Origin of the sequence: Enterococcus sp. AZ095b, assembly GCF_051714725.1 — a bacterium.
GTDB lineage: Bacteria > Bacillota > Bacilli > Lactobacillales > Enterococcaceae > Enterococcus_B > Enterococcus_B pernyi.
In genome coordinates this window covers 2,348,774-2,579,459 of sequence record NZ_JBIOSL010000001.1, presented here as the reverse complement: position 1 = coordinate 2,579,459, position 230,686 = coordinate 2,348,774, and the positions used below count along the sequence as shown (strand labels likewise).

The following is a 230,686-nucleotide window of genomic DNA, read 5'->3' as shown; positions in this document are numbered from 1 at the left end:
AGCTGGTGCAGACTTCGTTGGTGACGACGACATGGTTCAAAAAATCCAAAACGGATGGTTTGACTTTGACGTAGTTGTTGCAACACCTGACATGATGGCTACTGTTGGTCGTCTAGGACGTGTATTAGGACCTAAAGGCTTAATGCCAAACCCTAAAACTGGTACTGTAACAATGGACGTAACAAAAGCAATCAACGAAGTAAAAGCTGGTAAAGTAACTTACCGCGTTGACAAAGCTGGAAACATCCACGTACCAATCGGTAAAGTTTCTTTCGACAACGAAAAATTAGTTGAAAACTTTGCTGCGATCCATGATGTATTAGTGAAAGCTAAACCATCTGCAGCTAAAGGTCAATACATGAAAAACATTACTGTAACAACAACATTTGGACCTGGTATCCATGTAGACCAAGCTTCTTTCTAATCCAACGATTAGAACGTTGATTGATCCAACTGAAAAATAATTCTTGACTCAACTAGTTTAGCGTGCTAAGCTAGTTGAGGTTAATAATTAACTTGTACCGAAGACAGTAGGTGGCGTAGCCTTAATTTCCTACCGAGGACGTTTATTGAATATATTCAATAGTCCCTCTATGTCTACGGTGGCATAGAGTTTTTTGTTGTGAATCACTAAGAACGAAGAGATTAGATGATGAACAATACTCATTGAGTTGAGCGAAAGGAGTCTCCTTTCGAGCGCAAGCGAGTAGAATCACTAAGAACGCAGTGATTAGATGATGAACAAACGATTCAGTCGTAAAAAACTCTTCCATCAAAATTCAGGAGGTGAAACTCAAAAATGAGTGAAGCAATTATCGCAAAAAAAGCAGCAATCGTTGACGAAGTAAGTGCAAAATTTACTGAAGCAGCTTCTGTAGTCGTAGTTGACTACCGTGGATTAACTGTTGATGAAGTAACTCGCTTACGTAAACAACTTCGTGAAGCTAACGTTGAAATGAAAGTTATCAAAAACTCAATCCTTTCACGTGCAGCGAAAAAAGCCGGCCTAGAAGGCATGGACGAAGTTTTCACTGGCCCTACAGCCGTTGCATTCAGTAACGAAGATGTAGTAGCACCAGCGAAAATCATGGACGAATTTGCTAAAGAAGCAAAAGCATTAGAAATCAAAGGCGGTATTATCGAAGGTAAAGTATCTACATTGGAAGAAATCACAGCATTGGCAAAATTGCCAAACCGCGAAGGACTTCTATCTATGTTGCTATCTGTACTACAAGCGCCAGTCCGCAACGTGGCTTACGCTGTCAAAGCAGTCGCAGACAAAGAAGATGGAGATGCAGCTTAATCGCCGCATAGCATAAACAATAAATAAAAAAAGAACATTTAAAATGGAGGAAACAAAAATGGCATTGAACATTGAAAACATCGTTGCTGAGTTAAAAGAAGCAACTATCCTAGAACTTAACGACCTAGTTAAAGCTATTGAAGAAGAATTTGGCGTATCTGCTGCTGCTCCTGTAGCTGCAGTTGCTGCTGGTGGCGGTGCTGCTGCTGAAGAACAAACTGAATTCACTGTAGAATTAACTGCAGCTGGAGACCAAAAAGTTAAAGTTATCAAAGCAGTTCGTGAAGCAACTGGCTTAGGCTTGAAAGAAGCTAAAGCTGTAGTTGATGGCGCTCCTGCACCAGTTAAAGAAGGCGTTTCTAAAGAAGAAGCTGAAGAATTAAAAGCTAAACTTGAAGAAGTTGGCGCTTCTGTAACAGTTAAATAATTTTATTGATTTTTGATTGGCTAAAAACCTTATTGATTAAGGTTTTTAGCCTTTTTTTGTTTTTTGAAATGCTTTTTATTTCTAGTTCTAAACCGTAGCAACACAAGTAAAAACATAAAAACCATTTGACCATGAGGAGTTGCAGAAAAGAAAGGTGTTCATCAAGTATATTACTAAAACTTATTCGTAATTAGATATAGTTGGCGATAGATGATGGTAGCTAAAAGGAATTTGGGTACGTGTACAATCTTCTTGTAACTCAACTATTATCCAGACTCGTTCTGGTCGTTTTTTTGTATAAAAAAAACGACTCAAAATGAGTCGTTTAAACAGATTATTGTAATAGATCATTAATTTCTTTAAATTCTTTATCAAGTTCTTTTTCATCATATTTTTCGTATTTATCAGCTTCATGAAGAATTTTTTTGATTTCATGAATCGCCTTACGTTCAACTAACCATTTTTTTAGGTTGTGTTTTTTTTCTGGATTTTCAGATAACGTATCAAGTTCATTTAATTCTTTATCCAGTTTATTGACTGTAGCAACAATTTTGTCTAAAGCTTTTTCTTCTTTGTGTTCTAAATCTGACATTTATCTTCACGTCCTTTTTATTTGATAATTTAAGTATAGGACGTTGCCAAAAATTCTTCAAAATAAAACCCTTATATATGCTTATTTGCATAAAGGAGTAGAAGAACTCAACAATTGATAGTTTATCCCCTCCATAGGATTATTTGATTGAAAAAGTGGTGGGTTTTTGAGCTATACTTTGGTGGAGTAACTAAAAATGATAGTAATTTTCATTAAAGCACAGAAACTATTAGTAATATTAAAAGCTTGATATTAAAGCGGTTGAAGTGAATAGAAGTCATCAATAATTATAAAATTATAATACAGGTAAAAGCTTATGCGCTAACCATCTTCGGATGGCATTTTTTATAACATATATAATTAAAACGAATAGAAAGCCTTGTTTTTATAGACTATAATTATGTTGTGGTGCATGATCTTCTATCCAACTTTTAGGACAAAAGGCTTGTTGTTGCAACCCTCAATTAGTCTCACCAGAGCTTCTGTGTTTTCTGCCACTTTTTCTCAGCTGCTTGAAAGAGTAGCCTTTACATAAATAATTTAACAAAGAAGGTATAGTTATGTATTATGTAGAAGTCCAAACGCGAGGAGTAAAAAATAAACAGTATGTTAAAACGGTACGCCATAATTATCCATTATTAGGATCCTGGGAAGAGGCTGAACCATTTTCAAAAGAATGTGCATTGCAAATAAAGTCAATATTAGAACAAGAATTAACTTGTGGAAAAGCAAATGTCACTATCATAGAAAAGTGAAAATGATTGAAACTTTAATCAGACAAAGCAATAGAAGGACAACACATGCTTAATTTTATAAAGGTTATCAGTGAGAAAGTGTGGATAGATAGACTTTAAAAATATATGTAAGAAGGGATAGGCATGACATATGAAGTTAAAGTCAGTAAAGAAATTCTGAATATATTTTCTGAGAATCAATCAAAAAGGTATCAAGAAATAATCTTATATAAAGTGAATGAGTATTTGACACACAACTTTTATCGAATCAAACTTGTTGTTACACCTGTAAAACAATCAATTTATGAAATGAAAATCCGCTTAGGAAAAGAAAATTTTCGAATTGCTTTTATGATAGAGGATAAAAAGGTACAAGTTTTTTATATTAGTCGAACGTTAAAAAAAGAATTATTTGATAAAGAAGTAAATAGATTTGTCCATCGATTCAATAAAAATCACAGAATTACTAAGTCTATGAAGAAAGTAGAGGCATAGTAAAATGAACATGATTTGTAAAAAGCAATTAAAGCAATTTTTGAAAAGAAAATTTAAATCGAAGGATTGTTTTAAGTTAAAAATTCTTACGTTCAAAAAAGATCGCTATTTACTTATCAGTTATGATCAAGAACGATATACAATAGTTGAAGAGGGATTCGAAAAGAGTAAGTATGAATTCGACTCTTCAGATGAAGCAATAAAAGCAGTGATGAAAATGGCAAATATTGAATTTAAACGTAGCTATAGACTTCATGTACAATAAATCCTCTGATAGTAAAGTCTGATGAATCGAAAAAATCCTCTTACGATGTAGAAAGAAATAGGAAATATTAATAAATGAAAAATTAGAAAGCCAGATATTAAAGCCACCAAGGTAAACTAAAAGTAGTGAATTATTGCAAAATAAAAGTAATTAAATCTTTTCTATTCATGATTATGAACCGAAACTTTAACATGAGTAGTTCCGGTATTTTTTGAGCGAATTGTATTGCCTTCAGCATGTTTAGAATAATAGTGATTGAAAGTCTGGTATTTTAAGTATCACGTTTGTTCTGTTTCCTCATCTAATGATACACTAACAGTGAGTAAGTCTGAGGAGGAGAAGAAGTCGCTATGAAAAAGCAATATATACGTAATACACTGATTGGTTTAGGATTACTGCTGATTTTGTTTGTTGGCTATCAACTTTATTTAGAGTATCGACCAGATATCCACTTATTGCTAGATCCACGGGCAAGTCGCAAAGAATGGATGCGAGAAATTCGTTCACACGGAGTATCTGCTGCGTTTATTTTGACGTTATTGATCAGTTTGATGTGTGCGGTGCCAGGTATTCCTACTTCTGTGATCGGTGTGGTCGTCGGCCTAAGTTATGGTCCATTTCTAGGAACAGTTATCAATGTAACAGGCAATGCACTTGGAAATATCTTATCGATCGTTTTGATGCAACATTTATCCTTTATGGATCATAGTAAAAAAGAGAATCGTTGGGTCAAAGCAATACGTCGGATGAAGCATCCAAAAATAGGAGTCATGATCGGCTATATGGTACCGGTGATTCCGTCTTCTGTCGTGAACTTTGCCGCAACCTCCTTAAATCTTTCGGTTCGTGAGTTATTATTATCGATCCTTATCGGCGTAGTGCCATCTTCCCTTTTATATGCGTGTGGCGGAGAAGCATTGTTTCATGGGGAACATATAAAAGCACTTGTTTTGGTCGCTAGTGTGTTAGTTTTAACAGTATTGGTGGTCATTATCTATCGAGATCGAAGAAAACATTTAGTTAAATAACTTTATTTATTTTATTTGAGCCTCCCTGTTTTCAATTATTCTAAGAAGTTGTAAACTAAGAAAGGAAATGGGGGAATCCGATGGAAATGAATAAGCAAACACCGCTTTCGAAATCATTGATTTTATTATTAGCGATCACCTGTGGAGTAGTCGTCGCAAATATGTATTATATCCAACCAATTGGCACAAAAGTAGCGGCAAATTTATCAGTCAATACGAGTGCTGTGGGTTTGTTGACGATGCTGACTCAGTTAGGCTATGCATTAGGATTATTATTTTTAGTTCCATTAGGGGATGTTGTCGATCGACCTAAATTGATCATTCGCATGGCGGGATTATCTGCACTATCCTTATTAGCAGCCTTTTTCGCACCAAACTTTGCTCTATTTGCAGTTGCTTCTTTCTTGATTGGTCTACTATCGATCGTTCCGCAAATCATTATTCCTTACGGCGCCGTACTTGTAGGACCAGCAGCGCGAGGAAAAACCATGGGGATCTTATTGAGTGGTTTACTAATGGGCATCTTGCTCTCTCGAACTGTTTCAGGACTTCTTGCCAGTTGGTTTTCTTGGCGTAGTGTTTACCTATTTGCCCTTTGCCTAGTTGGAGCGCTCACTGTGCTACTCTATTTAAAATTACCGAGAACACAAGGAACGTTGGAAAAAGAGTCAACAGTCTCTTATCTTGCTTCACTAAAAAGCTTACCGAAACTCGTCAAAGAGCAACGATTGTTGCGTGAAGCTGCAATCAATGGCTTTTTTATGTTTGGAACGTTTTCGCTTTTTTGGTCAACGCTGATCTTTTATATCAGTAGTCCAGCCTATGGTTGGGGAACTTTTGAAGCAGGGATCTTGGCAATCTTTGGTTTGTCGGGAGCAGTAGCTGCGCCGATCGTGGGCCGCTTGGCGGATAGTTATTCAGAAAGAAGAATCGTTGGCATGGGCTTAGTGATGCAGACAATCAGTTTCCTAGCCTTATTCATTGCTGGTGATTATGTTGCTGTCCTATTAGTTGCAATCATTTTATTAGATGTTGGGAACCAGTTCGGGCAAGTAGCGAATCAAAGCAGAGTACAAGGTCTTGGCGAAGCAACAAGTAACCGCAACAACACGATTTTTATGTTTATGTACTTTATCGGTGGAGCAACAGGCTCTTTATTAGGCTCAATGATGTGGCAGCATTATGGTTGGGTAGGTGTGACTGTTACGGGACTGATTTTCCAATTGTGCGCGTTTATTTTTCAATACTATTTCTCTACTCGCAGAAAAAACATCCAACAATCACTAGATTCCTAAATAGGAATAAGGCTAGTACTATGAATTGACAAAAAAACTATGAAAGCCATTAGAGATGGATGACTTTTATAGTTTTTTTTGATTCTGGAACTTTTAGTTACGTTTTGATGAAATCAATAATATTTTGATAATTATGGCATATTTGGTCTATACAGATATTGTCATTTTGAAATAAAGGTGCTATAATTGGGCTATACCAAAACAAAAGGAGTAATCGTTATGGAAATCATTCGTGTGAAAAATGCTGAAGAAGGCGGAAAAAAAGCTTTTGAGATAATTAAAAATGGAATGGAAAATGGTGCGAAAGTTCTAGGTTTAGCAACAGGGAGTACGCCAATCACTTTATATAAAGAAATGACTTCAAGCGACATGGATTTCAGTAACATGACTTCTGTTAACTTGGATGAGTATGTTGGATTAGGTGGCTCAGATGATCAAAGCTACCGCCATTTTATGAATGTTGAATTATTTGACAAGAAACCATTTAAAGAAACATTCGTACCTGATGGAAAAGCAGCTGATTTAGATCAAGCTTGTCAATCCTACGACCAAATCATTGAAGAACATCCAATCGATATCCAAATTTTAGGGATCGGTCAAAACGGTCACATCGGTTTTAATGAGCCTGGTGCTCCATTTGATGGAAAAACAAGTGTTGTCGATTTAACTGAATCAACAATCAATGCCAATAAACGTTTCTTTGATAAAGTGGAAGACGTCCCAACGAAAGCAGTTTCTATGGGAATCGGCTCAATTCTAAACGGTAAAAAAATCGTCTTGATGGCTTATGGCGAAAGTAAAGCAGAAGCAATCAAAGGAATGATCAACGGACCTGTTACCACAGATATGCCAGCAAGTGCTTTGCAAAATCATGATGACGTGATAGTCATTGTTGATGAAGCAGCAGCAAGCAAATTATAATAGAAAAGATTTCAGTCACTGGAGATCATCTGGTTTTTATCAGATGGTCTGGCACAGTGGCTTTTTTTTAGGTCATAAAAAATAGTTATATTTTGTTTGTTTTTTTTAGTCGTGCTATATTTGATAGGAGGGGGGATATTCATGGAGGATATGGTTTTATCCATACCAGAAATTATTATACGATTGAGTATCGCATTGCTTTTTGGCGGAGCAATTGGTTTTGAGCGACAATATAAAAACCGTCCAGCAGGGATGCGTACACATATTTTGGTTTGTATGGGGGCTTGTATTATTGCCTTGATCCAAGTGGAAATTGCCAGTGGTGCGTTGAGAAATGCATTAGAGTATCCTGAATTAGTTGGGACCCTCCGTTCAGATGAAGCTCGCTTGATTGCACAAGTTGTCAGTGGCGTCGGCTTTTTAGGAGCAGGTACGATCATTGTTACGAAACAATCAGTGACTGGGTTAACGACCGCAGCCTCACTTTGGGCAATCGCAGGATTGGGTATTGCAATCGGAATGGGTTTTTATGCCATTGCACTCACTAGTTTCGTCGGTATTGTGTTTGCATTGACTGTAGTGAAGCGCATCATCCATGTACCAACAACGAAAAAATTAGTGATCCAATTTATTCATCGAAAAGAAACCAAGGATTTCTTGAATGATTATTTTGAAAAAAGAAACATTACGATCGAGGATGTCAATTTTGATGTAAAATTTGTGGATGATTACCGTATTTATAAAAATGTTTATACGATCGATTTACCAAAAGGATTGACGTATGCAGAAGTGATCGAAGAATTATCCACGTATAAAAATATTACTAACTTACATCTGGTTAGTTTATCTACCTAAGTAACCACTTTTTTTAAATAACAAGAAATAAAAGAAAAAATAGCGCTTTACCGATGAATAAATGATAAAATAAGAGTATCTGTAAGCATGAAATTTGGAGGATATCTATGTATTCAAGGTTCAAAGAGTCAAAATTGTTATTTTGGACAGTGGAATTAGTCTTAACGATTATTGGCGTTTTCTTTATTTTACGTATGCCAAATGTGTTTCACCCGATTTTAAGAATGGCATCTGCAATCATTATGCCGTTGATCATTGCTGGATTTTTCTATTACATGTTTAATCCAGTTGTCTTGTTTTTAGAAAAACATCGAGTACCACGCGTGTTGGGCTATCTATTGACATTGATCGTTTTATTAGTGATCGTCTTTTTGACCATCATGAACATCTTGCCTCAATTGGTTGATCAAGCAGTGCAATTAACCAGAAGTATCCCTGCATATGCAGACGAAACAAGTCGTTGGTTGACTGAGATCATGCAAAGAGAAGAGTTTCGTTCATTGAATCTAGAAGAACAGTTTGCGTCTGCCAACTTGTCGTTGAGCAACTTGTTCAATATCTTGTTGGTTAGTCTGACAGGGAGCGTTTCAAGAATTCTTTCTTTTATGATGCAATTCTTTATTTTATTGTTTACTGTCCCATTCATCTTATTATTTATGTTCAAAGATGGACATAAATTTATCGATGCGTTATCGCCTTTCTTTCCTCAAGCAATTCGAGGAGAATTACGCCAAACGGTCAGAGAGTTGAATGAAACACTATCTGCTTATATCAGTAGCACGATTGTGGATGCAGTGATCATTGGCGTGATGAGTTTTATTGCAATGACGATTTTCAAGCAGCCGTATAGTTTGTTGCTGGCAGTCGTTTGCGGAGTGACGAATATCATACCGTACGTTGGCCCTTTTATTGGTGCAGTACCAGCTATTATTGTCGGACTGTTTATTTCGCCATTTCAAGCACTCTACATGGCGTTATCCATTCTTGTTATCCAACAATTGGATGGCAATGTGATCAAGCCATTACTCTTCGGAAAAACAATGAACATTCATCCACTAACGATCATTTTAGTATTGATCGGTGCAGGAAGTGTTGCTGGCATCATGGGAATGTTGATCTGTATCCCTGTGTATGCGGTGATCAAAACATTAGTATTGAATATTCGTAAGATTTATTTATTGCGGAAGTTTGAACAAGTTCCAGCAGAAGAACAACCCAAGAAAATTGAATTAGAACATGAATAACTGTCAACGAAAAGAGACGAGGGTCATCAGATGATGACTCTCGTCTTTGTTTAGTTATCATTATCAAACACTTTGCTCAACTTTCGGTTCTGCGAGAAAATCTAAAGAGTGGATCTCGACGCCTTCTGTTTCGAAAATCACCACTTCATTTTCCCCTTTTTTAAGGAAATCTTTTGGACAATAAAGTGAATAGATCGGTCCACGATTCCAATAGCGGCCAAGGTTGATCCCATTGACAAAAATCACTCCTTTACCATAGTTGGAACAATCGATATACGTATCTATCGGCTCGGCTACATCAAATGATACGTGATAAAACGAAGGATGAGCTGGATTTTTGCCAGCTTGATAGTCGATCAGCTGAAGTTGCTCGGCTGATAGTGGCAAAGGATAATGTAGATAGCCTTGATGGAAATGGATATCTTGCATGATTCCGCCACGAATCCCTTTTGTTTGGGTCGGGTTATTCAATTTTGAGCCATAATTGACTCTTCCATGATTTTCTACTAGTACATCTAATTGGATTTCTTCATTTTCTGTCTTTCCTTGGATCATGAACTCTTCACCGATCGTTGTTTGGTCTTGCGTCAATTGATAGGTTTCGTCCACATAAACAGAAACTCGATCACTTGCTTCGATGATCCGCACTTTGTTTTCATGGTGATAGTTTTTCAATGCCAAAGAATATAAGACGTAACCATACCCATTACTGACTTGTTCCATCGTCATAGGATATGCGGTAGGTACCGCTTTTGCTAGTGTTTCTTTTGTGTTTAGTAAAGAAACGCTAGTATCAATTGGGTAACTACCAAGAGACTCTAATTGTTTTGTACGTGGTTCTGCTTGCCATACGTCGGGGCAAACTTCTTTGATTGCTTGTTGGACAGCATAATATTTTTCTGTAGGTTCACCCGTTTCAGTGAGTAACGCATCGTAGTCATAGCTTGTCAATTGTGGTAAATCGGTATTTCCACGTGCGGAACAGCCATTATAAAAACCAAAATTGGTGCCTCCATGGAACATGTACAGATTCAAAGAACCGACTTCTAACATATCTTTGACTTCATTCGCTAGGTCTTGAGCATCTCGTTTGATGATCGGCTCGCCCCAGCGATTAAACCAACCATCCCAATATTCCATACACATCAAGGGCCATTTTTTCCCATGTTTCTCAAAAAAGGTTTGCAAGACCGCACTATTCTCTTTAGAATGACTACCAAAATTACCAGTGACGAATACATCATCTTCAATCAGCGTTCCAGCATCCAATACTTCATTCCAAGCGCCATCGGAAGTAAATAGAGGAACAGTGATGCCGGCATTCTCTAGTAGTTGTTTCGTTTCACGTAGATACGCTTTTTCCATCCCATAAGAACCATATTCATTCTCGATTTGGATCATGATAACAGGGCCACCGTTTGAAATTTGTAAAGGGAGGATCTTGGGCAGTAAGACATCATAGTATTTTTTGACTTTTGTCATAAATCGTTCATCCGTCGAACGCAAACGAATACCTGGTTCTTTTAACAACCAAGCGGGTAGACCGCCAAACTCCCATTCTGCACAAATATATACAGAAGGGCGTAAAATGACCATCAAGCCAAGTTGTTGAGCAAGTGCAACAAAAGCAGTGAAATCATTCATTCCTTCGAAGTTGAATTGTCCTTCGTTGGGTTCATGGATATTCCAAGGGATATAGGTTTCGACAGTATTTGCGCCTAATGCTTTCAAGTTATATAAGCTATCTTCCCATTGCGATTGAGGAAGACGGAAATAGTGGATGGCGCCACTGATCAATTTGATCGGCTGCCCATCTAAAAGAAAGTCTTCTTTTATTTCAAAAGTTTGCATGTTGGTTTCTCCTTACCAATATTTTTTCCACGAGGGTTTTGCTAAACGCATCAGAGCTTCTAGATAGAAATAATCGCCCCAAAGATTAGGTTCATCGATTCCTTTACCTTCTGCATGGGCATATACGCCATGTAGTAATAGACCTTCATTATCAGGTTCGGACAAAGATGTGTAATGTTCGCCTAATTGGTAGAGCATTCCTTTCGCTAATTCTTCAGACTGAGGATACGCTTCCATATTTGCGGCTTCTAATAATCCACAGGCGGTGATCGCTAAGGCTGAACTATCTTTGTCAGAAGGATGTTCATCTGTGAAATCAAAATCCCAATAAGGAACAAGGTCTTCTGGCAAATGTGCCAAAAAGACATCCACGATTGCTTCATAATTTGTAGGTAAAGACGAAGTTTTTAAATAACTTTCATTTAAAGGAATCCCAAGAACAGCCCAACTTTGGCCACGTGCCCAAATCGACGCATCGCTATTTCCCTGATGTGTGGCACCGTGAGTTGGTGTACCGGTTGAAGGATCAAAATAATACGTATGGAAAGTTGTTGCGTTTTCTCTAACAACGGTACGTAACACTGTTTCGTAATGTTTCTTTGCTACTTCTCGATAATGATCATTACCTGAAATCTCAGAAGCTTGGAACAATAAAGGTAAGTTGATCAATGAATCGATGATCAAGCGATACTCTTTTGGATCGCCATACGCGCCCCAGGCTTGGATAAATTGTCCTTTTTCTTGAAAACGTGCAAGTAAGACATCTGCGGCTTGAAGCAATTCTTCTTTGCATAATAAGCTGTTGGTTAAACGATAGCCTGCACCAGCAGATAAACTATATAAGAAACCAATATCATGATGATCTAATACGTGATGTGTGGTTAAACGCTCTTTGAAACTATGGATATTTTCCATAGCACGTACGAGAAATTTCTCTTTGCCAGTCCATTCATAAGCCAACCATAACATGCCAGTCCAAAAGCCATTCGTCCAGTCATCATTAGGTTTGATCCGATAGATCCCATTTGTTGCGCAAGCCGACGGAAAATCTAGACCGTAGCGTGTCATATTATGTTCGATTTTTTGGCAACACCAATCAATTTGCTTCGCTAGCCAGGCGCTATTGACAGACTGACTTATGGAAATAAGGGAATCTTTTGTTTGTTGTAATCCCATCATACCACTCCTCTTAATTTGTTAACATATTAACTTTAAACTAGTATAACCTAAATAATCAGAAAAAGCGAATGGCAAAATAAAAAAACAGAAAGATCGGAAAATAAATAACTTTATTTATTTTTTAAAGTAGGTAACTCCGATCATGGATAGATATATATAGTTAAGAAGGAATCCACAAAACGTTCAAAGAACGGTCTGATGGATTCCTTCTGGTTTTGCTTATTTAATTCAATGGGTGCGAAATTACGGCTATTACCGTTCTACTTATTCTGCTTCTACTTCGATTTTTGTTTTGAAATATTTCCAGTGCTTATAACTAATGATATATTCGGCTACGCTTCGATCGGCAAGAAAAGAATGCTTGACTTGTTTGACGACTGGTTCGCGAAAGCTTAACTTTAACAAGTTCAATAATTCTGGATCATCGGGAAAGACAATTTCATTCGTCTCAACAGATGAAAGAGAGAAGAGGTCGATCCCAAAATCTTTTCTCACTCTCTCGTAGATACTGGAGTATTGAGATAAGTCTTTACTAATAGGTTCCTTGACCAAACGTTTTGGCAGATGAGTGATATGCACAAGGAAAGGGATATCCTCAAAATATCGCACTCGTTTGATGCGATAATAAGAACCATTTTTTGGTAGTCCAAGTTCTTCTAAAATTTCAGGTTCTTGCGCTTCTTCTATCGAAACGACCTTGACCTTCTCTTTATCTAATGAATGTAATTCGATATCTGAGAATTTGACTGATTGAGAGACTTTTGATTTAGAAACAAAGGTCCCTTTCCCTTGGACGCGATAGAGATAGCCAGCGGTTGTAAGCTCATTCAATGCTTTAACGGCTGTGATCGAGCTGACAGAATATTTTTTCTTGATATCTGCTTCTGAGTAAAACTTATCTCCAGGAACAAATAAATGATTTTTGATTTCAGCTAATAATTCTTGCTTAATTTGTTCATATTTGGGAATCACCACATGAGACCTCCTTTTTTTGCGGTATTCAATTAATCTTACCATAACATGTTAACTTGTTTGTGGCAATGGATTAATTTTGGATCTAAATTTTTTAAGAAAAAATATAATATGTTAAGATGTTAGGTTTACGTTTGAGTTGATATGTGATATAGTGTACGTAATCAATAGCTAACATGTTAAGTAGCTTAGATGTTTATTTAAGGGGGAAGAGAGATGAGAAATATCTTATTGGTCAGTCATGGTAGCATGGCCGATGGAGTCAAAGCCAGTTTAGAGATGATCGTTGGCGTGCAAGAACATGTCCACACACTTTCTTTAAGACCAGATGGCGATAATTTACAATTTGAACATGAATTAACTGAGAAAATGAAAGCCCTTAACGGTTCGACCTTGATTATTGTAGATCTGCTAGGTGGGACACCATGTAACACAGCGCTAAAAAATTACCTAGAAGATGAAGAAGTTACAATTATTGCTGGGATGTCTTTACCTTTAGTCATGGAAGCGACCCTTAATCCACAAGCAACGATCGAGGCGTTGATCGATTTGGCACGCGGGGGTATCGTAGATGTCAAAAACAAGATGATCGCAACGGAAGCGGAAGAAACGCAAGCCGCAGAGGGAGATCTAGCACAATATAAGGAATTTAAAGGCAAAGCGAATATTGTCAATGTAAGGATTGATGAACGCTTGATTCATGGTCAAGTTGCAGGAATTTGGTCCACAAGTTTGAATACACAACGGATCATCGTGATCAATGATGAGGCAGCAATGGATTCTTTACAAAAATCTTCATTAAGAATGGCAGCGCCTACATCTATGCGGCTATCCGTTTTAACTGTTGCTGCGGCGGCAAAAAATGTTCAATCTGGCAAATATGGCAAGCAACGTATTTTTTTACTTTTTAAAAATCCAACAGATGTCTTGCGGTATTTAGAAGCGGGCGGTGAGCTGGCTGCAATTAATGTAGGAAACATGAGTCATAAAGAAGGTGCGAGAGAAATCACGAAAAGCATCAAGGTCATGAAAGAAGAAGAAGCAGTGTTTGAAGCAATCGCAGCCAAAGACATAAAAGTGACCGCTCAACTGGTACCAAATGATCCAGTCATCGATTTTATGGAAAAACTAAGAAAGTGATTTAGGAGGAAATAATCATGCAACATTTAGCCATGTATCAAATTATTCTTATTACAGTTTATGCTTTTATTGCAATCAATGATTCACTTATTTCAAATACGTTGACACAACCAGCCATTGCGGGAATGATCTCCGGGATGATCATGGGAGATTTAGAAACTGGCTTGATGGTAGGGGGAACCCTTCAATTGATGCGTTTAGGGATTGCGGCTTTTGGAGGTGCATCTGTACCCGACTTCTTTACTGGCGCTGTATTAGGAACGGCGTTTGCTGTTATTTCTGGTAAAGGGGCGGAATATGGGATCGGTCTAGCTGTACCAGTATCATTACTGATGCTACAGCTTGATGTCGTTGCTCGCTTCTGTAATGTCTTTTTGCTTCACCGTGTCGATCGTGCGATTGAAGATATGCGTATCAACAGTATCCCACGGTTAGTATTATCTGGTTCATTCCTATGGGGGCTTTCTCGAGCAATCCCGATCTTATTGATGTTACTAGTCGGTGATGCGGCAGTTTCAACAATCACAGAAAATACACCTGAATGGTTGATGAATGGATTGCGTACAGCAGGTGGCGTACTACCAGTTGTCGGTGTGGCCATCCTTTTACATTATTTACCAGCAAAACAGTATATTCCTTACTTACTTTTAGGTTTCTTCTTATCAGCATATCTACAAGTACCAATGCTTGGTATTTCAATTGTTGGTGTTATTGCTGCATTGTTAGTATTCAAACGAGATAACGAAAAAGAAGCAACTGCTCAAACAGTGACAACCACTGGAACACTTGAAGGAGGTTTTGATGGCGATGAGTAATCAAAAGTTAACGAAAAAAGAATTGAATGTCATCAGTTGGCGCTATATCCTTGGTAGCCAATTGAATTGGAACTATGAGCGTATGATGAGTACCGGTTATCTCTATGGTATTTTACCTGTACTGAAAAAATTCTATGGGGAAGACAAATCACAATTACAAGATATGATGAATACTCATAATCAATTTTTCAATACGAATGCAATTTTTGGGAACTTGATCATGGGGATCGATGTGGCAATTGAAGAAGAAGATGGTTACAAAGCAAAAGATACGATTGTCGCGTTGAAAACAGCGTTGATGGGTTCATTGGCAGGGGTAGGCGATTCATTATTCCATGTCATCTGGGGAACGATTTTTGGTTCAATCGCAGGTACATTGGCACAAAGCGGATCAGTCGTTGGCTGTGTGATCTGGATCATTGCCAATATCGCTTTACTTTTTGGACGAGCAGCATTATTACCACTTGGCTATAAGCAAGGAGTTAAATTAGTTACGACTCTGAAAAATAAACTAACAGCATTCACCAACGCAGCAACTGTTTTAGGGATCACAGTTATTGGTGCCTTGATTCCGTCAGTTATCAAAGCAACGGTTCCTTTCGTTTACAAACAAAATGGGGTGGAGTTAGTTGTTCAAGATACATTAGATGCGATCTTACCTTCATTAGTACCGGTTTTATTAGTCTTATTGACTTACTGGATGTTAGGTCAGAAGAAATTGAATTCAACTCGCGTGATCTGGATCATTTTGATTCTTTCGATTGCATTAAGTGCTGCCGGGATCTTAGCTTAAATGATTCATAAAAAATGAATGAAGTGATCGCAAGGTCGTGATCCGATCTGCAAGAAAGAATCGTTCGAAATAAGAATGCGCCTTTCTTGCAGATTTTTTTAGTTCAAAAAATATCTATAATCAAAAAGGAGAACAAAATGAAGTGTTGGTCAACAAAATTAGTGGTGACATTAGGGTGTAGTTTATTCGTTGGTATTGGGTTAGGGTACAGTCAACAAGTCGGTGCAGAAGGAACACAGACTGACATGCAAAAAAATACGACATCAGGGAACTATGAGTCAGATTTTTCGCAGCATTTGGGTACTTGGCAAGACATTGTTGGAAAAGCAGATAAATATACCAACGAGAATGGGTTACAGATCGCAAACCAGAAAGTCAATCAACAATTTGAGTCTGTGTCGTTATTATTAGATGCAGGTGTCCGTAGCTCAGGTGATCTAGAATACACGTTTCTATATGAGGGACAGACCAATTTTGGACTAGTTTTTCGAGGAAACGATCAGACGACATCGAACTGGCAATCGTTTGCCTATATGCGCGATGGTGAATGGCAATTGGGGCAGCCTGGGGGGAAATGGTTGACAGCCATCAAAGGTCCTACACTGATTTCAGGACAAACCTATAAATTGTTACTAAGATATGAAGGAACATCGTTCCAAGCATATTTGAACGACCGTTTGTTGTATGAAAATCAAGAAGTTCTTTATTCTGATGGGACAACGATCAATGGGGACTGGTCAGGTTATTCAGGGATTCGGTTATTTGGGAATGAGAGTAAATTAACTATTTATTCCATGCGTAGTGGAGCGGTCAATAGTCTGCAAGTGGAAGAACCGACAGAAGAATTTCAAACAATGAAAGCAAACTGGAAAGATCAACTTGTGTCAACAACGACCGATTTAGCTAATCCAGCGATTGCCAATTATGTAAACGCTCTTTCTGACGAAGCAGAAAAACTTTACGAGACAATGAATCAAGATCCTGACCGCACGTATCTGTGGCCATTAGAATCTGGGAATACCGCTTCGGCAGATTTAACCACGCAATTTACAAAGTTGCAAAAACTAGCGTTAGCATATGGAACGAATGGGACAAGTTTTTATCAAGATGAAGTCATCAGTCAAGCGATTCAAAGTGGATTAGATTTTATGATCACAAAAAAAGGCTATGATGGAACAAAGTATCATGGCAATTGGTGGGATTGGCAAATCGGAGTAGCTCAAAAATTTGTGGCAATTTTGATGGTGCTGGATGAAGACGTACCAGAGGAGAAACTTCAAGAGTATACGGCTGTGTTGAGTAAATATGTACCCGATCCATTTAAACAACTCTACACAAAACCACAAGGAACTTTTGTCGCGCTTGATTTTATACCAAATTTTTCAACGACTGGTGCGAATCGCACAGATTTAGCGCAAACTGTTTTAGGACTAGGTCTCTTACAAAATGATCCAGCGAAAGTTACACAAGCAGTTGAGAGTATCACAGATGTCTTTAAATTGGTGACCCATGGAGATGGATTTTATCAAGATGGTTCATTTATCCAGCATGAAACGATCCCTTATACAGGCTCTTATGGCAATGTACTAGTCAAAGGCGTAGGCCAAATTTTATCGATCGTCAAAGAATCTCGCTATACGTTGACAGCTGATCAAATAAAGTCCTTTGTTGATAACGTACAATCGGCATTTATCCCATTAGTGTATCAAGGTGAAATGTTGCCTTTAGTCAATGGTCGCTCCATTTCTCGAGTACCAGCAGCGACAAAAACGGGTTACGGATCGACAACGATGTACAATTTAATGATCGTGGCGAAATTTGCACCTGAAACACAGCAAAAAGCTTTACAAGAAGCAGTGAAATATTGGATGTTGTCTAATCCTAACTATTATTTGACAAATACGAGAGATTACAATGATTTGATGATGACAACGGAGCTATTGGCTAATACCACGGTGATGGGTAAGCAACTACCGTTCATCGGAACAAAGATGTACCATGCAATGGATCGGTTTGTCCAACGAACAGAGAATTACCATTTAGGATTAAGCATGTATTCGAAGCGAATCTCTTCATTTGAAGCAGGAAATCTGGAAAATCAACGAGGCTGGCATACGTCTGACGGGATGATCTATCTTTACAATGATGACCAAGTCCAATTCGGTCCGAGTTATTGGCCAACAATCGATCCTTATCGTTTACCTGGTACGACCATCGATACAGTACCTTTAGCAGATGAAATTTCAGCATTTACTACAGTGACTTCAAATGAAACATGGGTAGGCGGTGCCGTTGCTGGAGATCAAGGTGTAGTAGGAATGGCTCTTAACAAAGAAGGAACAAAGAATAATGGAACGACCTTACCGATGAATGTACAAGGGAAGAAGTCATGGTTTACATTGGATGGGCAAATCATTGCCTTAGGTGCCGGTATTACAGGAGATACAACTGCTTCAATCGAAACAATTGTCGATAATCGTTTATTAAATGATTCGTATACGTATCAAGTACTTTCGGATACAGGAATGATTGATCAGTCACAACAAACGAAGGAGACATCTTGGTTATTGTTAGAATCAGATCATCAACATGCGTCGATCGGTTATTATTTCCCACAAAAGGAAACAGTCGATGTGATCAGTGAGACACGTACAGGTACTTATCGAGAAATCAATGAAGCATTTCCTAGTGATACACCCTATACAGGTGACTACCGCACCTTCTCAATCAATCATGGACAGCAACCAAAAGATGCAGAATATGCTTATGTGATGTTGCCCGGCAAGACTCAATCGGAATTAGCAGATTATGCAGCAAAACAGCCAGTTGCGATTTTGCAAAATACCAAAGAAATCCAAGCAGTCGAAGTGAAAACCTCTGGTTACTTAGGCATCAATTTTTGGCAAGAACAAGGCGGAGAAATGGCAGGGATCAAAACGAATAAACCAATTTCTTTACTAAAACAAACGAAGGCAGAACAAACAGTTTATACAATTACCAATCCAACGCAACAAACTGAACCAGTAACACTTACTTTACCAAGTGATTTTACTGACGTGGTGTCTACGAGTGAAGGGATTGTCTATGATAGTCAAACGCACACATTCACCATTGACTTCGCACAGTTTGAAAGTAAAACGATTGTTGTTAAATAGCTCTACCTTTCTAAGTCATAATTAAACACAGAACAATTGAAAAAAACAGAAGCTTCCCAATCGTTTTCGTATTGGAGGAGCTTCTGTTTTTTTATAAAGTACGCTCTTTCTTAAGCCCACTTGAGATCACCGATAAAGTTGATATTCAACCATAAAGAATAGTCAGAGAAACCTTCAGTTACTTTGTGGTTGAGTTTATCTCTTAGATGATCTTGCGCGCGGATACTATCTAATTCACTGTCGGGTAAAATCACGATATCTAGTTCAAGAATGACTTGATCCCCGACTTTTGCGATTCGTAAGACATAGGTTTCGATAGCGACATTTTGCAAGAGCTTATCAACTACTAACAATATTTTTTCGCGCAATTCATATTTTGGGGGTGCATAAGTAAGTTCTAATGTGGCACTTTTGATTTCAGTCACTGATAGATAAATATAGAAAATGGTGATTCCAATGGAAATCACAGGGTCGATCAATTGGGCGATTGCAAGATATGGCGTTTTTGCTAGTACACCAGAGACGATGATCGAGACCACGACTCCTAAACTGAACAGAAAACCGAAGCGCCATTGTTCCAGCTCCACCTTATAAAAGGAATGATTGATCGGATTTTTTTTCAAATAAAGATAAAAGACAAAACAAAAGAGTGTCCCAAACAAAGAAAAAGGCAAACCAATCGCTAAATCAACGTAGGTATCTGCATAAAGCAAACTGAAAAAAGACTCAATCAGGCCATAGGAAGAAATCAATAGGATGACACTGTATTGGATAAAAACAACCAAGGGCATCAGTGATTCCTTTCCAAATGGAAAACGTTCAAAATCTTGTGTCTGGATAAACTTAGCAATATATAATGCGATCAGAGACATCAGCGCACCGACCATCGTATAGACACCATCAAGCAAGAGGACATTGTAATTGATCATCAATCCTGTAAGTAGCGCTAAAAGACCATAAACGGTTCCTGCAATGATGGAGGCGGTTAATAATTTTTTTATTTTTTGCGTATTTTTCATATAACTAAAACCCTTTCTGGAATAGATGCTTTTTTGAGAATCATACTGATTGTAATAAAAGATGCGAATAAATACTTGCGGTTAGAGTCGTTCTAAGCCTTATACTTTACTCATCTTATCAAAGGAGGAGCGTTGTACAAGTAAAAAATCAAAACTAGAGGTGGAAATAGATTGAAAAAAAACGTATTGATCCTTGGTGCATCAGCACCAATTGCTAAATATAGCTATGAATTTTTAAAAAATGATCCTACTGTGAATGTCACTTTATTTTTGAGAAATCCGGATAAAGTCTTTGATAAGGAGCGAAGTATCATTGGTGATGCGATGAATCTAGATGATTTGGTTCATGCAATGAAAGGCATTGATATCGTTTATTCTTGCTTAGGTCCTTACAATATGGTGCCTTTAGCTAAACATGTGATCAAGGCGATGAACCAGAATAAGATCAAACGCGTATATTGGATGGCAACACTTGGGATCTACGGTGAAGTTGACTTCAATGACGAAGAAGCAGTTGCAGAGTTGGGCGACTATCGCGATCCTGATACTTATTTAGGGGACCAGCGTATTGCAGCAGATTTGATTGAGAACAGTCATCTAGACTTTACCATCATCCGTCCTAATTGGTTAACCGATAAAGAGATTGTTGAGGATATTCGTATCGAGAATAGAAACGGAAAAAGTTACATTGGTGAAATCAGCCGACAAACGGTAGGGAAATACCTAGCAACTTTGATCAACGAGCCAACTACTCATATGTATGACTCTATTGCATTAACAGCAAAGGAAAAAATACACGAGTAAAAAATAATTGAGGTTTGACAGAAATTTTCAGCTTTGAAATAAGGCAGGACCCCCAGAAAGCATTCTTTGATTTTCTGGGGATTCTGTCTTACTATTTTTTGTGATGATCGAAAGGAAAGTAGTTAAGACAAACGTAAGATTCACTTTTGTCTGTCACCATACAAACAAATCAACGGGAAGAATTAACGAAACCACTTCGAAAATAAGGCAACAGCTACAAAAATTGGAAGAGCAATTTTTATAGCTATCGCCTTATTTCATGAGGCTAAACACTTCGGTGCAATATCGGATCGCTGATTCTTTGATGGCGACTACCCAGCCTGAGTGGGAAGCGTGTTGGCACAGTCCAATTGATTGAACATTTTATAAAGATTGTCAAAACTTGTTTCGATCATATTAGATACTGCTTCGTCGGTGTTCGAACCAATATGTGGAGTAATGATCACTCGCGGATACATATCGATCAGCGCCTTAGCTGTTGCATCGATCAATAAGGGATCTTCATCAAAATTTTTGTTGAAAATCAGCGCTTCATTAGGCAAGACATCTGTACCAAATCCAGATAGTTTTTTGCTTGTCAACGCATCAAGGATTGCTTGATTATCCTGTAACTCCCCTCTAGCAGTGTTGATCAAAATCGCATCATCCTTCATTTTTTCGATAAAATCTTTATTAATGAAACGTTCATTTTTACCGGGGATGTAAGGAATATGGATACTGACGATATCACTTTCTGCCAGTAAGTCATCAAGCGACTTAAATTCGATGAATGCTTTTGCTTCTTCACTTGGATATAGGTCATTACCAATCACCGTTGCGCCTAATCCTTTGAAAAGTTTTGCTTCTGTTAGTCCGATGTTCCCCACGCCAACGATTCCAACTGTACAGTTTCGGACTTCTTTACTGAACATAAAGCGATCAATCGTAAAATTATAAGCAGCTGTTTTATTCGTTGTATGAGTTGTTCTACGTAAAAGCATCATTGCTAAAGTAACAGATAATTCAGCGATTGCATTTGGTGAATAAAATGGTACATACGCGACTTGCATTCCATGATCGTGAGCTGCCATTAAATCAATATGATTTGTCCCCACTGTACGCGTGAGGAGGAACCTGATCCCGAATTGGGCAAAGCGTTCGATATTCATGCGATTTGCTAAACAATTTCCTCGAACGATGATGGCATCCATTCCTTTTGCTTCTGCGTAATTTGTCTCATTTAATAAATCTTCTACTAGTTTCAAGTTGAATCCGTGGACATTCAACTGCTGAAAGAGAGATCTTTCAGCAGGGCGAACACCATAACATACAACATTTAAATTTTTCATAGTATAGTTTCCTTTCGTTAATTAATTATATAATGTGGGTTAATTTCCAATCAAGTTTAAGACGATGATCCAGATAGGGATTAAGACGATCGAGAAGAGTGTAGAAAGTAAAGAGGCGTTAGAGGCAAGTACTGCTTCTTTTTCAAAATTGATGGCATAAGCAACCGCAACTGTTGCAGCTGGAGTAGCCATCATAATGATCATCGTACCTAGACCAACTGAATTCACTGGTAAAATATTCATTGCGTTCAACAGTAAAATTGAAAGTAAAATCACAAGTGGGAAGACAATGACTTTGATGAATGAATAGTACCAAGAGGTGTGACTGCTGAGGGTTTTTCCGAATGGCAGATCGCCTAATGTGATCCCGATTGCCAACCAAGCGAGTGGGGAGGCTAAACTAGAGAGGAACGTCAAAGGTTTAAATAGCCATGGCAACGTCTGATCGATTCTTAAAAAAGCAACAGATTCAGAACTAGACTGAGCAATTTGAGGTAAGCTATCTTGGAAGAGCCAAATAAATAATCCGATAAACGTTGCCAATACGATTGGGTTCAAGATCATTTCTCTAATATTCTTGCGTGCCATTTTCAATCCGCTCATCTTTAGATAAGCATAAGAGTATAAAAAGATACGATAACCAATGTTAAAAATCGATGCGTACAAAATCCCTTCTGCGCCAAAAACTGCACCGACGACAGGAATACCGAAGAATGTTGTTGACCCGAAAATAGAGAGTACACGCAATGTGTCTTCTTTATTTGGTGCATATCTAAAAAAGAAGAATTTACTTAGAAAAATCAAGAAAACGTGGACTAAGATTCCGAGAATCAAAATGTTGATTCCTTGATTCAATACTTCATCATTCAATTCCTGCATAAACGAATTAAAAGCTAATGCAGGAATTGCGACAGTTAAGACGACCTTAGACAAAGTCTTTCCGACATCTGATGAGAAAACCTCACGCTTTCTTAAAAAGTAACCTAATAATATAATAAACAGTGTGGAAGTGATCGCACTGATAATTTCCATGTTGATGACATTGCTTAATGTTTCTGATAGTGACATTTAAATTTTCCTCCTCAATTCTTGTGAATGTTTTAATTTTTTTATTTAATCAGCTGTGCATGTGTACCACTCCTCCTCAATTACATCCTAGAGGTTAGAATCGTTATAAGGTCAATATGCTTTACAAATAAAATCACAAAAGTATTTTTTCTTCTATATAAGTGATTTTTTTACTTTTTTAATGTAAGCGATTTTATTAAAAGAATAAAAAAAAGATTGACCTTAGAGTTGTTCTACCCTTTAGTCTTAACATGTAAACAGGAAAGCAGATAAAGGAGAGAATAATATGAACAATCACAAGAAAAAGTATTTTTGGCATCCGATGACGGATACTCGAGCAAGTGAAGAAGAAACAATCGTTATCGAACGTGGAGATGGGAATTTTATCTATGATGATACGGGGAGAAAATTACTCGATGGTGTTGGTGGATTATGGTGTATGAACGTTGGTCATAATCGCCCTGAAATGAACCGAGCAATTGCTGATCAAATGGAAAAATTATCTTACTATCAATTGTTTACGAATATTGCCCATCCCAAGGCATATGACTTGGCAGAAAAAATCATTCAAATGACGCAAGAAGAAGAGATGGCGAAAGTATTCTTTACTTCTGGAGGAAGTGATTCAGTAGATACTGCTTTAAAAATCACAAGACAATACTGGCAAGCAGTAGGTAAACCGACAAAGAAAGTATTTCTGTCATTGGAAAAAGCCTATCATGGGATGCATTATGGTGGAACGTCGATAGGTGGCAACCCAATCTATCGGGAATTTATTGGTCCAGGTTTACAAGATTGTGTACGTGTCTCTTCCCCGCATTTGAAGAAAAATAATTGGAATTGCCAAGATCCAGAAGAATTGACAAAACACTGTATCGCTGAACTAGTTGAAACGATTGAACAGATTGGCGCAGATCATATTGCTGCATTTATTGCTGAACCGATCCAAGGTGCTGGCGGTATCATCGTTCCACCAACTTCTTATTGGCCAGCTTTAAGGGAGGTTTGTGATACTTATGATATTTTATTGATTGCAGATGAAGTGGTGACAGGTTTTGGCCGTTCAGGACATCTTTTTGGTAGTCGTGGCTGGGGCATCAAACCAGATGCTATGGTTCTAGCGAAAGGATTATCTTCTGGGTATGTTCCACTAGGGGCTACTGTTTTTAACAAACGCATCGTTGAAGGCATCGAATCAGCGACCAATGGAGCTAATGTCATTATCCATGGGCATACTTACGGTGGACATCCGCTCGGCTGTGTGGCAGCATTAGAAGCTTTACGTATTGTGGAAGAAGAAAATTTAGTTGAAAATGCCCGTGAAGTCGGTGCATATTTATTGGAACGTCTAAAAGGACTTGAAGGAACATATGACTGCATTAGTGATGTTCGTGGAAAAGGCTTGATGATCGCTATCGATTTTGAGAATACAGGGAAATATGATGTGGAACAAACAGCAAAGAATGTACAAGCCGTGGCTGATTATGCCATCAATGCAGGCGTCTTGCTACGTGATGAATTACAAACGATTATCATTTCACCATCGTTGACCTTTTCAAAGGAAAACGCAGATCAACTATTCGATGCGATTCATATGGGCTTTGAGAAGTGGCAAAAGCAACAATAATTCAAAGGAGGATATAATATGACAATCATTGGTGTACCAAAAGAAATCAAAAATTCAGAGAAACGTGTAGGCGTGACACCCGCAGGAGTCAAAGAGTTAGTAACAGCAGGTCATATCGTTTATGTAGAAGAACGTGCAGGGGAAGGATCAGGCTTTACAGATAGTCAATACCGTGAAGCTGGCGCTCAGATCAAAGCTGGTCCAGAGACAGTCTGGTCGGCAGAAATCGTCGTGAAAGTCAAAGAACCACTAGCATCAGAATATCAATACTTTAGAAACGATTTGATTTTGTTTACGTACTTGCATCTAGCCGCAAATCTTGAATTGACTGAAGCATTGATCAAGTCTGGAACAACAGCGATTGCCTATGAAATGGTTACGAAAAACGGAGCATTCCCATTACTCGCACCAATGAGTGAAGTCGCTGGCCGTTTAGGCGGTCTATTGGGTGCGGAGATTTTAGCGAAGCAAAGTGGAAAATTGATTTCAGGTGTAACAGGTGTTTTACCGGTTCAGGCAACTATTTTAGGTGGTGGGATCGCCGGAGTGAGTGCGGCACATTACTTGCACGGATTAGGAGCAGATGTGACGATCTTAGATATCAATGTCGACCGCTTACGTGAATTGTCAGAGATGTTTAATGGACAAGTAAAAACCCTCTACTCAAGCCCAGCGAATATTGAGAAAATGGCATTGACTAGTGATATCGTGATTGGTTCAGTCTTATTACCAGGTAAAAAAGCCCCACATCTTATCACAGAAGAATTAGTGAAGCAGATGAAAGAAGGAACGATCTTGGTGGATATTGCGATTGACCAAGGCGGCTGTTTTGAAACAAGCCAGCCAACCACCCATGAAGAACCGACTTTCGTTAAACATGGAGTGATCCACTACTCGGTTGCGAATATGCCAGGTTTAGTTCCTCAAACGTCTACGTTAGCTTTAACGAATGTCACGATGAGATATATCAAGGGCTTAGCCTCCCAATCACTGACAGAAGTCATCCAAACGTATCCAGAGATCCTACCAGGAATCGGTACCTATAAAGGAAAACTGACCTGTCCTGAAGTGGGGGAAGTCTTTGAGCGAACCGTTGACGATATTCGTGAGCTCGTTTAAAAATTTTCTAAAAAGTGAGGGAAATACAATGACTAAAAAAATTCGTATGGTCCAAGTCGGCTGTGGAAAAATGTCGAAAGAGATTATCAAATATGCCATGGCAAAAGATATTGAAATCGTTGGAGCTGTAGACAATCGTCCAGAGGCGATCGGTCAGGATCTGGGGCTATATTTAGGATATGACCAAGCTTTAGGAGTGAAAATCTCTAACGATCCCCATGAAGTATTTCAAAACTGTGATGCCGATGTGGCATTAGTCACGATAGCTAGTTATATCAAAGATTTCATGCCAAGTTTAGAGATACCCTTGACCTATGGAGTCAATGTTTTAACAATCAGTGAAGAAGCTTTATATTCTTGGACGACTTCGGTTGCAGAAACCAATCGTTTGGATAAAATCGCAAAAGCCAACAACGTTACGATTTCAGGAACAGGAATGCAAGATATTTACTGGGTGTTGTTTCCAACGCTGCTGGCTGCTGGCATGAATGATGTACAAAAAATCAGTGGGGAAGTTAGTTATGATGTCGAACACTATGGGAAAGCGTTAGCGGAAGCGCATGGTGTGAGCTATGATCAAGTAAAATTTGACAAAGAAATTGCCAATGCAACCGATTTGCCTTCCTATTCTTGGATGACCGCAGAAGCCATCTGTGCCAAAATGGGTTGGACGATCAAACGCATTGCTCAAAAGAACGTTCCAATCGTTTTAGATAAAGATATTCCATCGAAAACAATGGAACGGCCGATCAAAGCAGGCGAAGCGATCGGCATGTCTGCCGTTGCAACGATTGAAACGGTACAAGGTCCAGTGGTGGAAGTCGGTTGTACTGGGAAAGTCTATCAGACAGGTGAAGGCGATTTATGTACTTGGTCGATCGAAGGAACGCCAAGTATGCAATTTGAAGTGACCAAACCAGATACACCAAAGCATACGTGCGCTACGTTGATTAACCGGATACCTACGGTGATCAATTCAAACGCAGGCTATGTCACGATCGATCAATTGCAACCTGTCGAATATATGACGTATCCAGCACATCTTTATTTAGATAAAAAATAGGCAGAACTAAGGTTGGTAGTTGGTTAAAGAGAAACAAAAAAAGAGCGAGGATGCAATATCCAAGCTCTTTTTTTGTTTAGTCTAAACCAATCAAGTAATCTTCATCTTTCATCGCTTCTACGTTACCTAATAGGTAGCCGTTTCCGACTTGAGAGAAGAAATCGTGGTTACTTGTACCAGTAGAGATCCCATTCATCACGATTGGGTTGACATCGTTTGCTGTATCAGGGAATAGTGGGTCCATTCCTAGATTCATCAATGCTTTATTTGCATTGTAGCGTAAGAATGTTTTGACTTCTTCCGTCCAACCGATTGGATCATATAATTCTTCTGTGTAGCGCTCTTCGTTTTCGTATAATTCATATAACAAATTATACATCCAGTCTTTCAATGTTTCTTGTTCTTCTTCAGGTAATTCGTTGTAACCTAGTTGGAATTTATAGCCAATATACGTGCCATGGACAGATTCGTCACGAATGATCAACTTGATGATCTCTGCCACGTTGGCTAATTTATTATTTCCTAAATAATAAAGTGGTGTATAGAATCCTGAGTAAAATAAGAAGGTTTCTAAAAAGACACTCGCAATTTTTTTCTCTAACGGCGTACCGTTTTTGTAGATCTCATTGATACGCTCCGCTTTTTTCTGTAGATAAGGATTGGTATTCGTCCATTCAAAGATTTCTTCGATTTCTTTTTTCGTATTCAATGTACTGAAGATCGAAGAGTAACTTTTCGCATGGACAGACTCCATAAATTGGATATTGTTCAATACCGCTTCTTCATGGGGCGTGCGGACATCTTTACGTAATTGATCCATCCCGCTTTCTGATTGGACGGTATCAAGTAAAGTCAATCCACCAAATACGTGACCAACTGTATCTTTTTCTAATTGGGAAAGCGTACGCCAGTCGTCTAAGTCATTTGACAAAGGGATACGTGTGTCTAACCAAAATTGCTCAGTTAATTTCTCCCAAGTCGATTTATCAATGATATCTTCAATTTCATTCCAGTTTATCGCTGCATAATAAGTTTCTGACATGAGAATGCTCCTTTATTAAAATCCAGTAACGGGTTCTATCACTAAGTGAAATTAGATCACACAGCTTTCACATTGGTTGCTGCCGATTTCTTCTGCATCGTCTGTAAACGTACGTACATAATAAATCGATTTGATTCCTTTGTGGAAAGCGTAGTGTCTTAGAATATTTAGATCACGTGTGGATTGTTTTGTCGTTTCTTTCCATTCGTACAAACCTTCTGGGATTTCTGAACGCATAAACAACGTCATACTCATTCCTTGATCCACATGTTTTTGTGCTGTGGCATAAATATCGATCACTTTACGCATATCCATATCATAAGCAGAAGTGTAATACGGGATTGTTTCATTTGATAAATAAGGCGCTGGGTAATAGATTTTCCCAATTTTCTTTTCTTGGCGTTCTTCGATCATACGAGTGATCGGATGGATACTTGCACTAGTATCATTGATATAAGAAATAGAACCATTAGGTGCTACAGCTAAACGATTTTGGTGATACAAACCATCTTTCATGATTGCTTGCTTCAAGTTTTCCCAGTCTTGGGCAGTCGGAATAAAGATACCATCAAACAAAGCAGCAACTCGTTCAGATTTTGGTTGGAATTCGCCAGTGACATATTTATCAAAATAAGTGCCGTCTGCATAAGCTGATTTTTCAAAATTATGGAAGACTTGTTTTCTCTCACGTGCGATATTGTTACTTTCAACAAGTGTCCAGTAATTCAACAACATGAAATAAACATTGGTAAAATCAATTGATTCTTCGGAACCATATTCCATTTGCTCTTTGGCAAAATAAGTATGAAGTCCCATGGCACCAAGTCCGATCGTATGATTCAATTTGTTCCCGTTTTGGATCGGTGGAACCACGTCAATGTCTGAAGCATCTGTGATATACGTCAATGCACGAGTCATCGTGCGGACAGAGCGACCAAAGTCAGGGCTATCCATCAAATTGACGATGTTTGTAGAACCTAAGTTACATGAGATGTCTGTCCCTAACTCTTCATATTCTTGCTTGCCATTGATGACAGAAGGTGTCTGTACTTGTAAAATCTCAGAACATAAGTTACTCATGATAATTTTACCGTCTACAGGATTTTCACGATTTGCCGTATCAATATTGATGATATACGGATAACCAGACTCTTGTTGTAATTTAGAGATTTCATTTTCTAAATCACGGGCTTTGATTTTTTGTTTACGGATATTTGGATTTGCGACTAAATTGTCATATTCCGCAGTGATATCTACGTAAGAAAATGGCACACCATATTCTTTTTCCACACTATAAGGACTGAATAGATACATTTCTTGGTTTTTACGTGCTAATTCATAGAATTTATCTGGGACGATCACACCAAGTGATAAAGTCTTCACGCGAATCTTTTCGTCTGCATTTTCTTTTTTTGCTGAAAGGAACATCATGATGTCTGGGTGGAAGACGTTTAAATAAACGACACCCGCACCTTGACGTTGTCCTAATTGGTTCGAATAACTAAAGCTATCTTCAAACAATTTCATGACTGGAACAACACCGCTAGCTGCACCTTCGTATCCTTTGATCGGCGCTCCGGCTTCACGTAAGTTAGAAAGTGTGATCCCAACACCACCACCGATTCGTGAAAGTTGTAAGGCAGAGTTGATCGAACGACCGATTGAATTCATATCATCCGTTACTTGAGTCAAGAAACAAGAAACAAGTTCACCACGACGTTTACGTCCAGCATTCAAAAATGAAGGGGTTGCTGGTTGATAACGTTGGTGGATCATTTCATCAGCTAAAGCTAAGGCTAGTTCTTCGTCGCCATTCGCAAAGTACAACGCATTGAATGCGACACGATCTTCATAAGATTCCAAGTAGGCAGAACCATCATTTGTTTTTAACGCATATTGAGAGTAGAACTTATAGGCTGCCATGAATGATTTAAATGTAAAGTTTTGTTCGAATAGGAATTGATAAAGTTTTTCAATAAATTCACTACTATATAATTGAATGAACTCTGCTTCTAAATATTGGTTGTCGATCAAATACTGGATTTTGTCGATCACTGTTGGAAACGTCATCGTATTTGGTTTGACATTTTCTTCAAAAAAAGCAGCTAAAGCTTCTTTATCTTTATTTAAAGGGATTTGCCCGTTGACTGGTCGATTGATTTCATTGTTCAGCTTAAAGTAGCTGACATCTTTTAGATTTTTAAGACTCATACATACGCCCAACCTTCTTTTTGATTTTGATGATACGTGTTTGACCACAAGATATAGTGGTGTTCATTGCTGTAAAAAAGGATTTGGGGAGGTTACGGACAATATCCGTAAGTCCATCAAATCCATGGTGGCAGAGGATCAAGTAAATCCTCGATCTATTTGACAACTGTTTGAATGATTCTTAGCTAGCTAAGTGACGTAGTTGATCTGGTCTGAAACCAATGACAGTCGCTGCGTCTGAAGTGATGACCGGAACACTTTGGAATCCTTGGTCTTTTAACCATGAGATTGCTTCAGGTTGCTCGTCGATATTTACTTCTTCAAAGTCGATTTTATTTTCAGCTAAAAAACGTTTCACCATTTTACATTGCATACAATTATTTTTTGAAAAGATTTTTACGTTCATTATTATTTGCCTCCTTGCTCGTGTGTTTTCTCTATAATCAATAGTATAAATCTATTAGTAAAAAAGTCAATCAACAAACACTACATCTTGTGTTGTGGAAATTGTGGAATACTATGTTTTGTGGTTTTTGAAAAACAATGAAAACAAGTATCTCGTGCAGATTCGCTTGTATTAATACAGAAATGCTTGTGGAAAACTCCGTTAAAAAATATTTTTTTAACCTTTGCTTGCCAATAAATGAATGTTCGATCGAAAAATCACAAACGAAAAAGGTATGCAAAATGATGGAAAGAAGAAGAGAAATAAATGCAGATCAAAACCAGAAGAAAAAGGTATTTATACATTTTAGAGATAGAAATTTTTTCACAAAACGAAAAATGATCATGAAGTGTCTAAGGATCATCGAAAAGAGAAACCCGAATCAAAATAGCAAAAGTCAAAAGAGTACTCACTATATATAGTAGTAAGATGATAAATGTTGTAAAAATTGAACTAACAATATTTTTTTAATTTTTAATAACGATGTTATGTTTAAAAATTGGTTAATTGTCATGTTATCTGTTTTTTTATTCCTAGATTTTTGTTTAAATAGAGCCAACAGGACGTCTTGTTGATGCTTTGAAAATTCAATAAAAGGAAGCGATCCAAGATGCGTACAATGGTCAAATGGGTAGGTGTTATTTGTTTTACTTTACTAGTTTACGTTGGAGGAACAGCACAGGCAACTTCGATTCCAATCAAACCTACGATTACTGAAAAAAATCAACATGTGTTAGGTAGCAGCAACCAATTCTCAGAGTCATTCACTCGAAGTCTGACAGACGATTCAGGAATCTCCGCTGCAGAACCAGGCAGACCAGCTAAAGATTTTATTGACATATCTTCCAATAATGGCAAGATATCGAGTGAAGAATTTCAAACGATGAAAACCTACGGCATTAAAGGGGTAGTCATAAAATTGACTGAAGGAGACTCGTATAAAAATCCGCTTGCTCCTGAACAGATTGCTTCAGCCGTTGCGGCAGGCCTAAAAGTAAGTGTCTATCATTATGCGTGGTTCAATGAAGAAGCTGACACAAAAGGGGAAGCTCAGTTTTTATTGGATTATATGAAAGAGTTGAACCTGTCATCGTCAACTGTTGTTGTCAACGATAGCGAAAATCCAAAGATGAACGTGGACAAAGTGACAGATAATGCATTGGTTTTCCAAAAAGCGATCCAACAGGGAGGCTATCAAAACGTCGCCCACTATTCGAGTGCTTCTTGGTTCACCGAAAACAAATTGGATATGACACGTCTAGGAAAAGAAAATTGTTGGGTTGCACAGTGGCCCTACGATCCTTCTGATAAAAATCCTTTGCATACAGATACAGCAGCTTGGCAGTGGGCAAGTGATCTTTATTTCCCAGAATTTCCTAGCCGTCATTTTGATGTAAGTAGTGACTATTTGAAAAAATTTACAAGTTAAATGAAATTTATTTTTTAGCGCAAGAAACAAAAAGACAACCACGAAAATTTTTTGATTTTCGTGGTTGTCGCTTTATTCTCGAAGTGAGTGATACGAACTGTTTAGTTTGAGAAATCAACTGATAACTACCGGATTTCTTGTATAGAAGAAAAAAATAAAACCAGTTTACTTTTGCTTCTTTGAAGCGTCCATAGTAAGATGTTAGCTGACAAGTAGATGAAAGAGGAAGAATAAAATGAGTGAAAAAACCAAACTGGTTCGCCCACGTTATCAACAGATCGCTGTTGATTTGGCTGAACGAATCGTAGAAAATCGTTATCAAATCGGCGAGAAGATCCATGCAAGATCCACTTTAGCAAGCACGTATAACGCTTCGCCAGAGACGACTCGTAAAGCAATCAATGTTTTGGTCGATCTGGGGATCATGGAAGTTCGTCATGGCAGTGGCGCGTTTGTAGCATCTAAAGAAAAAGCAAAGGATTTCCTTTTACAATACCAAGATGTGCAATCGATCCAAGAAACAAAAGCAGAAATCATGGAAAGCGTGAAAAAACAACAAGAAGAATTGAACCATTTTTCACAACTATTGGATCAACTGGTGAGCCAAACGAAACGAATACATAAGATGAACCCACTTCTGCCTTTTGAACTTGCTTTGACAGAGGAAGCGGCTCACTTAAACCAATCCATCAGCGAATTGAATATTTGGCAAGCCACTGGTGCAACAGTGATTGCAATTTCCCACGATCAAGAACTGTTGGTCTCGCCTGGTCCATATGCTAAATTTTCAGCGGGGGATACTGTCCACTTTATTGGGAACGAGTATACGCTGCAACGAATGACAAACTTTTTTTATCCAGATGGGCAGTGAACGAGCGGATAAGAAAAATCTCATTTAATTCTAATTTTGGTCAATCCCTATACTGATAAGGGATTGACCATTTTTTTGTATAGTTTCACTAAGAATAGAGATGCTTGAATTTTGACAAAGTGACTACATGGTGTTATCGTAGTGTGGTCACTTTTTTCAGAAAGAAAAATGAATTTACATACAAAGGAGAATTTGTTTGGTAAAAGTAGAAGTCAAAAACTTAACGAAAATATTTGGTAAACGAACACAAACTGCTTTGGAAATGATGAAAAAGCACCAATCGAAAACAGAGATTTTACAAAAAACCGGCGCAACTGTCGGTGTATATGAAGCGAGTTTTGATGTACAAGAAGGTGAGATCTTCGTGATCATGGGACTTTCGGGGAGTGGGAAATCAACCTTGATCCGTCTATTGAATCGTTTGATTGAACCAACATCTGGCAATATCTTGATTGATGGAGAAGACATCTCAACACTTAGCAAAGAAGAACTTCGCGAAGTTCGTCGTCACAAAATCAACATGGTGTTCCAAAACTTCGGTCTATTCCCACATCGTACGATTTTAGAAAATACAGAATACGGTCTTGAAGTTCGCGGTGTTCCTAAAGAAGAACGTCAAGCTAAAGCAGAAAAAGCGTTAGAGAACTCAAGCTTGTTATCCTTTAAAGATCAATATCCTAGTCAATTATCTGGTGGGATGCAACAACGTGTTGGGTTAGCCCGAGCATTGGCAAATGATCCAGAGATCCTATTGATGGATGAAGCTTTCTCAGCACTTGATCCATTGATTCGTCGTGAAATGCAAGATGAGTTATTGGAACTACAATCCAATGTGCAAAAAACGATCATCTTTATCACACATGATTTAAATGAAGCATTGCGTATCGGGGATCGCATTGCGTTGATGAAAGACGGAGAAATCATGCAAATCGGTACTGGGGAAGAAATCTTGACTAATCCAGCCAATGATTACGTGAGAGAATTCGTTGAAGAAGTCGATCGCTCGAAAGTCTTGACGGCGCAAAACATCATGGTTCCTGCACTAACAACAAACATCGAATCAGATGGTCCAAACGTTGCGTTGACACGTATGCGTAATGAAGAAGTCAGCATGTTGATGGCTGTTGATAGAAAACGTAACTTAAAAGGGATCATTACAGCAGATCAAGCATTAGAAGCAAGACGTCAAAAACGTCCATTGATCGATTTCCTTGATGAAAATGTTACCGTGATCGGTAAAGATATGTTAGTTAGTGATATCTTCAATATTATTTATGATTCGCCGACTCCATTAGCCGTGGTTGATAACGGGAAATTAAAAGGCGTTATTATCCGAGGTAGCGTAATCGAAGCATTAGCAGCAACAAGTGAGGTGAGCGAACATGAATAATCTATTGAACTATCAAATACCCGTCGCTGACTGGGTCGAAACGATCACTGATTGGTTGACAACAACGTTCGCAGGACTGTTCTCATTCCTTCAAACGATTGGTCAAGCAGTGATGACAGCTATCACGAATCTTTTATTAGTGATACCAGCACCACTATTTATTCTTTTAATGGCAGTTGCAGCGTTCTTTATTTCAAAAAAACGTCCCGGATTGACATTATTTACTTTGATTGGCTTATGGTTCATTTATAATCAAGGGCTATGGACAGATTTGATGAATACTGTCACATTGGTTTTACTATCTAGTGTGATCTCGATCATCATTGGTGTACCTCTTGGTATTCTCATGGCAAAAAATGATAAAGCGCAAGGAATCATTAAACCGATCCTTGACTTTATGCAAACAATGCCTGGTTTTGTTTATTTGATTCCAGCGGTTGCCTTTTTCGGAATTGGTATGGTTCCAGGGGTGTTTGCCTCAGTGATTTTTGCCTTACCACCAACTGTTCGCTTTACGAACCTAGGTATTCGCCAAGTACCGAAAGAGTTAGTAGAAGCGTCTGATTCATTTGGTAGTACGAGTTGGCAAAAACTAGTGAAACTTGAATTACCACTAGCAAAAGGAACGATCATGGCAGGGATCAATCAAACAACTATGCTTTCTCTTTCAATGGTCGTGATTGCCTCAATGATCGGAGCGCCTGGTTTAGGTCGTGGTGTCCTTTCTGCTTTACAACGTGCACAAGTCGGAAATGGTTTTGTCAATGGGGTAGCATTGGTGATCTTAGCCATTATCATTGACCGTTTTACGCAACACTTGAATCAACCAAATGATCAAAAAGCAGCAGGTACTGCGAAACAAAAAAATAAAAAGCGCCAAGGAGTGATCATTGGTGCAGTAGTCGTTGTTTTATTAGGTGCGATCGGTGTTGGAAGTTTTAGTTCTTCAACAAAAGAAACAAACACGATCAATCTTTCTTATGTGGAATGGGATACAGAAGTTGCTTCAACAAATGTCGTAGCAGAAGTCTTAAAAGAGATGGGCTATGATGTGAAAGTGACACCTCTTGATAATTCGATCATGTGGGAATCCGTTGCAAAAGGAGAATCAGATGGAATGGTGGCTGCTTGGTTACCTAAGACTCATGGTTCTCAATATGAACAATACAAAGATCAAGTCGATGATCTAGGTGCAAACTTGAAAGGTGCCAAAGTCGGATTAGCTGTTCCAGCATACATGGATGTTAACTCGATTGCGGATCTAACCGATGAAGCAGGCAAAAAAATCACCGGTATCGAACCTGGTGCAGGTGTGGTGAATGCTGCAGAAAATACGATTGCCCAATATCCAAATCTGGAGGGGTGGACAGTTGAGACCTCTTCTTCAGGTGCAATGACGGTTGCATTAGGACAAGCAATCAAAAATCAAGAACCAATCGTCTTTACTGGTTGGACACCACACTGGATGTTTGCGAAGTATGACTTGAAATATCTAGAAGATCCAAAAAATGCGATGGGAGATGCGGAAGAAATCCACACTATCGTCCGCCAAGGCTTAAAAGAAGATCAACCAGAAGCATACGCTGTGTTGGATAAATTCAACTGGACAGAAAAAGACATGGAAGAAGTCATGTTGGAAATCAACAACGGCAAAGATCCACAACAAGCAGCAAGAGAATGGATCGATAAGAACCAAGAAAAAGTTGCTAGTTGGAAAAACTAAATAAATAAAAAAAAATCGACTTTACTGAAACAAAAACTGTTTCGGTAAAGTCATTTTTTTGGAAATCACCGTGTTTGATCCGAAAAAAAAACTGTTTTGAACATGTCAAACAATTGGAAAAATTAAAAAAAAAAGCCTATATCGTTGCTTCAGAAGCCGCTTGGATCGATATCTCAAATCTTAATGTCCATAAAGGAACAACAGTGACAGAATTGCAAAGAATTCTCCACGTCACACCAGAAGAAACCATGGTATTTGGCGATGGTCTAAATGATGTCGAGTTATTAGAATGTGCCGCTTACAGCTTTGCGATGAGCAATGCCTTTGAGCAAATCAAAGAAGTTGCACAATTTGTGACAAAGTCGAACGATGAAGATGCGGTACTCCATACCATCAAAAAAATGATTGCTTTACAAGCATGAAAACCCAGTGAGTTGATTTCAGAGAAAGAGCCTTCAACCATTTAATTGGCAGAAGACTCTTTTTTTGTCTGTAAATAATCAACGAATCCATCAAGTGATAAATCAGCTGCATGAGCTAATAAGATCATTGTGCCAAATTTAACACTGTTCCAGTCATCTGATTGATTTAGACGTGTAAAGCTACTAGCGGTGTTCCCAGTTTTTTATAATTGTTTCATACAACTCAAAAAGTGGTGATAATCACTTTTTTGCAAGATTGCTTGTTGAACATCTTCACGATCCATCAACTCTAATAAAAGACTATAGATTTCTTCTGTCTCTTCATATTCGTTTTTTTGTATCGCAAAGAGAAAGACAAATCTAACCAAGTCACCATTTCCCCAATCAACGCCATCTGGAATGATTGCCACTGAAACAACCGAGCGTTTCGCCATCAATGTCATGGGATGGGGGATAGCTAACCACTCGTTGATATTCGTCTGATTGATTGCTTCTCGTTTCTTCACACTGTCATAAAAATCTTTTGGCACAAAATCTTTTTGGTACAATTGCTGTGCCATTTTCTCTAACAGGGTCTCTTTATCTGCATGATTTTCATGAAGAAAAAATGCTTCTTGAAACAATGAATAGATGCCGTTTTTTGCTTCGCTTAGTGTTTCAATGAACGATTCGATTTTGCTGATTTCCTTGTCTAGTTGTGCCATGTTGATATAAATTGAAGGAACAGAAAACAGCTCTAATGGAACGGTTGTGATTACAAAATCAATTGCAGAAAGATCACATTGTTGTAGTTCAACATAAGAAAAGCGATCAACGACTTCGACCGTTTCTTGATAGTGCTTGATGATTTTCGCTTCAATAATACGGCTCATGGCTCGACCGGTTCCACAAACAAGGATGACGCGATGTTTATGATGATTTCTGATAGAACTCCTTTCCATAGCACCTGCGATGTGCAAAGCAATATAACCGATCTCATCAGAAGAAAAATAAAAACCATGTTTCATGCTTACCGTTTCTAAATGGGTCAAACATAAATCATAAGCCTGTGGAAAAGATTTTTTGATCGTTGCCAGTAATGGATTGCTGCGGCGTGCATCCATTAGATTCATATTGATAAAACCTTCTATATGAGAAGTCAGATCTTCTATTAGCATCTTATCTGTCTCTAATGCATAGTTTGACGTCTGTTTGATCGCAGTTAGTAATTCTTCGACGATAGCTTTAGCAGTTTCTGTGGAAGAATCGTTTGAATCGCCAGTTTCAACTAAACGTGGTGCATTCATCGCAAGATAGTAAATAAAGTATTGTTTTTCTCCTGCAGTCAATTGTATATCAAATGCATGATCGATTTCTTCTAAGAAATGACCAACTACTTTCTGGGCGTCTTTTTTGAGCGCAGGCACATGCAAGGGAAATTCGTTGATCTCATGGCCAGCTATAAAGCGGCTGATTGCTAAAGCAAAATGAGAAAGAATGTTTTTATGATAGTAGTCAGAGTCTAACAAGTCTAAGGATGCCAGATGATTTAATGCCAATTCTTGTAAGTGGACTAGATTGATCGTATCAAACAACTCAAGTTCCATTTCTGTAAAACCGATCAAGTACTCTTGTAGATCTTTTTCAATTAACAGATCACTGATAGCCTGACGCTTGGCGAATTCGTTACCCAAGACTTCAAAGCCAATATTTGGTCGATTTACTATTTTTAAGTGATAGGTGGCTAAATTGTCTCGAGCCGTTTTTAAGTATGAGTAAAATGTGTTTTTACTAATAAATAACCGATCGAGAAAATCATCCAAGGATAAAGGGTTTTCATTCTTGAATAATAGGAAAAGTAGGTAGGTTTGTCGTTCTTCACTAGTGGTTAGAAAGAACTCTGTGGTTGACATACTTTCTGTCCACCAGTCATGAAATTGTTCTTTTGAACCAATGGACAACAAATAGCCTTGCCCTCGAATCAACTTGATGGAGGCTCCCACGTTTGTTAATAAATCATTTAAATTCGCAATGTCTGTCCGAACCGTTCGTTCAGAAATCGAGAAGTTTTTCGTTAACTCCTTCATTGGTAGCGGCACCGTTTGTCTAGTTAATACTTCCAATAGATCATCTAATCGTTGATAAGCAAGTTTTGACAATTGTTTCACCTCCGTGCTCTTCCTCATCATACAATAGAAAGAATAAGAATGAAATGCTTCACTAGTACTGAAAATTTCCAGAAGAGTTGGCAATCATTTTGGAAAACGCTTTACTAATGATTGCCACTTGAATTGGAAATTTGGTGTGTTTACATCGTGTATCAGAAACCGTAAATTAAACGTGTACAGAAAATAAACCACACGAATTACTATGATGGTTTTAGAATAAAGGAAAGGAGCAGATGAGATGGATTTTCAGGAAAAAAATATTCTCTTGAATGTGGCTGTTAGATCAAAAGAAGAACTGTTTCACGTGATTGCGAATCATGCCTATGAATCCGGAATCGTTACCGATGCAACAGACACATATGCGGCATTCATTGAACGGGAAGCACAATATTCAACTGGCTTACAAGAAGGCTTTGCTATTCCGCATGCAAAAGCTGAACCGGTTTTGAAACCGACCGTTTTGTTTATTCGCTTAGAACAAGCCATCGAATGGGAAACCTTCGATGATTCTGCAGTCAAAAATGTGTTTGCTTTGATGGTTCCTAAAAAAGATGAAGGAACGGTGCATTTGCAAATGTTGAGTCGCCTAGCAACAGCGTTGCTTGAAGATACATTCATCCAGCAGATTCAACAATCGAAAGATAAAGCTTATTTAGCAGAATTGATCAAAAAGGAAATGATGGGAGAGAAAATCATATGAAAATAGTAGGGATTTCCGCCTGTCCAGCAGGATTGGCACATACACCGATGGCCGCAAAAGCTTTAGAAAAAGCTGGTGTGAAACTGGGCTATGAGGTCAAAATCGAACAGCAAGGTTCGTTAGGGCAAGTCAACGAGATCACTGCAGCAGAAGCAAAAGAAGCAGATTTCTTACTTTTAGCGACTGATCAAAAAGTTGTTGGGATGGAACGGTTTGAAGGAAAACCGCAAATTCGGGTAAATATTAATACGTGTATCAAAGCACCGGAAGCGGTGCTAAAGAAATGTGTCGCAGCTGTGGAACAAAGAAACGCAAACTAAAGGAAAGAGGCAAGGATGATGAAAAGAGTTCTAGCAGATGTAAAAGGCCACTTGATGAGTGGAATTAGTTTTGTACTGCCGTTGATTATTGGCGCTTCACTAGTTGTTGCCATTCCGAAAATGATTGCTCTTGGTATGGGGATAACAAGCTTAGATCCTTATGCTGGCACTGAAGGCTTTAAACATGCGCTTTATTTGATTGAACAAGTAGGGTGGACAGGAATCGGTTTGATCAATACTGTCTTAGCTGGGTTTATAGCGTATTCTGTTGGAGATAAAGCTGCTTTAGGGGCCGGCTTTATCGGCGGTGCGGTCGCTTCTAGCACAAATGCTGGTTTTTTAGGGGCAGTTATTGCTGGGTTCTTAGCAGGATACTTAGTGAAGTGGGCTAAAGAACATATCAAATTACCGGAGTCATTTGCTGGAGTGATGCCGCTGGTCATTTTACCCTTGATTGCTACATTATCCGTAGCGATCGTCATGGGCGCATTACTCTCTGAGCCATTGGCATGGATTAATACTAGCTTGGTTGAATGGATTCGAACCATGATTGAAAACGACGTCAACAAAATTTTGCTTGCAGTCATCATGGGGGCAATGATTGGCTCTGACTTAGGGGGGCCTGTAAACAAAGCTGCTTGGATGGCAGGAAATGTTTTACTAGCTGAAGGTGTGTATTTACCAGCAATTATCGTAAATGTTGCGATTTGTGCGGTGCCATTTGGATACGCCTTAGCAACTTTATTCCACAAAAATCGATTCAATAAAGAGCTATTGGATGCTGGCCGTAATAACTTTATTATGGGCTTTATCGGAATCACAGAAGGAGCAATTCCTTTTACATTAGTCAATCCATTACGGCTTGTACCGATCAACATGTTGGGAGGAGCAATCGCTTCAGGTTTGGGGATCGCGTTAGGAATGTATGACAAAATGCCGCCTGTTGGAGGGATTTATGGCTTCTTCACTGTTGGGAACGGTTGGGCGTATTTGATTGGACTATTTGCAGGAGCTGCTTTCATCGGTTTTGTCGCTCCTTTATTTGTGAATTTCAATAAGCAAGAAGAACAAAAAGAAGACATTACGCTTGATGATATTGAATTGAGCTTTGAAAATTGAGTAACAAAGCCGATTAGCTAAATAGTAGCGAAAGAAAAGGCACGAGCAGATGATTTTCTAAGAACGCTTTTAGCTTGTACGAAAATGGCAAAATTCGAAATATTTTACGTAAGGAACAAATTATGCGTACCAGATGGTAAAAAAATTGAGAAAAATTAATAGGCACTAACGACAACCATCGTTACGTGCCTTTTTTAATAACGGGAGAGGAATGATTGAATGAAAAAAACAGTACATGTCGTACCCCACAGTCATTGGGATCGCGAATGGTATTTTACTACAAGTCGCTCGAAAATCTATTTGATGCACAATTTAAGAAAAGTCATTGAACAACTAGAAAAGGATGATCCCTATGAGAGCTTCATTTTAGATGGACAGGCTTCGCTGTTAGATGATTACTTGAAGTGGCGTCCGCAGGACAAAGAAAGGATTCAACAACTTGTTCAACAAGGGAAGTTGATCATTGGCCCATGGTACACTCAAACCGATCAATTAGTGATCTCGGGAGAAAGCATTGTTCGGAATATGTTATACGGCATGAAAATTTGTGAAGATTTCGGGACATACATGAATGTTGGGTACGTCCCAGATTCTTTCGGCCAAGCAGCCAGTATGCCACAAATCTATCGTGAGTTTGGTATCAATGATACGATGTTTTGGCGTGGTGTCAGTGATGACGACGTTAAATATACAGAGTACAAATGGCGTGGAGAAGATGGTTCGGTGGTCAATGTCTACCAGATCCCAAGTGGGTACTACATTGGCGGTGCCATTCCAGAACGAGAAGCAGAATTAGCAGAGTTCTTACATCAAGAACCGTTTAAAACGACTTGGGGACGCAGTGCTACCGATCAAGTGTATTTTCCAAATGGTTTCGACCAAGCACCAGTCAGAGAAAATCTTCCAGAATTAGTTGATCGAATGAATCAACTTTATGAGGATGAGTATGAGTTACAATTTTCAACGATTGAAAAATACATTGCCGCAGTCAAAGAAGGCCATCCTGAGTTGGAAGAAATCGCCGGTGAACTGATCAATGGCAAATTGATGCGAATCCATAAAACGATTTTTTCTTCACGTCCTGATTTGAAGGCGATGAACACTCAGATCCAACATTACTTAGTCAATGTCATGGAGCCTATCTTAACGATGGCCATGCAATTAGGATTTGAGTACCCCGTGGAAACAGTCATAGAGATTTGGAAGTTAATGTTTGAAAATGCGGCGCATGATTCCATTGGTTCTTGTGTTTCTGATACGACCAATGAAGATATCTATATGCGCTATAAGCAGGCGCGAGATATTTCCATGAATCTTGTCGAATTGACTTTACGACAGATTTCTACTGCAATCAATAACCCACAAGCACAAGAAATTACTTTCACGCTCTTCAATACCTATGATACAAGGCGCAATGGAGTCATTGAAGCAGAGGTTTATTTGCCACAAAAAGAGTTTGCGATTCTTGATCAAGCTGGTCAGGCGTTGCCTTATACGATTTTAGAGCTTACCGACCAAACGGAGTATGTTTTGAATCAAGGAAATATTTTAAATCCAGTCAAGGAAATCTATTTGCCGGAGAAAGTCTATAAAGCGAAGATTGCCTTAGAAACGACGGATGTGCCGAGTATGGGGTATACCCAGCTGACGGTTGATTTGAAAGGTGATACAAGCGCACCATTGCAGGATGTTAAAACCAATACGGTTGAAAATGAGTACTATCAGATCACTGTCAATAACAATGGTTCTTTGGATATTCTTGATAAAACCAATCAAGTGCTTTACCAAAACCAAGGGATCATTGAAGAAAATGGCGACGATGGTGATTCATTCAATTATTCACCACCTGTGAAAGATTTTGTGATTTCATCAATTGATGCGCAACCAACGATCACCATTCAGCAATCAGAGATTTATCAGAAAATCCATGTAGCTTACACGTTGAAGGTTCCGAAGGATTTAGCTGAACGTGCAGAAAAGAAAGTCTCATCTCCACTGCCGATCCAATTGACGATGGTGTTGAAAAAACAATCACAACAAATTGATTTCAAATTAACGGTTGAAAACCAACAAGTGGACAGTCATCGGGTATGTGTGCTATTTAATACTGGGATTTCCTCGAAATTTTCGCTTGCTGACCAACAGTTTGGTACGTTGGAGCGCCCAGTTGTATTTGAAAAAGAAATGGCCCTTTGGGAAACCAATAAAGAGCAATGGAATGAGCAACCGATTGCCATAGAAACTTGTCAATCCTTTGTCGGTTTATTCGATGCGTCCCATGGCGTAGCAGTCATGCCCCAAGGGGTACGTGAATATGAGATTGTGGGAGAAGCGTTTGATACGATTCGCTTAACCATTTTCCGGACCTATGGCTTCATGGGGAAAGAGAATCTACTGTATCGCCCAGGGCGTGCTTCAGGAGAATCAGTGATTGAGACACCAGCTGCACAGTGCCACAAAACGATGCATTTTGATTTCTCCATTGCTTACTTTGCTCAGGGATTTGACCAAGCAAATGTCGCACAACGTGCCAAACAAGCAGTAACACCGATCACTCTTTATCAATACGCAGAATTCCTGAATTCCCGATTGATTTTTACTTTAGGATCGGTTGAGCCAACTTTGCCGACAAACTTTAGTCTTTTTGAGATCAATGGCAATCTAACCTTGAGTGTATTGAAAAAGGCGGAAGAGCGTTCAGGTTACATTTTGCGTCTATACAATGGGCTTTTAGATGAAGTGGGACATGCGACTATCACATTCAACCATCCAGTGAACGTAGTAGAAACAGTCAATCTAAAAGAAGCTAAGAAAGAAGCACTTCTGGTGGAAAATAATGCCGTCACTCTTGAAAAGATTGACCATGCAAAATTTGTGACATTGTATGTGGAATGATCGCTACTGAGAAAAAGTGACGCGAAGTAGTGAGTCCGCTTATGAGACAGAAAAGCGAAAAAGGTTCGTAAGTCTTATTAAAGTACTTACGAGCCTCTTTGTTTACTAATGCGAAACAAGCAAGAATCTGGCTCTTTGTCAATAAGGACTAATAAGTTGTGTAAAGTCAAATCTGGAAAGCGTAACTAGTTAACTTATGTCACGTGCCCATGACTTCAGCACAAAAATAACTGAAAAAAATGGATCGAACTCTAATAAGGGTAATTGGCGCTTGGATCAAAAAAAATAAGGGACCACTGATCCTCACCAATATGGTAAAAGATGGAGTTGAAGTTGAAGTGGTGAATAGTGCTATCGGATTGAAATTAATAGTGTTAAGCGAACATAAATGAATCGGAAATAGTAATAGAACTATTTACTGACTGTCACATAAGTATTATATACAGAATAAAAAGTAGCAATCGTTATTCAGGATGCTACTTTTTGTGGTTTAAAAGAATAATTGCTCTATTATTCATTGTATAGTAAGTCTTAGCCTGTTAAGTTATGATAATCAGATAAAGAGGATAAGGAGAACGACGATGAAAGAACAATTACTTGCTTACTTACAAAATCAAACAGCTTTTTTCTCTATCGAAAATGTAAGCGATATTTTTACTGCAAAGGATATCGCCGAGAAGTTTTCAGTCAAGAGAAACACGATCAGTCACTATTTAAATCAGTTAACGGAAGAAAGCCATCTAGTAAAAATTACTACCCGGCCAGTGTATTTTTTTCATAAACAGGCATTTGAAATCCAAAATTATCCCTTAACCCAAAACGTATATGATAGTCTAGCTGCTGTTGGAGCAGAAAAGCCCTTTTTTGATCGAAAAGAAGATTTTTTTTCCAGTGTAATCGGTAGCAAAGGTAGTCTGGCAGAAGTGATTGAACAGATCAAGATGGCAGCCTTCTATCCAAATGGTGGGCTTCCCTTCTTGCTGACGGGGGAAAGTGGAACTGGGAAGAGTTTTCTTGTAAAAATGTTCCATCATTATTGTGTGGAAAATGAATTATTAGAGAGCGATGCTCCGCTGATCACGATCAATTGTGCGCAGTATGCCAATAACCATGAGCTATTGACGAGTAATTTATTTGGACATGTGAAAGGAGCCTTCACTGGAGCAGAAGAAAATCGTAGAGGTGCATTTGAAGCAGCAGCCGGGGGGGTACTATTCCTAGATGAAGTTCATCGACTGAATGCCGAAGGACAGGAAAAATTATTCACTTTTATGGATCAGGGAGTTATCTATCGAATGGGGGATACGAGCCGGTCAACCCCAGTGGATTGTCGGCTGGTGTTTGCGACGACTGAAGATTTGAAACAAACATTTCTAACAACCTTTTTGCGACGAATCCCAATTCAAGCAACACTGCCTGCTTTGGTAGAACGGACGATTTCCGAACGGAAACAGCTGATTTTGCAAGCGTTCTATGAGGAACAAAAACGAATCGGCCTGCCTTTGGAAATCTCACCTCAAGTGATCGAAATCCTGACAACCGGTCATTTTTCGGGAAACGTCGGGGAATTGAAAAGCACGATAAAAATCATTACCGCCAAAAGCTACACCGCCAGTCTAAAACGGGGAGCCCTAAAAATAGCGGTCACGGTCTATCATTTACCAGAACATTTACTGCAATTAACAGATGAACCCAATGAACTAGCGACGATGGAACCAGTTCTGATTGATGGGCAAATGCAAATCCAGCAGTTGACTGTGGAAAGTGAACCCGCACAACAACAGATCATTCAAACGTATGAACAGATCCTACTCAATTATGTCCAGGCAGGGCAGGACTTTGCAGCTGCCGCTGATCCTATTTCTCAAGTAATCGAAAGGCTGTTCGAAAATTTATTGTTTGATCATAAGCAAGAACAAAAGCAACGGACAATGATTTTTGTGACCGAGCATGTCCAGCGAATGATGGAGCAGATCGAGCATTCCTTCCAAATCAGCTTTAACGGCAGCATGGTCTATACGATCAGTTATTATTTATGGCTGCGGAGAAATGTGGAATGGCTGCCAGATGATCAAGAAAAGTTTTTATTGACAGAAAACCTATTGAAAAGTGTTAAAAAGCATTATTCTACAAGTGACCGCTACACCGAAAATCTGTTAGGGCTAGTGCAAAAAGCATTGGATATTGAACTAACGAGTATGGACCGAATCATTTTTGCACTTTATATCAATGATATGGGATATTCCAAAGAAACGTTGCTTCCACGAAGCATCATAGTAGCCCATGGCTATGCAACTGCCAGCAGTATCGCAAATGTTGCGAACCGTTTACTGAATGAATCGTTTTTTCAATCTTTTGATATGCCATTAGAAGTTACTCCTAAGCAAATTGCGGAAAGGATCACTGCATATATTCAGAAAAACGATGTATCTAATGGACTCGTTGTCTTGTTCGACATGGGTTCTTTGAAAGAAGTCTATCAATATATCCCAGAATTGACGGTACCGATTGTCATGATGAACAATGTAACGACAAGTGTAGCCATCGCTGTCGGAGAATGCATTCAGCAGCACGTTTCGTTGAGAGAGATTCCTGAGCGGGTAAATGCTTACCACCAAAATGAATGGGAGATCATTCTTCCAAAAGTTAAAAAAGAGAAAGTTGTCATTACGACTTGTTCGACTGGAATTGGAACCGCTGTTCAAATCTCCACCTTATTAGAAAAAAGTATTCCTGATCATTTACAGATTCGGATCCTTCCTTATGAATTCAACCATTTGGAAAATAGTGAACATATGAAACAAATATTAACATCTTATGATGTTGTTGGTATTATAGGAACCACTAAACCTCACCAAGAGCTGGCTCCCTTTATTTCTTTAGAAGAACTGATTTCAGGCGCTGGGACAGAAGTGTTATTAAGTTGGCTAAAGGAAGAATTGGATGAAGAGATGATTGCCTACGTGAACAATCAATTAGTAAGAAACTTTTCATTGGATCGAGTGATTCAATCGGTCACGATTCTAGATACAGAAAAAGTAATTTCCCAAATGGAATTTTTCGCGGGAGATCTGGAACGCATGTGGCAGCAACGAATCACCAATGATCGCAAACTTGCGTTGTTTGTCCATACGAGTTGTTTGATTGAGCGCCTTATTCGAAACGAAGCTATTGATAATTATCATGCCAGCGACACATTACTCCAGTGTCATGAAAAACAGCTGAATGAAATCAAAAAAGCGTTTAGTGTCATTGAGAAGGTTTACAGTGTCGCGATACCGGAATCTGAAGTTTGCTACATTTATGATGTTTTATTTGGAAACACTGATTATTCAATGGGTGAAGCGGATTTTTAATCAATAAGAAAAGCGTGCCACTTTTTTTGGCACGCTTTTTGCGTTTAGTAAAGTGTAACTTGGAGCAAAGTGAGGTGAAAGCAGTGGAACAAATCGTTATTTTAGCATCACACGGACGATTTGCATCAGGAATCTTACATTCGTTAGAACTTATCTGCGGTAAAAAACAATCAGTCTTTGCGATTGACTGCTATGTGGAAGAAACATTTGATCTGACGACAACGGTGGATACCTTGATGCAAACATATAAACATTCTGAAGTGATCGTTATCACAGATATTTTCGGTGGTAGCGTGAACAATGAATTTTTGCGTTATATCCAACAACCAAATTTTTACTTGATTACAGGTTTGAATTTGCCATTGCTGATTGAATTGACGACACAATTTCAAAGAGGAGGTGCAATCTCAGAAACGATCCACCAAACGCTGGCCAATTCGAAAGAGATGATCCAGTTTTGCAATGATAGTATAGCAAAAGAAATCGAAGAAGAAGAATTTTAGGAGGGACGACATGATTATTTTGACACGAGTCGATCATCGGCTATTACATGGCCAAGTCGCATTTTCTTGGACCCAAAATTTAGGCGCCGATTGTATTTTGATTGCCAATGATGATGTACCGACAAATGATATTCGTAAGACAACGATCAAATTAGCAAAACCGCAAGGCGTAAAACTGGTGATCAAATCAATTGAGGATTCAATTCATGCCCTGCAAAGCGGTGTGACGGATAAATACAAATTATTCATCGTAGTTGATTCCATCAAAGATGCGTATAAGTTAGCAGAAAACTGTCCAGAGATCGACAAAATCAATTTAGGTGGGATCAAAGCCAAAGAAGGCTCTAAAAATATTGGCAAAGCAGTCAATGTTTTACCAGTAGAAGAAGAACTTTTGAAAAAAATGGTTGCAAAAGGAATCGCTATCGATATCCGTCAAGTACCTTCGGATAAAAAAGTCGCTGTCGAAGATGTTTTATAAAGAAAGGAGCAAAAGAGATGCTGCAAGCAATATTACTTGGAATTGTTGCATTTATTGCGCAGTCTGAATACGCATTAGGAACGTCATTACTGTCGCGTCCGATTGTCACTGGGTTGTTTACAGGAATCGTATTGGGGGACATAAACACTGGAATTATTATGGGTGCAACACTTGAATTAGCTTTTATTGGCTCGTTTTCTGTCGGTGCTTCTATTCCACCAGATGTCGTAACCGGAGGGATTCTGGGCACAGCTTTCGCAATTACGGCAGGAGCGGGAACCGAGACGGCTTTACTGTTGGGACTTCCAATCGCTACCTTGACCCTTATCTTGAAAAATGTTTACTTGGGGCTGCTTATCCCAATGATGAACCAAAAAGCCGATTTGTACGCGGCTGATGGAAACTACAAAGGTGTAGAACGAATGCACTTATTAGCAGGTTTTGGCTTATCCCTGATGTTAGCCCTTGTAGTGACGATCTCCTTTATGGTAGGCAGCAATACGATTAGTAAATTATTGGCTATGATTCCAGCCTTTGTACAGAACGGCCTATCTGCCGCAACTGGTTTGATTCCCGCCCTTGGATTTGCCATGTTGGCTAGGTTACTGATTAACAAACAAGTTGCACCGTACTTCTTTTTAGGTTTTGCATTAGCAGCTTATTTAGAGATTCCTGTTACAGGGATTGCAATCTTCGGAGCAATAACGGCTGTTGTAGTCGTGAATTTAAGAAACATTCGTGGACAAGGGCAATCTATTCAAATGACTTCAGGGGAGGTACTAGATGATGATGAAGACTTCTAATGAGAAATCCGAAATTACCAAAAAAGAGTTGAATCGTGTCTTCTGGCGTTCATTTCAAATGGAGTTCTCATGGAACTATGAGCGACAGATGAACCTAGCTTATGTCTATGCGATGATTCCGATTTTAAAGAAACTCTACAAAACAAAAGAATCGATGGCCGATGCGTTGAAACGTCACCTGGAATTTTTCAATACGACCCCGCATATCGTCACGCTTATTTTAGGAATCAATGCGGCGATGGAAGAAGAAAATGTCAATGATCCAAATTTTGATTCTTCAGCGATCGATAACATCAAGACCTCTTTGATGGGGCCTTTAGCGGGAATCGGTGATTCCTTCTTTTGGGGAACGTTGCGGCTAATTGCTACTGGGGTAGGAACTTCATTGGCATTACAAGGAAATATCCTAGGTCCGATTCTGTTTCTAGTGATTTTCAATGTTCCTCATCTACTATTTCGTTATTTTTCGACTGGTTGGGGATATAAACTTGGGACAGGATTTTTAAAGAAAATTCAGGAAAACGGTTTGATGGAAAGTTTAACCTATGGTGCTGCAATCATTGGTTTGATGGTCGTAGGAGGAATGACCGCTACGATGATCGATATCAACATTCCGTTGCAGATTGGTTCAGGAGAAAATGCAGTTACGGTTCAAAGCATCTTTGATGATATCGTTCCGAAAATATTGTCATTGGGTGCCTTTGGGGCTGTCTTCTATCTTTTGAAAAAAGAAGTCAAACCGCTAATTATTCTGCTGGGATTAGCAGTCGTAGGTATTTTAGGATCCTTGATTGGACTCTTTTAAGGAGGAATTGTTGTGGCAACGATGATGGACTATATACAAGAAGAGCAAGCAACACTAGTTGAGATCTTGCAGGGGTTTGTTCCTAAAAAAGAAGAAAAAAGAGCTGCAATCGAGAATTTACTGATTTTGGCAACGGGCTCTTCTGCCAATGCCTGTTTAGCAGCAAAGTACGCAATGGAGAAATTAGCGCAGATCACTGTCACGATTGAAGAGCCATACCACTTTAACCATTACGGAAATCTTTCTAAAGATATCGAAACAGTTTTGGCGGTTTCACAAAGCGGAAAAAGTGCTTCTACGATAGATGCAGTGGCGCAGTTGTCCAAGCAAGATATTTATACGATCGGTTTAAGCAGTGATCCCGAAAGTCCCCTTGCTCAAAAAGTTAACGAAAGCATTGATCTAGGAACTGGGATCGAGACCGTTGGATTCGTGACCAAAGGATATGTAGCAACAGTATTGCAACTCTATTTAATGGGGGTATCTATTGGCTACAGTAAAGGTATATTATCCGACGACCAAGTGTCGATGATCAAAAATCAGTTAGAGGAAATGATTGAAGCCATTCCTCAGGTCATTGCTAAGACAATTGATTTTTTTGAGAAAAACGCAAGTATTTTTAAACTAGCGAATCGGTTTGTGGCAGTCGGTTATGGGCCAAACTGGGGAACCGCTAAAGAATTTGAAACGAAATTTACGGAAACGATTCGAGTGCCTTCGCAAGGATTTGAATTGGAAGCGTATATGCACGGGCCGTATCTTGAAGCAAACCATAAACATGTGCTTTTCTTTATTGAAGCACCAAGCCCGAATCAATCAAGAGCCCAACTGTTGCATGATTATTTAGCATCCCATGTGGGAAAAGCTTATACGATCACCACAGCAGCGGCAAAGAATCCCGATACACTTGGGCTGGATGTTGCATGTGAAGAAACTTTTTCTTCTTTGCTCTTAGTGATTCCGTTCCAAATTTTCTCCTCTCTCGGGGCTGCTGCTAAAGGGATCGATTTGAGTAAACGTATTTTTGATGACTTTGATCAAGTGCTAAAAAGTAAAATTTAGAGGTGGAAAAGATGCTGAAATTTAATGAACAACAACAAATTGATGATATCCAAGGAATGTTAGCGTTACGTCCAGAAGTTGAAAAATTAGTCGACGCCATTGACGAAAAAGGCTTTGACGCCATCTATTATCTAGGAATTGGCGGTACCTATGCTTCTGCGATGCAAGCTGTCACTTACATTAATGGAAAAAGTGACTTACCGGTTTACGTCCAACATGCGGCAGAATATTATACAACCGGCAACCGTCGTTTGACCAAAGACTCGTTAGTCATCTTGTCCTCTGTTACTGGAACGACACAAGAAGTGGTTAAAGCAGTTGAAGAAATCAAAAAAGTAGGAGCGACATTACTAGGATTTATTGATTCAAAAGGCAGTATTTTGGCGGAACAATGTGATCATGTCATCACGTATCCTGCACCGGGAACCGAACAAATCAAATTCTTTATGGTTGCCGATCGATTGATGAAAAACCATGGGGATTTTCCTGATTACGACGCCTACTATCGAGAATTGGATCAATATTTAGCAAAAGGATTAGTAGAAGCTGAAAAGCAGGCGGATGAATTTGGGCGAGCATTTGCGGAGAAACATCGTCACGATGCGATGCATTATTTTATCGGTGCAGGAAATCAATGGGGTGCTGTCTATTCTTATGCTATGTGCTATTGGGAGGAGCAAAGCTGGTTGCGTTCAAAATCGATCCATGCTGCTGAGTTTCTTCACGGAACGTTGGAAATCGTTGATGAAACTACACCTGTCACCGTGTTTTTAGGAGAAGACGAACAACGCCCATTATCAGAAAGAGTTGCTAAATTGTTGCCAAGAATTTGTGCAAACTATACATTGATCGATACGAAGGATTATCCTGTTTCAGGAATAAGTGAGAAATATCGTGGCCGAGTGCTATCTCACTTATTGATGCATTGCGTAACACAGCGGATTGATGCCTATGTCGAACAAATGAATTGCCACCCGCTAGAAATTCGACGCTACTATCGCCAATTTGAGTACTGATAGAAAACAAAGAGGAATAGGATCGATAGAAAGATAACCCAAAAGAACACTGAAATATAATGTTTCTATGGAGTGGATAGGGAAGCTATCTTAATAAGAAAAAGTGATCTATTCTTGAACATCATAAATGAAGAACACCTGAATTCATAATTTAACAATGTATAGAGCGTTTCGTTAACCAAATGTTGATGGAACGCTTTTTTGGTATTTATTGGAGGAGCAAAAAGAAACGAAAAGAATAAGGGAAAGGATTTGAAGGGACTTAAACAGTTACTAAAATCTAATACCTCCTTGTTGATAAATAAACTAACGAAGTGCTATTAAGTTAGTTTAAAGTTAACGGGAAAAAGAGGGAGGCTGAATCAAAGGGTTTCTAATATTTATAAAAAATGGCAGCAATCTATCATTGAAAGACGTCTGAGAAGTGGGAGTTCTTCCTAAAAAGTTAGACCGAATTACTTTGATTCTTGAAAAGAGCATAGATTAACTACTTAGAGGCGAAATGTTTTGGGGAGTAAATAGATAAGTATGAAAGATAATGATAATCATGTAAGCATCTCAATGATCAACAGGGCATAATGACTCCCTTGTATGCCTTTTTCAAGGTAATCTAAAAAAGATTTAAAACAAAAAAATGTCACCACGCACACTCTTTTCCAAACTACCGAAGTAGCCAAGAGTGTACTGGTGACGTGGGTTTGGCACCCAATGGGCCGTGAGGGGCTCGAACCCGCGACCCGCTGATTAAGAGTCAGCTGCTCTACCAACTGAGCTAACGGCCCATATGAAAAACTACTTTATTATAGTAGCACTAAGCATTTTAAAATGCAAGGCACGTACAATAAAAAATCTACGAAAACTTTACTACTTCCTAGAAATTCATTCATAGTTTATTCATAAATGACCGTTATGATAAATGTATCCCAACCAACAAAGTTCTTGCAAAAGAACAACCCATAACACTTTTTCATTTTTTTACTCCTTTTCCCGTCATGAAAATGGCGGGTCTTTTTTTATTCCAAGAAGAATCTAGAACAAGCATCGTTTAAACGCTTGTTATCGATGTTTGATTTTGTTATTAATTTATCTAGTTTGAGTAACTAGATTGAATGTTTTTGAAAACTTTGATAAGATATTAATGAGAACATTAAAGGAGCTTTCATAATGGAAAAAATGCGTCAGCAATTAATTGATTGGGCTGTCAGTATCGAAACGTTTCGTTTACCACATTGGGAAGAACTTCCAGACTTGGAGCTATACATGGATCAAGTCAAGACACTAGTAGATCGTCATTTATCACCAGTTATCCAAGGAGAAAAACATCCTTTGTTAACTTCTTCAATGGTTAATAATTATGTGAAACTAGGTTTAGTACCGGCGCCAATCAAAAAGCGATACAACAAACAACATGTGGCATTTCTGATTGCTATCACAACGCTTAAACAAGTGTTGACGATTCCTGAAATCAAAGAAGGAATTTTGTTTCAAGGAAAAACAGTGGGCATCCGTGAAGCATACAATCTTTTTTGTGATGAACAAGAAAATGCGATACGAATGGTCAGTCAATTAGCCCAAGGAAAACAACATGAACAATTATTGAATCAAGAACTTCCATTAGAATATGTTGCTGTACGTTCAGCGACGATTTCTTTTGCAATGAAGCTACTAGCAGAAAAAACGATCAGTTTAGAAAGCGAATATTTACAAGAGGCAAAAAAGGAGAAAGAAAATGAAGAATAAGATTGCGATTTTAGTAGACTCAGGAACAGATGTGCCACAAGAAATCATCGATATGTACAATATTTATGTGATCCCTTTGAAAATCATTTATAAAGATAGAGAATATACAGATAAAGTCGATATTACTCCTGAAGAGATTTATAAGCGTTTACCTGAGGAAATTCCGGGTACCTCGTTACCTGATGGAGAATCAATCACTAAGATTTTTGATCAAATCAAAAATGATGGATATGATAAAGTTCTAGCAATCACTATTTCAAGTGGTTTGAGCGGGACGAATAATGTGGTTCGTCTTGTCGCACAAGAACAAGAAGGAATCCAAACACATGTATTAGATACTAAAAATATTGGTATTGGCGCCGGTTTTACAGCAATCCAAGCCGCAAAATGGATCGAAGATGGCATGGAATGGGACACGCTGATCGATGAATTAGTTGCATTAGCTGAACGAACGAAAGTCTTTTTCAATGTAGCAACACTTGAATACCTGCAAAAAGGCGGACGTATCGGTCTAGTTGCCTCAATTTTAGGAAATGCCTTAAAATTGAATCCTATCATCTCTTGTAATGAAGAGGGCATCTATTATACAGTAGGTAAAGCACGAGGCAGAAAGAAAAGTTTAGACAAGACAATGTCCTATGTGAAAGAAGCTGTCGGGGATGCAAAAGTCTTCAACTTGGCAGTCGCACATGGTGCGGCGGAAGAAGAAGCAATTGAAATGAAGGCTCGTTTTGAACGTGAATTCCCTAATGTCCAAGAGATTTATTTTGGACAAATCTCACCGGCATTGGTTGTCCATACTGGCCCAGGTTTATTAGGGATCGGTGTGCAAATACTTGAACCATAATATGATCGAAGCTAAGTGATCATCAAAGAACAGCATTATTTTTTATCTAAAATAATTAGAAAAAAATAGTGGACACTAAAAGAATCGCAAATAGAATTCCGCTCTGTAGAAGTTAGATATTCGTCTGACTTCTCTAGGGCGGGATTTTTTATGGGGAAATTTAATTTTTGAATTTAATGGAACATGCTTCAAGAGTTTTTGGAGAAGAAAAAACACAATTCCGGCATTTTTGATTTTGTATAAAAAATTAGGTTGACCTTAGAATCGCTCTAACCAATATCATTAAAGTAGGCATAGAAATGCGGATCATATCGATTGATCACTATGCCAGGTTATTTTTAGGTAGAAAGAAGGAGTTTAAAAATGAATTATTTAGAATTAAGTGCCCACAGAGAAAATCCAGCGGTAACGATCATGTTAGGGATGCCAAATGACGAGAAAAGTGCTGAAAAATATAAACTAGTGTTAAAAAATCTAGTAAAACAGATTATTTTAGAGTTGGAAGAAAGGGAAGGAACAGCGGCGAAAACAATGATTCGTAAAATCGATCAAGTGTTAAAAGACTTTCAACCTACGCATAAAAGAGGAAGCATTGTCTATTTTATTTCGCCAAGTGTCAATGAACAAATCGAAGTACCGTTTGTGTTGGAGAGTCAATTTGTTATTGATGCGTATTTCCATACAAAAGAAATCTTACGAAGTGAAAGTAAAATGAACCATTATTATGTGTTAACGATTGGGATGGATTGTTCACGTTTACTAGAATATGTAGATGATACGCTGATACAAGAAGTGAAAGACGCACATTTCCCAATCAGGAATAAAGGCTACTGGGCAAAAGACCGCGTATTGAATTCAATGGGAAGTGTTCAAACGAATTACAAAAAAGAGTTCTTCAAATGGATTGATTCTGAGTTACAACCTTATTTGAATCGTCATCCACACCCAATCATTTTAGCTGGAACAACAGAAAATATTGCGACATATAAACAGATTTCACATAAAGATGAACGGATTGTTGGAGAAATCTATGGGAACTTTACAGTTGATAGTGGCGAAAATGAGTTGGCAATAGGAGAGCAAGCAAATCAGGTGATTCACGAATACATTCGTCATCAAAAAGAGACGATACTACACACTATAGTAGGAATGGAAAACCAAGGGCGTGTAGAGCGTGATGTAGCCAACATCTACAGACAAGTAATTAAAGGAAAAGGGCAAAAATTGATTGTAGATCACGCTTACTATCAAGAGGCGGTGATTAGAGATCATCAAGTCAAATTAGTAGATATCTCACCGAGTGACGAAGGCTACGTCGAAGATATCGTCAATGAAATCATTTATGAAGTCATGCGTTACGGAGGAGAAGTTATCTTTGCCGAAACAGAAGTATTAGAAAATCAATCGCCGATCCTATTACAATTACGCTATTAAAAATCGATTCATACAAATGGGAAACTAGGAAGCTTAGAAGAATAAGGAGATAGCCCAAGCCCAACACTCGGATACATTCGGAGGTTGGGCTTTTTGATGAAAGATAAAGTCTAAAAAGTTTGGAATAGCTAAGAAAACACTCGTAATCTTAAAAGATAGTATAAGATTCTTTTCAAATCAGCCTTGAGGCGTAGGTTATCTTATAGACCTTATAGTACAATGTTTAAAACAGAAAACAGCTACATGGAGGTTATGTATGAAGAAAACAAAACTTATTGCCACTCTCTTGGTCTCAAGCCAAGTTTTACTAGCAACACCAATCGTATTAGCAGACGAGACAGCAACAACGCAAAGTATTGTCCCAATTTCAGGAACGGTCGACTCGACAGTTGCTACGCATTCTTCCGATTCAACAACGACAACCAGCTCTAGTGAACGATTACAGATCAATGCAGTAGCAATCGGTAATGCGTTAACGAAAGAACAAGAAACTTATACATTAGATAAATTAGGGATCAAAGGAGAAACACCGATCTATAAAACGTCCGGTACAGACTTGATGTCCTATATTCCTGACGGTGGATTTACCAAAGACTGGGCAGTTTATAGTTCTGTACGTATGCAGACGCTCGCTGAAGGCGAAGGGATCACTGTTGATATCGCGACACCAGAAAATATCACACGAATCACAGCCGCTCAGTATCAAAATGCAGCGTTAACAGCTGGGATTACCGATGCAAAATTGACGGTCGCATCTGCAGTACCGATCGATGGTTCAGGTGCTTTAGCTGGTGTGTACAAAATCGTTGAAGAGTCAGGGGGCATCATTAATCAAGACCGTGTCAGCGTGGCTCAAAATGAGATGGATGTTTTATCGTCTATCACAGAAGAAAACAAAGACAAAGATGGCTATTCCGATGAAGCATTAAATAAAGCACAGGAGCAAGCGAAAGAAGAGTTAGCAGCTAAGACTGCTGACGGCAAAGAGCTGACACAAGCGGATATTCAAACGACAGTAGAAAAAGCTCTGAAGGATAATGGACTAGAAGATGTAATGACAAGCGATCAAGTCACAGAAATAACTTCGTTGATGAGTGAAATGAAAGATAAAAATATTTTTGAAGACTTCGTGAAAGAATTAGACTTGACTGAGGCGAGCAAGCAAATTCAAGAAAAATCAAAAGGGCTTTGGGAAAATATCAAAGGGTTCTTTAGTGGCATATGGGATTCGATCACTGGCATGTTTTCTGGTGACTCTCAATAATCGAAATAGTTTTTTATGTATGAAATATTTGATTTGAGCTACCCTATACGGATCTTTAGTCAATGAAGCAAGAATAAACCGCTATAACTTTTCCGAGTTAGCGGTTTATTTTTATAATCATCTAATTGCATACTTTGATAAGCGACAAGTGAGATTCGTGGGGGGGTGTAGGAATCTGAATCCGCCTGTTCAATCATGCAATTTTTATCAATAACCTCCTATTTTTTTAGAAAGATGAAACCTGATAAGAAATGCGGTATAATAGAACAGAATGACAATACTAACTAAGAGGTGGCTCTTTATGAAAAAAATACTAGTTGTCGACGACGAAAAACCGATTTCGGATATCGTCAAATTTAACTTAGCAAAAGAAGGCTATGACGTCTATACAGCATATGATGGGGAAGAAGCTTTAGTAAAAGTAGCCGAAGTGGAACCTGATTTGATTTTACTAGATTTGATGTTACCAAAAATGGATGGCTTAGAAGTGGCTCGTGAAGTACGAAAAACGTTTGATATGCCGATCATCATGGTGACAGCTAAGGATTCTGAAATCGATAAAGTGTTAGGTTTGGAACTGGGAGCAGATGATTATGTGACCAAACCGTTCTCTAATCGTGAATTAGTGGCACGTGTGAAAGCAAATCTTCGACGTGGCGCTTCTGCTACCAAAGAAGTGGAAGAAGTCACACCTTCTGAACTGATCATTGGGGACTTAACGATCCATCCCGATGCGTATATGGTGACGAAACGTGGCGAAACGATTGAATTGACTCACCGTGAGTTTGAACTGCTCTTTTATTTAGCAAAACACATTGGTCAAGTCATGACACGGGAACATTTGTTACAAACCGTTTGGGGCTATGATTATTTTGGTGATGTTCGTACAGTAGACGTGACCGTTCGTCGTTTGCGTGAAAAAATCGAGGATAATCCAAGTCATCCTAGCTATTTAGTTACACGCCGAGGCGTAGGGTATTACTTGCGTAATCAAGAACAGGAGTAATTGGATGAAAGGAAAAGTCCGTTTTTTTCGATCAGTAAACTTCAAAATAGCTATTACATTTATTTTGATTTTACTGATCTCAATTGAAATTATAGGTGCTTATTTTATTAGAGGATTGGAACGTTCAACGATCAATACCTTTATCAAAGATATGAACCAAACAGTCGAAACATTAGCGACAACGATCAGTCCAGAACTGAATGGGAAAGGCAATGAAAGTGCGACTATCGATGATGTCAATGGGAATATCAAGCGTTTTATTGAGACCAGTGCTTCAAGTGATATCATTGAGATCCGTGTCGTGGATGAAAAAGGCATCATTCGAGCAACGACAGAGGTAAGCGAACAAGGTTCAGTCGGCAAAAAGAATGATTACGTCGATATGAATGATTTTACAACCAAACGATATGTCGCATTAGATGATGACGGAAAACGAGTAAATATCAATATTCAACCGATTTTGTCCCCGACCGGCGACGCCGTCATCGGGGCTCTTTACGTCAAAAGTGATATCGAACAAAAATATTCAGAAATCAATAATACAGCACTGATTTTCTTTACGGCTTCGTTAATTGCAGCATTTATCTCAATGGTTGTGTCTGTTCTGGTCGCACGTTCCATTACGCAACCGATCGGTGAGATGCGTGAGCAAGCGATCCGCATTGCGCGTGGTGATTATAGCCGTAAAGTAAAGGTCCATGGTCAAGATGAATTAGGTCAGTTGGCTGAAACGTTCAACCAACTAGCAGAACGGATCGAGGAAGCGCAAGATACGATGGAAGCTGAACGAAATCGGTTAGACAGCGTCTTGTCACATATGACAGATGGTGTTATTGCAACCGATCGTCGAGGGAAGATCATTACGATCAATGATATGGCTGTCTCATTATTAGACTTGAAAAAAGAAGAAGCAATCGGACAGTCAATCTTGACCCTTTTAGCAATTGAAGAAGAATACACGTTACGAAAACTGTTAGAAGATCCGAATGAAATGATTTTAGATCGATCAACTGGAGCGAGAGAAGCTGACCAGATGATTTTACGCGTCGATTTTTCGATGATCCGTCGAGAATCTGGCTTTATCAGTGGGTTGGTTGCAGTTTTACATGATGTAACGGAACAAGAGAAAACAGAACGGGAACGTCGTGAGTTCGTATCGAACGTTTCCCATGAGTTGCGTACGCCTTTAACAAGTATGCGTAGTTATATCGAAGCACTTAGTGAGGGTGCTTGGAAGGACGAAGAAGTCGCACCGAACTTTTTAAAAGTGACCTTAGATGAGACCGATCGTATGATCCGCATGATCAATGATCTACTGAACCTATCTCGCATGGATACGGGGAATACTCAATTACAATTAGAATATGTCAATTTTAATGAACTCGTTAATTTTGTGTTAGATCGTTTTGATATGATGGTTGGTAATCAAGAAAAAAATTATACGATCCGTCGAGAATTTACGCAACGAGATCTGTGGGTCGAGATCGACACAGATAAAATTATTCAAGTTATTGACAATATCATGAACAATGCAATCAAATATTCACCCGATGGGGGAGCAATCACCTGCCGGTTGCTTGAAACACATAACAATGTGATTTTAAGTATTACAGACCAAGGGCTAGGTATTCCTAAAAAAGATTTGAATCGTGTATTTGAACGTTTTTATCGAGTGGATAAAGCAAGAGCTAGAGCGCAAGGTGGAACAGGATTAGGCTTAGCAATCTCTCGCGAAGTAGTGAAAGCACATCGTGGCGCAATCTGGGCAGAAAGTAAGGAGGGACAAGGTTCAACCTTCTATATTTCTTTACCTTATGAACCGTATGAGGAGGAATGGTGGGAATGAAGATTTCTGAAAAATTTATACGAATTGGTTTGATCTTGATGGTTGCATTAAGCCTGTACTTCTCTTATGCAATTTGGTTGAGTCCAGCAGGGAAAACTTCAATCAACTTAGAAGAGAGCAATTCACAAGTGATTGAATCACAAAGCTATCGTAAAGCATCAGAAATTTATTTGCCTTTACACCTCACATGGTTTCAAACAGATACAGTGAAAGAAACGAATAGTGAGAACCTGATTTCTCAAATACATGGGTGGATCGAAGGTGCTCGTTTTGGCAAGCTGACAGAAGTCGTGGAAGCAGACCAAGAGAAGTTCAATCAAAAGAAGTCTCTCAATGAAGGAATCGAATTCTCTTATAACGCACCTTATCTACTCAGTGGCTATGTGAAAGCATTTGGTTTGAATATTGATCTAGGTTCAGTCCAAAATGAAGATGTCTATTTTACGAGTGTCCAATTTGATCTAAAAGACGAAAAAGTTAGTTTTATTGATTATGATCAGCGGACGATTTACGAAGCCAGTCTATCGATGGATTGGAAAGAAATAGAACATGATTTGAATTCTTCAGATGTCAACTGGACACCTGTATTCAGAACGCCAGAAAGTATTGAAACACAGCACAGTATCAAAGAACCAATGAAACTAAAAAAATACAGTTATATCTTATCTCAGCAACCATATACCGTCTTTCGGAATGCTTTTTTTTCCCAGCCAGATGCGGTTAAAAACAATGATGAAAGTACGGAATTGATTTTTTATGATGGCAATGAAACAATGACGATCCATTCAGAAAATCAGATCGTCGATTTTAGAGGAGATTTACCGACGATTGATGAACCAAACAATATTTTTACGGACAGTTTTCCTTATGTCAGCAAACTAGGTGGCGCGTTAGGCAATGTTCGATATTTTGATCGTAATAAGAATACAATCGATTATCGTATTTTTGTAGAAGGATTTCCCGTATTTGGTTCAGACAGTAAAGGAAAAGTTGCAATCGAAATCGGTAATGAGCAAGTCAATAATCAAGTAAGTATCCAAACGAGTTTAAATACCATCCAAGTCCCGATTCCTTCAGATGAAGAAGTCGAGTTGCCTAGCACCGACGATGTATATCAGGAATTAGTAGATAATGGGGCAGAAGAATCGAAAATCGAGTTGATTATTGTTGGCTATACATGGCAAAACATCGAAGAAACAAATCGGGTGGTTGATCTATTCCCAGAGTGGTATGTGAAATATCAAGGAGAATGGTATTCTGCAAATGAATTATTGACCAAACTACCTGAGAAGGAGGCGGAGTAACTATGGATTTCAAAAAAATTGAATGGATTTTCTTCGTCGCCTTTCTAGGATTGAATGTTTTTTTATTTAGTAGTTATCATGAATCGATCAACCAAGAGCATACGGTAATACGCTCAGATCAGACAGAATCAATCAAAAAACGGTTAGCAAATGATGATATTACTTATACGGGTGATTTCTCTTCTGAAAGTAAGCAAGGCTACTATTTAAGTGCGGAAGAAACGGAACTGAGTCAAACGTTGTTCAAGTATCGCCAAGATAATAATCGACGTGGTTTATTAGAAAGTGGAGTTTCGATCAATGATAATATATTGACTAAAACATTATCGGACTCTGAATCTGAAAGCAAAGTCCTTGATCCAAATCGCATAGCAAGTTCACTCAATGATTTTTTGGATAACGAGGAAGATGTTTTATTTGGTAATGAGTATATCTATATGAAAAATTTCTCTGTATTAGAAGGTGATTCTCCTGAAATCACAGCGAGCCAAACGTATGAAGGATTGCCATTCTATGATGATACAGCTAAACTTATTTTCTCCCTCGAAAAAAAGGGGGATGAGTATCGCATTTTGAAGTATACTCAAACCCACTTAACGAATATTGAACAGTTGCGAGAAAAAACAGAATTGCATACGGAAGAAGAAGCTATTAATACATTGTATGTAAATAATAAAATCTCTCGAGGATCGAATATCCTTTGGCGTCAGCTGGCTTACTCTCGTATTTTGAAAGTACGAGAGAAAAATGTGTATGTACCGGTGTGGTATGTTGCAATTGAAACGCCGGATAAGACTTATCAGATCGAAACGGTCAATGCATTTAGTAATACGATTATTACAAATAATTCGATCCCAAAGGTGGAAGATCATTAAAAAAGTAGGTATAATGAAAAAAGTTTACAAAGTAAGAAGGGAAGTAGTAGTAAAATGGCTGAAGGAAATACAGCTTTTAAAATCAGTATCCTTGCAAGTGGGAGTTCAGGAAACTCATTATATATCGAGAGTGACAAAAAGCGACTTCTGGTAGATGCAGGACTGAGTGGGAAAAAAATTACTTCCTTAATGGCACAAATCGGTCGGACGCCCGATCAATTAGACGGTATTCTTGTGACACATGAACATCGAGATCACATTCATGGGGTAGGTGTTTTGGCGCGTAAGTACCATTTAGATATCTATGCAAATGAAAAAACATGGGAAGCTATGGCTCCGATGATCGGAAATGTCCCAATTGAACAAAAACATTTATTTCAGATGGGGAAAGTCCAAACATTTGGCGATTTAGATATCGAGAGTTTTGGTGTTTCTCATGATGCAGCTGCACCACAATTTTATCGTTTCCATAAAGAGAATCGTTCATTTGTCATGCTGACGGATACGGGTTATTGTAGTGATCATATGCGAGGGATCATTGAAAATGCTGATGGGTACTTGATGGAAAGCAATCATGATCTAGAGATGTTGCGTATGGGGCCGTATCCTTGGAATTTGAAACAACGTATTTTAGGCGATCGTGGTCATTTATCGAATGAAGATGGTGCATTAGTGATGACTGATGTAATTGGCGATCGTACAAAACGAATCTATTTAGGCCATTTAAGTAAAGAAAACAATATGAAAGAATTGGCCCATTTGACTATGGAAAATGTTCTTAAGGAAAAAGATCTAGGTGTGGGATATGATTTCAATGTGTACGACACTGACCCGGATGCTGCAACAGAATTATTTTCAATTTGATCAATCAGTTGTGACGGAAGTGATCGGCTCATAAAAATAAGCGGTAAAGTCCGAAAATTTGAAGGAATTTTTGGGATTTACCGCTTTTTTCGTAAGGAGTTACCTCCTGAATGCTATTTATTTTATTATAGGGAGTGCCTGATGATGAAAGTCACAGGCTTTTTTTATTTTTTACAGTAAACCTTGTTGCAATGCCAATTGTACAATGACAACTAGAGTGTTCATACCAATATGGGTAATCATTGGTGCCCAGATTCGTCCAGTGGATCGGTATAGTAAACTAAAGAAAAATCCTAAAAAGAAGTAGACGAGTAAATGCCCATCATTGTGTGCTAATGCAAAGAGCAAGGAACTAACACTTGCACCTACCCAAAAGTTGGTATAGTGACCAACGATGCCAAGAATACTGCGACGAAATACAAATTCTTCCATGATTGGTCCGGCAATAGTTGTAGCAATAATAAAAGCAGGAGTATCTAAAATCAGTTGGATAATATTTTGCGTATTTTCAGATGGAGAGACTTCTCCAAAAAAGAAACTCTCGATCATAACCGCAATACTTTGTAAAATTAGAGCGATAAAGATACCAACTACTCCATATAAAATGATTTTTGAGCGAGAAGCAACTGGTACGTTTGCTTCGATTTCTATGGGTTCTTTATGCCTGAAGTACAAGAACCACAGAATGATTGCACCTAAGATATACGCAACTGTTGTAGCATTAATCAAACCTGACGTTGAATTTACAAGTCCGACAGATGTCAGAAGTAAAGGCGAGACAAATACTAGCCCGTAACAAAAAATGCTAAAAAAGCTATATTTTTTTAATGACATATGAAACCTCCTTGAGCTAAGTGAAAAGCCAAGTGTAACTTTCTTTCTTGCTCTAATAATATAGGAAAAGCAACCGTTCGTTGAACTTTAATTGAAGAAACTTAGTAGCTTAATCAACTTCTGTGTTACTAAACACTATCCATTGTTCATTATACCATATCAAGATGTTTCTCTGATCAGTTAGTATTGATCGGCTTTTTCATGACCTATGATAAACGGTGTTCAAGAAGCAACACTTCAATAATAAGTCAAAAAATCCAAAATGAAAAAGCCATTTTTGATTTTCTTGTCTTATTACTCAGTGCTGAGCGCTTCTTTCACAACCAAGATAAACGGTGTTCAAGAAGCTGACCTTCAACATTAAGCTAGAAAATCAAAAAATATGAGGAGCTATTTTCTGATTTTCCATCTTACTACTCAGGTCAAAACGCTTCTTTCACAACCTATGATAAACGGTGTTCAAAAGCCAGCTCCTTCAATATTAAGTCAAAACTTGAAAAAATATGAGAAGCTATTTTCTCAAATTTTGCCTTAATACTTGGAGCTGATCGGCTTTTTCACAATCTTCTTTAAAAATTTTTTTTCTATGATTTAAAAAGCTTGCAAAAGAATAGGAGAATGAGTATTATTAAAAATGTAGGTTAGCACTCGATGTGATAGAGTGCTAATGGATTCAAAAAAAGAGTTATCGGAGGGATTTATCGTGTTAAAACCATTAGGTGATCGCGTCATCATTGAAGTCGCGCAAGAAGAAGAAAAAACTGTTGGAGGAATCGTTTTAGCTTCATCAGCGAAAGAGAAACCTCAAACTGGAACAGTTGTAGCAGTGGGTGAGGGACGTTTGCTAGAAAACGGTGAAAAAGTTCCTGCAGCTATTAAAGTAGGCGACCAAGTAATGTTTGAAAAATATGCCGGTACAGAAGTGAAATTTGAAGGAACAGAATATTTGATCGTCTCTGGAAAAGATATCATGGCGATTGTTGAGTAAGTACAAAACAAAAATAATTGATGAGGTGACGAAAAAATGGCAAAAGAATTAAAATTTGCAGAAGATGCACGTGCAGCAATGTTACGTGGTGTAGATAAATTAGCAGATACAGTAAAAGTGACATTAGGACCAAAAGGCCGTAATGTTGTTTTAGAAAAATCATATGGTTCTCCATTGATCACAAATGACGGTGTGACGATTGCAAAAGAAATCGAATTAGAAGATCATTTTGAAAACATGGGTGCAAAATTAGTTTCAGAAGTTGCATCAAAAACAAATGATATCGCTGGAGATGGTACAACGACAGCGACTGTATTGACTCAAGCAATTGTCCGTGAAGGTTTGAAAAACGTCACAGCTGGTGCTAATCCATTAGGTATTCGTCGTGGGATCGAATTAGCCACTAAAACAGCAGTGGAAGAATTACACAACATCTCAACTGTTGTTGACTCAAAAGAGGCTATTGCACAAGTTGCGGCTGTTTCTTCTGGTTCAGAACAAGTGGGCCGTTTGATTGCGGATGCAATGGAAAAAGTCGGCAATGACGGTGTCATCACAATTGAAGAATCTAAAGGAATCGAAACAGAATTAGATGTCGTAGAAGGTATGCAATTTGACCGTGGTTACTTGTCACAATATATGGTAACAGACAACGACAAAATGGAAGCTGTTTTGGAAAATCCATACTTGTTGATCACTGACAAGAAAATTTCAAATATCCAAGATATCTTACCTTTATTAGAACAAATCTTACAACAATCACGTCCTTTATTGATCATTGCTGATGACGTGGATGGCGAAGCATTACCAACATTGGTATTGAATAAAATCCGTGGAACATTCAATGTTGTTGCTGTAAAAGCACCAGGTTTCGGCGACCGTCGTAAAGCAATGTTAGAAGATATTGCTGTCTTGACTGGTGGTACAGTGATCACAGATGACCTAGGATTAGAATTGAAAGATGCAACAATCGAAAACTTAGGAAATGCTTCAAAAGTTGTTGTGGATAAAGACAACACAACGATCGTTGAAGGTTCAGGCGATAAAACAGCTATTGATGCACGTGTTCAATTGATCAAAAACCAAATCGCTGAAACAACTTCAGACTTTGACCGTGAAAAATTACAAGAACGCTTAGCGAAACTTGCCGGCGGAGTAGCAGTCGTAAAAGTCGGAGCAGCAACTGAAACAGAATTAAAAGAATTGAAACTACGTATTGAAGATGCTTTGAACGCTACTCGTGCTGCTGTTGAAGAAGGCATGGTCTCTGGTGGTGGTACAGCATTAGTGAACGTGATCAACAAAGTAGCGATGATCGAAGCAGAAGGCGACGTAGCAACAGGTATCAAGATCGTTACTCGTGCATTAGAAGAACCAATTCGCCAAATTGCTGAAAATGCTGGTTATGAAGGATCAGTTATTGTTGATAAATTGAAAAATGTTGATTTAGGAACAGGATTCAATGCAGCAACTGGTGAATGGGTAAACATGGTGGAAGCCGGAATCGTTGACCCAACAAAAGTAACTCGTTCAGCATTACAAAATGCAGCATCTGTATCTGCATTACTATTAACAACTGAAGCAGTTGTGGCAGATAAACCAGAACCAGCAGCACCAGCTATGGATCCATCAATGATGGGCGGCATGATGTAATAACTCCAGAAGAACCTTGTTCAATCAAGGTTCTTCTTTTTTTTGTCTTCTTAGAAAAAAGCATAAACAGGGTAAAATTGAGTGTGACGTAATGAGATTGTGCATTCATATTGTAAATAAAAAATGGGCAAATCACTAAATTGACAAGCCAATCATCAAATTGTTGTATTATTATTTCATCGATTTAATCTATGGAAGAAAATTTATTTCCTTTAACATTTCTTTCACTCTTTCGCTAGCGAAGTTCACAAAGTTATGCTATATTTGTGATATCATTATAATGTATACGCATTCATAATGATGGAAGATCGAATTGTAGGAGGATGAAAATGAATAAATTGATGGAATGGATGGAGAGATATATCTTGCCAGTTGCCACGAAGATTGGTTCGGAAAAGCATCTGGTTGCTTTACGTGATGCGTTTATTGGAACCATGCCGGCAACGATGGCTGGGGCAATTGCGGTGCTATTGAATGCGTTTATGCGTGATTTTCCTAACACGTATCTAGGTGAAGGGAATGCCATTACGACTTTTTTTACACCAGTAATTGGTGTCAATGGCCTGATTTGGAATGGGACGTTAGCGATTATGGCAGTCGTATTCGCATTGTCACTAGGCGCAAATTTGGCAAAGGCATATGAAGTGGACCCTGTATCAGGAAGTATTGTATCTTTAGTTGCATTTATTATTGGATTACCTGATGCTGCCACAGCTGTTTTGACGTTGCCAGAAAAATTGTCACAAGATGCTATGGACATGATCACTACCGCAGGCGGCGTGATTGCTGATGGTACTGATGGTGGTGGACAGACGCTTTCGATGGGCGCATGGGGTTATTTCAACTTTGGGAAATACATGGGTGGTTCTGGTCTTTTTACAGCTATGATCTTTGGTTTTATTTCTGTTATCATTTTTGCACTATTGATGCGTAAAAAAATTATTATCAGAATGCCAGAATCAGTGCCACCAGCAGTTGCACGTGCTTTTGCCGCAATCATTCCTGCAGTTGTTTCTTTATATGTTGTGGGAACGATCAATTATATCTTCCGACAAACAGCAGGAGTACCATTGATTGACTGGATCTCTGAAGCGATTCAAAAACCTTTGATGAATTTATCGCAAGGGTATGGCGCAGTGTTTATTATCGTGTTACTTGTTCATGTGCTTTGGTTCTTTGGATTACATGGAACAAATATCATGTCACCAGTGTTACAGACACTTTATGGTACAGCGATGGTCGAAAATACCAATGCCTTTCAAAATAATGAGCCAATCCCCTTCAAATGGGTAGCAGGTTCATTTGAAGCATTCGTATGGCCTGGTGGTGCCGGCGTAACGTTGGTATTGATCGTCATGATTTTATTTTTATCAAAACGTGCCGATTATAAAACAGTTGGTAAGCTAGGGATTGCTCCTGGTTTGTTCAATATCAATGAACCAGTGATGTTTGGTCTACCAGTCGTATTGAATCCATTGTTGATGATCCCATTCATCGTCGCACCACTTGTAACGGCAACCATTGCTTACTTTGCGACAATGGCAGGCCTTGTTCGCCCAGTGGTGGTAAATGTGATTTGGGTCATGCCAACGATTATCAGTGGGTTCTTAGCAACCGCAGGTGACTGGCGTGCCATTGTCTTGACGATCGTCAATCTCTTAGTCGCTGCTTTGATTTGGGCACCATTTATCTTGGCTGCAAACCATTTAGATCCTAATCTAGGTGAACCAGAAGAATAAAAGAAGCAAACTCCTTGCTATGAGACGCGTTTCATACCGTATACTCAAAGCATAAATAAAGGAGGGCTTCTTATGAATACCTATATCAAAGCAACGCAAGGCACCAAGAATCAATGTTTTTACGCATTTGTTGAGTTTAAAGATTCCATGCTCGTGTTGTCTAGTTTTCAAGGCCTTAATCGATCGGTGATCAAAAAAATCAATTTAGCAGATATTTCTGGTTTGACCAAGGATAATTATTGGGGTGGTCAACGAATCAGTTTCTATGACCAAGGAACATTGTATCAATTTTTCGAATGTGGACCTGCTGTGGTAGACTATCTACAAGAAAATCTTTTTGTATAGGTGGCGAACAGTAGTCATGGCAAACATCCGAGATATAGCCAAACGAACAGGATATTCTGTTTCGACGGTATCCCGTGTCATCAATCAACATCCTTATGTCGATGAAGCGAAACGAACAGAGATCTTGAAAGTGATCAAAGAATTAAATTATGTACCGAATGCCAATGCCAGACAACTAAGTTCTGGAAAAACTAAAAATATTGGTGTCATTTTACCTTACACAAATCACCCATATTTTGATCAGTTGCTCAGTGGAATCATTGAAGTCGCTTTTAGTGAGGGCTATAAAGTGACGTTGTTGCCAACAAACTACCAAATAAAACGGGAACAACAATATTTAGAAGAGTTTGCGGCGAAAGCATTTGACGGATTGATCATTACATCAAGAGCAAATCCCTTAGAGTTGTTGCTTGATTATCAACGCTATGGCCCTATCGTCTTTTGCGAAAAGATCGAAGACTTGGAAGTAATGAGTGTCTATATTGATCGCAAACAATCGATTACTGATGGCTTATCCTTTTTAAAAGATCAAGGTGTCAAACGTTTAGGTGTCACCTTAGGAAGAACCGGTCGAATGAGTTACAATTCGAAAATCACATTAAAACTGTGTAAAGAGATTTTTCCTGACTTTAATGAAGCTGATGTCTACTGGCAGTGTATTGATACCGAGCATGGGGAAATGGCAGGGGAATTTTTTAAGGAACGAGGAATTGATGGCATTTTCACGAATTCAGACACAGTAGCAGCGGGAATCCTGCAAAGCTACAAAAAACAAAAAATACCAATTGTTGGTAGGGAAAATATGCTGATCAGTGAATTATTAAATTTTTCAACAATTGATCACCATTTGAAACAATGTGGTGAAACCGCTTTTCGTTTGTTTTTGAATGATACAGTCGAACAAGTAAAGATTCCGTATACTTTTATTCAACGTCCGTGAAATAAAAAAGACAAATCCTTTTTGTGGATTTGTCTTTTTTTATTTATGCATGAGCTTGAATGATCTCATTCAATGCTATAGCGGCGCCTTTACCACAGCGAGAATCATAGTATTCAGTAAAACGTTCATCTGAGATATACAGCATACCTAATCCTTTGTGGGCTTCTGCTTGATACGTGGGCCAACTAAATAATAGCCATTTTTTATGTGCATCAAAAATTTCTTTTGCAAGTGCCTGATTTGATTGGTCAGACAGATAAGACGTTAAATTCGTTAGTAATTGTTGCTCAACTTCTTGCATTTCTTGGTATTTTTCTTGGGAAAGGTTTTGCCATTGTTCGTTTGCTTTATCAATCGTTTCTTCTCCGTATTTTTCACGGATCTCTGTGCCATAGTTTGTTTCATTTTCAGTTATTTTTTGTTTTTTTAATCCTTCAAATTTTTCTTGGTCAGTCATCTTTTTTCCTCCTTTGAATTGTGCTAATGTTTGTTGGACGGTTGCCAGGAGAGTATCAATTTCTGCTCGTTTCTCTAGTAGTTTTCTCTGATGTTCGATGAGTGCATGTTGATGATCAAAGGTAGGATCATCTAATAATTCGCGAATTTGGTTCAGTGGAAAATCTAAGGATCGATAAAATAAAATTTGTTGTAGACGATCGATTTCTTGAGAACCATAGATACGATAACCAGCTGAATTGATCCGTTTGGGTTTGAGTAAATCAATTTCATCGTAAAAACGTAGTGTACGACTACTTACGCCTGAGAGCTGTGCCATTTTCTTAATTGTGTATTCCATTGTTTTCCCTCCTGACAAAACTAGCATAATCCTTGACGTAACGAGAAGGTCAAGTGAAAAATCATCTTTTTTATCTAATTGATTATATGTTATACTATTAAACGAAGAGAGGGAAATCAAATTGTTTTTTTATCGTCTTTATGAAAGCGATTTATTTTATTGAGTAAAAAAATTAAGAAAAGAGGAAAAGTATGAAACTGATTGAAACTCCGATTACGAGCAACTTGAATATCAAAACTTTTTATCCCAAAATCGTTGATTTCTTTTTTAGAAATTCTGCTATTCGATTTTATAAACTATTTTCTTTAGATCGTACACAGATTTTGTTGATCGATACCTATAATCAAGTCCAATTAGTGATGATCAATACAAAAAAGAAAATCACTAAACAGGAAATTGATTATGCAATCAAAAAAGTGTTGAAAACAGAACGATCAGCGGTCAATATCCATGTAGGTGTCAAGCAAGAATTAGAAGAAGCGGGTGTTCAGTTCAAACGGCCGAATAAGGATATCGTCATTGTAGAACAAGCCATCGCAACGATTGCATAGCTCGATCAATACAGCAAGAAAGTTATGGATGATCCTAAATTGAATAAGCGATAGGAAGTAAAGCGCCTAAATTCCAAGATAGTTTGATCTTTGGGATTTAGGCGTTTTTTTACAACCTAGATAAACGGTGTTCAAGAAGCAACACTTCAATAATAAGCCAAGAAAATCCAAAATGAAAAAGCCATTTTTGATTTTCCTGTCTTATTACTCAGTGCTGAGCGCTTCTTTCACAACCTGGATAAACGGTGTTCAAGAAGCTGACCTTCAACATTAAGCTGAAAAATCAAAAAATATGAGGAGCTATTTTTGCAAGTTCTACCTTACTACTCGGAGCTGCCCGGCTTTCTCACAATCTCCTATCTTATTTCTTTACTTTGTACAAAATAAAACAAGATTTCTTTTACTAGGGTATTTTTTTGTTATAATGGATAAGAAATGAAAATTGGCTAAGAGGAGCAATAAAAAAGATGACGACAACTTACTCAGATGACAGTTTGACGCTACATACGGATCTTTACCAGATCAACATGATGCAGACTTACTGGGAACTAGATAGAGCAGATAAACATGCAGTTTTTGAATGTTACTTCCGCGAGATGCCATTCAATCATGGTTATGCTGTTTTTGCAGGGTTAGAACGATTAGTGGATTATTTAGAAAACTTGACATTTACTGATACAGATATTGCGTATCTTCGCGAAATGGCTGTTTATCCGGAAGGCTTTTTGACGTATTTACGTGAATTCAAATTCAAAGCGACTGTCCGTTCCGCTCGTGAAGGAGAACTTGTTTTTGCGAATGAGCCATTGATCCAAGTGGAAGGCCCATTAGCCCATTGTCAATTAGTAGAAACAGCCTTATTGAATATGGTGAATTTTCAAACGTTGATCGCGACGAAAGCGGCTCGTATCAAATCAGTGATCGGTGACGATCCATTATTGGAGTTTGGTACACGCCGTGCGCAAGAATTGGATGCTGCGGTTTGGGGTACTCGTGCTGCTTATATTGGTGGAGCAGATGCAACGAGCAATGTTCGTGCAGGGAAAATTTTCGGGATTCCAGCAAGCGGTACCCACGCTCATTCACTTGTTCAAAGTTATGGGAATGACTATGAAGCATTTATGGCGTATGCAAAGACACATAAAGATTGTGTTTTTCTAGTGGATACTTACGATACCTTGAAATCGGGTGTTCCTAGTGCGATCCGTGTGGCAAAAGAACTTGGCAACAAGATCAATTTCCAAGGCGTACGTATCGATAGTGGTGATATGGCGTATATTTCGAAACGGGTCAGAGAACAATTAGATTCCGCTGGTTTTACAGAAGCAAAAATCTATGCCTCAAATGATTTAGATGAAGCGACGATTTTAAACTTAAAAATGCAAAAAGCAAAAATCGATGTTTGGGGCGTGGGAACAAAGTTGATCACCGCCTATGACCAACCGGCTTTAGGTGCAGTCTTCAAACTGGTATCCATCGAAAATGAACAAGGTGAAATGATCGATACGATCAAATTGTCTAGCAATGCAGAAAAAGTTACTACACCAGGTAAAAAACAAGTATGGCGTATCACTCGTAACTTTGATGGGAAATCAGAAGGCGATTATGTGACACTATGGGACGAAGATCCTCGACAAGAAGAAGAGATCTTCATGTTCCACCCGACACATACCTTTATCAATAAAACTGTTCGTGATTTTACAGCTCGGCCAATTTTACAAGATATTTTTGTTGAAGGAACGAGAGTCTATGACTTACCGACATTAGAAGAAATCAAAGAGTATACCAGAGGAAACTTAGATTCTCTTTGGGAAGAATACAAACGTGATTTGAATCCGCAAAAATATCCTGTGGATCTATCAACAGATTGCTGGAATCATAAGATGGCAATCATGGAACGAATGAAAAAAAGCGTCACACAATTAACGAGTGAACTATAGGAGGAATGGAAGATGAATCATTTACAACAAGCAATCATCGAAGAATTAGGCGTGAAATCAGTCATCGATCCTCAAAATGAAATTCGTGTGAGTATCGATTTCATGAAAGAATATTTGAAAAAGAATCCCTTCTTAAAAACCTTGGTTTTAGGTATCAGTGGAGGACAAGATTCTACTTTAGCCGGACGTTTAGCACAATTGGCAATGGAAGAAATGCGGGAAGAAACGAAAGATGATAGTTACCAGTTTATCGGTGTACGTTTGCCATATGGAGAACAGGCAGATGAAGAAGATGCCAAAGCGGCGTTAGACTTTATCCAACCAGACGTCCAATTACGTGTAAATATCAAACCCGCTGTCGATGCGCAAACGCAAGCATTGATTGAAGCAGGTGTGGAAATCAGTGATTTCAATAAAGGAAATATCAAAGCGCGCCAACGAATGATCACACAATATGCGGTTGCTGGACAACGCGCAGGGGCTGTGATCGGAACCGACCACGCAGCTGAAAATATTACTGGTTTCTTTACAAAATATGGAGACGGTGGGGCAGATATTTTGCCATTGTTCCGCTTGAATAAACGCCAAGGAAAAGCATTGTTGAAGGCTTTAGACGCGCCAGAACATCTCTATACCAAAGTGCCAACAGCTGACCTTGAAGAAGGCAAGCCGATGATTGCCGATGAAGTCGCATTAGGTGTCACATATGATGAGATCGACGACTATTTGGAAGGGAAAGAAATTCCAGTAGATGCACAACAAAAAATCGAGCAATGGTGGAATAAAACACAGCATAAACGTCATTTGCCAATTTCGATCTTTGATGATTTTTGGAAATAAAGTGAAATAAACGAATCAAATGAACCGTTAATCCTTTGTTGATCAAGGGATTAACGGTTTATTTTTGTTTGTATTCGCGTTTTGTTCTCCAGTGTATTTTTAAGGTGAAGATTTTTATTGCTTTGCTTCATTCTCATAGAAAAGAAGGCTTAAAAAATAAGTTTTCCACATTGGAAGAGTCAGTATTGAAAGAAACAAAATAGGATCGGCTATACTTGATTGACACTCTTTGACAGTCTGAAACAAATCGATGTTCCTTAAGAAAATCATTTGATAGCGACAATAGCATCTATTTCTACTTTGAATCTTGGATCAATCAATCCAGCTACTATTACTACTGTCATTGCTGGTTTATTTTCTCCATATAGTTTTATAAGTGTCGTCCTAAGTGATCCTAAAAAGGAAGCATCAGTTAAATACACGTTCATTTTGACAATATTTTGGGTACTCGCTTCGTTATCCATAATGATGGAATTTATTTTTTCAACAACGATTTGTATTTGCTCATCGATACCATCGGGAATGTAATCCTCTTTTTGAGGTGTCTGTCCGGAAATAAATAATAAAGGTGAATCTGTCATAACACTATTTGAATAGATAGCCATAAAATTACTCCTTTTCATTGATATTATTATTCGGTGCTGACCGCTTCTTTCACAACCTAGATAAACAGTGTTCGAAAGCCAGCTCCTTCAATAGTAAGTCAAAACTTGAAAAAATATGAGAAGCTATTTTCTCAAGTTCTGCCTTACTACTTGGAGCTAAACGGCTTTCTCACAACTTAGATAAACGGTGTTCAAAAAGCTGACCTTCAACATTAAGCTGAAAAATCAAAAAATATGGAAAGCTATTTTCTGATTTCTCATCTTACTGCTCAGGTCAAACCGCTTTTTTCACAACCTATGATAAACGGTGTTCAAAAAGCTGACCTTCAACATTAAGCTGAAAAATCAAAAAATATGGAAAGCTATTTTCTGATTTCTCATCTTACTGCTCAGGTCAAACCGCTTTTTTCACAACCTATGATAAACGGTGTTCAAAAAGCTGACCTTCAACATTAAGCTGAAAAATCAAAAAATATGGAAAGCTATTTTCTGATTTCTCATCTTACTGCTCAGGTCAAACCGCTTTTTTCACAACCTAGATAAACGGTGTTCAAGAAGCAACACTTCAATAATAAGTCAAAACCATCAAAAATGAAAAAGCCATTTTCGATGATTCTGTCTTATTACTCAGTGCTGACCGCTTCTTTCACAACCTTAACTATAATACACCTTCATCTTGATATCTTGGTCGTAGTTGCCGAAGCCTTTGCCGAATAGGGTGCAGCCACCGACGTTTTTGGCGTCTTCTTTGACTTCGATGCGGAAGGTCCAGACGTCTTCGTTTCTTGGGATGTCATTGATCGTGATTTCAGATAATGGTTCGCCGTTGATATTGGTCAAATGTTTAGTGATACGGATTGTTTTCAATAGTCCGTATTGGTTTAGATTATCTGGATACCAGTCCGGGGTATGTTTTCCACGAATGTCTGCGAAATCTCCTGGGCTTGTCCAGTTACCTAATTCCACACCGTTTAGGCTGAAAGTGATATCCGATGGCCAATTGTCGTTCGAAAAGGGAAACTCGGAAGATAGTTCAACGGACAATTCCAACATTTCCAAGGTATCTTCTTCGTTTAAAAAGTTTGGTGTTTGATATTCAACAAATCCGCTTGTAAACCACAGAATCCGAGCATCCATTCGTCGTGGATCGGCAAAATAACGTGGTTCATCGACTTTGCCGATAAAGTCATGGATCGTTGCCAGACCGCATGTCGGCTCGATCGAATAGCGGGTATAATGACCGATAGGGATCGATGTTTCTTTCGTATCAAAGGCATTGAAGATTTTTTCTGGAAACGTGATGTTGATTTTATCGACACGTAAGCTGGAAATTTTTTTTTGGCCTATTTTTTCAGATTTGATGATATTTGCTTCTTCAAGTTTTTTTACATGCATTGTTGTAATCGCGCTACTGATACCGAGTGCTTGGGCAAGCTCTTTGATATTCATTTTGTTTTTTGAAAGTAACTGGATGATTTTTATCCTTGTTTTACTAGCTAAAGCTTCATAAACAGGTAACGATTCTTCATTGATTTGGAGTTGCATGATTTTTCACCTCTTATTTAGGTTTTTGTTTAACTATATATTAACATAAATATTAATTTATAGGTTAATATCATAAAACTAATATATATAATTAACATTTATGTTAATTATAATGTAAAAATATTTTTATATTTAATAATATTATTATTGACAACGCTTTCAAAGAAAGATATGATTCATGTATAAATTAAAGGAGGGGACATATGGAAGCTGTAATGTCAGTTAGTCGTGTGCAAAAGATAGGGGAAATCGATCGTCGTTTGTATGGCTCGTTTATTGAGCATATGGGACGTGCAGTGTATGGAGGGATCTATCAACCAGATCATCCGACTGCAAATGATAAGGGATTTCGCCAAGACGTTATGGAGCTAGTCAAAGAATTATCGGTACCATTGATCCGGTATCCAGGTGGGAATTTTGTTTCTGGGTTCAATTGGGAAGATAGTGTGGGGCCTATAACGGAGCGGCCGAAAAGATTAGACCTTGCTTGGCGATCTTTAGAAACAAATCAAGTGGGTGTGCATGAATTTGCTGCGTGGTGTCAAGAAGTGGGCGCTGAGATCAATATGGCTGTCAATCTTGGAACACGTGGCTTAGATGCTGCAAGAAATCTAGTAGAATATTGCAATTATCCTAGTGGTACTTATTGGAGTGATCAAAGAATAGCAAATGGACAAACCGAACCTTTTGCGATCAAGACGTGGTGTTTAGGCAATGAAATGGATGGTCCTTGGCAAATCGGTCATAAGACAGCAGCGGAGTATGGACGGCTGGCAGAAGAAACAGCAAAAGCAATGAAACTTGTCGATGAATCGATCGAAGTCGTTTTATGTGGTAGCTCGAATAGTAAAATGCCGACGTTCGGTGAGTGGGAATTGACTGTATTGGATCAAGCCTATGAACAAATCGATTATCTTTCATTGCATCAGTATTATGGCAATCAAACAAATGATTTGAAAAATTATTTAGCTCGTTCAGTCGATATGGATCAGTTCATCTCTGGTGTTGTTGCGATGTGTGATGCAATCAAGGCGAAAAAACACAGCAAGAAACAAATCAATCTATCTTTTGATGAATGGAATATTTGGTATCATTCGACAGAACATGATCAAACAGTCAAGCCATGGCAAGTGGCCCCACCTTTATTAGAAGATCACTATAATTTTGAGGATGCTTTAGTATTGGGCTGTTTATTGATCACTTTGTTAAAACATTCTGATCGAGTAAAAATTGCTTGTCTGGCGCAGCTAGTCAACGTAATTGCTCCGATCATGACAGAAGAAGACGGTGAAGCATGGCGTCAAACAATCTATTATCCATTTATGCAAGTCGCGACTTTAGGGCAAGGTATTGCTTTACGACCTGAAATCACTGTCGATACGTATGCAACGAGTGAATTTGATACAGTTCCATATTTAGAAAGTATCGCGGTGCTGAATGAAGAAAAAAATGAGTTGGTGATCTTTGCAGTGAATCGTGGAGAAGAAGAGATGAGTTTAGATCTACAATTTTCTGACTTAAAGATTAAGGAAGTCATTGATTTTTCAGAGATGTCTGGCTATGAAATCAAAGCGGTCAATCAAGCAGGAAATGAGCAAATCAAACCTGTGTCTTCAAAAGCCTACGAACATAAAGAAAATCAGTTGAATTGCAAATTGAAACCGTTATCTTGGAATGTGATCCGTACAAGCTTGACCCCGAACAAATAAGGAGGAGATAGAGATGCGAGGAAAAAAATTGATGATTGGTTCATTGTTGTTAGCTGCGACTGGAATATTAGGTGCTTGTGGCGGTGGTGCTTCTTCTCAAAGTAAAAATGACGGAGAAGTCACACTCTCTTTTTGGAATGGGTTTACAGCTTCTGACGGAGAGATCTTACAAGAGATCGTCAATGATTTTAATAAGAATAATGACAAAAACATCACGATTGAGATGGATGTGATGACATGGGCTAATTTGAATGAAAAATTACCAACGGCTATTTCTTCGAGAAAAGCGCCAGATTTTGTTGCACTGAACTACGCTGATTTTGCTCAATATGTGGAGAATGGGGCTGTGCAGCCTGTAGATGATTTCTGGGAATATGACGGTGTGGATAAAGGAGATTTCAAAGATACTGCGGTAGATCTAGGAATGGTGGATGATCAGCAATACTTTATTCCGATGCAAGTACAAGGGATGTATATGTATTGGAACAAAGAATTATTCAAACAAGCTGGCTTGGATGAAACAACACCACCAACTACTTGGACAGAATTAACAGAGATGGCTCCACAACTGACCGATAGTAGTAAAAATGTCTCAGGTTTTGTCTTCAATAAAGACGGTACTGCACCACTTTATAACTGGATGAAGGCAAATGGAGGAAAACTTGTCAGCGATGACTATACAAAATCTGAGTTTGCTTCACCAGAAAATCTTGAAACACTAACAGCCATCCAAAAAATGATCCATGTCGATAAAGCAGGACCAGAATCGATTTCAGGAGCAGAAATGGATAATTTGATGAACGCTGGACAATTATCGATCATCATCAACGGACCGTGGTTGAATAACGGCTTGAAAGCAAACGAAATCGATTATGGTGTAACGACATTACCGCAAGCAAGTGCGGACGGTGAAAAAACAGCGATTTTAGATGGTGTTGGTTATGCAATCCCAGCAAGTACAGATAGTGACAAAAAAGAGGCAATCTATGAATTCCTAAAATACTGGAACACAAGTGAAATCGGTAAAAAATGGAGTATTGAAAATGGCTTCCCTGCCTACTTATCATCTGTCGCAGAAGATGAAGAAGTGAAGAATGATCCTATCGTATCGGAACTATCCAAACAAATGGAATATGCTGAACCTTATCTACCAGGATTCACGAAAATCGCAGCAATCAATAATGACATCATTAATCCATTGATCGAAAAATTGTTGGCTGGTGAAGATCCAGAGCAACTCATGAATGATGCAGATGATCAGATCAATGATCTATTGAAGGAATAATCGAGTAACAGTTCACAATGAAATCAAAACAACGAAAGAAATAGAAGGAATCTCCTAGAGGATAAGGCGAAAGTCCTATAAATTGCAAAAACATATTTATTGCTTTCGCTTTCCTTTTTCGAGAAAAACTTCTTTCCTTTCTTGGGCTGATTTTTCATCGCTTGAACTGTTCATCAAGGAATCCATCGAATAAGAAAGAGGGGAAATAGACGAAATGAAAGCATTCACCAGATACTGGAACCGACCGGATCGAGCGGCTTATTTGTTTTTAGTGCCATCCTTTTTGATTCTACTGTTATTCACAGTGGTGCCACTGATTGGTACATTTGCGATCAGTTTTACTGATTTGAACATCTTTTTTACTTCAAGAGAGTTCGTAGGCATGGATAATTTTTTGCGGATCTTTGGGGATGAACGTGCGGTCAATTCACTTTTCCATACGTTGTATTTTACCTTACTTGAAACACCAACACAGATTATCGTTGGTTTATTAGCTGCGGTGATCTTGTCAAAGAATACTCGTTTCAATCGCTTTTGTCGCTCAACTTTTTATATCCCTGTTATTTGTTCCTTAACATCCATTGCAATCATCTTTTCAATGTTGCTTGACCCAAACGTTGGGGCTATCCCTTACCTTTTCTCACAAGTAGGTTTGCCGATTCCACAATTTTTCCGTGATCCAACATTAGCAATGCCAACAGTTGCGCTGATGACGGTTTGGAAAAATTTCGGTGTCACGATGACGATCCTGATCACTGCTATTCAAGGAATCTCCCCTTCGCTTTACGAATCAGCGCAAATGGATGGAGCAACCAATCGTCAACAATTCTTTAATATCACGTTACCGCAGATCGTCCCATCTCTTGGTTTTTGTATCTTGACCAACCTGATTGGTTCCATGCAAGTGTTTGACCAAGTATATGTGGCAACGAACGGCGGACCACAATTCAAAACGGAAACAGCTGTCCAATACATTTATAGTCGCGGCTTCACCGCTCCATATGAGTTAGGCTATGCTTCCGCATTATCTTCAGTACTGTTTGTCATTGTAGCTGTGCTGGCAATTTCGACCAATTTATATATGTCAAGAAAAGAAAAACAGATGAAATAGGGGGGAGTAATAATATGCTTTCGGAAAGTTATACAGCAGTTTCAACGAATCGTCGGAAAAAGTTTGATGGAAAGAAATGGTTGCGTGTCGTCGGAATGTTACTCGTATTATTGATTATCGCTTTTCCTTTTCTATGGTTGATCATTTCCTCGTTCAAATATGAAAAAGACATTATTTCTTTTCCCCCGAGAATTTTTGCAGATGAATATACCTTTGAGAATTATATCAAGGTTTGGACGACTATTCCGTTGTTAGATTACATCAAAAACACAGTGATCTTTGCAGGTGGGACAGTGATCACTTCTGTTTTCTTTGATTCTCTTGCAGGGTATGCTTTTGCTCGGATGCGCTTCAAAGGGAAATCGGTGTTGTTTTACTTTGTTTTGTTAACGATGATGATCCCATTTCAAGTCTTCATGATCCCACTGTTCATCCAAGCAAACTTTTTAGGTATGTTAGATACGTATGCCGGATTGATCATTCCTCGGATGACTACTGCTTTTGGGATATTTATGATGCGGTCGTTTTTTGTGACTTTACCAGATTCATTGGAAGAAGCCGCACGTATTGACGGGTTAGGTGAGTTCAAGATTTTCTTGAAGATCATGTTGCCTTTGAGCAAGCCAACACTTCTATCACTAGCAATCTTTACGTTGATGAACAGTTGGAATGATTTATTGTATCCACTGATTTTGACAACAAGTTCGAAAATGCGGACGTTACCTGCAGGATTAGCTTTATTCACCGGACAAAATATATCATTTTATGGACCGGTGATGGCAGGAACAGTTATTTCGATGTTGCCATTGTTGATCATTTATATTTTTGCTCAAAAATACTTTGTACAAGGAACTGCAATGTCTGGCATGAAAGAGTGAGAAGATGAAATTAGTCGAAACAAAATGGTATGGTCAATTGATCCAAATTTCCGATCATATCTTATTAGGGATTTTATGGGTCGTCGTTTCTTTGCCTTTAGTCACAGTAGTACCAGCCACAACAGGGGTCTTTACAGCGTTGAATAAATGGAAGAATGGCGAATCAGGGCATGTTTGCTATTCCTTTTTTCAGGGCTTTAAGCGTAAGTTTTTCCTTCAATTAGTGATGAGTTGCGTGACCATCATCAGTTATTTTGCGATGAATCTTATTTTGCAAGAATCTGCTATTTGGTTAGTGATTTGTGGGTATGTAACAATGTTGGTTTTTACGATGTTTTTACTTTCTTGGTGTAGTTCTCTTGCCCAAAATGACGCTCTTTCCGGAAAGGAACTTTTTCAAGAAAGTACGTTGTGGGTGTTGACCAACTTTTTGAAGAATCTTGTATGTTGTGGCATATTATTAGTTTTTCTTGTGCTTGTGTTTATGTTTCCGCCGATTATTTTTGTATTAGCAGGTGGGGTTTGGTGGTTGATCAATCATTTAGTGGGAAACATAAATAGGAAAGGAGTGTGGCAATGAAAAAAGTTGAATTAAAGGTACGTCAAGGATTTTCTAAAGGAGCTATCAGTCCACGACTCTTCGGTTCTTTTGTTGAACATATGGGAAGTGTCGTGTATAACGGAATATTTGAACCAGAACATCCGACCGCGGATAAGAATGGCTTTCGACAGGACGTGCTTTCTTATGTAAAAGAACTGTCTTTAGGGGTGATCCGTTATCCTGGAGGGAATTTTACTTCAGGATATGACTGGCAAGATACGATTGGTCCAGTCACCGAGCGTCCAAAAAAAATCGATCTTGCATGGCAAGGAATCGAACCAAATACATTCGGGCTACATGAATTTTTCAAATGGTTAGACATGGTAGAAGCGGAGCCAATCATGACGGTGAATCTAGGCACAAAAGGAATCGATGATGCGCGTAATCTAGTAGAGTATTGTAATTTTCCTCAAGGAACCTCTTGGAGTGAGTTACGCAAACAAAACGGACAAGAGCAACCTTTTAACGTGAAACTTTGGTGCTTAGGAAATGAGTTAGACGGTCCTTGGCAAATTGGCGCAAAAAGTGCCTATGAGTATGGCAGGTTAGCCAATGAATCTGCCAAAGCGATGAAATTAGTCGATGAATCGATCGAAACGATTTTAGTCGGTAGTTCGACGCCACGCTTAGCGTCTTATCCTGAATGGGACCGAATCGCTTTAGAAGAAGCATATGAAAACGTTGATTATATTGCTTTGCATAATTACATCGATAAATATGACGAAGAAGATTTGACTAAACCTCCAAAAAATGAGCGAGCAGATACCAAAACTTACTTAGCTAAAGCGGAACGGTTTGATCGACAAATCGAAGAGATCATTGCGACGTGTGACTATGTGAAAGGCTATCTACGCAGTGACAAGACGATGTACTTAGCTTTTGATGAATGGAATGTTCATAGCCAACCAGAACAAACCTATCAAAAATTCCAAGAGGGGTCACCAATCGATTGGTGCCAGTTCACCATGGAAGATACATTACTGTTCGGCACGTTAGGTCTTGCGATTTTACGGCATGCAGATCGTGTCAAAATTGCTTGCCAATCGCTTTTAGTCAATACCATCCCGCTTATCCTAACAGAGAAAAATGGGATCGCATGGGTAAATCCGACCTATTATGTGATGCAACATCTGGCAAAATATGCGAAAGGCACTGTATTAGATCAACAAACGTTTTGTCCCACATATGAATGTGATACTGGAAAAGAAGTGCCGATCATTGATAGCGTAGTTGTCGAAAATGAGCAAGAAATCGTACTGTTTCTAGTGAATCGCACAGAAGAGAAAGTGTCCATTACGACAACGCATGATTTTGAGCTGGAGACTAAAGCAGTCCAACTAGTCGTAAAAAGTGATCATTTACTAGATAAAAATACGAAAGACGCTCCGAATACGATCCAGCCGATAGAACAAGTAATCGATGTAAATGAAAAGAACACGATCCATATGGTGCTTGAAGCATATTCTTGGAATGTCATCAGACTAAAAAAATGTGAGGAACCTTTATGAAAAAAACAACTTATGCTAATCCAATCGTCCTTGAACGAGCCGATCCTTGGATCTACAAACATACGGACGGCTACTATTATTTTACGGGTTCTCTACCTGGTTATCAGTCCATCGAATTGAGACGTGCGAAAACGATCGATGGCTTGAAGCATGCAGAAAAGTTACTGGTTTGGCATGCACCTAAAACTGGACCCATGAGTCAGTTGATCTGGGCACCAGAAATCCATTATATCCAAGGAAAGTGGTATATCTATTTTGCAGCCAGTGATCATGCAGAGATTCGTGATCGGGATCATCACCATCGGATGTTCGTTCTTGAAAACACGTCCATTGACCCAATGAATACTGATTGGGAAGAAAAAGGGCAAATCATCACTGCTACAGACACGTTTAGTTTAGACGGCACGACTTTTACACATCAAGGAAAGTTGTATTATGTTTGGGCGCAATTAGACCCGCGTATTCCGGGAAACTCCAATCTCTATTTATCAGAAATGGCAAATCCTTGGACACTGACCGGAAAACAACTATTATTAGCCATCCCAGAATTTTCTTGGGAAAAGCAAGGATTTGCAGTCAATGAAGGACCAGCCGTACTGGTTCGTAACGGGAAAATATTCATCACTTACTCAGGGAGTGCCACGGATGAAAATTATGCAATGGGTTTGCTGTGGGCAGAAGAGTCAGCGGATCTACTTGACGGTTATTCTTGGCATAAAAATCCTGAACCTGTCTTTGTCTCTTCGGAGAAAAATAAGCAGTTTGGACCGGGACATAACTCCTTTACTCTCTCAGAAGATGGCAAAGAAGATGTATTAGTTTACCATGCACGACCAGAAAAAAATGAAGGAATCGATCCTCTGAACAATCCCAATCGTCATGCCAACGCACAAGTATTTTCGTGGGACACAGAGGGATTCCCAGTTTTTGGTGAACCAGTTGCGTATTCGGCTGATATTTGAGCATCATTTCAATAAAGCCCTTCAAGAAATAAGCGGTAATAGCCACAATTTGTTGTTCAAAATTGGCTCTTTGTCAATAAGGACTGATGAGTTGTGCAAAATCAAATCTGGGTCAGAATGAACCTCATTCTGGCTCAGATTTTTTGTTATCTTACTTTGATTAATTGATTGATCAAAAAGATTCTAATTCTCATGTTCTCGAATGATTTAAATCCGTAGGATACTCGTTTCATTGTCTTTATGTGGGTATTCTTCGCTTCTATTTTTCCATTGGAATAAGGATAGATCATTGCGTTGGTGATGCCTTCTTCATAGGTCAGAAGGTTTTGAAGCTTTTCCCGAAAGCTGTCATCCAACGTTTCGGGAAGTTCTGCTAATAAGGAGAAAAATAAGTCAGGGTCTTTGTCTCGAAAGGCTTCAACTAATTCATGAAAAAAGGGATACGCCTCCTTTAGGGGCGTAGAAAACTCAAGCAATCGATCAATCATCATTGCTTCAGTAAGAAATGGGTATTTTGGTGCTCGGAAACTTTTCCATGTTTTGTATTCATAATGGTTGATGTTTGCACGATTTTTTAGCAAAAAGCGCCAGTTCTTTTTCAGTTTTTCTGCCTGGCTTTTCTGTCCTGCTTTACGAAGTTCATTCATTTCACGGATACGCAACTCATTGAACGCTTGATTCATGTGTTTGACAATATGAAACCGATCAATCACTATTTTCGCATTTGGCAGAACACGTTTGGTGAGCTGGAAGTAGGCGGCGTTCATGTCTGTCACCAAGAATTCTACTTCTTCTGGATTGGTACACTTTAAGAAATAGCTTGTTAATCGAGGTAATTTACGCGTAGGCAAAACATCTATTAATTTTCCTGTTTCGCCATCTGCGCAAATAAAGCTCATTTTATCTTCTATGGAAGCATGCGAACGAAATTCATCAACCATCAATACTCTTGGGAGAATCTTCTTAGATTGCTTTGGTAAATAGCTTTTAAACTCTTTCAATGTACGAATAACAGTGGTCAAAGATACCTGACAGCTTTTCGCAATAAAAGATAAAGATACTTTTTCAGTCAGTAAAGAAGCAATTTTATATCTAACATGATTTGCGATTGAATGTCTGGATTGGACAAAATAACTTTGAGCAGTCCAATGGGTTCGGCAGTTTTTACAGGTATAGCGCTGCTTTTTTAGGCGCATAACCAAAGGCATATGATTGTATTGTTCAAAACGGACAATCGTTTCTTTTTTTCCATTTTTCACTATAATTGCTTTCCCGTTTCCATCTACCACAGTAGAACCACAACTTCTACAAGCACGAGGAGTAGGCGAGAGAACAGCATCGACGACCAACGTCTTTTTCTTCTGAAGGGTCTCGTAAGAGACCTCTGTAATCATCAAATCTTTCTCTATTATTCTCAGCATTTTTTTGATAGAATCATTCATATAGCATATCGTCCTCTCAGTTGTTTATTTTGTGGTGATTTAATCATACTAGAGAACGATATGTTTTTTAATACCTAAAATGAAAATGGGACTGAAGAATCAATTCTGATTCATCAGTCCCATAAATTATAGAGCCTCAAAATTGTGGCTATTACCGCTTATTCTTTGCGAGCTGGAGAGACTAAGACACAGTTTCATTCCTTTTGTTTTCTATTTATTTTTTTATAAAATTGGTCGTTCAGACTACTTGTTTTTTGAACTTTACTTTCATTTGTGAAGCGACTAGAATAAAATAGGCGTTAAAGTAGTTTAGAAAAAGTGAAGGAGCGCTCTCTTGAACAAACATTTAGATAAGTTTTCAACCAAACAACAAAAAATTCTACGAATCACTACTCTGGGGGTAGTAACAGTCTTAGTGATACTTATAAGTAATTTGTATTTACAATGGTGCCAGAATAATCTTTCAGTTGATTTAGCCTTGAAATTTGCTTTTTCATGGCACACAGAAAAATTTTTACTTGCTTGTTTCGTATTACTTACTGTCTTTTTATTTATGGTCGCTTTCGCGGGTTCTTACTTATTTGGTCTGCTTTTTTATCTCGTAAGTATCGGTATATTAGGTTTTGCAAATTACTTGAAAATGAGCTATCGTCAAGAACCAATCTATCCAGATGACTTAAAGATGATCACAGAGTTCAATTTACTCAAAGACATGACCGGAACACCGATTTTTATTGGGTTGATTCTACTAGCGATCCTTGCCTTTGGTGGAGTGGTCTGGGCAATTGTCCGTAGTTTCAAAAAAGATCGAACATTCCAAATCTATCGTATCTTGACTTTAATCATGACCGTTGCAATGATGGGTTATTTTAGTAACTTCAATAATCCCAATAATTTGTTGCGTAAAGCTTATAATCAAACGGCTTTGTGGATTCCTTATAGTCAAAAAATGAATTATTATAATACAGGATTTATTGGTGGCTTTTTGTACAATCTAAAAGTTGAACCGATGGAACGACCAGAAGGTTATTCAAAAGAAAAAATCAATGAAATCACTGAAAAATATCAAGCAATCGCAGACGAAAAAAATCAAACAGCAAGTGATGAGCAGCCAAATATCATTTATGTGATGAGTGAAAGCTTTTCTGATCCAAGTCATCTAAATGGTGTCACGGTGACCGGTGATCCCTTAGCTGACTATCGTGAAGTGGCAAATCAAACCTATAGTGGCCGAATGCTTTCGCAAAATTATGGTGGTGGAACAGCAAATATTGAGTTTGAAGCCTTAACGGGTCTATCCATGGCGCTATTCAATGGTCAAATGACCACACCATATACGATGCTCGTTCCCAAGCTGGATCAATTACCATCGCTTGTTTCCACGCTCAATGCACAAAACTACCGAACAACGGCGATCCATCCTTATAATACATCGATGTATAAACGTGAAGATGTCTATCAGACGCTAGGGTTTGATTCGTTTATCAGCGAGGGAAATATGACTTACACTGATACCATTGATAATAATCCATATATTTCAGATGAGTCTGCCTATAAAGAAATTTTAGACTTATTAAAAGATGAGCAAACGCCTCAGTTTGTCCATTTGGTCACGATGCAGACCCATATGCCTTATGCAGGCAAGTATTCGCAATTAGATTTTTCGGCTACAACAGAAGATGATACTGGAACAGATACACTCAACAATTATTTGCAAGATATTGCCTATAGTAGTCAAGCATTGAAAGCATTCACTGAAGCGCTGAAAGATACGCCAAGAAGAACACTAGTCGTTTTTTGGGGAGATCATTTACCGGGGATCTATTCGGACGAGATCAAAAATAAAAATGAGAAACAAGCCTTACATCAGACAGAGTTCCTCATGTTCGATACAGCAGGTGAGTTAGAGAAAGGTGAAACCAATGATGCTGTCACTAGCCCTTTTTATTTTGCAGCGAATCTTTTAGAACAAACGAATCAAAAGACCACTGGTTTTTATCAATTACTGCTTGAAATGGAGTCGGCTATTCCCGCGTTCGAACGAGAACTGTATTTTCAAAATGGCCAATGGGGAAAAGAAGCTCAGTTGAATCAGGCGCAAGAGGAAGTATACGAGGCGTATCGCTTGATCCAATATGATCTAGTTTCAGGAGAACAATATAGTTTGGATGCAGGATTTTATGAAAAATAAACGATAAAAATAACATTTTATTGATGTAATGACTTGTTTTCTACTAGAATAAACAGGTAAAATAGAGAAAGAAAAAGAAGAAAGTAGGAAAACCTATGTTACCGAATCTCGGTTATTACGTGCAGACAGTCGATAAAATCGTGAAAGAAACAGAAGCAATCGGCGAAACGATGCACCCAAAATATGAAAAAATCAGAGAAGCAATCGATCAAAAGAAAACAGCTGAACTAACGCGATCCGAGCTTGTTGAGACGGTTGAGCTATTTGACCAAGGTACTGAAAAATATCGCAATATGCTAAAGAAAATCAGTACGTTGCGTCCACCAGCCAAAGTAATGGGTATCCATAAGAACTTTGAAAAAGCCTACAAAAATTATGTAGCTGGTTGTGAAGAAATGACTCAAAGCATCCAACCAGAAAAAGGCATCAACGCTGAACAATTTGATGCGTCAGAAGCAAAACAAGACCAAGCGACAGATGATATTTCCGCAGCAATCCAAAAAATGACTAACTTATTGATGAAATAATCAAAAAGCCGAGACGACTGAAAATAGGGTTCCTATTCTCGATCATCTCGGCTTTTCATTTATTCTTGTTGCTTTTCTTCATAAAGGGAAGAAATCGTAGTGTACCATTCAAAAATGTGAGAAATCAATACTTTCGCTGCGGCATAGACAGGTATCCCTAAAATCACACCGACCACACCAAATAATTTTCCGGATGTTAATAGGACAAGTAAAATCGTCACTGGATGGATCGACAACTGATTGCCAAGTACAAGTGGCGAGATCAAACGGCCTTCGATGGTTTGCTCTAAGGCGAAAACGATCAATACTTTGACCAACATGATCGGTCCTGCAACGATGGCTAAAAATACCGCAGGGATCATCGCTAAAAATGAACCTAAGTAAGGGATCAAGTTCAAGAAACCGGCAATGATCCCTAAAGTGACAGCATAATCTAACCCGATGATTGCAAATCCGATCATGAACATCACCGCAACTGCGAAAGCCACAGTCAGCTGTCCACGAATATAAGAAGAGACTTGGCTGTTCATCTCACCTAAGACTTTTAACGTAGGCACTCTCATACGAGTGGGTAAGAACTTGACCAAATAAGGTGCTAATTGTTTTCCATCTTTCAACAGATAAAATAAAATAAACGGCATCGTCAATACGGCAACAACGATCGTAGCTACAGCGCCAACAAAACTCCCTAAGCTTTGAACGGTGCTTTTTGATAGATTCTGTAAAATATCGCCAGCAGAATTCATAAACTGATCGCCTGTATTTTCCAGTTGCTCTCTAAATTGACTGAATAGTGGATCACGAAAAATCTCGGTTAATTTGTCATCGATGGTCTCGACGTATTGTGGAAAATTGCTGACAAAGCTGACGGTTTGTTCTTGGATTTTCGGGATGATCACTACACTTCCCCAGACGATCAAAGCGACAACAAGTATAAATAAACCGATGATACTATAGAGCCTTGGAATATTTTTCTTTTCAAAATAATCGACGACAGGATTCATCAGGTAATATAAGATACCTGATAGAATGATCGGTAAACTAACGATCGCTAGAAACTGCCAAATGGGCTCAAAAAGATAAGAGACTTTCGTAAATAAGAAAACGATCAGTAAGACCAAAAGAACGACTAATAAAGCCGTGACTACTTGATTATTCAAAAACCAACGCCAAAACCATGAAACAGGTTTGATTTTTCTTTTTTTATCCTCTTCCATTAGTTCACCTGCTTATAGTCGATGGTCGTGCCGACAGTGATTTCTGGTAGTTGATAAGGGGACAAATAGATTCCATTGACGATTCTGTCACCTGCTGGTGGTTGTTCAAAAACCAGAGTCACATGACCAACCGTTGTTAAGTTTTCATTGGCCAACGGACCAACATGTTCGATGGTATATTCTTGATGATCAAAAGAAATTTGATCACCTTGATTAAGTGAAAAATTCTCTTTTGTACTAAATTCTTGAATGATCGTATAGTCACGCAACGCGGATGTTGCCGACTGATCGAATAAAATCAGCATAGGTTCCTCTGAATTGATTGCTGACGTGCCAATTTCTGTTATCGTTGCTTGAGTCATCTCATTTCTCTCCTTTACTCCTAAAAAATCAATGATTCTATGGTTACAAAAACAGTATAACATATTCTCTTTGATTAACGACATGAATGGATGTATGATAGAATAAATTAGAATTCTTAATTTGAGGAGGATCAAAATGATAAAAAAAATCATTCTAGGAACATATACAAGACGAAAAAGTGAAGGAATTTATCAAATCGAATTAGATACAGATAAAGGCACTTTAGAGAATCTAACGTTAGTGACAAAAGAAAATAGCCCAACGTATGTGGCAAAAAGCGATGCAGGTAATCTTTACACAGTAACAAGTGTCGATGGGTTAGGTGGAGTCGGTGCATACGATCATTCATATAATTTTTTGAATGCGGTAACAGAAGCCGGCGCACCTTTGTGTTACGTGACAGTCGATGAGCAACGCCAACTGGTTTATGGCGCAAATTATCATAAAGGAGAAGTCAATGTTTATCGTATCACTGAAGACGGTAGTTTAGAGGCGACAGATGCAGTCTTTCATCAAGAACCGACTGGTCCACACAAAAACCAAGATCATGCCCATGTCCATTACACAGACTTAACACCTGACCAACGATTAGCTGTCTGTGATCTAGGAACTGATCGTGTGTACACATATGATGTCGATGAAAATGGGAAATTAGCTGTAAAAGCTGTATTAGAAGTAGAGCCAGGAACCGGCCCACGTCATTTAGTTTTTCATCCTAATAATCAATTCGTCTATTTGTTTGGTGAGTTAGATAGTACAGTTCGTGTTCTTTCCTATGATGAAACAACAGGCGAATTCAAAGAAGTGCAAAAAATCAGCACATTGCCTGAAGGATTCACCGAAGAAAATGGTGGGGCTGCCATCCGTATTTCAAACGATGGACGTTTTGTCTACGCATCAAATCGGGGACATAATTCGATTGCTGTATTCGCTGTGAATGAAGAAGGTTCACATTTAGAACACGTACAGACAATCTCAACTGAAGGAGATTTCCCAAGAGATTTCGCCTTAGATCCAGAAAATGATTACGTGGTATCTGCCAACCAGAATACGGATAATCTTACCTTGTACAAACGTGATGCTACAACTGGAGAATTGACATTGATCCAAAAAGACATCTATGCACCTGAGTGTGTCTGTGTTTACTTTGATTAAGGAGTAGTGACATGAATAAAGAAGAAGTATTAGACCGTTTACGCGAAGAATTAGAGATTCCGTTTTTTCAAGGAAAAATCGAAGACAAAGAGTATAGTGAAGAAGAATACCAAAAGATCAAAAGTGATTTGATCCAGTATTTTGATGACTATGTTCGTAATGTTGAAAATTAAAGAAGGAAATATAGCCGAGAGTAAAATGATTTCTATCTTATCTTGAACTAACACGCTAGCATGCCAAAGCTGTTTAGTTCGATAAAAATGGGAGACGCATGAAAGAGTTGAAAATGATTTTTGGTGCGTTTCTTTTGTCACTACTTTTAAACTGGGGCTTATCCTATCTATTAAATCGTCCATTCAAATGGTGGATTACTTTAGGTATGTTCTTCGGATTCTCCATTGCCTATTTAGTTGGTTCAAGAAAGAGTTCAAAAAACAAATAGATGTTTTTTGAACTCTTTCTTTTAATAACATCTGATTTCAACCAAGGTTTAGTTTGCGTAAGACTATAGTAATATTCCTTGAAATTAAGAGAAGGAGCAACAGTGAATGAGTCATCTAAGATGGTTTTCTGGTGGAAACGATCGACGCAAAACAGCAGAAACAATCATTAATGAATTGATAGCTGATTTAGCGTTAGACCTTGGAAATGAATCGCTTAGAGAGGTTTTACACGCTTATCTAGAAAAATTACAAAATGATGGAGCATCAGTGCCGTTCATTCTAAGCCGTATGAACTTAGATATATCTAATGCATTGAAAAAAGATGGCGCCTCTCTCAACGAGCATCAATCCGAAAAGCTACGTGAACTGATGGCTATTTCTAGTATTAGATATGGTTATTAATGAATTTTAGCATCGCAAATCAGCCACTTTGCAACAAATAAAAAAGGATTTCATGAACATTTATTGTGAATGTTCATGAAATCCTTTTTCTTTTCTCAACATTTTAAGAGAAAGATTTACCTAATAGTGACTAGAAGTCTTTACCGAATGCAGTTGCTTTATCTAAGGCAGCTTGCATCAATTCTTCTGCACGATCAGGTGTATAGTCGATCCCCTCGATAAATAATTGGTCGACTTGATCGATGCCGACAAAGTTCAAGATTGCTTTTACATATTGAGAAGCAAAATCTTGTCCATTGTAGATTCCGCCATTTGATTGGATGTGTAGTGCTTTTTTACCAGTAACTAAGCCAACAGGACCATTTTCAGTATACTTGAAAGTTTTACCAGCAACATTGACTGTATCAAACCAAGCTTTTAATTTTGTAGGAATGTTCAAATTCCATAAAGCATTGGCAATAACGATTTTATCTGCTGCTAGGAATTGCTCTGTCAATTCGTTGAAACGAGCAATTTTTTGTTGTTGGTTTTCAGATAGACTAGAGAAATCTGCACCTGCACGAAGCGCTTCCCATCCAGAAAGCAATTCTTCATCAATTTCTGGGATATCATCACGATAAAGGTCTAAAACAGTTACCTCGTCGTTTGGATGATTTTCTTTGTAGCTAGTTAAAAAACTAGTTAATGCGTTAACTGAACGTGATTCTTGTGCAGTTAGTGGATGTCCTTTGATTACTAATACTGATGCCATAATCTCTCTCCTTTAGTCGTAATTGTTAACTTTACTGCTAACAATACCAGTTTACTTGAAACAGAAAAGGCTATCAAGTATTTTTACTGATAAAAAGTAAGTTATTTTCCAGTACGATCAAAGAGGACTAGTTAATTCACGACTTTCAAATAACTTCATGTTGTCGATCACATAAGTTGCTTGCAATCCGTTTTCTATTAGGTAACTAGTGATTTCTTGTGCTGAATGGTTAGATACTCCGACAATGTAGTACTGTTTTTTTGTATCGAGATTATTTAATTGGGCTGGCAAACTGGTAATAGGGATGGATATCGAATGACTTAGGTGTTTTTTTATATACTCATTCGTTTTTCGGACATCTAGAATTACAACATCCTTCTTTTGATAGACGAAATAGAGTTCGTGGACGGTTATTGATTTGATCATGGCGTTCATCCTTTTTATATAATGATCCTATTTTAGATGTATAGAATAGAAGAAACAAATCTTTTTACTCGATTTATTCTTTTTTTAATAATTATGAAAAAAAATGTAAATGACTTGCAAAACAATCAGATGGTGTTATAATGACAAGGTGTCATATGACGGTGTGTCATTTTTATGTAGGGAGGAATCAACGATGCCGACACAGACTTTTTTTCATCTACCTGAAGAAAAACAGCAAAGACTTTTAGAAGCTGCCAGGGTCGAATTTTCAAGAGTACCATTGAATGAAGCTTCGATTGCACAAATCGTGAAACTTGCGGGGATCTCTAGAGGTAGTTTTTATCAATATTTTGAAGATAAAGAAGATCTTTATTTTTATTATTTTGAAACCGTTCGTAGCGATAGTACAAAAAATATGATCCAACTAATCAAAGAATCGAATGGAGACTTATTTATCGGTTTTGAACTTTATTTTGGGAAAATGATTCGAGATATTCTAGAAGGTGAAAATGCCGCGTTTTATAAACATCTTTTTATGCACATGGATTACCGTGCCTCACGAAAAGTCGTGCCGCATCCACAAGGACATCGTCCATCACCACATAAAAATCATAAAAAAGCGTCCAAAGAGTTGATTGGTTTGATTGATCGTTCCAATCTTAGAGTAAAAGATGACCATGAAATGGAATTATTGTTTCAGTTAGTCATGAGTACACTGTTTACAACGATTGCTCATGCCTATAAATCATTTTCAACCTCTGAGGAGTATTCTGTTGAACAAGCCATTGCAGAATTCAATCTAAAACTGTCATGGATAAAAGATGGCGCTTATAAATAGAAAGAAGGGGAACGAATGCTAAAAATTGTCAAACGAATTTCATTGACCTCAGCAATCGCTGCAACGGTCTTTATGATTATTCAAGTGTTAGCAGATCTGTATTTGCCAACGTTAACATCTAATATTATTGACAAAGGCGTAGCAAAAGGTGACGTCGACTATATTTGGCAGACGGGATTTGTCATGATCGGATTTTCTTTGATCAGTATTTTAGCCGCCATTGCCAATACGTTTTTTGCTACACGAGAATCTCAAAAGTTAGGAAAACAATTACGAACAGAAGTCTATCAAAAAGCCGAAAATTTGACGAAAGACAAATTCGACAAGTATGGAACAGCTTCATTGATCACTCGTACAACGAATGATGTGACGCAGATCCAATTGGTGATGCAAATGTTTTTACGGATGATGATCAATGCACCGATCACTCTTGTTGGGGCAAGTATCCTTGCTTATCAAAAGGACCATCAACTGACAAGAATTTTCTTAGTCGTGATTCCTGTCATGATCATTTTGATCGGTGGTATTATGTATTTTGCTGTTCCTCTATTCAAGAGCATGCAAAAGAAAACGGACCGCTTAAACCTTGTTTTTCGTGAAGGATTAACCGGTGTACGTGTCATCAGGGCGTTTGACAAAACACGTTTTGAAGAAAATCGTTTTGATTTAGCGAATAAGGATTATACAAATACGGCAATCAAAGTCAACACGATTGTTGCATTGATGATGCCATTGATGACGTTGATCATGAGTGGGACGAACGTAGCGATCACATGGTTTGGTGGGCACTACATAGCGGATATGACATTAGAGGTCGGAAATCTGATTGCCTTCATGACTTATGCGATGCAAATTTTGATTAGTTTCATGATGCTATCAGCAATCTTTATCATGGTTCCTCGTGCCCAAGCTTCGGCTGATCGGATCAATGAAGTACTAGAAGAAGACGCGGGTATCGTTGATCCAGAACAACCAGAAACGGTTGCTTTAGCTGGAAAAGACGCAAGTTTGTCATTCGAACAGGTGAATTACCGTTACCACGGCGCAGAAAAACTAGCGTTGGAAGATATCAACTTTGAAGCGTCATCTGGCGATATCGTAGCTATCATTGGTGGTACAGGTTCAGGAAAAACGACTTTAGTGAATCTGATCCCACGTTTGTATGATATTGAATCGGGTGAGATCGCGATTAACGGAACGAGCATCACTGATATGACGCAATATAACTTGCGTGAATTGATGGGATTTGTTCCCCAAAAAGCTGTCCTTTTTTCTGGAACGATTCGTGAGAATATGCAATATGGGAAAGAAGACGCAACAGATGAGATGATTTGGAAAGCATTAGAGATCGCCCAAGCAAAAGACTTTGTTTCTGAAATGGAAGATGGTTTAGATAGTCATGTCGAACAAGGCGGCGGAAATTTCTCTGGTGGACAAAGACAGCGATTAGCCATTGCGCGTGCCTTAGTAAAAGAAGCCGACATCTATGTCTTTGATGATTCATTCTCAGCACTAGACTTTAAAACAGATGCGAAACTCCGTCAAGCACTAAAAGAAAATATGACAGAAAGTATCACCGTTTTAGTGGCGCAACGAGTAAGTACCGTCATGGATGCAGATACGATCTTAGTATTAGATGAAGGAAAACTTGTTGGAAAAGGAACGCATAAAGAATTACTAGCAACAAATGAAACATACAAAGAAATCGTCAACTCACAATTGAGAGAGGAGGATTTAGCATGAGTAAAGGAAACAATCGACCTCCTCAAGGACCAATGGGTGGGGGACCAGGACGTAACATTGGTGCTAAAGGAGAAAAACCAAAAAACTTTTGGGGCACTGTTCGCCGGTTATTCGGCTATATGTCTAAGCGTTTAGTAGCGATCATTGCTGTATTTGTCTTAGCGATTGCAGCTGTCGTCTTCCAAATACAGACACCAAAAGTATTAGGGAAAGCAACCACAGAAATTTTTAACGGTGTGATGCTTGGCGCAAGACAAATGCAAGAAGGGCAACAAGTCACGAAATTCCCAATTGATTTTGACAAAATTGGTCAAATCATTGCGACAGTGATTGTCATGTACTTGATTTCTGCCGTGTTCAACTTCTTGCAACAGTTCATTATGACTCGCGTGTCACAACGTACGGTATATGAGTTAAGACATGATTTAGAGACAAAAATGAATCGTGTGCCGATCTCTTATTATGATACACATACGAATGGGGATATCATGTCTCGAGCAATCAACGACATGGATAATATCGCCAGCACGTTACAACAAAACTTGACTCAATTTGTCACAAGTGCGGTCACACTGATCGGGGTCATCGTTATGATGCTATCCATCAGCTGGCAACTGACATTAGTGGCGTTGTTGATGATTCCATTGAGCTTGATCATCGTGATGATCATTGCACCGAAATCACAAGTTTTCTTTGCGGATCAACAAAAGAGTTTAGGATTATTGAACAACCAAGTCGAAGAAACCTATGCTGGACATACGATCGTCCAAACGTTCAACCATACAGCAAAAGACCAAGCAGTTTTTGAGATTGAAAACCAAAATTTATATGCCTCTGGTTGGAAAGCACAGTTTATTTCTGCGATCATCATGCCATTGATGAATTTCGTAAAAAATCTAGGGTACGTCTTTGTGGCTGTGCTTGGTGGGATCAAAGTAGCCAATGGGAATATGGCATTAGGGGATGTACAAGCATTCTTGCAATATACGACACAATTTTCTCAACCGATCACACAATTGGCGAGCTTGATGAATACGATCCAATCAACAGTAGCTTCGGCTGAACGTGTCTTTGAAGTCCTAGATGAAGAAGAGATGACAAATGAAAAATCTGGTTTACCAGTCGAAGAAAATACACCGTACAAAGTTCGTTTTGAAAATGTGCAGTTTGGTTATACGCCAGATCACTTATTGATGAAAGATTTCAATTTGGATGTGAAGCCAGGTGAAATGGTCGCTATTGTTGGTCCGACGGGGGCTGGTAAAACAACTTTGATCAATCTATTGGAACGTTTTTATGATGTTTCAGGCGGAAGCATTCGGTATGACGGTGTCGATACGAGAGATGTTTCTCGTGATGTATTACGTGCGCAATTTTCAATGGTACTACAAGATACATGGTTATTTACTGGAACGATCTATGACAATATCAAGTATGGAAATGATGATGCAACGGATGAACAAGTGATCGAAGCTGCGAAAGCTGCCCATGTCGATGAATTTGTCCGCAAATTACCTGACGGGTATGATACGATCTTAAATGAAGATGCAAGCAATATCTCACAAGGTCAACGTCAATTGATTACGATTGCCCGAGCATTCTTAGCAAATCCAGATGTCTTGATCTTGGATGAAGCAACCTCAAGTGTCGATACTCGTACGGAGATTTTGATTCAAAAAGCGATGAACCGTTTATTGAAAAATCGTACAAGTTTTGTAGTTGCGCATCGATTATCAACGATTCGTGATGCGGATAATATTATCGTGATGAACCAAGGATCGATCGTTGAAACAGGAAACCATGATACACTCATGGAAAAAGATGGGTTCTATGCTGATCTGTATAATAGTCAGTTTACAGAAGAAGCTTCATAATAAGATAAAATAAGTTATAATAATCTTTATAGGATTATGGGAAAGCGGCGTTTAAAAAGATAAAAAAGTTTTATCAAAGATTCGCCGCTTTTCTTACATATAGAATGATTTTCCCTTCCCATTCTGATAATTAGCTAAAAAATAAGACAATCTGAGAATTAATTCAACAAAAAATAAGATATTGCTTGAAAGAAAAGAGAAGCATCGTTAAAATAAAGCTTAACGTAGAGGGGAGCAAGAAATTATGAAAGTTTTTGATTTGGGGTCTACTACTTATTTGAAAAGTATTGCGATACGTGTAAAAGACCGTGATAAAATGATCGAGTTTTATAGAGACACGATTGGTTTCGATTTAAAGAGAGAAGAAAATGAATTAGCGATTTTCGGTACAGTAGAAAATGACAGCGAGATGTTATTATTAGAGGAAAGTCCACGAGCAAATGATCACTTTGGGGAAATCAAAAAGCTCAATCGCTTTTCTTTGATCATTCCAACATTAGAAGAAATGGCAGATGTGCTGTATCGCATTCGCCAAACGAATCAAACGATCGAAGAAGCACTGGAAAGTGATGGCAGAATCGGTATTTTATTGAAAGATCCTGAAGGCAATATGTTAGAGATCTATCATGAAGAGACTCATACTTCACAAGAACAAGCGGTGGAACAATTAGACCAAGAAGCACTATTAAGACAATCAAATGAACGCTTTAAGAAATTATCTGCTGGTACTTATTTCCAAAAAGTCCACCTAAATGTACTAGATATGGAAAAGGAACGAGAATTTTTATCAGAGCTTTTAGGTCTGACTGTGCATAAAGAGGAAGAAAAAGAATTTATCTTGAATAAAGGTGATTTTCATGTAGGACTGACTCAAGCTGAGAGTCCAGTGATTGCCTTACCGACTGATGAAATCTTAGGATTAGACTTTTTGAAATTTGTTGTTGACCCAGAGAGTATGCAACGTCTGATTGCACATTTGAACACAGAAACGATCGATTTTTACATTGACAAAAAACAAAAAGTTTTGACTTTGTATGATGCAATTGGCATCGAATGGTGGTTCGTGGACGAAACAAAAGCAACTAATGTTATCCAATGAACAGTGGCTAGGATCAGTCGATTGCTCGTCCGTTGGAAAAAGCAGGAAAAATTCAGCTGATGCTGAAAGTTTCCTGCTTTTTTATGTCAGCCACTGAATACTGGGATAAATGAGAAAAACAATTGATTCTTATGGAAGAAAGAATTATGCTTGGGGAGCAAACAAGCATATCCAGAGATAAATAAGGAGAAACTATGTACGCTAAAACGAAAGAATATATACTAAAAAAAATGAATGAGGGATATTATCCAGGGGTCGTCGCTGCTTTTATGAAAGGGGATCAGATTAAAAAAGTGATCGCAGGTGATGCGCAGATCATTCCTATAATCAGACCAATGACCGAAGATTTGCTCTTTGATGCAGCCTCCCTGACAAAAGTGATTGCAACGACAAGTCTGGTCTTGCGATTGATCGAAGACGGGAAAGTTGAATTAGATGAACCTTTGCATACGTACTTGCCGACTTTTGAGAATCAAACGATCACGATTCGCCACTTATTGACACATACCTCAGACATCCAGACATTTATTCCTGATCGAGATCGTCTATCACAAACAGAATTGATTGAAGCTTATTTGAAACTTCAACCAGGCGATCAATTAGGAATCGAAGTTCGCTATACGGATGCAGGCACGATTCTTTTAGGATTGATGCTAGAGGAGATTTTCCAGGAAGAGGCGGTCGAGCTTTTTGAAGAGCAAGTACTAGCACCGTTAGGAATGATGAATAGCTTATTCTTACCACGTCCTTCAGAACGGATCGTTCCGACTGAACAACTTCCTTCTGGTGAGGTGATCCATGGCTTGACCCATGATCCAAAAGCACGAGTGTTAGCAGAACATGCAGGTAATGCTGGTCTATTTATTGATCTTGCGGATTGTGAGAAGTTTGTCCGGATGTATCTGCAATACGGAAAGTTAGATTCTGGTCATTTTTTGGAAGAGACAACCATCCGTTCCTTATTGGCTGATCATACGCCAACTGGTAAAGGTGGTCGCTCACTCGGATGGGATTTAAAACAAGATAAAAAGGATGGCCATCCATTACTATTCCATACAGGCTATACAGGGACATTTCTATTGATCGACCCAATCGATCAAGAAGCCTTCATTTTTCTGTCCAATCGCCTACATCCAAACGATCATCGGGAAGAATATCTAAAATGTCGGGATGAAATCATTGAAATTTATTTACAAGAGAAAGCGTTACACTGAAAATAATGCTATAATAGCAATTGAAAATTGAGAGGAGTTTGACGTATGCAAGAACCATTATTTTTAAAACCTGTTTTTCAAGAAAAAATCTGGGGAGGCAGTCGCTTACGTACTGTTTTTGGCTTTGATATCCCAAATGATAAAATTGGGGAAGATTGGGCAATCAGTGCGCATCCTCATGGCGTGAGTGTCGTTGAAAATGGCCCATTCAAAGGCTGGAAACTAGATGATCTATGGAAAGAACATAAAGAATTATTCGGCCATCCAACAGAACCAGTTTTTCCGTTATTGATCAAAATCTTAGATGCAGAAGATGATCTATCTGTTCAAGTCCATCCAGATGATGCTTATGGTATGGCACATGAAGGAGAGCTAGGAAAAACAGAGTGCTGGTACATCATTGATGCCGAACCAGGTGCAGAGATCATCTATGGTCATCATGCAAAAACACGTGAAGAATTAGCCGAAATGATCCAAGATAGTCGCTGGAATGACTTATTGAAAAAAGTTCCTGTCAAAAAAGGTGATTTTTTCTACGTACCAAGTGGAACGATCCATGCAATTGGTAAAGGGATCATGATTTTAGAAACACAACAAAGTTCAGACACAACTTATCGTGTTTATGATTATGATCGCAAAGACGACCAAGGAAACACTCGGGAATTACACATCCAACAATCAGTCGACGTAACAACAGTACCAGCAAAAGCTCCTGAATTACAGATCAAAGAGATCCGTCAAGGGAACTCTTCGATCGTCACTTACGTAGAAACAGAATTTTTCAACGTCTACGAGTGGGACATCAAAGGGATCACATCCTTTAAAAAACAAGCACCGTATACATTGATGACAGTTATTGATGGTGCGGGAGAATTGGTGATAGGTAACCAAACCTACTCACTAGAAAAAGGAACAAGTGCGATCTTACCAAGCGATATCACGGAGTGGAAAGTTCAAGGAGAACTTTCGATCATCGCTTCTGAGCCAGGAAAAAAATAATAAGATAAAACTGTCGTTGCTAGGTTCAGCGATAACAATAAAGCGTACCAACCGAAAATGGACTTGCTATTTTTGGTTGGCGCTTTTTTTTAGATCAGTGATGAGCTATCACTGATCTAGTGATATAAGAACAAAGAAGGTACCAATTACAGTTAGTTTTATCGATGAAAAGTTGCTTGTTGAAATCACTTACAAAATATGTTATATTCTTCTCGTAGAGTTAAAACGTTTTAATAGAACGTTAAAATGATTTTCTTGTTAAAGGAGAGGGAAAACGATGAATACTGTTACAGTTATCGGAAGCATCAATTTAGATCGAACCATCCGTGTGACTTATATGCCAAAACCTGGAGAAACGATCCATACGAAAGAAACTTTTTCAGCTGGTGGAGGAAAGGGAGCCAACCAAGCGGTTGCTGCTAGACGTTCGGAGGCAAAAACTTACTTTATTGGTGGCGTGGGTAAAGACGAAGCAGGAAAAACGATGACAGAATTACTTGAACAAGAAGAAATTGATTTATCTGGTGTAGCGACATTAGAAAATCAAGCGACTGGACAAGCGTATATCATTGTTGATGACCAAGGTGAAAATAGTATCATGATCCATGCTGGTGCAAACAATGCGTTTACCGTAGCACAAGTACAAGAAAATAAAACAATCATCCAAAAAAGTGATTTTATTATTGCTCAGTTTGAAAGCGCTATAGAACCGACGATCGAAGCATTCAAAATCGCTCGAGAAGCTGGCGTGAAAACGATCTTGAATCCGGCACCGGCGCTAGAAAATGTTCCTGACGAGTTATTAGCAGTAACGGATATGATCATTCCAAATGAAACAGAAACGGAGATCTTAACAGGCATTACTATTACCGATGAAAAAAGTCTAAAAGAGGCGGCACAAGTCTTTCATGGATTAGGTATTGAAGCGGTGATCATCACGATCGGAAGTAAAGGCGCTTATTATGATATTGCTGACGGCGCTAGTGGGATCGTACCAGCTTTTAAAGTCCATGCAGTAGATACAACGGCTGCTGGGGATACCTTTATTGGCGCGATGAGCAGTGTATTAGCCAAAGACTTCAGTAACCTAGAAGAAGCAATCCGCTATGGTAATAAAGCCTCTTCTGTGACTGTTCAACGTTTTGGTGCACAGCCTTCTATTCCGTATAAACATGAATTAATCTGATTGAGGAAAGGATGAACAAATAATGAAAAAAACGAAAGTAATCAATTCTGATATCTCACGAGTGATTGCACAAATGGGACATTTTGATAAATTGAGTATTGGAGATGCAGGAATGCCTGTACCTATGACCACTGAAAAAATCGATTTAGCAGTCACGCAAGGGGTTCCTAGCTTTATGGAAGTCTTACGCAATGTGTTGTCAGAATTAGAGGTGCAACGTATTTATCTAGCAGAGGAAATCAAAAAAGAGAATCCTGACATCCTTCTAGAAATCCAAAAAGAAATGCCGGAGACACCGATCACGTTTATTCCGCATAGTGAAATGAAAACCGAGTTAAACAATTGTCACGCATTTATTCGCACAGGTGAGATGACTCCTTATGCGAATCTCTTGTTAGAAAGTGGCGTCGTATTCTAAAAAAGGAGATGTAATAAATGAATGCAACAGCATTATTGATCGGATTAGGACCATTACTAGGTTGGGGACTTTATCCAACGATTGCTTCGAAGATCGGTGGACGTCCTGTGAACCAGATTTTAGGATCAACAATAGGAACTTTGATATTCGCACTTATTTTTGCCCTGATCAATGGCATAGCACTGCCATCTGGAATGGATCTTGTCTTTTCTATTCTTTCCGGTGTGGGCTGGGCGACTGCTCAAATCATTACTTTTCAATCTTTCACACTGATTGGCTCGTCACGTGCAATGCCTATCACCACAGCTTTTCAATTACTTGGGGCTTCATTATGGGGTGTTTTTGCGCTAGGCAATTGGCCAGGAACGACAGCGAAGATTCTTGGTGGATTAGCATTGATCTTGATTATTTTAGGCGCATGGATGACTGTTTGGACTGAGAAAAAAACCAAAGAAAATAGCAGTCTACTGAAAAAAGCGGTTTTATTATTAGCAGTCGGAGAGATTGGGTATTGGGCATATTCCGCAGCACCTCAAGCAACAACCATCGACGGAATGCACGCTTTCTTGCCACAAGCAATGGGGATGGTCTTAGTGGCGATCATCTACACCGCTGTATTAAGTATGAAAGGGCATGAAAAATCAGCATTTACGGAAGTTGTTTCTTATAAACAAATTTTTTCTGGCTTCTTTTTTGCCTTTGCTGCATTGACATATTTGATTTCTGCACAACCAAATATGAATGGTTTGGCAACGGGCTTCATCCTATCGCAAACTTCTGTTGTTCTAGCAACCTTGACTGGTATCTGGTTCTTAGGTCAAAAGAAAACGAAAAAAGAAATGACTGTCACGATCATTGGCTTGGTCCTTATCTTAGCTGCCGCAACGATGACTGTTTTGATATAAGATATTTTGTTAGAAGCGTTATTTTAAAAAATTGGGAAGTAACTACGGTTACTTGCCCAATTTTTTTTGTGGAAAATAGATAACGGAAACTGTTAGAATAGAGCTATCTGAAAAAAGCATAAGCGCAGTCTGCTGAAGTAGAAAGGGCAGGTGATCAACGTGGGGGAGAATTTGAATGCGCTTCCTGCTAATGCAGTGGCGAAATTAACCTGGTTTCGTCAATTACTACATTATTTCAAACAAATGATCATGCCAAATCTAAGTATTTTTATTGCTTGGGGTTTGTTATCGATTGTATCAAATATCGTATCAGGTGATTTGCATCAAACGCTTGCACATGTCAGTGATTGGCTGATTTATCTGTTATTGCCTATTTTGATCAGTTACTCTGGAGCAAAAATTTTTGATCAAAAAGCAGCTGTAGCAGGTGGGATTGCTGTCATCGGTATGATAGTAGTTTCTGATCTTCCACAACTATTCGGAGCGATGATCATCGGTTTGATCACGGGAGGTATTTTTCACTGGGTGGATCGTTGGTTGGCGCCGAAAATCAAACCTGGCTATGAGATGTTGCTGAATAACTTGATGATCGGTCTAATCGGTGGGGTTGTCTGTCTGTTAGGCATACTGGTCATCCAACCAATTGTTGAAGGTAGTTTGTCTTATGTTGGACGCTTTGTTTATTGGCTCATTGAACAACATTTGTTACCAGTGGTCAGTTTAGTGTTGGAACCGTTAAAGGTCTTATTTTTGAATAATGTCATCAATCACGGCATCTTGACACCTTTAGGAATGGAGATGACACAACATGCGGGGCATTCGATCTTATTTTTGATGGAAGCCAATCCTGGGCCAGGAATAGGGATTTTAAGTGCATTCTTGTTTGCTGCTGATCGAGAAAAAAGTGTCAAAGCAGGTGGAGCATTGATGATCCAAGCTGTCGGAGGAATCCATGAGATTTATTTTCCTTTTGTCTTGATGCAACCTGCGCTTTTTTTTGCCGTTATGATTGGAGGAGCAACAGGAACGTTTGTGTTCCAACTGTTTGCTAGTGGGTTGAATGCTCCGGTTTCACCAGGTTCATTGGTGATTATTTTAGGGAATACACCACCTTCACAATTAGCAGGTGTCATTTTAGGTATTATTCTCAGTGCGCTTGCTACGTTTATTTGTGCCATACTGTTATTGAGAAAAACGAAACCTGTGGAATCGATCCTCCCAGAAAGGAGCCAACTGATGAATCATGAAGCGGTCAACCAAATCATCTTTGCTTGCGATGCCGGGATGGGTTCTAGTGCAATGGGCGCAGCCATTTTGAAGAAAAAACTGCATGCGCAAGGGATAGATATACCTATAAGCTATACCTCTATTTATAGTCTGAAGAATCATCAGAAACAATTGGTGATCGTACAAAGTGCCTTTCAATCTTTAGCACAAGAAAAAGCCAAAGAGAGTCAGATCATTGCTGTCGAACATTTTTTAGAAGTTGAGTCGTATCTACCATTGATCAAGCAGCAACTTCATGAAATAAACAGTGAACCTCAGATCAAAAAGCAACAAGAAGTTAAACAACCTAGAACCAGAGTTGTGTTTTTATACCAAGGAAATCGACGAGGCTCACAAACGATGGGGATGACGATTTTAATGAAGCTAGCCAAGGAATATCAGGTCGATCTATCTGTAGAAAAAACAGCCGTTGAAGACCTAGTACCCGAAAAAGAAGTGGTATATCTTGCGAATGAAAGAATGGCAAAGACGTATCAACTGGAACAACAAGTGGAGCATTTGTTGATCATTGATCATTTTGTCAGTACCAAAGCCTATCTATCATTAGTAAAGGAAGTGGACTAAGATGTATTTGTCACCAAGGGAAAAAGAATTATTGACAGAACTCATCAATAGTCCAGCACCCGTTTCTATACAAAAAATGGTCAATGTTTTACGTGTCAGCAAACGGACTGTATACCGCGAGTTGGAGCAATTAGAACGATCGCTCAAGGAAGTAAATGCTTCGCTGAAAAAAATAACCCGCGGATCATTTATGATTGAAGCGACACCTGAAACAATGACACAACTGCGCCAACTACTGAACGAAAAAGAGATGGAATTATCGACAACTGAAAGGCAACATGCAATTTTATTAGAGCTGTTACTCACGAAAGAACCATTGTCTTTAAGTTATTTTTTAGAAAAGTATTTGATTAGTAATACGACTTTTTATGCTGATATCAAGCAACTCGAAACCAGTATGAAACAGCTACCATTATCTATCACTCGTAACCGTGGTTATGAAATCACTGGACCGGAAAAATACCGAAGATTGCTGATCGCGAATATCTTAGAGTTGGAGATTAATGCGTATGAAATATTTCACTTGCTGGAATTTGATACGACAACGAATTTCTTTTTTCAATTTATCATGACAGATAGTTTATTACTGGCGCGTCAAGTGGTACGAGAAGAATTGATCCAGCAAAAGAAAGAATTAAGTGACCGGAAACTGGAACATTTAGTTTTGATACTCAGCATTACGATCGACCGTGTCAAAAAAAATCACGTGCTGACGAATGAAACCTACACTGGACTAGTGAACAAAGAGTTATTACGTATCGCCAAAGCTTTATTTTCTAAAATCGCTAAGGAAACGCAACAACTTTATCCAGTCAATGAGATCGTCTTTTTTGCTAGTCTATTAAATGACTTCTCGAATTCCTTCGATCAGGATTTCTTTGAAGAAACATTTGATACGCAACTCGCTTATCTTGTGAAACAGTTGATCCAAGTAGTGAGTGAAGCAACAAATAATCCATTCTACCAAGATGAAACACTCTACAAAATGTTGTTGACCCATTTATCAGGAGTATTCTCTCGAGCGGTACTTCAAGAAGAACAATTGACTAATCCAATTTTAGAAAAAATCATGGTTCAATATCAAGAGATTGCTCAAGCCATCCGTCAAGGAATCGAGCAGATTTTTCAAGAAAAGAAACTATCCGAAGAAGAAATTGCTTATATGGTTCTCCACTTTGCGAACTCGTTAGAAAAAACACCAAAGGACAGCACGATCAAAATCGCTGGTTTTTCCCCTAGTGGATTAGCTTCGACAAGTATGCTTGAGTTAAAACTAAAGAGGTACTTCCCATTTGTTCAACATATCCATTTTTATCGAATTGCTGATCTAAAGAAAATCAATTTAGAAGAAGAGTATGATCTCGTCATTTCTACTTCGATCTTAAGTGGCTATGAGGGGAAATATCTATTAGTTTCACCATTACTTCTTGAGGAAGAAATCAAACAATTAAAAGCAGAATTTGCTCGTTTGACAGCCCATCGAACGGAACATATCCGGTTAGCTGATCAACCTTCTGTTATCGAAGATACTTATGAAGAAACGGTGTTGATGATGAGCAAAATCAATCGATTACTTCAGCACTTCTTCATTCAAGAATTAGACAATCCAGAAACAGTAGAAGCTACGTTGAAGGATATTTTCGACTATTTACCTACAGGGTTGGTCCAAGATAAAGAAAAAGTCTATCAGCGTTTAATGAAAAGATATCAACAAGCACCGATCGGTTTACCTCATACCAACATGGGGCTTTTCCATACTTCTAGTTCTGAGGTCACAGAACCCTTCTTCTGTATTTTTCAATTGAAGCAAGTATTGGAAATCGAAGGAATGGACAAAACGAAAGTTGATTTATCAAGAATGTTAGTGATGTTAGCCCCGTCTCCAATTGATGAAGCTACTGGAAAGTTACTTGGGAAAATAAGTGGTGCATTGATCATGAATGATTTGAATACTGAGATTTTTCGATCAGGAAATGAGGCAATCATCTATCAGTTGTTATCTAAAATTTTGATCGATGAAATAAAAAAATAAAGGGGGGCTCTATTGATGCTTGAGATTCCATCTGAACATATTTGGTTGAACCAACAGTTTGGTAGCTGGAAAGAAGCCATTCAGCAGATTGGTGAACAACTTCTTGAAAAAAGAGTGATCCAAAAGGAATATACCGATGCGATGGTTGCTCGCCAAGAAGCAGCAAGTGTCTATATCGGCAACTTTGTGGCACTTCCTCATGGAAAAGCAAAAGATGAACAGATTGTTGAAGAAGGTATTTTTTTGTTCCAAGTACCTGATGGCGTTGACTTTGGTATCGACGAAGAAAAGAAAATCGCAACGATTTTATTTGCAGTGATCATGCGAGAAAACCAACAACTAACAAGTTTACAAGAACTCGCCTTTTTTTGTTCCGATGTCGATCAAGTGATGGCATTGAGCGATGCTCAAACAGTAGAGGAAATCCAACAAATCTTAAAACAAGCTGAGGAGTTTTGACGTAAAATACGCAACGACCAATCAATTGATTGGTCGTTTTTTTTTCTATTTTTTTGGGAGAATCTCGCCAAAATCGTAATTATATAGTGAAGGAGGTACGACGAGAAGGGCACATGTTCCCAGTTGATCTATTCCACTAATGAAAGGAGCCAAAGAATGAAGAAATCCTCTGAATCACTATTTTTGATTCTACCAATCATTATTTTAATCACTATTTTTTTTCAAATGAAAGTGAGACCAGTCTCGGCAGAAACATTGCCTGACCTACCCATGTATCAACAAATCACTGCATCTGATCCCAATCAAACTTTACGTACAGCTGAACAATCAATCCCACAGGATAATAGCTGGACAAATTTCAAAAAAAACTATCAATTAGTCCAAAGGGCCACTGGGAAATTGATTACTATTGGTTCGACGAATTATATTGAAGCGGCGATCCATGAATATTCTCCAAGATTGGCTGATCCATTTGCAAATGAAAGTGTCGTTGTTGATCCAGCGATCCATATCCCTCATATCGATATCCATCTATCTAATGGTGGCAGAGAAATTGGTTGGTACGGCAAGCGAGTGAAGGGAGAGATTGCGCTTTGTCTGGAACAAGGAGTAGCGCTGAATATTGGAGAAAATAGCGGGTATACTTCAAGTATTCAAAACACAGAATTATTGAAGAAAATTTCTTTGATTAAATACTATGGGGTGATTGCGACAAACTACACGATGGAAAAAGAATTGATGACGCAACTCCTTGCTTGGGAGCAACAAGGAATCACCCCCACCAGTATTACTGGTGTTTTGACAATGAACGATTACCAAACATTCAAACGAACAGTGATGGAACAAGTGGAACGGTTCTATACCCAACCGAGTTTTGATGGACAAATATTGGATATAAAAGCCGGCGAAAGCCAAATATTGACCGACACAACAGGAGCATTTTCAAATTATAGCTCATCGCCTGTTCAACAAATCAATGGAGTAACCATTGAAAAGCAAGGTAATCAAGTAACAGTCACTGCATCGAAAGAAGCACCGGCGACAAGTGAAATCGCATTTGATTATCATATCCCCAGTAGTTATCAAGGAGCAATCGTCGTGTACCAACATCCTTATACACAAAACATGGTAGTCGGTAGAGTGCCACAGCTGACAAGAACCTCCTTTCAGTTACGCGTGCAAAAATATGGACATGCAGGTATCCGCAAAGTCGATCAACAAACAAAACAACCATTAGTAGGCGCCGTTTTTTGTTTCACGACTGCGGATGGACAGATAAAAGAATTGACGACAGATTCTGATGGTGTTGCTATTTGGCATGATCTACTCGTTGATACGGTCGTTACGATTCAAGAAATCAAAGCGCCAGAAGGCTACGTTTTAAATCCAACGCCCCAGACTGTCACTGTCAAAGTGAATGAATTGACGAGTATCACATTAGCTAATCAAGAACAGACAGCTAATTTGAAGGTCATCAAAGAAGATGCAGAAACAGGCAATCAGCCTCAAGGAGGTGCCCAATTGATCGGAGCTGTCTATAAATTAACGGACAAAGACGGAGAAACAGTGGCGGAATTGACGATGGAAGAGGTTAATGGAAGTGCATCAGCTGAGCTAAAAGGGTTAAAACTAGGAACCTATTATTTACAAGAGACCATTCCACCGAAAGGATATAACTTAGATCCGACCATCTATCCTATACATTTGACTTACGCAGGACAAAATGAAACGGTGGCTGTTCATAGCAAAACAGTCACTGATCGCGTCATCAAGGGACATGTCGAAGGATATAAATTTGGTTCAAAACCTCTTATCCCCACTTCTATCTTCGAAATTTTACACGCATTAACATCCAATCAAACGAATCATAAACCACCACTCGAAGGAATCGAACTAACAGCCACCGCTCATACCACAGGAAAAGAATATGTCCAAGTCACTGAAAAAAACGGCTACTTTAAATTTATCGATTTACCCTATGACACGTATACGATCGCTGAAACTAAAGGAACGGATGGCTATTTGATCATTGAACCATTTGAAGTGACGATCAGTGAGGAAGGCTACACACATTTCTTTTTATTAGAAGATGAAATCATCGAATCACGCGTACATCTCATCAAGATCGATCAAGAAACAGGACAACAAATTCCCTATGCTGGCGCACAATTCAAGATTTTTGATACTTGGGCGAATGATGGACAAGGGGCATTTGTAGCAATGACACGTCCGAATGATACAGAAAAAACTGAGATTTTTGAAACGAATCAAAAAGGGGAATTAGTGACAACAGAGAGCTTACCTTGGGGCGTGGATCGCTATGAGCTTCATGAAGTCAAAGCGCCAGAAGGCTATCTCCCGTTAGAAGAACCATTGATTTTCAGTGTAACAGCAGAAAATCATAGTGCATTGATTCGCTTAGAAGTCCCTAACCGTTTAGCAAGACAATCCATTGAATTGATCAAACGAGATCGCTTGAATGAACAACCTTTGGTGCAAGTACCATTTGGTTTATATCAGGTAGAAAAAGCAGAAAATGGCGGAGATATCCTTCAATTTATTGAAGAATATCTCACGGATGATGAGGGAAAAATCGAAGTAAGCGATTTGCCCTATGGGACCTATCAATTTATTGAAGGAAAACCATTGGAAGGGTATTTACCTTTAGAAGAACCTTTAGATTTTTCAGTAACTATTGAAAAAGATGGTGAGTTGATCGTATTAGAAGCCTATAACGAACGCGAAAAATTAGCATTGACGAGTTTGTTCACAGCAATCGACGGAAGTAAGGAGCTTGATCCAACCAAAGACAATCAATTGAAAGACGTAGTCTGGATCAAAGGAGCAGCCATTGAAGTCGGTCATGTGTATACCGTAGTGACCCAGTACCGAAAAGGTGACACCGGAGAACTCATCAACGAAGCAATCTCAACCTACACAGCAAAGAGTAAAGAAGATCAATTTGAAGTTTTTCTTGAGCTGAAAGCCAATACGCTAAAAGACAAGGAGCAGTTGACTGCCACTCACATTTTATACTACGAGTCTGAGCAAGAAAATGAGGTAGCACGTGAAGATGATTTGACGAATCAAGAACAGACTGTTCATTTCAATACACCAAAAGAAGGGGAAAAAGAAGAAACGAAAAAGCAGGAAAATACTCGTGATTTACCTAAAACAAATAGTCGTACTTCTGTTTCTCTAGTAGGGCTAGGTAGTTTATTTCTAGGAGTGAGTGGTCTTTTGATCTATCAACAAAAAAAGGGTGGTTTGAATGACTAAAAGGAAAAAATACATGAGATTTGGCTTGTTCATATTCAGTTGTTCAGTTGTTTTGTTCGTCAGCGGCTGTAAAACACAACAAACAGAAGATCCATCAACAGCTGGCCCTACTTCAAGCAAAATGAAACAGGCAATCAGCATGGAGACACCAGAGGAGAGCTATTTCAAAAAAGAAAACAATTCTTCTCATTTGTTTGAGTTTGCTTCTCAATTTAGAAAACCACTGGATCTTCCCACGGAAGCAATGATCAAGGATGAAACCAATCAGCTGAGAATCGCTTACCTTGAAGCCACAACAGTCTCTCAAAATCGGGAAAATACAGAATCAAGAAGCAATCTCACGAATCGCTTCGAAGAAAACGAACAAAAAGGTACTCTATCCAATATTTCAGCAATTCCAGAGAGCGATAATCATTGGCAAGGTCCTTACGTCCATGCAAATGCTCCATTGCAGATCTTACCAAGAGGAACAGCAATTGATCCCTTTACCTATTTTACTGTTGTTCAAGGAAGTGATCCCGTTCCAGTGATCCATTATACGCCCGTCGATCCTAATGAATCTGGCTACCAAGTGATGCAGATCACAGCAATTGATTCAAAAGGGAAAGTGAGTGTTGCGACAGTCACCTTTCTGTTTAATCACTCTCCGATCATTCAGCAAGTAAGACAAAGTCACCACATCACGATTGGTTCAAGTATTGACTTATTAGCGGGCATTTCTGCTCATGATGAAGAAGATGGTGAATTGACCTCAGAAGTTCAAGTACAAACCACACTCCAAACAGAACAAGAAGGCAGTTATGAAGTGATTTATTCTGTGACTGATCAATTTGGAGCAAGTACCAAGCTGATAAGTAATATGAGGATCACCAATGAAGCACCAATAATCGCGGGGCCGAACCAGCTCGTTTTACCTGTTGATCAATCATTCTCTTTATTTGATTATTTCTCCGCAAATGATCAAGAAGATGGTGCGATCAACCTTACTTCAGACAATATCTTGGCATCCGATCTTGTCCCATATGTACCAGGAAACTACTTCGTAAGAATTGGGAATGTCGTTGATCGGTATGGCAAAAGAGCGGCAGAGCGTACGATCCGTGTTCACTTAACAAATGAAGCGCCGACGATTACAAATACGCATATGACTCTTCCTGTATTTAGTGAACTGAATAAAGAAAGCTATCTAGCAAAACTAGTTCTTGCAGATCGTGAAGATCCGGTTGAGCAATTACATGTGGCAATCGATCTGCCTTTTTGGGAGAAAATCGACACTTCCCGATTAAATACCTATCGTTTTCCTCTTCAAGTCCAAGATACACATGGAGAGATCACCAAAACCTTTGGGAGCATCCAAGTAATCAATGAACCACCTGTATTTTCTGGGATAGAGGATAAGAGAATCATTGTAGGCGAAGAAAAGCCAGATTTATTAGCAGGGATCTCCGTTTCGGATCGTGAAGAGAGTATTGGAATAGAAGATGTTGAGATCATAGAAGAAATCGCTTGGGATACACCTGGAAGCTATCCTGTTTATTTGACGGTCAAAGATACATTTACAGAAACGACAGTATCTTTTCATGTCATTATTCAAGACAACAATCCAGAAATGCCAGAGAAATTGAGCGAATAAGGAGAAATAAATGGATTATTTCAATCAAGCAATGTCTTTATTTTCCAACGGGGTGATTACTGCAGGAAGCTTACTGACCGTTTGGGGCATTATCCAATTAGGCGTTGCAATCAAAGAGCATAATGGGCCAGGGATGCAACATGCCATTTTTCAAATCGTTGGGGGTGCAGTGATTTTAGCTGCTGGTGCGTGGATCACGAATATTTCAATGTGAGGAGCGAAAAAGAATGGACGGTGCGATCGAATTTTTGCTACAAACGATTGCAGAACAATTAAGTTTATCGACGAATCATAAAAATAGTCTTTTACAAAACCTCGAACATTATCTGCCGGAAATCTATCGTTACAGTGTGACGATCATGGAAAGTGTCGTCAAACCTATTGCTTATTCCCTATTAGGTTTTCTATTGTTGATCGAATTTCAACAACTCGCACATCGACTATATGGCAAGCAGTCAGAGTTTGGTGGACTGGATCTTTTTTTGCCATTGTTTATCAAAATCGGATTGACCGTACTGCTTTTACGCCACTTGATGGTTTTCCTCAATGCCATTATGGATGTAGGTATTTTTGTTAGTCAAGGAATCAATCAATTGGAGATTCGAGGTGTGACGGATCAGACAATGGATATCTTCAACGTGATGGAGCAGATCGATCAGCTAGGTTTTTTTGAAAAAATGGTGTTGTTGATGATCTTACTCGTTCCCTTGATTCTATCGATCATTGTTAGCGTCCTTGCTCAAGTGCTGATCTTTTTACGCTTTTTGGAAATGTATCTTTATTTGAGTATCTCACCTTTACCGATTGTCGCTTTAGTGAATACAGAAATCGGGCATGTCGGAAAGAATTTTTTAAAACTATTTGGTGCGGCATCTTTACAAGGTGTATTGCTTTTTATCGTGTTGAATATCTATCCACTACTAGTGAGTACTATTTTTTCATTTGATGAGACGCAGGGGATGATTGCAGTGATCAGTGCGATCGTCGGTAATTGCTTGGCGCTATCCATGTGTTTGTTTTACACCATGAAATGGTCGAAAGCGATCATCGTTGCGGCCTGAGTGGGAAAAGGAGTGTGAAAAATGGCGATTGAAGTCGTGATCAGAAAAGAAATCAAAGAGTATCAAGAGAAGATCTTTTTTGGCTTCTCTTTAAGACAGGTTATCGTTATTGCATTGGCTTTAATCGTGATTTTACCGGTCGGCCTACTTAATCATTTTATTTGGGGCTATTCAATTGATGATCTAGGAATTGTATTGATGTTTTTTACTAGTCCGATTTTATCGGTGGGTTGGATCAAAAAAAATCAGTTACCTTTAGAAAAATATCTCCTTATCCGTTGGCGCCATCTTATCGCAACAAAGCACTATCCATATCAAAATGCTCGTTTGGAGGAAGATCATGAAGGGATTTCAACGAGGAAAAACAGTAAAACAGAGAAATATCGAAGTGAACAAGGGAATTAAAAAGTCTTCCTTAACCAAACTATTACACAAGCAAAAGAAAAAAAGAGGAAAAAAAGAACGAAAATCAGCACCAGCCAAACATGCACAAAGGAAGATTCGTTATGAAAAAATGTACGAAAGTGGAATTTGTGAACTTGCTTCCGGATATTATTCAAAAAGTATCCAGTTTTCAGATGTCAATTACCAAATTGCACCTGTAGAAGACCAACAAGCTATTTTTCAAGGGTATTGTACCTTACTAGATAGTTGTGATGAACGAACGCATCTAACGATTACCTTGAAAAAAAAGCGAATGGAACAAAAGGAACTGGAAAAGCAATTGTTCTATAAAGAAACAGGGGAGAGTCAGGACATCTACCGTCGAGAATTGAATGAAATGCTGCGGCGAACCATGACAGAAGGAGGAACGAATTTTAGCAAACAAAATCTATTGACCTTCAGCACGCAGTCTACTGATTATGACCAAGCCAAGCATTCCTTGACACGTATCGAACAACAACTTAGTCATAGTCTTTCGGAAATCGAATCAAGTAGTCAAACACTTTCTGGCAAAGAACGGTTGCAACTGCTCCATGAATTGATCAAACCTAATGAATGGTTCCAGTTCAATTATACAGATTTAGTTTATAGCCGTTTGTCGACAAAAGCAGTTGTTACCCCTGCAAGTTTCAGCTTTAAAGCAAAAGACTATATCGAAATTGGCTCAGAGTATGCCCAAGTCCTATATTTGAAAGATTACCCCACCAAACTTTCAGATAGATTGATCTTAGAATTAATGGATATTGGCGAAGAGTTGTGTTTATCGATCCACATTGAACCAGTGGATTCTGAAAAAGCAAATCAGTTGGTTCAAATTAAAAAAGCTTATATGGAAGGGGACAAAACAACTGCTGAAAGAAAAGCGACACAAAAAGGCTATGATCCTTATTCAAATATTCCGTATGAATTGACCAATAGTATCAAAGAAGCCGAAGCTTTATTAGACGATCTAGTCAAAACCGGTCAAAAATTATATTTTGTTACCTTCCTCGTTTATTTCCGATCTCAGACCAAAGAAAAACTTGCTGATATTGCGGAACAAGTCCAACATGTTGGGCGTAAAAATCGTTGTCATTTCAATGCATTAGACTATCTACAAGATGAAGGATTCAATTCGGTCTTACCTTTAGGAAAAAATTGGATCGAACAACAACGGACGTTGACGACAGAAAGTACAGCGATTTTTATTCCATTTTCAGCGCAAGATCTTAATCATATAGATGGCAAATATTACGGGAAAAATGAAATGACCAAAAATAGTGTAAGGATCGATCGTAAGCAACTAAACACGCCGAGTGGCATGATTTTAGGTAGCTCTGGTTCAGGCAAAGGTGTAGCCAAAAAATATGAAGAAATCACGACGTTACTTAAAAATCCCGAAGATGAAGTCATTTCGATTGATCCGGAAGATGAAGATACGATCATCGGCAATGATTTTGATGCTCAAATCATCAATATCGCCCCTAATACCAATACCTTCATCAACTTACTAGATATTTCAGAAGACTTGAGAGGAGAGGCAGATCCAGTAAAATTGAAATCTGACTTTCTGTTAACTGCTTGTGAAGCCTTGATCGGTGGGCCAACTGGGTTAAATTCGGCACAACGATCGATCATTGATCGTGTCACGCGATTGACGTATTTCAATTTTCAAAAAATCTCAGAAAAATCAGCGCCGACATTGGCGGAAGATTGGTTTCCGCTTTTAAAAGAACAACCGGAAAAAGAGGCGCAGACATTGGCGTTAGACTTAGAGTTATATATCGATGGTTCACTTTCGATGTTTTCTAAACCAACTAATGTTTCTTTAAATAAACGTTTTGTGATTTACAATACGAAACAACTAGGGAATCAATTGAAAACTTTTGGGATGATGGTTGTTTTGGAACAAGTGTGGAATCGGGTCGTTCGCAATCGAGACAGAGGCATCACTACTTGGATCTATATTGATGAAATGCAACTCCTGTTAAATGATCCTTACTGTGAAAATTATTTTTTTGAACTATGGAGCCGAATCCGTAAATGGGGTGCGATTGCCACTGGTATTACCCAAAATGTCGAAACCTTATTATTATCAGATAAAGCACGCCGAATGTTAAGTAATACGGAATTTATCATTATGTTGAAACAAGCGAAAAGTGATTTAGATGAGCTGTCTTCCTTATTCAATCTTTCGTATCAGCAACAAAGACAATTACTCAATCCAATCAAAGGCGCAGGATTGATACGGGCAGGCAATGCCATTGTCCCTTTTTCCAACACTGTTGATCCAACAACAAAACTTTATGAGTTGATCACCACTGATCCTGTCGAACGCCACAGATTACGACAGGATGTATCGCCATGAAAAAAAACGATGTAGGCATTGAAGAGACCGTGAAATCACGAAATAAACGAAGGAGTAACAGACATTTTCTGCGTAGGAAAACGAAAGATCCTCGCAGAGTCATGCTTGCATATCAGACAAAAATAGTTGATTTCTCTTTACTTGGAAATAAAACTTCGATCAGTAGCAAAGTCAGCCTTTACCTACTTGTTGGTGTTAGCATTCTCATATTTTTTCTCTTTTTCAGTATGATCGGCTTCGTTTCGTCTGCCACGATCAAAATCAATGAGCTTGAATTGACGAAGGTATGGAAATATTTAACCGAATTGGATGTGGAATTGACACTAGAATTAAACTCAACTAAGAGTTTGATTCTAGTAAATGAACGAGTAGTGGCTGCAAATGAAGTCGTGATCAGGTCTGATATTGAAGAGGTGCTGATTTATTTAGACATGGCTTATGGTGAAGACCAATTAGGAAATCCAGATGTTCTCAAAGAAACGATCCAAGGATTGCATGAACAGATGTGGCAAGTAGACAGTAACGAAGGTCAAATCAAATTAACATCACGATCATTGTCGCAAGTGATCACTTGGACGCCGGAGTGGAAAGAACGCAGACAGCTGTTAGCAGAAATTGGTCTTTATGCAAGTTTGACTGAATTAAGCAATCCATTGAAAGAAACAGACTCTTTACGCATAAAACAACGCTTTGGTTATTACGTAACAAATCAAGAAAAAAGCTTACTTGAAGGACTGCTCATCCAGACAGAACCGAAAGAAAGCATAGTCGCTGTGATCGCTGGAGAAATTACAAGAGACCGAGAGAACGTAACCATCACAATGAACGATCAAACCATTACTTATCATGATGTAGATCTAACAGCTACTGAAGGACAGATGGTATCGGTGGGGACAGAGATCGGGAGAGTAAAACAAGAGGAACTGCATCTGTCTTACCAGAAAAAAGGTGAAATCGTCAATCCAGCTTTTTATCTCCCCAATGTAGTCGATAACAATGAGACACAGCTTGATCCCATTGAAACGGACGTTACATTTAATGGACAGAAATTTCGAGAAGTGATTTTACTGCATTGTCACGCATTTAGTGACCATGCAGAAACGATTATCCAAGAAGCTAAAAAGAATAATATCTCCCCCATTGTTCTAGCAGCCATCATGATCCACGAAACTGCTTGGGGGACGAGCGAAGGAATTCGAGAAAAGAACAATCCAGGTGGCTTGATGCGAGAAAATGAGTTGCTTTCCTACGCCACACTTGAAGAAGGGATTGCCGCCACCGCTCGAACACTAAACCAATTGATCGTGAACCAAAGACTGCTGACAGTCGAGCAACTCGGAAGTGTGTATTGTCCTGTAGGTGCAAGTAATGATCCCCTGGGATTAAACCAATACTGGGTACCGACGATCAAAGAATTATTTGTACAACTAGGTGGCAGTAAAGAGATGAGCTTACTCTGGCAATCGAATCACACAGTGGGTCAAGAGGTGTTGACACAAGCCAGAACATTGTATCGTCAAAACGTTCAGTACTCACAAGGCTTTGAACGAGGCACCTTTCCTTATCATGATTGCTCTTCTTTTGTTCTGTGGGCGATGAGAAGTGTTGGCTTGCCTGTGCCACTAGGTAGCACTGAGACATTGTATTCTTTGGAAGGGACTTTCCTGATGCCAATCAGTCGAGAAGATGTCAGAGCCGGTGACTTGTTTGTGTGGGGGAAGAAAGGACACTCTTTAGGTAGTTACGGCCATACAGGGCTATTTTTAGATGATGGTGGTAAAACGATCCTTCATTGCACACCTGCTACTGCACGAGGGTATGGTCAAGAAGGCGATATCGTCATCACTCCATTTGAAGGCTATGCAGGTGATTTCCAGCTGGCGCCTGTTTATTTCTATCGATTGTTGGGAGAAAAAAAATGAATGCAAAATCCCGCTTCCTTTGTCTCATTCTAGCTTTCTTTCTGTTTGGTAGCATGACTTTTAGTGTTGGTAGGTCACTTGTCTTTCGTTCACAAGAAAAAAGACAAGCCTCTGAAAAAAAATCCAGACAACTTTCGGAAGCACAAGTCAGAGAATTTTTACAAGCTTATTATACGTTTGAAACAGTCGGCGACAATTACTCTGCATATGTTGATGCTCTTTCTAACAAGATGAAAGATAAAGTAAAAACAGAACAAGGTAAAAAAACGCATAGTCCACAGCGTTTTGGCTTCAGTCGCTGGCTCAAAAGCGAGCATTATTTTAAACAAACGAACGAGGAAATGGTTGAAGTCCTCTGTTTGGTTGATTTTACGACGTCTTTATTGAATGAAGAAGGCGGAGTTGTAAAAAAAGATATTCGCCATCGTGAGGGTGTCAAACTGACTTATCTCTATGACACTAAAAATCATCGCTATGTCTTGGATGATCTCGAACAGCTGTCTTCTTTTATGGAAATACAATGATTGAGTAAGGAAGACCTTACAAATGGACGCAACAAAAATGAATGAGGGGAGTGACAACGTATGGCGAAAGAAACTGTAATCATCGATCAGATCCATCACTTACAAGTAGAAGAGACTCAGTTGGATTTGTTTCAGGCTTTGGAAGATTTAGAAACTGAAAATCGACGAGTCTTGCTGGCAAACACACAAGGACAATGTCGCATACGTATTTATGATCGTAAGGGAGAAATGATGATAGAAAAAGTGCTTCAATTTCCTTTGACAGAGGAGATTGAAGAGATCTTAAGTCAACACTGGGAGCAAGAAATAGCCAATACAAAAGAGAAGAGTCAGTTCTCTCATTCAAGCAACACACTGAAAAAAAATCAGTTGTTACAAATCAATTGGAAAAAAATCATCAAGCGATTACTTCTTAGTGGAGTAATCGTTTTTGTTGTGATTCAAGGTGTCGGTTTGTTTGTTGAACAAAGAACGAATAATGAGCAAGCGACAACCGAAGAAAATCAGAAAAGTTCATGGCAGTCATTAGTAGAAGCAGGCGCATATGAAGAAGCTGCGGAAGAATATCCCACTCAGTATCAGCAATTGATCGATCACTTAGTGGAAGAACAGGAATTTTCTTGGGTAGAGAAGTTGAATGAGCAAAAGCCAACAGGAAATGCCACCTTTGATCTGGCTTTTTATCAAAACGATTGGAAAAAAGTGATTGCGACCCACGTGGAACAATTGACGGAAAAGCGCCAAACCAAGTTAGCGATTGCTTATTTGGAGCTGGAACAAGTACAAGAAGCCGTTGTGTTGAATCGCCACTTGAAACATCAGGAGATCACGTTAGCACTGGATCAGTTTTATTTTGAAAAAAGTCTTGATTGGTTGAAAGAAAAAGAAATGAACAAAGCGAAAGAAGCATTTGAACAAATCCAAACGGAAGAATTAAAAGCGGTGATGGCGGCATACATAGAGCAAGGAACGATTATTTTAGATTTCATTACGTTCTATGAGGCGTCAGCCGATATGTCTGAAAATCTAATGCTTTGGGAAGAACGGTTGGCTCGATTAGGAGAGTCAATGGAATAAAAACCTTACTTTGTAAAAAAGAGTCCAAAAGATCACGAGGATGTGCCTTTTCGTAGGTATCTACAGATAAAATGCTCCCTTAAATGAAGAAAATAATTGTATCAGCGTCTCTAATTAGTACCAGAAGTCTTTCATCAAATCACTCATTTGGATCACTCCATGTTTTGGCACAAATGATTGTGACAAAATCCGACTATTTATCTAAATGGTAAGCGGATACAATTTGGTTAAAGAAAGAGATAAAGGAGCGATTGAAGTGGAAGAGACGATACCAAAAAATAAAATTTCATTCAAAGCAAAAGTACAAAAGTTAGGAAGTACCTTATCTAGTATGGTGATGCCGAATATCGGTGCGTTGATTGCTTGGGGTGTTTTGACAGCATTATTTATTCCAGATGGCTATTTACCAAACGAAGCGTTTGCTACGATGGTCGGCCCAATGTTGACGTATTTAATTCCTTTATTGATCGGCTACACCGGAGGGAAAGTCATCGGTGGTGATCGTGGTTCAGTCGTCGGAGCAATTGCGACGATGGGTGTAATCGTTGGGACAGATATTCCGATGATGTTAGGTGCCATGATCATGGGTCCATTAGGTGGCTTTGCCATCAAGAAATTCGATCAAGTGTTTCAAAAACATATCAAATCAGGGTTTGAGATGTTGGTCAACAATTTTTCTGCAGGATTAATCGGTTTTGCGTTAGCATTGATCGGCTTTTCTGCAATTGGTCCAGTGGTGGATACACTGACGCAAGCGATGGCAACAGGTGTTGAAGCAATTTTAAATGCAAATTTGATTCCATTGACGAGTATTTTTATCGAACCAGCGAAAATCTTGTTTTTGAATAATGCGATCAACCATGGCATTTTGACTCCTTTAGGAACAGAACAAGTGGCTACAGCCGGTCAATCGATCCTGTTCTTGTTGGAAGCTAATCCTGGACCAGGTCTAGGTGTATTGTTAGCTTTCACACTATTTGGCAAAGGCGCGGCAAAATCATCTGCACCGGGTGCAATGATCATCCATTTCTTAGGTGGAATCCATGAAATCTATTTCCCATACGTAATGATGAAACCGTTATTATTCTTATCAGTGATTTTTGGTGGGATGACAGGTAGTTTCGTTTTCCAATTAATGGATGCAGGCTTACGTGCGCCAGCTTCACCGGGTTCGATCATTGCCATTTTAGCAATGGCACCATTGAGTGCTTACTTACCAGTTATTTTAGGGATCGTCGCTGCAACAGCCGTTTCTTTTGGGATCTCTGCAGTCATTCTAAAAGCTGATGCGAAAGAAACAAGTGAAGATTTTGAAAAATCAGTGGAAGCGACTCGTCAAGCGAAACAACAAGCGAAAGGAACTGGAACTACTAGTCAGGGACAACCAGCTTTATCAGCGATCAAAAAAATCATTTTTGCCTGTGATGCTGGAATGGGGTCAAGTGCGATGGGTGCTTCCTTGTTAAGAAAAAAAGTCCAAGAGCATCACTTACCTCAACTCGTGACGAATCAAGCCGTTAGTCAATTATCTGATGAAGCAGACGTATTGATCGTGACTCAAGTTGAGTTGCAGGAACGAGCAAAACAAAAAGCGCCACATGCTCATTTTGTTGCAGTAGAAAACTTCTTAAATTCACCAAAGTATGATGAAATCATCCAAGCATTAGGAAGTAAGGAAGAAACACAGCCAAGCCAACCACTCTCTACTACTCCAACAGATGATTTGGATTTATCTGAATTAAAAGATATCAAAGAGATTTTACTTGTTCATGACGATCGTGCAGGATCAGCGACAATGGGATTGTCCTTATTGAAAGATATTTTGAAGAAAAACCAATTGGAGATCCCTCTGAAAAAAATCAATATTGATGAGTTGACGGAGCAACCGAATACACTGATCGTTTCAAGAGAATCCTTGTCTGAGGAAGCACGTTCAGTGGCACCGCATTCACTTCATTTTTCAGTGGCGACGATGGTCAGTCCACAAAAATATGAAACGATTGCTCACTATTTGAAAAAAGTAGCATAAGGAGGAAATAAAATGTCTGAATTAGCATTTGATATGATCGAGTTGAATAAGGCTTTTGCAACAAAGGAAGAGGCCATCCGATACTGTGGAAGAAAATTAGTGGAAGCCGGTTGTGTCGAAGAACCCTACATTGACGCAATGGTGGAACGTGATGCGATGTTATCCGTTTATATGGGGAATTTTATCGCGATCCCTCATGGAACAGATGAAGCCAAAGCATTCGTAAAAAAATCAGGGATCTGTGTGATCCAAGTGCCAGATGGTGTCAATTTCGGGACTGAACAAGAAGAAAAGATTGCGACAGTCTTGTTTGGTATCGCTGGCGTAGGAGAAGAACATCTGCAATTAGTGCAACAAATCGCTCTTTATTGTAGCGACATGGACAATGTTGTCCAATTAGCAGATGCACTGAGTAAAGAAGAAGTCACACACAATCTAGCAATTGCCTAAGGAGAGAAGACGAATGAGAGCAGTACACTTTGGTGCCGGAAATATCGGCAGAGGATTTATTGGAGAAGTTTTAGCTGAGAATGGGTTTGACATCACTTTTGTTGATGTCAACGAACAGATCATCGATTCATTAAATGAAAAAAGCCGGTATACGATCGAACTAGCTGACGAATCGAAAAAACAACTTGTCGTTGAACGCGTTCGCGGATTGAACAACCAAAAACAGCCTGAACAAGTGATCAAAGAAATAGCACAAGCAGATCTTGTGACCACAGCGATCGGTCCCAATATTTTACCATTCATTGCTGAACTGATTGCAAAAGGGATCGAGCAAAGAGAACAAGAGGGCAATCAGCAACCGCTAGACATCATCGCTTGTGAAAATATGATTGGTGGCTCTGAGCATCTAAAAATGGAAGTCTATAAATATCTGTCAGATACCCACTTTGCAGATCAGTCCATCGGATTTCCGAATGCAGCAGTGGATCGCATCGTGCCGATGCAACAACATGAAGATCCTTTGTTTGTGCAAGTGGAACCTTTTAAAGAATGGGTCATTGATGATACGCAACGAAAAAATAAAGAGATTTCGTTAAATGGCGTACTATACGTCAAAGATTTGGAACCATATATTGAACGAAAACTATTTAGTGTGAACACAGGGCATGCGACTGTAGCTTACACCGGTGCATTATTGGGATATGCAACGATCGATGAGGCAATGCAAGATTCGTTAGTCGTTGCCCAACTAAAATCAGTACTACAAGAAACAGGAAGTTTACTGGAAGCAAAATGGGGCTTTGATAATAAACAACATGAAGCCTATATTGAGAAAATCATCCAACGTTTCCAAAATAAATATATCTCAGATGCCATCACTCGGGTAGCTCGAACGCCTTTACGGAAGTTAGGCTATCAAGAACGCTTTACTCGTCCGGTTCGTGAATTGCAAGAATACAATTTGACTTGTCCACATTTGACAGCTACGATGGGGATCATTTTCAACTACTATGATCCTGAAGATGAGCAAAGTCGTGAACTGCAAGAGATGAAAGTGCGAGAAAATATGGATCAGTTGATCCAAGAAGTCACAGGTATCCATGATCCGACAACAATCAGTAACATCAAGCAAAATGTGATGCGTTATGCGAAACAAGTAGCTTGATTCTTGATACGATCAATGGAATAAACAAGTGGATTGTAAAAAAAACCTCTAAAAATATCTTAGATATTTTTAGAGGTTTTTCGCTGTTTACTTGATTGGAGCTGCGGCAACTGTTGGTAGATCAAGCTCTTTTCCATAACGTTTCTCTAATGCTAAGCGAACGAGACGCTCCGCTAGATGTTCATTACGTGCTAAGATCGGACCATGGAAATAGGAGCCGTAAACGTTGCGGTAAATGACACCTTCTGATTGATCTTCCCCATTATTCCCTTGACCTTTGACGATTTTTCCCAGCGGGCGTTCGCCTTCGCCAAGAAATGTTCGACCATTATGATTTTCAAATCCATAATAGGTTTCGTTGAACTCTTCGTTGTGGATCACGATGTCACCAATGAAGCGATTATTCTCTTGGCTTAAGGTGTAATGATCCAACGCACCGATTCCTTGGATTTTTTCACCGTTTGCACCCATATAATAATGACCAAGTAGTTGGTAACCGCCACAAATCGCAAGTACGACACCATCATTTTCAATGTAATTAGTCAATGATTCTTTCTTTTCTTGAATATCTTTTGAAATGATCATTTGTTCAAAATCTTGACCACCTCCAAAGAAAACTAAGTCATATTTATCTGCCTCAAAGGGTTCATGGATGCTGACGATCTCAGTATGAGAAGTGACCCCCATTTTTTTGGCGATATATTGGAGCATCAAGAGATTGCCATTGTCACCATAAGTATTCATCAGATTCCCATAGAGATGGGCAATGCGTAATTCGTAGTTAGCCACGATTCATGCCTCCTTTGATAAAGCCTTGACTCGCTAATTCTTTTCGTAATTGTAAGACAGCTGTATAGGTCGCTAAAATATAGACATGATCCGTCGGTAGTTGCTTGATTTTCTCAATGACATCAGTCAATTCTTTTGATTGTGTCAATTTATCTTCAGCGATACCCGCTACTTTCAAACGTAGTGCCATATCTGTGTGGCGATCGCCACCAGCAATCACAGCAGGGATTTCCATATCTGCAAAGCGTTCAAATTCTCCGTCCCAGATCCAACTCACATCGATTCCATCTGCGTAGTTCGCATTCAAGAGGGCTACTAGTGAAAATGGATACGGCGCATGTCCCATCATGTCGATGACTTGGTTGATCCCTACAGGATTTTTGACTAGGACTAAGGTACAGGACTTGCCATCGATTTCGATGTCTTCTTGACGACCAAATACTTTTTCGTCATACCCTAAGCCTTGTCTGATTTTTTCAGGAACAACACCATAATATTCAGCCACCGCAGTAGCTGCTAAAGCATTATAGACATTGTACATGCCACCAACTTCGATGCCATATTCATTGCCATCAATGACGAAATCAGCTGATTTGTTGTCCATTCGTTTCATTTCTGTCAAACGATAATCCAGTTCTGGACGTTTAAAGTCACAATTTGGACAATAGTATTTACCTAAGTTTGCATAAGTGATCATTTTGTAGTGCAAGATGTGATGACATTTCGGACACAACACGCCATCTGTATTGTAGTGGGCCATCTGTTCATGGTCTTCTTCGTGATCAAATCCATAATATCTTCTAGGGTTGACGGTCTCAACTGAATTGAAGATCGGTGAATCGCCATTACTGATGATCGTAGCATCTGGCGATTTTGCGGCACCGTCAACGATCATTTTATACGTGGTGTAGATTTCACCGTAACGGTCCATTTGGTCACGGAAAATGTTTGTAAACAAAAATAGTTCAGGTTTGATGTATTCAGTCACTCTACTTAGACTGGCTTCATCGATTTCTAACACCGCAAATTTCTTTTGGCCTTTTCCGGCTTTTGCTTGTAAAAAAGTCGAAACGATTCCTTGGACCATGTTGGCGCCAGTAGGGTTCGTCAAGACTTCATCAAATTGTTGTCGTAAGATATTGACGGTCAAAGCGGTCGTCAATGTTTTTCCATTTGTTCCAGTTACGACGACGACTTGATAGTCTTTTGCTAATGTATCTAAAATATGAGGATCGATCGATAAAGCAAGTTTACCAGGTAAACTTGATCCTCCTTTAAAAAAGGTTTTTAGTCCCCATTGTGCGGTTTTACCAACTGCAATCGCAAATTGACTGCGTATTCCCATTATGTAACCTCCAAAACGTCATAATTACAAATAAATTCAACTAATCATACCATATGTTGAAAAAAAGGTTAAATTGCTTTGTCTTATTTTACAAAAGTTTATACTGTTCGCAAAACAAAAACGAAAGAAGCAAGAAAACGAAAAACGATCGCTTCCTTGCTTCTTACATATCGTTTTTTTATGGTAACGATAGACTAGCTTACCCGATAATGATTTTCTCAGTAGGATATTCATAACCTAAATCTCGTGTTTCTTTTGGCACAAATAACATTAATGTATACAACATCCCGATACGTCCAATAAACATCAACGCACCGATCGTGATTTTACCGACTGTTGATAGATCACCGGTAATTCCTAGCGATAACCCCGTTGTCCCAAAAGCAGAAGTCACTTCCACGATGATTGAGATCAGCGGTTGTTTCTCCGTGGCAGATAAAAAAAGAATACAGAAGAAGCACATCCCTAAGGAGAGCATAAAAACGACTACTGATTTTCGGACATCATCTTCATCAATTCGACGACCAAAAATATTAATGTTATCTTCACTTTTCAAAAATGAATAAAGATAAAGGCCAATGATCGCCACAGTCGTGGTTCGGATACCCCCGCCGACAGAACTGGGACTACAACCAATGAACATCAATAAGGAAAAGACGATCAAGGTGGTGATTTGAAAATCTCCTAGATCATGGATCTGTAAACCCGCATTACGAGTTGTCATGGAATAAAACATTGAATTGATCCACTGGACACTAGGATGGAGATCTTTGAACAAGTGATTTTTTTCAAGTAAAAAAATCAAGACAGTCCCGCTTACAAATAAAATGACAAAAGCGAGGACGGCGAGTTTTGTAAACAAAGAGAACCGAAAAGGAATCTTGGCTTTTGTTTTTCGATACAAGCGCCATTCTCGAAACTCCATCAATACTGGAAAACCGATTCCACCAATGAAAATCAGGAACATGATCATAAATAAAAATGGATAGTCATGTTCAAATGGCTTGATCGACTCACCAGTAATATCGAATCCCGAATTTGTGACCGCGGAAATAGCTTGATAAAATCCATGGAAAATGGCTTCGTGCCAATGATCGAAATAGCCGCGAATATAAAAATAAACGGAGAACAAGGCACCAAATAGCAATTGGAACCAGAGCAATATGACAAAAGTGATCCGAATCAAACGAACGATACCAGATAAACGTGGTTGGTTCATATCTGTCATGATCAATTGTCTTTGACGTAAGGTGATCCGTCGCTTAGAAAAGATAATAAATGCCGTTGAGATCATCATGATCCCTAAACCACCCACTTGAAACAACACTTCGAGTAAAATAATGCCATTGTTATTAAAAATCGCGTGGATGTCAAATGTCGAAAGACCAGTGACACTGATCGTACTGATAGCCATAAAAAGCATGTCAATAAATGAAGCATGACTACCCGGATTTCGGAAAAATGGGATGTAAAACAAGCCCAAAGAAATCATAGTCATTAAAATATAATAAAATACAATAATTTGAATAGAAGAAAAGTGACTAGAAGCATATCTTGCACTACGCCTTCGCCATTTCCGGAAAAAAAGATTCAATTGCACAAATTCGATCCTCCTTGTTAGATGTTTCTTCCAGTATACCGACAATAAAATAAATACACAAAGAAATAATAAAACTAAAATTTACTAGGATTTTAGTTATTGGAAAAGTGTCTTATAATAAAGATGACTTTGCGAAACAACTTGGAGGGAGATCCATGATAAAATGAAGTGTATCAACTAGTCATAGACTGTCTGATTACGACTAAAACAACATTTGAGTAATCTACACAAAAGTTTCATGAAAAAATAAGAAAAAAATAAGAAATTTATGGTAAAACTAAAGAATACGTGTGAGAAAAATCAATTTTTGCCAAACGGATCAAGACTTCAAGCGGCAACAAGGAAAAGGATGAGAGAATATGCGAAAAGTAGCACCTATATTAAAGCCAATCGCTGTATTGACGATTTCGACGATTGTTGCTACCACAACAGGCATTGTTAATAGTTCTAGCTATCGTGCACCAAGTCGTTCCACAGAGACTACGACGACTTCTACCAATGAAGGAACAGGGCAAACGAATGACACGGTAGAAACAACACCGACGACTGTAGAACAAGACACAACCAATTCTACATACAACCAAAACTCAATACCAGAAAGTTCCGTGGATGAAGGAAATACAGGATATACGACCAATTCGACTAGTCAAAATCAAGGGGACGACAGCGGTTCAAGTACGACGCCAAGTGCCACTACACCAAGCAGTACGACGCCTAATACAACGCCAAGTACTTCTACGCCAAGTGAAGGCAATATAAATGAAAATAATGCACCTACAGAGCAATCCGCTGAAACACAGATGTATAATCAACAGGCAGGTGATGAAGAATGACATTTATATTAGATATCATCAATGGGGTACACAAGTTTTTAGGATATTTAGATATCAGTCCTAAATATTTGAACCGAGGCTATACTATATTAAGTGTGATTCCGACCGTTTACCTTTTACGGATTGTTTATGGATTATGGCAAAATCAAAACTATTTGCAGTTCTTTTTATATGGATTAGGCTTTTTAGTTCTTTTATATTTCACTGTTCTAAATGTGTTTTATTACTTTTTTGATAAAAATTCAAAAGCCGATGTGACCCAAGTGATCGTAAAATATCTACCTGATGAAGCATTCAATATTGAAGGAGAAACGGTTCGCGGGAACAACGGAAATATCGACAAAGTCAATACAGAAAAAGCCAATGTTCTATTCGATGAAGACTACCAATTGAAACTAGCAGAGAATATGCGTTATTTGATTGAAAAAGGGGAAATCAAGGTCAATGAACTTGGTCGAATGGACGGTTTCTTGATTGATCGAAATACACTTTATCCCTACTATTATGTGAAAAAAGTCTCCGACAAAACTTATCAATTAAGTATCGGCCGTAATTATTCCAGCATGGAAAAAGTAGGAACGATCAAGGTCGACTCGCCAGAAGATCATATTGAACCCGTAGGCTTATTCCTTGCAGGCGGTGATTTTGTCAAAGATGGTCTTAGATACCATGAACCCTATCGTTTGAAGTTGATCATCAAGAAAAATCAACCAAAAGAACAAGAAGGTGAAGTGACATACAGTCGAAGCCAACGAAGAAAAAAATCAAAAGTGTAGGATAAATCTTCTCCATCAAGTATTTATTTCGCTCTAATATGAAAGATACATGAAGTTCAAAAAAACATTTCAAAAAAAAACGGATTATTCCCAACACGATCCGACACTTATTCTTTCTTTTAATTGATAAAAAATGTAAAATAAAGAATAGCTAACAAATAAATAAAAAATAACATAAAAATGTTTGGTTAATAGGAGGTATAAAGTGAAAAACTTTTTGAAAAATTGGGGAATCTTGATCGTTGTTTTAGCCGCCATCATTTTGGCAAGAGTCTATGTATTCACACCAGTCACAGTGAGTGGTCATTCCATGGACCCTTCGTTACATGATGGGCAACGTTTGATCTCATCTAAAATCTCAGATTTTGACCGCTGGGATATCATTACAACAAAAGAACCTGGGGATGAAGAACGGATGATCGTCAAACGAATCATTGGGATGCCAGGCGATACTGTGAAAATGGAAGATGATCAACTATACATCAATGGGGAAAAGCAAGATGAACCCTACTTAGATGAGTATAAAAAAGAATTTTCAGAAGACAAACTACAAGAGGAATATTCTTATAATTCAGCCTTCCAATCGCAAGCTGAAAATGCTGAAACGTTCACCAGTGATTTTGAATTCACTGTTCCGGAAGGACAATACTTGGTACTGGGCGACAATCGTTTGATCTCAAAAGACAGCCGCATGTTTGGTTTAGTCGATGAAGACTTGATCCAAGGTAAAGTCGTTTTCCGCTATTGGCCGTTGAATAAGATCAATATCATTTAATCGATGATACGTAATGCGATAGCGATATAACTCTAAACAGTAAAGATATACCCTGAAAAAACCTCAACATTCGTTTGGAATGTTGAGGTTTTTTTGTTATATAAACTACAACAACAAGTGATCAAGTATAATTTTTTTATAAAATCACGTTATTTTCAAAGTTTGTTCATAAAGTAAGGCTAAAGTGAAAGACACATAGATATAAATAACTATTAAAATATATAGGAGTGACAGCATGAAAAAATTCATCTCAATATTAGCTGTATCATCAGGACTGGTTTTGTTTTCTGCATGTTCAACAAATCCGTCAGATCAAGCTGCAGTGACGTATAAAGGCGGTACCATCTCAGAGCAGGAACTAGTGGACCACTTGAAAAAAATCAAGGGTGCGGAGACCGCTGTCCAAGATTTGATCATCTTCCAGATTTTTGAAGAAAATTATGGCGACAAAATTACGGCTGAAGATGTAGATAAAGAATACAACGCTAGCAAAGAAGCACTCGGTGATTCTTTCGATTCGCAATTGAAATTAGCGGGCTATACAACTGAATCTTATAAAGAAGAAATAAAAAGAGGGTTAGCTTACAAAGCAGGTTTACGAGCGAATGTCGAATTGACGGATGAAGATCTTAAAACAGCGTGGGAAAACTTCCATCCAGAAGTAGAGGCACAATTGATCAAAGTAAGTAGCGAAGATGAAGCCAAGGAAATCAAAAAGTCACTCGATGAAGGGGGCGACTTTGCTAAAATCGCCAAAGAAAAATCGACCGATGAAGCGACAAAAGAAAAGGGTGGAGAAATCACCTTTGACTCGCAATCTAAAAGTGTGCCAACAGAAGTCAAACAAGCAGCGTTCAAACTTAAAAATGAGGAAGTATCTGATGTTATCACAGCGACTAATTCCTCTACGAACGCCACGGAATATTATCTTGTGAAAATGGTCAAACAACAAGAAAAAGGCAATGATATGTCGAAATATAAAGATGAATTAGAAAAAATAGCAACAGAGACAAAAATAGCAGATCCAACATTCCAACAAGAAGCTGTGCGTAATGAATTGAAAAAAGCAAATGTAAAAATCAAAGATGAAGATTTCAAAAACGTACTAAGTGGCTTGATGACGGAACCATCCACAAGCGAAAGTTCAACCGATGCTTCAACTGAAGCTTCGACAAGTACTTCGACAGATAGTTCAAACTAATTGATCAGTGGAAGAACTAAACAAATACGAACTCAATTAAAATAATCAAAAGAGGTCGGGACAGAAGTGTTCAGCCTCGAGAAATAAGGCGCCATCCACGAAAATTGTTCTTCAAATTTTTGTGGATGGCGCCTTATTTCCGAAGAGATTACTTCTGTTCCCGCCGTTTATTCGGTTTTAGGTGGTACAAGAGGACTAATGTCACAGACACTTTGCGTATTTATGAAAGGTTTTTTTATAGAAATAGAAAATGCTTATTCTTTGATTGCTATAGCCAAAAACAAAGAAGCATCTTGTTTCATGAACAAGTTTTTTCCGTGATGGAATGTTTCAATTGAGAGTGGTTTAAATCCAGCAAGCTTCAATTGTTCTCTTAGCTCCTCGTGGTCAAAACCATTATGGACTTTTGGATGCTGGATCTTTTCGTTCTTATCGAAGTCAACGATATAAAGTTTTCCGCTTGGATGAAGCATTTGCGAAAGTTGTTTTAAAATGACTTTCGTTTCTGGAATATGTAACAAGACTAAAGATAGTAAGATGATGTCGGCTTTCTCTGCCGGCAAATCCTTTGTAGCATCCAATTCAAGTGTTCGTACATTTGCTTGTTTTGCCTCTTTGATTTTTTTATCAGCCATCGCTAGCATTCCTGCGGCTGAATCTATAATGATCACTTCTTTAAAACGTGAGGCAAAGGGTAACGTGACAAGACCAGTTCCCCCACCGTAATCGATCAATTTCTGGTCATGAGTCTGTGCAGAAAATTCTTTTTCAACAGCTGAACGAATCGTAGCAGCTAATTGTATTCGTTCGGGGGTATCATAATGGTTCGCCATTTGGTGGAATATTTCGGACATAAGTGCCCTCCTTTATTTTTCATTCGATTATACCAAAAGAAGTGCGGGTAGTTTATTGATTTATAACGAAAATACCAACATTTACACTAGGGAAATCTCGCTTCGAAAATTCTCACTGTAAAAATGATTGAAAATCAAGTATAATACCATAGGAACAAACTGGAAGGTGAATGAGGACATGGCACAACTATTTTTTAAGTACGGCGCAATGAACAGCGGCAAGACAATCGAGATCTTAAAAGTCGCACATAATTATGAAGAACAAAACAAACCGGTTGTTTTGATGACCAGCGGAATCGATACAAGAGATGGCGTTGGCGTAGTTTCAAGCAGAATCGGGCTGAAACGTGAAGCAATTCCCATTTTTGAAACGACCGATGTATTTGAAGTCATCCAGCAGATGGAACATCCACCATTCTGTGTATTGATCGATGAAGCGCAGTTCTTAACAAAAGAACATGTCTTAGCATTCACGAGAATCGTTGATGAACTCAATATTCCGGTGATGGCGTTCGGATTAAAAAATGATTTTAGAAATGAATTATTTGAAGGATCGAAATATTTATTGCTTTATGCAGACAAAATCGAAGAAATGAAAACGATCTGTTGGTTCTGCCATAAAAAAGCAATGATGAATTTACATTATATAGACGGAACACCGGTGTACGAAGGAGATCAAGTCCAAATTGGTGGCAATGAAGCCTATTATCCCGTATGTCGAAAACACTATTTTCATCCATTGATGATCACAGAAGGAGATTAAGCATGTACGATCAATTACAATCAATCGAAGACCGTTACGAAGAGCTTGGGGAACTACTGAGTGACCCAGAAGTGATTTCAGATACGAAACGTTTCATGCAGCTTTCAAAAGAAGAAGCAAATACACGTGAAACGGTTGAAGTTTATCGTCGCTACAAGGAAGTTGTTCAAGGGATCAAAGATACAGAAGAATTACTCGGCGAAAAGTTAGACGACGAAATGGCAGAGATGGCTAAAGAAGAATTAGCTGATTTGAAAAAAGAAAAAGAAGAACTAGAAGAAAAAATCAAGATTTTGTTACTTCCAAAAGATCCAAACGATGACAAAAACATTATCATGGAGATTCGCGGAGCCGCTGGTGGCGACGAAGCCGCACTATTTGCAGGGGATCTTTTCTCGATGTATCAACGATACGCAGAGAGCCAAGGCTGGAAAACAGAAGTCTTGGAAGCAAGTGTGACAGGGATCGGTGGCTATAAAGAAGTCATCATGATGATCTCAGGTGAAAATGTCTATTCGAAATTAAAATATGAAAGTGGCGCACATCGGGTCCAACGTGTCCCTTCAACAGAATCTCAAGGACGTATCCATACATCAACGGCAACTGTCGTTGTCATGCCTGAAGCAGAAGAAGTAGAGATCGATCTGGCTGACAAGGATATCCGCGTCGATATTTACCACGCTTCTGGAGCCGGTGGACAGCATGTCAATAAGACAGCATCTGCGGTACGTTTGACTCACTTACCAACTGGAATCGTGGTGGCGATGCAAGATGAACGTTCACAATTGAAAAACCGTGAGAAAGCGATGAAAGTCTTACGTGCGCGCGTCTACGACAAGATCCAACAAGAAGCACAAAGCGAATATGATGCGAACCGTAAATCTGCGGTAGGGACTGGGGATCGTTCAGAGCGTATCCGTACGTATAACTTCCCTCAAAATCGCGTGACCGACCACCGTATTGGCTTGACGATCCAAAAATTGGATCAGATTCTAGCAGGAAAACTAGATGAGATCGTCGACGCATTGATCGTGTACGACCAAACATCTAAGTTGGAAGAGATGCAAAATGGATAAAACCTATCGAGAAGTCCTCACACGGGCTTCTTCTTTTTTAGAAGAACAAGGAGTAGAAGGGTATAATATCCAGTTTGTCTTTCTTGAACGAAAGCAGTGGACGAAACTGGATTGGCTCATGCGAATGAATGAACCGATCACAGCCGAGGATCAAGCCATGATCAATGCAGATATGCAACGACTAGTGCAACATTATCCGCCCCACTATTTATTAGGTTATGCTGAATTTTTTGATCACCGCTTGAAAGTCACGGAAGCAACTTTGATTCCTCGTCCAGAAACCGAAGAATTAGTCGCACTGTGTTTGGCAAAAACAAGCGAAGAAACCTTAAATGTCGTGGATATCGGTACAGGAACTGGAGCAATCGCCATCAGCTTGAAAGCTGCTAGAAAAAATTGGCAAGTCTCAGCAATTGATTTATCTTTAGAAGCACTAGCTGTCGCTAAGGAAAATGCAGAACATGAACAAACAACGATCAATTTTTATCATGGTGATACGTTGGAACCTGTCTTGGATCAAACCTTTGATGTCATTATTTCTAATCCCCCTTATATCAGTCGAGCAGAATGGTCGGTGATGGATCAGAGTGTACGAACCTATGAACCGAAGATGGCATTGTTTGCTGAAGAAGATGGTTTAGCGATCTACCAGAAAATCGCAAAGGAAGCTGCACAAATATTAGCTAGCGATGGACAACTTTTTTTTGAGATTGGTTTCCAACAAGGAGCAGCTGTCAAAGCAATCATGGAGCAAGCCTTTCCGACAAAAAAAGTACGGATCAAAAAAGATATGGCAGGAAATGATCGAATGATTTTTGTTACCAATTAGTTTGTGGATGAAAAAATTTTTTTCTGTTTTTTTATAATAAAAAAACACTGATTTGATAAGGATGAAAACGAATATTTTAGTTATCAACATGCTTATCCACTATTGACAAACTAGTTATCAACAATTTGTGTATAACTACCTGAAAAAACGGAATAAAACAAGGATTTTGAAAAAAGAGGATGTGGATAGACTGTGGAAACAATTAAATATGATGAAACACAATTGAATGAAGCTGCGAAGGAATTAGCAGTAGGAAATCTAGTGGCTTTTCCAACGGAAACTGTCTATGGATTAGGAGCTAATGCCCTTTTACCGGAGGCTGTCAAACAAGTCTTTACAGTGAAAGGTCGACCACAAGACAACCCATTGATCGTCCATGTCGCCTCCTTCGAACAAGTAAAAGAGTATGTGGACAACTTTCACCCATTAACAGAACAAATTGTGAAAAACTTCTGGCCAGGACCACTGACTTTGATTTTTCACATCAAAAAAGGTAGTTTACCAGGGATTGTCACTGGTGGTTTATCCACAGCTGCTTTTCGCATGCCAGATAACAAGAAAACGTTAGAATTAATCCAATTAGCAGGTGTACCACTTGTCGGGCCAAGTGCCAACACTTCAGGTAAACCGAGTCCAACAACAGCAGACCATGTCTTTCATGATCTAAATGGAAAAATCACAGGAATCATTGACGATGGGGCGACGAGGATCGGTGTGGAATCAACGGTACTTGATCTGAGTGACCCATCTGCACCGCCGATGATCTTACGACCAGGAGCAATCACGAAAGAGCAACTAGAAGCTGTCATTGAAAGTCCAGTGGCGACAGACCGCCATTTGGTCAAAGAATCTGAAACACCGAAATCACCGGGGATGAAATACAAACATTACTCACCTGATACTCGAGTACTAATGGTTGAAAAAAAGGATTGGCCAGAGGCGATCATCTGGACAAAAGAGCAAAAACTACGTACCGGTGTTTTAGCTGGACCAACAATTGCTGATCAGGTACGCAAGGATGTCGCAGCTGTGTATATGTATTACGATGATTCAGTAGAGGCAGCAACGAAAGGGTTGTTTGCGGGGTTACGTGGCTTAGATGATGATCGATTAGCTCTTGATCTGATTCTAGTACAAGTTGCACCTGAAGAAGGGCTAGGTATTGCTTATATGAATCGGTTGAAAAAAGCCGCAGGACAAAATTATTATAAAAAATGAACCAGAAGTGATTGCTGCAAAATCATTCTGTGATACAATCTAGGAAACAAACTAAAATAGCTATTTAAGAAATAATGTTCGTATTCTTAGCTAGTAATGTTTGGTCAACATCAAAAAAAGACAAATAAACTGAACAATCATTTGAAATTTAGAGAAGTTGACACATAAATAAATAAGGAGTTGTTGTTTGTGGTAGACTACAAAACGTTTGACCCTGATTTATGGGCAGCAATCGCAAAAGAAGAGGAAAGACAAGAAAACAATCTGGAGCTGATCGCTTCTGAAAACTTTGTCTCTGAAGCTGTGATGGCGGCACAAGGAAGTATTTTAACGAATAAGTACGCAGAAGGGTATCCAGGACGTCGCTATTATGGTGGGTGTGAATTTGTGGATATCGTTGAAAATCTGGCGATCGACCGTGCCAAAGAATTATTTGGTGCCGATTTTGTCAATGTTCAACCACACTCTGGATCACAAGCCAATACAGCTGCATATCTTGCGTTAGTTGAACCGGGGGATACGATCTTAGGAATGGATCTTTCTGCTGGCGGACATTTGACACATGGCTCTCCAGTCAATTTTAGTGGAAAAACGTACCACTTCGTTGCTTATGGTGTAGATCCGTCAACAGAAGTCATTGATTATAATGTCGTACGCATCTTAGCGAGAAAACATCAACCAAAATTGATCGTAGCAGGAGCAAGTGCCTATGGTCGGACGATCGATTTTGCAAAATTCAGAGAAATCGCGGACGAAGTTGGGGCAAAATTGATGGTCGATATGGCACACATTGCTGGTTTAGTTGCAGCGGGTGTCCATCCAAGCCCAATCCCTTATGCCGATATCACAACAACTACTACTCACAAAACATTACGAGGACCTCGTGGTGGGATGATCTTAACGAACAATGAAGAGCTGGCGAAAAAAATCAATAGCGCAGTCTTCCCAGGCATCCAAGGTGGCCCCTTGGAGCATGTGATTGCCGGAAAAGCTGCTGCATTTAAAGAAGCATTGACTCCTGAATTTAAGGAATATAGCGAACAAGTCATTGCCAATGCAAAAGCTATGGCAAAAGTATTCAATCAATCGATTGGTACCCGAGTGATTTCAGGTGCCACAGATAACCATTTGATTTTGATCGATGTACGTGACTTAGAATTGAACGGAAAAGAAGCAGAAGCGATTTTGGACAGTGTTCATATCACCGTCAATAAAAATTCGATTCCTTTTGAAACACTAAGCCCATTCAAAACAAGCGGTATCCGTATTGGGACACCAGCAATTACGACCCGTGGCTTCCGCGAAGAAGATGCGGCAAAAGTAGCTGAATTGATCGTCAAAGCCTTACAGGCAAAAGATGATGAAGCACAATTAGAAGAAGTGCGTGCAGGCGTCCGTGAATTAACAGAGCAATTTCCATTATATAAAAAATAAATAGTTTATAACTAAGAGTCATCAATAAGAAGGTAAGAGAATAGAAAAAGGTGAGACAACCAGGCATGTAGCTGTTTGGTTGTCTCACCTTTTTTCTGATTGTTGAAGTGTTAGATGGCTCTCTGGAAACTCAAAAAATATGAAAAGCTATTTTCTGATTTTTCATCTTACTGCTCAGGTCAAAGCGCTTCTTTCACAACTTGGATAAACGGTGTTCGCAAGCCAGCTCCTTCAATATTAAGACAACAATTGAAAAAATATGAGAAGCTATTTTCTCAATTGTTGCCTTAATACTTGGAGCTGAACGGCTTGCTCACAACCTAGATAAACGGTGTTCAAGAAGCAACACTTCGGTCATAAGCCAAAAAAATAAAAAATGAAATAGCCATTTTTTATTTTTCTGTCTTATGCCTTAGTGCTGAGCGCTTCTTTCACAACCTCTTTCAATCTGATTTTTTGACTTTTGTCTGGTTGCTCTCTAGTATATGAGGTGTAATTTTATTTGTTGCATTCAATTTAGGGAGGAATCCGTATGACTGATCGAATTTCATTAGAAAAAGAAGCAATTGAGTTTAGTGATGCTAATGCACCGCACCCGCGTATCTATGAATTACCTCCGGAAGAAGGGCGTGATCTTCTAGAAGAAGTTCAAAGTTCTTCTGTGGAAAAATTACCTGTGGATATCGAGGATTTGAAAATGGATACCAATGATTGGGGACAAATCAATGTGCGTTTTATCCGTCCTGAAGGAAATGTAGAAAAATTACCTGTCATATTTTATATACATGGTGCTGGTTGGGTATTTGGAAGTGCCAAGACACATGACAAATTGATTCGAGAATTGGCTGTTCGTACAAATTCGATCGTTATTTTTCCTGAGTATAGTCGTTCGCCAGAAGCAAAATATCCTACTGCCATCGAGCAAAACTACGCGATTTTGCAAAAACTTGCGGAGCTTTCTGAGTCGAAAGGCTTGGATCTTGAGAACTTGACAGTCGCTGGGGATTCCGTAGGTGGGAATATGGCAACGGTGATGACGATCCTTACAAAGCAACGTCAAGGATTACCAATCAAAAAACAATTACTATATTATCCTGTAACTGATGCAAATTTCGATACAGGTTCTTATAACCAATTCGCAGAGAATTACTTCTTAACAAAAGAAGGGATGCAATGGTTCTGGGATCAGTATACGACAGATGAAAAGAAACGAGCAGAAATCACTGCCTCACCTCTACGTGCAAGTAAAGAAGAATTGACAGGTTTACCACCTGCAATGATCTTGACTGGTGAAGCGGACGTGTTAAGAGATGAAGGAGAAGCATACGCTAGAAAACTTCGTGAAGCTGGTGTGGAAGTTACGCAAGTACGTTTCCAAGGGATCATCCATGATTTTGTCATGGTAAATGCGATGGACCAAACCAATGCGACACGAGCAGCAATGACTCTTTCCACAGAATGGCTAAAAAACTAGTTGTTTTTTGTCATCTTTATCCATTAATAAATTAGAAAAATAACAAAAAACGTCTGATTTTCAGGCGTTTTTGTTATTTTTTGCTGATTTTAAAAAGAACACCGCTTTGTTTTTTTATTTCTTTGATTTTCTTTAGGAAAATGACGGGTTAGACTAGTCAAGTCAGTGATTTTGTTTTACAATTAAAAAGAAACGAGAGAAAAAGGAGACAAAAAAATGGGCAAATTTCAAGTAATCGACCATCCATTGATCCAACACAAATTAACGATTATTCGCGACAAAAATTGTGGTACAAAAGTTTTCCGTGAGGTTGTTGATGAAATCGCTATGCTGATGGCATATGAAGTATCACGTGATATGCCACTTGAAGACATTGTCATCGAAACACCAATCACAGAAACAACACAAAAAACATTGTCTGGTAAAAAAGTAGCCATTATCCCAATCTTGCGCGCAGGTATTGGAATGGTTGACGGAATCTTAGAATTGATCCCAGCAGCTAAAGTCGGCCACATCGGATTATACAGAGATGAAGAAACATTGGCACCGCACGAGTATTTCGTTAAATTACCGGAAGATATCGACGCACGTCAATTATTCGTAGTTGATCCAATGTTAGCGACAGGTGGCTCAGCGATCATGGCGATCGATGCTCTGAAAGCACGTGGCGCTTCAAACATTAAATTTGTTTGCCTTGTTGCAGCTCCAGAAGGTGTTAAAGCCTTACAAGAAGCACATCCAGATATTGATATCTATACTGCTTCATTAGATGAAAAATTAAACGACAAAGGCTATATCGTTCCTGGTCTAGGCGATGCTGGCGACCGTTTATTTGGTACTAAATAGGAAAAATCAGCTATACAAAAAATCTGGGATTTTCCCAGATTTTTTTTTATTTCATTCAGTCAAAATAAAAACCATCCACTTGATGGATGGTTGAAAAAACTAAATCTTACTCATATCTTTGTAATTGATAATGACGACGCCTTTACTTTGGGCCATCAAATCGGTATTCTCATTAGTTTCATCAATTGCAACAACAGCAGAGTTTTTCAATTGCTTGGAAATCGTTCCGGTTTGCGTTTTTCCGTGAATCATAAAGGTAACATGTGTATCAGTGGTAAATTTTTCTCCAAATTCTGACGGTTCGACCTTTGTTTCAAATTTTCCAAAAGTTGCCATTTTCATAAAACCTGCCTTTCATCTATAATTATAGCACATTTTTTGAAAAAAATCATGAAAGTAGAAAAATCTTCCACATTACCCCTTTACATTTCTTAACATAACGACTATAATTTCTCTTGGAAACGCCAGCTTAGCTCAGTTGGTAGAGCAACGCACTCGTAACGCGTAGGTCGTAGGTTCGATCCCTATAGCTGGCATACGATAAAAGCAGACATATCAAGGTTTTTACGCCTTCGATATGACTGCTTTTTGTTTTTTTGAAAAGTGAATGACTAAAAATGCCTACTTACAATAATTTTATTCCAATTGTTCATTTTGATTGATGAGACACGAAAATAAAAAATTTTACTTGCATTTTCGAATTATTTTAAACGAATTTTAATCATAGGTCAAAAAGTTTTTTAATATTCTATTAGTTGCCATTTCATAGGCATATAATCGTATTCTATTCATGCAATTAACACTAATTAAGTGGTTATGTTTAACCTACATTTTATTTTTATGTGTTTTTTTTAAGGTTGACACATGTGAGCTTTAAGAATATACTCTAAACGAATTGAATATTTCTTCGGGGCAGGGTGTAATTCCCGACCGACGGTGACGAGTTTACTCGAAGTCCGTGAACCACATTTTTGTGGTTGAGCTAGTGAAAATCTGGCACCGACAGTTAAAGTCTGGATGGGAGAAGAAAAATCGACTGAAGATCGGTTTTATTTGTATTAAAATCGATTATCTTTAGGTTTATTTAGTTATGCCCTGTGATTAAATTCGCAGGGCATTTTTTGTTGAAAGGGGGAATTGATATGCACCAGTCTTTCATGTTAGCTGCGATTGAAGAGGCAAGAAAAGGAAAGGGAAAGACCTTTACCAATCCATTAGTTGGAGCTGCGATTGTTAAAGAAGGAAAGCTACTCTCACTAGGTGCGCATTTACATTATGGTGAGGCTCACGCTGAAGTAAATGCTATTCAAAATTGTGGTTCCCCCGAAGAACTGTTTGATTCAACTTTATATGTTACTTTAGAACCTTGTAACCACCAAGGAAAACAGCCACCTTGTACGCAAGCCATTGTCCAGTCTGGTATCACAACGGTAGTCATAGGCCAACTTGATCCAAATCCTTTAGTAGCAGGAAAAGGCAGAAAATTTTTACAAAAGCATGGAATCAAAGTAATTGTAGGCGTAGAAGAAGAGAAATGTAGAGCATTGAATCCTTTTTATAACCATTTTTTTGAAATGGATCGTCCCTACATCACGTTAAAACAAGCTGTTACACTAGATGGGAAAATTTCTATGCAGAAAGATTCTAGGTACTCAATAACAGGCTCAGAGGCAATCTCAAGAGTTCGCAAAGAGCGAGGAGAATATCAAGGAATCGTGGTAGGGAGCGAAACCGTTCTAATTGATGACCCTCTTTTGTTACCTGATGTTGAAACTATCTTCCCGCCAGTACGCATTGTTTTGGATCGTAGAGGACGGATCCTTAAAAGCCCTAAACTCGATCTTTTTCAAACGACAACAAGTCCGGTCTGGATATTTACGGAAAATCCTAAGCTAGAGGAACTATTTTCCCATGTAACCATTTTTTATACACCTAAGTTTTCTTTTCCATTCTTTATTGAGACCATGAGAAAGAAAGGTATTCAGTCGTTGTACGTAGAAGGAGGAGCGAAAATCCATGATGCTTTTTTAGCAGAAAGTCTCTGGGACGAAGTCATCAGTTATATTGCACCCAAACTTTTTGGTGGAAAAAGTCCGATGTCTTTTCATAGTGAACGTTTAGTCTCTAAAGATCAACAATTAGAATTTTTGGAAGTTGAACAGCTTGGAGAAGACATTCGAGTTAGGGGGAAACGAAAGCAATGTTCACAGGATTAATCATTGAACAAGGAACAGTCAAAGAAATTCGACGAAAGCAACAAATGATCCAACTCACTTTTCAAACTTCCAATAGTGTCCTACGTGATTACAAAATTGGAGATAGTATGGCAGTCAATGGGGTATGTTTAACTGCTATTGAGATTTCAAGTACTTTTTTTAGAGCTGAAATAATGCCTGAAACCTTTAAAAGGACCACTTTCTCCACCTTAAAAGTTGGAGATAGGGTAAATTTAGAACGAGCAGTTTCCATGACACAACGCTTTGAAGGCCATTTTGTTTCGGGACATATTGATACTGTTACAAGATTGATCAAAAAAATAGAGAATCAAAACGCATTAGTTTTGACATTTGCTTACCCAACCAAATATGAAGGTGAAATCATTCCACAAGGATCAATTGCAATTAATGGAGTAAGTTTAACAGTTACGGATACAACAGCAGCAAGCTTTTCAGTTAGTCTGATTCCACATTCCAAATCTTTGACAAATCTAGGGAATTTAGGTGTAGGACATCTTGTGAATATAGAAACGGATATCGTTGGAAAATATGTAAAGGCACAGAGAAAAAAATTTGAGAGGTACAAGGAGAAGGACTTACTATGAGTAATATTACTGAAGCAATAAAGACTTTGAAAAAGGGCGGTCTAATCATTGTAGCTGATGATGAAGATAGAGAATCAGAAGGAGATTTAGTTGGTTTAGCCGAATATGTGACACCTGAGGCGGTTAATTTCATGATTAAATTTGGTCGAGGATTAATATGTGCGCCAATATCTAAGAAGATTGCGCAACACTTATCTTTAGAAGAAATGACAACTCATAATACTGATGCGTTTGGTACAGCTTTTACGATTAGTGTGGATCATAAACATACGAAAACTGGTATTTCAGCATTTGATCGAGCTACTTCCATTAAAGCATTGGCTGATCCTCATTCGAAATCAAGTGATTTTCTTAGACCAGGACATATTTTTCCTTTGATTAGTGTAGATGGTGGAACGCTTATACGTCGAGGACACACCGAAGCTGCAATTGATTTGGCCAAATTAGCTAATAGTATGGAGGCCGCTTATATTTGTGAGATCCTGAAAGAGGACGGGACGATGGCAAGGATGAAAGATCTGACACGTTTATCTAAAGAATGGCAATTACCCTTTATCACTATTGAAGAGTTGGTAAATTTTTTAGAAGAAAGTAGTCATATAACAGTAAATTTACCGACAGATTATGGTGATTTCAAATTGACTATTTATGAAGATGGAGAAAAGCTGGAGCATTTATTGCTAACAAAAGGAGATATTCAAAATAGTCAGTCTCCTACATTAGTCCGTGTTCATTCAGAATGTTTAACTGGTGATGTCTTTGGTTCTCATCGTTGCGATTGTGGTGAACAGTTACATGAAGCAATGAGAATGATTGCAGAAGAGGGGACTGGAGCTATTCTTTATCTTCGTCAAGAAGGTCGTGGAATTGGATTGAGAAATAAGTTAAAAGCTTATCAATTGCAAGAACAAGGGTTTGATACTTATGAAGCAAATATTGAATTGGGCTTTGCTCCGGATGAACGGGATTATCACTTTGCAGCAGACATTTTAAAATCAATTGGTGCAACTTCTATTCGGTTACTTACAAACAATCCTGATAAAGTAACAGAGTTACAAAAAGATGGAATTACGATTGTAGAAAGAGTACCCATTGAAACCTTTCCACAAAAGGAAAACCAAGCCTATTTAAAAACAAAAAAAGATAAGTTCAATCATTATTTATCAGTATAAAAATAAAGGAGTGAAGACATGACGATTTATGAGGGAAATTATTCTACAAAGGATCTTCGAATAGGGATAGTAGTCGCGCGATTTAATGAATTTATCAATCAAAAATTGTTACAAGGAGCGTTGGATAATTTAAAAAGACATGGCGTTAAAGAAGAACAAATTGATATATATTGGGTACCGGGAGCTTTTGAAATTCCTTTTATTACCAAAAAACTCAGCAAAAAGGATAGTTATGATGGGTTGATTACGTTGGGGACAGTGATCAGAGGCGCAACTACTCATTATGAATTAGTTTCCAATGAGGTAGCAAAAGGTGTCGCACATATTAACCTAGAATCCAATATTCCCGTGATGTTCGGTGTATTAACCACAGAATCCATTGAGCAAGCAATTGAAAGAGCAGGTACGAAAGCAGGAAATAAAGGTAGTGAAGCTGCTCAAGGGTTAATTGAGATGATTTCTCTTTCACAACAAATTTAAGAATTATTATTTTTTTAAATATGATGATTTTACTGCGGATATACTAACCTTAGATTCAAATCAGTTATGAGGGGGAAATAATCATTAGTCATCTATTTTTGTTGATGATTCATTTCACTATTCTTAGCAATTGTAGTGTCAATTCCCTTTACAAGTAACGTGTAGGTTTGATTCCTATAGTTGGCACACTAGATAAACACCGTCATATAAAGGTTTATACCTATATATTGACGGTGTATTTTGTGTTTTATACTGTTGCTTTGAATATTGCTGCTTTTTCAAATGATACTAAAGGAGAAAAATGAATTTCAATATCACCTGTTTGATTTAAACCAAAATGGGCTATAACGTCCATCTGTTTTCCTGGTGCAACAGACCCCAAGGTATTTTCATTCGCATAGCTTTCAGATTTTTTATCGTCCGATCCATACACTTCCACATCGGCACCTACAGGAATGTCTGAGTCACTTTCATTTTTTACAGTATAATTGATTTTGACTACGTTTGCTGGTTGTTCATCTTCAAATTGATTTCTTTCGTCAGTTAGTTCAACACTATTGAGAGTGTATGAAGCATCCCCGACTTTAACAGTATCCCCAATTTTATAGAATTCAATAGCGTTACTCGATGATTGAGTAGTTTTAGTTGTTTCAGTTTGATTTTGTGAGGATATCTTTTCTCCACCATTTTTATTATTACTTTCACCTAATGAACCGCCAATAATTGCGATAATAATTACTGCTAGTACCCAGAACCAAACTTTTTTATAGAAAGGTTTAGTTACTTTATACATCTTTCCATCTTGTCCCATTACTTTTTTTGCCATTTTACAATTCCTCATTTCTTGTTATAATATACTTTGTTATTTCAGAGACAAGTAATTAGTCCGTGTTGCAGCACGGACTTTTTCGTATATTAGTTGTTTTCTTTCTATACATATATAATATTTAAAAGTTCCGTAATGTTACAATATTTTACTCAACACATTTTTCATATTGCTGATATATTTCATGATTTCCCTTGGAAGATATGTCATTTGGGTCTCGTAATATCTCAGCATCGACGTCGAAAGTTTAAATGTAAGATTATTAAAATCATGATTTTTAAAAATATGTTTGAGTGATAGAAATTCCCACTGTTTCATGAAGCTAATGTGATAAAAAACCATTATAATAATATCAAATATTTTTAAATATGTAAAAAAATATTTGTTTTTTTATGTGTATCTAAAATAAGAAAAAATTACCTTAAAAAAACGTTTATTTTTTATATTAATGTTATATATTTTGATTCATTTTTAAGAAAACGCTATCAAAAACATCCTGACACTGTTACACTTTAACTAAATGAGTGAAAGGAAGTGGACAGCAATGGATTTAGTGATTGCAAAAGATTATGAAACGCTTAGTGAAGTGACAGCGGGGATCGTCTTGGAAAAAATGTTGAAGAAAAAACGAGTGAATTTGTCTTTGACGACAGGAAATTCGCCTAAGATGGCGTACGAGATTTTAGTGGAGACGCTTAGTAAATTACAGATGGATACATCGATGATCCATTATTATAATTTTGATGAAGTGGCATTAAAGGACAAGCAGTATGGTCTGACTATGTCAGGACTGAAAGAAGCCCTTTATGATCCTATAGGGGTCGCTACTGAAAATATCCATGAACTGACTATTGATAATTATCAAGATGTGGATAAACGAATGGCGCAAGCGGGTGGATTGGATCTAGTCTTGATGGGGCTTGGTGAAGATGGTCATTTTTGTGGAAACATGCCTGGATATACGGATTTTAGTAAGGAGACTTATAGCATTCCAGTCATTCCAGGAGATCAGATGTATGAATCGTTAAAAGAACATCTGGGAGAAGAACCTGGTGATTACTTTGTGACATTTGGGCCAAAGACGGTCATGGCAGCGAAACAGTTAGTATTGATCGTTAACGGGGAGCATAAAGCAGAGATCATCAAACAAGTGATCGAAGGACCAGTAACAGAGCAGATTCCTGCATCGATCTTGATGACTCATCCCGATATCACAGTGATTTTAGATGAAGCAGCTGCAAAATTATTAAAATAAATAGTCATATCAATGGATTGTTTCAAAGAACAACACAGAATCCACGAAAATCATATTACCGATTTTTGTGGATTTTTTTGCATGTCTGAATTTAACTGTAGACTCGTTTTCCATCGTATTCTCCGGTAGAATAGATAAGAAAACAGACTATATCGTTCATTGGCGAAAAACTGCCAGAATAGGAGAAAGAGATGAATCAGTTTTATAAGAGAATCCAATATAAATTTTCTGAATTAAATCAAGTGGAAAAAAATATCTTAGATTATTGTTTGCATCAATCAAGAAAAGTTTCCTCCATGACAGCCGAAGAATTAGCGAGTGAAACATTTACCAGCCAATCGACTATTACTCGAATGGCAAAAAAGCTTGGCTTTAAAGGATTTCAAGAATTTAAGTTTGCCCTTAAAAGTTACCGGTCATTAGAAGAAACGAGTGGTTCTACTGATGTGTCGGATGAATTCAAACCATTGATCAATGAAATCCTTCGTCAGTTTACAGAGACGTTAGAAAAAATCGAGCCGAAACAAATCAATCGCGCAGTCAATATGATTAAAGAAGCACAACGTATTGAACTGTTTGCTGTAGGGCAAAGTATTCCGGTCGCTGTTTCCCTGAATCGAAAATTGCATTTTCTTGGTAAAAATGTGGGGCATTCAACCGATTGGGACGAATTGCTAGCAGTGAGTAAACAACTAGGAGAAGGAGATCTTGCTATTTTTATTAGTCATAGTGGGGAAACATTAGGAATGCTCGATTATGCTAAACGACTAAAGGAGCGAAATGTTCCTCTGCTGTCTTTTATTGGTCAACCGACAAGTTCTTTAGAAGAATTGTCGACGGTCGCATTTATTGCAGAAATGTTGACGATCTATCATCAGAATATTGATTTGAGTCCAAGAGTTTCAATGGATATCTTGTTAGATATTTTGATGATCCATTATGCGAAACAAGTCATTTCTCAGAATGGAGATTCTAATTTATGAATGCCCATTCTACATGGACAGGAAGTATTGCAACCGCCTTTGTCATCGCTTACATTTTAAGGGTAAGAAATAGAGTAAGGGGGAAAAGGGATGCAAAAAGGGAAGAAAGCAAGTTGGATGGAGATTTTTCAAGGGTTAGGCAAAACGTTCATGTTACCAGTCGCACTGTTAGCTTTCATGGGATTGTTCTTAGGGATTGGGAGTGCGTTCTCCGCTGAATCAGCAATTACTGCTTTTCCATTTTTAGGTGCTGCTTGGTTACAGGTGATGTTTCGCTTTATGTCGACGATTGGTGGCTTTGCTTTTAGCTATTTACCTGTGATGTTTGCCATGGCGATTCCTTTAGGCTTAGCACGTAAAGAAAAAGGCGTGGCTGCTTTTTCTGGGTTTGTTGGATATGTAGTGATGCAATTATCGATCAATTTTTATTTGCAAGAAACGAATCAATTGGCAGCAAGTGAACAATTACGTGAAGCTGGTCAAGAAATGGTTTTTGGTATCCAAACATTATCTATGGGTGTTCTGGGAGGGATCATTGTCGGGCTAATCGTTTATCAGCTCCATACGCGATTTTATCAATTCCAATTACCAGATAGTTTTGCCTTCTTTTCAGGGACACGTTTTGTACCCATCATTACTTCAGTAACTTTAGCAATTGTTGGCGTGTTGATTCCGATGGTTTGGCCACTTTTTGCCATGTTGATCACTGGGATCGGAAATTTGATCCAACGCTCTGGTGCATTTGGCCCGTTCTTATTCGGTTCTGGAGAACGACTCTTATTGCCATTTGGCTTACATCATATTTTAGTATCGATGATCCGGTTTACAGAAGCTGGAGGAAGTCAGGTCATCAATGGGCAAGAAGTCTTTGGCGCACTAAATATTTTTTATAATGAATTGCAACAAGGATTGGCGATTTCACCGAGCGCCACTGCTTTTCTTTCACAAGGGAAAATGCCGACATTCATGTTTGGCCTTCCCGCAGCGGCTTTAGCGATGTATCAAACCGCAAAGCCAGAGAATCGTGCAAAAATCAAGGGATTATTGATTTCAGGTGTGATTGCTACTTTTGTAACAGGAATTACTGAACCAATCGAATTTCTCTTCTTATTTGTCAGTCCTCTCTTATGGGGATTCCATGTGTTGATGACTGGTGCCGGATTTATGGTCATGAGTTTGTTGGGCGTAACGATCGGGAATACCGATGGCGGAATCCTAGATTTTATTATTTTTGGGGTCATGCAAGGCACTTATACTAAATGGTGGTTGGTTTTAGTTGTGGGGGCTTGTTGGTTTGGTATCTATTACTTTACATTTAAAACAGTGATTTTACGCAAAAACTTAAAGACTCCAGGACGTGAAGAAATAACTGCTGAGACAGAATATACAGACGAAGAAGTAACATATAAAGGAAAAGGCACAGTTGATGCACGAGGAATCTTGGCTGCTTTAGGTGGTGCTGAAAATATCACTTCTTTAGATAATTGCATCACACGTCTAAGGTTAGTGGTGAATGACGGATCGATCGTTGATGATGACCGACTGAAAAAATTAGGTGCATTAGGCGTGGTTCATTTGGATGATACGAATGTACAAGTCATTATAGGAACAAAAGTGACGACTGTTAGAAATCAACTGGACGACATCTTGTCGTTCTGAAATCGGGAGAGTGTAGAAGATGTCTTTCAATGAACAAATCGATCGTAAAGGGACGTATTGTACGCAATGGGATTATATTGAAGACCGCTTCGGTAAAAATGATCTCTTGCCATTTACGATTTCTGATACAGATTTTAAAGTACCAACAGGCGTCGAAGCTGCGCTCCAAGAAAGGTTAAGACATCCAATTTTTGGCTATACTCGTTGGAATCACACAGATTTCAAATCAGCAGTCACTCACTGGTACAAAGAACGTTTTGGACACCAGATCGACGAGGACTGGTTGGTTTACAGTCCTTCCGTCATCTATAGCATCAAGCAACTGATTTGTTTATTAAGCGAATCGGGAGAAGGTGTGATTATCCAAACGCCTGCTTATGATGCCTTTTATAAACTGATTGCTGGGAATGGCCGCAAACTGGTAAGCAATGAATTGATTTATCAAGAAGGTGCCTATAAATTGGATTTTGAGGACTTGAGGCGCCAATTTGAGCAACCGGAGAATAAAATTTTGTTATTGTGTAGTCCCCACAATCCAACAGGTAGAGTGTGGACCAAAAAAGAATTAGTGAACATCATCGAGCTTGCTCAAAAAAACGAGGTGTTCATTATTTCGGATGAGATCCACATGGATATTCTCAGAAAGGGACAACACCATCAACCACTGACAGAATTGATTCAAAAAAATGTCGCAGTCGTCACATCAGGAAGTAAAACATTTAATTTTCCTGGATTGATTTTTTCTTACGGATTGATTCCAGATTCGTCCTTGCGCCAGCGGTTTTTACAACAGATGAAAGAAGCTGATGGCCTCGGTTCCACGAGTGTTTTTGGATTAGTTGCTACGATTTCGGCGTATGAAAAAGAAAACAACTGGGTCAGTGAACTCAATCAGTACATTGATGATAATATTGCTTTTGTCACTGCGTACCTTAAAAAACATCATCCGAAAATCATCGTGACCAAAAGCGAAGCCACCTACTTGATGTGGCTCGATTGTGCCCGACTCCCATTCACTATGGAAGAACTTCAGCAACGAATGATCGAACGAGGCAAGGTTGCGATCATGTCAGGCGAAGTATATGGGAAAGCTAGTCACAATTTTTTGCGATTGAACGTGGGATGCCCACGTAAGAAATTGGAAGAAGGATTGCGGCGATTGACGGAGAGTTTGGGGTAGATAGGATAGTAACAAATACAAATAAATGGAACTTAGTATAATAAACGAGATAAAAAGTTAAAGGTAAGCGGGTATCTGGCTTATGTTTAGAAGTTCACGCGAATAGCTTATATGTATAGGTTCAAGAAGTTGAAAAAATATGGAGAAAGTGCGTTTCCTGAAAAAAGGAGCGCACTTTTTGCCATCCATGATGAAATAAAGAAACTAGAACAAGGAAGTCGTTAAACTAGATTTATAAAAAAATTCAGGACTTCTTGAACCCAAACGAGAAGTCCTGTTTCTATTCTTAAAAGAACATAAATGAAGGGCTTGCCAAGCATTGGTCGTTTCAAGCAATAGAATTGGCTAGGAGAGATCATCTACATTCTTCTGAAAGAAGTCCATTCTTTTAATTAACCGTTTATTCGGTTTAGGTGGTGCAAGAGAATTAATTTCCCAGACACGTTTCTTCGTTAATATGCATTTAATAAGTAGGTACTTTTTAATTTTGTCTCGGCTTATTAGGTCAGTTCTGATCACTTTGCTGAGTCCTTTTTTTGTTGGATAAAGAAAAAATAGGTCATTCAGATACGTAAAAATTAAATAATAAATCTTGAGGATAGTTCCCCCAGCGATCGCCGAAGATAGTCAAACCACCAGCATTTTCAGCAGTAGCAGGCGCAGCGATTTTAAAGGTGAAAAAGTCACTATGATCTAAGTCGATTTCATTAAGGTTGTGATCTGTTAATTTCTCTCCATCGAGGGAAGTGTCATAGCGATTGATGCGTAAATGCTTAAGTAATCCATATTGACTAAATTCATCGATCCACCATTTTGGAGTCAAGGAACCTCTAACATCTGAAAAGTTCCCTGGAATGGTGTATTTACCAATGCAGTGGTTGTTTAAGTAAAATGAAAGATCACTTGGCCAATAGTTATTAGAGATTGGGAACTCAGAAGCGATTTCCATGCTGATTTCCAATAACTCGATTTTTTCACCAGTTTTCAAAGGATTTGGAATTTTGTATTCTAGAAACCCATTATTTAGCCAGATGATGCTCGCATCAACACGATCTTGGTCAAGAAAAGACTTAGGGTCGTCTAATGCGCCAATCAATCGATCTTTCGTCGCCATACCGCAGGAAGGCTTAGCTTCAAAATCGGTAAAGTGACCTATTTTCACTGATTGGGAGGTTAAATTCATTTGCGGAAACACTTTTGCGGGGAAATTGATATTGATGAAATCAGTTTTTAGAGATAAGTATTTTTTCTTCCAGTCTTGCCCCGATCCTTTTTCTGTTTTGATCAACTGTGCTTGTTCAAGTTTTCGGATGTGCTTTGTCATCAAAGCATTGCTGATCGCTAATTTTTGCCCAATTTCACTGATGCTTTTCTTACTATCTCCTAATTCTCTTAAAATTGCTAAGCGAGTTTCATTTGCGAGTGCTTCGTAGATCGGTAAAGATGCTTTCGTTAAATCCAATTCCATAGCTATCACCTCGTTATACTAATTAGTTTAATGAAAAGATGGATTAATTATATCACATGCTTTTGGATTTACAAAATTGTAAAATGATGGAATCCACCGTAATAAGCTTGTTAAAATAATATTGACAGCGCTTTATTTTTATAGTAACTTTACGGTGTAAACATTGGTGGACGATAGTCTAACAATTATGTTTATTGATAATCAGGTATCATTTTACTTTTTAGTTAAATAAAAGGGGTGTGGAAATTGAAAGTAAAAAAATTAATTGTTTTAGTTGGAACAAGCTTATTATGTACGGTGCTTTTAGCTGCTTGTGGTGGAAGTAATAGTTCAAGCAATGATTCGGAAATTTTGCTTTGGTCTTCGACGACGGGACCGGACGGTGAAAAAATCCAAAAAACGGTTGATCAATACAATAAAACAAATCCAGACTTTAAAGTAAAGTTAGTTAGTATGCAAGGTGACACCTTTACTTCGAAGTTGACGACTGCTGGAAAATCTGGCAAAGGCGTCCCAGATTTAGCTTTGATTGCATCGGAAGCTTTACCCACGTATAAGAACCAAGAGATGCTTGAGACTTGGGATGACATGATTGAAGGAACTGAATTGACACGTGGAAATTATGTAGAAGCTGCTTGGGATACTGGTGTGGTGGAGGATAGTCAATATGGGATTCCAGCAACGATGGGTTCGTGGGTGATGTATTACAACCAAGATTTGGTGGATAAATATGTTCCAGGAGCATTGGATGATGGCGTAGTGACATATGAAGAAATCAGACAGGCTGGGGAAAAAGCAAAAGCAGATGGTATTTATAGTTTTGGCTATACATGGGGCATGCAAAATTATTCTAATCTTTACCAGCAAATGGGTGGAGAATGGCAAGATGCACAAGGAAACATCGCTATCGATAATGATATTTCTTACAATGCCGTTCAAGAGTTTAAAACGCTATATGATGCCGGCTATATGGTCCCAGATGGCGAAGATGCAAACAAACTTTTTGCAAACCAACAGCTGATTTTTCTTCCAGAAGGAACATGGATGTTAAGTAATATGGAAGGAATAAGTGACTTCACTTGGGGTCAGACATTTACGCCGCAATGGGATGCTGGACATATCGTTCAAGGTTCAGGCGTCGATCAGTTTGCGATGCTTAAAACGAGCCAAGAACGTTCGGATGAAAAGAAAAGTGGTATGATCGACTTTCTCACTTGGTTACAAGCAAACCAACTAGAGTGGGTCAAATCTGGCGCAAATCCAACTTCCTTAGCAATGTTAGACAATGAAGAATATGTGGAGATGCCACAATCATTCTTGTTGAAAACAGAAAAAGGACAAGCGGCAATTTCTGTCAACACGGTTGATGGCTTATCTTACATTTTTAGTGAATATGATAATCGTTCATGGGATATGATCACAGGAAAAGCAGATATCCAAACAACTTTTGGTGAGATCCAAAAAGTCGTAGAAGAAAAGATGAAATAATATCCTCACTTGGAGACTGTGGCAGAAGGAAGAGTGACCGTAAAAAGAATTCAGTCGGTTTTTTGATGGCTAGGAATTCCGATGGGTAGGCTAATTTGCTGTCACAGTCGTTTCTTGTTGAAGGGTTGACTAGAAATACAGAGAAGGATGTGTATTGATGAAAAAAAGATTAAATGCCTGGCCAGTCGTTTTTATTGGTCCGCATATGCTCCTTTTTCTTTTATTCTTTTTAGTTCCGGCAGTTATTGGGATTTATGTTTCTTTTACTGAATGGGATTTGTTCAGTACGCCGATTTTTATCGGATTTGATAATTTTAAAACAATTTTATTTGATCAAGACTCGTTATATCATACGCAATTTTTTAATGGAATGAAAAATACGCTGTTTTTTGCGGCAATCTCAGTTCCACTATGTATCGCGATCCCTTTATTATTAGCAGTTGCGTTGTCTACTAAACCAAAATTGATGCGTTTTTTTCAATCGATTCTTTATTTACCTACATTATTTGCAATCTCTGCGGTCATGATCATTTGGGGATTTCTTTTGAGTAAATCATTTGGACCAATCAAAGAAGTATTCGGCATCGATATCAATTTTGTGGGCACTCAACCATGGGCTTGGATCGCTATTTTGATTGTGACGATTTGGTGGACATTAGGTGGGAATCTGATTATTTATGTGGCTGCATTACATGGCGTCTCAAAAGAACAGTTAGAAGCAGCGGAATTAGATGGTGCGAATAGTGTTACTAAATTTTTCCGTATTTCTTTACCTAGTATTCGCAACCAACTCATCTTTACAACGGTCATGACGACCATCGCTCAGTTTAATATCTATGGTCAGCCACTAATGTTGACGGGAGGCGGACCCAATAATTCCACTCGGGTGTTGATGATGTATATCCAAGAAAATGCCTTTGGTAGTAGCACCTCGGTTGCAGGCATTTCTTCAGCGATGGCCATTCTATTAGGTTTTGTGATCATGGCAGTTTCGATTGTGCAATTTCTGGTCATCAAAAAAATGGAAAGATAGGAGGGAAGAAGATGCGAGAAAACAAACTAGGGAAAAGGATTGCCTTTATTTTACTAGCAATCGTGTGCGTCATTTGGATCTTTCCTTTGATATGGGCGATTTTCACCTCATTTAAATTAGAGGCAGAGATTCAAAAGGTTGGGTTCAGTTTGATTCCACAAGATTGGACACTTGCTAACTTTTTGAGCTTGTTACAGGGCAATGATTCTTCTCCTGTGTTCCGCTGGTTTGTGAATTCCATGATTATTTCAACTTCACATACCCTATTAGTTATGGTGATCGTCTCGTTTGCGGCCTATGGCTATACACGACTCACTTTTAAGGGAAGAGATGTTATTTTTGCTTTATTGTTAGGAACCATGATGTTTCCCGGAGTGGTCAATTTGATCCCGAACTTCAAAATCGTTGATACTCTAGGTTGGACAAATACATTTCTAGCAGTCATCGTACCTGGAGCAGCAGGTGTTTATAACATTTTCCTCGTTCGACAGTTCATTTTAGGAATTCCCAAAGAATTGGATGAATCGGCTGTGATCGATGGGGCAAATGAGTTTCAAATTTTTTATTATATCATTTTACCGCTGATCAAACCTGTATTGACTGTGGTTGCATTGTTTAGTTTTACTGGCTCATGGAATGACTTCTTGTGGCCATCGATCGTGATCAACGATATTGATAAATTACCGATCACACCGGGGCTGCAATTGCTGCAAGGTCAATACATGACCTATCCAGGAATTGGAACTGCTGGTGCAATCTTGGCTTTGATCCCTACCTTTTTATTGTATTTGGTGGCGCAAAAGAGCTTTATGGCGTCGATGTCGTTGCAAAGTGGTATAAAATAATTTGTTTTTTGGAGGAAATATGATTAGAGAAGAATACCCGAGACCGCAATTTGAGAGAGGGAATTGGTTAAGCCTAAATGGTGAATGGCAATTTGCCTTTGATGACCAAAATCTTGGTTTGAAAGAAAAGTGGTACATAAATGAAGCAAATTATGCTTACAAGATCAATGTTCCTTTTGTCTATCAAAGTGCATTAAGTGGCATTGATCAGCGAGAAGTTCATGATGTTGTATGGTATTATCGGACCTTCAATGTACAGGTTCCTGAAGAAAGCCGTGTCCTTTTACATTTTGGTGCAGTGGACTATGAGGCCGATGTATTTGTCAATGGACATCATGTGAAAAATCATTGCGGAGGGCACACCTCTTTTGATATTGACATTACGGATGCTCTTGTGACGGGAGAAGAGCAGATACTAAGTGTGCGAGCATTCGATCCGCATTTTGATGAAAGCATTCCACGTGGGAAACAATTTTGGGAAGAAGAATCAGCAGGGATCTGGTACACAAACTCAACGGGGATCTGGCAGCCGGTCTGGCTAGAAGTAGTTGCTGCGACCCACTTGCATCAAGTGAAATTTACTAGTGATTTTGATGCTGGCGCCGTGATGATCGATGTTGAATTGAATCAGTTAAAGCCACAATTGGTGTTAGAGTATCAAATCTATTTTAAAGGTGCTTTAGTCATCAGTGGGGCTGCAGAGTTTGTGACTTCTAAGTTAAGTTTTGCAGTCGATATTTTCCAACAACAAATTTTCCGGACCAATTTTCATCACGAAGGCTGGTCTTGGACACCCGAAAATCCGCAATTATTCGATGTGGAATTGACTCTTAAGGAAGCGGGAAATGCAATCGATCAATTAAAAAGTTATTTTGGTATGCGTAAAATACAGACAGCAAATGGCATGATCTACTTAAACAACAAACCTTACTATCAGAAGTTGGTTCTTGATCAAGGCTATTGGCCTAATGGCTTGTTGACTGCCCCTACGGATGAAGCATTTAAACAAGATATCTTATTAGCAAAAGAAATGGGGTTTAACGGTTGTCGTAAACACCAAAAAACAGAAGACCCGCGCTTTTTATACTGGGCAGATAAATTGGGATTTCTGGTTTGGGGCGAGTGTGCAGCACCGGCGATCTATACCGACCTTTCTGTGACGCGCTTGATGCAGGAGTGGGCAGAGATCATTACTCGTGACTATAGCCATCCTTCGATCGTCACTTGGGTACCGATCAACGAGAGCTGGGGTGTACCAAAAATCTCTTTTGATCGCCAACAACAGCATTTTTCTCAAGCAATGTATCACTTCATCCATTCACTAGACCAGCAACGATTGGTTATTTCAAATGATGGTTGGGCGATGACGGAGACAGATATTTGTGCGATTCATAATTATGCTCATGGACAAGAATCTGAACGACAAAAATATCTGTACTTTAAAGACAGTCTCAGTACGAGAGAAAAATTGGTGAATCGAGTATCAACACCATGGCCGATTTTCGCTGGAGGATTTTCTTATCAGGATCAGCCTATTTTATTAACCGAGTTTGGCGGTATTGGCTTTGATGTTTCTGGACAACCAGGTTGGGGTTATACCTCAGTGGAGAATAAACAAGATTTCTTGAAGGATTATCAACGAATAATGACGGCTGTTTATGATTCTATCGGACTTTGGGGTTATTGCTATACCCAATTGACAGATGTTGAGCAAGAAATCAATGGGCTACTGACCTATGACCGACAACCGAAAGTTGATTTAGCAGCTATTAAAGAAATCAATGATCAGTTCCATCCAACGCAGGTGGAATAATCCCATTGTTGTGGAAAGGGGCGATGTCCGATGGGAAAATCAGTGGATTGGCTCAGTAGTGTAAGTGTCCTGTTTGCTGCGCTTGTGATAACAGGTTGTGGGGCTGGAACTGATACGGGGGAAGAAGTGTCCGATTTTACTTCTATTATCGATAATGATGGAGCGGATCCTTGGATCTTGCAAACGGAGTCTTACTTTTATTATACCAAAACGACTGGGAATAACTTAACGCTATGGCGTGCTGAAAACCTCTCTCTCGTAGCAACCGGTGAAAAAAAGATCATCTGGGAAATACCGGAAGAATTTGAAAGCATCTGGGCACCGGAGCTTCATTACTTAGATGATCGCTGGGTGATGTATTTCGCGGCTAATCACCCTTCAGAAACGCATCGTATGTACGCATTAGTCAATCATCAAAAAGATCCTTACATGGGTGAGTGGCAATTGGAAGAGATCAAAGGGATGGATGATAAATTTGCGATTGATGGCACCGTCTTAGAGATCAATGACAAACGCTATTTCCTTTGGTCTGGTTGGGAAGGATATGAAAATATTGCTCAAAATCTTTATTTAGCGGAAATGGTTTCTCCTACAAAAGTAGTTGGTGAAAAACGGCTTATCTCAAAACCAGAATATGAATGGGAAATGCGTCAAACGCCATTGATCAATGAAGCCCCTCAAGTGATAACCAAAGATAAGACAGTCAATTTGGTATATTCTGCGAGTGGGAGCTGGGACAACGATTATGCGCTAGGTCTTATGACCCTAGATGTAGCTGATGATCCGCTAGAAAAAGCCAATTGGCAAAAGGAACCAGAGCCGATTTTCCAACAGACAAACACTGTGTATGGACCTGGTCATAATGGATTTGCCAAATCAAAAGATGGTTCTGAAGACTGGTTGATTTATCACGCTGCTCGGTGGGATCATTCGGGCTGGGACCGTTCGATCCGCTTGCAAAAGTTTGGTTGGGATCAAGAGGATAAAGTCCTACTGGAAGCTCCTTTGGATGAGTGGCATGTTCAAGCGTTACCAAAAGCTGAGCCGAATCGACTGCGATTAACTGCTAGCCGTACTTTGCTGGAAGGCGATTTAGCGCTTGTCGAAGATGAGGAAGCACTCTCTAAGAAAGTCGTACAAGGATTTGAGTCAATTACTGACAAAATCATTTTTACCCCGCAGATCGAGAAAGCAACTGAATCTCTAGTGATTGTCTATGTCAAAACGAAGGATCCTCTTATCATGAATGAACCGATACGGATCAAGATCGAAACGAAACAAGCAAGTCAGTTGGTGGATGTGTATCCTTCCGAATATTATCAACCGCTACAAGTCCGCATGAAGTTACCGAAAGGATCGCAGGAAATCACCCTTTCGTCTGAGATTGGAGTTGATACTCTAAGTATTGATCGTTTAGAAATCGTAAAATAAAGAATATTGAGGAATTCTTCCAACTAACAACGATTGGTGACAATCATTTGGTTCATACTAATTTGTCTTTATATGATCTAGCATGAGTCTTAGACTGTAGACAAACTCTTAAAGCTAGAGTTTTGTTTATAGTCTTTTTTATATTAGTTGAATAAATTAGTTGAATTTTTTATCAAACGATGTAAAGAGAAATTTTAGAATGATTGGTTGATCTGAAACAAAAGCAAAATTAACTTTTGTCTTTCACCTTAAAACCGAATAAATGACAAAAACAGAAGTGAGCTCTTTTTCATTTCATTAAAAAGCCTTGCCTGTGCCGTATCATGATTTGCAACTTAAAGTGATAAAAAATTCGAAAACCATTGGCATTTTTTGATTTAGTTAATATGAGTGAGGAATTTCTATAGCAGTATCAAAAGCCATTATTTTTTTATACTATACTGGTACTAGGTAGGGTGTTTACATAAAAGTAAAATAAATGAGCAAAAATGAACGGAGAACAGATAAATTTTAAATAACTAACATCACATATTTTTATTTATATAAATATATACAATAAGAAGTTATATTTTGTTTACATACATTATTCTATTGGTGAAGATATCTTCTGAAATCAAAAAAAGTAAGTATGCTTGGTAATGAATTATAATTGTAGGTTAAGGAGGAATTAAAATGAAAAAAATGCTATTTTTTATGGCGGTGATTGGAATAGTAACTTTTTGTGATGCAGTCTCTGCACAAGAAGTCAATCAATTGAGTGAACAGGAAAGTGAGATTGCCAATAAGGTAGTTAATTCAGCCGATTTTTACGATAGGGTAAGTATATCTTTTCGAGAAAAATATGGGAATTTATCTGACAGGGAGTATCAAGTACAAGCAAAACTGGACTTTTCTAAAGGAATTTTGGATGAAGAATTTGTTGAGGTATTTGAAGATGAAACAACGGGTGAGCAAAAAGCAATCATCTACGATAAATCCCAAAATAATAATTTAGTTGATATAGATTTTAAACAAAAAGACTATTTTATAAGTCAATACAATGTTGATGTAAATCAAGCAAATAAAATGAAATCAATTGAAAATCGATTAACAAAAAATGCTTCAGGAGAAACGGTTTTGAATCAACGAGATTCTGTTTTACCGCTATCTATGTCGGCAGATGCTGTCTTTTCACAACTTTATGGTGCTCAACTTTTTTCTCTCTATAATCATTGGGAAATTATTCAGACAGAAAAGCTACTCGGTAGGGACGTTGTTATGATTGAAGGAGAGTATCCAGATGAATTAGGGATAAAATTAAACGCTCAAAATTTTAAAGCGTGGATTGATGAAGAAACAGGGGTTATTCTTAAGCTTGAAGGTTTTGTTGATTCCGTAATAACCAATTATTTAATTGTGGATACGATTGATTTTGATTCGGAAGTGTCAATTAGAGATATAGATGAAATAAAAAATGACAACTTAGAGAAATATAGATTTCCAAAAGAAAAACAATATTCAGGAGATGAAACTTCAACTAGTGTAAAAAAATCTAATTTAGCTAAACAACCACGGATCGATTCATATGTTATCGATAACGATCCCTTAGCCGGTCAAGGAACAGCCACTAATTATAACTTTAATTGGATTGCAAATGCATCTGCATTTAACGGAGAAGAAAGATATGTAAGTAGTGACAGTAATGCGTGGTACTTTTATTCCTTAAACGGGGGCTATACGAATTATCAAGTACAAGCTTATGTATGTTCACCTAGAGCCTACAGTACAGCTACAGGTTATTGGAGTGAATATCTGACAACAAGAATTGGTACGTTAAATCAAAATTTAGCCGCTTGTGGATGGAACACATTTAGCGATTCTTATACATTTTTTAGTCACTTGAGAATAAATGTCGCACGTTCAACAAATAGTGTGGCAGATGGAATAAATTTTCGGATTTTGAATTAAATAAATTGATTATTTGAATAAGCCGTTGATATTCTGTCTTCTTTATTTTTTTGAAATGACGGGAAAGAGAGCAAACTAGAATGAAGAAACGAATAATATCCATCCTGCTATTTCTATTACTAATGGCTGGCTGTAGTAGCGAAACAAATACAAGACAATTTGAAATGAGTGACAGCGTTCCGGAAACAAAAGAAAGCACTCAATCACAGGAAATAGCTGATTCAGACGATTTAACATTCGAGGAATATAAAAAAGCCTTTTCTGGTCCGGGAAAACTCGATGAAGCATATCAGAAATTAAAAATAAAAAGCGATATTTCCCACGACCAGTTACACGATCTCTTGATTAAGTATTCCTGGAAACTGGAGGGAGGGGGTATTTTGATCTTCAATGAATCAGGTGAAGTACAGCGAATCAATCTGTCTGGGCTGATAGAGTATGCTGGAATATATTCAGTTAATCAAGATAACTTCTATTTAGAACCAGATCCAGCAAGTGTGAACTATGCAAATGTGATCAAAGATCATAAGTACAGGATCGAAGCAGATAGATTGTTTTTATTCAGCGAGGAAGTGAAAGAACATCAAGTCATTATGTATCCTATGAAAAAAATAATTCCATAAACCAGTATTTTTTGTGCTCAATCTATTTATAAGTCATTAAATAAATAAGCGATTTAAAGCATCGGTATTCTGCCGATGCTTTTTTGTCACAATTTTCTTCATTTTATCGACATATTAAACGTATTTAAATACGCAAAAATTTTGAGAGGAGAATCAAAATGAAGTATGTTGTAAAATCTGGAGATTCGTTAAGTAGGATTGGTGAAAAATTTGGGGTATCAGTTAGTCAATTACAACAATGGAATGGAATCAAAAATCCTGACTTTATTTTAGTTGGGCAAGAGCTGATGATCATGAAAGAGTCGAATGATACACTTACGCGAAAGATTACTAGGAGCCAACTTGAAGCAATTGGATGGAGTAATTTTTCAGAGCAGATAATCAACGATTTAAATCAGTGCATCAACGTGTATCGTATCACTGAACTTAATCCTTTACAGCATTTTATTAGCCAGTGTAGTCACGAGTCAGGTTGTGGGAAATGGCGCATAGAACTTGCTTCTGGAGAAGCTTATGAAGGGCGTAGTGACCTTGGAAATGTTTTTAGTGGGGATGGTAGAAAATTCAAAGGGGCAGGATTTATTCAACTAACTGGTCGTTATAATTATACACAGTTTTCTTTATCAATCGCAGATCCAGAAGTTGTCAATCAAGGAGTAACTTATGTGGCTGAAAGATATCCTTGGTCAAGTGCTGGCTATTGGTGGGAGGTCAATGGGATGAATGATTTCTGTTTATTATCACCTACTGTTGAACAAGTGACATTTAAAGTAAATGGTGGATACAATGGATTAGCTTCACGTAAATTCTATTACGAAAAATGTTGCGAAGTTATCAGTTAAGAGGGAGATAATGTTTAGTAAAATGGAGATTTTTATACATTTATTTGAAACTGAAAAAGAATTGATTCATATCTTCTTTTTGTTGATTTTATTAGATTTATTCACTGGTTGGCTAAAAGCGAAAGTACAAAGAACTTGGTATTCTAATTTGAGCTGGCAAGGTCTGTGGAAGAAGCTTAGTCATTTTATTTTATTGATTTTGACAGGCGTCGTGGACATCGTTCTATCAAAAAATAATGTTCAACTTGAATTCACACTAGTGCAAGTATTTACAACATTCTTAGTACTGACGGAAATCGGAAGTATTTTAGAGAATATGGCAGAAACAAATCTAACAAAATATTTTCGTCAGATCATCGAATCGATTGAACAGAAATTAAAAAAAGGCAGCTAATATCCAAAAAATAGAAAAATAAAGAGTAGATTCTATGTCACAGATTTATTCAACTTATCGACATATCCTTTCAAAAGAATGAATGGAGTGGCTAATGATGAGTTTTTGGATAAGCATAACAGAAAGAGTGGATTTGTATGTAATAGAACAAAATGGAGAGTTACTGGAAGCAATACTCAGAGATTTTTTTCCATATTTAAAAAAAAGTGCTAAAAATGCCCAAATTTCAGCAGAGAAATTGGGCGTATACATACCTTTTGAAGATTTTTATAGTACTTATCTGTTAGCTACATGGAAAGCGATTGAAGATTATCGACTGGAAAGAAAGAAGAAAGAGTTGAAGTTTAAAAATTTGTTTCTCTATCGCTTAGCAATTGCTGAGAAAGATGTATGGCGTCTTTACAAAAAAAGTTCAAACAATAAGAATGACAAAAATGGGATTACTTATGATGCTGGGCGTTGGCAATCTTTAGATCCTGGATTTATAGAGAGTCAGTCATCGGTGGAAATTGATTCAACTATCGATTTAAAAGAGATGGTTTGTAATTATCAAAAGCAAGAACCACTTGATGGGTTCTTCTTTTCATTGCTAGTTGAAGGGTTTACTTGTTCTGAAGCAGCGAAAATCATGTTTTCAGAAAAGGACTACCATCCGTCAGTGCGTAAAAGAGTGGAGAGAATGAAGAAACGCTTAAAAAAATATTTGCTTCAAGAAAAATATTTCCTGAATACTGTCACAAATTCTAAAAAATCTCAACATATCTAAGTGATTCGAATCAAAATAATGTTGAGGAGTGAAAAGAATGGATAAGAAAGCAAAACAAACACGTGATCCTTGGGTGTTAGAGGTACAGCAATGGTTGAATGAGACATATGGAAATGTAGCAGGCTTTGGTTCAGTACCGGAAGATGGTTATACTGGATGGAATACGATTTATGGATTGATTCGAGCGGTACAACATGAACTAGGAATTACGACATTAGTTGATAACTTCGGTGCTACCACTTCTGCTTTATGGGATAAAGAAGTCACCCCCAATCTAATCAACACATATGAAAGTAATTTTGTAAAGTTGATTGATGGTGCATTTCGTTGTAAAGGAATGGGAACTGGAAAGTTTAATACCATTTACACAACGGACAATGACAATGCAATAAAGCAGTTAAAAATTGCCGCAGGATTTGAATCAGTCAATAGTACATTAGATTCCACATGGGCCAAAGCCTTGTTTGATATGAGCGCTTTTGTTTTAGTACCAAGTGGAGATGCGACGATTCGCTCGATGCAACAAGGATTGAATCGAGAGTACTGGCAATATACGGGGATTTTGCCTTGTGATGGCGTTTATCAGCGTCAAACCAATACAGCATTGATTTATGGTCTTCAAGCAGAAATTGGTATGGATACAAATACAGCAAATGGTAATTATGGTCCTGGGACTGAAGCGGGTACCCCAGTACTAAATCAAGGAGACATCGGTCCATTTGTTCGAATTTTGCAATACGGTCTTTATGTGAACGGTTATAACAAACAAGGTGATTTTTCAGGAAACTTTACGTCATATATTGCGGAGCAAATTCTTGCTTTCCGACAGTTTATGGTATTGCCACCGTATAATCAAACGTCGGATTTAACCGTGATGAAAGGTTTACTAACATCAAACGGGAACACGAATCGTTCAGCAGAGGCCTTTGACACCTCGACAATTTTGACTAAAGAAACAGCGGAAGGTTTGAAATCACAAGGTTTTTCGATTGTTGGACGCTACTTGACAGGTACGGTTGGAACAGGAGCCGACGAACGTGATAAAAGTTTATCATTCGAAGAGATAGAAGCAATTACACAAGTTGGCTTAGCTATTTTTCCTATCTACCAAGATGGCGGTTGGTATGAATCTTATTTCACGCAAGATCAAGGCCTAAAAGATGGAAAACTGGCGATTGAAGCAGCATATAACTTAGGTTTTCCTTTAGGAACAACCATTTATTTTGCATGTGATGTGGATATTCAAGACGGAAATATCCCCGGAACCGTCTTACCTTATTTTGCGGGAGTATGGTCAATTCTTTCATCAGACCAGACATATAATGTTGGCGTTTATGGTACTAGAAATGTTTGTCAGAAAATCATTGATGCGAGTTATGCAACTCAAGCTTTTGTATCTAATATGTCCTCAGGCTTTAGTGGTAATTTAGGATTTCCTATGCCTAAACAATGGGCATTTGATCAGTTTATTGAACTGACCACAGCGGGAGTAGGTATCGATAAAGTTGCTGTGTCAGGTAGAGATCGAGGTATTTCATCTTTTTCTGTATCGCCAGAAGCAATTGCGAAAAGAGAGTTATTGAAGCTGTATAAAAATTTCGGTGTAGCAGAAACAGCATTTGAATTTGAACAAGAAGTACGTATAGAGCCAGCACCAAATTACGTGGTCTATTTGAAACCTCATATGGAGTGGTCTATTTCAGGAGAAGAATATGGGATTTCTGTATTAGTGAAGGATAAAAAAGTGGATATGTCTCCTTATTACAATGAAATCACTGAGTCGATCGTGGAATACAGTGAGTATCTTAAAGGAGACACAAAAAGTTTTGAAGATGTCATCAACGAACTTGGACCAAAAGTAGATAATGGAGCGATTGCAGTTGGATTAGCAACGAAAGAAGGGTTAATAGGTACACGTATCTTGATGACCTTTGAGAAAGAGTTGAAGCACGGAGACCATGAAATTACATCCAAATTTCAATTAGAGATTGAGATTTACTTACGTCCGCTTGTTGATTCCCCCTTACCAGATCCAGTTTATCAGGACGTCGTAGAACAGTTGGAGAATGGGACGTTTGAGTGGGATACTAAGCTAATTGTTGGGGTATTGGTATCAACCACAGCCGTTGTAATGCTTTATGCGTACGGTTCAGCTATCATAGGTGCTATAGGAGCAATTATTGTTGGTATTACTGGTTCTATTTCAACCGTTGTTGCTGCACTAGCAGTAATTGGTATCACTTTAATGGGGATATATTCTCATTTTATTGGAGCATAACAATCAGGAAACAAGATAAATCAAAGTTGAAAAGCACTTTGGTTTATCTTGTTAAACTGTAGTCATTAAACCAATAAACAGTGACAAGGAACCAAAAATAAATATCAAGTAAACTGAGTAGATCATTTTGCTTTGCCAGGACAGGATTTTTTGTTTCTCTTCTAAATTAGTGAAAAAATAAGTAAAATGATTCTTTTTTTTAGTAATGATTAAATATCCTGCTAAAATTGTTTTTTTTAAATATCGCCATTTTTGTAAAGCTACAAGACAAAAAATTATACCTAGGATAATAAATAGTATGGAGAAAGGTATGTTATTCTCGGTTATAAAAAAAATTGACAAAATACAAGAAATTAATGAGAAAAGTATAAAACGATTACTTTTTCTAAGAATCGGAATATATTCATTTGCTTCAGCTGTACTGAAACTCAGAATATTACGTTTAATTACTGTCTTTTTGAACACTTCTATCTTAGTGTTTATGTAGCTTAAGAATACTAATGTAATTAACATAAGTAATAGAAAAAAATAACTGGTCATAACCAAGAAATTATGCATGCTGTTTCTCCTCTTTTATAAATATGTAAAGCTTCTTGAATAACTTTCTGCATAGTGCCTTACAGGGGAAATTTACTTAATCATTCTTACAAATCAAAAATTTTAGAACAAAGAATACAATTTACAATTATAATTGCTGAAAAAGCTCCTAGGTATGCGAGTACAAGCATGACTCTTTGCCTAGAAAGAATCTTTTGTTGCTCTTCTGGTTCTGTAAAAAAATAGATAGAATATAGTTTTTTCTGTAGGTTACTAGGTAACCTTGAGAGATTGTTCTTTTAAAGTATCGCCATTTGTCTAGAGATAAGTGTAAGCAGAGTACAGCAAATAAGGCGCATCCTAAAGTTAAGTAATATTTGTTATTTATCAAAAATATGCCAGCTATGATACAAGAAGTTAAGCCAGTAAAAACAAATAGATTACTTCTTTTCGTAATCAAATAATACTCTTTTGTGTATTCAATATCTGGTAATAAGTATTTATTCTCGAAGATTTGTTTACGATATTTTTCCATTTAAAAAAAAAAAAAAAGCCAATGAGAATAAAAATATATAGAGAAGAGAGAGAAAAAAGTAAGCAACTATTACTAAAAAATTATCCATGTAATAACTCCATTCTTACGGATTAGTCAAAAATCTAACATAAAAAATGCTATCAGCTATAATTAACAGATAGAAACGTTATCATCTATAAGTATACGCAATGAATGGATAGATAAAACGCAATCAGTTAAAATATTTTTTATAATGAGAGTTATTTTAACTGGCTATCATAAAAGAAAAAGCTACCCTCTAATTTGAAAGGATAGCTTCATTCATTACTTATTTATCTGTTTGTTCCCCAATTTGGTGGGCTTTTTGTTTTTCAGTTTCCCGTACGATATAGACTGGGCGTTTTTTCGTTTCTAGGAAGATTTTCCCGATATATTTCCCAATGATGCCAAGACAAAGGAGTTGGATTCCGCCGATGAATAAAACGATCGAGACGAGTGAAGGCCAACCGGAAGTTGGATCACCAAATAATAACGCACGTAAAATAATAAATAATATGGCGATTCCTGAACCGATACATGATAATGCACCAACAAATGAGGCGATGTTCAATGGCGTGTCAGAAAAATTGACGATCCCATCAATTGAATAGTTGAATAATTTCCAAAATGACCAAGACGTTTCACCGGCAACGCGTTCGCGATTTTCAAATGAGAGATACTCAGTTTTGAATCCTACCCAACTGAATAGTCCTTTTGAAAAGCGATTGTATTCCGCTAATTCTAAGACCGCATCCACCATTTGGCGAGTCATCATGCGATAATCTCTTGCACCGTCAATCATTTCAGTATCACTGATTTTATTGATCAATTGGTAAAATTTCTTCGCAAAGAAACTACGGATAGCTGGTTCACCTTCACGAGTAGAACGGCGTGTACCGATACAATCGATATCGGAGTTGATGACTTTATCGATCATCACTGGTAATAATTCAGGCGGATCTTGTAAATCGACGTCCATGACAGTGACAAGGTCTCCTGTAGAGGCTTGCAGGCCGGCATATAGTGCAGCTTCTTTTCCGAAATTTCGTGAAAAAGCGACAAAACGAACGGATTCATGTACATTCGCTAATTTTTTGATGGCAGCCAATGTGCCATCACTTGACCCATCATCGATAAAAAGATACTCGAACTCGTAATCGCCACGAAATTTTTCGACTTCGTCAAAAAAAAGTGGGACAGTTTTTTCTTCATTAAAACAAGGGATGACAATTGATATTTTCATGTTTTCGTTCCTTTCAAGCATGTTTTTTTCATATAACCTATATAAATAAAAGTATGCTTAAATAACAAAAATAAAATATGTTATAAGCGCCTTATTCAGTGTACCATCTCTATGGCATTAAATAAACTTTTAGGTTGCTTTTTTTTCTTGAATCATAGATGATAAATAAAATAAGTGAGGAGGAAGGCGGACAAAAATGAAAATTGAAACACCAATCGGTCCTTTATGGCTTGATGCCGATCAAAAAGGATTAACAGCTGTCTCTTTTGAACGAATTTCTGAAAATGAAGAAGCAAATGCTCAGATTTTATCCTTGGCAAAACAACAGCTGGAAGAGTATTTTTCAGGTGAAAGACACGTTTTCGATGTACCTTTATCTTTCCAAAGAGGAACAGCCTTTCAACAAAAGGTTTGGCGAGTGCTCACAAGAATCCCTTATGGACAAAGTCGCACATATAAACAAGTGGCACAGGCAATCGGGCAACCAAAGGCAGCTCGTGCGATTGGTCAAGCCAATCGTTTGAATCCTCTACCAATCGTTATTCCTTGTCACCGAGTGATTGGGCAAAATGGACAATTGACTGGGTATATGGGGAAAGCTGAAAATGGGTTAGTGATCAAACGGCAACTATTAGTGCTTGAAAATATTTTAGCTCATTAGGCTGTACTACTAGCTGACAGCACAGATAAATAAGCACCAACACCTCGAAATAGAAAATCTTTCCGAGGTGTTGGTGCTTATTTTTACTTATAGTTTGATCAACCAAATAAAGAATAAAGCCATGATCGTTTGTAAAAGTCCCACAGTCAATCCATACGTCAAGAATCGTTTTCCTTCTTTCATGAACTTTGCAAAATCCAAACGTAAGCCAATCGCGGCTAATGCAGTGACCTCAAACCAACCACTAATAAAACTAGCGCTTTGATCAATCACATGGGGAATGGTAAAGAAGCTGTTGATTAAACACACGATCAAGAAGCCTAAAACGTACCAAGGAAGTGGCATTTTTCGTTTGTGGTTTTTTGGCGTATACGTTGAAGAGACGGCCGGCTGTTTTTTTTTCATAAATTTTTCAAAGAGGAAGACCACGACCACAAGCATCATGATCCGCATGATTTTAAACAGCATTGCAAATTGCACGACTGAAGTATCTAATAGACTTGCTCCAGCAACAACTTGTCCAACGGATTGTAAAGTACCACCTATAAGTGCACTTTTTTCGATCAGTTGATCACCAAAGAGTTGGAGACCTAAAAAGGGAAGTGTCAACATCATCACTGTTCCTAAAAGATTGACCAAGGTAATGACTTGGCCCTTTTCTTCTTCATCTGCATGGATCACTGGAGCAATCGAAGCAATGGCTGAAGAACCGCAAATGGCGTTTCCACCTGCCATCATCAAGGAAAATGTATCGCTGAACAATAGTTTTTTTCCGATGAAATAGGCACCAAGAATCGTGACAGTCATTTGGAGTAACACGAAAGTTACACCTTTGATACCAATCTGTGCAATCGTTTGGATCGTCACAGTTGCACCAAGCAAGAAAACGGAACATTCTAATAGTTTACTTTCGGCAAATTTGGTACCCACCGCAAGTTCAGGTTGCTTAAACAAGGTGTTTCCTAAGACGATACCAAGTAAAATCGCAATCGTTCCTGCACCGAGTTGAGGGACAAAGGGTCCCAGTAGCCGACTAATGACTGCGACAGAAAAGGCGAGTAATAGTCCGGGTAAGATTTTTCGGCCACCAAATTTTTTCAGCGTTTTTATATAAGTGAATAAAGCATTCATTTGATTCTTTCCTTTCATTTAAGAAAAAGTTTTTCTAAAATATAGTATCATTTAATTGTTTCTTCGTGAATACAAAAAAACCTTCTGCCTTTTTACTAAGTGAAAAAGACAGAAGGTGAAGTCTATTCTATCAATCCCTTTGAAAGGTGATGTTTATGTTGACTGTGTTCTTTAATCAAGTAGATGGCATAGTGTCCTAAGACGTAAGCGATCATGCCACAGGCAATCAAACACTCGATGACTTTCAATCCATCTAAGATCCCTGTAGCAAACCCTAATTGATGGAAATAAGCAGTGGCAGTAGAGATTGCTGTAGCAGAGATTACCAATGGGAAAGTAAAGGCTGCAAAGCTTGGATAAAAATCAAGCAATAACAGACGTGGTAACATGGCTAAAACTATAAAGTAAAGTACTTGCGAAACAAGGAACAACGTCATGACTAAGGCCAAATTTGGGTCTTCAAAGTTTTTTAAGTACCCTGTCAGGCACAAAGAACCAGGTGCTGCAAGAATCGCAATCAATGGCAAGGTTGGTTGCGCCATATTTTTGACAAAGAAAATTCGATGGATGATGATTGGTAGTAGTACGACATAACAAGCTAACGAAAGCCAGAAGAAGATCTTTCCAAGGATCGGAGAAAAGTTTCCAGCAGTTACTGTGATGACACCAAAACCAACATACACGATAAACCAGCTTGGAAAAATTACTTCTATTGACAAGTCTGCTTTAACTACATGATGGTAATTAAAGTACAGAACCAAGATGATTTGGAAGATCACTGCGGCTAACCAAATCAATTTGACGATTGGCGCAATTGATTTGAAAGAAACAAAATACGTACAGATGACCATCAAAGACATCGTAAAGGTCGGCGAGACGGAAGCGACGATTGGATCATATAGATGTTGCTTCGTGTGTTCAAATAAAAGGATCAGTTTGCCGATGATCAACAGCATCAAAAGCATACCGATCGCACCTACAAAATTCCCTACATGTGTCAAATGATAGTCTTTTAAAAGATTCCCTAAAGAAGTCAATCCAAGGATCAACCCACAAATCGGGATCGGAACAATCTTCAAGAAATGCTTCATACATTACTCTCCTTTTTTATTGATAATCAAGGACAGACTCGTTGCAACGATAAGTAGCCAACGATGAAAACTGCTTGTTACGAAGAATAGTAAAGTTTTTCAATGGGAAAAAACAAATCGCATGGATGCTTCTCCTTATCATTGCAGTAAGCTGTCTGGAAGGCTGTGAGGTGTGTGTAACTGAAGGTCCACAACCTGTTCCTTACACTTTTCATTATAGAGTCTTTTTGATATATTTAAATCAAATAGTTATTATAGTTACTATAAAAAAAGATAATGGAAGTGGTTAGATGTTTAAGTTATTAACAACCTTTCGTGTCGTTTATGAAACAAGAAATTTTTCGCGAACCGCTGAATTACTCTATTTGTCTCAACCTGCGGTGTCCAATCAAATCAAACAATTGGAGCGGGATCTTGGGGTGGAACTTTTCCAACGTAATGGACGACAAGAGATGAAACCGACAAAACAAGCGGATTTGCTTTATGAACGAACATTGGTTTTATTGGAAGAATGGGAAACAACGCAACAACAATTAGCGGATGAAAAAAATGAAGAAGAAGTGTGCCGGATCGTCGCTTCCCATACATTTGCGGTGTATTTATTGCCTCAATTGATGAAAGAGTTGATCGTGCGTTTTCCAAAAATCAAGTTTTCGATTGCTTTTGCGAATTCTCATGAGAGTTTGGAGCAAGTGGCAAAACATGAAGCTGATTTTGGTTTTATCGAAAAACCTTTAGAAACAACCGGAGTACAACGCTTTTCTTTACTTGAAGATGCGTTGGTCGTTGCAGGTGATCCTAAGAGTGAGCTATGGCTAGTCAGGGAATCTTCTTCAGGTGTGTTCCATTACACGCAACGTTATTTTGAAGAAAAGAATATCCAAGGGAAGAAAATGCTTGTAAAAAGTAATGAAGTCATTGTGGCGATGTTGAAAGAAGGAATCGGACGATCCATATTATCCAAACGAGCAGTACCAAAAGGGATACACGTTGAACCTTTAGCTGAATCTCGTCAGTTCTATTTGATCCAACGGACCCATTTGACCTCTGAACGGTTATTAGAAGTAGGAAATGAGATCTTGGATTTCTATAAAAAGGAAAAGAAAAAATGAAAAATATCAGACGGAATCAATAGAACTTCTCCCTTGAATAAGCGTTTTTTTCGTTTTTATCTTAAGAAAGGATAAAGAGAAATGAATAAGATTAATTTTTCGCAAATCTCATTTGCTTTGGCTTTCATTTATAGAAGGAGACAGCTATAATATAGGGCAGTATGGTTTTTAGGAAAAGGGATGAAAAATGGAAAAAAAAATAAAAACTTCGAATGATAACCGCATTGATTACGGAGTCATTCTACCAGTATTTTTATTATGTTTGATTGGGATTTTATCCTTATACGTTGCATTGACACATGATCCAAACGGTCCTTCTGTGACAAGAGGTGTCGGGATGCAGATCATTTGGTACCTTGTGGGAGCAGTAGCGATTGCAATCGTCATGCGGATCAATTCAAAATGGATCTGGAAATTGACACCGTATCTCTATGGACTAGGATTGCTTGTCATGGGGTTGCTCTTACGATTTTACGACCAAAATCTGGCGGCAAGTACTGGTTCAAAAAACTGGTTCCGTTTTGGAAGTGTCACATTTCAACCAGCCGAGCTGATGAAGATCGCTTATATTTTGATGCTGGCGTTGATCGTAACGAAGCACAATACGCAAGTCAAAGTTCGCACAATCAAATCTGATTTTTGGCTGATTGCAAAGATGTTGATCATTTCGATTCCTGTGATTGCGTTAGTCATGGCGCAAAAAGACTTTGGGACGATGCTCGTCTTTCTGGCGATCTTTGGTGGCGTCTTTTTGATGTCAGGGATTTCTTGGAAAATCATTGGTCCGATCTTTGCTTTAGCATTTATTGTGGGGGCAGGAACGATTTTCCTTGTGACCACAGAATCAGGAAGAGAATTCCTATATACTGTTGGGTTCAAATCTTACCAATTTGCCCGAATCGATTCTTGGCTCGATCCATTTCATGATACGTCGGGCTTTAGCTTCCAACCCGCCCAAGGGATTTTAGCAATCGGAACAGGTGGGATGTTCGGAAAAGGCTTTAACGTCAGCAACATTTACGTGCCAGTCCGAGAATCGGATATGATATTCACTGTCATTGGCGAGAATTTTGGCTTTATTGGTGGCGCATTTGTCATTTTCTTGTATTTTGTATTGATTTATCGTATGATACGTGTCTGCTTCGATACGAACAATGAGTTTTATGCCTATATCGCAAGTGGATTGATCATGATGCTCTTATTCCATGTCTTTGAAAACATTGGCGCAAATATCGGCTTACTTCCATTAACTGGGATTCCATTGCCGTTTATCAGTCAAGGGGGTTCATCGATCTTAGGGAATATGATTGGGATCGGATTGATCTTATCTATGCGTTATCAAAATGAAGCACCGGTAAAAAATTCTAGGAGGTAACGTAAGTTGTTTACTTTTTATGAGTACCCAAAGTGTTCCACTTGTCGAAAAGCCAAGGCTTGGCTCGACAATCATCAAGTAACGTATCAAGCGGTCGACATGGTCAAAGATACGCCTACGGCAGAAACGATCGAATCATGGTTGAAGCATTCCGATGTGCCGCTTCGACGTGTCTTTAATACAAGCGGGATGAAGTACCGTGAACTTGGTCTAAAAGACCAAATCGATGAATTATCCCTCACAGAAGCAAGTCAGCTGTTATCTACGGACGGCATGTTGATCAAACGTCCATTGATCGTCAAAGACAATCAACTGGTCACAATCGGTTTTAATGAAAAAATATACGAAGGAGCATTCAATTAAAATGGCTGGGAAACACTTAAAGAAGAAAGATAACCTTTGGATTTTATTTAATGGAAAAGAATACTGTGTAGGTTTGACAAAAGAAGCGCAAGAAGATCTAGGTGAGATCACGTTTGCCAACTTACCAAAAATCGGTAAAGCGTATCAAGCAGGCGATGCACTAGTTGAAGTAGAAGCAGAAAAAGCAGTCACTGAATTTGCAAGTCCATTATCTGGAACAGTCTCATCTGTGAATGAAAAAATCAGTGAGAATATCGCTGTTTTGAACGATGAAGATGAAATGACTGCGTGGTTATTGAGTTTTAAAGATGTCGATGCAGCAGAATTCGACGCACTTTAAGAAACACGATGTTCAAATAAATGTTTGACACTGATTCTTGTAACTGCTATAATCATAAACAATCATATTGAAAGCTTTGATAAGAAGAGTACATGTCACAGATGTTTCAAGAGAGCCCGGTTTGCTGTGAAAGGGTAACTGAAATGAGATGGAAGATGGTCTTAGAGCAGAGTGAGTGAGCGCAAGCAAACTGACTACGGGAGTGCCCGTTATAGCACAGCAGTATGCGACTAGCGTCAAGTACTGAACGAGGTTGTTATTGTGAAATAGCAGCGAATCAAGGTGGTCACACGGAAGTCTAAACTTTCGTCCTTTTGCTAAACGCAAAGGACGAAAGTTTTTTTGTTGTCTAAGAGAAAATAAGTAAAGAAAGATGTGAACGATATGTCATTGATCCAATTGACGAATGTCAAGAAAACATTTGGCGGGAAACATGGGACGATCCACGCTATCAACGACGTTTCACTACAAGTGGAACAAGGCGACATTTACGGCATCGTCGGTTATTCCGGTGCTGGTAAGAGTACGTTAGTTCGTTTGTTGAACGGCTTGGAATTACCTACAGATGGTCAAGTAATTGTCAACGACCAAGACATTACTAAATTAAAAAATAAAGAATTACGCGTTTTTCGTAAAAAAATCGGCATGATTTTTCAACATTTCAATCTATTGTGGTCACGTACCGTACTAGAAAATATCCAGTTCCCTTTGGAATTAGCCGGTGTATCGAAACAACAACGGAAAGAAAGAGCAGAAGAATTGCTCCGTTTAGTCGGTTTGGAAGGACGAGGACAAGCTTATCCGTCCCAATTATCCGGTGGACAAAAGCAAAGAGTCGGGATTGCTCGTGCGTTAGCCAATGAGCCAGAAATCCTCCTTTGCGATGAAGCGACAAGTGCATTGGACCCACAAACGACAGAAGAGGTCTTAGATTTATTATTAGCAATCAATAAAAAGTTGAACTTGACGATTGTTTTGATCACTCATGAAATGAACGTTATTCGCAAAATCTGTAACAAAGTGGCAGTGATGGAGCGTGGGCAAGTCGTAGAAGAAGGCGATGCGTTGACCGTTTTCCGTCATCCGCAACAAGAAGTCACGAAACGTTTCGTCCAACAAGACATCGAACCAGAAGCTGAATCCACTGAATTATTGGCAGAGTTGATCAAAGAAAATCCAGACGGTCGCTTAGTGACATTGACCTTCAACGAAACGAACGCCAACGAACCAGTGATTTCTCAAGCCATTCGTCGTTACAATGTGGATATCAACGTCGTATATGGGAAAATCAAGCAAACTAAAGAAGGCTCGTTTGGTTCACTGACTACCTTGATGATCGGAGAGGAAAACGAATTGGACCAAGCAGAAAACTTCATCAAAGAGCAAGGCGTCGGAGTGGAGGTGATCCATCATGGATAAAAGCTTCACAGAAACCTACCTTGATTTCAGCCAAATCAACTTGGAGACGATGCAACAAGCCATCATGGACACGTTATACATGACGTTGATCTCCATGGTCTTAGTAACCATCATCGGTTTGATCCTTGGTTTGATCCTTTACTCGATTGGTCGCAAAAACAAACCGTATGCGCGGATCATTTACGGCATCGTTTCGATCATTAGTAATATTTTCCGATCGACACCATTCATGATCTTGATGGTCTTGATCATTCCTTTTACCAAAGCAATCGTGGGAACGATGTTAGGCGCACAAGCAGCGATTCCAGCTCTCGTGTTGTCCGCTGCTCCTTTTTACGCTCGACTTGTAGAAATCGCGTTTCGCGAAGTCAGCCCTGGGGTCTTAGAAGCCGCAGATGCGATGGGGGCGAGCTATTGGGAAATCATTTGGAAAGTCTTGATACCTGAAAGTGTCCCGGCTTTGATCTCAGGTTTGACTGTAACAACGATCTCGATGATCGGTTTTACTGCCATGGCAGGTGCAATCGGTGCCGGCGGTCTAGGTGGCTTGGCTTGGCAAGAAGGCTACCAACGTGGTAATTTAACAGTGACTTTTGTCGCTACCTTGATTATTTTAGTCATTGTATTTATTGTTCAAGGAATCGGGGATTTCTTAACGAAGAAAACAGATAAAAGATAGTAGGAAATAGGAGGATATAGGATATGAAAAAGAAAATTTTTGGATTTGCAGCAACGCTTTTACTGACAGTTGGATTAGCCGCATGTGGAAACGGTGGAAGCAGTAGTGACTCATCAAACGCATCAGACGACGATACAACCTTGAAAATCGGCGCATCACCAACACCACATGCGGAAATCTTAGAACATGTGAAACCTCTTTTGAAAGACGAAGGCATTGATTTGGAAATCGTCAAATTTGACGATTATGTCTTGCCAAACCAAGCATTATCAGAAGGCGACATCGATGCGAACTATTTCCAACACATCCCTTACTTGAACAAAGAAATCGACGAAAAAGGCTATGATTTTGTCAATGCGGGTGCTGTCCACATCGAACCAATGGGCTTGTATTCAAAAAAAATCAAAGACATTTCTGAATTAGAAGATGGCGCAACGATCATTACTTCAAATTCAGAATCTGACTGGGGACGGATCATCACGATCTTGAAAGACGCTGGTTTAGTGACAGTCAAAGACGGCGTTGATTTAGAAACAGCCACATTTGATGATATCGATGAAAATCCTAAAAACTTGAAATTCAATCATACGATCGATCCAGCATTATTGGCTTCTACCTACCAAAATGATGAAGGTGATCTAGTAGCTATCAACGCGAACTTTGCTTACGGCGCTGGATTGAATCCATTAGAAGATGCGGTATTACTAGAAAAAGATAACTCACCATATGTCAACATCATTGCGACACGTAAAGGTGACGAAGACAGCGACAAGATCAAAAAATTGATTGAAGTCTTGCATCAAGAAGATGTTCGTCAATGGATCGAAGAACAATGGGAAGGCTCCGTAAAATCTGTCGATGCGGATGCAAAATAAAACCTGTAAAGTCTGGGAATGATTCCTAGACTTTTTTTGAGAAAAAACGAACAAAACTATTTTATTCAGTTTATAAAGATTATCAATTGAAAATGATGTTTTATTTGCAATAAATCAAAATTATGACATTTTTAACTGGTCGGGGCGTTGCGCTTCATTCTCAATTAGTCTAAAATAAGTGAGAACGAATCAGAATATGGAGGGGAACTACATGTCTGTCTTAGAAATAAAAAACCTACATGTGTCGATTGAGGACAAGAAAATCCTTAAAGGCGTGAATTTAACAATGAAAACAGGGGAAATCCATGCCATCATGGGACCAAACGGAACAGGTAAATCGACCTTGTCTGCTGCAATTATGGGAAATCCGAATTACGAAGTAACTGAAGGAGAAATCCTTTTTGATGGGCAAAATGTGTTAGAGCTAGAAGTAGATGAACGTGCACGTTTAGGTCTGTTTTTAGCCATGCAATACCCAAGTGAGATTCCAGGAATCACAAATGCCGAATTTATGCGTGCAGCGATCAATGCGACACGTCCGGAAGATGACAAGATTTCTGTCATGTCATTCTTGAAAAAGTTAGATGAAAAGATGGCACTTTTGAACATGCCAGAAGAAATGGCTGAACGTTATTTGAACGAAGGCTTTTCTGGTGGAGAGAAAAAACGTAACGAGATCTTACAACTCTTGATGTTAGAACCAACGTTTGCGATTTTAGATGAAATCGATTCTGGTTTAGATATCGATGCACTGAAAGTCGTGGCAAAAGGCGTGAACGAAATGCGTGGCGACAGCTTTGGTGCCTTGATCATCACTCATTACCAACGCTTGTTAAACTACATCACACCTGACGTCGTCCACATCATGATGGAAGGTCGTGTCGTGATGACTGGTAGTGCAGATCTAGCAAAACGCCTAGAAGCCGAAGGATATGCTGGCATCAGTAAAGAATTAGGAATCGACTACAAAGAAGAAGAAGCGTAAGGAGGAGCACATCTATGAAAGACATTAAATGGCTCGATCATCTTGACGCTGTTACAGATTTTTCATTCAGTAAAGGTGAACCGGAATGGATGACGACGCTTCGTCAAGAGGCGCTGAAAAAAGCAGATGAACTACCATTGCCCCATATCGAACGTGTGAAATTCCACCGTTGGCCATTGTTTTCAATCAATGAGTTGAATGATCAGACACCTGAATCTGGAAATGTTGCGGCATTTGATGCGATGAAAGACAATCCATTAGTCGTGCAACAAGGTACCTTGACTGTCTTTGAGCAATTATCCGCAGACCTTGCAGAACAAGGAGTGATCTTTACAGATCTATTTACGGCAATGCAAGAATACCCTGAATTAGTCCAAGAATATTACATGACGAAAGCGGTTGAAATGGACGAAGACCAATTGACTGCGCTTCATGCGGCATTCATGAATAGTGGCTTGTTCTTATATGTACCAAAAAACGTAGTCATTAAAGAACCGATCGAATCCCTGTTTATTCAAGAAGGCGCATTTTCGCAACACTTCTTTAAACACGTCTTGATCGTCGCAGATGAACACAGTGAATTCTCTTACTTGGAACGATTCCACACAACTGGAGAAGAATTACAAAAAGTCTCTGGGAATATCATTGTTGAAGTCATCGCCAAAGCCGGTGCCAAAGTCAAATATGCAGCAGTCGATCAATTAGGCGAAAATGTCACAGCATATATGAACCGTCGTGGACATATCTTACGGGATGCTTTTGTGGACTGGGCAATCGGAGTGATGAACGATGGGAATATCGTCGCTGATTTTGATTCAGATCTTGTCGGTGAAGGCGGACATGCGGAAGTCAAGATCGTGGCAATCAGTTCAGGAAAACAAACGCAAGGAATCGATACCCGGGTGACAAATAAAGCCCCACATACGATTGGACATATCTTGCAACATGGTGTGATCCGCGAACGTGGTACGTTGACATTCAACGGTATTGGACACATCTTGAAAAAAGCCAAAGGTGCCGATGCCCAACAAGAAAGCCGTGTCTTGATGCTTTCAGATAAAGCCAGAGGCGATGCCAATCCGATCCTCTTGATCGATGAACACGAAGTTACAGCAGGACATGCCGCAAGTGTTGGACGTGTCGATCCGGAAGAAATGTATTATTTGATGAGTCGAGGCTTACGAAAAGAAGAAGCAGAACGTTTAGTCATTCGTGGCTTCTTAGGGTCTGTCTTAACTGCGATCCCAGTTGAAGCGGTGCGCAAAGAACTAGTGGCAGTTATTGAAGGGAAGTTAAATGTATGATTTCTCCAGAACGTATCCGTCAAGATTTCCCGATCTTATTTCAGGAAGTCAATGACGAACCCCTGGTGTATTTAGACAATGCAGCGACTACGCAAAAACCCAAACAAGTGTTAGCGACTATGACGCATTATTATTCCGCAAACAATGCCAACGTCCATCGAGGTGTGCATACATTAGCTGAGCGAGCAACCCATGATTATGAAGCTGCCAGAGAAAAAGTTCGTCGTTTTTTAAATGCTCAAGAGACCGCCGAGATCCTTTTCACTCGTGGAACGACCACAAGCTTGAATTGGGTAGCACAAAGCTATGGCGATGTCTTTGTCAAAGCCGGTGATGAAATCGTGATCTCTTATATGGAGCATCATTCCAACATCATCCCTTGGCAACAGTTGGCAAAACGAACTGGCGCTACTTTGAAATACATCGAATTGACCGAAGAAGGCTTTCTTGATTTAGATCATGCCACTTCGATCATTACAGAAAAAACCAAGATCGTGTCGGTTGCCCATGCCTCTAATGTATTAGGTGTCATCAATCCGATCCAAGAGTTGGCGACGATCGTTCATGAAAAAGGCGGAATTTTGGTGGTGGACGGTGCACAATCTGCCCCACACATCAAAATCGATGTCCAATCTTTAGACTGTGACTTCTTTGCCTTTAGCGGACATAAGATGTGCGCAACGACCGGAACAGGTGTATTATATGGAAAACGGAAATGGTTGGAACAAATGGAACCCGTTGAATTCGGTGGAGAAATGATCGACTTTGTTGGCCTACAAGACAGCACATGGAAAGAACTTCCCTGGAAATTTGAAGCAGGCACACCAAACATCGCCGGTGTGATCGCACTTGGCGCTGCCATCGATTATCTTGAATCGATTGGTCTAGCAGGCATTCATCAATATGAAGAAGAACTTGTTGGTTATGTCTTACCAAAACTGCAAGCAATCGAAGGCTTGACGATCTATGGACCAAAAGACCCGACCCAACGTACAGGTGTGATTTCCTTTAACTTAGAGAACCTACATCCCCATGATGTAGCGACTGCTCTTGATATGGAAGGCGTCGCCGTTCGTGCCGGTCATCATTGTGCCCAACCATTATTGAAGTATCTAGGGGTTGCTGCGACAGCTCGTGCCAGCTTTTACATGTATAACACAAAAGCAGATGCCGATCGTTTCGTCCAAGCAATTCTCGCAACAAAGGAGTTTTTCCAACATGGCCCTATCTAAATTAGACAATCTTTACCGTCACGTGATCTTGGACCATTCATCCCATCCACATCATCGTGGCACGTTGACGGAATCAACGAATAAGATTGAAATGAACAATCCCACCTGTGGGGATGTCATTGAATTACAAGTCGAGATCAAAGACGGCAAAATCAATAATATCGCCTTTGACGGCAGTGGTTGCTCCATCAGCACAGCCAGTGCCTCAATGATGACCGATGCTGTCATCGGCAAAACAATTGCAGAAGCAGAGCAATTGACAGACGACTTTTTACTACTGGTCCAAGGAAAAGAAGTCGCAGAGCTTGAATCACTAGGGGACGCTGCCATGTTAAGTGGTGTCGCAAAATTCCCCGCGCGTATCAAATGCGCAACACTTGCCTGGAAAGCACTAGGCAAAGCAATGGAAGAAGACGGTACTGCAACCGTCCATCATGAGCACAAGGAAAAGGAGTGAGCAAATGGGCGTACCAGAATTAGAAGAATATAAATTTGGCTTCCACGACGATGTGGAACCCGTTTTTAGTACAGGAGAAGGCTTGACCGAAGAAGTCGTTCGAGAAATGTCACGAATCAAAGAAGAACCAGAATGGATGTTGGAGTTTCGTTTGAAATCTCTGGAAGCATTCAACAAAATGCCTATGCAAGACTGGGGACCAGACTTATCTGACATTGATTTCAATGCCATCAAATATTACCAAAAACCAAGTGACCGACCTGCTCGCGATTGGGATGACGTACCAGAAAAAATCAAAGAAACCTTTGAACGAATCGGTATTCCAGAAGCCGAACGTGCTTATTTAGCCGGCGCTTCAGCCCAATACGAATCAGAAGTCGTATACCACAATATGAAAGACGAATTCGAAAAACTCGGCATCGTCTTTACCGACACAGATTCTGCATTGAAAGAGTATCCTGAACTATTCAAAGAATACTTTTCAAAACTCGTGCCACCAACAGATAATAAACTAGCCGCACTAAACTCAGCCGTTTGGTCTGGAGGTACGTTTATCTATGTACCAAAAGGCGTCAAAGTCGATGTCCCATTACAAACCTACTTCCGAATCAACGCCGAAAACACCGGCCAATTCGAACGTACGTTGATCATCGTGGACGAAGGCGCCAGCATCCACTATGTCGAAGGCTGTACTGCACCAACCTATTCAAGCAACAGCCTACACGCAGCCATCGTGGAAATCTTTACCCGTAAAGACGGCTACTGCCGCTATACAACGATCCAAAACTGGTCCGACAACGTCTATAACCTCGTAACTAAACGAGCAAAAGCCTACGAAGGCGCGACCGTTGAATGGATCGACGGCAACTTAGGAGCCAAAACAACCATGAAATACCCAAGTGTCTACTTAGACGGACGAGGCGCACGAGGCACCATGCTATCCATTGCATTTGCCGGAGCCAACCAAATCCAAGACACAGGCGCAAAAATGATCCACAACGCACCAAACACTTCAAGCTCGATCGTCTCAAAATCAATTTCAAAAGACGGCGGCGAAGTAAACTACCGAGGCCAAGTCACCTTTGCAAAAGACAGTGCCGGCTCGATCTCTCATATTGAATGTGATACCATCATCATGGACGAATGGTCCAAATCTGATACCATCCCATTCAACGAGATCCACAACAGCCAAGTCTCGTTGGAACACGAAGCAAAAGTCTCCAAAATCTCAGAAGAACAACTCTACTACCTCATGAGCCGCGGCTTGACCGAATCCGAAGCCACAGAAATGATCGTCATGGGCTTCGTCGAACCATTCACAAAAGAACTACCGATGGAATATGCGGTAGAGTTGAACCGGTTGATTAGTTATGAGATGGAAGGCAGCGTTGGTTAAGGTTAAATTACCAATGATTTCAAGCTTTTCATGGGGTGAGTGATTGACATTTGCCACAAATTTGCCACAAAAATAATAAAAAAATTTAGGAGTGCTCTTTGAGTGCTCCTTTTTCGTTCATATAGTTTTGGTAGAGTTTTAAAGAATCATCTTCGATTTTTTCTGTAATGTGCATATAAATGTCAGCAGTCACACTTATAGTGCTGTGCCCAAGTCGAGTACTGACATACTTTATGTTTGCCCCAGATTCTAGTAAATGAACTGCATGGCTATGCCGCAAAGCATGAGGGGAAAGTACAGGGACATTCGCACGTTCACATGTTTTATAGAAAAATTCTCTAACAACTGAATGGCGCAAATAGTTGCCGTTTTCGTTAGAAAATACCATAGATTCATTTATTGGGCTATCGTACGATCGATACCTCAAAATACATTCATTCTTGTTTATTTTATGTTTCTTTAGCAGATGAACAAGACGATCATCAATTTTGATCGTACGAATACTTGTTTTTGATTTAGGTGGCGTAATTATTGAATTGTTATGATCATCGTAAGATAGTGATTTGTTTACTGTTAATTTATCTCCGTCAATATCTAACCACTCTAACGCTAAAGCTTCGCCTAATCGGAGACCAGTACTCGCTAACAGGTAGAATAAGACGTAATATTGAATGGAATGAGCGTATTTACCTAATTTATAAGAGGATAAGTATTCTAACATTTGAGCAAGCTCATTTTTAGAATAGAATTTCAATTTCTGTTCTTCTTTAGTGGTTGGGAGTTTTATTTTTTTAGCAACATTTTTTTCAAGATAGTTGAGTTCATATACTGCAGTCTCTAATGCATCGTGTAACACATTTAGATTTGATCGAATTGTGTTTCTTGTTTGTTGCTTTGTGGTATCTAGGTCATTTAACCACTTAACAATATCTGTACGGGTTATTTCCTTTAAACTCATCATTCCAAACGTAGGTAATATATGAAGTCTTATGGAACGTTCTAACCTAAGATAAGTTGATTGTTTGATATTTGGTTTTTTGTAAACTTCGAGCCAATCCTCCAAATAGTCGGCCATTAATATGTTATTAGCTCCAATCTGAACACCGTTATTATATTGTCTTTCAAGTTCATTTGCCGCAGCTTGTGCATCTCTCTTTGTTCTAAACCCACTTTTCGAAACTTCTCTAAATTTTCCGTTATCTTTATATCGAATACGAAAACGCCACTTTCCGTTTTCTTGTTGCTTGATACTAGCCATGATAATCAACACCTTTCTTAGACATTCTAGGACTCTAACACGGCTAACTCTCTATCTTGAAAGCCTGTTGTTTTTTTACTAACGCAATATCTCCTTCGGATATTTCTATTTGAGACAAAACATCATTTGTTAGTATTAAATTTAAGTAGTTATCCATGTCAATATTAAATTTTGCTTCATTCTGTAGTAAAAAACCGTTTGGTATAGTCAAATTTTTTTCGGACATAATGAATCCCTTTTCAAGAATGTATGTTCGTTTTCCAGGCAAAAAAATAATAATTAAACTGCAACTTCGTTTCTTACCATTTCTAAAATAAGATTTCTGATAGTAGATTCGCAATTGTAATCTAGTTCATAGTAGTCCATAAATGAAAAAATGTTTATTTGATATGGATCGATATGACATTCAGATAAAAAATCGTAGAGTAAATTCTCAATCATAAAGCGATCAGCTTCATATTCCATTTTAGTTCTGAAATAAAATATCTTGTAGAGCTCAATAAATTCTTTGTGATCTACAACATGCTTTATTTCATGATAAATTGTTTTTCTTCTGTCTTCTTGCGAGAGGCTGCAGTTAACGAAGATAATATGCTCTTCTTCGATATAGCAGCCATCTGATTCCATTTCAACATAAGCAATACCTACGCCACATTCATTAAGTACCGTTTCTAATAACTGCATACACTCACCTCACTTCGAACTTTGTCTACCTTCTATATAAGCGCGAATTGCCGCTCTATCTATCTCGGTTAGTGGTTTACCACCAAAAGTCATAGCGTTGTCGAGCATCTTGTCTAAGTCGTCAGGCACACGCTCCTGTGTCGAATTAGGGTTGTCTGTGCGTCCTAGTAAGTAATCAATTGATGTGTCGAAATAATCTGCTATTTTTTTTAACTTATCTGTTCCAGGTACTCTTTTTTTCCATTGATAAATCGTGTTTGTCGGGAGGCCTACTTTGTTTTCAAGTACTGAGACACTAATACTTCTAGATTTGCAGAGCTGCTTAATCCGTTCCACTAAAATTTCCATTTTAATCACCTTTAAAGCTCAGATAGAATATAACTAATATTTTCATTAGTTATTAGTTGACAACTAATGAAAATGTTAGTATACTTCATTCATAAGCTAGTTATTTAGCTAGAAACAAAACTAAAGAGAACCAATAAAATTCAAATTTTCGAGGTCGGCAAACTTAGAAATATTGATTTATGGCTTTTTAAAGTCTTATTTAGCTATACCTATATACTAATATATTTATTAGTTAAATGTCAACGATTAGTTTAATTTCTAGCTATATTCCTAGCTTAAATATATGAGAAATGAGGTGACGTTATGGTCATTGAAGATTTTCATGAAATGGTCCTGATTCAAATGAAACGTCAAGATAAAACCTGGAAATACCTAGGAGAATTAATCGGAACTTCACCGACATACGCCAAGCAAATTGTAGAGGGTGTTCAAAAAGGCCCTAAAGCCCAGGCATACAAACGTACAATCGCCAACGATTTACAGATTGCAATAGTAAAGGGGGCGTAATCTATGTTTCAGCAACAAAGACAGTCAGTGACGGTGGATATTCAGGTTGATGACGCGTACTGGAAAGAATATGCAGACGCATACCTTAGAGAACTGTTTGAGCATTATCTACGACCACAGTTTTTAACTATTGCTGACATGGAAAAAATTACTCGTCGTAAACGAGCATGGATAATGGAGTACATCGTCGATGACCCATATGTTCGGAAAAACAAGTTAGCTAAAAAAGACACAGATGGTAAATGGCTTTTCGATGCCGAGAATATCCGCCCGTTTTTAAAACGATTATTTGATGATTTACCAGATTATTAGAGAATGGAGGCAACACAATGAATCAACCACAAATTTTTAATTTCGAACAAAACGAGGTTCGAACGGTTTTAGCAAATGATGAACCATACTTTGTAGGGAAAGATGTTGCAACAGCGTTAGGGTTTAAAGATTCGAATAACGCTTTAAAACAACACGTTGAAAATGAAGACAAAATCATAGGGTGCCAAAACACCACCCCATCTTTTAAAGATAAATTAGGAAGGAACCAGTATCCAACTTTAATAAACGAAAGTGGAGTTTATGATTTGATTTTTGGTAGCAACTTGCCGTCAGCAAAAAAGTTCAAACGCTGGGTGACAAGCGAAGTCCTACCAGCAATCCGTAAACACGGTATTTATGCAACAGATGAGTTGCTAAATAACCCAGATTTACTTATCGGAGTAGCAACCAAACTTAAAGAGGAACGTGCTTTACGATTAGTCGCTGAACAACGGGTAAATGAGTTACAACCCAAAGCGGAGTACTATGACAACATTTTAAAAAACAAAAGCCTTATGACAATCAGTATCATAGCTAAAAATTACGGCATGAGCGCAACCAAGATGAACAATCTATTGCATGATTTAGGTGTTCAGTACCGTCAAGGTAATGCTTGGTTACTTTATCGCAAACACCAAGACAAGGGCTACACACATACCGAGATGATCCCAGTACAAGGTAGCGAGAATTTGAAACCTAGTACTAAGTGGACACAACAAGGTCATATTTTTATCTATCAACTTTTGAAGGATAACGGAATACTTCCTTTAATCGAACAAAAACAACTCGCATAGGAGGTAACAGAATGAAAATCAATAAAAAATTAGAGAAAAAATGGCAAGTGTGGGAAACGATGATGGAAGGCGCTGAGATGTTTCTAAATGCTGCAAGAGATTTGGGTTCAACTGTCATAAACGAGGATGATGCTGTTGTTTGCCTAACTAGTGAAAAAATCCAATTAACCATAGAGCAATTGAAAGATGCAAAGGAATTAGTTGAAAAGCTAGAGTTTGCAGAAGAAATAGTAAAAACGCTACCTACTATTAGAGGCAGTAAGGAGCATCATGAATTGAATGTTGAAAAAGTAACAGATTCTGATGAACAGTCATCTATTTTTTCAGGAATGACTTTTGAAAGGCCGCCAATTTCAAAAAAAGAATACATCGCTCTGTACGAAGATTATGTTAGGCGAGCGAGATTCTAGTAGTTACGGGATTCAAGTTCACTCATAAAACCATCGTTTATGAAAATCTTATCAAATTGTGCAATTGAAAGTCGTACATTTTTTAGCTCTGATGATAGATACGAGTATATTTCTTCAATATTTTTTTCAGATTGAACTAACAATTGATTTTCCAAAACGTGAATCCATGTATCGGGTGACAAAGACTCAATCTTTGCGCGAATCTTGATAGCTAGCTCTGGGTCAGCGACTTCAAGATAACGAAAGCTTATTATATATTTTTTCAATTAGTATTCTCCTTTCGATTATTTCAGCATTGCAGTGCTGATAATTAAATTATACCAAAAAGAAGAATCTCATAGGCACAACAATAACGAGAACCTGCACAAGCAGGGATGAGGAGGAATCAAATTTGATGTCGTAGATAGAATTGCGAATTTTCGACACTGAATACGGATATATAGGAGGTAATTTGATGGCATACACAGTACAACAAGAACACCAAATTCTCAATCTTATAAGGCTACGTAGAAAAGAATTACAGGATGATCGTGCAGTACTCAGAAAAGCCGATGAGCTTTCAGATAGACAAGCAGAGCTGATTGCGAATGAGCTTGAAGATTTACGCAAGTTAGAAATTAAAAATAGGGAGATAAGACTATGAAAAAGACAGACACGCTTTTTATCGGAGTCATTTTAGGTTTACTCGTACTAGTAGCACACTACAGCGTAGTGGGAGGGAGTATTTTCGCAAGTTTAATGGTTTTGATGAACCTATTAGATTCCAAGGAAAGGAGAACATATGAAACGAAAAGAAGCTTTGAAAAAAGGAAAGGTGATTGCTGATCGATGGTGGTATGACAATAAGTCAACTTTCTTAAGTCAACAGGTGATCAATAAACAAAAGAAATGGCAGGAGATCAAATGAAACTAAGACAAAAAATAAAAGAGTATCTATTTTATAGACATGTTTTTTATTGTCCGGATTGTCGTCATACATTACGCCTTAACAATAAGTTACTACAACAGTGTCATCCATGGGATGGACCATATTGTCCAAAGTGTGGAGAAAAAATACAAAAAAAGTGACTCAGCCGGCAAGCATCGAGTCACTAAAGAAAATACATCTAAGGAGATGTTAACACATGAAAAAAGAACTTTCCACTCTAGATCAATATTTGACTGACCCCGATTGGGGACAAATGAATATTAAAGAAACAAATAACCGAAAAATTAGACGAAATCTTTTGACGGATGAAGAACTAGCATGTGATCAAGATGATCTGGGTAACTTTGTGAGTCTTTGGGATCATATCTATCTTATCCATCTATCAAAACATTCAAATAAACCAGAATATATCTACGTTATCGAAGATGGCTTGATTGATGCGCTAGAAGAGTATGAGAGAGGAAATTTGATCGATATCTCATACTACGGGCAAGGGAAAAAATACATTGCTGATCTGGAGGCGGTATTCGATGAGCGAAACGAATGAAACTACAAATTTTGAAAAGCTATTTAGTAGAAAACTCAATAAGTCTCTAAAGAAGAAGGGCAAGTTTGATTATCTGTCATGGGCACGAGCGTGGGAGATGATGAAAAAGGACGATCCAGAGGCAACAGTAACCATAAACGAGTATAAACATTACAGAGTAGTTTCAGGAACGCACCAAGACTTTCTGGTTGAAGAGTACAAACCTTATTTGACAGATGAAACAGGAACTTATGTATCTGTGTCTGTCACGCTAAGAGGCAGGACTGAGACAGAACTTTTCCCGGTGACAGATTACAACAATAAGCCAATTGCTAAACCGGATGCAAGTCAGATTAATAACTCGGTTAAGCGTTGTTTTGTTAAAGCTTTAGCTCTCCATGGGTTAGGATTACACGTTTATCAAGGGGAAGATATTCCAGCTCCACCAAAAATTGATACAAAAAAATTGAATATGCTTGAAGAAATAATTAATAACTTTAATGGAGAAATGGGCGAAGACATGGTGCCTACATTAATCGAATTTGTTAACGAACAGACTGTTAAACGGAATCTAATTGCTGAGAAAGTAAATGCTCTTGAGGATTTAACTTATGAACAATGCGGATTGATGGAAAGAGCAATCGCTAAAAAACGAAATGAATTAAGTAAGAAGAAGTGAAATAAGTGTTTAATTCATTAATCGATTCCTATTCAGCAGTTCTTAGAAAGTTCAAAGGAAAAGACATTGCCGCAACAATCAACGAAGAAGTAAACATTGAACGACTTAAAACGATGTACGAAGGCTATGAAGGTGATCGGATCATTGAAGTACGTTTCATCGATCCACGTCGCTTCACAGCCCAGCAAAGAAACTTCATCTATGCGCTCATAGGCGATATCTTCATTGATACAGGCACGCCAACAGATTTCTGGAAGGAATTCTTCTACTCTCGTTTTGAAGGTGTCACAGGGCGAAAAATAAGCCTCAAGGACGAATCGGATACAACCGTAAGTGACGCAAACATCCTAGCAAATATCATCTTAGATTTCATCTTTGAACATCATATTCCATTCAAAGAAGGTTATGAGATTTTACCAGCGAATCAAGAATACTACTTCTACAAATGTATTACCAAAAGAGTCTGTTGTATCTGTGGAAGAACAGGAGCGGATATTGATCACTTCGATAAAGCGTTGGGTAGACGGAAACGTAAGAAAATTGATCATTCAGAATACACTTACGCAGGACTTTGCAGAATACACCACACAGAAAAACATCAAATCGGTGTAACTAATTTTAAGAACAAGTATCAAGTCATCGGTATTAAATTGAACGAAGAAACGATTAAACGACTAAAAATTGGAGGCTAGGCACATGCCAAACTGGGCTGAAGGTACACTAAAAATCAGAGGAACTCAAGAGAATGTGATCAACTGTTTAAAAGAATATGTGACAGGAAATGTATATCCGATTTTCGAAAAAAATGAAGAAGGAAATGCGATTTTAAAACAAGGGCAACATGAAGTTTCGATCAAAAGGGATGAATGGGAATTTTCGATGAGTTGCAAGGACGGTTTTTATATTAAGAATACTCGAAGAGCTTTTATAGAATCTACAGAAATACAATTTTATTTGGAAAATGAGATTGGAAATGTTGAAATTACCGGCTTCAAGCAAGCTTGGTCAGTTGAGCCTAGTGGCTTTTTAGAAATGTCTAAGAAACATCAATTAGATATTAAAATCTTTGCATTTGAAAGAGGCATGGAGTTTACACAAGAAATTGAAATTATCAAAGGGGAAATAACTAAAGATCTTGGTAAAGAATATGAAGATTATTTTTGGAGTGTCCCTTTTGCATCAATAGGGGGATAAGAATGGCTGAAAGAAGAATGTTCGCAAAGACGATTATTGATTCTGATGCATTTCTAGATATGCCTTTATCAACACAGGCATTATATTTTCATCTATCAATGCGTGCAGATGACGACGGATTTATCAATAATCCTAAAAAAATTCAACGTATGGTTGGTTGTGGCGATGATGATTTAAAACTGCTTATGGCAAAAAGATTCATCTTAGTTTTCGAGAGTGGCGTGATCGTAATTAAGCATTGGAAAATACACAACTATATTCAAAAAGACAGATATAAGCCTACTTTATATCAAGATGAAAAAGCCCAGATAGCTGTCAAAGAAACGAATGCTTATACCTTTGTTGAAAACTTATCAGAACCTTCTGAAACCTCTACGGAACAACCTTCCGAAGATGTGTATCCATCATGTATACACGATGGATACAGTTTGGAGACACAGGTTAGGTTAGGTAAGGTTAGGTTAGGTAAGGATAGTAAAAAGATAAAAGATGTAACACCTTGTAAGTATTCTGACGAACACTTACGTCTTTCTCAAAAGTTACAAAATAATTTGACCAATGATTTCCCGAAGGAAATGGATAAAGTCGATATAAGCAAATGGGCTGACATAATTAGGCTAATGGAAAAACAAGACAAATTAAGTATCGAAGCTATTGAGTATGTGATCGACTGGTTGCCAACAAATGAGTTTTGGTTTGGAAATATAAGAAGCGCTAAGAAGCTACGGGAACAGTTTGAGAAGCTTAAATTTCAAATTAAATCAGAGAAAGAAAAAAATAAGCAACCTAAATCTGGCTATCAAAAGAATATAAGACGAGAGAAGCTTCCTGATTGGGTTGATAAGCCTCAAGAAGAAAAAGAACTTGATCCACAACAAAAAGCAGAAATCGATGCACGTTTCAAAGCATATTTGGCACAGAAAGCTCAAGAGGAAAAAGAAGATGACTGTTAACCACTTTATTGCACAACTTGAAATGATGCGTGTCGAAGAGTTAAGACGAAGTTTAGCTTATGACGATGAGTGGCTCAATGCGTTCCATACGGGACGTGAGAGCGCACTAGCACACGTACTAAAAATATTAAAGGAGGCGCAGAATGAATGTTAGATATGCGAATAGAGGACTATCGGATCGCAACTACAAGCGATTGCAAAAATATTGTTCTCTCACGTGTCGTACGTGATGAGTCTGAAAAGATCCAATATACCGAAAATACTAAAGGTGAGCAGGAAGAATCGACTTCCTTTATTGGTTACTATCAAACACTGACTATGTGTTTAAGAGCCATACAGCGTGACTACGTGCTGAGAGAAGGTCACGTGATAAAAAGTATTATCGAGTATAAAAAGGCGCTTGAGCGTATCACCAGACAGTTTGAATAGGTATGCACAATCGAAGGAGGATCAAATGAGTTTATCTAAGCAAGAAAAACGTTTATATCGAAAAAAGATGATGCAGATAATGAGAGGTCGATCCGTTGAGGATCTAACAGACGAAGAGCTTAAGAAGGTTCAGGTGATACGAGGCTTCATTGATTATGACACAATGGACGACTCACACCCTCTGCAAAAGATGAATTTTGAAACATTCACCTATGAAGATTATAAGAGACTACGAAAAACTGGTTACACTGTCAAAGCCATTAAAGAAGCACTTGGCGTTGGTGGTTCGGTTTGGGCCAAGTGGCGTGAACAAAATATTCCAGATAAAGAAAAAAATCAGTATATAAAAAGAAATCAAAAAAGGAAAAGAATCGCCGTATATCACGATGGAAAAATCTTAGTTCAGGGATTATGTGAAGATATCGGTCGGGAGCTAGGATTGAAGCCAAGCACGATATATACGTATGCAAAAAGGGAAACGACAGACGTTAAGAAACGAACATTCAAATACTTGGAGGAAGAAAAATGAAAAAACTAATAATGTTAATTGTGACTATAGGTATGGTTTTTAGTTTATCGGCATGTCGTCAAGCTACGAAAGTGTCTCATAACGTAAGCCCAGAAGCAGATAACTTCAATGTAATTCGTCGTGTCGCTGTTATGAACACATTATCTAACACAGTAGAATTTGAGGTTATTGGAAGAATCTCGGTAAACACTAGTAATTCTGAAAAGCTTGAGATACTAGTCGAAACGGAAGAAGGAGTTTACAAAAAGCATTTAATCAATATGACGCAGTTCAATATGTACGTGATAGAAGATCTCGCTGGCGCTGAAGTGAACCAATACAAATATGAAGTCAACTATATGCCTGAGAGCATTGTACCTTTCACCATGACAGAAAATAAGTAGGAGGGACAATAAATGGATGCACCAAAAGAATTATATTCAGATGCATTAAGAGGTGCTCGAAATCAGCTAAAGGGTGCAAAAAGAGCATATAAAATACAACCTACGCTCGAAAATGAACGCAGAGTAAAAGCAATTCGTCGTAGATGTTCCATTTATGGTAAGTTACAGAAAGGGGACAGCAAATGAAACGAATATCGATCAGTACAGCCATTCGTCGATTAAGAAGCTATCTATACGCATGCGCTACTGGCGAAGAACGAAAAGGCATAGAAAAGGCTATTGTTATTTTTGAGAGTATGGAGGACAGCAAATGACACCGAAGTTTCGAGCATGGGATAAGAAAAACAAGTCAATGCATGAAGTTGAATTAATAGATTTTAGCGATAATATAGGCTATTTATCCATAGAAAACGGTAGAGGTGATTGGTACAGCTTTGAAGTCGATACCATACTCATGCAATCCACAGGACTGAAAGATAAGAACGGTGTGGAGATTTTTGCTGGGGATATTGTAGCGGTCGAAAATCATCCATTTCAAAGAAAAGAAGATAGTGGTGCAGGAATAGAAATCGAAGGCAATTATGTAGTTGGATGGAATCAACACGACTTAACATGGTGTGCCGGAGATTTATTATTAGCTAGGCTAAAGCCTTATGTAAGGGTCATCGGAAATATGTACGAGAATAGTGAAATATTGAAGCAATAGACTAAGAAACCAGCCATAAAGACTGGTTTAGTTGTTACTTTTTAAAGCGATAGATTAGATATGCGATAAAAGTAACAACTGCGAGAAATAGGCCAATCAAATATCTAATAAAAACAGATAACGATTGATCAAGTCCATAGTTAAATATTTTAATTATAAAATAAAAAATCGGACATGCAAAAAGAAACATTGTGTAACATTGAGCATTACATTTTGCAAATCTACAAATAACTAGGACGAAAAGAATAACTATCACCCAAAAGATAACTTTTGCAGTTATAAACAAATGAGCCACCCCCTAAATCCCCCACAAATTAACGCTAACACGTTAGAGATTTAGAGACGAATAATAAGATTGAAACTCAGATATATTCAAGCAAGTGAACAAAAACACATTGGTTAGTTTTTATGAAGGAGAACAGTAAATGAAAGCAAAACAATTAATACCAATTCTACAACTTAACCCAGAAGCGGAAGTCTTAGTCTCAACCGTGGATTATTACGAAAAGAGTTATCAAGATGCTGACTACGAAAGAGGTTCTAATCAAGAAATCAGATGCGTAAGCCTTAATAAGAAATCTGGGATCATTTATTTAGAAGGCGGAGAAGAGAGAAGCATTTAAAAGGAAGTGGAATGAATGCCGAAAATATTAGATGCATGCTGTGGTAGTCGTTTGTTCTGGTTCGATAAAGATTGTAGTTTTGCAACGTATATGGATATACGAGAAGAAGAGTACGAGATCCACGGAAAGAAAATAAATGTGAAACCAGATGTTGTAGCTGATTTTAGGGACATGCCTTTTGAAAATAATGTTTACGATTTAGTTGTATTTGATCCGCCACATTTAAAATGGGCTGGCCAGAATTCGATTATGAAAGGTCAATACGGACAGTTAGATAAAGAGAACTGGCCAGAAGATATAAAACAAGGTATGTCAGAGTGTATGCGAGTCTTGAAACCTAGTGGAACATTGATTTTCAAATGGAATGAGAACCAGGTAAAACTCAAAGACGTGTTGAAAGCAGTTGAACCATATAGCCCTTTGTTTGGAAATAAAAGGAGTCAAACTCACTGGTTAGTTTTTATGAAGGAGGAACAGCAAAAGCCAGTGTTGCCTGAGTTTGTAGCTAAGTGGTTTGAGGATGCAAAGGATAATTTAGAAATTCCAATATTCTACGAATGTGTTAGAGCGATGGAGATTTGCAAAGAATATCGTAATGAATTTCATCAATGGTTTGCCAATTCGAAAAAAAATCCAATCGAAACACTCATTCGCATGAAAGATGGCTACGAGGTCGAGAAAGAGCCGATGTATTATGTGATATTGAGTGAAAATAAAGGTGGATGGAAATATACTTTTTTAGATGAAGAAGGAAACGCTGATTATACAAATAACAAAGCACATATTCCAACTTTTACTGAAAAGGAAATCAAAGGGAATGACGAACGCTTCTGGCCATTTGCTGTGCCAGTGAAAGAGGTGGAAGGATGAGGGGATTGATAATAGTCATTTTAGTCTCTACAATAACTTCTTTTTTTGTTTCCTTTCTCGTAATGAAATTCCATTTAAGAATACTTAATAAATGGTTGCAAAAGTTTTTCGATGAAGAAACCAAACGAATAAAAAGTTACTTGTCTAGAGGCAAGTAGCACAAAAATTTTTAACAATTGGAATAGGAGTGTCAAGATGGAAAACGCTAAAAGCTTAATTATATGGAATAAAGACGGATCAACAATGAAATTTGAGAAAGTAACAAATTTTATAGAGGACTGGCAAAGAGCAAAGCGAATATTGCAGTTGCTCGATTAGTGGATATGAAGACTATATAAACAGCGAAAGAATGTACTTCTAAGAGAAAAATTTATTTTCTATAAAAATAGGAAAGTATCATTATGAAAAAGACCACAGAGATAAATAAACCTACCACATAAAAAATGAATATTTCTTGCGATTCAATATAGGTATGTTTAACAATTTGTACAATAAAAAATACTATAGGTAAAAAAGATAACATGAGGAGCTTATTTGTTCTAGAGTGTTTGACAAAGTAACAAAACGCGACAACACCAATACAAACGGGAATCCAAAATAACAGCATGCTCCACATAGTCACTCGACCATCTCCTATACGGTTTATTATCATTAGATAGTAGCATTTTTCGTTATAAAGATAAAAATATAAGTAAAGTTTCTCATTAAAATATAAAAAAGACAGCCGACCACTGGCTGTCCTTAGCAGAATATTGAAATAGTGAGCCATCTGTTTTCCGCCAGACAGCTCAACATGTATATGGGTAACGAGCGTAACCTCGCTACTTGAAAAGCTTAGCATAATCATAGGTATAAAAAAAGCCGGATCGCTCCGACTGATCTAATAAATCCGACAAGTTTATTATATCACAAAAAGGAGTGCTTTGACTTAATGCAATTACTAAGAGATGTAGACTTTAGGCAGACAAGATGTAATGCGAGAGATGTGTTGAAAAACTTCCGACGGTTGGAGCGGATGGCAGGTCGTTCATTGATAGATATTAAGTCGCCGATTATAACTGACATGCCTAGTTCACCAAAACACGGCAACAAAACAGAAGATGCGCTTATTCAAATGATGGACCTAGAAGCAGAAAGAGATGCGATTTTAGTAGCCTTGATGAGTTTGAGTCTTATCAGTCGTCAAATACTCTATTATAGTTTCTGTGATGTTAATAAGCACTCCAATTATGAAATAGGTCAACTAATACAGGGGTATGGAGAGAAAAACGTAGAAAAGCTAAAATCCAATGCATTGATAGAATTTGCCGAAGCATATAAAAAAGGTTCATTAATCAAGTATCGGTAATTTTTGTAGGGTTTTTGTAGGGATATTGTAGGGTTTTTGGACGAAAAAGCGTGTTAATATGATATTGTCGATAGATTAGGAAACAGGATTTCGACAAAATAAAAATAATAGAAACATCGTTTGTTATTGTTCCACAATTAAGCGTCGATAGACAGCAGCAAATAAACTAAAGGATGTGGGGTTAAGCTCCTGCGGATAGTTCATATGTTGCTGTCTATTCTTATTATGTCGCTGTGGCGGAAGTAGGAGACGCAACGGTCAATGTGAATAACCTCGTGAGAACCTAGTAGGTTCTTGTGTGTAGTGCAATCCCACTCCAGTGCCTTTGGGAGGACTTATTTAACACTGGTCAGTGTAATAAGTATCTGACCCATAACAATAGCAACTGAGGCTGTGGTAGGGAAGAGAAGCGGTTGTCAGGCTTGTGTAAGGTTGTTGGATTTGTTTGTATCTACAATATGAACATGCTTTACTAATTATCAAAAATTGTTTATCCTGTATGGAAAATGTTCTCAGAGGTGAAACGATTTATGTTAGAAACTAGTGAATTGAAAAAAGATGGCATCTACATGGCTAAAGTAGTCGGAGAAAAAGAACTTTATAAAATCAAAATTCGTAATATTTTAGAAAGAACAGCAGTCGTCGAGTTAGTGGACGACAGCAATAAGGTAGCTGTAGTTAAGTTAAAAGATATTAGAGAAGCTGTCCTATAAAGGATAGCTTTTTGTTTTGAGAAAAAAATTTGCCGGTATCAAATCTGGCAGATTGTAGGGCCTATTTACTTATAATTCGAGTTTTGCAACAAAAGCTACAAAATAAAAATTCGTCTGAGGGTCTTTTTAAGCTAATAGAGAGAAGAGCATCATTATGTTCTGTATGATACCCGATAGCAGTGATTTCATCTTTTTGTTTAATACGATGGCAAGTGCATTCGTGAATGACGAATCGATTATTCGATATTTTTAACTTTTTCTTTTTGATCACATAGTAAGGCATTTTACTTACCTCTCTTTTTTACTCTATTATACAGCGAAAGGATAAAAAGTCATGAAAAAGTTAAATCAGATGAATGATTAGAAGGGACAAGGTAAAGACTCGTAAGCAATACAAGCTACATTTTTTTACAACATTTGATCAAAGTGTATTGTCTAGGGAGGACTGTTTACACAAGTCTGTCACTTAGAATGTATGAGATAAACTTGGATGTTACAGAGTCTTGCTACCAATATCTTAGGAGGGAATTATGAAAACGAGGCAAATAATTTGGAGAAAGATTACACGCTAATCCAAGATGCGTCAGAGGCCAATAATCAAATTATATCAAAAAAGCCTATACTAGTTTCCGCTAGTATAGGCAAATGACTATAGTAAAAAACAGTTTACAAAAAACGAGCATTAATGTCTAGTGAAATCATTATTGCCCATTTATAAGAAAATCAAACACACTTCTCTGTGTAGTTACATAAGATCGTTCGTTGAGAGGTCTTTTTTATTTTGTCTTAAGGAGGAATGAACTCATGAAATAATACACTGATAAAGATTTTGAGGAAATGAAACAATTAAAGAAGGGCTTTGAAGAAGTTGGTCAAGGTCAAGTATTTACGATTGGAACTATTCAACGTAGATTACGTGTTGGAAAGGAACGAGCTACTGCTCTTTACAATGATTTGATCTCAGATAGAGAGAAGGCCACGTGATGAGAAACTACTGGTACGTATCACTATCTAATAGGTATCCACAGCCGAATGAAGGTGATCTAGTTAGAGTCGTCCAGTCAGTTCAGATCAAAAAGAAATACTCCATTGTAGAAATGAGCAGAGAAGCGACACCGAAAGAAATTGACAAATATAATCTTCGATACTGTGGATATGGCTACTTTAATGAATCACATATTGAAGAAAATATTAACAAGAATTCGAGGGATACAAATGCAAATTGAAGTAATGAAGTTACAGGACTTAAAGCCTGCTGATTATAATCCAAGAATTAAGTTAGAACCTGGTATGGCCGAATACGAGAAGTTAAAACAGTCCATTTTGGAATTCGGCTTTGTTGATCCACCTATTTTTAACAAACGAACAGGAAATCTCGTAGGCGGTCATCAACGGGTTGCTGTGGCTAAAGATTTGGGCCTATGCGAAGAGATAGAGGCATCTGTCGTTGATTTACCACTTGATAAGGAAAAAGCTCTTAATGTGGCTCTCAATAAGATTACTGGTCGTTGGGATGATGAAAAGCTTTCTGTTTTGTTGAAAGAATTAGAAAATGAAACCATTGTTTTAACAGGGTTTGAATCGGAAGAAGTAGAAGAATTACTTACTGCGTTTGAGTATAAAGAAGATACCGAAAAGCCTGTAATAGAAGATGGATTCGAAGTGAATGAATTTATAGAAAATCATTCTGATCCTAGAACTAAATATGGTCAACTATGGAAGCTGGGTAAGCATTATTTATTATGTGGCGATGCTACGAAAGCGAGCGACGTCGAAAGATTGCTACAAGGTAAAAAGGCAAATTTAGTTGTCACTGACCCACCATATAATGTAGCGGTGAAATCTGATAATAAAGAATTAAACGAATCTGGTCGAGATAAAATTATGAATGACGATATGAGTGATGAAGAGTTTGATCAATTTTTAATGTCTGTATTCCAAAACTATGCTGATTCTATGGAAGATAACTCAGCAATTTATGTCTTTCATGGATCTTCTTATCAACGAGAATTTGAAAATAGCATGAATGCTGCAGGTATTGTAGTTCGTTCACAGTGTATTTGGGTTAAAAACAATGCAACGTTTGGTTGGAGTCAGTATCGTTGGCAACATGAACCAGTTTTTTATGCATATAAGGAAAGATATGCACCTACGTGGTACGGAGATAGGAAACAGACAACGGTTTGGCAAGACGACTTACTAGAAGATTTACCAGCAACCATTTGGAGAGTTCCCAAAGATGATGTGAATGCATATTATCACCCGACACAAAAGCCACTATCATTAATTGCTATACCAGTAAAAAATAGTTCTAAAAGACAGGATATCGTTTTAGATTTGTTTGGCGGGTCTGGTAGCACATTAATGACCTGTGACCAGTTAGATCGTGTTTGTTATACTCTCGAATTAGATCCTCTATTTTGTGATGTAATTATTGAGAGATGGGAACGAGCAACAGGCAACGAAGCAATTTTAGTTTCAGAATAAAAAAGAAGCCGAGTGCGCTAACACTCGACTACTTCAACAAGGACCGTAAGCCCCCGAAGACACAGAAACCACACGCGCGTGCTTTCTAGACAGTTCTGTGTCTTTTAGCATTCTAACAAATGCGGGGTGCTTACACAATGGAAAACGAAAACTTTGATTTAGATTATGAGATTGAAAAAGCGATGGAGAAAGCAGAGTCTATTGATGAATATAAAAAGATCATTCGTGTCGCTTTGGGGAAATGGTTGAAAAATCTCCAATCAGGACAAATCAAGTTAGATAAAGTTTCCGATTTAAAGATATTAATTGAAGCTGATCTCATGTTGAAAGATATTGATAGTTAGAGGATAATTAAACTAAAAATATTGGAGGACATAAGATGGTTTTAAATATCTTATTTGATCATAATGGTAATTTTATGTGGTCAAGTTTAGCAACTTTAGCTAGTTTTATAGCTGCATGTTTAGCTTATAGAAGTTCAAGTAAAAATAGTAAAATTCAAAAAGAAATTGCTCAGCAACAAATAGATGCTAATTTAAAAGCAAAAGCAAGAATAGAATGGATAACCGAGGTACGAAACTTAGTTAGTAAATATTTATCTTATCTGTTCGATATTAAAATATTGGTTAGCAGAATGCAAGATATTGAAGAGGAATTAAGTGGTTTAGAGAAGAAAATGAATCAAGAACCAACTTATATTAATAGACAAAAGGAGTTAAAAATAAAACAATTAAAAAAAGAAGAGGAATTAATGATTTGTATACAAGAATCTATTTTAACTGCAGAAAAAATATTACTTCATTTCAGCAAAAAAGACGAGCATAAGGCTATTGAGAAAGAGTTATCAGATTCTGTAGATATTATAAAAGATATAGAGGCAAGAGAAGCGAGACCAGGTTTCTACAATTTGCATTTGCCAAAAACTGATAAAACTTACGCTAGTGAAATGAGAGGTTTGATTGATAATTCAATTACTAGTATACGTAATATTTTTCGTGAATATCTAAAAACTGAATGGGATAGAGCAAAAAAAGGAGATTAGAAAAACAAAACTCAACCTAAACAGAATGTGAGGTGGTGTGTATTGAATGGCAAGAAAACGTGATCCAAGACGTGATGAAGCCAAAAGAATTTGGTTGGAATCCAACGGAGAAAAGCAATTAAGGGAAATTGCATCAGAATTAAATGTTTCAGATTCACAAGTTAGAAAATGGAAATCACTAGATAAATGGAGCGCTGAATTGAAAGGTAATGTTACCAATGTGAAAGGTAACGTTACTAATCAAGGAGGCGCTCCTTTTGGTAATCAGAATGCAAAGGGAAATAAAGGTAATAGCCGAGCATCACCGCCAGTAGGCAATAAGAACGCTTTGAAAACTGGCGAGTACGAAACAATATTTTTTAATACGTTAAGTGATGATGAGAAGGACATCTATTCAAGTTTAGATGATGATCCTTCTTTTGTTTTGTCTGAAGAAATACGGTTACTGAAGATTCGGCAGCTACGAATGATGAAAAGAATCAAAAAAGCCGAAGAAGGGCTAAATGAGGAAGAAGTTGAGCGACTACAACAGCTAAGAAAAATAAAAACTCCCATAGAAAAAGATGGCAAAAAGCTAGAAATCAAACGTGAAGCAATGCAAGATATCCAAGTAAGTAGAAAAGTATACCGTAAAATTGATGATATTCTTTCAATTGAAGATTCGCTAACTCGGATTAGTAACCAGTTGACAAAATCGATTAAACAACTAAATGAATTATCTCTATTAGGAGGAAGAGTTGTATTAATGGAAGAGCAGAAACGGAAGCTAGCCTTTGAAGCGGATATTCTCGAACATAAAGTCTCTAAACTTATTCTGAAACAAGGTGAGCAAAATAAAGTACAGGGCCTTATCGATATCGGTCAATCGCTTATTGGCCCAATAAAGAAAGATGAGGAGAGTGATGCAGATGAGCCGGTTGAGACTATCGACTAAGCAACAAGAGAATATTTTCCAATCGCTCAAGGGAATTCGGATGGAATTGAACGAGGGAACGATTCGTTCGGGAAAAACGATGTCAGATGCACAAAAGATGGCGCTGATCTACGCTGGCCATCCTGATACCAATCATCTTGTACTCGCTTATAACCAAGAACAAGCTTATCGAATGTTTATGGATTGCGAAGGATTTGGACTCGAACATATCTTTGCCAGCTGCGCTGAAATAAGACATGATGAGCACGGAGATCACCTATGGATAAATCTTCCTTCAGGAGAAAAGAGGATCTATTATAAAGGCGGAGGTAAGGTGAACGCTGTTGGCGCCATCACTGGGATGTCATTTGGAACGGTCACTTTTTTAGAATTCAACCTGCTTAACAAAGCTGTCATAGAAGAGGCTTTTCGTCGGACTAAAGCTTCTAGCTTTCGTTATCACCTCGCTGAACAGAATCCACCAGCACCAAATCATCCGAACCTAGAAACGCTTAAACCCTTTATAGAAACTGGGTCTTTTAAGTTTCGTCATTGGCGACCACAAGATAATCCTATTTTAACGAAACAAGCTTTAAAAGAATGGGAAGCGGAATGTAAAGTCTCCGAGTATCTTTACAAACGAGATTGGCTAGGTGACCGTGTGATGCCTGAAGGTGTGATCTATTCAATGTTTAACGAAGATACTCATCTGTCGAAGGAAATCATCGGCAAGCCTGTAGAAGCATTCTTTAGTGCAGACGGCGGACAAAGTGATGCAACTACCTGTTCCTTAAATCTCGTTACATGGAAAGACGGAAAGTATTATCTCTATCGAATGGCTAACTTCTACCATAGTGGTGCCGACACGGGTGTCACGAAAGCGATGAGTGAGTATGCCAAGGAAATTAAGCAGTTTAAAGAATGGTGTTATAAAGAGTGGTCATGGCTGCCTAAACCTTCAAAATTCTTTGTCGATCCAGCCTGTAAGTCATTGAGTGAGGAATTACGTGTGTTAGGAATCGTCACAACAAAAGCAGATAACAACTCAAAAGACAAAGTAACCAGCAATGGCACTAAAATTGAAGTAGGGATTGAACGAACGCAAAGCGCCTTTTCAAAAGGACGCTTTTTTCTTTACGATCATGATGGCAAGTATGGTCACTATCATTTCATCAAAGAATTAGGAATGTACGTTCGGAATGATTCTGGCTACCCAGTGGATAAAAACAACCATGCATTAGACGAATGTCGTTATGCGATTAATTACTTTACGAAACGCTATGTTCTTTAGTAGGAGGTGATCAGGTGTCATTTTGGCAAGCAATAAAAAGAGTTTTTGGAAAGGGGGCGGTTGCGATAGGAGCGAAAAAAGAGCTACAAAGTATTTTAGATCATCCAAAGATTCAAATGAGTCGTGAAGAATATGATCGTATTCAAAACAGCTTGCTTTATTACCAAGGGTACACGCATTGTAATTCTGATCAGAGAGCAAAGGCGAATATCAATATGGCCCGCAAGGTTGCTTCTGAGTATGCGAAGGTAATGTTCAATGAACAGGCAGAAATCACGATCGGAAAAGACGATAAATCAAAAAAATATGATGAAGCCAGCACTTGGATAGAGTCTGTGTTTCAACATAATGACTTCAAGCGTAATCTCAGTAAGTATCTTGAGCCAGCAATGGCTCTTGGTGGCTTAGTTGTGCGACCTTATTTCAATGATCAATCAGGACAAGTGGAATTTTCATGGGCGCTCCCGGATGCCTTCTTTCCATTGGAAAGCAGTACAAATAAGATCAGTCAGTGTGCAATGGCATTTAAAACGATCAAAACCCAAGGGAACAAAACGTTCTATTATACCTTGTTAGAATTCCATGAGTGGATCGATGGTGAGTATTGGGTCTCTATGGAACTATACGAAAGTGAAAAATCTAATGTGTTGGGGATGCAAGTATCTTTAAACACATTAAAGCAGTACGAAGAGTTTGAGGCGGCTGTTCATGGTGAAGAAATTGAACGTCCAATCTTCTCTTATTTTAAGACAGCAGGTTTTAACAATATCAACCCATACTCACCACTTGGTGTTGGTGTGTACGATAACTGTAAACGAACACTTGATCGATTAAATAAAGCACTTGATGCGTTCGATCATGAAATTGACGTGGGAAAGAGAAGAGCGGCCTTTCCTGAATCTATGCTAAGTGGAATTCCTGACAAGGGAACAGGCGAAACGAAATTAACCTTTGATAAAGATGATGACTTCTATGTCATTGTTCCTGGTACGAACCCTGATGAATTTAAAATTACTGATTTAACTCATGATATTCGAACAGAACAATACATCGGAGCAATTAATCATCGCTTGCGACTTCTAGAAATGGAAGTGGGGCTGTCGACTGGTACGTTCGTTTTCGATGGTGCCGGGGTACGTACTACGAATAAGACGGCAACTGAGGTAATCAGCGAGAACTCGCAAACGTATCAGTCAAGGAACCAACAAACAACCGAATTAGAGGAATTCATTCGGGATGTTGTGCTAGCGCTGTGTGAGCTAGGTCGAGCCACAGAAGTTGATGGGAAACCACTATTTAGTGGTGAATCTCCAAATCGTGAAGAGATAGGTGTGAACTTTGATGATGGCATATTCTTAGATAAAAAGTCAGAATCTGATTATTATCGTGAACTGAAAAATGATGGGCTGATTCCCGGATGGTTAACTTTAGCCAAAATAATGAAGTTGCCTGAAAGTAAGGCAAAAGATCTTTACCGACAAGCGCAATTAGATGTAGTTGATGAGACTACTGGTAAAATACGAGATTCTGGATACGAAGACTTCGAGGAGTGATTGAATGGCCATTACACCCAACCAGCTAGATATTGAGGCTTCTTACATTCAAGATGCTTATATGGCGATGGAAGATGAGATCATGAGGATGCTTGTCCGCCAGTTAAACAAGCCAACGAGAACACCGCTCACAGAAGATAATGTGCTTCGATGGAAGCTTGAAAAGATGCAGCAATTAAATTTGTTGAATCAACAATCTTTGCAGCAAGTGGTCAATGAAACAAGTCATTATTCTTATGATCAGTTACGTAAAATCATCGTGGATATGGGATTTGAGGTCGTTTCAGATCTCGACAAGAATTTGGCTAAGCAAACCGGAAAAGAATCGCCACCACGAACGGAGATCGACAATGTGATGGAGTCATATTTCAATCAGCAATGGCGAGAGCTCGACAATCATGTCAATCAAACGCTGATCGACACTAATTATCCGAATAATCCACTGGCTAAGATGTATCAACAAGTTTTAAACGATACTGTAGCCAAAATCATTGGCGGCACTAAAACGCCACAACAGGCGCTTAGAGAGTCGATCTATGCGATGGTGGAAAAAGGGGTGATGACGACCTTTGTCGACAAGGCAGGGCGTGAATGGAGCCTTGAGCGGTACGTTCGGATGGTTTTAAAAGCAACCACTCACCGTGTTTATCAAGATCTGCGACTTAAGCGAGGCTTAGAGCATGGCATCGTCACTGCTTTAATGAGTAGCCATGTGGCTGCACGACCACACTGTGCCCATATTCAAGGTGGATGGGTATTGCTTGTCCGTAAAGAGGATGCGCCGGAAGAATTACGGCACATTCCATCGATCTATGATCATGGATACGGTGAGCCTGACGGAACCCAAGGTATTAATTGTCGACATCGATTGTACATCCAAATCTATGATCCGGATCTTGATATTCACATGAAGCAGTATGATCCAAAGCAAGCGATTGACAATGCAGACTTGGTTGCCAAGCAACGACGCATGGAAGTCGCTATTCGTCGTGCCAAGCGGCAGTTGAACGGAGCAACGACAATGGACAACAAAGAAGATGTTCTGCACTTCAAACAACTGGTCAGACGACGTCAAGCAGCACTGCGTACTTTTATCAATGAGCATGATCAATTGTTACGTCGGGATTATTCGAAAGAGCAAGTGTATTCATAGAAGGAGAAAGTATGGTGGAGGATTAAAGCAAATTGAGCTTATCTGAAATCTTACTAACATTTTATGAAATTGGTCTTGCTTTGAAGTTTGAGGATTTTGGTTTGTTTAGTCTAGCTTGCTAGGCTTTTATTTTGTCCTGAATATGACATTAAACTGTTCATCTACCGAGTGAGCGGTATAACTCACACTCTAAACTGCTACCAACCAGAATAAAAAGGAACGGAGAATGAATCATGGAATGGATCAAAGAAATTTTATCAAAACACGTCGGAGAGGATGGGAAGTTTGATCTAGACGGAGCGACAAAAGAAATAAAATCAGAATTTCCGAAAAATGCTGTGCCTAAAGCTGATTTTAACGATAAGTCTCAAAAGCTAAAAACTGCAAACGAAGATTTAACCGCCGCAAATGCGCTTGTTGAGCAGTTGAAAGCATCAAACAGTGGAAATGAAGATCTGCAAAAACAAATTGATGACTATAAAAATCAGTTAGAAACCGTAACCGCTGAAAGACTAGCAGATCGTAAGAACGCTGCGATCGAATTAGCTTTAACACAAGCTGGAGCTAAGAACATTACAGCTGTGAAAGCTTTGTTGAAGGCAGATGAATTGGAAATGACTGACGAAGGAGTCAAGGGATTAGATGATAAAGTAGCTTCACTGAAAAAAGATGAAGGCTATTTGTTTCAATCAAGCGATCCTGCACCACAGCCAAAGAAAAAGCAGTTTGTGGCTGCTGGTAATACAGGTGGTGGTGAGCCACCTAAAGAAAAAAGCTGGAAAGATAATCTAGCAGAGAATATTGCAAGAACAAAAAATAATTAGGAGAGTGGTTTAAATGCCAGTAATTTTAGACAGTAAGGATTTAGCGAAAATCGACAAGGAATTTGCAGCTGAGTCGCAAGTATGGGAAGTATTGACACAAGGCGCAAAAGATATTACAGAAGCTGATTTTGTGGGGACTCATGAAGTTCGTGTAAATGAAATGCAAGGATTTACTGCTGCCGATTATAAGCGAAATAAAGAAAATGAACGGAACAATATATCAGTTGAGAAGTCAACTTTAAAATTGGAAAAGGAACGTTGGATGGGCTACGACATGGATCGCTTAGATCAATCGGAAAATGCAGCCTATCAAGTAGGTGCTGTCATTGAAGAGCACACTCGATTGGTTACGATTCCTGAGAAAGATCAAACCGCTGTTGCTCGTTTGCTTGAAGCTGGATTTGATACTTCTGATAAGATTTACAAAGGAAAAACGGTCAAACAAACAATCACTAAATCTAATATTTTAGATAGCTTCGACGATGCTGAAGCGTACATGACTGACACAGAAGTCATTGGTCAGTTTGTGGCATTTATGTCTAGTGATGCCTACAAAGCATTGAAGAATGCAGATGGCGTTTCTAAAACTTTTACCACCAACACTGTTCAATTTAACGGTATCGATCGTCGTGTCGAGATGCTTGATGGCACGAACATCATCATCCAAAAGGTTGCTAAAAATCGGTTGCAGGTCGATGAAGACAAGCATATTAATTTCATTATGACGCCTATTACCGTTGCTAAGCCAATCGAGAAGTACAATACGATTGATTTGGTCCCTGCTGACCAGGATCGTGGCGGTTACCGTGACACCATCAAAGGGTTGGATTATTACGATTGCTTGGTACTTAAGAAAGCACGTCCAGCAATCTATATCTCTTATGATGACCCAAAAGCATGACCCCGGAAGAACCGGGGAAGTCTGGGGTAGAAGGTAAATCATTTGTCATCGATGACATGAAAGTTGATGAGCTTAGAGCTGAGTTAGATCGTCTTGGCTTTGAGTATCCATCTACTGCCAAGAAACCAGAATTAATTGAGCTGTTAAAAGAGAGTGAATAACCACTCTCTTTTTTCATGGAGGTGAAAAACCATGGAACGAATAAGACGTAAGCCGTTGAACGAAAGCTTTGACGATCAGGAGAGCATCGAGCCATGTGGCTACCTGTCTCTTAAAGAGTACAAGCGACTCGTGGATCGTGACACGGAACTGACCGAAAAAGATTTCCGGAAGCTTCTGAGAAAAGCCAGTGCATTGTTGGACATCCAAACGAGACGTTTTTATCAGCGGAATGATCTCGAGTCAGATATTCCGATGCGGCGCAATGCCTTTAAGTTGGCTATTGCCTATCAAATCGAGTACATGCATGAAGTAGATGCCACTACCACGTTTGGCATGCAAGAGCCTGACAGTTGGTCCATCGGACGGATGAGTGTTTCTAAAAGCAAAGGTGTTTCGTCATCGACAAACGAAGTATCCCTGCTTTCTGGGGACGCTATGCTGCAGTTATCTGGCACAGGGCTGTTATATCGTGGGGTGAGTCGATGAGAATGCGAATGCCACCTAAACGTTTTTTCCCTCATGCGATGATCTATCGCAAGAAAAACGGAATGGGTCCACGAGGTGAGCCGATTTTTGAGGATGATTTAGCCATTGAGCATGTCCGCTTTGACGACACAGTCAAATTTGAGCCAAGGGATATTGATGGGAAAGTACAAACGCCAAATGCATTGATTTCTATGGTGAAAAAATACACTGGACCATTACCGGAGTTTTCAGTTGCAGATCAAATTGAAATCTTTGGCGAACAATACACAATCACAAAAATCGTTCCGTTGCTTGCTGATTCTCCTGAACCATTCGCTTATGAATTGGAGGTGGTTTAATGGGAGCATCTGTAAGAATTGATTTAAGTCGAGCAAAAATAAAATTAAGTCATTCATCTATACAAAATGGACGGCACGAAATGGCAAATAAAGCTCATTTAGATATGAATGAAAGATTTGTTCCTATGAGGAGCCAACACTTGAGAGATATGTCTTTTGTTGAAAGTAATGGAGAAAAGATTACTTGGAATGCTCGATATGCTTTGGCTCATTATCACGGAGGGTTTACAAATAAGTTTGGAACACAGGTAATATTTTCTAATTATACTACACCGGGAACTGGCCCATATTGGGATAAAGAAGCAAAATCTATATTTATGTCTAGTTGGTTAGAAGCATTCAAGAGGGGAGCGAATTGGTAATGGATTTTATTGATCAGTTGCTAGAAGTATCGAACCAAGTACCAGTACCAGTCCGTATTCACTCTTTAGATAAAGACGAGTCGATGCGTCTAACCGCATTACCTGGAGGTAAAACGGTCGAAACTTTTATGGATGGATCAAAACAAAAAGAACTAAATTATGAATTTGTCTATAAAACAAAATGTGAAAATGCAGATCGGATAATGATTGAACTAGGTGAGTTACTAGAAGAACAAGAAGATATTCCATCTAGTAACAATAGTTATCAATTTGTTGGAATAACTATTGTAGATGAACCTTTTTTTACAGGTTATGACGACAAAAAATTTCTGTATTATCGATTAGCAATCAAAGCAACATTATATTTTGATAAATAGGAGGAATATTATGAAACGAAAAAAAATTGCGCTAATTGGATTTGAAATTCAAAAATTGAAAGATGGAAAAATTACTGAAGATGGTTGGGTTCGTTTAAAAAAAATCAAGAGTGTCTCTGATGCCTCACAAGAAGAAGTTGACGATGGAGACGGTTTCTTTGATGGGTCAGGAGAACCAGAGCAAACGATCACCTCTCATCGACTAGGCTATAGTTTTACGGGTGAATACTTTGAGGGTGATGAAGCATCCGAATTAATTGATGAAATGATTGGTTTATTTGGAGATGATCGGAAAATTGGTTTTCGAGTAACAGATGATCGAGATAATCCCAAAAAGAAAAGGGAAGGAATTGCAACTTTATCAAGTCCTCAAACGAAAACTGGAGGGGCTACTGAATTTGGTAATATTGAATTTACTGTTCTATATGATACTACACCTAAATGGGAACCTTATTCAAAGCAGACAGCCCAGAGCCAGAAGAACTGAAAGCTACTGGGCTAACTATTCCAGAATTAAAACAAACACTTGATAGTAAAAATATAGAATACCCGTCAAATGCTAAAAAAGACGAACTAACTAAAATATTGGGGGAGGCTTTATAGCCTTCTCTTTTTTATATGGAGGTAATTATGAAACAAACACTTGATATCGATATTGAACTCTCTGGCTTTCCAGTAGGATTTACAAATCCAATTACTGGTGAGCGTGTTGAAATCTGGTTTGATAGCTCATTGGAAAATTTAAAACGAATTATTGTAGAAGAAAACTATGAGGAATTCGAAATATACGAACAAAAACTTAAAGAAGATTCTATCCACGAAACTAATGTTGAAACAGTCATAGAACATGCTAAAGGGACTCTTGAATATCAATATGATTTTTTCTTTGGTAAAGGAACATTTAAAAAATTATATGAGTGTGTACCAGATTTTGATGCACTTGAACGTGCTTATGAACCAACTATCAAAGCTATTGGTAAAAAAGTCGAACAACAAGAAAAGAAAAGACAAAAGGATAGAGAGCTTGCTGCAAAAAAGTTAACCAAAGAGTTTCAGAAAAAGAAAAAGCAAAAAGTAGCAAATAAAAAGTAGGTGGTGACATGAGGTTAAATGACCCAGAAGTCACTTCCTTTTTTTATAAAGAACGTGAGTATTTGATTAATTTGTCATTTGATATTGTATTAGATGCTTTTGATGTGTTAAACGAGGCAATATTCACTGATTATGAGAAAGCTTGTCTATGTCTAGATTTATTAATTGGAGAAGGTTGGTATCAATCTGAGGATGCACTTAGTCTATGGATATTTATTTACGACCAATTTATTCATAAAGAAGTTCCACCGTTCATTAAATATAGTTTTTACGGAGAGCCACTTTCTGTGGAAGAGCACGAACAATTAATAGATATATCAGCGGATGCAGAGACTATTTACGCTTCTTTTATTCAAGCATATAACATCGATTTAATTGATAAACAGGGAATACTGACTTGGTCCAAATTTAGAGCTCTTTTACATAATCTGCCTTCAGACACCCCACTTAAACGAATTATGCAGATTCGAGCTTGGAAACCAGGAAATAATGATTCAGAAGAATATAAGCAAGATATGACAGATTTACAAAGATACTATGCCTTAAATACTGATAGAGAGGAGGAAGATAATGACTAAAGATGGCAAAATAAGTATTCTGATTGATGTCGACGCCAAGCAGGTTCCTAATGTAATAAGTTCAATTGAAAAAAACTTTGGACAGTTAGGAAAAAATGCTGATGATATTACAAAAAAAATTGGTAATAATATGGGTGCCAATACTGAGACAGGAGCGAAAGTTGCTAATCAAGCAGTGGATTCAGTTGAACAGTCGATGACTGATTTGGGAAGATCGACTGATACGGCTACTGTCAAAGCTGGGAAATCATTAAGCGAAAACTTCGAAGTGGGATCTAAGGCTGCTAATAACGCAACAGATAGCGTGGCTAAAGGAGTGACGGATCTAACCGCCACGACGAGCACTGAACTAGCTAAGTCAGGACGTATCATGGGTGAATCCTTTGATTCTGGTGCCAAAAATGCCAATCAGGCCAATGACAGTGTCGTTAAATCAGTCACAAGCTTGGTTTCTTCTGTGGAATCTTCTGCACCTAAAATTGGTAAAGAGCTTGGTGGCTCCTTTCAATCTGGTGCCAAGGAGGCGACTAGCGCTTTAGATGGTATCGGGAAATCAAGCAGTAACATGTTAGCCAGTATTGAAGCGACGTCACCTAAGGCAGGTAGAAGCATCGGTAATTCGTTTGAAGCAGGTTCCAAGCAAGCAGCTAGCGCTCTTGGATCTATAGAAAAGTCCTCTGCGCAGATGGTTCCTCCTGTTGAATTATCAGCAACTAAGGCAGGAAAGAGCATTGCGACTAGTTTAGAAGCTGGTTCCAAAGACGGAGCAAAGACTGTCAGTGATGCGGTTGATGCGATGAAAAAGGATCTTACGTCATTGGGTGATGAAGCAGAAAAGTCTGGTGCTAAAATGAGTACCTCCTTTTCTCAACCAGAGCCAAAAGCCAATTTGTTAACAGGCTCTGTGGGCAAACTAAGTGCAGCGATGTTGATCACAAAAGGAGCAACTACAGCACTATCGATGGCTAAAGGTTCATTAGATGGTGCATTTGGTCGTATTGATACTTTGAATAACTTTGAAAATACGATGACTCGATTAACTGGCAGTTCAGAAGAAGCGGCTGCAGGGATGGAAGGCGTTCGAGATGTCGTTGTTGGTACAAACTACATGCTGGATAGTGCGGCTCAGACCGTTCAACGTTTAGTGATGCAAAACGGCTCACTGGAACAATCGACAAAAAGTTATCAAATCTGGGGTGACGCTGTGGCTATGTATGGTGACGGTGCAGCGGAGACAATGGATAACGTAATGGATGCCATGATCCAAATGAGAGCCACCAGTACCGTAAATATGGCTCAAATGGATCGAATGGTCCGTCGTGGTGTTGATCCTTGGAAAATCTATGAAGATGCAACTGGCATGAGTATGCAGAGTATTCGTGATGCGTTGCGTGATGGTGAAATTAGTGCCAATCAGTTTTTTGATACGGTTGAACAGGCGATGCGTGATGGTGGGAATGAATTCACATCGGTTTCTGGGATGGCTCAACAAGCTGGGGATACTTGGGCAGGGTCGTTTGCCAATATGGCTACTGCAACAAGCCGAGGAACAGCAAATATTATCGCATCTATGGACGAGGCATTCTCAGAAACACGTTTTGGCTCGATGAAAGAAAACATCCAAGGATTTGGTAAAACATTTGAAGGTGCGCTAAATGGGATTGCTGGTGTAATCCCTCCTGTTGTTTCGGCTGTTGATACGATGACCGGTGGGGTTATTGCTGTGAAGGACGCAGCTGTGACAGCTTCACCCGTGATTATCGGATTAGGAACTGCATTTGGTGGACTACTTATTGTACAGAAAGCAGCAGTTGCTACAGCATCTTATGTTCAGATGTTGAAATACCTGACCGGTGCAACTTCTGGTGCGACGATGGCTAAAAAAGTTGATGCAGTTGCTACAAAACTAGGAATCAGTCTCAACTTACAGAACGCCACCACCACTAAAGCGGTTGTTGCAGCAAACATTTCCAATGCAGCTTCACTAAAAGGTGCAGCAGCCGCCCAAAAAACCTATGCGATTGCTGCTGGTGCTTCTGCAGCAGCGAAGAAGGCACTGGCAGCAGCTAGCATTCTATTGAATCCAGTAGTCGCGGGTACAGCAGCTGTTTTAGGAGCAGCTGGTGTAGCTGCAGCCATAATGGGAAAAAATTTTTTAGATACACGTAAAAAGACCAAAGAATTAGCTAGTGAATTAGATGGATTAAAAGACGATCTAGATAATGTCGGAAAGTCAACCCAGTCCAGTGCAAAAGAATTTGAGTCACAAGCTAAAGTGATCGAGTCGAATACAGAAAGAAACAAGGATCTAGCAGCTGAATTACAAAGGCTTTCAGCAATTGAAGATAAATCGGCTGCGGATAAAAAATTGATGGCTGATACAGTTGATGAACTGAATAATTCAGTGACTGGTCTAAATCTCTCTTACGACGAAGAAACAGGCTTGCTTAATGCAAGCACAGAAGAAATAAACAAACGGATTGAAGCTTCTAAAGGAATGGAAGAAGTCAATCGGCTAACCGAACGACAAAAGACGTTGAATCAAGAAGCTGCAGACATTGAATCCTCATTAACTGAAGTAGCCAAAGAACGTATGAGATTGGAGCAAGAAGCCTCAGAATCTGGCGTGGATGGAAAGAAAAAAGTCAAAGAATCACTGGAAGGACTGTCCCAGAAGGAAGATGAACTTCAAGGTTTACTTGTTGAAAATCAATCCGAACGAAATCAATTGTACACGGAGGAGCAAGAGAAAAGACGAGCAGTCGCAGAGACCGTCTCAGAAGCTAATTCTCAGATGATTACTTCATGGAATGTTCTATCTGATGCACAACAAGCTGCCTTGGAATCAATGAATAGCATGTACAAAAAGCTGGTAGAAGAATCAGGGAATGCTTTTAAGCAGATTGAACAACAAGAAGCAATCAGCTTAGATCAAATGAAGGAAAATCTACAAAAAAATGCTGAAGCTATGAGAACGTGGTCGACCAATGTTGCCATTTTGGCGAAGGCCGGTGTAGATGATGGCATTATTATGCAACTTGAAAAACTAGGCCCGGCGGGTGCGCTTCAAACACAGCAAATGGTGGATGAGATGGGGCTGAATCTTGGTTCATTAGCGGAGTTAGGTGGAGAACATACAAAAAGCCTGCTGGAACAAATGGGTCTTCATATGGAGGACCTACCAAAAATGTCAGCTGAACAATCGGCGTGGTTTGTTGAAAATTTAGATCTTGAATTAGGTAAATTACCAGAAACAGCACAACAGCACATTAGTGATTTAAATGGGACTGCGGATGCAACGATGAAGCAAGCGATGGCGAGTATAGGGAATATCGTTGGTGAAGAAACGGAAACTGTTGCTGAAAAATTTGGATTAATTCCAGAAAAAAGTGAGGCATCTTTACGGAGAGGAACAGAGGGGCGAGACTTTGCACAGTGGGGACGTCAACCTGTCGAAGAAATTGGGGATGGGATGGTAGAGGCAACCGCCAAAGTAGAGGAAGCAGCAAAGGAAGTTGCTCAAACGCCAGAGAGAGTTATGGGCCCTCAACTAGAACAAACAGACTACGCCTCAATGGGTGCAGCACCACCAACAAAATTGGGGCAAGGAATTTTAGATAATATTACTTCAGTAGAAGAAGCTTCTAAAGAAGTAGCACAAACTCCAGAAACAATGTTTCAGGAAACCATACAAGCAAATCGTTATATTCCGACTGGTCAAGAAACAGGTAAAGGATTAAGTGAAGGAATTAATCAATCTAATGCCGATGTTGAGTTAGCAGCCAAAGCTATAGGAATGATACCAGAAAATACTATTCAAGCTGAGATGACTACAGAAAAAACTAAGGAAAGTGGAACAGAGGTAGGTCGAGGTGTAGCACAAGGGATTGATAGCAGTCAAGAAGCTGTGCAACAAAGTGCTAAAGCTGTCGCAGACACTCCAAATAATGAACTATCTAGCCATATGAACCAAGGTAACTATGCTGAGTACGGACAAGCAGTGGGAGAAGGTCTTGCAACGGGAATCGCAGCCACTAGTCCAGTGGTTGTTGCGGAAGTAAATAAGTTGGTTGACCAAATGGTAAAACAAACTGACATTGGTATCAAAAATATGACAGTAAGTTTTAATCAAGTTGTTCCTAATGTAGCTAACGCGTTGAGTGCGCTTCCTATGGTAGCTTCCAATAGTATGAATTCTATGAATATGAGTTTCCAAAGTGGATCGCAAGTACAATTAGCTACTGTGAAAGCTTTGAATAGCAACTTGATACGGACCTTTACTAATACGCCAAGTGAATTTCAATCGATCGGTCGAGATATTATGAGTCGATTGAATTCTGGAATGATGGCAGAGTCGAGCAGGGTTGTCGCAACTTCCAGAAATATATCAAATAGGATTGTACAATCCTTCAATCAGTTGCCAAATCAGATGCAAATGGCAGGTCGCAACGCAATTAGTTCATTAAATAGTGGAATGAATTCATCTGCAAGTCAGCCTGTTTCAACTGCATCAAGAACTAGCTCGGCGGTTGTATCTGCTTTTTCAGGATTACCTAACCAGCTAAATGGAGTGGGTCGAGATGCTATGGCTGGATTGAATGCTGGATTAAATGCCGGTACAGCATCTGTATTGGCAACCGCAAATAGAATTGCCAATCAGGTTGCTAATACAATGAAACAAGCATTAGATATTAACAGTCCATCTAGAGTGATGGCATCAGAAGTTGGTCGATGGATACCAGAAGGTGTAGCTGTGGGAATTGATAAGTATGCAGATGTAGCATATCAATCGATAGATAATTTATCAAAAGGAATACTGAGGATCACTACCCCAGAAATAGCTTTAGGCGCTTCAAGTATGGGTATGGAAGCTAGAGGTACACAAATTATTAATCAATCATACAGTACGCAATCCCCATACACCTCCAAAATTGCACAAGCTTTAACAGATTTGGCAAATAAAGAACAGATAGTAATGATTGAAGACACTAATGGACTGACAAAAATAATCGGTAAGACGATGGCGAGAGGAGGATTTTAGTGCAACATCTATCAATTGAAAACAGTCATGGTGATACCTGGCTCATAGATAATACGCACTCTTTAAGGGCTTCTAATGTAAATGGTTTAGGAATAGGTTTTGAAACTGATTATTTGAGCGAAAATGGGCATTCTAGAATTGAAAAGCACGTATTGAAACAACATCAGTTTGAAGCTTATTTTCATTTTGGACGTCGTAAAAATGAAAATGCCTATCAAGTATATTATTCTTTTGTAGAATTTTTATCCTTTAGTCCACTTTATTTAATTTATACTACTGACGCAGGCCAAAAAAGAGCACTGATTACAGTTTCTATGTTATCGAAATCTTCTATACAACAAGGCGGATTTTTAAAAGAATCAATTATAATTGACCGATTATCGCCTTGGTATACAGTGAAGTATGCAAAAATTCATCAAAAAAATATAAATGTTAATGCCCATGGAAAAGTCTATAATTATGTCCGGCCGTATGTCTATACTCAAAATGCACATGAGAAAAAAGGGAACTATCGAATTAATAATCGTTCCCTCTATTTATCTGCTGAAAAAAATCATCTGACTCCGCTAAGAATAAAAATAACTGGTTATTGTGTAAACCCTCGTTGGGAAATATTCCAAGGTTCAAAATTAATTAGCTCAGATGGTTATTTTCTAACTTTACAAGAAGAACAGCAGTTGGTTGTTTCTAGTTTATTTCAAGAAAGGACTGCTATATTAATAGATCAGAATGGATTACAGTCTTCGGTCTATCAACAACAAGATATAACTAAAAACGGGTTTGTTCATGCGCCTGTCGGAGAATCAATAATAGTATTTCATATCGGTACTGCAGAAGTAGAAATAACGATTTATGAGGAGGCTGATCTGTTTTAATGATTATATCTGTTCATTTATTTCGTTGGGATCTAACTCCCTATCCTAAAGAATATATATGTGGAGAGTTCGACTTTGGTATTGATGAAGTTAATCGTGAACTGACCAGTGAGTTCACCTTAACAGAAGATATAAAAATTGAAAAAGGTGATTGGCTAAGAGCAAAGTATATACCTAGTGGAAAATACGCTTATTTTGGGATAGTCGACTCTCAAGATAATAAAACAATCCGTTGTCGTGGGTTGATGGGCCTTGGAGATAGTTATTTCCCTACTTATAGAACAAGTGGGAATAGCTTTGAATCTCATGCTAAATCAATCATCACTAACTACCTTTTAAATGACCGTACAAAGAATTTAAATGGAACATTAAGTATTGATGTTGAAAGTGATACAGCTCATAGTTATCAAGCAATTGAATTAAATTCTCGAAGGATTAATAGCTATTTGATTAATGGATTTAGGAAATACAACGTAAAGTGGTATGTTAAAGCAATCTCAGGAGGCAGAATACAGACTGGTATAAAAAGAATAGAAAAAAGTATTCAAATAATGGATAATTCTTCAGAATTTAGTGACTGGGATTATTGGGTAAAAAAGCCAGGAGTTGGTAATGAGAATGCATTGTTAATTGTTGATAAAGCAACTAACAGTATGGACCATCCAATTATCTTAGCTACCTACTATTTAGAAAATGATAATAATGTCACTAACAATCCAAACAGCAATAAAATTATTAGACCTACTGTTAATACGGTATATATATATGATCAGGATTTAGAAGATAAACCCACATATTTAGAAGTTGCAAATAGTGAACTAAAAGGAAATGCTTATTCACATGAAATCAATTGTAAAGTTATATTTCAAGCAAAAAATATTGATGTTGAAGAAATTGAAACTGGATTATTAGCGAATGTAAGAATAAAAAATACAATTTATCAATCAGTTCTAACTGCTTGGCGAGTAAATAGTACTGAGAACAAGATGCAATTAACATTTGGTAATATTCGAAGTCGATTAAGTGAATATTTTGATGAATAAAAGAAAGGTAGTGGAGTAATGGAGCCTATTGAACTTAAATTAGGCGGTAACGGACGAAAGCTCTCAAAGTCCATTATTGGTCGAGTTGGGGATAATCGATTTATAAATTATCCCTTTAAATTATTAGATCCAGACGGATCAACAATAAATCTCAATGGATGTACAATAGTTTTTTATGGAACAAATGCAAATGGCACATTCACAACTGGCGTGCCCACAATTTTAGATCCTACTGAAGGTGAAATCAGCTATAAATTTAGTCGTGAAAATTTTAGTGTCCAAGGTGAGTTCAAGGAAGCGTTCTTTCGTGTGACGAGAGAAAACGGAGAATGTTATGCAACACAGAGCTTTCGAATAAAAGTTGAAAATGATGCCGATATCAGTCAAGGTCAAGCAACGCTTTATGTGTCTTTGCTAGATGAAAAACTAAAGGATTTTGATAATCGTTTCCGATTATTTATTGAAGAAAAGGAACAAGAGTATAAGGGTATTGAGAACGTAGTTAAAGAGTTAAACGAACAAGTTTTAAATTTAAATGAAAAAGTCAACGAGACAAGCAAACAAATCAACGAGCTAGGTAATCTAAAACGGATGTACTCAAACAGTATTGATTTCGGTAATTACGACTACTCAGGGAATGCCAATTTGCTACCAAAGATTACAGCTGCTCATTTTACATCGGGAAATGGAGCTACGGTTGAAGATGGACCAGATGGCGAGATCATTTTCACGTTAGATGGATCTGCACAACTAACTAAATTTAATACAAGCATGCGTTTACCCGCTCTTAAAAACGGAAAGAGATACACAATTAGCGCTGAGATTATGTTACATGAAGGTTTAGAGGGAGATGCCTCTAATATTCGATTAACTAATACCTACGTACCAGGTGGAAATATTATGTTATCTACAGTTAGACCTCTCCCGACAGCTACTAATATCTGGCACACGATTAGTGGTACGCAAATAGCCACTTATGCGACTACACTGCCTCAACAGTGGTATGTAGTCTTACAAGATGTTACAGCATCAAGTCGAATTAAGGGTAAAATCTCTCTTCGAAACATAAAGATAGAAGAAGGATCGGTTGCTACGCCTTATCAACCCAATCTACTTGTTGAACCGTATCACATTTCCAAGGTTCCATTGAACGAAAATCTAGCAAATAAAGAACAAGCTTTCCCGATAAGTAGTCGACAATATTTAGTATATTCTGCTGAAATGATTGAACCATTTATTGCTAATCAAACGTATACATTAACTTTGAAAGGAACCAAGCTAGGTACACAATCATTTAGGGTATACACGACTGGTCCGAATAGTACCTCTAATATTGGGGACATGGAAATAGTAGAAGGTTTAGCAGATACTTGGCGACTGACATTCACTCCTTCAGAAGTAAATTTGAATGGGAGTGTTTCTCCTAGCACATTACAAATTTACCAATTCCCTCAAGCAACAATGGGGCAAGTAACGATTGAATCATTAAAAATAGAAAAAGGTGATATAGCCACTCCGAATATTTTGGAATATAAATATTTTGGCGAAGGTTTGAAAGATAGTAGTAACCCAAATGATTATAGCTGGGATATCACCGAAGAGTACTTGGATTCTAAAATCTTACAAACAGTTAGTCTAAATGAGCCACAGCAGGTCCCAGGATTTAAAAACTTTTTAAGCGGTTTACAGTCTAATGGTGTAAATATAGGTGTTGAGTACGCGAAAGCAGTAGCGACTGATAAATATAAAAATCATGGTGCGGTGTATTTAGGTGGCTGTGTGTGGCTTGCGTGGGAGACATTAGAATTTTCGAATTCAATTGGTTGGGCAAGAGGAAGTACAATTCGCGTTGGAAATGATGGTCATCCGGGCTTCACTTATCCTGATGTTCCGAATATTTTTGGCGGATACATTTGGATTGGTGGCTCCTGTTTACCAGACTACACAGACGGCGGATTTGGTTCTTATCATATTACTGTATCAAACAATTTTGATGATGCTCGTAAACCGATTGTCCGTTTTATTGATTCGCCAACAACATTAGTGAAGAGACTAGCAGTTCGAGGTCATGCATTAGTTTTTGCACCTGCACCCACAAACAATAGTAAGGTTGAGGAGGTATGAAATGAAAAAAATTTGGCAGTATGGACGTACTGGTGGAAAAGAGCTAGAAGTCTCAGATGATTTCCCAATTCAGGTCCCTTTTACTGATGTTCCACCGATAGAGGAAATTGAAATAGCCAACCAGTTTTTTGTTCCAACAGAAAATCGCTGGCAAGAGTTAGAGAATAGTGTGCTTAGTGAGCAGGTTGATAATCTTCAAGTACTTTATAAACATTTAGAAAAAAATGTAAAAAGACAAGAAGAGCAACTAACAGAAACTCAGTTAGCTTTAACAGAAGTATATGAATTGATTCTAGGAGGAGGATAACTTGATAAAAATATATATTGAATTAATTAACAAGGGGTTAAAAAAAATTGAAGATGTACCTAAAAAAATCCAGAAAGAAGTCAAAGCGATCTTATCTCAACAGGCTGAGATGTAGGATTGTCTTTTTTATTTTAAAAAAGGAGTATAAGACAATGGTCATTGTATATGCAACGTTAATCATAAAAGAAAAGAAAAAAATTGAAGATGTTCCAAAGATCATACGTGAACAAGTAAAAGAAGTTTTGGTTGAGATGGGATTACCTGAACTGACATTTAAAGAGGTGGACTGATGGCTGGAAATGTAGATGGATATCAATTTGACAATATAAAAATCAGTGCTGAAAATGATGCGAAAATGTACCATGCTTTAGCAAGAAAAAGAAGTTATGTGATTTCTGGTTATGAACAAGGATTAGAATTATCTTCCAGTGGTTTGGATGTAAGAGTTGCCAGTGGTAGTGCGATTATACAAGGTAGAATGGTATATGTGAAAGAAGCACAAAGTATTACTCTTCCAGCAAATTCAAGTGGGTATGTTTGTTTAACGATTGATTTAAATGAATCGGTAATTCCAACTGATGATTTTCCAGCAGATAGTGAGAATTACTCTTGGACAAATAATCAGGTTCGTTTAGAGGCAGTTAACCATTTAATTAATGGAAATACTTTAGCAGGGGATAGGGTAGTTACATTCCCGTTGTGTAGTTATACAACTTCAGGAACTACTGCCATTATTACAAAGAACACAACAAATTATAATGATTCGCTCATTGAAAGTCTTCCCCTTTGGACAGGAATATTGACTATGAATACGAGTCACATCATAAGACTTTCTAAAAAATTCGAGGATCTTAATTCAGGACTATTACTGATCTGGGCACCTTACGCTAACGGTTCAGCATGGAATTATGATTTTACGACACAATTTTTACCTAAACGAGCAGGTTTACATGTGAGTCAAGTATTAAATTCTAGTAGTAACTGGATCAATAAGAGAATTCAAGTGGATTATTCTTCTAATTCAATTTGGGGACATGGTGGGAATGTGAGTTCTGAAGGATTAAAGGCTGTTTTACGGGAAATTCGAGAAGTTTGATATAAAGGAGGTTACTTATGGAGGGAATTACAATCGGGGAGTGGATCGCGATTCTTACACTCGGTGGATCATTAATGGTGGGTGTGGCGAAATTTTATGCGATGTTCACGAAACTTGATCACACGTTAGGAAAGTTAGAAAAGACGATCATCCGCGTAGAAAAAAGTCAGATTGACTATGGCAATCGGCTTTCAATTATTGAAGAACAAATCAGATCTATTTTTAAGCAAATTGGAAAGGGGAGAAAATAACATGACAGAAATCTTAGCTGCTTCAAGTATTATTACACCACTAGTCGTTGGTGTCACAGGGTTAATTAAAACACAAATGAAGGAGTACAAACTCTTACCCGTGATCAATGTGATTGCGGGTATTTTGTTAGGGGTGCTTTATGCAATGACCCTAGCACCACAAGATTTAGCAATCTACGCATGGGCTGGGGCTGTATCAGGATTAGCCGCTGGCGGATTATTTGATTTAGGAAACAGCATGGTTAAACCAGACGTTGATCCACCGGATTATGGTGATGGCCAAGAAGGTACAGAAAACTTAATTTATAAAGAACAGGATCAGTCGAAAGGCTGATCTTTTTCTATTAAATATTTAGGAGGTAAATACGATGAGAAACAAAGAAAAATTTTTAGAAGACTACAACAAAGTAGTCAAACCGGAGTTTCAAAATGACGAGAACACGATCGAGGATGCCGCACACACTCTTAACAATATCGAAGGAACGACCGTGACCGTGGCAGCTGAATTTACAGAAACTGGCAAAATGGAAGCATTTGATTTTGAGCAGAAGCAACGACCCAAAACAGATGATCCGGATCAACAGATGCTGGACTGGTATTACGTAGGAAGAGGTGAAGTAAAATGACGATCAGATCAAACGGTGCCGGACACGGAGGAAGAAAAAATGGCTCCAACTGGATGGATCCAGGTGCAGTAGGAAACGGGCGACGTGAAGCAGATGTTGTACGAACAATCACCCAAAAGATGCAAGCAATTGCAAGTGTGCGCGATTCTACAGATAACGTTGGCGCAACTGTTAACCAAAACTTGCAGAACCAAGTCACGGTTATGAATGCGGCGGGATCAGGCGTAGCAATCACGAGTCACTTGAATGCCTTTAATGGTCAGGCAACTGGTGTTGAGGTTTTTTATTGGGCTGGTAACGAACAGATGCGTATTTTAGCGGCAGCTGTATCAAAAGTGATTGCGGATACGTTGGGAATTCCGAATCGTGGAGCAAAGCCTACCACAACGTTCTTCGTACACCGTAACACTAATCCGGGCGTCAATGTATTATTGATCGAATGGTGCTTTATCGATAATGCAAATGACATGCGACGATTAGATCAGAATATGGATCAGGCAATCCGTGCGGTGATGAATGTGCTTGGCTACAACACAAGCGGAAGTGGTAGTATTCAAGCGACGCCACAGACACATGATCAAATTATTTTAGCAAGCCCACCAAAAACCGTTGGTAATTATGTAGGTAAGCTAGAAGTGTTTAATGAGCTATCTCTTGGTATTTTTCGAATTGGTGCTTGGTTAGTGCCAATCAACGGTGCAGCTCATTTAAATCAAGGATATGTCTTCTGGATGGATGCAGACAATCCGAATGTCGAAATTGGTCGTTGTCGGTCAGCGGGCATTATCAGAGATGATGTGAATGCAGCATATGGATTATCTAGTGGTCTACGATTTGGTTTGGATGGCACAATGGATATTCGTAAATTTGCAGGGAAAAGAGTTTTTCCGATGTTACGACGAACGAATGATCCTAACGGAAATACGATCAATGGACAAACAGTCGACATTCGTTTTCCAGAGTACGTTTTGACGATTCATAAGCGATAAAAATTGCTCCTCAACAAGGGGGAGCTGTACATAGGATTTTATATAACAGTTTTGTTACAAATTCAATGGTATGTAAATCATAAAATATCGTTTTAATATCATAAACGTTTTATATTGAACTTACGTTCCCTATATGTTATAGTTATTTAATAATCCTCAATGATTATATCTGCTATGAAGCCCGAAAGCTGTTGTTTTTAGGGCTTTCTTTTGGTTTAATTAGTTTAGCAGATATAAATGAGGAGGAATTATTTTGATTAAATATTTAAAAATTTTTGAAATTGATCCAGATTTAGAAGTAATAGAAACAGAGAGTGCTTTGTTAAAAGATTTTAAAAACGGGGTACATAATTTTTTTAGAGGACATATTATTAATTCTGTCGAACACATTAATTCAAAGGTAGCAAGGTTTCGCAACTCAAAAAGTGATATTTATAGATATTGCGGTAGTTGTTTTTTCGAAGAACAATTTGAAGAAAACTCTCGTAATATTGCCAATATTTTAAAATCTAATATGCATTTTTCGGTTAAGAATAAGTTTATACTTGTAATATTAAATTACGAGTTCAAAAAAAAAGAACTAGGATTTCTAGATGCAGAACCTGATGAAGTCGAAGAAATATTAGCAATTATGAAAATGGAAACAAATGATGGTATTGAAGTAAACAATAACGATTTTGTTATACATCAAAACATGTTGCCTGATTTAGGAAATCACTTACAAAAATGTGCATTTATTTATAAATCATTTTTAGAAAATTATGAAGTGAACAATTTGGATAGTAATTTTCATTTGAAAATACTGGACAAACAAGATAAAACAATTTCTAATTACTTTATTAATTTGATGAATAGTGTATTAGTAGCAGATGATGAAGTTATGTCAAGATTAGCTCAACGATTTGTAAAGCATACAGCAAGAAGATATACTGATGGGCAAGAAGATTATGAAAAAGTAGAAAAAAGAATTGGAGTTATAATGTCGCAAAGGAAAAGTACGTCTGTACAGAATATTTTCACAGAAATTTTCCCATTATTAAATACTGAAAAGCTAGAAAATGAAGGTCATGACATTAATTCTCTATCTGAAGAAACTTTTAAACTAATGAGACAAAACAATCCGAGCGCCTATTCTAATTTTATTTCACAACCAGTAGATGGCAAGAAATATATTCTTTCCAGCGAGAACAGAAGTATCTATTTAAGTATAGAGCAAGGTTTAATTGATGATCATGTAGTGAAAGTAGATACGTCTAAAACCCGTGATATAGTAATTACTATTCCCAAGAAACAGGTTAAAAGTAAGTAAAATTTTTAATAAGTGAGGTGAATTTGATGGGGGGAAAATGCATAGATCAAAATATTTTTTCAGTATCTCAATTTTTGAATGAGGGTAGTAAAAATGAAAGTATTAGTGTGACAAGAAATTCAGATAGTAGTTTAATAATAAATGAGATTTTAGAAGGTGATATAACTGTAAAAAAACTTCTAGAGTCGAGGGAATTATTAAATAAGAATTTTCCCATAAAACCATCAATGAGCTTGTTTATAGAAAAAATGTCTTCTGATTCAAAAATTATTAGTGAAGATCAGTTGGGTAAGGAATTATTGCGAGTACAGAATGAAAATAATGAATTTGATAACATAAGAATAAAAATGAAATATACAGAAACACATAAATTACCTTTTAATAATTCATTGAAAATAAAATGTGTTTTCAAATCAAATTTTGAAGAATTAATGGAACAACTGGTTCAAAATATAAAGTTAAGTGATTGTAAAAATTTAACAACAAAAATAATAATTGAATTAAGTGAAAACACAAGTTTAAAATCTTCATTATTCAATTTTAATAACACTGAGAATGAGAAATTTCTTGATGATGAGGTAAAAAATTTTATCAAAGCTCAAATGGATATGGATTATACAATTGCTAATATTCCTAATTTAATTGAAGTAAATCTGGATAATGAAAATAACGAAAAATTTGAAGTGCTTCAAAAGTTGTGTCACTTGAAATTGCTTAGTAATTTTTTTGATGAGAAAACCGGAGAGGCATTTATTTTTTTTAAACCAAACTATAATAAAATCCTTTATGAAAATATAAATATTTCAGACACAAGAATATACACGTCAATTTCAAAGTTAATTTACTTTATATATAAAGAAAAGAGCAGATATATTGATAAATTGAGAATAGCAAAGTCATTATTATATAGCTCTTTAGATGATGATAATTATATTTTAGACGATAAGCTGTTTTGGGATAGACTATACGATGAAATTATAAATGAGTATGATTTATTTATTGATGATAAAGTTACAAAATTCTTAACTGAAAAAAAAGAGATTATAAAAGAACAATTTCAATTATCAAAAGAAATAAGTAACCAAATATCTGAGTCAAAGAAAACCTTAATGAATAACTTAATTTCAATCATTGGGATATTTTTAAGTAAATTTTTTATTGATGCTATTAATAAAAGTGATTCTTCATATAGTATATTAGCGTACAAAATTGCTTTTGTATTTTCCGTGTATCTTTTTTTTATGTATTTAGTAAGCGGAGAATTTAAAACGTACACAAAATTTGAAAATAGGATTAAAATTATGAACAAGTATTATCCAAAACTATATTTAACTAACGATAATGTTATTGATGAGCTAGAATCAAAAATTTCTAGTCCTGAAATTTTACAGTTAAAAAAGATTAATATTTTAACTGGATCTATATATTGTCTTAGCATTTTATTTTTCGCATATAAATTAGGTTTTTTTGAGTACTTATTAATACAAATTTTTACGCCAGATAAATAAAATACTATATATTTTAAACCTCAGCCAATCAATTTTTGCTGAGGTCTTTTTTACGTTCTTTAATTAATTGTAGCAACTCGTTTATATTCCGAATCAAAACCTAACCATTGATAATATAGCGAGTTTTTCTCTGATAAAAAAAGCACATGACTTGAACAATAAATAAAATCATAGTAACCTTAATTTATCCTCAGTACTAAGAATTCGTTTTTTAATACCCGCCCACTCTCCGGAGTGGGTCTTTTTTTATGGGAAAATCTGAAAAAACATAAAAACAAAACGCTTGCAATAATTTTAGGTCAGCCTTAAAATATCCGTAGGCGCCATCATAAAAAAGAGTATCAATAACTAAAAACTTTTGGGGAAGTGTATAGCGTGCATATCGATACTCTCTTTAATAATTATATCATACGTATTTTAGACAGCAAAATGATTATATCAGTTGAATAATAGATAAAAAGATAGTAATCTTATTGTATCACCCTAACAACATTGCTTTTTTCACATCCCGCTCATTGGAGCGGGGTACATAAAGAACATATTATTTGAACATAGCCTGAAATGGTAGTAAGCTTTACTTAGCTTCACTAATGCGGATTGAATCCTTTAGTGGCCCGCTCTTTACGAGCGGGTATTTTTTTGTTTAAAATAAGATTCGATCAAAGTTTAAGAATTCTCAGATTAAGACAAGGTACTTGCAATAATCACTGGTTACCCATAAGGTGTGAATAGGAATCATTCTAAAAAAAGAGTACCAATGGACAAAGTTTTAAAAACTTGGGGAAGTTTTCAGCGTGCGCATTGGTACTCTTTTTATGATTCTATCACATGTGTTTTAAACAGCAAGGAAAGCGTATTACTTGAATGCGGGGTCAAACTCTAGTAATGTGAAGCTGACCAAATAATTCCCATATTAACGTACGTGCCACTCTTCGGAGTGGTATACATAAAAAAACATATTATTTGAACCTAAATTAAAATGATAGTAAAGTTTAATTATCCACATTCAGAAGATTCTTTATCCTAAGACTGCCCGCTCTTATATGAGCGGGTGTTATTTTGTCTAAGTGAATCTGATTTGATTAAAATAATCTAAAATGAATAAGCAACAACTTATACTAAATCGATATCTCTAGGATTGATAAATAATCATTTTTTATTACATCTACATGAAATCCCGTTTGCTTCTCAATAGTATTGGTATGTAATAAGATTGAAGAATGTGCAATTGTTTGTAAAGTTAAATTAAGGAATAATCTGTTACATTGACAATAACAAAAATTGTTCGATACAATTTGGCTATAACTATTTCATTATTTATATTTACGATTATATATATTTAAGTCATAGTGACAAGAAGATTGTTACCATAATAAATAAACTATCTACCAGATAATAGTTCTGACGACCCTTTTGACAATAATTTGTACCCTTAGCTCAGTTAGGCAGAGCATATGGCGAGTTATTAACCGTCCGGTCGTAGGTTCGAGTCCTACAGGGTACATAGTAAAAAACTCAGTCAACCATTCTTGGCTGAGTTTTTTTATCAATTGTAGCAATTCGTCCAGATCCTCAATCTTTATTTATCGCATTATATAGAACGAGCAGATCTGTTATAAATTCCAAAGCACATGACTTGAACAATAAATAAAAACAATACTTCCGAATAGTCATTGTCAATGTGTGAAGAGTGTTAAATATAAGGAAGAGCAGGCATTATCCAAGTACCCATGATTGCAACGCCTAGTACTAATAGCGAAAATAGGATACAACATATCATGAATATGCTCCAATTCGATTGATCAACATCAAGTTTTTTCTGATGAATTATCCAACCGGTTATATAACATCGTGAAACTTAAAAAGTATAGAATAAAAATCCAGAAAATAAAAATCACCTCAAATAATAATATAACAATATTTTACAACTTATGGTTAAATTATCTCAAATTTCATATAAAATTCTTAAATCTATAATATTATTTGAATGTATAAGAGGAGGTGCGTGCTATTGAGTATTCTAAAATCGGCAGTGAAATATAAAGTTGCAAAAAAAGCTACAAATAAAGTAATGGGCGACGGTTTGTTATCAAGCGTTGTTGCTGCAAAAGCAGTGAAGAAAAGTAATCAGCGTAGTAAGCAAAGAACAAAAAAATAAAAATACTAGAAGTCCTGTCCTTAGTTAGAAAGGGAATTTTTGTTTTTTTAATCGATTGTAGTAACTCGCTCAAATCTTCAATCGGCACCTAACCATTATAAGAGAACAAGCGATAAAAAAAGCATATGACTTGAACAATAAATAAAATCATAGTAATTTAAAAGTGTCCTTGAAACCATTGATTAGGATATTATCATTTGCCCACTTTTCTGAGTGGGTCTGTTTTATGTTTCATAATCTAGCAAAACGCTTGCATTATCATTAGGTTAACCTTAAACTAACTGTAGGCGTAATTATGAAAAGAGAGTATCGATAGCTAAAACTTTTGGGGAAGTCTATAGCGTGCATATCGATACTCTCTTTACTAATTATAACATACGTAATTTAGACAACAAAGGAATTGTACAATCCTAACCATACTGTTTTTTTTAATTGCCTACTCTGCGGAGTAGGTCTTTTTTCTATAATGATATAGTTAGTTTTACAGAATATATAATGTCAATTTGACTATACGTATATTTTGAATTAGCTTTCTCACTCACATTTGTCAATGGAAATTGACCATTCATTTAAAGAAAAAATAGTAGACAAATGATTGGAAGTGAAAAAACTAGATTTAATAGGAGTAAAAATATTGAATCTGATTTCAAGTTATTTTGTTTAATATTTATTAAGAGCATAACAACTGGAAGCGTGATTGTAAGAACAATTAGAACCAAATATATTTGATTGGCTGTAAAAAATAAAAGATTAGCAGCATATACTGATAAGATATGATAAAAGTTATAGACATGTATTGGCATCGACGGTTCCAATATTCCTACATTAAAAACTAGAAAATCAGCTAGATTGAAAAAAGAAAACAGAGTACCTAATCCACCGATAAAAAATAAGATGATCGGTGTAGACGAAGTATTTAATCGATTAGCGTTCAATACAATAACCTCCTAATTTTCTTTATAAAAGTTTAGAGCTAATGAATCATTTCGGATAGCAAAAAAACTAAATTTAGCGAAACTATTTAAAACAAAAAAATTTCATAAAAAGTTCATATTTTGTAAAGAGATGAATTTGTTTACTTCTGCAAAGTGCTAAATAGAAATATTCTTAATTATTTAAACATATCTATGGATGTTTAAAAAGTAATGTGACAGTAATGTAAGCGTTTCTTATTAATGGTTTAAGCAAATAGGCATCGTTTAATTTATTCTTTTTTATACACTCTAAGTGTACCAAAAAAAATAATAGGAGTGGTCAATATGAAGAAATTTTTATTAGCATGTTTAGGAATTTTAGCGACAGTTAGTTTTGCAGCGTGTGGTCCTAAAGTGTCAGAAAAGCCAAAGAGCCATTCGCCAAAGCAATCACAACAGATCCCAAGAAAAAAACAAAGTAGTGACACAAATGGTACTAAGAAAAAAGAAAAATCTAATAACAAGAGAAATGAACAGGAGAATAAACAGTCAAGTGATAGTAAAGAAAAGAAGAGCCAAAAAGTAAAACCAAAAAATGAAAGCAATTCTCAAAATAGAAAAAAACCAAATATTACGAACAAAGAATCAAATCATAATAATCTAGCAAATGTAAGCTAGATTAGCCTGCGATGATCTAGTAACCCAGCATTGCCAAAAAAAAGAACATCGATAACTGAGTATTTTTGTTATCGATGTTCTTTTAGCGAGATTAATGACTTGAACTTGCTGTTATTGTTACATAATTAGAAATTAAGTAAAGACAATCCTTTTTTGTAATATTGAGCCATTTCTTCTTCTGGAACCATATTACCACCCGTTCCCCAAATTATGTGTGTGCCAGACTTTATCCAAGTTTTTTTCAATGCGAATGCTCGATTTATATTCACAAATGATGCAATCCCAGCGGCGGATGAAGGTTCCACATAGATGTTTTCACTATCCGCAAGCAATGTTAGATATTGATATAATCTTTCATCTTGAACAGTAGAAGTAGCATATAAAATCGGTTCTATGATCTTGCCGACTAAATGTGAGGGGCGCCCGACGGCTAATCCATCAGCAGCTGTCTTACCATCGATTGCAATATCTTGCACTGAAATTTTGTCGTGTAATCCTGTGTACAGGCCAAGTAACATTGACGGAGCGTGAGTAGGTTCTACAAAAAATATTTTTACAGCATCACCAAAAATGCAGGACAATCCAAAGGCAATTCCACCTGGACTACCACCTACACCACAAGGAAGATGGACATATAGAGGATGATCTTCAGATACTTCAATATTTTTTTCTTTTAATTGAGTTTGTAGTCTCAGTGCAGCTACAGAGTATCCTAGAAATAAATCTTTTGAAGCTTCATCATCGATGAAATAACTGTGGAATTTGTTTACTGTTTCTGCTCGCCCTAAAGCTACAGCTTTGCTAAAATCACCTTCGTACTCTTTGACAACAACGCCTATTTCTCTCAACAAACGCTTTTTCCAGCTTTTTGCTTCATTAGACATGTGGACAGTCGTCTGAAACCCTAACTTTGCTCCCATGATTCCGACACTAAGACCTAAATTCCCTGTAGAACCCACAGCGATTGAATAATTAGAAAAAATATTTTTGAATTCATCATTTGCTAGAATAGCATAATTACTATCAATTGTTAGTTTTCCAGAATCCAGCGCAACTTTTTCAGCAAACGTCAAAACTTCATAGATTCCACCTCTGGCTTTAATTGAACCAGATACAGGGAGATTATTGTCACATTTAAAATATAGTTTACTGTTTGTTTCGAAATGTTCTTTTTCTTTTATTTTATCCAACATGTTAGGAATCTCAACTAATTCTGACTCGATGATACCACCAGTAGCTTTAGTCTCAGGAAAAACTTTAGCAATGTATGGAGCAAACCTTTGTAGCCGTTTAGAAGCGTCTATCACATCATTTAGGGTAAAACATGAAGTTTTTCTTTCTCCAAAATTTGGATTTATCCAGCACACTTCTTGATATGATTGCAATGCTCTTAATAAACGATCTGTTTTATTAGTCATTTTGGAACCCTCTTTCTATTTCTTAATTTGTGCTAACAATGGAAGAATTACTGATTCATCCCCCATGCAACGAAGAAATAAAAGAGTGTAGGGAGAGAAAAAAGTAAATTTATTCCTAAAATCCAAATGGAAATCAATTTATTATTATTAGTGAAGATATTGAAAAATAATCCAATAATTGAAAAAATGATAAATAACGAGAGAGATGATAAATAAAGATTGTCGGAAGAAATGTGAAGGATAGATGAAGTAGCAGAAGCAAATTTTTCAAAAGATCCAAACAGAGGGATGTTCGGATCTGCAACACCCATATGAAAGATATAGATACAAGTGATGTGCAATACCGATATAGCTGTGCCAAGAGCACCGATTACTAATAAAGAGATTGCTTTTAAAGGATTAGCAGATTTGAGTATTGGCATATAAATACCTCCTAATTTTGATACATTTAATTATCTATAAAAAATTTTTTTCTAACCATTTTTTTGTCCAATTTATTCATTACATTTTCGTAAGGAATTAAAAGATAAAGAGGTCTGTATGATTGGAAAGCTTCATTTGAGAGTCACTAGAATTGTTATAGCTTAAGACAATTTACTTATCTCGAAGGTCTTAGTTTTCAATGAGATAGCTACTTTTCAGAGTGATTGTCTTTTAAAAAATAGATACAACCACTGAAAACCAAAACAGTTGAATAATAATTAAAATGATAGTAATCTTATTGTATCACCTAACAACATTGCTTTTTCACAACCCGCTCTTTTCGAGCGGGTGTTTTTTGTGGACTAAAACAGCCACCAATGTTTCTTGACTACGGCAAAGGCATGTAGTCATAGTGACTTAAAATGAAATCAATAACATTATTTTTGCCACAAATTTGCCACAAAAAAATATAAAAGTAAGTAAATAAAGGGGAACGTATTTTCTGTTTTGGCATAAAAACTACTGTTAAATAGGGACTTTTATTAAATTGAAATCAATTGACATTACCTATATATATTTAGTTATGAGATGGAAGGGTCTGTTGGATAATAACTATTTCATTGCTCGAAACGTTGATATTAAAGCGTTTCGAGCATTTTTTTATTTGCATTTTAATAGTTGGCTACGTTTTTGGCTACGTTTGGAATTATTCGCCCATAAATTTTGCAAATCGGTCACCTGTTTTCTTAACAGATTGTGGTGTGACATGAGTATAGATATTCATGGTAGTTTTAATATCTTTGTGACCTAATCGTTCTTGTACTTCTTTTATCGAAGCACCACTTTCAAACAATAAGCTACAGTGGGTATGCCTAAATCCATGTGGAGTAATTTGAGGCTCCATCGGTGTCTTTTTGTAAATCCAATTTAACCAATCGGTTACTACTTGAGTATAGTGGATCTTGTCTTAGTTTGTAGTGAATAAAAACTATTTT

The 230,686-nt window shown here is 38.1% G+C and carries 222 protein-coding genes, 3 tRNA genes, 4 pseudogenes, 1 riboswitch and 2 other annotated features (1 of these 232 only partly in view); of the genes and pseudogenes, 190 read left to right on the top strand and 39 right to left on the bottom strand.

Going from position 1 to position 230,686, the window contains the following annotated elements:
• The 3 genes from rplA to rplL all read left to right on the top strand — a co-directional run.
• Window positions 1-424, top strand: the 3' portion of a protein-coding gene (gene rplA, locus IGJ99_RS12360) for a 50S ribosomal protein L1 (RefSeq protein WP_010734283.1). It extends 266 nt beyond the left edge of the window; 424 of the gene's 690 nt are visible here — the last part of the coding sequence; its start codon lies beyond the left edge, outside the window; its stop codon occupies window positions 422-424.
• Window positions 425-503: 79 nt separating this feature from the next.
• Window positions 504-629 (top strand) — a sequence feature (ribosomal protein L10 leader region).
• A gap of 170 nt (window positions 630-799) precedes the next feature.
• Window positions 800-1,303: a 50S ribosomal protein L10 gene (rplJ, locus tag IGJ99_RS12355; RefSeq protein ID WP_010734284.1), complete on the top strand. Its 504-nt coding sequence runs from the start codon at window positions 800-802 to the stop codon at window positions 1,301-1,303.
• 58 nt (window positions 1,304-1,361) lie between these two features.
• The gene (gene rplL / locus IGJ99_RS12350; protein WP_010734285.1) at window positions 1,362-1,730 is read left to right on the top strand and encodes a 50S ribosomal protein L7/L12; all 369 of its coding nucleotides are present in this window, start codon (window positions 1,362-1,364) and stop codon (window positions 1,728-1,730) included.
• A 334-nt stretch (window positions 1,731-2,064) separates the two neighbouring features.
• Here rplL and IGJ99_RS12345 read toward each other — a convergent pair whose 3' ends face one another.
• Window positions 2,065-2,322, bottom strand: a complete 258-nt coding sequence (locus tag IGJ99_RS12345; RefSeq protein WP_010734286.1) for a hypothetical protein — start codon at window positions 2,320-2,322, stop codon at window positions 2,065-2,067.
• Between the two features lie 560 nt (window positions 2,323-2,882).
• Here IGJ99_RS12345 and IGJ99_RS12340 point away from each other — a divergent pair.
• The 7 genes from IGJ99_RS12340 (at window position 2,883) to IGJ99_RS12310 (ending at window position 9,159) form a co-directional block, all read left to right on the top strand.
• The gene (locus tag IGJ99_RS12340) at window positions 2,883-3,077 is read left to right on the top strand and encodes a hypothetical protein (RefSeq protein WP_019722298.1); all 195 of its coding nucleotides are present in this window, start codon (window positions 2,883-2,885) and stop codon (window positions 3,075-3,077) included.
• 123 nt (window positions 3,078-3,200) lie between these two features.
• Complete coding sequence (locus IGJ99_RS12335; RefSeq protein ID WP_010734288.1) at window positions 3,201-3,551, top strand: hypothetical protein; 351 nt, start codon at window positions 3,201-3,203, stop codon at window positions 3,549-3,551.
• Window positions 3,552-4,166: 615 nt separating this feature from the next.
• On the top strand, window positions 4,167-4,844 hold the full coding sequence (locus IGJ99_RS12330; RefSeq protein ID WP_010734290.1) for a TVP38/TMEM64 family protein: 678 nt from the start codon (window positions 4,167-4,169) through the stop codon (window positions 4,842-4,844).
• 80 nt (window positions 4,845-4,924) lie between these two features.
• Window positions 4,925-6,139: an MFS transporter gene (locus tag IGJ99_RS12325; protein WP_409173612.1), complete on the top strand. Its 1,215-nt coding sequence runs from the start codon at window positions 4,925-4,927 to the stop codon at window positions 6,137-6,139.
• A 219-nt stretch (window positions 6,140-6,358) separates the two neighbouring features.
• The gene (gene nagB, locus IGJ99_RS12320) at window positions 6,359-7,060 is read left to right on the top strand and encodes a glucosamine-6-phosphate deaminase (RefSeq protein ID WP_023520342.1); all 702 of its coding nucleotides are present in this window, start codon (window positions 6,359-6,361) and stop codon (window positions 7,058-7,060) included.
• A 141-nt stretch (window positions 7,061-7,201) separates the two neighbouring features.
• Window positions 7,202-7,915, top strand: coding sequence for an MgtC/SapB family protein (locus IGJ99_RS12315; RefSeq protein WP_010734293.1), 714 nt, complete (start codon window positions 7,202-7,204; stop codon window positions 7,913-7,915).
• Between the two features lie 107 nt (window positions 7,916-8,022).
• Window positions 8,023-9,159: an AI-2E family transporter gene (locus tag IGJ99_RS12310; protein ID WP_010734294.1), complete on the top strand. Its 1,137-nt coding sequence runs from the start codon at window positions 8,023-8,025 to the stop codon at window positions 9,157-9,159.
• A gap of 63 nt (window positions 9,160-9,222) precedes the next feature.
• Here IGJ99_RS12310 and IGJ99_RS12305 read toward each other — a convergent pair whose 3' ends face one another.
• The 3 genes from IGJ99_RS12305 to IGJ99_RS12295 form a co-directional block, all read right to left on the bottom strand.
• Window positions 9,223-11,010 (bottom strand): glycoside hydrolase family 35 protein, encoded by a 1,788-nt coding sequence (locus IGJ99_RS12305; RefSeq protein WP_224434264.1) that lies wholly within the window; start codon window positions 11,008-11,010, stop codon window positions 9,223-9,225.
• 12 nt (window positions 11,011-11,022) lie between these two features.
• Window positions 11,023-12,186, bottom strand: a complete 1,164-nt coding sequence (locus IGJ99_RS12300; protein WP_438748682.1) for a glycoside hydrolase family 88 protein — start codon at window positions 12,184-12,186, stop codon at window positions 11,023-11,025.
• 267 nt (window positions 12,187-12,453) lie between these two features.
• Window positions 12,454-13,161, bottom strand: coding sequence for a GntR family transcriptional regulator (locus IGJ99_RS12295; RefSeq protein ID WP_023520339.1), 708 nt, complete (start codon window positions 13,159-13,161; stop codon window positions 12,454-12,456).
• Window positions 13,162-13,377: 216 nt separating this feature from the next.
• Between IGJ99_RS12295 and IGJ99_RS12290 the strand changes: the two genes are divergently transcribed.
• The 4 genes from IGJ99_RS12290 to IGJ99_RS12275 all read left to right on the top strand — a co-directional run bounded on the left by IGJ99_RS12290 (window position 13,378) and on the right by IGJ99_RS12275 (window position 19,064).
• Window positions 13,378-14,301 carry a PTS mannose/fructose/sorbose transporter subunit IIAB gene (locus IGJ99_RS12290; RefSeq protein WP_375152505.1) on the top strand — a complete coding sequence of 308 codons (924 nt, stop codon included), beginning with the start codon at window positions 13,378-13,380 and terminating at the stop codon, window positions 14,299-14,301.
• A 17-nt stretch (window positions 14,302-14,318) separates the two neighbouring features.
• Entirely contained in the window at window positions 14,319-15,116 is a 798-nt protein-coding gene (locus IGJ99_RS12285) for a PTS mannose/fructose/sorbose/N-acetylgalactosamine transporter subunit IIC (RefSeq protein ID WP_010734299.1), read from the top strand.
• A complete protein-coding gene (locus IGJ99_RS12280) occupies window positions 15,109-15,909 on the top strand; it encodes a PTS system mannose/fructose/sorbose family transporter subunit IID (protein WP_029593929.1) in 801 nt (266 codons plus the stop codon). The genes IGJ99_RS12285 and IGJ99_RS12280 overlap by 8 nt, the downstream gene beginning before the upstream one ends.
• A gap of 137 nt (window positions 15,910-16,046) precedes the next feature.
• Window positions 16,047-19,064 carry a polysaccharide lyase 8 family protein gene (locus tag IGJ99_RS12275; RefSeq protein WP_438748679.1) on the top strand — a complete coding sequence of 1,006 codons (3,018 nt, stop codon included), beginning with the start codon at window positions 16,047-16,049 and terminating at the stop codon, window positions 19,062-19,064.
• A 110-nt stretch (window positions 19,065-19,174) separates the two neighbouring features.
• Here the strand turns inward: IGJ99_RS12275 and IGJ99_RS12270 are convergent, their stop codons facing one another.
• Window positions 19,175-20,083 (bottom strand): cation transporter, encoded by a 909-nt coding sequence (locus IGJ99_RS12270; protein WP_137072836.1) that lies wholly within the window; start codon window positions 20,081-20,083, stop codon window positions 19,175-19,177.
• Window positions 20,084-20,254: 171 nt separating this feature from the next.
• Between IGJ99_RS12270 and IGJ99_RS12265 the strand changes: the two genes are divergently transcribed.
• Window positions 20,255-20,887 carry an NAD(P)H-binding protein gene (locus IGJ99_RS12265; RefSeq protein ID WP_062806156.1) on the top strand — a complete coding sequence of 211 codons (633 nt, stop codon included), beginning with the start codon at window positions 20,255-20,257 and terminating at the stop codon, window positions 20,885-20,887.
• A 311-nt stretch (window positions 20,888-21,198) separates the two neighbouring features.
• Here IGJ99_RS12265 and IGJ99_RS12260 read toward each other — a convergent pair whose 3' ends face one another.
• Window positions 21,199-22,215 carry an NAD(P)-dependent oxidoreductase gene (locus IGJ99_RS12260; RefSeq protein WP_077151977.1) on the bottom strand — a complete coding sequence of 339 codons (1,017 nt, stop codon included), beginning with the start codon at window positions 22,213-22,215 and terminating at the stop codon, window positions 21,199-21,201.
• A gap of 39 nt (window positions 22,216-22,254) precedes the next feature.
• Window positions 22,255-23,283 (bottom strand): AEC family transporter, encoded by a 1,029-nt coding sequence (locus IGJ99_RS12255; protein ID WP_077151978.1) that lies wholly within the window; start codon window positions 23,281-23,283, stop codon window positions 22,255-22,257.
• Window positions 23,284-23,569: 286 nt separating this feature from the next.
• Here IGJ99_RS12255 and IGJ99_RS12250 point away from each other — a divergent pair, with 286 nt between their 5' ends.
• From IGJ99_RS12250 to IGJ99_RS12240, 3 genes are read left to right on the top strand one after another with little or no spacing between them, the layout of a single operon-like run.
• Window positions 23,570-24,910 carry an aminotransferase class III-fold pyridoxal phosphate-dependent enzyme gene (locus IGJ99_RS12250; protein ID WP_438748676.1) on the top strand — a complete coding sequence of 447 codons (1,341 nt, stop codon included), beginning with the start codon at window positions 23,570-23,572 and terminating at the stop codon, window positions 24,908-24,910.
• Window positions 24,911-24,928: 18 nt separating this feature from the next.
• Entirely contained in the window at window positions 24,929-26,029 is a 1,101-nt protein-coding gene (gene ald, locus IGJ99_RS12245; RefSeq protein ID WP_438748674.1) for an alanine dehydrogenase, read from the top strand.
• Between the two features lie 28 nt (window positions 26,030-26,057).
• Window positions 26,058-27,092: an NAD(P)H-dependent amine dehydrogenase family protein gene (locus IGJ99_RS12240; RefSeq protein ID WP_438748672.1), complete on the top strand. Its 1,035-nt coding sequence runs from the start codon at window positions 26,058-26,060 to the stop codon at window positions 27,090-27,092.
• A gap of 76 nt (window positions 27,093-27,168) precedes the next feature.
• Here the strand turns inward: IGJ99_RS12240 and nrdF are convergent, their stop codons facing one another.
• The 3 genes from nrdF to nrdH all read right to left on the bottom strand — a co-directional run bounded on the left by nrdF (window position 27,169) and on the right by nrdH (window position 30,751).
• Window positions 27,169-28,134 carry a class 1b ribonucleoside-diphosphate reductase subunit beta gene (nrdF, locus tag IGJ99_RS12235; RefSeq protein WP_010734316.1) on the bottom strand — a complete coding sequence of 322 codons (966 nt, stop codon included), beginning with the start codon at window positions 28,132-28,134 and terminating at the stop codon, window positions 27,169-27,171.
• A 51-nt stretch (window positions 28,135-28,185) separates the two neighbouring features.
• Entirely contained in the window at window positions 28,186-30,345 is a 2,160-nt protein-coding gene (gene nrdE / locus IGJ99_RS12230; RefSeq protein WP_062806161.1) for a class 1b ribonucleoside-diphosphate reductase subunit alpha, read from the bottom strand.
• Window positions 30,346-30,526: 181 nt separating this feature from the next.
• Window positions 30,527-30,751: a glutaredoxin-like protein NrdH gene (gene nrdH, locus IGJ99_RS12225; protein ID WP_010734318.1), complete on the bottom strand. Its 225-nt coding sequence runs from the start codon at window positions 30,749-30,751 to the stop codon at window positions 30,527-30,529.
• Between the two features lie 649 nt (window positions 30,752-31,400).
• Between nrdH and IGJ99_RS12220 the strand changes: the two genes are divergently transcribed.
• From IGJ99_RS12220 to IGJ99_RS12200, 5 genes and pseudogenes are all read left to right on the top strand, one after another.
• Window positions 31,401-32,219: a GH25 family lysozyme gene (locus IGJ99_RS12220; RefSeq protein WP_023520326.1), complete on the top strand. Its 819-nt coding sequence runs from the start codon at window positions 31,401-31,403 to the stop codon at window positions 32,217-32,219.
• A gap of 235 nt (window positions 32,220-32,454) precedes the next feature.
• Complete coding sequence (locus IGJ99_RS12215; RefSeq protein ID WP_010734320.1) at window positions 32,455-33,090, top strand: GntR family transcriptional regulator; 636 nt, start codon at window positions 32,455-32,457, stop codon at window positions 33,088-33,090.
• 196 nt (window positions 33,091-33,286) lie between these two features.
• Window positions 33,287-34,480: a quaternary amine ABC transporter ATP-binding protein gene (locus IGJ99_RS12210; protein WP_019723090.1), complete on the top strand. Its 1,194-nt coding sequence runs from the start codon at window positions 33,287-33,289 to the stop codon at window positions 34,478-34,480.
• Entirely contained in the window at window positions 34,473-36,203 is a 1,731-nt protein-coding gene (locus IGJ99_RS12205; RefSeq protein ID WP_010734322.1) for an ABC transporter permease/substrate binding protein, read from the top strand. The genes IGJ99_RS12210 and IGJ99_RS12205 overlap by 8 nt, the downstream gene beginning before the upstream one ends.
• Before the next feature lie 55 nt (window positions 36,204-36,258).
• Window positions 36,259-36,625: pseudogene (locus IGJ99_RS12200) on the top strand (HAD hydrolase family protein); the annotation flags it as partial.
• A 203-nt stretch (window positions 36,626-36,828) separates the two neighbouring features.
• On the opposite strand, the gene IGJ99_RS12195 reads toward IGJ99_RS12200, so the two are convergent.
• The gene (locus IGJ99_RS12195; RefSeq protein WP_023520324.1) at window positions 36,829-38,763 is read right to left on the bottom strand and encodes a BglG family transcription antiterminator; all 1,935 of its coding nucleotides are present in this window, start codon (window positions 38,761-38,763) and stop codon (window positions 36,829-36,831) included.
• A 247-nt stretch (window positions 38,764-39,010) separates the two neighbouring features.
• Between IGJ99_RS12195 and IGJ99_RS12190 the strand changes: the two genes are divergently transcribed.
• From IGJ99_RS12190 to IGJ99_RS12140, 11 genes are all read left to right on the top strand, one after another.
• Window positions 39,011-39,472, top strand: a complete 462-nt coding sequence (locus IGJ99_RS12190) for a PTS sugar transporter subunit IIA (protein ID WP_010734325.1) — start codon at window positions 39,011-39,013, stop codon at window positions 39,470-39,472.
• Window positions 39,469-39,792 carry a PTS fructose transporter subunit IIB gene (locus tag IGJ99_RS12185; RefSeq protein WP_005225262.1) on the top strand — a complete coding sequence of 108 codons (324 nt, stop codon included), beginning with the start codon at window positions 39,469-39,471 and terminating at the stop codon, window positions 39,790-39,792. Before IGJ99_RS12190 ends, IGJ99_RS12185 begins: the two co-directional genes overlap by 4 nt.
• A gap of 18 nt (window positions 39,793-39,810) precedes the next feature.
• Window positions 39,811-40,911 (top strand): PTS fructose transporter subunit IIC, encoded by a 1,101-nt coding sequence (locus tag IGJ99_RS12180; RefSeq protein WP_010734326.1) that lies wholly within the window; start codon window positions 39,811-39,813, stop codon window positions 40,909-40,911.
• Window positions 40,912-41,130: 219 nt separating this feature from the next.
• On the top strand, window positions 41,131-43,806 hold the full coding sequence (mngB, locus tag IGJ99_RS12175) for a mannosylglycerate hydrolase (RefSeq protein WP_153830029.1): 2,676 nt from the start codon (window positions 41,131-41,133) through the stop codon (window positions 43,804-43,806).
• Window positions 43,807-44,387: 581 nt separating this feature from the next.
• Window positions 44,388-47,162 carry a sigma 54-interacting transcriptional regulator gene (locus IGJ99_RS12170; RefSeq protein WP_438770860.1) on the top strand — a complete coding sequence of 925 codons (2,775 nt, stop codon included), beginning with the start codon at window positions 44,388-44,390 and terminating at the stop codon, window positions 47,160-47,162.
• Window positions 47,163-47,245: 83 nt separating this feature from the next.
• Complete coding sequence (locus IGJ99_RS12165) at window positions 47,246-47,665, top strand: PTS sugar transporter subunit IIA (protein WP_041684509.1); 420 nt, start codon at window positions 47,246-47,248, stop codon at window positions 47,663-47,665.
• Window positions 47,666-47,675: 10 nt separating this feature from the next.
• On the top strand, window positions 47,676-48,146 hold the full coding sequence (locus tag IGJ99_RS12160; RefSeq protein ID WP_010734330.1) for a PTS sugar transporter subunit IIB: 471 nt from the start codon (window positions 47,676-47,678) through the stop codon (window positions 48,144-48,146).
• Window positions 48,147-48,163: 17 nt separating this feature from the next.
• On the top strand, window positions 48,164-48,949 hold the full coding sequence (locus IGJ99_RS12155) for a PTS mannose/fructose/sorbose/N-acetylgalactosamine transporter subunit IIC (protein ID WP_023520318.1): 786 nt from the start codon (window positions 48,164-48,166) through the stop codon (window positions 48,947-48,949).
• Window positions 48,936-49,754 (top strand): PTS system mannose/fructose/sorbose family transporter subunit IID, encoded by an 819-nt coding sequence (locus IGJ99_RS12150; RefSeq protein ID WP_175401369.1) that lies wholly within the window; start codon window positions 48,936-48,938, stop codon window positions 49,752-49,754. Before IGJ99_RS12155 ends, IGJ99_RS12150 begins: the two co-directional genes overlap by 14 nt.
• 12 nt (window positions 49,755-49,766) lie before the next feature.
• Window positions 49,767-50,816, top strand: coding sequence for an SIS domain-containing protein (locus tag IGJ99_RS12145; RefSeq protein ID WP_023520316.1), 1,050 nt, complete (start codon window positions 49,767-49,769; stop codon window positions 50,814-50,816).
• 11 nt (window positions 50,817-50,827) lie between these two features.
• Window positions 50,828-51,832 (top strand): SIS domain-containing protein, encoded by a 1,005-nt coding sequence (locus IGJ99_RS12140; RefSeq protein ID WP_010734334.1) that lies wholly within the window; start codon window positions 50,828-50,830, stop codon window positions 51,830-51,832.
• 709 nt (window positions 51,833-52,541) lie between these two features.
• Here IGJ99_RS12140 and IGJ99_RS12135 read toward each other — a convergent pair.
• Window positions 52,542-52,614 (bottom strand) — tRNA-Lys (locus tag IGJ99_RS12135).
• 382 nt (window positions 52,615-52,996) lie between these two features.
• Between IGJ99_RS12135 and IGJ99_RS12130 the strand changes: the two genes are divergently transcribed.
• From IGJ99_RS12130 to IGJ99_RS12090, 9 genes are all read left to right on the top strand, one after another.
• A complete protein-coding gene (locus IGJ99_RS12130) occupies window positions 52,997-53,572 on the top strand; it encodes a DUF1836 domain-containing protein (RefSeq protein WP_010736696.1) in 576 nt (191 codons plus the stop codon).
• Window positions 53,562-54,419 carry a DegV family protein gene (locus IGJ99_RS12125; protein ID WP_010736695.1) on the top strand — a complete coding sequence of 286 codons (858 nt, stop codon included), beginning with the start codon at window positions 53,562-53,564 and terminating at the stop codon, window positions 54,417-54,419. Before IGJ99_RS12130 ends, IGJ99_RS12125 begins: the two co-directional genes overlap by 11 nt.
• Window positions 54,420-54,782: 363 nt before the next feature.
• Window positions 54,783-55,853 (top strand): baeRF3 domain-containing protein, encoded by a 1,071-nt coding sequence (locus tag IGJ99_RS12120; protein WP_010736694.1) that lies wholly within the window; start codon window positions 54,783-54,785, stop codon window positions 55,851-55,853.
• 256 nt (window positions 55,854-56,109) lie between these two features.
• Complete coding sequence (locus IGJ99_RS12115; protein ID WP_010736693.1) at window positions 56,110-57,117, top strand: DUF1002 domain-containing protein; 1,008 nt, start codon at window positions 56,110-56,112, stop codon at window positions 57,115-57,117.
• Window positions 57,118-57,418: 301 nt separating this feature from the next.
• A complete protein-coding gene (gene yycF, locus IGJ99_RS12110; protein ID WP_438748666.1) occupies window positions 57,419-58,123 on the top strand; it encodes a response regulator YycF in 705 nt (234 codons plus the stop codon).
• Between the two features lie 4 nt (window positions 58,124-58,127).
• The gene (walK, locus tag IGJ99_RS12105; RefSeq protein WP_010736691.1) at window positions 58,128-59,969 is read left to right on the top strand and encodes a cell wall metabolism sensor histidine kinase WalK; all 1,842 of its coding nucleotides are present in this window, start codon (window positions 58,128-58,130) and stop codon (window positions 59,967-59,969) included.
• Window positions 59,966-61,273 carry a YycH family regulatory protein gene (locus IGJ99_RS12100; RefSeq protein ID WP_438770859.1) on the top strand — a complete coding sequence of 436 codons (1,308 nt, stop codon included), beginning with the start codon at window positions 59,966-59,968 and terminating at the stop codon, window positions 61,271-61,273. The genes walK and IGJ99_RS12100 overlap by 4 nt, the downstream gene beginning before the upstream one ends.
• A gap of 2 nt (window positions 61,274-61,275) precedes the next feature.
• The gene (locus tag IGJ99_RS12095) at window positions 61,276-62,148 is read left to right on the top strand and encodes a two-component system regulatory protein YycI (protein WP_010736689.1); all 873 of its coding nucleotides are present in this window, start codon (window positions 61,276-61,278) and stop codon (window positions 62,146-62,148) included.
• Window positions 62,149-62,202: 54 nt separating this feature from the next.
• Complete coding sequence (locus IGJ99_RS12090; RefSeq protein ID WP_023520314.1) at window positions 62,203-63,012, top strand: MBL fold metallo-hydrolase; 810 nt, start codon at window positions 62,203-62,205, stop codon at window positions 63,010-63,012.
• Window positions 63,013-63,183: 171 nt separating this feature from the next.
• Here the strand turns inward: IGJ99_RS12090 and IGJ99_RS12085 are convergent, their stop codons facing one another.
• Entirely contained in the window at window positions 63,184-63,846 is a 663-nt protein-coding gene (locus IGJ99_RS12085) for a CPBP family intramembrane glutamic endopeptidase (protein ID WP_010736687.1), read from the bottom strand.
• Window positions 63,847-64,549: 703 nt separating this feature from the next.
• Between IGJ99_RS12085 and groES the strand changes: the two genes are divergently transcribed.
• The 5 genes from groES to IGJ99_RS12060 all read left to right on the top strand — a co-directional run bounded on the left by groES (window position 64,550) and on the right by IGJ99_RS12060 (window position 69,511).
• Window positions 64,550-64,834, top strand: a complete 285-nt coding sequence (groES, locus tag IGJ99_RS12080) for a co-chaperone GroES (RefSeq protein ID WP_019723198.1) — start codon at window positions 64,550-64,552, stop codon at window positions 64,832-64,834.
• 36 nt (window positions 64,835-64,870) lie between these two features.
• Window positions 64,871-66,487, top strand: coding sequence for a chaperonin GroEL (groL, locus tag IGJ99_RS12075; protein ID WP_438770858.1), 1,617 nt, complete (start codon window positions 64,871-64,873; stop codon window positions 66,485-66,487).
• Window positions 66,488-66,816: 329 nt separating this feature from the next.
• A complete protein-coding gene (locus IGJ99_RS12070; RefSeq protein ID WP_438770857.1) occupies window positions 66,817-68,226 on the top strand; it encodes a PTS sugar transporter subunit IIC in 1,410 nt (469 codons plus the stop codon).
• A 72-nt stretch (window positions 68,227-68,298) separates the two neighbouring features.
• Window positions 68,299-68,571 carry a hypothetical protein gene (locus IGJ99_RS12065; protein WP_010736683.1) on the top strand — a complete coding sequence of 91 codons (273 nt, stop codon included), beginning with the start codon at window positions 68,299-68,301 and terminating at the stop codon, window positions 68,569-68,571.
• A gap of 16 nt (window positions 68,572-68,587) precedes the next feature.
• Complete coding sequence (locus IGJ99_RS12060; RefSeq protein ID WP_023520313.1) at window positions 68,588-69,511, top strand: LacI family DNA-binding transcriptional regulator; 924 nt, start codon at window positions 68,588-68,590, stop codon at window positions 69,509-69,511.
• A 43-nt stretch (window positions 69,512-69,554) separates the two neighbouring features.
• Here IGJ99_RS12060 and IGJ99_RS12055 read toward each other — a convergent pair whose 3' ends face one another.
• A complete protein-coding gene (locus IGJ99_RS12055) occupies window positions 69,555-70,307 on the bottom strand; it encodes a MerR family transcriptional regulator (protein ID WP_010736681.1) in 753 nt (250 codons plus the stop codon).
• 191 nt (window positions 70,308-70,498) lie between these two features.
• Here IGJ99_RS12055 and IGJ99_RS12050 point away from each other — a divergent pair, with 191 nt between their 5' ends.
• The 3 genes from IGJ99_RS12050 (at window position 70,499) to nadE (ending at window position 73,638) form a co-directional block, all read left to right on the top strand.
• On the top strand, window positions 70,499-70,858 hold the full coding sequence (locus IGJ99_RS12050; protein WP_023520312.1) for a DUF1827 family protein: 360 nt from the start codon (window positions 70,499-70,501) through the stop codon (window positions 70,856-70,858).
• 467 nt (window positions 70,859-71,325) lie between these two features.
• Complete coding sequence (locus IGJ99_RS12045) at window positions 71,326-72,798, top strand: nicotinate phosphoribosyltransferase (RefSeq protein WP_010736679.1); 1,473 nt, start codon at window positions 71,326-71,328, stop codon at window positions 72,796-72,798.
• Between the two features lie 12 nt (window positions 72,799-72,810).
• Window positions 72,811-73,638: an ammonia-dependent NAD(+) synthetase gene (gene nadE / locus IGJ99_RS12040; RefSeq protein ID WP_023520311.1), complete on the top strand. Its 828-nt coding sequence runs from the start codon at window positions 72,811-72,813 to the stop codon at window positions 73,636-73,638.
• Between the two features lie 266 nt (window positions 73,639-73,904).
• Here the strand turns inward: nadE and IGJ99_RS12035 are convergent, their stop codons facing one another.
• Together IGJ99_RS12035 and IGJ99_RS12030 are read right to left on the bottom strand one after the other, a co-directional pair.
• Window positions 73,905-74,243: a RidA family protein gene (locus tag IGJ99_RS12035; RefSeq protein ID WP_023520310.1), complete on the bottom strand. Its 339-nt coding sequence runs from the start codon at window positions 74,241-74,243 to the stop codon at window positions 73,905-73,907.
• 654 nt (window positions 74,244-74,897) lie between these two features.
• Window positions 74,898-75,788, bottom strand: a complete 891-nt coding sequence (locus tag IGJ99_RS12030) for an ArsR/SmtB family transcription factor (RefSeq protein WP_019723205.1) — start codon at window positions 75,786-75,788, stop codon at window positions 74,898-74,900.
• Window positions 75,789-75,991: 203 nt separating this feature from the next.
• On the opposite strand from IGJ99_RS12030, the gene arfA reads away from it, so the two are divergent.
• From arfA to IGJ99_RS11995, 7 genes are all read left to right on the top strand, one after another.
• Window positions 75,992-77,497 (top strand): arabinosylfuranosidase ArfA, encoded by a 1,506-nt coding sequence (arfA, locus tag IGJ99_RS12025; RefSeq protein ID WP_409173604.1) that lies wholly within the window; start codon window positions 75,992-75,994, stop codon window positions 77,495-77,497.
• A 13-nt stretch (window positions 77,498-77,510) separates the two neighbouring features.
• Window positions 77,511-78,782, top strand: coding sequence for an ABC transporter substrate-binding protein (locus IGJ99_RS12020; RefSeq protein ID WP_010736674.1), 1,272 nt, complete (start codon window positions 77,511-77,513; stop codon window positions 78,780-78,782).
• 214 nt (window positions 78,783-78,996) lie between these two features.
• Window positions 78,997-79,893 (top strand): carbohydrate ABC transporter permease, encoded by an 897-nt coding sequence (locus IGJ99_RS12015; protein WP_010736673.1) that lies wholly within the window; start codon window positions 78,997-78,999, stop codon window positions 79,891-79,893.
• 14 nt (window positions 79,894-79,907) lie between these two features.
• Entirely contained in the window at window positions 79,908-80,771 is an 864-nt protein-coding gene (locus tag IGJ99_RS12010; protein ID WP_010736672.1) for a carbohydrate ABC transporter permease, read from the top strand.
• A gap of 4 nt (window positions 80,772-80,775) precedes the next feature.
• Window positions 80,776-81,351, top strand: coding sequence for a DUF624 domain-containing protein (locus tag IGJ99_RS12005; protein ID WP_023520307.1), 576 nt, complete (start codon window positions 80,776-80,778; stop codon window positions 81,349-81,351).
• Window positions 81,348-82,880 (top strand): alpha-N-arabinofuranosidase, encoded by a 1,533-nt coding sequence (locus IGJ99_RS12000; RefSeq protein WP_153830066.1) that lies wholly within the window; start codon window positions 81,348-81,350, stop codon window positions 82,878-82,880. Before IGJ99_RS12005 ends, IGJ99_RS12000 begins: the two co-directional genes overlap by 4 nt.
• Entirely contained in the window at window positions 82,877-83,842 is a 966-nt protein-coding gene (locus IGJ99_RS11995) for a glycoside hydrolase family 43 protein (protein WP_153830067.1), read from the top strand. The genes IGJ99_RS12000 and IGJ99_RS11995 overlap by 4 nt, the downstream gene beginning before the upstream one ends.
• Before the next feature lie 146 nt (window positions 83,843-83,988).
• Here the strand turns inward: IGJ99_RS11995 and IGJ99_RS11990 are convergent, their stop codons facing one another.
• Window positions 83,989-85,284, bottom strand: coding sequence for an ISL3-like element ISEfa11 family transposase (locus IGJ99_RS11990; RefSeq protein ID WP_010734358.1), 1,296 nt, complete (start codon window positions 85,282-85,284; stop codon window positions 83,989-83,991).
• Between the two features lie 334 nt (window positions 85,285-85,618).
• Here IGJ99_RS11990 and IGJ99_RS11985 point away from each other — a divergent pair, with 334 nt between their 5' ends.
• Both IGJ99_RS11985 and IGJ99_RS11980 read left to right on the top strand, forming a co-directional pair.
• Complete coding sequence (locus IGJ99_RS11985) at window positions 85,619-87,475, top strand: LTA synthase family protein (protein WP_023520304.1); 1,857 nt, start codon at window positions 85,619-85,621, stop codon at window positions 87,473-87,475.
• Between the two features lie 95 nt (window positions 87,476-87,570).
• Window positions 87,571-88,002 carry a hypothetical protein gene (locus IGJ99_RS11980; RefSeq protein WP_224434244.1) on the top strand — a complete coding sequence of 144 codons (432 nt, stop codon included), beginning with the start codon at window positions 87,571-87,573 and terminating at the stop codon, window positions 88,000-88,002.
• A 59-nt stretch (window positions 88,003-88,061) separates the two neighbouring features.
• Here IGJ99_RS11980 and IGJ99_RS11975 read toward each other — a convergent pair whose 3' ends face one another.
• Window positions 88,062-89,219 (bottom strand): AI-2E family transporter, encoded by a 1,158-nt coding sequence (locus IGJ99_RS11975; RefSeq protein ID WP_023520302.1) that lies wholly within the window; start codon window positions 89,217-89,219, stop codon window positions 88,062-88,064.
• Complete coding sequence (locus IGJ99_RS11970) at window positions 89,219-89,581, bottom strand: PTS glucitol/sorbitol transporter subunit IIA (protein WP_023520301.1); 363 nt, start codon at window positions 89,579-89,581, stop codon at window positions 89,219-89,221. Before IGJ99_RS11970 ends, IGJ99_RS11975 begins: the two co-directional genes overlap by 1 nt.
• Window positions 89,582-89,717: 136 nt before the next feature.
• On the opposite strand from IGJ99_RS11970, the gene IGJ99_RS11965 reads away from it, so the two are divergent.
• The 3 genes from IGJ99_RS11965 (at window position 89,718) to IGJ99_RS11955 (ending at window position 91,582) form a co-directional block, all read left to right on the top strand.
• On the top strand, window positions 89,718-90,737 hold the full coding sequence (locus tag IGJ99_RS11965) for a lactonase family protein (protein WP_010736664.1): 1,020 nt from the start codon (window positions 89,718-89,720) through the stop codon (window positions 90,735-90,737).
• Between the two features lie 11 nt (window positions 90,738-90,748).
• Entirely contained in the window at window positions 90,749-90,910 is a 162-nt protein-coding gene (locus tag IGJ99_RS11960; RefSeq protein ID WP_010736663.1) for a hypothetical protein, read from the top strand.
• Between the two features lie 375 nt (window positions 90,911-91,285).
• Window positions 91,286-91,582: a bacteriocin immunity protein gene (locus IGJ99_RS11955; RefSeq protein ID WP_062806192.1), complete on the top strand. Its 297-nt coding sequence runs from the start codon at window positions 91,286-91,288 to the stop codon at window positions 91,580-91,582.
• A 130-nt stretch (window positions 91,583-91,712) separates the two neighbouring features.
• Here the strand turns inward: IGJ99_RS11955 and IGJ99_RS11950 are convergent, their stop codons facing one another.
• Together IGJ99_RS11950 and IGJ99_RS11945 are read right to left on the bottom strand one after the other, a co-directional pair.
• On the bottom strand, window positions 91,713-92,333 hold the full coding sequence (locus IGJ99_RS11950) for an NAD(P)H-dependent oxidoreductase (RefSeq protein ID WP_010736661.1): 621 nt from the start codon (window positions 92,331-92,333) through the stop codon (window positions 91,713-91,715).
• A 117-nt stretch (window positions 92,334-92,450) separates the two neighbouring features.
• On the bottom strand, window positions 92,451-92,759 hold the full coding sequence (locus IGJ99_RS11945; protein WP_153830068.1) for a rhodanese-like domain-containing protein: 309 nt from the start codon (window positions 92,757-92,759) through the stop codon (window positions 92,451-92,453).
• Between the two features lie 193 nt (window positions 92,760-92,952).
• Between IGJ99_RS11945 and IGJ99_RS11940 the strand changes: the two genes are divergently transcribed.
• From IGJ99_RS11940 to IGJ99_RS11825, 24 genes are all read left to right on the top strand, one after another.
• Entirely contained in the window at window positions 92,953-93,597 is a 645-nt protein-coding gene (locus tag IGJ99_RS11940; protein ID WP_010736659.1) for a TetR/AcrR family transcriptional regulator, read from the top strand.
• A 15-nt stretch (window positions 93,598-93,612) separates the two neighbouring features.
• On the top strand, window positions 93,613-95,340 hold the full coding sequence (locus IGJ99_RS11935; RefSeq protein WP_023520296.1) for an ABC transporter ATP-binding protein: 1,728 nt from the start codon (window positions 93,613-93,615) through the stop codon (window positions 95,338-95,340).
• Window positions 95,337-97,214, top strand: coding sequence for an ABC transporter ATP-binding protein (locus IGJ99_RS11930; RefSeq protein WP_010736657.1), 1,878 nt, complete (start codon window positions 95,337-95,339; stop codon window positions 97,212-97,214). Before IGJ99_RS11935 ends, IGJ99_RS11930 begins: the two co-directional genes overlap by 4 nt.
• Before the next feature lie 244 nt (window positions 97,215-97,458).
• Window positions 97,459-98,313 carry a VOC family protein gene (locus IGJ99_RS11925; RefSeq protein WP_023520295.1) on the top strand — a complete coding sequence of 285 codons (855 nt, stop codon included), beginning with the start codon at window positions 97,459-97,461 and terminating at the stop codon, window positions 98,311-98,313.
• A gap of 194 nt (window positions 98,314-98,507) precedes the next feature.
• Window positions 98,508-99,527 carry a serine hydrolase domain-containing protein gene (locus IGJ99_RS11920; RefSeq protein WP_023520294.1) on the top strand — a complete coding sequence of 340 codons (1,020 nt, stop codon included), beginning with the start codon at window positions 98,508-98,510 and terminating at the stop codon, window positions 99,525-99,527.
• A 45-nt stretch (window positions 99,528-99,572) separates the two neighbouring features.
• The gene (gene manA / locus IGJ99_RS11915; RefSeq protein ID WP_438770856.1) at window positions 99,573-100,526 is read left to right on the top strand and encodes a mannose-6-phosphate isomerase, class I; all 954 of its coding nucleotides are present in this window, start codon (window positions 99,573-99,575) and stop codon (window positions 100,524-100,526) included.
• Between the two features lie 277 nt (window positions 100,527-100,803).
• On the top strand, window positions 100,804-101,712 hold the full coding sequence (rbsK, locus tag IGJ99_RS11910) for a ribokinase (protein ID WP_023520292.1): 909 nt from the start codon (window positions 100,804-100,806) through the stop codon (window positions 101,710-101,712).
• Window positions 101,713-101,734: 22 nt separating this feature from the next.
• A complete protein-coding gene (rbsD, locus tag IGJ99_RS11905; protein WP_438770855.1) occupies window positions 101,735-102,130 on the top strand; it encodes a D-ribose pyranase in 396 nt (131 codons plus the stop codon).
• 17 nt (window positions 102,131-102,147) lie between these two features.
• On the top strand, window positions 102,148-103,035 hold the full coding sequence (rbsU, locus tag IGJ99_RS11900) for a ribose/proton symporter RbsU (protein WP_010736651.1): 888 nt from the start codon (window positions 102,148-102,150) through the stop codon (window positions 103,033-103,035).
• Between the two features lie 243 nt (window positions 103,036-103,278).
• Window positions 103,279-104,886 (top strand): PTS transporter subunit EIIC, encoded by a 1,608-nt coding sequence (locus tag IGJ99_RS11895; RefSeq protein WP_232508854.1) that lies wholly within the window; start codon window positions 103,279-103,281, stop codon window positions 104,884-104,886.
• 1 nt (window position 104,887) lies between these two features.
• Entirely contained in the window at window positions 104,888-106,918 is a 2,031-nt protein-coding gene (locus IGJ99_RS11890) for a BglG family transcription antiterminator (protein ID WP_023520290.1), read from the top strand.
• Between the two features lie 15 nt (window positions 106,919-106,933).
• On the top strand, window positions 106,934-107,377 hold the full coding sequence (locus IGJ99_RS11885; RefSeq protein WP_023520289.1) for a PTS sugar transporter subunit IIA: 444 nt from the start codon (window positions 106,934-106,936) through the stop codon (window positions 107,375-107,377).
• A 156-nt stretch (window positions 107,378-107,533) separates the two neighbouring features.
• Window positions 107,534-110,656: a SpaA isopeptide-forming pilin-related protein gene (locus IGJ99_RS11880; RefSeq protein WP_023520288.1), complete on the top strand. Its 3,123-nt coding sequence runs from the start codon at window positions 107,534-107,536 to the stop codon at window positions 110,654-110,656.
• On the top strand, window positions 110,649-112,289 hold the full coding sequence (locus IGJ99_RS11875; protein ID WP_224434241.1) for an immunoglobulin-like domain-containing protein: 1,641 nt from the start codon (window positions 110,649-110,651) through the stop codon (window positions 112,287-112,289). The genes IGJ99_RS11880 and IGJ99_RS11875 overlap by 8 nt, the downstream gene beginning before the upstream one ends.
• Before the next feature lie 10 nt (window positions 112,290-112,299).
• Window positions 112,300-112,503, top strand: coding sequence for a hypothetical protein (locus IGJ99_RS11870; RefSeq protein WP_010736645.1), 204 nt, complete (start codon window positions 112,300-112,302; stop codon window positions 112,501-112,503).
• A 13-nt stretch (window positions 112,504-112,516) separates the two neighbouring features.
• Entirely contained in the window at window positions 112,517-113,350 is an 834-nt protein-coding gene (locus tag IGJ99_RS11865) for a hypothetical protein (RefSeq protein ID WP_010736644.1), read from the top strand.
• A 21-nt stretch (window positions 113,351-113,371) separates the two neighbouring features.
• A complete protein-coding gene (locus tag IGJ99_RS11860; protein ID WP_023520286.1) occupies window positions 113,372-113,755 on the top strand; it encodes a PrgI family protein in 384 nt (127 codons plus the stop codon).
• Complete coding sequence (locus tag IGJ99_RS11855) at window positions 113,739-116,141, top strand: VirB4-like conjugal transfer ATPase, CD1110 family (RefSeq protein WP_349520669.1); 2,403 nt, start codon at window positions 113,739-113,741, stop codon at window positions 116,139-116,141. Before IGJ99_RS11860 ends, IGJ99_RS11855 begins: the two co-directional genes overlap by 17 nt.
• Window positions 116,138-118,063 carry a peptidoglycan amidohydrolase family protein gene (locus tag IGJ99_RS11850; protein WP_153830072.1) on the top strand — a complete coding sequence of 642 codons (1,926 nt, stop codon included), beginning with the start codon at window positions 116,138-116,140 and terminating at the stop codon, window positions 118,061-118,063. The genes IGJ99_RS11855 and IGJ99_RS11850 overlap by 4 nt, the downstream gene beginning before the upstream one ends.
• A gap of 53 nt (window positions 118,064-118,116) precedes the next feature.
• Window positions 118,117-118,587: a hypothetical protein gene (locus IGJ99_RS11845; RefSeq protein ID WP_438770854.1), complete on the top strand. Its 471-nt coding sequence runs from the start codon at window positions 118,117-118,119 to the stop codon at window positions 118,585-118,587.
• Window positions 118,588-118,647: 60 nt separating this feature from the next.
• Window positions 118,648-119,664, top strand: coding sequence for a hypothetical protein (locus tag IGJ99_RS11840; protein WP_137072815.1), 1,017 nt, complete (start codon window positions 118,648-118,650; stop codon window positions 119,662-119,664).
• A gap of 256 nt (window positions 119,665-119,920) precedes the next feature.
• A complete protein-coding gene (locus IGJ99_RS11835) occupies window positions 119,921-121,693 on the top strand; it encodes a PTS mannitol-specific transporter subunit IIBC (protein WP_023520281.1) in 1,773 nt (590 codons plus the stop codon).
• 12 nt (window positions 121,694-121,705) lie between these two features.
• The gene (locus IGJ99_RS11830) at window positions 121,706-122,143 is read left to right on the top strand and encodes a PTS sugar transporter subunit IIA (protein WP_019723779.1); all 438 of its coding nucleotides are present in this window, start codon (window positions 121,706-121,708) and stop codon (window positions 122,141-122,143) included.
• A 13-nt stretch (window positions 122,144-122,156) separates the two neighbouring features.
• Complete coding sequence (locus IGJ99_RS11825; protein ID WP_023520280.1) at window positions 122,157-123,308, top strand: mannitol-1-phosphate 5-dehydrogenase; 1,152 nt, start codon at window positions 122,157-122,159, stop codon at window positions 123,306-123,308.
• 87 nt (window positions 123,309-123,395) lie between these two features.
• Here the strand turns inward: IGJ99_RS11825 and IGJ99_RS11820 are convergent, their stop codons facing one another.
• The 3 genes from IGJ99_RS11820 to IGJ99_RS11810 form a co-directional block, all read right to left on the bottom strand.
• Entirely contained in the window at window positions 123,396-124,097 is a 702-nt protein-coding gene (locus tag IGJ99_RS11820) for a type 1 glutamine amidotransferase (protein WP_010736635.1), read from the bottom strand.
• A complete protein-coding gene (locus IGJ99_RS11815; protein WP_096081777.1) occupies window positions 124,090-125,442 on the bottom strand; it encodes a Mur ligase family protein in 1,353 nt (450 codons plus the stop codon). Before IGJ99_RS11815 ends, IGJ99_RS11820 begins: the two co-directional genes overlap by 8 nt.
• A gap of 199 nt (window positions 125,443-125,641) precedes the next feature.
• Complete coding sequence (locus tag IGJ99_RS11810; protein ID WP_010736633.1) at window positions 125,642-127,042, bottom strand: TrkH family potassium uptake protein; 1,401 nt, start codon at window positions 127,040-127,042, stop codon at window positions 125,642-125,644.
• A 359-nt stretch (window positions 127,043-127,401) separates the two neighbouring features.
• Here IGJ99_RS11810 and IGJ99_RS11805 point away from each other — a divergent pair, with 359 nt between their 5' ends.
• The 4 genes from IGJ99_RS11805 to IGJ99_RS11790 all read left to right on the top strand — a co-directional run bounded on the left by IGJ99_RS11805 (window position 127,402) and on the right by IGJ99_RS11790 (window position 130,627).
• A complete protein-coding gene (locus IGJ99_RS11805; RefSeq protein WP_438770853.1) occupies window positions 127,402-127,875 on the top strand; it encodes a hypothetical protein in 474 nt (157 codons plus the stop codon).
• Window positions 127,872-128,651 (top strand): DUF6681 family protein, encoded by a 780-nt coding sequence (locus IGJ99_RS11800; RefSeq protein WP_438770852.1) that lies wholly within the window; start codon window positions 127,872-127,874, stop codon window positions 128,649-128,651. Before IGJ99_RS11805 ends, IGJ99_RS11800 begins: the two co-directional genes overlap by 4 nt.
• 205 nt (window positions 128,652-128,856) lie before the next feature.
• Window positions 128,857-129,426 carry a signal peptidase I gene (lepB, locus tag IGJ99_RS11795; protein ID WP_010736630.1) on the top strand — a complete coding sequence of 190 codons (570 nt, stop codon included), beginning with the start codon at window positions 128,857-128,859 and terminating at the stop codon, window positions 129,424-129,426.
• A 235-nt stretch (window positions 129,427-129,661) separates the two neighbouring features.
• Window positions 129,662-130,627, top strand: coding sequence for a peptidylprolyl isomerase (locus IGJ99_RS11790; protein ID WP_023520276.1), 966 nt, complete (start codon window positions 129,662-129,664; stop codon window positions 130,625-130,627).
• 254 nt (window positions 130,628-130,881) lie between these two features.
• Here IGJ99_RS11790 and IGJ99_RS11785 read toward each other — a convergent pair whose 3' ends face one another.
• The gene (locus IGJ99_RS11785) at window positions 130,882-131,481 is read right to left on the bottom strand and encodes a class I SAM-dependent methyltransferase (RefSeq protein WP_153830075.1); all 600 of its coding nucleotides are present in this window, start codon (window positions 131,479-131,481) and stop codon (window positions 130,882-130,884) included.
• Window positions 131,482-131,659: 178 nt separating this feature from the next.
• Here IGJ99_RS11785 and IGJ99_RS11780 point away from each other — a divergent pair, with 178 nt between their 5' ends.
• The 7 genes from IGJ99_RS11780 (at window position 131,660) to upp (ending at window position 139,121) form a co-directional block, all read left to right on the top strand.
• Window positions 131,660-132,244: a thymidine kinase gene (locus tag IGJ99_RS11780; protein WP_010736627.1), complete on the top strand. Its 585-nt coding sequence runs from the start codon at window positions 131,660-131,662 to the stop codon at window positions 132,242-132,244.
• A gap of 2 nt (window positions 132,245-132,246) precedes the next feature.
• Entirely contained in the window at window positions 132,247-133,320 is a 1,074-nt protein-coding gene (gene prfA, locus IGJ99_RS11775) for a peptide chain release factor 1 (protein WP_010736626.1), read from the top strand.
• Window positions 133,313-134,149, top strand: a complete 837-nt coding sequence (gene prmC / locus IGJ99_RS11770; RefSeq protein WP_438770851.1) for a peptide chain release factor N(5)-glutamine methyltransferase — start codon at window positions 133,313-133,315, stop codon at window positions 134,147-134,149. Before prfA ends, prmC begins: the two co-directional genes overlap by 8 nt.
• A gap of 192 nt (window positions 134,150-134,341) precedes the next feature.
• Window positions 134,342-135,367, top strand: coding sequence for an L-threonylcarbamoyladenylate synthase (locus IGJ99_RS11765; RefSeq protein ID WP_023520273.1), 1,026 nt, complete (start codon window positions 134,342-134,344; stop codon window positions 135,365-135,367).
• A 189-nt stretch (window positions 135,368-135,556) separates the two neighbouring features.
• Window positions 135,557-136,801: a serine hydroxymethyltransferase gene (glyA, locus tag IGJ99_RS11760; protein WP_010736623.1), complete on the top strand. Its 1,245-nt coding sequence runs from the start codon at window positions 135,557-135,559 to the stop codon at window positions 136,799-136,801.
• Between the two features lie 532 nt (window positions 136,802-137,333).
• Window positions 137,334-138,275, top strand: a complete 942-nt coding sequence (locus IGJ99_RS11755; protein WP_010736622.1) for an alpha/beta hydrolase — start codon at window positions 137,334-137,336, stop codon at window positions 138,273-138,275.
• 216 nt (window positions 138,276-138,491) lie between these two features.
• Window positions 138,492-139,121, top strand: a complete 630-nt coding sequence (gene upp / locus IGJ99_RS11750) for a uracil phosphoribosyltransferase (RefSeq protein WP_010736621.1) — start codon at window positions 138,492-138,494, stop codon at window positions 139,119-139,121.
• A gap of 99 nt (window positions 139,122-139,220) precedes the next feature.
• Here upp and IGJ99_RS11745 read toward each other — a convergent pair whose 3' ends face one another.
• Window positions 139,221-139,463 (bottom strand): hypothetical protein, encoded by a 243-nt coding sequence (locus IGJ99_RS11745; protein WP_010736620.1) that lies wholly within the window; start codon window positions 139,461-139,463, stop codon window positions 139,221-139,223.
• Window positions 139,464-139,584: 121 nt separating this feature from the next.
• Between IGJ99_RS11745 and IGJ99_RS11740 the strand changes: the two genes are divergently transcribed.
• The 5 genes from IGJ99_RS11740 to ribH all read left to right on the top strand — a co-directional run bounded on the left by IGJ99_RS11740 (window position 139,585) and on the right by ribH (window position 143,594).
• Window positions 139,585-139,657, top strand: a tRNA-Thr gene (locus IGJ99_RS11740).
• A 363-nt stretch (window positions 139,658-140,020) separates the two neighbouring features.
• Window positions 140,021-140,154: riboswitch (FMN riboswitch) on the top strand.
• Window positions 140,155-140,263: 109 nt separating this feature from the next.
• A complete protein-coding gene (gene ribD, locus IGJ99_RS11735) occupies window positions 140,264-141,337 on the top strand; it encodes a bifunctional diaminohydroxyphosphoribosylaminopyrimidine deaminase/5-amino-6-(5-phosphoribosylamino)uracil reductase RibD (protein ID WP_438770925.1) in 1,074 nt (357 codons plus the stop codon).
• Window positions 141,322-141,942, top strand: a complete 621-nt coding sequence (gene ribE, locus IGJ99_RS11730; RefSeq protein WP_438770850.1) for a riboflavin synthase — start codon at window positions 141,322-141,324, stop codon at window positions 141,940-141,942. Before ribD ends, ribE begins: the two co-directional genes overlap by 16 nt.
• The gene (gene ribA / locus IGJ99_RS11725) at window positions 141,939-143,114 is read left to right on the top strand and encodes a GTP cyclohydrolase II (RefSeq protein WP_153830119.1); all 1,176 of its coding nucleotides are present in this window, start codon (window positions 141,939-141,941) and stop codon (window positions 143,112-143,114) included. The genes ribE and ribA overlap by 4 nt, the downstream gene beginning before the upstream one ends.
• Window positions 143,115-143,132: 18 nt before the next feature.
• Entirely contained in the window at window positions 143,133-143,594 is a 462-nt protein-coding gene (ribH, locus tag IGJ99_RS11720) for a 6,7-dimethyl-8-ribityllumazine synthase (RefSeq protein WP_062805754.1), read from the top strand.
• Between the two features lie 247 nt (window positions 143,595-143,841).
• Here ribH and IGJ99_RS11715 read toward each other — a convergent pair whose 3' ends face one another.
• Entirely contained in the window at window positions 143,842-144,420 is a 579-nt protein-coding gene (locus IGJ99_RS11715) for a DUF4352 domain-containing protein (protein WP_010734606.1), read from the bottom strand.
• A 544-nt stretch (window positions 144,421-144,964) separates the two neighbouring features.
• Here IGJ99_RS11715 and IGJ99_RS11710 point away from each other — a divergent pair.
• The 4 genes from IGJ99_RS11710 (at window position 144,965) to IGJ99_RS11695 (ending at window position 149,497) form a co-directional block, all read left to right on the top strand.
• Window positions 144,965-145,675: a glucosamine-6-phosphate deaminase gene (locus tag IGJ99_RS11710; RefSeq protein ID WP_010734607.1), complete on the top strand. Its 711-nt coding sequence runs from the start codon at window positions 144,965-144,967 to the stop codon at window positions 145,673-145,675.
• Between the two features lie 191 nt (window positions 145,676-145,866).
• A complete protein-coding gene (locus IGJ99_RS11705) occupies window positions 145,867-146,658 on the top strand; it encodes a MurR/RpiR family transcriptional regulator (protein ID WP_438770849.1) in 792 nt (263 codons plus the stop codon).
• Between the two features lie 90 nt (window positions 146,659-146,748).
• Window positions 146,749-148,317 (top strand): maltose/glucose-specific PTS transporter subunit IIBC, encoded by a 1,569-nt coding sequence (gene malX, locus IGJ99_RS11700; RefSeq protein WP_194179504.1) that lies wholly within the window; start codon window positions 146,749-146,751, stop codon window positions 148,315-148,317.
• 19 nt (window positions 148,318-148,336) lie between these two features.
• Window positions 148,337-149,497 (top strand): MalY/PatB family protein, encoded by a 1,161-nt coding sequence (locus IGJ99_RS11695; RefSeq protein ID WP_010734610.1) that lies wholly within the window; start codon window positions 148,337-148,339, stop codon window positions 149,495-149,497.
• A gap of 559 nt (window positions 149,498-150,056) precedes the next feature.
• Here the strand turns inward: IGJ99_RS11695 and IGJ99_RS11690 are convergent.
• Window positions 150,057-150,965: an ArsR/SmtB family transcription factor gene (locus tag IGJ99_RS11690; RefSeq protein ID WP_010734611.1), complete on the bottom strand. Its 909-nt coding sequence runs from the start codon at window positions 150,963-150,965 to the stop codon at window positions 150,057-150,059.
• A 246-nt stretch (window positions 150,966-151,211) separates the two neighbouring features.
• Here IGJ99_RS11690 and IGJ99_RS11685 point away from each other — a divergent pair, with 246 nt between their 5' ends.
• The 11 genes from IGJ99_RS11685 to IGJ99_RS11635 all read left to right on the top strand — a co-directional run bounded on the left by IGJ99_RS11685 (window position 151,212) and on the right by IGJ99_RS11635 (window position 164,425).
• Entirely contained in the window at window positions 151,212-152,453 is a 1,242-nt protein-coding gene (locus IGJ99_RS11685) for an ABC transporter substrate-binding protein (protein ID WP_335883035.1), read from the top strand.
• Window positions 152,454-152,610: 157 nt separating this feature from the next.
• Window positions 152,611-153,486, top strand: coding sequence for a carbohydrate ABC transporter permease (locus IGJ99_RS11680; protein ID WP_041684286.1), 876 nt, complete (start codon window positions 152,611-152,613; stop codon window positions 153,484-153,486).
• Between the two features lie 11 nt (window positions 153,487-153,497).
• Window positions 153,498-154,331, top strand: a complete 834-nt coding sequence (locus IGJ99_RS11675) for a carbohydrate ABC transporter permease (RefSeq protein ID WP_194179502.1) — start codon at window positions 153,498-153,500, stop codon at window positions 154,329-154,331.
• A 19-nt stretch (window positions 154,332-154,350) separates the two neighbouring features.
• Complete coding sequence (locus IGJ99_RS11670; protein WP_438770848.1) at window positions 154,351-156,144, top strand: glycoside hydrolase family 2 protein; 1,794 nt, start codon at window positions 154,351-154,353, stop codon at window positions 156,142-156,144.
• Between the two features lie 30 nt (window positions 156,145-156,174).
• Window positions 156,175-157,575, top strand: coding sequence for a glycoside hydrolase family 43 protein (locus IGJ99_RS11665; protein WP_438770847.1), 1,401 nt, complete (start codon window positions 156,175-156,177; stop codon window positions 157,573-157,575).
• Window positions 157,576-158,247: 672 nt separating this feature from the next.
• Window positions 158,248-159,522: a hypothetical protein gene (locus IGJ99_RS11660; protein WP_224434224.1), complete on the top strand. Its 1,275-nt coding sequence runs from the start codon at window positions 158,248-158,250 to the stop codon at window positions 159,520-159,522.
• An 80-nt stretch (window positions 159,523-159,602) separates the two neighbouring features.
• Window positions 159,603-160,145 (top strand): hypothetical protein, encoded by a 543-nt coding sequence (locus IGJ99_RS11655; protein ID WP_438770846.1) that lies wholly within the window; start codon window positions 159,603-159,605, stop codon window positions 160,143-160,145.
• A 158-nt stretch (window positions 160,146-160,303) separates the two neighbouring features.
• A complete protein-coding gene (locus tag IGJ99_RS11650; RefSeq protein ID WP_153830129.1) occupies window positions 160,304-160,987 on the top strand; it encodes a LysM peptidoglycan-binding domain-containing protein in 684 nt (227 codons plus the stop codon).
• A 10-nt stretch (window positions 160,988-160,997) separates the two neighbouring features.
• The gene (locus tag IGJ99_RS11645; protein ID WP_153830130.1) at window positions 160,998-161,381 is read left to right on the top strand and encodes a phage holin family protein; all 384 of its coding nucleotides are present in this window, start codon (window positions 160,998-161,000) and stop codon (window positions 161,379-161,381) included.
• A gap of 97 nt (window positions 161,382-161,478) precedes the next feature.
• Window positions 161,479-162,147, top strand: coding sequence for a BacL2 family protein (gene bacL2, locus IGJ99_RS11640; RefSeq protein WP_023520258.1), 669 nt, complete (start codon window positions 161,479-161,481; stop codon window positions 162,145-162,147).
• Between the two features lie 37 nt (window positions 162,148-162,184).
• Window positions 162,185-164,425 (top strand): glycoside hydrolase domain-containing protein, encoded by a 2,241-nt coding sequence (locus tag IGJ99_RS11635; RefSeq protein WP_438770845.1) that lies wholly within the window; start codon window positions 162,185-162,187, stop codon window positions 164,423-164,425.
• A 1,379-nt stretch (window positions 164,426-165,804) separates the two neighbouring features.
• Here the strand turns inward: IGJ99_RS11635 and IGJ99_RS11630 are convergent.
• Window positions 165,805-166,758, bottom strand: coding sequence for a glycosyltransferase family 2 protein (locus IGJ99_RS11630; RefSeq protein ID WP_137072797.1), 954 nt, complete (start codon window positions 166,756-166,758; stop codon window positions 165,805-165,807).
• Between the two features lie 196 nt (window positions 166,759-166,954).
• Here IGJ99_RS11630 and IGJ99_RS11625 point away from each other — a divergent pair, with 196 nt between their 5' ends.
• Window positions 166,955-167,419, top strand: a complete 465-nt coding sequence (locus tag IGJ99_RS11625; protein WP_010734626.1) for a methylated-DNA--[protein]-cysteine S-methyltransferase — start codon at window positions 166,955-166,957, stop codon at window positions 167,417-167,419.
• 87 nt (window positions 167,420-167,506) lie between these two features.
• Here the strand turns inward: IGJ99_RS11625 and IGJ99_RS11620 are convergent, their stop codons facing one another.
• Entirely contained in the window at window positions 167,507-168,550 is a 1,044-nt protein-coding gene (locus IGJ99_RS11620; protein ID WP_023520254.1) for a YeiH family protein, read from the bottom strand.
• Window positions 168,551-168,672: 122 nt separating this feature from the next.
• The gene (locus tag IGJ99_RS11615) at window positions 168,673-169,641 is read right to left on the bottom strand and encodes a TDT family transporter (RefSeq protein ID WP_438770844.1); all 969 of its coding nucleotides are present in this window, start codon (window positions 169,639-169,641) and stop codon (window positions 168,673-168,675) included.
• 290 nt (window positions 169,642-169,931) lie between these two features.
• Between IGJ99_RS11615 and IGJ99_RS11610 the strand changes: the two genes are divergently transcribed.
• From IGJ99_RS11610 to sufB, 12 genes are all read left to right on the top strand, one after another.
• Window positions 169,932-170,753 carry a LysR family transcriptional regulator gene (locus IGJ99_RS11610; protein ID WP_010734629.1) on the top strand — a complete coding sequence of 274 codons (822 nt, stop codon included), beginning with the start codon at window positions 169,932-169,934 and terminating at the stop codon, window positions 170,751-170,753.
• Between the two features lie 187 nt (window positions 170,754-170,940).
• A complete protein-coding gene (locus tag IGJ99_RS11605) occupies window positions 170,941-172,128 on the top strand; it encodes an FtsW/RodA/SpoVE family cell cycle protein (protein WP_010734630.1) in 1,188 nt (395 codons plus the stop codon).
• Window positions 172,129-172,134: 6 nt separating this feature from the next.
• The gene (locus IGJ99_RS11600; RefSeq protein ID WP_010734631.1) at window positions 172,135-172,491 is read left to right on the top strand and encodes an arsenate reductase family protein; all 357 of its coding nucleotides are present in this window, start codon (window positions 172,135-172,137) and stop codon (window positions 172,489-172,491) included.
• A 1-nt stretch (window position 172,492) separates the two neighbouring features.
• A complete protein-coding gene (locus tag IGJ99_RS11595; protein ID WP_010734632.1) occupies window positions 172,493-172,831 on the top strand; it encodes a glycine cleavage system protein H in 339 nt (112 codons plus the stop codon).
• A 67-nt stretch (window positions 172,832-172,898) separates the two neighbouring features.
• Window positions 172,899-173,148, top strand: a binding site (T-box leader).
• A gap of 67 nt (window positions 173,149-173,215) precedes the next feature.
• Window positions 173,216-174,250 (top strand): methionine ABC transporter ATP-binding protein, encoded by a 1,035-nt coding sequence (locus IGJ99_RS11590; RefSeq protein WP_010734633.1) that lies wholly within the window; start codon window positions 173,216-173,218, stop codon window positions 174,248-174,250.
• Entirely contained in the window at window positions 174,243-174,929 is a 687-nt protein-coding gene (locus IGJ99_RS11585) for a methionine ABC transporter permease (protein ID WP_438770843.1), read from the top strand. The genes IGJ99_RS11590 and IGJ99_RS11585 overlap by 8 nt, the downstream gene beginning before the upstream one ends.
• Window positions 174,930-174,952: 23 nt before the next feature.
• The gene (locus IGJ99_RS11580; protein WP_023520252.1) at window positions 174,953-175,804 is read left to right on the top strand and encodes a MetQ/NlpA family ABC transporter substrate-binding protein; all 852 of its coding nucleotides are present in this window, start codon (window positions 174,953-174,955) and stop codon (window positions 175,802-175,804) included.
• 211 nt (window positions 175,805-176,015) lie between these two features.
• Entirely contained in the window at window positions 176,016-176,789 is a 774-nt protein-coding gene (gene sufC / locus IGJ99_RS11575; RefSeq protein ID WP_010734636.1) for a Fe-S cluster assembly ATPase SufC, read from the top strand.
• Between the two features lie 14 nt (window positions 176,790-176,803).
• Entirely contained in the window at window positions 176,804-178,093 is a 1,290-nt protein-coding gene (sufD, locus tag IGJ99_RS11570) for a Fe-S cluster assembly protein SufD (protein ID WP_438770842.1), read from the top strand.
• A complete protein-coding gene (locus IGJ99_RS11565) occupies window positions 178,090-179,325 on the top strand; it encodes a cysteine desulfurase (RefSeq protein WP_438770841.1) in 1,236 nt (411 codons plus the stop codon). The genes sufD and IGJ99_RS11565 overlap by 4 nt, the downstream gene beginning before the upstream one ends.
• Window positions 179,312-179,782: a Fe-S cluster assembly sulfur transfer protein SufU gene (gene sufU, locus IGJ99_RS11560; RefSeq protein WP_010734639.1), complete on the top strand. Its 471-nt coding sequence runs from the start codon at window positions 179,312-179,314 to the stop codon at window positions 179,780-179,782. The genes IGJ99_RS11565 and sufU overlap by 14 nt, the downstream gene beginning before the upstream one ends.
• A 4-nt stretch (window positions 179,783-179,786) precedes the next feature.
• Entirely contained in the window at window positions 179,787-181,178 is a 1,392-nt protein-coding gene (sufB, locus tag IGJ99_RS11555; protein WP_062804755.1) for a Fe-S cluster assembly protein SufB, read from the top strand.
• 85 nt (window positions 181,179-181,263) lie between these two features.
• Here the strand turns inward: sufB and IGJ99_RS11550 are convergent, their stop codons facing one another.
• The 3 genes from IGJ99_RS11550 to IGJ99_RS11540 all read right to left on the bottom strand — a co-directional run bounded on the left by IGJ99_RS11550 (window position 181,264) and on the right by IGJ99_RS11540 (window position 183,468).
• Window positions 181,264-182,436: a tyrosine-type recombinase/integrase gene (locus IGJ99_RS11550; protein ID WP_438770840.1), complete on the bottom strand. Its 1,173-nt coding sequence runs from the start codon at window positions 182,434-182,436 to the stop codon at window positions 181,264-181,266.
• Window positions 182,437-182,715: 279 nt separating this feature from the next.
• The gene (locus IGJ99_RS11545; RefSeq protein ID WP_096081731.1) at window positions 182,716-183,120 is read right to left on the bottom strand and encodes an ImmA/IrrE family metallo-endopeptidase; all 405 of its coding nucleotides are present in this window, start codon (window positions 183,118-183,120) and stop codon (window positions 182,716-182,718) included.
• A gap of 9 nt (window positions 183,121-183,129) precedes the next feature.
• Window positions 183,130-183,468 carry a helix-turn-helix domain-containing protein gene (locus IGJ99_RS11540; protein WP_074799438.1) on the bottom strand — a complete coding sequence of 113 codons (339 nt, stop codon included), beginning with the start codon at window positions 183,466-183,468 and terminating at the stop codon, window positions 183,130-183,132.
• A 303-nt stretch (window positions 183,469-183,771) separates the two neighbouring features.
• On the opposite strand from IGJ99_RS11540, the gene IGJ99_RS11535 reads away from it, so the two are divergent.
• Genes IGJ99_RS11535 through IGJ99_RS11520 form a run of 4 tightly spaced genes read left to right on the top strand, consistent with a single transcriptional unit; the run spans window position 183,772 to window position 185,491 of the window.
• Window positions 183,772-183,975, top strand: coding sequence for a hypothetical protein (locus IGJ99_RS11535; RefSeq protein WP_096081729.1), 204 nt, complete (start codon window positions 183,772-183,774; stop codon window positions 183,973-183,975).
• Window positions 183,976-183,978: 3 nt separating this feature from the next.
• Window positions 183,979-184,287 carry a DUF771 domain-containing protein gene (locus IGJ99_RS11530; RefSeq protein ID WP_096081728.1) on the top strand — a complete coding sequence of 103 codons (309 nt, stop codon included), beginning with the start codon at window positions 183,979-183,981 and terminating at the stop codon, window positions 184,285-184,287.
• A gap of 17 nt (window positions 184,288-184,304) precedes the next feature.
• Window positions 184,305-185,081 (top strand): phage antirepressor, encoded by a 777-nt coding sequence (locus IGJ99_RS11525; RefSeq protein WP_096081727.1) that lies wholly within the window; start codon window positions 184,305-184,307, stop codon window positions 185,079-185,081.
• A gap of 11 nt (window positions 185,082-185,092) precedes the next feature.
• Window positions 185,093-185,491, top strand: coding sequence for a hypothetical protein (locus IGJ99_RS11520; protein WP_096081726.1), 399 nt, complete (start codon window positions 185,093-185,095; stop codon window positions 185,489-185,491).
• Here the strand turns inward: IGJ99_RS11520 and IGJ99_RS11515 are convergent.
• Complete coding sequence (locus IGJ99_RS11515; protein ID WP_023520241.1) at window positions 185,488-185,757, bottom strand: hypothetical protein; 270 nt, start codon at window positions 185,755-185,757, stop codon at window positions 185,488-185,490. The two genes, IGJ99_RS11520 and IGJ99_RS11515, sit on opposite strands and share 4 nt — an antisense overlap.
• A 188-nt stretch (window positions 185,758-185,945) precedes the next feature.
• Between IGJ99_RS11515 and IGJ99_RS11510 the strand changes: the two genes are divergently transcribed.
• The 17 genes and pseudogenes from IGJ99_RS11510 (at window position 185,946) to IGJ99_RS11430 (ending at window position 193,311) form a co-directional block, all read left to right on the top strand.
• Complete coding sequence (locus tag IGJ99_RS11510; protein ID WP_438770839.1) at window positions 185,946-186,134, top strand: hypothetical protein; 189 nt, start codon at window positions 185,946-185,948, stop codon at window positions 186,132-186,134.
• A gap of 138 nt (window positions 186,135-186,272) precedes the next feature.
• Window positions 186,273-186,398 (top strand): hypothetical protein, encoded by a 126-nt coding sequence (locus IGJ99_RS11505; protein WP_264082993.1) that lies wholly within the window; start codon window positions 186,273-186,275, stop codon window positions 186,396-186,398.
• Window positions 186,399-186,615: 217 nt separating this feature from the next.
• A complete protein-coding gene (locus IGJ99_RS11500; protein WP_271525993.1) occupies window positions 186,616-186,966 on the top strand; it encodes a hypothetical protein in 351 nt (116 codons plus the stop codon).
• A complete protein-coding gene (locus IGJ99_RS11495) occupies window positions 186,950-187,624 on the top strand; it encodes a DUF1071 domain-containing protein (protein WP_178946500.1) in 675 nt (224 codons plus the stop codon). The genes IGJ99_RS11500 and IGJ99_RS11495 overlap by 17 nt, the downstream gene beginning before the upstream one ends.
• 5 nt (window positions 187,625-187,629) lie before the next feature.
• Window positions 187,630-188,316, top strand: a complete 687-nt coding sequence (locus IGJ99_RS11490; protein WP_271525990.1) for a putative HNHc nuclease — start codon at window positions 187,630-187,632, stop codon at window positions 188,314-188,316.
• A gap of 4 nt (window positions 188,317-188,320) precedes the next feature.
• A complete protein-coding gene (locus IGJ99_RS11485; RefSeq protein WP_161643697.1) occupies window positions 188,321-188,818 on the top strand; it encodes a hypothetical protein in 498 nt (165 codons plus the stop codon).
• Between the two features lie 17 nt (window positions 188,819-188,835).
• Window positions 188,836-189,258, top strand: a pseudogene (locus tag IGJ99_RS11480) (DNA replication protein); the annotation flags it as partial.
• A gap of 502 nt (window positions 189,259-189,760) precedes the next feature.
• Window positions 189,761-189,925, top strand: coding sequence for a hypothetical protein (locus IGJ99_RS11475; RefSeq protein WP_175401332.1), 165 nt, complete (start codon window positions 189,761-189,763; stop codon window positions 189,923-189,925).
• On the top strand, window positions 189,919-190,200 hold the full coding sequence (locus IGJ99_RS11470) for a hypothetical protein (protein ID WP_271525988.1): 282 nt from the start codon (window positions 189,919-189,921) through the stop codon (window positions 190,198-190,200). The genes IGJ99_RS11475 and IGJ99_RS11470 overlap by 7 nt, the downstream gene beginning before the upstream one ends.
• A 25-nt stretch (window positions 190,201-190,225) precedes the next feature.
• Window positions 190,226-190,729, top strand: a complete 504-nt coding sequence (locus IGJ99_RS11465) for a hypothetical protein (RefSeq protein ID WP_185953858.1) — start codon at window positions 190,226-190,228, stop codon at window positions 190,727-190,729.
• Complete coding sequence (locus IGJ99_RS11460) at window positions 190,726-191,112, top strand: hypothetical protein (protein ID WP_271525987.1); 387 nt, start codon at window positions 190,726-190,728, stop codon at window positions 191,110-191,112. The genes IGJ99_RS11465 and IGJ99_RS11460 overlap by 4 nt, the downstream gene beginning before the upstream one ends.
• A 12-nt stretch (window positions 191,113-191,124) precedes the next feature.
• On the top strand, window positions 191,125-191,298 hold the full coding sequence (locus IGJ99_RS11455) for a hypothetical protein (RefSeq protein WP_198508209.1): 174 nt from the start codon (window positions 191,125-191,127) through the stop codon (window positions 191,296-191,298).
• The gene (locus tag IGJ99_RS11450; RefSeq protein ID WP_260653152.1) at window positions 191,295-191,426 is read left to right on the top strand and encodes a hypothetical protein; all 132 of its coding nucleotides are present in this window, start codon (window positions 191,295-191,297) and stop codon (window positions 191,424-191,426) included. Before IGJ99_RS11455 ends, IGJ99_RS11450 begins: the two co-directional genes overlap by 4 nt.
• Entirely contained in the window at window positions 191,423-191,818 is a 396-nt protein-coding gene (locus IGJ99_RS11445) for a YopX family protein (RefSeq protein WP_096081721.1), read from the top strand. Before IGJ99_RS11450 ends, IGJ99_RS11445 begins: the two co-directional genes overlap by 4 nt.
• Window positions 191,819-192,243: 425 nt before the next feature.
• Window positions 192,244-192,441 carry a hypothetical protein gene (locus tag IGJ99_RS11440; protein WP_438770838.1) on the top strand — a complete coding sequence of 66 codons (198 nt, stop codon included), beginning with the start codon at window positions 192,244-192,246 and terminating at the stop codon, window positions 192,439-192,441.
• A gap of 15 nt (window positions 192,442-192,456) precedes the next feature.
• Window positions 192,457-192,915 (top strand): annotated as a pseudogene (locus tag IGJ99_RS11435) (SAM-dependent methyltransferase); the annotation flags it as partial.
• A complete protein-coding gene (locus IGJ99_RS11430; protein ID WP_081367399.1) occupies window positions 192,904-193,311 on the top strand; it encodes a DUF1642 domain-containing protein in 408 nt (135 codons plus the stop codon). The pseudogene IGJ99_RS11435 and the gene IGJ99_RS11430, both read left to right, overlap by 12 nt.
• A 370-nt stretch (window positions 193,312-193,681) precedes the next feature.
• Here the strand turns inward: IGJ99_RS11430 and IGJ99_RS11425 are convergent, their stop codons facing one another.
• On the bottom strand, window positions 193,682-193,933 hold the full coding sequence (locus IGJ99_RS11425; protein WP_081367400.1) for a hypothetical protein: 252 nt from the start codon (window positions 193,931-193,933) through the stop codon (window positions 193,682-193,684).
• A gap of 309 nt (window positions 193,934-194,242) precedes the next feature.
• Here IGJ99_RS11425 and IGJ99_RS11420 point away from each other — a divergent pair, with 309 nt between their 5' ends.
• The 38 genes from IGJ99_RS11420 (at window position 194,243) to IGJ99_RS11235 (ending at window position 227,850) form a co-directional block, all read left to right on the top strand.
• Entirely contained in the window at window positions 194,243-194,659 is a 417-nt protein-coding gene (locus IGJ99_RS11420; RefSeq protein WP_161643937.1) for an ArpU family phage packaging/lysis transcriptional regulator, read from the top strand.
• Window positions 194,660-195,189: 530 nt separating this feature from the next.
• Window positions 195,190-195,372, top strand: coding sequence for a hypothetical protein (locus IGJ99_RS11415; RefSeq protein WP_023520218.1), 183 nt, complete (start codon window positions 195,190-195,192; stop codon window positions 195,370-195,372).
• A gap of 983 nt (window positions 195,373-196,355) precedes the next feature.
• The gene (locus IGJ99_RS11410) at window positions 196,356-196,598 is read left to right on the top strand and encodes a hypothetical protein (protein ID WP_271525986.1); all 243 of its coding nucleotides are present in this window, start codon (window positions 196,356-196,358) and stop codon (window positions 196,596-196,598) included.
• The gene (locus tag IGJ99_RS11405; protein WP_438770837.1) at window positions 196,588-197,859 is read left to right on the top strand and encodes a site-specific DNA-methyltransferase; all 1,272 of its coding nucleotides are present in this window, start codon (window positions 196,588-196,590) and stop codon (window positions 197,857-197,859) included. The genes IGJ99_RS11410 and IGJ99_RS11405 overlap by 11 nt, the downstream gene beginning before the upstream one ends.
• Before the next feature lie 137 nt (window positions 197,860-197,996).
• Window positions 197,997-198,203 carry a hypothetical protein gene (locus tag IGJ99_RS11400; RefSeq protein WP_271526009.1) on the top strand — a complete coding sequence of 69 codons (207 nt, stop codon included), beginning with the start codon at window positions 197,997-197,999 and terminating at the stop codon, window positions 198,201-198,203.
• A 35-nt stretch (window positions 198,204-198,238) separates the two neighbouring features.
• A complete protein-coding gene (locus tag IGJ99_RS11395; protein ID WP_081129468.1) occupies window positions 198,239-198,901 on the top strand; it encodes a hypothetical protein in 663 nt (220 codons plus the stop codon).
• 46 nt (window positions 198,902-198,947) lie between these two features.
• On the top strand, window positions 198,948-199,835 hold the full coding sequence (gene terS, locus IGJ99_RS11390) for a phage terminase small subunit (protein ID WP_438770836.1): 888 nt from the start codon (window positions 198,948-198,950) through the stop codon (window positions 199,833-199,835).
• A complete protein-coding gene (locus IGJ99_RS11385) occupies window positions 199,810-201,105 on the top strand; it encodes a PBSX family phage terminase large subunit (protein ID WP_438770835.1) in 1,296 nt (431 codons plus the stop codon). Before terS ends, IGJ99_RS11385 begins: the two co-directional genes overlap by 26 nt.
• Before the next feature lie 14 nt (window positions 201,106-201,119).
• Window positions 201,120-202,658 carry a phage portal protein gene (locus IGJ99_RS11380; protein WP_126134289.1) on the top strand — a complete coding sequence of 513 codons (1,539 nt, stop codon included), beginning with the start codon at window positions 201,120-201,122 and terminating at the stop codon, window positions 202,656-202,658.
• A gap of 4 nt (window positions 202,659-202,662) precedes the next feature.
• Complete coding sequence (locus IGJ99_RS11375; RefSeq protein ID WP_195514171.1) at window positions 202,663-203,811, top strand: phage minor capsid protein; 1,149 nt, start codon at window positions 202,663-202,665, stop codon at window positions 203,809-203,811.
• A gap of 233 nt (window positions 203,812-204,044) precedes the next feature.
• The gene (locus tag IGJ99_RS11370) at window positions 204,045-204,635 is read left to right on the top strand and encodes a phage scaffolding protein (protein ID WP_010733985.1); all 591 of its coding nucleotides are present in this window, start codon (window positions 204,045-204,047) and stop codon (window positions 204,633-204,635) included.
• 13 nt (window positions 204,636-204,648) lie between these two features.
• Window positions 204,649-205,536 carry a hypothetical protein gene (locus IGJ99_RS11365; RefSeq protein ID WP_010733986.1) on the top strand — a complete coding sequence of 296 codons (888 nt, stop codon included), beginning with the start codon at window positions 204,649-204,651 and terminating at the stop codon, window positions 205,534-205,536.
• A complete protein-coding gene (locus IGJ99_RS11360; protein WP_100495009.1) occupies window positions 205,533-205,697 on the top strand; it encodes a HeH/LEM domain-containing protein in 165 nt (54 codons plus the stop codon). The genes IGJ99_RS11365 and IGJ99_RS11360 overlap by 4 nt, the downstream gene beginning before the upstream one ends.
• Window positions 205,698-205,827: 130 nt before the next feature.
• Window positions 205,828-206,184, top strand: coding sequence for a hypothetical protein (locus IGJ99_RS11355; protein WP_226076027.1), 357 nt, complete (start codon window positions 205,828-205,830; stop codon window positions 206,182-206,184).
• Window positions 206,185-206,192: 8 nt separating this feature from the next.
• Window positions 206,193-206,522 (top strand): putative minor capsid protein, encoded by a 330-nt coding sequence (locus IGJ99_RS11350; RefSeq protein WP_438770834.1) that lies wholly within the window; start codon window positions 206,193-206,195, stop codon window positions 206,520-206,522.
• Complete coding sequence (locus IGJ99_RS11345; RefSeq protein WP_010733990.1) at window positions 206,522-206,884, top strand: minor capsid protein; 363 nt, start codon at window positions 206,522-206,524, stop codon at window positions 206,882-206,884. Before IGJ99_RS11350 ends, IGJ99_RS11345 begins: the two co-directional genes overlap by 1 nt.
• Complete coding sequence (locus IGJ99_RS11340) at window positions 206,884-207,261, top strand: minor capsid protein (RefSeq protein WP_010733991.1); 378 nt, start codon at window positions 206,884-206,886, stop codon at window positions 207,259-207,261. Before IGJ99_RS11345 ends, IGJ99_RS11340 begins: the two co-directional genes overlap by 1 nt.
• A gap of 10 nt (window positions 207,262-207,271) precedes the next feature.
• Complete coding sequence (locus IGJ99_RS11335) at window positions 207,272-207,748, top strand: phage tail tube protein (protein WP_010733992.1); 477 nt, start codon at window positions 207,272-207,274, stop codon at window positions 207,746-207,748.
• On the top strand, window positions 207,703-207,864 hold the full coding sequence (locus IGJ99_RS11330) for a HeH/LEM domain-containing protein (protein ID WP_080637949.1): 162 nt from the start codon (window positions 207,703-207,705) through the stop codon (window positions 207,862-207,864). The genes IGJ99_RS11335 and IGJ99_RS11330 overlap by 46 nt, the downstream gene beginning before the upstream one ends.
• A gap of 27 nt (window positions 207,865-207,891) precedes the next feature.
• A complete protein-coding gene (locus tag IGJ99_RS11325; protein ID WP_195514172.1) occupies window positions 207,892-208,353 on the top strand; it encodes a hypothetical protein in 462 nt (153 codons plus the stop codon).
• A gap of 8 nt (window positions 208,354-208,361) precedes the next feature.
• On the top strand, window positions 208,362-208,931 hold the full coding sequence (locus IGJ99_RS11320; protein WP_195514173.1) for a Gp15 family bacteriophage protein: 570 nt from the start codon (window positions 208,362-208,364) through the stop codon (window positions 208,929-208,931).
• On the top strand, window positions 208,924-213,972 hold the full coding sequence (locus IGJ99_RS11315) for a tape measure protein (protein WP_438770833.1): 5,049 nt from the start codon (window positions 208,924-208,926) through the stop codon (window positions 213,970-213,972). The genes IGJ99_RS11320 and IGJ99_RS11315 overlap by 8 nt, the downstream gene beginning before the upstream one ends.
• Window positions 213,972-214,847 carry a phage distal tail protein domain-containing protein gene (locus IGJ99_RS11310; RefSeq protein ID WP_096081705.1) on the top strand — a complete coding sequence of 292 codons (876 nt, stop codon included), beginning with the start codon at window positions 213,972-213,974 and terminating at the stop codon, window positions 214,845-214,847. Before IGJ99_RS11315 ends, IGJ99_RS11310 begins: the two co-directional genes overlap by 1 nt.
• A complete protein-coding gene (locus IGJ99_RS11305) occupies window positions 214,847-215,890 on the top strand; it encodes a hypothetical protein (protein WP_438770832.1) in 1,044 nt (347 codons plus the stop codon). Before IGJ99_RS11310 ends, IGJ99_RS11305 begins: the two co-directional genes overlap by 1 nt.
• A gap of 18 nt (window positions 215,891-215,908) precedes the next feature.
• Window positions 215,909-218,014: a BppU family phage baseplate upper protein gene (locus IGJ99_RS11300; protein ID WP_096081704.1), complete on the top strand. Its 2,106-nt coding sequence runs from the start codon at window positions 215,909-215,911 to the stop codon at window positions 218,012-218,014.
• 1 nt (window position 218,015) lies between these two features.
• Window positions 218,016-218,321 (top strand): hypothetical protein, encoded by a 306-nt coding sequence (locus IGJ99_RS11295; protein ID WP_010733999.1) that lies wholly within the window; start codon window positions 218,016-218,018, stop codon window positions 218,319-218,321.
• Window position 218,322: 1 nt separating this feature from the next.
• A complete protein-coding gene (locus IGJ99_RS11290; protein ID WP_264082979.1) occupies window positions 218,323-218,436 on the top strand; it encodes a CD1375 family protein in 114 nt (37 codons plus the stop codon).
• A gap of 37 nt (window positions 218,437-218,473) precedes the next feature.
• The gene (locus tag IGJ99_RS11285; RefSeq protein ID WP_010734000.1) at window positions 218,474-218,611 is read left to right on the top strand and encodes a CD1375 family protein; all 138 of its coding nucleotides are present in this window, start codon (window positions 218,474-218,476) and stop codon (window positions 218,609-218,611) included.
• Window positions 218,611-219,417: a hypothetical protein gene (locus tag IGJ99_RS11280; RefSeq protein ID WP_010734001.1), complete on the top strand. Its 807-nt coding sequence runs from the start codon at window positions 218,611-218,613 to the stop codon at window positions 219,415-219,417. Before IGJ99_RS11285 ends, IGJ99_RS11280 begins: the two co-directional genes overlap by 1 nt.
• A 17-nt stretch (window positions 219,418-219,434) precedes the next feature.
• Window positions 219,435-219,668 carry a hypothetical protein gene (locus IGJ99_RS11275; RefSeq protein ID WP_062804778.1) on the top strand — a complete coding sequence of 78 codons (234 nt, stop codon included), beginning with the start codon at window positions 219,435-219,437 and terminating at the stop codon, window positions 219,666-219,668.
• A gap of 1 nt (window position 219,669) precedes the next feature.
• Window positions 219,670-220,002, top strand: coding sequence for a holin (locus IGJ99_RS11270; RefSeq protein ID WP_195514176.1), 333 nt, complete (start codon window positions 219,670-219,672; stop codon window positions 220,000-220,002).
• Window positions 220,003-220,036: 34 nt separating this feature from the next.
• On the top strand, window positions 220,037-220,294 hold the full coding sequence (locus IGJ99_RS11265; RefSeq protein ID WP_096081701.1) for a hypothetical protein: 258 nt from the start codon (window positions 220,037-220,039) through the stop codon (window positions 220,292-220,294).
• Complete coding sequence (locus IGJ99_RS11260) at window positions 220,291-221,283, top strand: N-acetylmuramoyl-L-alanine amidase (protein ID WP_271522790.1); 993 nt, start codon at window positions 220,291-220,293, stop codon at window positions 221,281-221,283. The genes IGJ99_RS11265 and IGJ99_RS11260 overlap by 4 nt, the downstream gene beginning before the upstream one ends.
• A 253-nt stretch (window positions 221,284-221,536) precedes the next feature.
• Complete coding sequence (locus IGJ99_RS11255) at window positions 221,537-222,592, top strand: hypothetical protein (protein ID WP_195514178.1); 1,056 nt, start codon at window positions 221,537-221,539, stop codon at window positions 222,590-222,592.
• Between the two features lie 26 nt (window positions 222,593-222,618).
• Window positions 222,619-224,100, top strand: a complete 1,482-nt coding sequence (locus tag IGJ99_RS11250; RefSeq protein WP_195514179.1) for a hypothetical protein — start codon at window positions 222,619-222,621, stop codon at window positions 224,098-224,100.
• Between the two features lie 1,426 nt (window positions 224,101-225,526).
• Window positions 225,527-225,604 (top strand) — tRNA-Asn (locus tag IGJ99_RS11245).
• A gap of 507 nt (window positions 225,605-226,111) precedes the next feature.
• Entirely contained in the window at window positions 226,112-226,258 is a 147-nt protein-coding gene (locus tag IGJ99_RS11240; protein WP_195514180.1) for a hypothetical protein, read from the top strand.
• A gap of 1,259 nt (window positions 226,259-227,517) precedes the next feature.
• Complete coding sequence (locus IGJ99_RS11235; protein ID WP_023520188.1) at window positions 227,518-227,850, top strand: hypothetical protein; 333 nt, start codon at window positions 227,518-227,520, stop codon at window positions 227,848-227,850.
• Window positions 227,851-227,975: 125 nt separating this feature from the next.
• Here the strand turns inward: IGJ99_RS11235 and IGJ99_RS11230 are convergent, their stop codons facing one another.
• The 3 genes and pseudogenes from IGJ99_RS11230 to IGJ99_RS11220 all read right to left on the bottom strand — a co-directional run.
• Entirely contained in the window at window positions 227,976-229,268 is a 1,293-nt protein-coding gene (locus IGJ99_RS11230) for a D-serine ammonia-lyase (RefSeq protein ID WP_023520187.1), read from the bottom strand.
• 47 nt (window positions 229,269-229,315) lie between these two features.
• The gene (locus IGJ99_RS11225) at window positions 229,316-229,690 is read right to left on the bottom strand and encodes a hypothetical protein (protein ID WP_041684275.1); all 375 of its coding nucleotides are present in this window, start codon (window positions 229,688-229,690) and stop codon (window positions 229,316-229,318) included.
• A gap of 707 nt (window positions 229,691-230,397) precedes the next feature.
• Window positions 230,398-230,679, bottom strand: a pseudogene (locus IGJ99_RS11220) (tyrosine-type recombinase/integrase); the annotation flags it as partial.
• Between the last annotated feature and the right edge of the window lie 7 nt (window positions 230,680-230,686).

Excerpts from the sequence above, each read along its gene's own strand:
- IGJ99_RS11440 (WP_438770838.1), top strand. The coding sequence starts at position 192,244 with ATGAAAGCAAAACAATTAATACCAATTCTACAACTTAACCCAGAAGCG.
- IGJ99_RS11565 (WP_438770841.1), top strand. The coding sequence starts at position 178,090 with ATGATTTCTCCAGAACGTATCCGTCAAGATTTCCCGATCTTATTTCAG.
- IGJ99_RS12330 (WP_010734290.1), top strand. The coding sequence starts at position 4,167 with ATGAAAAAGCAATATATACGTAATACACTGATTGGTTTAGGATTACTG.
- IGJ99_RS12340 (WP_019722298.1), top strand. The coding sequence starts at position 2,883 with ATGTATTATGTAGAAGTCCAAACGCGAGGAGTAAAAAATAAACAGTAT.
- IGJ99_RS11500 (WP_271525993.1), top strand. The coding sequence starts at position 186,616 with ATGAAAAAAGAACTTTCCACTCTAGATCAATATTTGACTGACCCCGAT.
- IGJ99_RS12065 (WP_010736683.1), top strand. The coding sequence starts at position 68,299 with ATGAATACCTATATCAAAGCAACGCAAGGCACCAAGAATCAATGTTTT.
- IGJ99_RS11955 (WP_062806192.1), top strand. The coding sequence starts at position 91,286 with ATGAGTCATCTAAGATGGTTTTCTGGTGGAAACGATCGACGCAAAACA.
- IGJ99_RS11630 (WP_137072797.1), bottom strand. The coding sequence starts at position 166,758 with ATGAAAATATCAATTGTCATCCCTTGTTTTAATGAAGAAAAAACTGTC.
- IGJ99_RS11250 (WP_195514179.1), top strand. The coding sequence starts at position 222,619 with ATGGGGGGAAAATGCATAGATCAAAATATTTTTTCAGTATCTCAATTT.
- IGJ99_RS11940 (WP_010736659.1), top strand. The coding sequence starts at position 92,953 with ATGCCGACACAGACTTTTTTTCATCTACCTGAAGAAAAACAGCAAAGA.
- IGJ99_RS11935 (WP_023520296.1), top strand. The coding sequence starts at position 93,613 with ATGCTAAAAATTGTCAAACGAATTTCATTGACCTCAGCAATCGCTGCA.
- IGJ99_RS11460 (WP_271525987.1), top strand. The coding sequence starts at position 190,726 with ATGAAAAAACTAATAATGTTAATTGTGACTATAGGTATGGTTTTTAGT.
- IGJ99_RS11895 (WP_232508854.1), top strand. The coding sequence starts at position 103,279 with ATGATCATGCCAAATCTAAGTATTTTTATTGCTTGGGGTTTGTTATCG.
- IGJ99_RS12185 (WP_005225262.1), top strand. The coding sequence starts at position 39,469 with ATGAAAATAGTAGGGATTTCCGCCTGTCCAGCAGGATTGGCACATACA.
- IGJ99_RS12310 (WP_010734294.1), top strand. The coding sequence starts at position 8,023 with ATGTATTCAAGGTTCAAAGAGTCAAAATTGTTATTTTGGACAGTGGAA.
- IGJ99_RS11315 (WP_438770833.1), top strand. The coding sequence starts at position 208,924 with ATGACTAAAGATGGCAAAATAAGTATTCTGATTGATGTCGACGCCAAG.
- IGJ99_RS11860 (WP_023520286.1), top strand. The coding sequence starts at position 113,372 with ATGGCGATTGAAGTCGTGATCAGAAAAGAAATCAAAGAGTATCAAGAG.
- sufB (WP_062804755.1), top strand. The coding sequence starts at position 179,787 with ATGGGCGTACCAGAATTAGAAGAATATAAATTTGGCTTCCACGACGAT.
- ribD (WP_438770925.1), top strand. The coding sequence starts at position 140,264 with ATGCACCAGTCTTTCATGTTAGCTGCGATTGAAGAGGCAAGAAAAGGA.
- IGJ99_RS11680 (WP_041684286.1), top strand. The coding sequence starts at position 152,611 with ATGAAAAAAAGATTAAATGCCTGGCCAGTCGTTTTTATTGGTCCGCAT.
- IGJ99_RS12315 (WP_010734293.1), top strand. The coding sequence starts at position 7,202 with ATGGAGGATATGGTTTTATCCATACCAGAAATTATTATACGATTGAGT.
- IGJ99_RS12280 (WP_029593929.1), top strand. The coding sequence starts at position 15,109 with ATGAGTAATCAAAAGTTAACGAAAAAAGAATTGAATGTCATCAGTTGG.
- IGJ99_RS12130 (WP_010736696.1), top strand. The coding sequence starts at position 52,997 with ATGGAAAAAATGCGTCAGCAATTAATTGATTGGGCTGTCAGTATCGAA.
- IGJ99_RS11880 (WP_023520288.1), top strand. The coding sequence starts at position 107,534 with ATGAAGAAATCCTCTGAATCACTATTTTTGATTCTACCAATCATTATT.
- IGJ99_RS11305 (WP_438770832.1), top strand. The coding sequence starts at position 214,847 with ATGATTATATCTGTTCATTTATTTCGTTGGGATCTAACTCCCTATCCT.
- IGJ99_RS11930 (WP_010736657.1), top strand. The coding sequence starts at position 95,337 with ATGAGTAAAGGAAACAATCGACCTCCTCAAGGACCAATGGGTGGGGGA.
- IGJ99_RS12000 (WP_153830066.1), top strand. The coding sequence starts at position 81,348 with ATGAAAAAAGTTGAATTAAAGGTACGTCAAGGATTTTCTAAAGGAGCT.
- IGJ99_RS11330 (WP_080637949.1), top strand. The coding sequence starts at position 207,703 with ATGGGAACCTTATTCAAAGCAGACAGCCCAGAGCCAGAAGAACTGAAA.
- IGJ99_RS11545 (WP_096081731.1), bottom strand. The coding sequence starts at position 183,120 with ATGCAGTTATTAGAAACGGTACTTAATGAATGTGGCGTAGGTATTGCT.
- IGJ99_RS11715 (WP_010734606.1), bottom strand. The coding sequence starts at position 144,420 with ATGGCAAAAAAAGTAATGGGACAAGATGGAAAGATGTATAAAGTAACT.
- IGJ99_RS11365 (WP_010733986.1), top strand. The coding sequence starts at position 204,649 with ATGCCAGTAATTTTAGACAGTAAGGATTTAGCGAAAATCGACAAGGAA.
- IGJ99_RS11960 (WP_010736663.1), top strand. The coding sequence starts at position 90,749 with ATGAATAAAGAAGAAGTATTAGACCGTTTACGCGAAGAATTAGAGATT.
- IGJ99_RS12100 (WP_438770859.1), top strand. The coding sequence starts at position 59,966 with ATGAAGATTTCTGAAAAATTTATACGAATTGGTTTGATCTTGATGGTT.
- IGJ99_RS12050 (WP_023520312.1), top strand. The coding sequence starts at position 70,499 with ATGAAACTGATTGAAACTCCGATTACGAGCAACTTGAATATCAAAACT.
- IGJ99_RS12120 (WP_010736694.1), top strand. The coding sequence starts at position 54,783 with ATGAATTATTTAGAATTAAGTGCCCACAGAGAAAATCCAGCGGTAACG.
- nrdH (WP_010734318.1), bottom strand. The coding sequence starts at position 30,751 with ATGAACGTAAAAATCTTTTCAAAAAATAATTGTATGCAATGTAAAATG.
- IGJ99_RS12305 (WP_224434264.1), bottom strand. The coding sequence starts at position 11,010 with ATGCAAACTTTTGAAATAAAAGAAGACTTTCTTTTAGATGGGCAGCCG.
- IGJ99_RS11670 (WP_438770848.1), top strand. The coding sequence starts at position 154,351 with ATGATTAGAGAAGAATACCCGAGACCGCAATTTGAGAGAGGGAATTGG.
- IGJ99_RS11395 (WP_081129468.1), top strand. The coding sequence starts at position 198,239 with ATGGTTTTAAATATCTTATTTGATCATAATGGTAATTTTATGTGGTCA.
- IGJ99_RS11280 (WP_010734001.1), top strand. The coding sequence starts at position 218,611 with ATGGCTGGAAATGTAGATGGATATCAATTTGACAATATAAAAATCAGT.
- manA (WP_438770856.1), top strand. The coding sequence starts at position 99,573 with ATGCAAGAACCATTATTTTTAAAACCTGTTTTTCAAGAAAAAATCTGG.
- malX (WP_194179504.1), top strand. The coding sequence starts at position 146,749 with ATGCAAAAAGGGAAGAAAGCAAGTTGGATGGAGATTTTTCAAGGGTTA.
- IGJ99_RS11230 (WP_023520187.1), bottom strand. The coding sequence starts at position 229,268 with ATGACTAATAAAACAGATCGTTTATTAAGAGCATTGCAATCATATCAA.
- bacL2 (WP_023520258.1), top strand. The coding sequence starts at position 161,479 with ATGAGTTTTTGGATAAGCATAACAGAAAGAGTGGATTTGTATGTAATA.
- IGJ99_RS12115 (WP_010736693.1), top strand. The coding sequence starts at position 56,110 with ATGAAGAAAACAAAACTTATTGCCACTCTCTTGGTCTCAAGCCAAGTT.
- prfA (WP_010736626.1), top strand. The coding sequence starts at position 132,247 with ATGTACGATCAATTACAATCAATCGAAGACCGTTACGAAGAGCTTGGG.
- ribE (WP_438770850.1), top strand. The coding sequence starts at position 141,322 with ATGTTCACAGGATTAATCATTGAACAAGGAACAGTCAAAGAAATTCGA.
- IGJ99_RS11530 (WP_096081728.1), top strand. The coding sequence starts at position 183,979 with ATGTTTCAGCAACAAAGACAGTCAGTGACGGTGGATATTCAGGTTGAT.
- IGJ99_RS12220 (WP_023520326.1), top strand. The coding sequence starts at position 31,401 with ATGCGTACAATGGTCAAATGGGTAGGTGTTATTTGTTTTACTTTACTA.
- IGJ99_RS11865 (WP_010736644.1), top strand. The coding sequence starts at position 112,517 with ATGGACGGTGCGATCGAATTTTTGCTACAAACGATTGCAGAACAATTA.
- IGJ99_RS11385 (WP_438770835.1), top strand. The coding sequence starts at position 199,810 with ATGAGCCGGTTGAGACTATCGACTAAGCAACAAGAGAATATTTTCCAA.
- IGJ99_RS12290 (WP_375152505.1), top strand. The coding sequence starts at position 13,378 with ATGAGAAATATCTTATTGGTCAGTCATGGTAGCATGGCCGATGGAGTC.
- IGJ99_RS11745 (WP_010736620.1), bottom strand. The coding sequence starts at position 139,463 with ATGAAAATGGCAACTTTTGGAAAATTTGAAACAAAGGTCGAACCGTCA.
- IGJ99_RS12285 (WP_010734299.1), top strand. The coding sequence starts at position 14,319 with ATGCAACATTTAGCCATGTATCAAATTATTCTTATTACAGTTTATGCT.
- mngB (WP_153830029.1), top strand. The coding sequence starts at position 41,131 with ATGAAAAAAACAGTACATGTCGTACCCCACAGTCATTGGGATCGCGAA.
- IGJ99_RS11475 (WP_175401332.1), top strand. The coding sequence starts at position 189,761 with ATGACTGTTAACCACTTTATTGCACAACTTGAAATGATGCGTGTCGAA.
- IGJ99_RS11645 (WP_153830130.1), top strand. The coding sequence starts at position 160,998 with ATGTTTAGTAAAATGGAGATTTTTATACATTTATTTGAAACTGAAAAA.
- IGJ99_RS12045 (WP_010736679.1), top strand. The coding sequence starts at position 71,326 with ATGACGACAACTTACTCAGATGACAGTTTGACGCTACATACGGATCTT.
- IGJ99_RS11265 (WP_096081701.1), top strand. The coding sequence starts at position 220,037 with ATGAGAAACAAAGAAAAATTTTTAGAAGACTACAACAAAGTAGTCAAA.
- IGJ99_RS11445 (WP_096081721.1), top strand. The coding sequence starts at position 191,423 with ATGACACCGAAGTTTCGAGCATGGGATAAGAAAAACAAGTCAATGCAT.
- IGJ99_RS11225 (WP_041684275.1), bottom strand. The coding sequence starts at position 229,690 with ATGCCAATACTCAAATCTGCTAATCCTTTAAAAGCAATCTCTTTATTA.
- IGJ99_RS11665 (WP_438770847.1), top strand. The coding sequence starts at position 156,175 with ATGGGAAAATCAGTGGATTGGCTCAGTAGTGTAAGTGTCCTGTTTGCT.
- ald (WP_438748674.1), top strand. The coding sequence starts at position 24,929 with ATGACAATCATTGGTGTACCAAAAGAAATCAAAAATTCAGAGAAACGT.
- IGJ99_RS12140 (WP_010734334.1), top strand. The coding sequence starts at position 50,828 with ATGCTGAAATTTAATGAACAACAACAAATTGATGATATCCAAGGAATG.
- IGJ99_RS11485 (WP_161643697.1), top strand. The coding sequence starts at position 188,321 with ATGCCAAACTGGGCTGAAGGTACACTAAAAATCAGAGGAACTCAAGAG.
- yycF (WP_438748666.1), top strand. The coding sequence starts at position 57,419 with ATGAAAAAAATACTAGTTGTCGACGACGAAAAACCGATTTCGGATATC.
- upp (WP_010736621.1), top strand. The coding sequence starts at position 138,492 with ATGGGCAAATTTCAAGTAATCGACCATCCATTGATCCAACACAAATTA.
- IGJ99_RS11580 (WP_023520252.1), top strand. The coding sequence starts at position 174,953 with ATGAAAAAGAAAATTTTTGGATTTGCAGCAACGCTTTTACTGACAGTT.
- IGJ99_RS11320 (WP_195514173.1), top strand. The coding sequence starts at position 208,362 with ATGAGGTTAAATGACCCAGAAGTCACTTCCTTTTTTTATAAAGAACGT.
- IGJ99_RS12150 (WP_175401369.1), top strand. The coding sequence starts at position 48,936 with ATGAAGACTTCTAATGAGAAATCCGAAATTACCAAAAAAGAGTTGAAT.
- IGJ99_RS11450 (WP_260653152.1), top strand. The coding sequence starts at position 191,295 with ATGAAACGAATATCGATCAGTACAGCCATTCGTCGATTAAGAAGCTAT.
- rplJ (WP_010734284.1), top strand. The coding sequence starts at position 800 with ATGAGTGAAGCAATTATCGCAAAAAAAGCAGCAATCGTTGACGAAGTA.
- IGJ99_RS11815 (WP_096081777.1), bottom strand. The coding sequence starts at position 125,442 with ATGGGAATACGCAGTCAATTTGCGATTGCAGTTGGTAAAACCGCACAA.
- IGJ99_RS11790 (WP_023520276.1), top strand. The coding sequence starts at position 129,662 with ATGAAAAAATTCATCTCAATATTAGCTGTATCATCAGGACTGGTTTTG.
- prmC (WP_438770851.1), top strand. The coding sequence starts at position 133,313 with ATGGATAAAACCTATCGAGAAGTCCTCACACGGGCTTCTTCTTTTTTA.
- IGJ99_RS12085 (WP_010736687.1), bottom strand. The coding sequence starts at position 63,846 with ATGTCATTAAAAAAATATAGCTTTTTTAGCATTTTTTGTTACGGGCTA.
- IGJ99_RS11980 (WP_224434244.1), top strand. The coding sequence starts at position 87,571 with ATGTTACCGAATCTCGGTTATTACGTGCAGACAGTCGATAAAATCGTG.
- IGJ99_RS11755 (WP_010736622.1), top strand. The coding sequence starts at position 137,334 with ATGACTGATCGAATTTCATTAGAAAAAGAAGCAATTGAGTTTAGTGAT.
- IGJ99_RS11830 (WP_019723779.1), top strand. The coding sequence starts at position 121,706 with ATGTCTGAATTAGCATTTGATATGATCGAGTTGAATAAGGCTTTTGCA.
- IGJ99_RS11970 (WP_023520301.1), bottom strand. The coding sequence starts at position 89,581 with ATGACTCAAGCAACGATAACAGAAATTGGCACGTCAGCAATCAATTCA.
- IGJ99_RS11695 (WP_010734610.1), top strand. The coding sequence starts at position 148,337 with ATGTCTTTCAATGAACAAATCGATCGTAAAGGGACGTATTGTACGCAA.
- IGJ99_RS11430 (WP_081367399.1), top strand. The coding sequence starts at position 192,904 with ATGAAGGAGGAACAGCAAAAGCCAGTGTTGCCTGAGTTTGTAGCTAAG.
- IGJ99_RS11840 (WP_137072815.1), top strand. The coding sequence starts at position 118,648 with ATGGCGAAAGAAACTGTAATCATCGATCAGATCCATCACTTACAAGTA.
- IGJ99_RS11650 (WP_153830129.1), top strand. The coding sequence starts at position 160,304 with ATGAAGTATGTTGTAAAATCTGGAGATTCGTTAAGTAGGATTGGTGAA.
- IGJ99_RS11845 (WP_438770854.1), top strand. The coding sequence starts at position 118,117 with ATGACTTTTAGTGTTGGTAGGTCACTTGTCTTTCGTTCACAAGAAAAA.
- IGJ99_RS11520 (WP_096081726.1), top strand. The coding sequence starts at position 185,093 with ATGAAAATCAATAAAAAATTAGAGAAAAAATGGCAAGTGTGGGAAACG.
- IGJ99_RS12060 (WP_023520313.1), top strand. The coding sequence starts at position 68,588 with ATGGCAAACATCCGAGATATAGCCAAACGAACAGGATATTCTGTTTCG.
- IGJ99_RS11275 (WP_062804778.1), top strand. The coding sequence starts at position 219,435 with ATGGAGGGAATTACAATCGGGGAGTGGATCGCGATTCTTACACTCGGT.
- IGJ99_RS11805 (WP_438770853.1), top strand. The coding sequence starts at position 127,402 with ATGCGAAAAGTAGCACCTATATTAAAGCCAATCGCTGTATTGACGATT.
- IGJ99_RS12345 (WP_010734286.1), bottom strand. The coding sequence starts at position 2,322 with ATGTCAGATTTAGAACACAAAGAAGAAAAAGCTTTAGACAAAATTGTT.
- IGJ99_RS12015 (WP_010736673.1), top strand. The coding sequence starts at position 78,997 with ATGAAAGCATTCACCAGATACTGGAACCGACCGGATCGAGCGGCTTAT.
- IGJ99_RS12070 (WP_438770857.1), top strand. The coding sequence starts at position 66,817 with ATGAATAAATTGATGGAATGGATGGAGAGATATATCTTGCCAGTTGCC.
- ribH (WP_062805754.1), top strand. The coding sequence starts at position 143,133 with ATGACGATTTATGAGGGAAATTATTCTACAAAGGATCTTCGAATAGGG.
- IGJ99_RS11360 (WP_100495009.1), top strand. The coding sequence starts at position 205,533 with ATGACCCCGGAAGAACCGGGGAAGTCTGGGGTAGAAGGTAAATCATTT.
- IGJ99_RS11535 (WP_096081729.1), top strand. The coding sequence starts at position 183,772 with ATGGTCATTGAAGATTTTCATGAAATGGTCCTGATTCAAATGAAACGT.
- IGJ99_RS11870 (WP_010736645.1), top strand. The coding sequence starts at position 112,300 with ATGGATTATTTCAATCAAGCAATGTCTTTATTTTCCAACGGGGTGATT.
- IGJ99_RS12020 (WP_010736674.1), top strand. The coding sequence starts at position 77,511 with ATGCGAGGAAAAAAATTGATGATTGGTTCATTGTTGTTAGCTGCGACT.
- IGJ99_RS11400 (WP_271526009.1), top strand. The coding sequence starts at position 197,997 with ATGGAAAACGAAAACTTTGATTTAGATTATGAGATTGAAAAAGCGATG.
- IGJ99_RS12325 (WP_409173612.1), top strand. The coding sequence starts at position 4,925 with ATGGAAATGAATAAGCAAACACCGCTTTCGAAATCATTGATTTTATTA.
- IGJ99_RS12055 (WP_010736681.1), bottom strand. The coding sequence starts at position 70,307 with ATGGAATACACAATTAAGAAAATGGCACAGCTCTCAGGCGTAAGTAGT.
- IGJ99_RS11785 (WP_153830075.1), bottom strand. The coding sequence starts at position 131,481 with ATGTCCGAAATATTCCACCAAATGGCGAACCATTATGATACCCCCGAA.
- IGJ99_RS12240 (WP_438748672.1), top strand. The coding sequence starts at position 26,058 with ATGACTAAAAAAATTCGTATGGTCCAAGTCGGCTGTGGAAAAATGTCG.
- arfA (WP_409173604.1), top strand. The coding sequence starts at position 75,992 with ATGGAAGCTGTAATGTCAGTTAGTCGTGTGCAAAAGATAGGGGAAATC.
- IGJ99_RS11620 (WP_023520254.1), bottom strand. The coding sequence starts at position 168,550 with ATGAATGCTTTATTCACTTATATAAAAACGCTGAAAAAATTTGGTGGC.
- IGJ99_RS11610 (WP_010734629.1), top strand. The coding sequence starts at position 169,932 with ATGTTTAAGTTATTAACAACCTTTCGTGTCGTTTATGAAACAAGAAAT.
- IGJ99_RS11270 (WP_195514176.1), top strand. The coding sequence starts at position 219,670 with ATGACAGAAATCTTAGCTGCTTCAAGTATTATTACACCACTAGTCGTT.
- IGJ99_RS11495 (WP_178946500.1), top strand. The coding sequence starts at position 186,950 with ATGAGCGAAACGAATGAAACTACAAATTTTGAAAAGCTATTTAGTAGA.
- IGJ99_RS11420 (WP_161643937.1), top strand. The coding sequence starts at position 194,243 with ATGCAATTACTAAGAGATGTAGACTTTAGGCAGACAAGATGTAATGCG.
- IGJ99_RS11950 (WP_010736661.1), bottom strand. The coding sequence starts at position 92,333 with ATGGCATCAGTATTAGTAATCAAAGGACATCCACTAACTGCACAAGAA.
- IGJ99_RS11345 (WP_010733990.1), top strand. The coding sequence starts at position 206,522 with ATGGGAGCATCTGTAAGAATTGATTTAAGTCGAGCAAAAATAAAATTA.
- IGJ99_RS12250 (WP_438748676.1), top strand. The coding sequence starts at position 23,570 with ATGAACAATCACAAGAAAAAGTATTTTTGGCATCCGATGACGGATACT.
- IGJ99_RS11405 (WP_438770837.1), top strand. The coding sequence starts at position 196,588 with ATGCAAATTGAAGTAATGAAGTTACAGGACTTAAAGCCTGCTGATTAT.
- IGJ99_RS11675 (WP_194179502.1), top strand. The coding sequence starts at position 153,498 with ATGCGAGAAAACAAACTAGGGAAAAGGATTGCCTTTATTTTACTAGCA.
- IGJ99_RS11340 (WP_010733991.1), top strand. The coding sequence starts at position 206,884 with ATGGATTTTATTGATCAGTTGCTAGAAGTATCGAACCAAGTACCAGTA.
- IGJ99_RS12300 (WP_438748682.1), bottom strand. The coding sequence starts at position 12,186 with ATGGGATTACAACAAACAAAAGATTCCCTTATTTCCATAAGTCAGTCT.
- IGJ99_RS12335 (WP_010734288.1), top strand. The coding sequence starts at position 3,201 with ATGACATATGAAGTTAAAGTCAGTAAAGAAATTCTGAATATATTTTCT.
- IGJ99_RS12215 (WP_010734320.1), top strand. The coding sequence starts at position 32,455 with ATGAGTGAAAAAACCAAACTGGTTCGCCCACGTTATCAACAGATCGCT.
- IGJ99_RS11375 (WP_195514171.1), top strand. The coding sequence starts at position 202,663 with ATGGCCATTACACCCAACCAGCTAGATATTGAGGCTTCTTACATTCAA.
- IGJ99_RS11660 (WP_224434224.1), top strand. The coding sequence starts at position 158,248 with ATGAAAAAAATGCTATTTTTTATGGCGGTGATTGGAATAGTAACTTTT.
- IGJ99_RS11470 (WP_271525988.1), top strand. The coding sequence starts at position 189,919 with ATGTTAGATATGCGAATAGAGGACTATCGGATCGCAACTACAAGCGAT.
- IGJ99_RS11975 (WP_023520302.1), bottom strand. The coding sequence starts at position 89,219 with ATGGAAGAGGATAAAAAAAGAAAAATCAAACCTGTTTCATGGTTTTGG.
- IGJ99_RS12180 (WP_010734326.1), top strand. The coding sequence starts at position 39,811 with ATGAAAAGAGTTCTAGCAGATGTAAAAGGCCACTTGATGAGTGGAATT.
- nadE (WP_023520311.1), top strand. The coding sequence starts at position 72,811 with ATGAATCATTTACAACAAGCAATCATCGAAGAATTAGGCGTGAAATCA.
- IGJ99_RS11710 (WP_010734607.1), top strand. The coding sequence starts at position 144,965 with ATGGATTTAGTGATTGCAAAAGATTATGAAACGCTTAGTGAAGTGACA.
- nrdF (WP_010734316.1), bottom strand. The coding sequence starts at position 28,134 with ATGTCAGAAACTTATTATGCAGCGATAAACTGGAATGAAATTGAAGAT.
- IGJ99_RS11325 (WP_195514172.1), top strand. The coding sequence starts at position 207,892 with ATGAAACAAACACTTGATATCGATATTGAACTCTCTGGCTTTCCAGTA.
- IGJ99_RS12095 (WP_010736689.1), top strand. The coding sequence starts at position 61,276 with ATGGATTTCAAAAAAATTGAATGGATTTTCTTCGTCGCCTTTCTAGGA.
- IGJ99_RS11655 (WP_438770846.1), top strand. The coding sequence starts at position 159,603 with ATGAAGAAACGAATAATATCCATCCTGCTATTTCTATTACTAATGGCT.
- IGJ99_RS11635 (WP_438770845.1), top strand. The coding sequence starts at position 162,185 with ATGGATAAGAAAGCAAAACAAACACGTGATCCTTGGGTGTTAGAGGTA.
- IGJ99_RS11965 (WP_010736664.1), top strand. The coding sequence starts at position 89,718 with ATGATAAAAAAAATCATTCTAGGAACATATACAAGACGAAAAAGTGAA.
- rplL (WP_010734285.1), top strand. The coding sequence starts at position 1,362 with ATGGCATTGAACATTGAAAACATCGTTGCTGAGTTAAAAGAAGCAACT.
- IGJ99_RS11585 (WP_438770843.1), top strand. The coding sequence starts at position 174,243 with ATGGATAAAAGCTTCACAGAAACCTACCTTGATTTCAGCCAAATCAAC.
- IGJ99_RS12125 (WP_010736695.1), top strand. The coding sequence starts at position 53,562 with ATGAAGAATAAGATTGCGATTTTAGTAGACTCAGGAACAGATGTGCCA.
- IGJ99_RS11455 (WP_198508209.1), top strand. The coding sequence starts at position 191,125 with ATGGATGCACCAAAAGAATTATATTCAGATGCATTAAGAGGTGCTCGA.
- IGJ99_RS11295 (WP_010733999.1), top strand. The coding sequence starts at position 218,016 with ATGAAAAAAATTTGGCAGTATGGACGTACTGGTGGAAAAGAGCTAGAA.
- IGJ99_RS11370 (WP_010733985.1), top strand. The coding sequence starts at position 204,045 with ATGGAATGGATCAAAGAAATTTTATCAAAACACGTCGGAGAGGATGGG.
- ribA (WP_153830119.1), top strand. The coding sequence starts at position 141,939 with ATGAGTAATATTACTGAAGCAATAAAGACTTTGAAAAAGGGCGGTCTA.
- IGJ99_RS11260 (WP_271522790.1), top strand. The coding sequence starts at position 220,291 with ATGACGATCAGATCAAACGGTGCCGGACACGGAGGAAGAAAAAATGGC.
- IGJ99_RS11285 (WP_010734000.1), top strand. The coding sequence starts at position 218,474 with ATGGTCATTGTATATGCAACGTTAATCATAAAAGAAAAGAAAAAAATT.
- sufU (WP_010734639.1), top strand. The coding sequence starts at position 179,312 with ATGGCCCTATCTAAATTAGACAATCTTTACCGTCACGTGATCTTGGAC.
- IGJ99_RS11705 (WP_438770849.1), top strand. The coding sequence starts at position 145,867 with ATGAATCAGTTTTATAAGAGAATCCAATATAAATTTTCTGAATTAAAT.
- IGJ99_RS12090 (WP_023520314.1), top strand. The coding sequence starts at position 62,203 with ATGGCTGAAGGAAATACAGCTTTTAAAATCAGTATCCTTGCAAGTGGG.
- IGJ99_RS11550 (WP_438770840.1), bottom strand. The coding sequence starts at position 182,436 with ATGGCTAGTATCAAGCAACAAGAAAACGGAAAGTGGCGTTTTCGTATT.
- nrdE (WP_062806161.1), bottom strand. The coding sequence starts at position 30,345 with ATGAGTCTTAAAAATCTAAAAGATGTCAGCTACTTTAAGCTGAACAAT.
- IGJ99_RS12170 (WP_438770860.1), top strand. The coding sequence starts at position 44,388 with ATGAAAGAACAATTACTTGCTTACTTACAAAATCAAACAGCTTTTTTC.
- IGJ99_RS11920 (WP_023520294.1), top strand. The coding sequence starts at position 98,508 with ATGTACGCTAAAACGAAAGAATATATACTAAAAAAAATGAATGAGGGA.
- IGJ99_RS11925 (WP_023520295.1), top strand. The coding sequence starts at position 97,459 with ATGAAAGTTTTTGATTTGGGGTCTACTACTTATTTGAAAAGTATTGCG.
- IGJ99_RS11690 (WP_010734611.1), bottom strand. The coding sequence starts at position 150,965 with ATGGAATTGGATTTAACGAAAGCATCTTTACCGATCTACGAAGCACTC.
- IGJ99_RS11850 (WP_153830072.1), top strand. The coding sequence starts at position 116,138 with ATGAAAAAAAACGATGTAGGCATTGAAGAGACCGTGAAATCACGAAAT.
- IGJ99_RS12035 (WP_023520310.1), bottom strand. The coding sequence starts at position 74,243 with ATGGCTATCTATTCAAATAGTGTTATGACAGATTCACCTTTATTATTT.
- IGJ99_RS12010 (WP_010736672.1), top strand. The coding sequence starts at position 79,908 with ATGCTTTCGGAAAGTTATACAGCAGTTTCAACGAATCGTCGGAAAAAG.
- walK (WP_010736691.1), top strand. The coding sequence starts at position 58,128 with ATGAAAGGAAAAGTCCGTTTTTTTCGATCAGTAAACTTCAAAATAGCT.
- IGJ99_RS11800 (WP_438770852.1), top strand. The coding sequence starts at position 127,872 with ATGACATTTATATTAGATATCATCAATGGGGTACACAAGTTTTTAGGA.
- IGJ99_RS12005 (WP_023520307.1), top strand. The coding sequence starts at position 80,776 with ATGAAATTAGTCGAAACAAAATGGTATGGTCAATTGATCCAAATTTCC.
- rbsK (WP_023520292.1), top strand. The coding sequence starts at position 100,804 with ATGAATACTGTTACAGTTATCGGAAGCATCAATTTAGATCGAACCATC.
- IGJ99_RS11595 (WP_010734632.1), top strand. The coding sequence starts at position 172,493 with ATGGCTGGGAAACACTTAAAGAAGAAAGATAACCTTTGGATTTTATTT.
- IGJ99_RS12270 (WP_137072836.1), bottom strand. The coding sequence starts at position 20,083 with ATGAAAAATACGCAAAAAATAAAAAAATTATTAACCGCCTCCATCATT.
- IGJ99_RS11350 (WP_438770834.1), top strand. The coding sequence starts at position 206,193 with ATGCCACCTAAACGTTTTTTCCCTCATGCGATGATCTATCGCAAGAAA.
- IGJ99_RS12275 (WP_438748679.1), top strand. The coding sequence starts at position 16,047 with ATGAAGTGTTGGTCAACAAAATTAGTGGTGACATTAGGGTGTAGTTTA.
- groL (WP_438770858.1), top strand. The coding sequence starts at position 64,871 with ATGGCAAAAGAATTAAAATTTGCAGAAGATGCACGTGCAGCAATGTTA.
- IGJ99_RS12255 (WP_077151978.1), bottom strand. The coding sequence starts at position 23,283 with ATGTCACTATCAGAAACATTAAGCAATGTCATCAACATGGAAATTATC.
- IGJ99_RS11335 (WP_010733992.1), top strand. The coding sequence starts at position 207,272 with ATGAAACGAAAAAAAATTGCGCTAATTGGATTTGAAATTCAAAAATTG.
- IGJ99_RS12205 (WP_010734322.1), top strand. The coding sequence starts at position 34,473 with ATGAATAATCTATTGAACTATCAAATACCCGTCGCTGACTGGGTCGAA.
- IGJ99_RS11415 (WP_023520218.1), top strand. The coding sequence starts at position 195,190 with ATGTTAGAAACTAGTGAATTGAAAAAAGATGGCATCTACATGGCTAAA.
- IGJ99_RS11890 (WP_023520290.1), top strand. The coding sequence starts at position 104,888 with ATGTATTTGTCACCAAGGGAAAAAGAATTATTGACAGAACTCATCAAT.
- IGJ99_RS12260 (WP_077151977.1), bottom strand. The coding sequence starts at position 22,215 with ATGAAAAATTTAAATGTTGTATGTTATGGTGTTCGCCCTGCTGAAAGA.
- rbsD (WP_438770855.1), top strand. The coding sequence starts at position 101,735 with ATGAAAAAAACGAAAGTAATCAATTCTGATATCTCACGAGTGATTGCA.
- IGJ99_RS11465 (WP_185953858.1), top strand. The coding sequence starts at position 190,226 with ATGAGTTTATCTAAGCAAGAAAAACGTTTATATCGAAAAAAGATGATG.
- IGJ99_RS11625 (WP_010734626.1), top strand. The coding sequence starts at position 166,955 with ATGAAAATTGAAACACCAATCGGTCCTTTATGGCTTGATGCCGATCAA.
- IGJ99_RS11410 (WP_271525986.1), top strand. The coding sequence starts at position 196,356 with ATGAGAAACTACTGGTACGTATCACTATCTAATAGGTATCCACAGCCG.
- IGJ99_RS11590 (WP_010734633.1), top strand. The coding sequence starts at position 173,216 with ATGTCATTGATCCAATTGACGAATGTCAAGAAAACATTTGGCGGGAAA.
- IGJ99_RS11885 (WP_023520289.1), top strand. The coding sequence starts at position 106,934 with ATGCTTGAGATTCCATCTGAACATATTTGGTTGAACCAACAGTTTGGT.
- IGJ99_RS11995 (WP_153830067.1), top strand. The coding sequence starts at position 82,877 with ATGAAAAAAACAACTTATGCTAATCCAATCGTCCTTGAACGAGCCGAT.
- IGJ99_RS11990 (WP_010734358.1), bottom strand. The coding sequence starts at position 85,284 with ATGAATGATTCTATCAAAAAAATGCTGAGAATAATAGAGAAAGATTTG.
- IGJ99_RS11540 (WP_074799438.1), bottom strand. The coding sequence starts at position 183,468 with ATGGAAATTTTAGTGGAACGGATTAAGCAGCTCTGCAAATCTAGAAGT.
- IGJ99_RS12155 (WP_023520318.1), top strand. The coding sequence starts at position 48,164 with ATGCTGCAAGCAATATTACTTGGAATTGTTGCATTTATTGCGCAGTCT.
- IGJ99_RS11875 (WP_224434241.1), top strand. The coding sequence starts at position 110,649 with ATGACTAAAAGGAAAAAATACATGAGATTTGGCTTGTTCATATTCAGT.
- sufD (WP_438770842.1), top strand. The coding sequence starts at position 176,804 with ATGAAAGACATTAAATGGCTCGATCATCTTGACGCTGTTACAGATTTT.
- IGJ99_RS11825 (WP_023520280.1), top strand. The coding sequence starts at position 122,157 with ATGAGAGCAGTACACTTTGGTGCCGGAAATATCGGCAGAGGATTTATT.
- IGJ99_RS11780 (WP_010736627.1), top strand. The coding sequence starts at position 131,660 with ATGGCACAACTATTTTTTAAGTACGGCGCAATGAACAGCGGCAAGACA.
- nagB (WP_023520342.1), top strand. The coding sequence starts at position 6,359 with ATGGAAATCATTCGTGTGAAAAATGCTGAAGAAGGCGGAAAAAAAGCT.
- IGJ99_RS11235 (WP_023520188.1), top strand. The coding sequence starts at position 227,518 with ATGAAGAAATTTTTATTAGCATGTTTAGGAATTTTAGCGACAGTTAGT.
- IGJ99_RS11945 (WP_153830068.1), bottom strand. The coding sequence starts at position 92,759 with ATGATCAAATCAATAACCGTCCACGAACTCTATTTCGTCTATCAAAAG.
- terS (WP_438770836.1), top strand. The coding sequence starts at position 198,948 with ATGGCAAGAAAACGTGATCCAAGACGTGATGAAGCCAAAAGAATTTGG.
- sufC (WP_010734636.1), top strand. The coding sequence starts at position 176,016 with ATGTCTGTCTTAGAAATAAAAAACCTACATGTGTCGATTGAGGACAAG.
- IGJ99_RS11505 (WP_264082993.1), top strand. The coding sequence starts at position 186,273 with ATGAAACGAAAAGAAGCTTTGAAAAAAGGAAAGGTGATTGCTGATCGA.
- IGJ99_RS12160 (WP_010734330.1), top strand. The coding sequence starts at position 47,676 with ATGATTATTTTGACACGAGTCGATCATCGGCTATTACATGGCCAAGTC.
- IGJ99_RS12030 (WP_019723205.1), bottom strand. The coding sequence starts at position 75,788 with ATGCAACTCCAAATCAATGAAGAATCGTTACCTGTTTATGAAGCTTTA.
- IGJ99_RS11525 (WP_096081727.1), top strand. The coding sequence starts at position 184,305 with ATGAATCAACCACAAATTTTTAATTTCGAACAAAACGAGGTTCGAACG.
- IGJ99_RS11300 (WP_096081704.1), top strand. The coding sequence starts at position 215,909 with ATGGAGCCTATTGAACTTAAATTAGGCGGTAACGGACGAAAGCTCTCA.
- IGJ99_RS12190 (WP_010734325.1), top strand. The coding sequence starts at position 39,011 with ATGGATTTTCAGGAAAAAAATATTCTCTTGAATGTGGCTGTTAGATCA.
- IGJ99_RS11510 (WP_438770839.1), top strand. The coding sequence starts at position 185,946 with ATGGCATACACAGTACAACAAGAACACCAAATTCTCAATCTTATAAGG.
- IGJ99_RS11615 (WP_438770844.1), bottom strand. The coding sequence starts at position 169,641 with ATGAAGCATTTCTTGAAGATTGTTCCGATCCCGATTTGTGGGTTGATC.
- IGJ99_RS11605 (WP_010734630.1), top strand. The coding sequence starts at position 170,941 with ATGGAAAAAAAAATAAAAACTTCGAATGATAACCGCATTGATTACGGA.
- rbsU (WP_010736651.1), top strand. The coding sequence starts at position 102,148 with ATGAATGCAACAGCATTATTGATCGGATTAGGACCATTACTAGGTTGG.